We start from the raw sequence: 228,039 nt of genomic DNA, 5'->3' as shown, positions 1-228,039 counted from the left end.
CTGTACGAATGGTGCTCCCAGGTCACCGCCGGCGACCTGGCCGAAGGGTCGGTGGGCCGCGGGATCTTCGACGCCGAGGCACGTGGCACCATCCCGCCGAACACGGCCGGCCACATCATCCACCAGTACCTCGGTGCCGGCGTCGACACCACCATGGCGTCGATCGGCAACATCGTCGCCCTCCTCGGCGCGCACCCCGACCAGCTCGCCCTGATCCGCCAGGACCGGTCGCTGGTGCCCGCGGCGTTCAACGAGGTGCTGCGCTTCTGGGCTCCCGTCCACGCCTGGGGGCGGCGCGCCACCACGGACGTCGACATCGACGGGGTCACCGTCCCCGCGGGTGCGCAGATCGCGATCCTTTTCGGCGCCGGCAACCGCGATGCCCGGCACTACGAGAACCCGGACGACTTCCTCGTCGCACGCAACCCGGTCGACCACCTCTCGTTCGGCTACGGCCCGCACGGCTGCGCCGGTCAGGGACTCGCCCGCCTGGAGGCGCACGCCGTGATCGACGCGCTGGCCCGGCACGTCGAGCGCCTCGTCGTCGGACCCGAGACCCGTGTCCCCAGCAACACCACCCGGAGCATCGAGAAGCTCCCCGTCCTGGAGGTGATCCCCGCATGAAGATCGTTCTTGACCGCCCCCGTTGTGAGGGCCACGGCCTGTGTGAGCAGGCCGCCCCGCAGCTCATGCACCTCGACGCCGACGGTGAGCTGGTTCTGCACCACGAGGAGATCGACGAGGCCGACGCCGCCCTGGCGAACGCCGCCGTCCGGGTGTGTCCGGTCACGGCGCTGAGGATCGCATGAGCGGCGGCACCGTCGACCGCGTCGTCGTCGTCGGCAACGGGATCGCCGGGCTCACCGCGGCCGACGCGCTCCGTGAGGCCGGCTTCGACGGCGAACTGACCGTCGTCGGCGACGAACCGCACCCCGCGTACAGCCGCCCGGCCCTCTCCAAGGCGCTCCTGCTCGACGGCGACGACCTGTCGTCGCACCAGCTCGCGCCAGCCGGCCACGGTGCGAGAGAACTTCTGGGCGTACGCGCGAGAGGACTCGATCTCGATCGCCGGCTCGTCACCCTCGACGACGGCACGGCTCTGCCGTACGACCGGATCGTCCTGGCCACCGGCTCCCGGGCGCGGCGGTTGTCCGACCTGCCCGAAGAGCTCACCCTGCGGGGGCTGGACGACGCGCTGTACCTGCGCGGCCGGCTGGTGGACAAGCCGTCGGTCGTCGTGGTGGGTGGCGGGCCACTCGGCATGGAGATCGCCTCGGGGTGCCTGGCCTCGGACTGCAAGGTCACCCTCGTCTCCCAGGGCGCGCCGCTGACCCTCCAGCTCGGCCCGTACCTGGCCGACGTCTTCGTCCGGGCCGCCCTGGACCAGGGGCTCACGATCGTCGAGACCGAGCTGGCACGGATCGAACGACGGGACGGCGGTGCCCGGGTCGTGCTCGACGAGGGCACGGTCCTGGAGTCGGGGATCATCGTGTCGGCCGTCGGCGACGTGCCCAACACGGAATGGCTCGCGGACACCGGACTCGCGCCGAAGGGTGCCGTCCCGGTCGACTCGCGGGGGCTGGTCCGCCCCGACGTCGCCGCCGTCGGTGACCTCGCGGCCTTCCCCACGCCCTACGGCCTGCGTCGCATGCCCTTCTGGACCAGTGCGATCGAGCAGGCGAAGGTCGCCGCGAGGGCACTGCTCCACGGCGACGACGCGCCGCCGCTGCGGTTCCAGCCGTACTTCTGGACCGAGCAGTTCGGACTGAACCTCAAGGCGGTGGGCCATCTGCCGCTGCAGGGGGAGCCGGCGTACGTCGACGGGGAACCCGGTGGCGGGCCGGCGCTGATGCGCTGGTCGCGCGACGACGGGAGCGGAGTGGCCGCGGCGCTCAACTACCGCATCCCGATGCCCCGGCTGCGTCGCGTGAGCCAGGCGGCCTCGTAAAATCCGTCTCCATGGGACACGACGGAGGGGACATCACGGGTTCGGGGCTGGACCGGCTGACGTCGGTCAACCTCAACCTGCTGGTGCCTCTCCTCGCGCTCCTCGAGGAGCGTTCGGTGACGAGGGCGGCGGAGCGGGTCGGTCTGTCACAGCCGGCGATGAGCCACGCACTGGCGAGAATGCGGCGTCTGCTGGGTGACGACCTCGTCATCCGGCAGGGGACGGGCGTCACGCTGACCCCGCGGGCGCTGCAGCTCATCGCGCCGCTGCGCGCTGTCCTGGAGCAGACGGCACACATCGTGAACCTGCCCTCCTTCGAACCCGCCACGGATCAGCGCGTCATCACGGTCGCCATGACGACCAGCACGGCGTTCGTCGTCGGCCCCCGGCTGACGCGGCTCATCGCCGAGCGCGCTCCCCGCGCCACGTTGCGCGTGCGGACGATCACGGTGCCGACCAAGGCCACCTTCACCGAGATGGGGGTCGACGTCGTACTGCTCTCCGAGGGACACTCCTCGCCGTATCCGCGCGAGCGGCTCTACAACGACCGCTGCGTGGTGGTGGCGTCACCGGACACATCACCGGAAGCGAGCGCGCTCGACCTCCTGACCACGCAGCCGCACATCGTCGTCGACACCGAACCGCGGGTCTTCCCCTACCCGGTGCTCGACGAAAGGGGTGTGCCCTATCGCGTGGGCCAGTTGATCTCCGACTTCCTGCTGGTGCCGTTCCTGGTCGCACGCGCGGGCGGCGTCGCTCTCCTTCGCTACCAGGTCGCCGCCGCGATGCGGACGCTCGCCGACCTGCGGATCGAGGAGTTCCCGTTCCCGCTTCCCGGGCTCGGGATCGATGTGGTCTGGAACCCCCGGCTAACCGATCAGTACTTCATCGAATGGCTTCGGGCCGTGCTGTTCGACGTCGCGACGCATCTCTGACACCGGCCGCGCCCACCGCGCCGGACGGAAGGGGGGTGCGATCCGCGCCGGCGGGTCAGGTCAGCAGCTGTACCCAACTGGCGCCGAGTTCGTCGAGCATCTGGTCACGCGTGAGCTTCCAGTCGGCCCGGTCCCAGTGCTGGGCTACGAAGTCCAGCTGGGCCATCGCGAGCACGCCCCGGAAGTGACGTTGATGGGGCTCGAGGCGCCCAGCCGTCGTCAGTCCGTCCTCGATGTCGCTGATGGCCTCCTCCAGCCATCGCTCGACCAGGTCGGTGAGTTCCGGGTCGACCACCGCGGCATCGCGGCCGATGCGGATGATCGGCCGGATGGCCGGCCAGCTGTCGGCGGTCCGCCGCAGCCACGCCATGATCGCCTCCGGCGTCCCCTCGGCGACAGTGGCGACGAGGTCCCGCGCCGTGGAGCCGTGCTCGGGAGAGCGAACCCGCTGCAACGCCTCGTTCAGCTGCTCGTCGATGAGCGCCTTCATCAGTTCGCTACGGGTGGGGAAGTACGCGTAGAAGGTCACGCGGGTGGTGCCCGCCGCGCTCGCGATGTCGTCCACCGTGGTGGCGGCGTACCCCTTGGTCTTGAACAGCTCAAGTCCTGACTCCAGCAGCAGACGGCGCGTCATCTGCTTCTGCGCCTGTCGAAGGTTCGCCATGGGCTGGATCTTAACGTGTTGTACGGGCAGCTGACGCGTCGCTCACGGGAGCGGGTCCACGGAGAGTCGTACCCGCAGCTCCGCGGCCGTGGTGCCGTACGTCTCCAGGATGCGGACCCTGTCCGGGCCGGGAGCGAAGACGCCATAGTCGGTGCGGACAAGGCTGACGCAGGCGGCCCCCGTGAGCGGATACGTGCACGCGGGGACGAGCTTGGGGGCGCCGTCCCGGGTGAGCACCCTCATCATCACCAGGACCTGCCGCGCTCCGGCGGCGAGATCCATCGCGCCGCCGACGGCGGGGATGGCGCCGGGGACGACAGTGCGCATGATTCTGTGACAGACGGTGAGCCAGCCTTAGATTCTGAATAGATCATTGACTTGACGTAAAGCGAATGCCATTCTCCACGGCATCGCGCCGTCTCGCGTCGTGCCCCTCTCCCCCACCGCGTACGCAGAGCCGAGCACTTCCAGCTCTCGAGGCTCCCGCTTCCCCGGTGGCCTTCTTTCCCAGCCAGGGAGAATCAGCAATGACGCTCAACAACGGGACGACGACGTCCCAGGGCCCAACCGCGGGGGCCGCCCGGATGCCGGGCTACGCGGGAACACTGACTGCCGCCTGCGGCGCGGTCTTCGTGGCCCAGGTCGCGAACGCGCTGCCGGCCTCGCTCCTCGGGCTCTTCCAGGAGGACCTGCACACCCACGGATCCCAGCTGACGTGGATCACCGCCGCGTTCATGATCGCCGTGGTCTGCTTCGAGTTCACCTTCGGTGTCCTCGGCGACCTCTTCGGACGGCGACGGCTCGTCGTGGCCGGCACGGTCCTGGTCGCCGCGGGCAGTGCCGTGGCCGCACTCGCACCGAACGTCCAGGTGCTGTGGATCGGCGCCGCCCTGAACGGGCTGGGAGCCGGCGCCATGTTCCCCGGCTCGCTCACTGCGATCACCGCCGTCACCCGCAGCATGCGGGAACGAGCGCACGCGGTGGCGCTCTGGAGCGGCTTCCTGTCCGCAGGCGCCGCCGTCTCACCTCTGCTCGGCGGCATGTTCGCCAAGGTCGGGTCGTGGCGTGGATCCTTCTCGGTACTCGTCGGACTCGCCCTGGTCAGCATGGTGCTCACCCTGGCGCTGGCCACGGAGTCAAAGGCGCCCGAGGGCCGCAAGTTCGATGTGGCCGGTCAGATCACCTTCGCCATCGGTCTCGTCCTGGTGCTGTACGGCGCCGTCGAGGGGCCCGAGTCGGGCTGGACCACTCTTCCCGTGATGCTCGCCTTCATCTTCGGCACATGCTTCCTCGCCGGGTTCGCTGTGGTGGAGCTCGGGGCCGAGTCCCCGATCTTCGACCTGAAGCTGTTCCGCAACCGGGCCTTCACGGTGTCGTCCGTCGTCGCGGTCATCGGCATGCTCGCCTTCCTCGGCGCCTGCTTCGCGATGAGCATGTGGATGGGCCCGGTGCAGCACCAGGACCCGATCCGCGTCGCAATCCTGTTCCTGCTCCTCCAGGGACCCGCCTTCCTCCTCATCCCGGTCGTCTCGCGGCTGCTCCACCGGGTCGCCGCATCCTGGCTGCTGACCTCTGGATTCGTCCTGATGGCGATCGGCTGCCTGCTGTTCACCCGCCTGGATGTCACCGACCCGGGACTCGGCGCGTTCGTCACGCCCGCCCTGCTGATCGGCATCGGTTTCGCCCTGACCGTCAGCTCGGTGACGGCCGTGGCGCTCAACAGCGTGCCCGTAAACCTGGCGGGCATGGCCAGCGCCACCACCAACATGCTGCGCGACCTCGGCTTCGTCCTCGGTCCCGTCGTCGTCGGCGCGGTCGCCCTCGGCAACGCGGGGTCGGCGTTCGCCACGAACCTGGCCGGCGCGGACCTGCCGGCCGGTCAAGCGGCGGCGGCACGGGAGATCGCCGGGGCCGGAGGGCCCGTCGCCGTGAACAGCCTGCCGCCCGGAGCCCCGGGATCAGCGGCGCACGGCCTGGCCCTTGACGCCCTGGGCAGCGGCTTCAGCACCGCGTTCCTGGTGTGCGGCGTGGCGGCCGCCGTCGCGGCGGCTCTGACCGCCTTCGGCATGATCGGAGTGCACCGCCACTCTCCCGAGGAGTCCGCACCGCCGGCTCCCGGAAGCGACGGCAGAGCGGAATCCGCCCCCACCGTCCTCCGCCCCTGAGCTCAGCGACTTCAAGACGTCACCGGGACGATCGACACGCACGGCCCTGTCTGCCGCACACCGGGGCGCAGCAGAGGGGGTCGGCGTGCCCGGCCTCGGCCCGCCTCTCCGCCCTACTCGCCGTCAGCCGTCGATAGCAGGGGAGCCGGTGTCGCGGCGCAAGCCCACGGCGGCGAGGAGAGCACCCACGAGACACAGAACAGCGGTGACGAGAACGGCGGCGTGCACACCGTTCATGAAGGCGTTGCCGCTGCCCTCGACAACGGCGGCCTTCAGCTGCGCGGTCATGCCGTGCTTGACCGGCGTCACGCCCATCGCCACGGCGTCCTTCGCTTCGTCGAAGCCCTGTGCCGCGGAGGCCGGCACCCCGGCGCCGGTCAGCTCGCCGACGAGCGTGGAGCCCACGCGGTTGCTGATCAGCGATACCAGCACGGACGTGCCGAGGGCGCCGCCGATCTGCAGCGCGGTGGACTGCAGGCCGCTCGCGACACCGCCGTCTCTGACGGGCGCGTTGCCGACGATCGCGTCCGAGGACGCCGACATGACCATGCCCACCCCAAGACCGAGCAGCACGAACGGCGGCCACATGGCCGCGTACGAGGCCTGCGCGTCCCACGTCAGCATCCACAGGGACGCCACCGCCTCCAGCAGTACGCCCGCCGGCATGGACAGACGAGCGCCGAACCGCTCGGTCAGCGCCGCACCCAGCGGTGCCGCGACCACGGAGGCCAAACTCAGCGGCAGGGTGCGCACACCCACCTCGGCCGGAGGGGCCGTGCCGTAGGGTTTCACCTGCGAGAACGCCGCCTCAGCGCCTGAATCACCACCACCGCGAACAGCACGGCCGCCGTGGGTGCCGCAGCCTTCCTGAGCAGCACGGGCAGCGCCGCCGCACCGAGGTCGATGGCCTCCGGCTCGGGCGCGAGCCGGCCCTGGAGGGTTTCCGCCATGCCCGTCGTGGACACCGCAGACGCGGCAGGCCCGGCGTCCCGCAGCAGCTCTTCGAGTCGGGTGGCGAACTGCTGAACGATGCGGTCGCCGACCTCGGTCATGATGCCCCGGCCGAACTGTGCCGGCCGGCCGGTGATGTCGAGGTCCGTGCGTACGCGTACCAGGGTGCCGGCCGGGTGGACGGCCAGCGTCGCGCTGACCGTGGCCGACGCGGTGCCCGCGCCGCGGGTCTCGCTCCCGCTGAGGTCGAGGAGCATCGAGCGGGCGGCGTCGTCGCGGGTGACGGTGCCCTCGCCGCGGTAACTCATCTGCACCGCGCCGACCTTGACCTTGACGCGGCCGGTGAAGGAGTCGCCGTCGAGGGTGTCCAGCACGGCGCCGGGCATACAGGGCGCGACCCGGTCGAGGTCCTGGAAGAGCTTCCAGGCGTCGTCGAGGTCGGCCGGGACGGTGAAGGAGTGGTCGAGCTGCATGGTTGTCCAATCAAGGGGCGACCGGCTTGGGCCGGCCGTGGATGCGGAGCCGGTTCAGGTGCGGGGCGGACTCAGGTGGCGGCCGCCGTACGGATCAGCGCGCGCACCCGGCTCGGCGAGAGGGGGCCGCGGCGTACGACCACGTCGAAGGGGCGCAGCGCGTCCTCGACGGCGCCGGCGAGTACCGCCTGCGGGGCGATCGCGCCACCTTCGCCGAGTCCCTTGACGCCGAGGTCGTTCATGGGGCTCGGGGTGAAGATCTCGTCCATGTCGAGGTCGGGGATCTCCGAGGACGTGGGCACCAGATAGTCCATGTAGGTGCCGGTGCGGGGCTGGCCGTCGGGGCCGTAGACCATCTCCTCGTACAGTGCTCCGCCGATGCCCTGCGCGATGCCGCCGGTGACCTGTCCTTCCGCGATCATCGGGTTGACGATGTTGCCCGCGTCGTGGACGACGACGTAATGCAGGATCTCGATCTCGCCGGTGTGTTCGTCGACCTCGACGACGGCCGCGTGCGCTCCGCTCGCGACCGCGAAACCCGGTGGGCGGAAGTGCACGGTCTCGCTGATCTCGGTGCCGTGCCGGCCGTCGGTGGGTTCGGGGGTGCCGGGCAGCGGTGCCTTCCCGGCCAGTTCCGCCAGGCTGATGGACGGCCCGCCGGGTTCCTTGGCCCGTACGATGCCGTCGCTCAGGTCGAGGCCGCCCGCCGCGACACCGAGGCGGCGGGCTGCCGCTTCGACGATCTTCTCGCGGACGAGTCGGCCGGCCCGGTGGGCGGCGTTCCCGGCGTTGACCAGGGCGCGGCTGGCGATGGTGCCCACGCCGAACGGGGTGGCCTCGGTGTCGCCGCCGACCACGTCGATGACATCGATCGGCACTCCGATGGCGTCGGCGGCGATCTGCGCCATGGAGGTGCGGTGTCCCTGCCCCTGGGAGGGGGCACCGATGGCGAGCCGCACCCGGCCGCTGGGGGCGATGTCGATGCGCGCGGTTTCGAACGGTCCGAGGCCGGTGGCCTCTATGTACATGGCGAATCCGATACCGACGTGCTTGCCGTCACGGGCGCCTTCGCGTTGTTGGGCGCGTACCCGCTCGACGTCAGCCTTTGTGACGGCGCGACGCAGGAGTTCGGGGAAGTCCCCGGAGTCGTAGGACTGCGGCCTGCCCGAGCGGTCCACCAGGCCGGTCGCGTACGGCATCTCGTCCGGCCGCACAAGATTGCGCGCCCTCAGCTCCTCGGGCTCGATGCCCAGTTCCGCGGCCAGCCGGTCCATGGCCCGTTCCATGGCGAAGACCGTCTCCGGACGTCCGGCTCCCCGGTAGGGCGTGGCGAAGGTGGTGTTGGTGAGCACGCCGACGACATCGATGTGCACGTTCGGGACGCGGTAGGGGCCCAGGAGGTGGCACAGCGAGTTGTACGGCACGACCAGGCCGGTCATGTTGTACGCGCCGAAGTTGACGGTGATCCGGTCGCGTACGGCGAGGAGGCGGCCTTCGGCGTCCGCGGCGAGTTCGATGCGGTGGATCTGTTCGCGGGCGTGCGAGGAGGCGGTGAGGTTCTCGTTGCGGTCCTCGCGCCACAGCACGGGGCGGCCGAGGCGACGGGCGGCGTGCGGGATGAGGAGTTCCTCGACGTAGAGGATGCCCTTCTGGCCGAAGCCTCCGCCGACGTCGGCCGCGATGACGTGGACCGTGGCGGATTCCAGGCCGAGGGTGTGGGCGATGGCGTCCCGCAGCCGGTGCGGGGTCTGGGTGCCCGACCAGACGGTCAGCCGGCCGCTGTACGGATCGACCTGGGCCGAGATCGCGCGGGTCTCGATCGGCGAGGCGACGTACCGGTGGGCCTCGAACTGCTCGCTCACCACGGCGTGCGCGCCGGCGAACGCCTCTTCCGGGTCACCGACGCGGGTGGCGACCGCCACCGCGGTGTTGTCCGGCAGATCCTCGTGCAGCAGGGTCGCGTCCTCGCTCAGGGCGTGTTCGGGGTCGACGAGCACCGGCAGCGGGGCGTACCGCACCTCGACGAGTTCCAGGGCGTCCTCGGCGAGGTAGCGGTTCTCGGCGAGGACGACGGCGACGGGCTGGCCGACGTAGAGGACCTTCTCGCGGGCGAGCAGGGGCATGGGAGTCATCCGGACCAGTGGGTCCAGGAGCTCGGCGAGGCCCGGCGGGGTGCGCAGTTCTTCCTTGTTCAGCATCGCGGGCAGGCCCGCCACGTCGTCGCCGGTCCACACGGCGACGACACCGGGCGCGGCCAGGGCCGCGGTCACGTCGACCGACTCGATACGGGCGTGGGCGTGCGGGCTGCGCAGGAAGGCGGCCTCGACGGCGCCGGGGAGGGCGATGTCGTCGACGTAGCGTCCGTTGCCGCGCAGCAGCCGGTCGTCCTCGACGCGTGGGACGGAACGGCCGATCCAGTTGCCGTTGCCGGACTGGGCCCGGTCGGAATCGTGGGACATACGGGTCACTCCCCGAATCGCTCGTCGAGTGCCTGACACACGGCACGGCGGATGTTGCGGTAGCCGGTGCACCGGCACAGATGCCCGCTGAGCGCGTCGGCGACCTGTTCCTCGTCGGGGCGCTCGCCCTGTTCGGTCAGGGCGGTCGCCGTCATGACGAATCCGGGCGTGCAGAAGCCGCACTGCATGCCGTGGCACTCGTGGAAGGCCCGCTGCACGGGGGTGAGCGGGGCGTCGGCAGGGGCGAGGCCCTCGACGGTGCGGAGCTCGGCACCGTCGCACTGCACGGCCAGGGTCAGGCAGGTGCGCACCGGCTCGTCGTCGACGAGGACGGTGCAGGCCCCGCAGACTCCGTGTTCGCAGCCGACATGGGTGCCGGTGAGGCCGAGCCGGTCGCGCAGGAAGTCGCTGAGCAGCAGCCGCGACTCGACCTGGGCGGTGACCGGTCGTCCGTTGACGGTGAGGCTGATCTCGTGCCAGGCGGAGGGCTCGGCGAGCGACGGTGTGCGCGCGGCGAGCGGGGTGGGGACGGAGGGGGTCATCAGCAGCGCTCCCAGGCGGTGGTGCAGGCGCGGACGAGGAGATGGGCGGCGCCCTCGCGCCGGTATTCGGCGGTGGCGTGGACGTCGTCGGAAGGGGTGAGGCGGGACAGCGCGGCACGGGCCGCGTCGGCGAGGGCCTGCTCGCCGACGTCGCTGCCGACGAGCGCGTCCTCCGCGGCGGGCAGACGTATCGGGACGGGGCCCGCGCCGCAGAAGACCACGCGGGCGGCGCGGGCGGTGTCCGAAGCGGTGTCCCGTTCCAGGACGACGGCCACGCCGACGGTGGCGAAGTCGCCGTGCCTGCGGGTCAGTTCTTCGAAGGCCCAGCCGTGGTGTGCTGGGGGCGGCGGGAACACGACCTCGGTGAGGAGCTCGTCCGCTTCGACGGCCGTGGAGAAGGTGGCGACGAAGAAGTCCTCGGCGGCGACCGTACGGGTGCCCCGCGGCCCGGTGATCACGAAGCGGGCGTCCAGGGACAGTGCCGCGGTGGGGAGTTCGGCGGCCGGGTCATGGTGGGCGAGGCTGCCGCAGACGGTACCGCGGTTGCGGATCTGAGGGTGTCCGATGTGACCGATCGCGGCGGCCAGGAGCGGCCATCCGTCCCGTACCGCGTTGTCTGCGGCGGCGTGGGCCTGCCGCACGGCGGCTCCGATGCGCAGATTGCCCGACTCGTCCACGTGGAGGCGGCCGAGTTCGGGGATCCGGGTGATGTCCACGAGCAGCTCGGGCCTGGCGAGACGCATGTTCAGCATGGGGATCAGGGACTGGCCGCCCGCGACGACCTTGGCCTCCCGCTCCTCGTCGGCGAGGAGCGCGACCGCCTCGCCGACGGTGCTGGGGGCGGTGTAGTCGAAGGATGTGGGTTTCAACCTGCTGCCACCGGACCTCTCGTGTCGTCGTCACGCCGTGGCATTCGACACGGACGGATCTATCTAGTACCTAAAATGATTTACATTAAAGTTTCTTCTTGGCAAGAGGCTGCCCGAGATTTCACGGCCCGCGGAGGGCGATATGCGACACGTCATCGACCAGGCGGCCGCCTGGCAACGCTCCGGAACCCGCTTCGCCATGGCGACCGTCGTGCGGACCTGGGGATCATCCCCGCACGGTCCGGGTGCATCGATGCTCGTGTCCGAGGCAGGCCGCATCGTCGGCAGCGTCTCCGGCGGCTGTGTCGAAGCCGCCGTCTGCGCGATCGCGGAGGAGGTGCTCGCGGGCGCCGCCCCGACGCTCGAGCGCTGGGGAGTCGGCGACGAGGACGCCTTTGCGGTGGGCCTGACCTGCGGCGGAACGATCGAGGTACTGGTCCGCGAGGTGGGTGCGGAAGTACCGCTCGGCCGGCTTGCCGCCGACATCGCGGCCGGCGTGCCGGTGGCTCTGGTCACCCCCGTCGACAGCAGCGGCTGCCTGGTCGTCGGCGGTGGGACGACTACCGGTTCGTTGGGCGACCCACGGGTGGACCGGGCGGCGACCCTGGCCGCCGAGGGCATGCTCGGCCGCGGTGCCAGCGGGCTCGTGGCCAGCGGGGACGGGGCAACCGGCGACACCGCCTGCGCTCCGGAGCGTGGGCTGCTGGTGCAGTCCTTCGCCTCTCGGCCACATCTACTGATCTTCGGCGCAGCAGAGTTCGCCCGGCCTCTGGCGGACATCGGCGCCGCACTCGGGCACCGGGTGACGGTCTGCGACGCCAGGCCCGCCTTCGCGGCGGCCGAGCGCTTCCCGAGGGCCGACGATGTCGTCACCGAACGGCCCGAGCGCTGGTTCCGCGCCCATGAGGACCTGGTCGACGCTTCGACCGCGGTGTGCGTGCTGACCCATGACACACGGTTCGACGTGCCGGTCCTCGCCCTCGCCCTGCGCAGCAGGGCCGGATACGTCGGAGCCATGGGCAGCCGCCGGACGCACGAGGACCGGCTCGGGCGACTGCGCGCGGCGGGTACGACCGAAGCGGAACTCGCACGGCTGCGCTCGCCGATCGGGCTGGATCTCGGCGGCCGGGGACCCGGAGAGACCGCCGTGTCGATCTTGGCCGAGATCGTCGCGGTGCGGCGCGGCGGCACCGCGGTGCCGCTCACTCTGCGAACCGGTCCGGTTCACATAGCGTGATCATTTTTGAACGACTGTTTTTATGAACACTCGTTTAAAGTGGACCATGTGGATCCGAAGAACGAGGGCCGTCGACGATCGGCCGCAAGCCCCACGCCGGGAACCGGCAGGGAAGCAGCACAGCCGTCACAGCGCCGTCCCGGCTCCCATGACCCGGAGGGCAATCGCCACGCGGTCCTCGACGCGGCCCGGCGACTGTTCGGCGCGCACGGCTACAGGGGCGTAGGCGTCCGCGCCATCGCGGCCGAGGCGGGAGTGACGCCCGGCCTGGTGATGGCGTACTTCGGCACCAAGGACGGTCTGTTCCGTGAGGCGGTGGGCAGCGGGTCGGGCGTCACCAACGACGTGCTGTCGGCCGCGGCCGACAGCACGGGCGAACTCCCCGCGGCTCTGGCCCGCGCCTACCTCGACCGGTGGGACCGCCTGCCGACCGACGATCCCTGGCCCGCGCTGATCCGCTCGGCCGTCAGCCACCCGCCGAGCGCCGAGCTTTTGCGCACGATCCTGGAGAAGCAGGTCGGCGAACCTCTCACGCGCCTGCTCGGCGACTCGGCCGACGCGGAGGTGCGCGCCGCTGTCATTCGGAGCGTCCTGTTCGGCGTGATCATGGAGCGCTACCTCTTCGCCCATGAACCGGCGGCCTCGGTCCCGACCGAGGAGCTCGCTCCGGCGTTGACGGACGTGCTCACCACCGCTTTCGGAGACGCCCTCGACGTCGTTCCCCCGCCTGCGCCGGGCGGCGCGGCCGACGGCGCGGACGTGTCCGTGCACCCCCGCGTCGGCCACCCCGCGACGGTCGCCGCGACCACCCGGCCGCCCTCGGAGCCCGTACACCCCGAGCATCTTCGCCCGGAACCCGCGGCCCGGGCGGCGGACAACTCTCCCGCAGCCCTTTTCGCACAGCTGAACGAGTGTGCCGCTGTTCATCGGGGGCTGATCAGCAGGACCGTCCGTGAGTACGGCATCAGCCTGCCCGCCTACGACGTGCTCGCCTCCCTCCGCGACGCGGGAGAGCCCTACCGCCGGACGACCGGCGAGGTGGCGGCGGCCGGCACGGTCCGCGCGGGCGGTCTCACCCAGCACGCGGACCGTCTGGAGGCAGCGGGTCTGATCCGGCGGGAGCGCGACGCAGACGACCGCCGGATCATCCGGCTGTGTCTCACCCCGGAGGGTCTCGAACTGGCCGAGCGGATCTTCGCCGTACGGTCGGCCCAGGAGCAGGAGCTGCTCGCCGGACTGGGCGCGGCAGACCGGCGCCGGCTCTCCGGGCTGCTCGGCACGCTGGCGCAAACACTGGGGGCCGGTGTCCCGGAACAGTGATGGCTGCTCCGGGACGCCGGTCACGCGCCGGGACTGCCGGTCACGAAGTACCTCCAACGTTCTGCCCCGGTCTCGACGGCGAACCATGCGAACACGAGCCCGCCACGGCGAGCCACGCAAGGACGACGGCCGGACTGCCGTCAGTTCCTCGCTCGAGGTCGTCCGGAAGCGCCATGGCCTTGGTCAGGTGAGCCCCGTCGAGAACGACGTCTTCACGGCGGAATCAGTGCGGGTAGCGCAACGCAAGTACGGCCAGCACGCCTCCGGGTCGGAACTCCTCGGCAAGCCGGACGGGCCCGACGAGGGGACCGGCAGGTGCCGGCGTCCATTGTGTTCGTGGCCACGACGGGCTGTACGTGGCGCCGACTACCGCCGGGCTTCGGCCCGTCCGGGCCCACCGCACACCGGCGGTGCACCGCGCGGACCGGCCTGCCCATCTCCCTCGGCATCTCCGCCGGCCGGGTGCCGCCAGCCCGACTGTCCGACTACACCGCAGTCGCTGATGTCACTCGGCGACGCCCTCGCTGAGCTCACAGTGCGGGGGATACCGCGGGCGCGGTCACACGGCCGAGAACGGTGCCGGTGATGACCTGCCACAGCGTGGAGGTGGCGACGATTCGCTCGATCAGGCCGGCGGCGATGATGACGCCGGCCAGGCTGAGCACCCATCCTCCGCCCCAGCGCTTTTGAGCTGCGCGGCGAATGGGGCCAGCAGGAGCATCAGCAGTCCGCTGGTCAGGAGTGTCAGTCCTCACCACGCCCCGAACCGACCAACCTCAGTCCCCGACCGGTCCGCGTTCCGAGTGGCCGAGGCAGCCGGCAGCCCTCCTGTCCGGTCGGGACAGGAGGGCTGCCGGTTCGGTCAGCGGCCGTAAGCCTCCAGCAGCCGCAGCCACACCTCGCTGACGGTGGGATACGCCGGAACCGCGTGCCACAGCCGGTCGATGGGAACCTCACCCACGACCGCGATCGTCGCGGCATGCAGCAGTTCCGCGACATCGGGACCGACGAGCGTGAAGCCGACGACCACCCTGCGGTCCTCGTCGACGACCATGCGGGCATGCCCCCGGTAGCCGTCGGCGTGAAGGGCCGATCCCGCGACGGCGCCCAGGTCGTAGTCGACGACGCGGATCCGGAGCCCGGCCTCCTCGGCCGCCGCCCTGGTCAGTCCCACCGAAGCGATCTCCGGCTCGGTGAAGACCACTTGCGGCACCGCACGCTCGTCGGCAGTGGCCACATGGCGGCCCCACGGACTGTCGTCGACCGCCTGGCCCTTCGCGCGCGCCACGATGACATCGCCCACGACACGTGCCTGGTACTTGCCCTGGTGGGTCAGCAGCACGCGCCGGTTGACATCGCCGGCGGCGTACAGCCACCCGTCTCCCAGCAACGCCCCGTCATCTGTGACCACCCGTAGTGTGTCGTCCACCGTGAGCCACGCACCCGGCTTCAGGCCGACAGCGTCCAGGCCGGCGTCCTGCGTGTTCGGCGTGCGGCCGATGGCGACGAGGACCTCGTCGGCCTCGACAAGCTGACCGGTGGTCAGGGTGATGTGCACCGTACCGTCGCTGTCACGTTTCACAGCCCCGGCCTCCGAACCGAGGAGCACCGATACACCGGCTTCCCGCAACGACTCGGTGACCCGTTCACCGGCGAACGGCTCCGCGAGCGGCAGTACACCGTCGCGGGCCAGCATCGTCACCGACGAGCCCAGGGCGGCGAACGCCGTCGCCATCTCCGATGCCACGACGCCGCCGCCGATGACGGCGAGCCGGCCGGGAATCGCATGCGCGGCGGCCGCTTCCCGGCTGCTCCACGGCTCCGCCTCGCGCAGACCGGGGATGTCCGGCAGCAGAGCGGCGCTGCCCGTCGCGATCACGACCGCATGCCGCGCGGTCAGCGACGTCGCGGCACCGGACTCATCGGCGACCTCGACAACCCGGTCGGAGCTGATCCGTCCCTGGCCCCGGTACAGCGTGATTCCGGCCGAGTCGAGCCAGGACACCTGCCCGTCGTCGTTCCACTGCGAGGCGAAGTTGTCACGACGGCGGAGCACAGCCGCGACGTCGAGGTCGCCGGTCACCGCCTCACGCGATCCCGGAACCTGCCGGGCCGCTCGAAGCGCCGCCGCGCTCCGCAACAGCGCCTTGGTCGGCATGCAGGCCCAGTAGGAGCACTCACCACCGACCAGCTCCCGCTCGACAATGGCAACGCTGAGCCCGCCCTGCACCACCCGGTCGGCGACGTTCTCCCCGACCGGACCCGCGCCGATCACGATGACGTCGTACGTGTGGTTACCCATGTCAGCTCACCTTGGCGGCGCGCCCCAGGCGCAGGGCAGAGAGGAGGAAGAAGATGCCGCCCGGGATGGCGTAGCCGACGGCGCTGGTCAGCGCGGGATCGTCCGCGCCGGCCGACGCGATGAACGACCCTCCGGCCAGGACCGAGATGCCACCGCTGAGGATCATCGGCCACTGGCCGCCCATCTTGCGGCGGGGGATGGCCACGATCAGCTGGACCAGACCGGCCACGACCGCCCAGGCCCCCCACACGCGCAGCACTGCCGGAATGCCCGACGCGCAGGCGACTGCCAGGCCGACAGCCGTGACAAGGCTGACCGCGACGTTCACGTACAGCAGCACGGGCGATCCCGTGCTGCGCGAGACCTTTGCGTCGTAGATGGCCGCACCCACGTCGAACAGCGGGTACAGCACCAGGAGTACGGCCCCGGCCGGGGTGATCCCCTTGGCCATCGTGAACATCACGAGGGCCCAGACGATGGCGAATGCGAACCGGACGAAGTAGAGCCGCCGCAGGGCAGAGGCCGTCCCAGCGGTGTCGGACGGAGCAGCAATGGCGCTCACGATGATCCCTTTCAGTGGTATGCGGAGAAGAGAGCAGTTCAGGGGTTCCTGCGGTCGGCCTTCTCGATCAGGCCGGTTGCACATCTCCCGGACCGGCACGATCGTTCGGCCCGGGCAATGAGGGCTGATGGCGTCTCAAGCCGCCGCGGGATACGGCCGGCATCTGGACGCCACCTAGGAAGAATGAACGTTCTGTCCGTCAGACTGGCAAGAGCGCCTTCGTTTGTCAAGACCGAACGTTCTACCCGCTTGAAGTGACTCGATAGCGCGCGGCAAGTCCGAAAGCCGGCCGGTCTGAAGCGCGGTCCCGGCGACTCGACACGTCAGCCGAGTGTTCTACGCGGAAGGGATTCCATGCCGAGACGTGGACCGGATCGTCGCGGAAGCGCAGGTGACACGGGCCGGCATCCATAGCCACTCCCCCAGCAAGGAAACCCTCGTCGTCGCCTGCCTGAACCAGGCCGCCCGCGCGATACGCGACCACGCACGCCCCCTTGGGGGCAATAGCGCCGAGCCGGCCCCGCGCCCTGACCGCGGCTCAACCCCGCTGCCGTTGCCGTTGGCCATGCCGGCGATGCGCTGGTCGTGGCGGAGCACGGCGAGCACGACGTTGACAATCCGTCGGGCCTCGGACGGCACCGGCGCGAGCCGATCTCCTTGAGGTGGCGGCTGAGCAGGCGGGTGCGGAATGCGTTGGTTTCCGGGACGCAGGCGGACGGCACTGGTGGACAGGGGAAGTCGGTGTCCCCGGCGGCTCGTTGATTCTCTTCATGCGAACGTCGAAGCCGGCGGCGGCCGGGGGCACACCGGTTACGGGACGGCGGTGGTCTACGACGCGTGCTGGAAGCGTCCGTCGGGCAGCCTGCGCGGCCAGCCGCGGCCGGGCAGTTTGCTCATCTTGCCGCGCAGTGGCTCCAGCAGCACACCACGGCCACCCACCTTCACGGGTGCCGCTTGGGTCGCCGACTTGTCCGACCCCAGCCGGGCCCGTATGCGTTCCCATACACCCATCGCCGCGGCAAGTCCCCCGCGCTCGGGCGCAGATCTTCTCATGCCGTTCGACCAGGAGCTTCCCCTCCTCGTCGAGTTCCGTCCGGCGTGCGGCGACGCGTTCGGCGACTTCGCTGATCTCCGCCCTCCCGCGAGCCTACGAACCCGCCTCACCCCGTGATCTGGAAACGACCGACCGCCCTTGACCACCGCCCGGAGATCAAGACGGAGGGCCACCGCCCACCACCGGCCCGAGGATTCGTCGGGAACCTCACGCCGACCCGTCCGGCCAGCGAAAAATCCGACATGCAGGAATGCGTGACGGTCCGCCGACTCCGTCGGCGGACCGTCACGCAACAGGCCCTGGACGCCCAACGTGGACAGTCGCTCCTGCTGTCGGTCGAGAGAGTGCTTTCAAGTGCCCGGTTGCTTCTGTCGCTTCAGCACTTACCCATGGCGCCGCCGTCCATCGTTACGCCGGACTGGATGCCGGGCAGCCGGCCGCCTGGTGGGTCGGCGAGTACGCGGTAGTGGCGTTGCCGGTCCAGTGGCCAGGGGCAGTTCCAGTCCGGGTCGGTCGCGGTGAGCTTGCGCTGCTGGTGCACCCATCTCTGCGCGATGGTCGCTGCGTCGCGCGGGCTGGAGACGTGGTGCAGCACGGATTCGGCGGCGTCGGTGTCGTACGGCTCCTGGCCATCGCCGCCGGCCCCGATGATTCGCCCGTCTTCGTCGCGCCGGAGGCGCACCGTGCGCCGTCCGCCGGTGAGGGCGCGTCTGCCCAACCGACGTGACTCGTACAGGGCGGTCGAACTGCCCCAGCCACTGGGCCGAATCGTGCACGTTGACCGGGTGGGAAATTACTCGACGACGAGCTGGACCGGGACGTTGCCGCGAATGGCGTTGGAGTACGGGCAGATCTGGTGGGCCTGTTCGACGAGTTCTCCGGCGGTTCCGCGGTCGACGCTGCTGGGCAGAGTGATCCGCAGGACGGCGGAGAGTCCGAAGCCTTCGCCCTGCTTGCCGATCGACACCTCCCCCGTCACGGTGGCGTTGGAGAGGTCTACGCCGGCCTGTCGGCCCGTAATGCCGAGTGCGCTGGCGAAGCATGCCGCGTAGCCGGCGGCGAAGAGCTGCTCGGGATTGTTGCCCTTGCCGCTACCGCCCAGTTCCTTCGGGGTCGCGAGCTGCAGGTCCAGAGATCCGTCCGCGAGAACGGCACGGCCGTCGCGGCCGTGGGTGGCGGTCGCCACCGCGGTGTAAAGCACGTCCATGGGTGATTCGTCCTTCTGTAATGGATTCGACGGCCGGCGCCGCTGTTGCACGATGCGGGGCGTGTGTCGAGGTCGCCTTCCCCGGCGCCGCTGCGCACTGGTTGGTGCTGGGATCCTGTGCGGCCACCGGGAGAAGCCATGGGCCTGGCGGCAGGGGGGCGCCGTCCAGGCCGTGGAGCGAGGGTGCGCGACAGAACGTTCGTTCTTGCTGAGTAGCATGCACGAAGAGAGCCCCAACGTCAACACCGTGCATGTTCCTTCGCCAGGGGTCAGGCGGCGCCATGAGGCGGTCCGCCGGCGGACCATCAAGAGACGGCACAAGTGTGGGAGGCGCATGGATGTACGTGGCTGCCGGACCGAGGGGACGGACGGCGGCACACGCGCGATCCGGCCCAGGTGACAGTGGAGCCGCACGGGTTCGTCGCCGATCACCGGGACGCCTTCGACGTGAAGCGGTACTGCGAGGTCCTGGGCCTGAACAGGTCCAGCTACCACAGGTAGCGGGCCGGCCGGTGAGGGCGGCGCGGCGCCCTGGGAGATCCCAGGGCGCCGCGCCGGTGGCTGCCGTGGTCAGGCGGCCAACTGCCGCAGCATGTCGGCCGAGTCGTGCAGCGACGTCATCTGTACGAACCGGCCGTCGCTGACCCTGTAGATGGCGTATTCGACGATCTCGAAGGAGGCGCCGGAGGGAGGAACGCCGAGCCACTCCTTCACCGGGGTGCCGGTGTTGGTCGCGCGCACGGCGATCCGGTCCCGGTCGAACAGCAGCTCCTTGACCTCCCAGTGGAGGTCCGGCACGGCGTCGATTTCGTGCTTCAGGACCGCGATGACGTCGTCGCGGGTGCCCGGGTCGCCGTTCAGCGCGACGTCGTCGGCGATGAACTCGTCCAAGCCGTCGAGCTCGTGGGCGTTGAGCGCCGCCACATAGCGCAGGTACCACTCCTTGAGGGCCGGGTCGGTCATCAGTTTCTCCTCTTGGGTCGTCGGTCCCGCGCGGGGACCGATGGAAAGCCGCGGGGACTGGTGCCCCGCTCGACTCACCACTGACATTAGGAACGGTGATGGTGGCGGCCCAGAGTCCTCTTGAGCCTGGGGGGTGACAGGGCACCCCCTGACGAACGTCCTGCTTGGTGGCGGAGGCTTCGGAACCGGGCGCGGTCGTGCAGTTGACGTTCACAATCGCCTCACCACCAGGCTGAGGCCGGTGGTGAGGCGATTGGTCCAGGTGGCAGGTCCGGGCGCGCCGACGGAAACCTGTCGGTGATGGTGAGGCTCGACCAGGACGGGGCCAGCGGTGCCTGTACACCGAGGCGTGGCCCATGAGGGTGGCCGTTACCGGCGCAGGGCCGAGAGCAGTGCGGCGCCCGCGATCGCTGCGATACCGCCGATGAGCAGTGGCGTGCTGTCCGTGGCGTGGTCGACGACAATGCCGCCGCCGACCGCGCCGAGGGTGATGCCGATGTTGGAGGCGGTCACGAGGACTCCGCCGATCTGCTCCAGCCGTGTCGGCTGGGTCCGGGATCCCCAGCTCATCAACGTGGTCGGCATGCCACCAAAGCCGAAACCCCATACCGCTGCCGCGGTGAACAGGCCGACGGTGGAAGCGCCGACGACGAACATGAGGAGCATCCCGACGCCGAGTACTCCTGGGAACAGGAGCAAGCCCACTCGTGGCGCACGGTCGGCCAGGGGGCCGCTGAGAGCTGTGCCGAGGAAGAGAGCGACGCCGAACACGAGGAGCAGCACGGCGAAGCCACCACCATCGATCCCGGACAGGCTCATGGCGGCCGGTCGAATGTAGGTGAATCCGCTGAAGTGGCCGCTGAAGATCAGCAGGATTGCGAACAGGCCGGCGAGGACGATGCCGGAGCGCAGCACCGACCCGAGAGCTCGCAGCCCACTCGATGCGGTGGGCGCGATATGGGGGAGCACCGCCGCCTGCAGCAGCAGCGCCAGGACCGCGACCGCGGCACCGAGCAGGAACACTCCCCGCCAGCCCCATATCTCGCCCAGCCATGTGCCGAGCGGTACGGCGGCGATGGTGGCGACCGAGACCCCGGCGTTGATGACGGTCAGTGCGCGGCCGACGTGGTCGGCGCGCACCAGGTGCGCGGCCATGGCGGTTGCCATCGCCCAGAACCCGCCGAGCGCGATGCCCAGCAGGAGCCGCGCGGACAGGAGCACGACGAGGTTGGGTGCGAAGGCGACGATCACGTCCGAGACGGCAGCCAGAAGCGTCAGCCCGATCATGACTCGTCGCCGGTCGGTGCGCGGCAGGACCACCGAGATCAGCAGAGCCGACAAGGCGGCGGAGAACGCGGTGACGCTGACGGCTTGTCCCGCTTCACCCGACTTGACGCCGAGGTCGGCGGCCATGAGGGGGAGCAGACTAGCGGGCAGGAACTCCGACATGATGATCGCGAAGATCCCCACCCCCAAAGAGGCGACGGCTGCCCACGACGAGGACTTGTGGGTGGTCGACGTCACGGTGGAATCGGTCGAGACGCTCATCGGGGCCGTATCTCCGTAGGGGCTCCGGTCATCAGGTGCGATGGTCATATGCATCCTTTCAAGCGGTCCGGCCCGAAAGGGCCGCCGAACACGCTATGAGCAGCCGAGATGCGCACCCAGAGTCCCCTGGAGCCTGGGGTCTGACAGGGCCCCCTCTGATGCCGCCGCAGCGACTTAGACTCGGTTGCATGGACGAATCCAGCAACGCTCTGGGGGCCTATCTGCGGGCCCGGCGCGACTTGGTGACGCCGCAGCAAGCCGGGATCCCCGAGACCGGTGTACGGCGTGTGCCGGGACTGCGGCGGGAGGAAGTGGCCATGCTCGCCGGCGTCAGTGCGGACTACTACCTGCGGCTGGAACGGGGCCTGGACCGCAACCCGTCACCACAAGTGCTCGAGTCGATCGCTCGTGTCCTGCACCTCGACGACGAGGCCCTCGCCCACATGCTCACGCTCGTCACGAACGCTCCCCGGCGGCGCAGACGCCGACCGCGTCAGCAGACTCCGCCGCCGGGTGCGCTGAAGCTGTTGGCTTCCCTCGTCCAGCCCGCGTTCATCGAGAACCGGTACTTCGACGTACTGGCGTCCAACGCCCTGGCCCGAGCCATCGACCCCCGTCTGGCCGTCGGCGGCAACCAGCTCCGGGACATGTTCCTCGACCCGGCGGGACAGGCGCTGTACCCGGAGTGGACGGTCGCCACGGAATGCCTCATGGCCAGCCTGCGGCAGGCCGTCGGCAAGGACATCGACGACCCCCGCTTCATCGAACTCACCGGAGAGCTCACGCTGGCCAGTCCCCGGTTCCGTCAGCTCTGGGCCAAGCATGAAGTGCGGAGGCAGACCGGGAGTGTCATCCGTTTCAACCACCCACAGGTCGGGGACCTCACCCTCAACCGGGAGCGCATGAGCATCGCCGGTGCCGAGGGCATGATGCTCGTCGTGTTCCACCCGGAACCCGGATCCAGCGACGCGGACAAGCTGACGCTACTGGCCTCTGCGGCCACGCCCTCCCCCGCCACCTCGCACAGGGAACTCGCATGACGACGGTCGGAATCATCGGAGCAGGCCAGGTCGGATCCCAGATCGCCCGCGCAGCGATCGCCAACGGATACACCGTCGTCATCGCGAACTCGCGCGGCCCGGAAACCCTCACGCGTCTCATCGCCGACTTGGGACCGTCCGCACGTGCCGCGACCGCCGCACAGGCCGCCACGGCCGGCGACTTCGCCGTCATCGCCGCGCCGCTCAGACTCGTCAACACCATGCCCGCCGAGGAACTCGCCGGCAAGATCGTGCTCGACACGAACAACTACACCATCTATCGCGACGGCCATTTCCCCGTGATCGATTCGGGGGAGAAGACCGTCCATGAGCTGCGGCAGGAGCAACTGCCGAAATCGAAGGTGGCCGCGGCGTTCACCTGCATCCGGGCCACGATCCTGTTGCACAGGAGCCGGCCCGCCGGGGCCCCGGACCGCCTGGCGCTGCCCGTCTCGAGCGGCTTCCCCGAGGCGGTCGAGCTGGTGACCCGGCTCAACGACCAGTTCGGGTACGACACCGTCGACAACGGCCCGCTGAGCGAGTCCTGGCGGTTCGGCCCCGGTACCCCCGCGTGGCGCCGTGCCGATGGTGCGAGGGAGGGGGGACAGGGCCGCGAGGAACTTGTCCGCAACCTGAAAGCAGCCACCCGCCCGCGACCGGAACAGTAAATGTTCTTGGCCGGCTTCGCGGAGACCCTGGCGGCCGGCGTGGGGTGGCACGAAACCAGGCAGAGTGTGCCTGTTCGGGTAGGGGCGAACGCAGTACAGGCACGCTCTCGGATCCAGGCGGCGAGTTGGGTGCCGCTCGCGATGCCGGGCGGCAGGCTGGTGATCAGGTGGACGCGCTCGATGGTGAGCTTGCCGCTGGTGAAGTCCTTCCTGCAACGCACGACTTGGAGGGCCTGGCGGGCTTCGGGATAGCTGGCGAGGGTCGCCATCGGGAAGATGCACAAGCTCGCCCGGTTCGTAGACGAGCGGCAGGCCGCGGGAGAGCGCGGCAAGCGTCGTCCCCCAGCTGGCCGTCTGACCGTGCCTCACGGCGCCTGCGCCTCCAGATCGGTCAGATCTAGCTGCGTAGTACTAGCCGGAACGCCCCGTGTGCGTCCGTCGCACGCCATTTGGCAGCCAGCACTCCAGTGCCATGTCGGCGATGTCCTGGAGTTCGTCGCGGCCGAGGCCGCTGGCGGCCTGGACGGCGATGCCGAACGTCACCGTCATGATGTATCGGGCGAGCCGTCGAGGGTCGGCGTCGCGCGGCAGATCGTTCTCGTCGACGGCCCGCTGGAAACGCTCCTCAAGGCGTAGAGCCGAAGCGTTCCGCCACTCGACCAGCATGTCGTGCGCGGGCCGCCCCGCTTCGCTCGACGCCAGCGCGACCTGCACGCCCAAGCATCCCGCAGGGCCGCCGGGACGCGTCGTGGTCCGAACCGCTCCGCGGAGCATCGCCTCGACCACCCCTCGTGCGGTCGGCTCCTCCAGGGCGCGCGTCCCGTAGTCGGCAGGGCCCTCGGTGTAGCGCTCCAGAGCTTTGCGGAACAGCTCCTTCTTGTCGCCGAAGGCTGCGTACAGGCTTGGCTTCGTGATGCCCATGGCCTTGGTCAGATCGGTGAGGCTGACCCCCTCGTATCCCCGTTCCCAGAACACCTGCATGGCGCGCTCAAGCGCCTCGTCGATATCGAACTCCCGAGGCCGCCCCATGACAACGCTCCGCGAACCAGCCATGTGTGGAGCGTACTCCACCCCGAGCAGCGATCGACAGTGAATTCTGTACCGATCGGAATAGAAATCTTGCGCCCTCGATTCCCGCCCACGACGGCAGTCGCCACGGAGGTTCACGGAAGGCGTCGTAGCAGGTCAATCACCGTCCGAGTGCACGCACTCCGCGGTTCGGGGCGACACAGAGGCCGGCATGTCCGAGAAGGAGATACGCGAAGTCTTCAGAGCGTTGCATCCAGGCGCTCAACGCCCATGAGTTCGATCGAATGACCGAGTTCATTCGCGATGAGCTCACCGAGGACGGCCGGTCGGTCACGCGGGACGACGTCATCGCGGAGCCGAAGGAGCACGGCGACGCGGCGCCGGACCTGGGTTCGGCCCGTCCCACCTCGGCGCGTCGGCACCTGCTGTCGGCGGTTTCCCGGGCCGCGTGCGACACGACCCGCGTCGCACGCGCGATAACTTCTATTCCGCTCGGAATAGAAGTCGGGGAGTCGAGGTTCTCCCTCCGCGACAGCTGCCGCGACAAGAGCGCGGGAGCCTCGCACGTCATCAGCACCCAGTACCGCCCGATCCCGGGCGACAGGAAGGCATCATGTCTGACACCGACCTGCACGACATCGAAGCGCTCGACGCCCGTGAGTCCGACGGCATCGCTGTTGTCACCGGCGCCAGCCGCGGCATCGGGGCGGCCATCGCCGGCCGTCTCGGCGCCGAGGGGTACACCGTCGCAGTTCACTACCGCCAGGACTCGGCCGCCGCGGCCGACGTCGTCGAGAAGATCACCGCGGCCGGCGGCACGGCGTTCTCCTTCGCCGCCGACCTGGCCGAACCCGACACCGGCACCGCCTTCTGGGCTTCCTACGACGCGGCCGCGGGCGCGTTGCGCGACGCGCCCGTGCGGGTGCTGGTGAACAACGCTGCGATCGTCGTGAACGCCCTCATCGAGGACACCGCCGCCGAGGACTTCATCCGCCAGCAGCACGTCAACTCCACCGCGCCGTTCCTGATCATCAAGGCCGCCCTGCCGCGCCTGGCTGACGGCGGACGCGTGGTGAACGTCTCCTCAGGCGCCACCCGCGTCCCCGGCCCCGGCATCATCGGATACACCATGACCAAGGGAGCCCTCGAAGCTCTCACGCTCCCGCTCGCCCAGCACCTCGGCCCACGCGGCATCACCGTCAACGCCATCCGCCCCGGCACCACCGACACCGACATGAACGCCGACTGGTTGCGCGGCAACTCCGAGGCCATCGCCGGCCGCGTCGCGGACCGCGCCCTCCGCCGCATGGGCGATCCCACCGACGTCGGCGACGTCGTCGCCCTTCTCGCCTCCCACGACGCCCGGTGGATCACGGGCCAAATCATCGACGCCACCGGCGGCGAGCGCCTGTAGGCGGTACCTCTCCGGGGACACGGACGAGATCCGAGTCGCGACACAGTCGACACTCGACGAGAGCCCGGCCGGCGGCCGGGCTCTCGGAGGTGCGGTGACTTCGGGTGGGGCGAGGGTCGGTTCCGGGCGTCACATTCCGAGTTGTCGCTGTACGGCCTGAGCGTCGATCAGGTAGTTCATCTCGTAGAAGCGTCCGTCACGGACCTTGTGGAAGGAGTGCTCGGCGTACTCGATCGTTTCGCAGGTCGGGGCGACGCCGAACCACTCCTTCGCGGAGGTGACGAACAGCTGCTGCGCGCGGGCGTGATCGCGACCGTGCCGATGAACCGCCTCCACGGCCCCGCGGAGACCACTGGCGAAACGGGAGATCGGGCTGCCCCTGTCGCCCGCGTACCGCTCCTTCCTTGAAGCGGCGGGTGGAGCATGGCTGGACTACTCGGTCCGTGTGCCGGCGTGCGAACCGGAACCGCTCCAGAGCTTCGACGACCTTCATCAACTGGGTCGTGACGCCGGCGGGGAGTACGGCTTGGGCACTCTTCTGGGCGAGTACCTGCACAGTCGCGACTGGTGGATTGCGCAGAAGGTGTCACTGACCGGGCTGTTGCCCATCGCTCGCAATGCCGGCAACGACACCCTCTTCCCGGACCTCAACCCGGCCACACACGGTCAACTGCACGCGTTCGTCCACGTCATTTCCTGGCCTGGGTATCTCGGCAGCCATGTCTTTACGAAGATCGCCGACGACTTTGATACGTACCTCGACAGCCTGTTCATCGATCCCGACATGGCGGAGGCACATGGGCCGGCGTCGCCGACAACGCACCCTCGGGTCCCTGGCGGAAGGTAGTCGAGGAGCGGCTGGACAAGGAACTGCCGGCCCGTTCTGCATCCGGGCACCGTGCGCCGACTGCGGGCCCGCCTGGACTGTGATGCGTTGGACGCCGCGATCGGCTCCTTCCTCAGCGTCCGGACCAGCCACGCCGGCAAGGAGAACGAACTGGGGCCGATCGCCATGGCCGGTGCTTGAACGGGCGCCGTTCAGGCGGAGATGTCGGCAGGGAAGGGAACGGGGTAGGGCTCGGCGAAGTCGGCCGAGCGGCTGACCGCGGCCCAGCGCCGGTCCTGTTCGAGCAGTCGCTCGTCCTGGGCGAGAGACATCTCGGCGGCGTTGACACCCAGGGGGAGATTGGTGGGGATGTCGTTACGCTTCGCCACCTGGACCAGGATCTCGCCGGCACGGTCGGGGTCTCCGGCCTGGCCGGCGTTGCTCTGCCGCACGGTGTCGTTCATGGCTCCGACAGTCGACCGGTACTGCTCGGGGACGTCGTGCACCGTCATCGAGGCTCCGGCCCAGTCGGTCCTGAAGCCGCTGGGCTCGACGAGCATGACCTTGATCCCGAAGGGCTCGGTCTCCGTCCGCAGGACCCGGCTGAAGCCGTCGATCGCGAACTTGGCCGCTTGGTAGCTGCCCAGGCCCGGCGATCCGCCCACCCGCCCGCCGATCGACGAGAACTGGATGATCAGCCCGCCGCCCTGCTCGCGCAGGAGGGGTACGGCGGCGCGGGAGACGTTGTAGACGCCCCAGAAGTTCGTCTCGAACTGTGTACGGAAGTCGTCCTCGTCGCCGGTCTCGATGGGGGCGATGTTCGCGTAGCCGGCGTTGTTGACGATCACGTCGACCCGGCCGAACCGCTCCCGGGCGGCGTCGAGGGCGGTCCGCGCCGCGTCGGGATCGGTGACGTCGAGGGGAAGGGTGATAATCCGGTCTCCGTATTCGGCGACGAGGTCGTCGAGCTGCTCGGGCCGGCGGGCGGTCGCCGCGACCGTGTCGCCGGCCGCGAGGGCCGCGCGCACAAGGGAGCGACCGAAACCGCGGGAGGAGCCTGTGATGAACCATTTCTGCTGCATGTTTCTAGTGAAACACCGTTGCGTTAATAACGCAACGAGGTTGCGCTAGGCTGGCCGCATGCCGGAGTTCCAGCGAGCACGCAGCAAGGAAGCGAAACTGGCCCGCGAGTCGGCGATCCTCGACGCGGCGCGCGGGCTGGCTCACCAGCAGGGCATCCGGCGGATCACGCTGACCGACATCGCGGACGCGGTCGACATGCACAAGTCGGCACTGCTGAGGTACTTCGAGACCCGCGAGCAGATCTTCCTGCGGCTGACCGCTGAGGGCTGGCGCGACTGGTCCGCCGCCGTCCGCCACGCCCTGGAATCCCTGAAGGATCCGTCCCCGGCGGCCGTCGCTGGAGTCTTCGCCGGCACGCTCGCCGAGCGCGGCATGTTCTGCGACCTGCTCGCACAGGCGCCGATGAACCTGGAGCGCAACGTCTCGATCGAGTCGGTGCGCGAGTTCAAGCTGATAACCCTCACAGAACTCGACGCCATCATCACCGTTCTCCGCCACACCCTCCCCCAGCTGACCGAGAGCGACGGTGTCGATCTCGTCGCCGCCGCGACCAGCCTGGCCGGAGCGATGTGGCAGATCTCCACCCCCGGCGAAGAGGTCGAGGAGCTCTACCGCTCGGACCCCCGGCTGGGGCACGCCCTCGTCGACTTCGAACCCCGGCTCACCCGCGTGCTCACGGCCCTCATCGAAGGCATGTCCCGGATCGACGCACCGGAAAGCGGCTGATCTGCTCTCGGTTCTTGAATTGGCTTTGCCGTTCCACCCCTTACACCGCTGGCGCTGCGAATGCGTCCTGAGGTTCGAGCGGGACTGCTCACCCGGAGGATCTTCGCGTAGAAGCGGAACAGCACGGCGATGCTGTGGAGTGCAGGTAACACCGGGACGTGTCCAGTCCAGCGCGACGAAGCAGGAAGCCACGGATTTCTGAAAGGAAACGGTGCCGCGCAGCGGCCAGCCGGCGAAGAGCACCGTCACCTCGATGCCGGCCACGGACATCGCCAGGAACAGCACGCGCACGCCCCAAGAGTCCGGTGTGGGGATCCAGGCGATCCCCAGATCCAGAAACGGGCCCACCAGCAACGCGTTCGCGGCCGTGCCCACGCCGGGGCGCTGGCGCAGGAGGCCCCACAGGGCCAGGAGTGCCAGTGAGATGACGATGGTGGTCTGGCCCAGGGAAAACCCGGTGACCCGCGAGAGACCCTGGGTGAACACAGTCCACGATTCGGCGCCGAAGTCGGCTTTCACCAGCATGGCGAGGCTCATCCCGTACAGGGCCAGGCCCAGTGCGAGCCGCATCGATCGCTGCCCTGGGCGGTCCTTAGGACTGGTCATGACGCCGGGGCAGCCGTGAGGAGCGCCGCTGCGGCGTGCCCGGCAGCTGCCGTGGCTTCGGTTGCCTGGCCGGGTCCGTGTACGAGCACCCGTGCGGAGACTCCGTCGATCAGCAGCAGTTGCGAGGCGAGTTCGCCCGGTACGTCGCACTCGGCTTCGCAGGACCGCACCGAGCTGCGGCGCATCCTTCAGGAGATGCTCAAGTCGCCGGAATGAGGCCATGGTGACGAGCGGTCGGCCTTGGAAGTTGTTGTCCAACTCCGCCCCTGGCGAGGGGGTTCCCGTTCGTGCACGCGATCGCGGCGCCGGGTACTGCGGCTCCGCGCCACCCGACGAACCTCCGTTCTCGGCCAGGGCGGGGGTGTCGCGTCCGGTCGGGTCGTGGCCGAGGAGGTGGGCAAGGTTGCTGGTGAAGTTTCCCGTCGGGCTGCGTGGATCGGTCATGCCTACAGCGGTTCGACCAGGGAGACCGATCGTTCTCTCTTGCTATTCGCTAACCTGGTCGCATGGCTCAGAGGACACGAGGAAGCGGCACGTCGGAAGCGCGAGCGCGGCTGCTCAACACAGCGACAAGGATCTTCTACGCCGAGGGGATCCACTCCGTGGGCATCGACCGGATCGTCGCCGAGGCGCAGGTCACCCGTGCCACGATGTACCGCCACTTCACCGGTAAGGAAGAACTCGTCCTCGCCTACCTCCAGCAGGCCGACCGGGAACTCCGGGCGCAGGCCGAGGCGGCCCAGGCGGGCGAGCAGTCGGGGGCCGACAAGGTCCGCGCCGTGTGCCGGACCATCACCGCGGGGATCCGGTCCCCGGGATTCCGCGGATGCGCCTTCCTCAACGCGGCGGCCGAGTATCCCGACCCGGACCACCCGGTCCACCATGCCGTCCTGGCCCACCGGCAGTGGTTCCTGGAGACAGTCACGGGACTGCTGGCCCAGACCGGCGACGCACCTGCCGGACCCGCCGGCCGGCATCTCGTCATGCTGCGGGACGGCGCCATGGCCTCCGGGTGCCTCTCCGACCCTGAGATGGTCTCCGAGACCTTCCTGCAGGGCGTCGAAGGAATTCTCCGGGCCCGCTCCGCCTGACTGGCCGCGTCGCCCGGCGCGGCCGCCCGGTCCACCGCCGGAACGCGATTGAGCAGGGTCAGGTCGGCGCGCAGCGCGCGGGAGCCGAGAGCGGCCAGGACCGGGATGGGGAGAGCGACTCCCGCCCACTGGTGCACGGTGGCCACGAGGGCGCGGCGGCCGACGAGTTCGGCGAAGGCGGGGATGTACAGGAAGGCCGCGGTCACGACGCACACGCCCATCAGTACGGCCGTCGCGCGGTGGGCCCAGCGCTCGGCCGCGCTGAACCGCCGTATGCGCGTGGCCGTCTGCGGAGGGTCAGGTCGTCGGCTCATCGTCCCGTCCGTTCGATCGGCCCACCCAGGCGTCGATGTCGTAGCCGCGCTCCTTCCAGTAGCCCGGTTCCACGTTCCTCGTGACGGTGATACCGGAGAGCCACTTGGCGGATTTGTAGAAGTACATGGGTGCCACGTAGAGGCGTACAGGGCCGCCGCGGGAGTGGCCGATGTCCTTGTCCTGCATGCACAGGGCGACCAGGACGTCCGCCCGGCGCGCCTGTTCGAGGGTGAGGCTATCCGTGTATGAGCCGTCGAAGCAGGTGAAGCGGACCGCGCCGGCCGTGGAGCGCACTCCCGCCGCATCCAGGAGGTGGGACAGGCGTACCCCTTCGAAGGGGGTGCCGGGGACACGCCACCCGGTGACGCACTGGACGTCACGCACCATACGGGTCTGGGGCAGTGCCCTGAGATCGGCCAGGGTGTAGGTCGCGGGGCGGTCGACCAGACCGTCGACGGTGAGCCGGTAGGTCTCGGCGTCCTTGTGCGGCACGGACGAGGTGACCGAGTAGTGGCGGAAGCCCCCTCCGTTCGGGACAGCCCCGTCAGCCCGGTGGGATCCAGTCCCACCGTGCCGCCGAGCAACGCTTCCGTGCCACGCTGCAGACCGGGAACGGCGACGACGCCGAGCGCACCAAGCCCCAGCGTGCCGAGGAAGACCCGCCGCCCGACAGGAGCACCCCGACCTTCCGGTGATTCAGCGTTCACGTGTTCGTTCTCTCTCCCCCGGGGGTCCCGTCCCCGGACCAACTGGCGCTGGTCCGGGGCAGGTTGGAAAACGCTCGGTGTCGTCCTGTCACTCATTGGAGCGGCACACGGAGTGTGTCGCCGTCCTGAGCGCCTGACGGTGGAGCGTGTCCAGGCGCTCCAGCACGGCCCCCGACCCGGTGGCCAGGGCCAACTGCACCGTGCACGCGACGGGCTTCTCGCGCCATGCCTGCGTGTCCTTGAGCTCCTGGAGCAGGGCGGTGGTCAGTTGGTCGAGCTGCTCGCGGATCGGGCCGAGGTCGGGGCGCGTCGTGGGCGCTTCCTCCGGGTGAGCGGTCCAGCGGGCGAACAGTCCCTTCTGCACGGCCTTGCTCGCGGTGATCTGGTCCTGGAAGAACGCCACCGCCGCGTCGGGGTTCACCCCGGCGGCCTCGGCCTGGGTCCGGACCTGCTCCAGTACCTGCGCCTCACGCACCGGGTCCTCGATGGGCGAGGCGGTGCCGAACTTGGACGCCGCCACGTCATCGCTCACGCGGATGCGCTGGATGACGAGGTCCGTGAGCGGACCGAGCGCGCCGAGCGGCCTGGCCGTACCCACCGTGCTGCTGACGGATTCGGCGTTCGTAGGAGCGTCCGCGGCCACGGCCTGAGGAGCGGTCAGCACGGTCGCGGCTCCCAGAAAGCTGGTGATCGCGGCGTAGCGGGTCATGTGGTTACGCAGGTTCAACGGTCTGCCTCGGTTTTCGATGAACGAGAGAAGTGGGCCGTGTCATGGGCGCAGTTGCCCGCGTGCGCGGGACGTGGGCCGCCTGTTTCAACGGGGTGTCACCGGGTTCGGAACGGGTCCGGTAGGGGGGTCGCGTGGAAGATGTGGTACGGGTCGTATCGGTGTTTGGCGGTGAGCAGCCGCTCGGTGTTGGGGCCGTAGGCGTGTGTGATCTGTGTGGCCTCGTCCGGGCCGAGGAGGTTGGGATAGCCGCCCGGCAGCGCCTCGGGTTCGAGGGCGTCGGCCAGGTCACCGGCCCAGGCGCGGTGCTCCTGCGCGCGGGTGTCGTCGGGTTCCCACTGGGCGATGATCTCGATCATGAGGTGCGGGTCGCGGTTGCCGAACGCCGTGTCCGTCACGGGTACTCGGGTCGCGGCACCGTGCAGGCTGTGCACGGATACGGCCGAATAGGGCGAGGTCAGGGTGGCGCCCGCGAGGCTCAGCAGGTCCCTTACTCCCGAGGTCAGTGACGGAACGGAGCGCGTGCGGATCTCGACGTGCCGGCCGAAGGGGAACTGCGCGTCGATGGCCGCGAGCATCGCGGGCACGGTGGCGGGGGCGACCTGGGAGACGAGGGGCGTGCCGAGGCCGTCCAACCGCGCCAGCGCGCGTTCTCCCGCCTCCGCGTCGTCGCCGCTCCAGGTGGGCGAGAGGAACACCACGGGCTTGCCGTCGGGGCCGGGCAGGACACCGGACTGCACGGTCAGCTCGTCCGGGCTCCCGTCCAGCACGTCCGCCAGCCCGGCCAGGACGGACCCGGCCTGCTCCCAGGGGTACAGCACCATGCCGGACAGCAGCGTCGGCACGGCGTGCAGACGCACGCGCATCGAGGTGACGACTCCGAAGTTCCCGCCACCGCCGCGCAGGGCCCAGAACAACTCCGGCTCGCGTTCGGCGTCGGCCGTGACGACCGAGCCGTCGGCGAGCACCACCTCCGCAGACAACAGGTTGTCCAGGGCGAGTCCGAAGCGGCCGCTGAGCGGCCCGTAGCCGCCACCGAGGGTCAGGCCCGCCATGCCCACGGAGCCGGCGGTACCGGTCACCGCGGTCAGGCCGAAGGACTGGGTGGCGGCGACGAGATCGGCGGCCGTGGCCCCTCCCGTCACCTCGGCAACCCTTGCCGCCGGATCCACCGACACCCGGCGCAGGCCGGAGAGATCGATGGTCAGGCCGCCGTCGCTCAGTGCCCTTCCGGCCCAGTCGTGACCGCCGCCACGCACCGTCAGAGGTACTCCGAACTCCTGCGCGGCCAGGACAGCGGCCCGGACCTCGGCCGGATCGGCGCACCGGACGATCACGCCGGGGCGAGCGGACACCGCGCCGTTCCAGATGTGTCGGCCGGTGTCGTAGTCCGGCCCGGTGGAAACCACCTGTCCCACCGGGATGATCCGCCGCAGGGCGTCGGTCAGACGGCCGAGCTGTTGGTGTGTCGTCAGGGTCATGGCACCTCTGTCTTGGGGATCTCGGCAAAACGTGGTGGGCGGCGTCGCTTCGTGAGCCATAGCCGGCCGGGGCCGTGGGACGCCCCCGGCCGGCAAAGCGGTCATGCGGGGATGGGTTTCACCGGGTGCTGCGGGCGGCGTCCTCGATGATGTGGGTGACGGTGGCGGGGCGGCTGATCATCACGGCGTGGGAGGCGTCGACCTCCTCGGTGTGTGCGCCGGCGCGCTGGGACATGGAGCGCTGGAGGTCGGGGGCGATGGCGTGGTCCTGGCGGGTGATCAGGCTCCAGGAGGGGATGGTGCGGAAGGCTTCCTGGACGCTGGGGTCCATGACCGCCTTGGCGTTGGCGGGGCGCTGGGTCGCCGCCAGGTCGGCGGCTGTGGTCTTGTTGACGTCGCCTGCGAAGACGTCCCGGAAGTAGTCCGGGTCGATGGACACGTCCGTGCCGTCCGGGACGGCGGTGTACTCCAGGTGGAGGTCGGAAGTGGACTGGCTGGCGAGAGCACCCACGGTCTCGCCCTTGGCGGGGATGAAGCCGGCGATGTAGACCAGGGCCTTGACATTGGGGTCCGAGGCGGCGGAGTTGGTGATCACCGCGCCGCCGTAGGAGTGACCGACCAGCACCACGGGACCCTCGATCGTGGACAGGTAGCTGGAGACGTAGGCGGTGTCGCCGGTGAGTCCCTGCAGGGGATTGGCGATGGCCCGAACGGGATAGCCGTCCGCGCGCAGCCGCTCCAGCACCGACGACCAGCTGGAGGAATCCGTCCAAGCCCCATGGACCAGGACGACGGTGGGCTTTGCGGAAGCGTGCGCGGAGGAAGGCCCCTTGTCGGTCGCCGTCGCCATGGCCGGAGCGGTGGTGGCACCCAGCAGCGTCAGGGCGCCGGCGGCGAGCGCGACACGGCGCGCGACACGGACACGGATACGCATGATGTGGCCTTTCATTCGACTACGGATGCACGGTGCGCAGACCTGGATGCAGAGGGCCGGACCCGACCCGGCACGGGCACGATCAGACACGGGCGCCGGCCCTGAGACCCGTCCTGCGACAGGTGTGGTGACGCCCAGACCCACACACCGAGGGAGAACGTTCGGTCACGTCATTAGAAGTGCCCCAACGAACCCTGTCAAGACCGAACGTTCTATCTCGTCGTTTGCTAGCCTGCCGTCATGCACCCGACCCCAGAAGGTGGCGGCGCCTCCGAAGCGCGAGCACGGCTGCTCAGTACGGCGACCAGGATTTTCTACGCGGAGGGAATCCACTCCGTCGGCATCGACCGGATCACCGTGGAAGCGAAGGTGACCCGGGCCACGCTGTACCGGCACTTCGCGGGTAAGGAAGAACTCGTCCTCGCCTACCTCGACCAGGCCGACCGAGGAATCCGCGGCCAGATCGCCGCCGCCCGGGCGAGCAGCCCGTCAACCGTCGGCAAGGTCCAGGCCGTCGCAGAATCCATCACCCGAGGCATCCAGGCCCCCGGCTTCCGCGGCTGCGCCTTCCTCAACGCGGCAGCCGAATACCCCGACCTCTCCCATCCCATCCACCAAGTCGTCCTGGCTCACCGGCAATGGTTTCTGGACACCGTCACGGACCTGCTGGCACCGATCAGCGACGCACCCGCGGCCCCAGCCGCCCGACACCTCGTCATGCTCCGGGACGGCGCCATGGCGGCCGGCTGCCTCTTCGACCCCGAACTGGTCTCCGCCACCTTCCTGAAGGGCGTCGACGGAATCCTCCTGGCCCGCACCGGCTCAGCGACCGAGTCCGACCCGGCCCCCTCCCTCGCCGGCACCACGGACCAGGCACCCTGACCCCTCCCGCCCCCGCCCCCGCCACCCCGACGCGCCGGACCACGCCTCAGACGCCGACATGCGGCCGGTGACGTGGAGGGCCTCATCGAAGGCGTCCCCCGTCACAACGGTCCACACCGTGGGAGGCCATGACCACCCATCAGGAACAGGACCACGGAGACGACAGCGCCTTCCACATAGTTGCCTCAAGCGATGACGTTGGAGATGCACATGGCCGAGAACGCCCTGTACGAGGAGGCCCGGTCATTCCGCGCTTGGGTCGTCGGCAACGCCAAGGCCATCACATGACGCCGGTACATCCCGTGTTCCCCGTCACTACTCATCAGCATGTGGTGCGAGTACAGCGCTGATGGCGCGTGCGGGCGCGGCGACGGGGTGCCCTGGAGCGGGGTTCCCGTTCCCGTGCTCGGCGGGCCCCAAGGCCAATGGCCTCTCCATCTGGGCGAACTGGTAGCCCGACAGGGCTCGTCTCGGATTCGCTCCCGGCACCGCTGCCACCCTGGCCGCCGTCCGGCGCGTACCCCGCGCCCCGCACGACGACCAGGGTGGTCGCGCCGGCCGCACGAGGGAAGAACGCCTGTGCCCAGCCAGTAGGCGACCTCGTGAACTGCCTCATCATCGAGTTCTTGGGCGTCGGCGTGCCGTATCTCCAGGCGGAGGTCAAGCCAGTTGCCTCGGCCCGCTCCCGTAGTCCCTGACAATGTCGTCGGCGCGCTCAACACCGACCGCACGCAGCTCGGGGAACATCGTCACCGGACCGGTGCCCGTTCTGCTGCCGGTATCCCCCAACCGCGCCTATCCGCGCGACCTCTTACCCGCCTTTCCCGAAACGGAGCGCGAGTGCGGGTGTGAGGGAGCCGCGTGGGCGCCGACGGCTCCCATGAACAGAGCAGCGAGAGCTGCGCCACCGGGCCCGGTGACGACCAGTGCGGTCACGAAGCCGGCCACGACAGCCAGGGCGACGCCCAAGAAGACGACGGAGCGACGGAGAGTCATGGGGGCACCACCAACTTCTCCCCCTCCCCCGGCGCCGTGGGCGTCTCGGCACTCGGCACGATCCGCACCTCCGCATCGGCCACCACGCCCTCGCGACCATCACCCGGCTCAGCCCGCAGGACCAGGCCACCGCCGCGAAGGCAACCGGAAGCGGCCAAGCGGCTCACTGCCCCACCTCGTCACCAGCCGGCGATGCGGGGCCAGCGCGCTTGGATCACCGGGTCGGACTCCGTGTCCTTGCCGCTGTCGACGACGTGGTAGCCGTGGTGCTGGGCGGCGGTGGCGCAGGCGTGGTTGGGCAGGATGCGCAGCCGGGTGCCGACCGGCAGGTCAGGCAGATCGGCGCCGTCGCGGGCGGTGAGGGTGCCGTGCTCCTGACTCGCGGCCGTCATGACCAGATTCGGGATGAGGTGGCCGGCCAGGTCGGTGACCAGGCCGTAGCCCTGGTCCTGGGCCTGGCCCGCGGTGCCGCGGTCGCGGGACATGGCCATCCAGCCGCCGTCGGTGATGATCCACCCGTACTCGGGCCGGTGGCCGATGACGGTGACGACCACCGACAGCGCGAGGTCCTGCACCCGGCAGACGTCGAGGCCGGCCATCACCAGGTCGAAGAACACGTAGTTACCGGCCCGCAGTTCGGTGACCCCGGTGAGGTCGTCGGCCGCGTGGGCGGTGGGGGTTGAGCCGACACTGACGCAGGCCACGGGCAGATGGGCCGCACGAAGACGTTCGGCCGCGGCGACCGCGGTGTCGCGTTCGTTCTGGGCGGCCAGGCGCTGTTCTTCGGCGCTGTAGGCGAAGTACGACTCACCCGCGTGGGTGAGCACCCCGTCCAGGCAGGCCGCGTCGTGCAGGATACGGCCGATCTCGGTGAGGGCGGGGTCATCGGGCTTGAGGCCACCGCGGTGGCCGTCGCAGTCGATCTCGATCTGGGCCGGGATGGGCAGGCCGAACCGGCGGGCGGCTTCGGCGATGAAGACGGCCTGCTCGGTGCTGTCCAGCAGGACCCGCAGGGTCACGCCGCGGCGCAGCAGAGCGATGACGCGGGGGAGCTTGTGGGGATCGATGCCGACGGCGTAGGTGATGTCGGTGTAGCCGCCGTCGGCGAACGCCTCGGCCTCGGCGAGAGTGGAGACGGTGATGGGACACGTGCCGCCGTCGTGCATGAGCGCGGCGACCTCGAGGCTCTTGGCCGTCTTCATATGGGGGCGCAGGGTGACCCCGAGTTGGTTCGCCCTGGCCCGCAGACGCTCGATGTTGCGGAGGCTCTTGTGCACGTCGACGACGGCGAACGGGGTGTCCGGATCCGCCAGGGTCTGTGCGGCGGGGGTGGTGGTCACAGGCAGATGTCCATCTTCTTCAGGAGGGCCAGAGCCAGGGACAGGTCCTGCAGTCCGATCCCGGAGCTGTCGAAGACCGTGATGTCTCGGGCATGGGTACGTCCTTGGGCGCGCCGGGTGAGGACCTCACCGAGCGGGACGAGGACGGTGTCCTCAGGTGCATGCTGGCTTTCGCCCATGCGGCGTGCCTGCGCGGCAAGGTCGCAGAAGACCCGTGCGCGGTCGAACAGGGCGGGCGGCAGTTCCCGCTTGCCCGGGGCGTCAGCTCCCATGCAGGAGAGGTGCGTGCCGGGACGGATCCACCCGGCCTCGAACAGGGGCGGGTCTTCGGCCCGTGTGGTGGTGGCGGTGACGATCACGTCGGCGCTCGCGCAGGCTTCCTCGGCACCGGTCACACGCGCTGTGTGTCCCTCCGCGGTGAGCGTGGCAGCCATGTGCGTGGCACGGCCGTTGTCGCGTCCCACGATCAGGATTTCGTCGATCGGCCGGACCCGGGCGACGGCCGCGCCTCATAGGCGGCCTGATGGCCGGTGCCGAAGACGGCCAGGGTGGCGGCGCCGGAGGGGGCGAGCAGGTCGACGGCGAGCGCGTCGGCCGCGGCGGTCCGGTGGGCGTTGGCGGCGCCGAGCTCCAGGACGGCGGCGAGCCGGCCGATCCTCTGGTCGAACAGCAGCAAGGTGGAGTGGTGACGCGGCAGTCCGAGTTTCGGGTTGTCCGGCCAGTAGGTGCCGATCTTCACCCCGGCATGCGTCGCGGACGCCGACGGCTTGAGGGTGAACCGGTTGCGAGGATCGGAGCCGTGCACGGCCAGAGAGGGGAAGACCGCGCCCTCCACCGTCGCGGCGAAGGCCGCGCGCGCCGCTTCCAGCGCCAGTTCCTCGTCCACGAGCGCGGCCGTCTGCTCCTCGGGGATGAAAAGCGGGCCACGGGCTGCATCCAGTTGCGGGCCGGAGCCGGGCGGAGAAGCAGGTGCGGAGTGTGCGGCCGGTCCGGTGTCGGTCATGTGCCGGCCCTTTGCTTGGAGTAGTTGTAGACGGTGGCCCGGGACACGCCCAGCAGGTCCGCGATGGTCTGCGCGGCGTCACGCCCGTCGAAGTAGCCCTCGCCCTGCAACTGCCGCACGAGCGCCTTCTTGTCGTCCCGGCTCAGCGACCGTGGGGTGGCGCCGCGCTCCGCGGCCAGCGCCTCCACCGTCCGGCGCAGTTCGCGCGCGTTACGGTCCCGCAGGTTCTCCAGCGGCTGTTCCCGGTGCTCGACGTCGGTGGCCACGAGGTTCGACAACGCCAGCGTCACCGGCGACAGGACGGACACGTCAAGGTTCAGGCACAGGGCCGCGATGTACTGACCCGCGGCGTTCTTGATGCCGATCGACGTGCTCTTCACCGGCCGGCCGTCTGGAAACCGGTTGGGGTAGTTCTGGATGACGCTCGGGTACGACGGATCCGCGATGCGGGCCAGGCCCAGCTCCGTGGCCGAATCCCCGACCTCCCGGCCGGAAAGGTTGTTCTCGATCACCCGGATCGCCTGCCGCGGATCCCGCAGGTCGTGCAGCACCACCTCGCACAACCCCGGAAACATGCGGCCCAACGCCACGGCGACCTTCTCCACCTCACGGATGAGGTGCTCGTCGGCCTCGGCCGAAACGGCCGCCACGGGATCCCTGCGATCGTCTCGCGGCCCACCGGCTCCAGGGTGCTCCATGGGTTCCCCCCCTTCTCGTTCTTAGACTCAAGTTCTATCTTTAGACAAAGATACTAAGATGCCCTCCGGGCCATGTCCAGCCCCGCCGATGAGAGCGGTGGCACCTCCGTGTGCGGCCAAAGGGCACTGAATCCTGAGGAGTTCGACCCGTCGCACGGCCTGTTTCTCGTCGGCTACCGGGGCGACGACACCCACCCGGCAGAGGTGTCCCGCCTGCCTGTCGTCTCCGCCGACGAGCTCGACGGGTCGCTGACCCGCCTGGCTGCGGCGGTGGCGTAAAGCAGGGGGCCTTTTCTCTGTTACCCGTAGCCACGGCTCCGTCCGTCAGAGCTGGGTTTCGCCGCCGTCCACGGCCAGTTCGATGCCGGTGGTGTACGTGGCGTCGAAGGCGAGGAACGCGGCCGCCTTGGCGAACTCCTCGACGGTGCCGTAACGCTTCATGGGATTGCTCGCGGTCCGCTCCGCCCTGAACTCGTCGGCGGCCTCCTGGGACAAGCCCATCGTTTCCAGGATCCCCGAGTCGATGGGACCCGGGCTGATCGCGTTGACGCGGATTCCTCGCGGAAGCAGTTCGCGCGAGAAGGTGCGGGCCATCGAGCGCAGCGCCGCCTTGCCGGCCGCGTAGACGCTGGTGTCCACCAAGCCCATGACGTTGGCGATCGAGGTGGTGAGGACGACGCCGGCGTTCGCGCTCAGCAGCGGGGCGAGCTTCTGCACAGAGAAGAAGGCGCCCTTGACGTTGATCGCGAACAGTTCGTCGTACGTCTCCTCGGTCGTCGAGTCGAGGGGCGTGAGGGGTGAGACGCCGGCGTTGACGAAGAGAGCCTCGATCGAGCCGAGCTCGCTCTTCACCCGGTCGGCGAGCATATCGAGGTCGGACAGTGAGGCCACATCGGCCCGGACGGCCACGGCATTCTTGCCGAGCCGCTCGCGCACCGCGTCGAGCTTGGCCTGAGACCGGCCGGTTGTCACGACGCGGGCTCCGCCTCGCACCAGCAGCTCCGCCACCGCGAGTCCCATGCCGCTGCTGCCACCCGTGATCACGACATTCTTGTCGCTGTACTTGTCCATGCCGAGGTTGCTCCGTTCCATCGCCGAAAACATGGTGGTACGTCTGGATGTCGCCGTTCGCGGGGCGAATCAGCGGCGGGTTTCGATCTCCATGTCGCCCGAGGTGACCGTGCGGATGTGGTCGCTGGCGAGCAGGCCGTGCGGATTGCCGAGGTCGATGGCGCTGGCCTCGTCGAGCCGGGCCAGTTGGGAAGGAGTGAGGTCGACCTGGAGGGCACCCAGGTTGTCCTCGAGCTGCGCGACGGTGCGGGCGCCGATGATGGGTGCAGCCACGCCCGGGGCGTTCAGGGTCCAGGCCAGTGCGACCTGGGCGGGTGTGCGGCCCACCTCCGTGGCCACCTCCTTCACCACATCGGCGATGGCGAGGGTGCGTTGGGTGACCATTCCCAGGGCGGCGTTGAGGCTCCTGCGGCTGCCGGCGGTCTCGCCGGCGACGGGGTCCGTCGGGTTCAGATCGTCCCGGCCGTACTTGCCGGTGAGCACCCCGCCGCCCAGCGGGGAGAAGGGGACCACGCCCAGTCCCATCTCGCGTGCCATGGGGATGAGGTCACGCTCCCCGGTACGTTCGATCAGGCTGTACTCGATCTCCAGCGCGACCAGCGGCGACCAGCCGCGCAGATCGGCGATCGTCTGCATGCGCGACACCTGCCAGGCCGGGGCGCTGGAGATCGCCACGTACAGAACCTTGCCCTGCCGCACCAGGTCGTCCAGGCCGCGCAGGATCTCCTCCACCGGAGTCCTGAAGTCCCAGACGTTCAGATAGAGCAGATCGATGTAGTCCGTGTTCAGCTGCCGCAGACTGGCTTCCACCGACGCCAGCATGCTCTTGCGGTGCGTGCCACCGGAATTGGGGTCACCGGGCCGGCGCAGCGTCGAGTACTTCGTCGCCAGCACCAGGCGCTCGCGATCGCCGCGGGCGAACTCGCCCAGCAGCCGCTCGGAACTGCCGTTGGTGTAGGTGCTGGCGGTGTCGAAGAAGTTGCCGCCGAGCTCGGTGTAGCGGTCGAACAGTTTGCGCGCCTCCTCGCGCTCTGCGCCCCAGCCCCACTCGGTTCCGAAGGTCGCCGCGCCCAGCGCCAGCGGTGAGACCCGCAGCCCGGAACGGCCCAGCAGCCGGTAGGTGTCGAGAGTGAGTGGCATCGTGTTCTCCTGTAGGTGTGGTTCGTGGTGTTCGAGAGCGTGGACCGGTGGTCGGCTCGCCCGGGTTTCAGACGCCGAGCCCGTAGCCGCCCGCCACGGCGACGTCCTGCCCGGTGACGTAACTGGCGGCGTCCGAGGCGAGGAAGGCGACGACTTCAGCGATTTCCTGGCTGGATCCGAAGCGCTCGAACGGGATCTTCGTGCGCAAGGCGTCCCGGCCGCTCCGGGGAACTGCCAGCTTGTCGAACAGCGGGGTCTCGGTCGCCCCGGGGCTCACGGCATTGACGCGGATCCTGCGCGGAGCCAGTTCGAGCGCGAGCGAGGGCAGCATCGCCAGCAGGGCGCCACGCGTCGCCGCCCCCAGCGTGGCGCCAGGGTTGCCGCGACGGGATCCGATGCCCACGGTGAAGACGATCGATCCGCCGTCGTTCATGAGCGGAAGGGCCTGCTGGAGGGTGAAGTACTGGCCCTTGAAGTTGACGTCGACCTGTTCGTCGAACGACTCCTCCGTCACGTCGGCAACCGGTGCGGGGCGGAAGATCCCGGCGTTGAGGAACAGCAGGTCGAGAGACCCGAAACGGTCGGACACCGTTGTCAAGAGAGCGTCGGTGTCGGCCAGTAGGCGTGCGTCGGACTGAACGACGAGTACGTCGTCGGGAAGCTCGCGCCTTGCCCGCGCAAGGGAATCGGGGTTCTGTCCGGTGACGGCGACCTGGTATCCGCGGGCATGCAGCAGTTCGGCGGCCGCTCTGCCGATTCCGGTCGTGCCACCGGTGATGAGCGCAGTGGGCATGGCGGGCCTTTCGTCGAGGCAGGGGCTGGTGTCACCGATAAGCGGAGAGGTCCCCGCTTGCACCACTGTACGCTAACCGGAGACATCCCCGATTCGTCTTCCGCACCCCGAACCGAGACTCCCGATCGCGAAGGCCATGACAGCTCCACGAAAGACACTGCGCGCCGACGCCCAACGCAACCGCGAGCACCTGATCGCCACGGCCGCTGAGGCTTTCGCCTCCGGACAGGCAATCTCGCTGGACGCGATCGCCAAACGCGCGGGCGTGGGAAGCGGCACCCTTTACCGGCACTTCCCCACCCGAGAGGACCTGGTCGAAGAGATCTACCGTGACCAGATCCGCCCGCTGCGCGATGACGCGCGGGCCCTCCTGGCTACCGAGCGGCCCGCGCAGGCTCTCCACGCCTGGATGCGCCACTTCGCCGAGTGGGCGGGCGAACGGCGCGGCATCTGCGAAGCCCTGGTCTCCATGAGCGCTTCCGGACGCTTCGGCACCGGACCGGTCTGCGATGAGGTCCAGCACATCCTGGGAATGGTGCTCGATGCCGGCAGCGAGGCAGGAGAACTGCGCAGCGACATCGATCCGGTCGACGTCGGCAGCGTCCTCGCCGGAGTGCTCTCCGTGGCCGGCGCACCCGAGCAGAGTGCCCAGCTCGACCGCATGCTCACCATCGTCGTCGACGGGCTGAGGGCGCGCGGCTGACCTTGAGTGTGCGGTGATCGCCCGTGCCTGCATGCCCGGCGGCCACTACGTCGACCAGGCCAACGACGTGGCCACGGTGAAGGGGCTGCTCGCCCTGCACGACGAGGCGGTGCGGGCGGGCAGCACGCTGGTCACCGGCGCCGGATTCGGTGTGCCGGCGACGAAGGCGGAGGTGGCGAAGCTGTGCCAAAGGCGGCCCGCGCCGCACCGAGCACGGGCCGCCGCCGTGTCCTCGGCGGCCGTCGAGGCTGGCGTGCTCGGTGCCGCCTTGGCGGCCGGCGTCGTGGACGCGCTCACCACCGGCGGACGGCGGTACGAGAACGGGCGGCTGGTGACATCGCGCCTCGGCGCGGACCCGCACACCTCACCTTCCCGGACGGGGAGTCGGCGACGTCGGCAGGCGTCTCGTCCGGCGAACCTTGCACAGCGGTCTGACATCGGGTCCGGCGGGATGGCGTCCCGCCATGTGCAACACCGTTGCGTCAGGTCGGCTCGGCGGGCGGGTCGTCAAGGGTGGGCAGGAGGACGGGCTGTTCTCCAGGCCCTCCAGGAGGCTCGGGTGGGCAGGCCGCCGCCCGAGGGCCTCACGGGTGTGGGCGCTGGACGCCGGCTGGTCCATGGCGAGGATCGGGCGACCGGGCCGACGTTCTCCTCGGGCACCTACTCCACCAACAGGCCCAGTCGCCGGCCGATGACCGTCGCTATGTCCGGTGCCGTATCGCCCTCGTCGGCGACGGCGTGCCAGACCGCCCCGCGGCGCCGACTCGAGGACGAGGCGGAACAGGACCGCCGCGTCGAGTGCGTGCACGGCCGGCCGGCGCTGGTGCCGTCGCCGGGGTAACCCGCCCACGACGGTGCGGCGCGCCTCGTCGGCCGGCAGGCCTGCGAATCCACCCCGGCCCTCGTGGTGGACTGTGCGCGTGACTGCTCGTTGAAACGCCCGGGGCGATGGGTGAGGAGGCCGCCGACCGGGAGAAAGACGTCAGCCTTCGCGGCCGGGGAGCATGGCCAGAGCCTGGGAGCGCTGTGCGACGAGGTCGGCGTAGGTGCCGTCGCGTTCGGCCCAGCGGTGCATGAGGACGCCCTTCACGAGGATTTCACGAGGAGTGGGGTCCTCCGAGAGCAGTTGCGTGACCTCGGTGGCGAAGTCGTCGAGCGGCAGCGCGTGCGGGTTCACCTGCTCCTGGCCTGCTGTGGCGACGGCCGGGGGGACGAGCTCGACGACATCGACGCCGGTGCCGTCGAGCTGCGCGCGCAGTGCCTCGGAGTAGGCGTGCACCGCGGCCTTGGAGGCGGCGTAGCTGGGCATGGGCGGGAACGGCAGGAAGGCGATGCCGGAGGTGACGGTGACGAAGGTTCCGGTGCCCCGCTGGACCAGGTGCGGGGTGAATGCGTCGATGACCCGTATGGTGCCGACCAGGTTGGTGTCGATCGTCGTCTCCGCAACCTCGAAGTGCGCGGGGTCGCGCAGGTCCTCCAGGAGCATGACGCCCGACATGGTCACCACCGTGTCCAGCTCGGGGTACCGGGCGAGCACGGCGTCACGAACCGATGCGACAGAGGCGCTGGCCCTGACGTCGATACTGAACGTGCCGAAACCTTCCCCGGCGAGTTCCGAGAGTGCCTGCGGGCTGCGGCCGCCGACGGCCACCGTGCTGCCCGCCGCGGCGAACCGCCGGGCCAGCTCCCGTCCGATACCCGAGGTCCCGCCGACGACGAGAACGGTGCGGTTGGAGAGATCCACCAGATCTTCCCTTCATTCAGGACGCCGCCTGCGCGCAACCGCGACGCAGACAACGATGTCTCTGTCTCGCTCTGAACAGTGCCACCGCAGTCTTGACGGCATCCGCGAGGAGTGGGAGGGCCCCCGTCTTCCCTGGTCCTGACAGGGCCCCCTCTGAGACACACGCATCGCATTACCGTGGCGGCATGAAGGATGAGGAATCCGGCAACCCTCTCGGCAGCTACCTCCGTGCCCGGCGTGAGCTGATCTCCCCGGCTCAGGCGGGAATCCCGCCCGGCGGCAACCGCCGCGTGCCCGGTCTGCGCCGTGAGGAAGTCGCCCTGCTCGCCGGAATCAGCCCCGACTACTACCTGCGCCTGGAACGGGGACGTGACAGCAACCCCTCACCTCAGGTCCTCGAATCTCTCGCACGCGTCCTGCAACTCGACGACATCGAGCGGACGTATCTGCTCGGCCTCGCGTCGGCCCGCCCCAGGGCGCCTCGCCGCAAGCGACCCGAGCACGTACCGACGCGGGTGCACGAACTGCTCGCCCACCTTCAGATCCCGGCGTTCGTCGAAGGGCGCGCGTTCGACGTCCTGGCCTCCAATTCCATGGCCGTGGCGCTCAATCCCCGCCTGCGGCCAGGCCAGAACCGGCTGCGTTCCCTCCTCCTCGATCCCGAGGAACAAGCCTTCCACCAGGACTGGGCGAAAGCGACCGCCGATTTCGTCGCCGCCCTTCGCACCACCGTCGGCGACGACACCGACAACCCGCGGTTCGTCGAGCTCGTCGGAGAACTCGCACTGTCCAGTCAGCGGTTCCGCGCCCTGTGGGCCCGCCACGACGTCCGCGGTCTCGACGGAGGCACAACCGCGGTCCACCACCCGGTCGTCGGTGAACTACGCCTCCACCGCGACAAACTCGCCATCGGCGATGTCCTCCTCGTCGTCTACTACCCCGACAAGGGCAGCGACAGCGACGAGAAACTGCGGCTCCTCGCCGCACTCTCACACACCGAGTCCGCCGACGCGGCACACGACAGGCCAGGGGGCGACCCGCGCGTAGACCTTGACGACCAGGGTCCCCTGGGTACCGTCGAGGGGCCGGCAGCGGGCGAGGAGGAGACGGTGGACCGCGGGGGTGGCGCTCACGCCTGACCGCCCAGATGCGCGGCGCGCACGGCGGCGGCCCTGGCGGGCTGGACGGCCGGGCGTCGCCCGCCCTGCTCGGCGGGCTCCAGCTCGGCTCGCGGACGAAGTCCGCCACCATTCCCAACTGGTCGAGGACGACCGGTACTTCAGCGCATCCTGACCGCCGGCGGTTCGGCCCGGCAGAGGGGCTCGACCGGGCAGAACGCCACAGCGTCGCTGGCATCTGCCGCGTGTCACGTGCGCCGAGGGTCTACTTCGACTCGACACGTCCGACCGGTGCCGTGCTGCCGGCAAGCGCTGCGGTGGCCCGCGCCCAGGCCGGATCCTCGGGGTAGAGCTCACTGCGCAGGTAAGCCCAGATGAGCGCTCGTACGGCAGCGACGCGGTCGGGGTTCTCGTCTGTGGTCTCGGCTGCGTCGAAGGTCGAAATACCGCCCAGCCCATGCTCCGCGTCGAAAATCTCCAGCCGGGTCTTTGGTGCGGGAGCCGCGGTGTAGGGATCGCTTCGCCAGTCCTGCCGGTCGGAGAAGTAGGGGTGCCAGTCCTTCTCTCCGATTACGACGAGAACCTTCGGCGTCATGCCGTCGAAATTTGTGCTGGTGAGCGCCACGTAGGGCTGGGCCGCCGGGCCGTTCAGGTCCTCGCCGCAGCCAGGCGCGGCAATCATGACACGGGCGCCGAAGCGTCCGTCGACGATGCCCACCGTCGATCCGTCACTGGTGTCGGTGATGGTCTGGCCCGAGATCAGGCCGACCGTGTGACCGCCGGCCGAGTGACCGACGGCGGCGACCCGGCCGGCGTCCAGGCGCCCCGCCAGTCCCGGAACGGTGCGCTCGATGTCGCCGAGGTGGTCCACGATCCGGCGAAGATCTTCAGCTCGTGACTTCAGGTACAACGGTGCGTCGGGGTCATCGGCCTCTCGTAGGCCGAGGAACGTGGCGTCGAGGTGCGTGGGCTGTATCACGACGAACCCGTGCGCGGCCCAGAAGTTCACCATCGGGCCGTATCCGTAGAACGAGGAGACGAAGGTCGATGGGCCGTGCCCGTGGGAGAGAACAAGAACCGGCAGATCATTGCCGATGGCCGGAGCCGATACGCGAACCGCCAGCGGAGTCGGGCGCCCCGGAACGTCGATCAGGACGGGATGGTAGGAAGAGATGGGCGTAGGGCTCGTTGTCGGGAACCCGGCAGCATACGTCGACGGGTCTTTCGCGGAATCGGTGCGCTCCACGGAGTGCTCCTTCTTGGTTGTTCTGCAACGTTCGGGTGAATGGCCTGTTCACGGCGGCGCGATACGGGAGCGGTCGCAACGACACGTTCGAGACGGCCTCGAACCGCGTGCTCACGAAGTGGTGCGGTGCTGCGACAGGCGCCGCCGGCACTGGTCCGGTTCGGGTGCTCTCTGGCCGCCTCACTGGGAGCGGCGGCGTATGAGGCGAGGAGGCCCAGTCGTTCGGCTTGGACGCCGTCGTCGGCCGCCACTGTGCGGGCGGCCCCGGCCTTGCCGAGCGTCTCGGTGCTCGCCGGACCGAGCCCGGTGGGACCGCCGGTGATGCTGACCTTGCTTGCCGGTCAGGTCGATGTCAGCGGTGGTGAATGCAGTACAGCAGGAGCCGAGCGACTGCTGATTTCCAAGGTGCTGGTCATGGCTTCAGTCTGCGCGCGTGCGGTTGAACTGAGAATCATTGACAGGACGAATTTCCTTCGCGAGAGTTCGACAATGGCCATCGATCATTTGTCAGAGGTGCTCGACCTCATCGAGGTTCGCGGCCAGATCTCCGGCGCTTTCGCGGTGCGCGGACAGTGGGTCGCGCAGTCGGCCATCGCGAGCCCGCTGAAGCTGTCGGTGATGGTTCGCGGCCGGTGCCGGCTGTCGACCGACGGCCTCGATGCCCCGATCGAGATGGAGGCCGGCGACGTGGCGGTCCTGACCGGCCGCTCGTGGCTACGTGCCGAGGGCGGCGGCGGTGACGGTCCGCCCGTGAAGGTCGCGCCCGAGGCGGGTGACTATGCCCTGCGTGTCGGCGGCGCGGACTTCGCCGTCGACGACGTCGTCCTCGGCGGCCACGTCGAACTCAACCCGGCCGGTGCGGCGCTGTTGACGCAGGCGCTGCCGCCCGTAACGCTCATCCGCGCATCCGACACCGCCGCGCCCGCGCTGCGCGCGTGCGTCGACCGGCTGGTCCAGGAAGTGACGGGCGAGCGGATGGGTGCTTCCTTCGCGGTACGCCAGCACGCCCAACTGCTGCTCCTGGAGGTGCTCCGGGCCTACCTCGGCCAGGCCGAGCTGCCACCGGGATGGCTTCGGGCGCTGACCGACGACCGGCTGCGTCCCGCGCTGACTCTCATGCACAGCGAACCCGGGCGGTCCTGGGGGCTGGAGGAGCTGGCCCGTGCGGCAGCGATGTCTCGGACGTCGTTCGCCGTGCGCTTCCGGTCCGTGGCTGGTGTCCCCCCGCTGACCTACCTCAGCTCATGGCGGATGCTGCTGGCCCAGCGGGCGTTGCGCGACGACGACGTCCGGATCGGGGCACTTGCCGCACAACTGGGCTACGCCTCGGAAAGCGCCTTCAGCACCGCCTTCAAACGTGAGGTGGGCGAGGCGCCCCTGCGCTACCGGTACCGGCTCCGACAAGCGTCGTGACCGTCCACGCGCCGACGGCAACTCCGGCGCGCCCCCTGCTGACAGGGACGTCAACGATGCCCGCCTTGCCGGGCCCCTCAGTACGAGGACCGTCAAAGATCTCCCGCAACCGTCAAGCGAGTCCGTCGACAACTGCGTCAAGCATGAGCTGGAACTGCACACTCCAGGTGTCGGGGCTGGTGTTTCCCATCGCCTTGCACGGCTGCTGGTTGAGTTCGTCAGCGGTGACCGCAACTCGTCTGCAGTACAGCAGGACAGATCGATGACACGCCTCGCAGCGATGCGGGGAGCCGCAGGGCAGGTTGCGTGGTTCCTGTCGGTGAGGAGGCCCACCACCAACAGCACTCTGCGTAGTCGCAGTGGAGCCGCTTTCAGGGGCTCGAGCCAAAGCCCGCCCGGGTCTCGCATCCATCGCCAGGCGACGACTCCACCGACAGATCATGAGCGTCATACGAGCATCAAGAATCCCGAAAACCGCCCGCCCCACCCATCACTCCAGCACAAAGCCGCAGGTGAGATGGGTGCACGAGCTTTGACCTGTTGGATACCCCGAAACAGGTCAAGAACTCCCGGCACCCCACAAAGCAGCAGGTCAGGCGTCCTTTTTCGAGGGTTCAAGAATCGCCACGCACTCCACGTGATGCGTCATCGAAAAGACGTCACAGACAGCGAGACGAGAGAAACCACAGGTCAGACCGAGTTTCGTAACTAGGTGGCACCCTCAGGCGCCCGGAGCGCCAAACGAGCGTCACACTCGGGCCGCACCCCCTCGTGCAGCTACAGGATCGCCGCCGCGGGGAGTTGATGTGCCGCGCACACGTCCTGCGACTGCACTTCTCCTCGGAAGAGGAGGACTCCGGGCACTGCTCCATACGTGCGCACGCGCTCCGCACGCGGACAGATCTGACCACGCAATGCCCGAAACGCAATATATTGACACGAATGTTCCTTGCAAACTCGCTGGAGGAGGTCCCGTGGATGTTGGGCTGATCAACGGCCTTCCCAGCCATCCGCTCTTCGTTCATGGCGCAGTCGTGTTGGTCCCGCTGACGGCGTTGGTGCTCGTCGTCTGTGTGCTGTGGCCTTCGGCGGCGCGCCGACTCGGCTGGGTGCTTCCGGTCCTGGGGCTGATCACTCTTGCTTTGGTGGTGCTGGCCACCGAATCCGGTGAGTGGCTGGAGGAGCGCGTGCAGGAGAGTGCGCTGTTGGAAGAGCACGCCGAGATGGGTTCCGGTCTCACTCCGTGGGCGATCGCCCTGTTCGTGCTGACGGTCGCCGTCTGGCTACTCGGCCGGGCCGGCCCTCGTCGGGAGCATGGGCGCAGTGGTGCGGCCGCCAGCCCCGCCGAGGGCGGGGTGTCCGCCGTGGCTCGGCTGGCCTCTTCCGTGGCGGTGCGCATTGCGGTGCTGGTGATCGCCCTGGTCGTGGCCGTCGGTGCGCTCATTGACGTGTACCGGATCGGTGATTCGGGTGCGAAGGCGGTCTGGCATGGCCGCTTCTCAACAAGCGAGTCCGACGGCAGGGGGTGACGCGGCAACAGCCGCGCCAGTGGCGGCCCAGGCACCCCATGGGACGGGTCGACCGGCCGGACGTGCTTGCCTTGTGTCCGGCCGGTCTCGCGGCTCAGCCCGCGGGGTCAGTGCAGTTGGTTGAGCGCCTGCTGGAAGGCGGCTGCGTGCTTGGCCTGGTCGGCGGCGGTGTCGCGGAAGTAGCGGGCGGCGGCGGTGTCGCCGACGGCGGTGGCCCGCTTGGCGAACTCCGGGTACAGGTTGTTCGCTTCGTTGCGCTCCCCGGTGATGGCCTTGCGCAGGTTGTCCTTCGTCGGGCGGACCAGGCCGGCCAGGACTGCTTCGCCGGCGAAGTGTTCGTGTAGTTCCACCCCGGCTGTGCCCTCGAACAGGCGGGCCAGCGTGGGGTTGCCGGTCTGTCGCGCGCGAGCGGCGAAGAGCATGTACTTGGCGTGGGCGAGCGCCTCGCCGTGCATGGCGGTGTCCAGGTTGGCCTTCGTGCGGGCAGCCTTTACTTTCGGCAGGCCGGCGGGCACCGACACCGTGTCCGCCTTCGGCGGCGCCGGGACAGTGCCGCGGCCGGTGGTCACGACCGTCAGTGCTGTGCGGTAGGCGTCGCGGTGGCGGCCCTCGTCCGCGGCGATCTCCGTGAACAGCTTGGCGGCGTCGAGGTCTCCGTCCTTGCGGGCCTGGTCGGCGAAGCGGCGATACATGACCTGGTGCTCGTAGGTCTCGCCGTTGATGGACTGGCGCAGGTTGGCCGCGTTCGTGCCGACCACGCCGGCCAGCGTGGCCGCCTCCTTGAGGTGCTCGTTCAGCTCGGTCTGCGCCGTGGCGCGGAAGATCTTGCCGATAGCCGGGTGGGCCTCGCGGTCTGATTGAGCGCCGAAGAGGCTGTAGGAGGCGTAGGCGAACGCCTCTCCTTTCATAGCGGTGGTGAGGTCGGAGAGCGTCTGCTGGCGCAGTGCCTGGGTGGCGGGCACCGCCGTGTGCGGCTCGGCCGGTACGGCAAGGGCCGCGGCTGTGGCGGCCTGCGATGCCGCGGTCAGCGTGCACAGGCCGACCAGGAGCGTGCGTATCGAGTGGCGGAACATGATGTCCTCCTCGGGGCCTCTCGGGGGGAAGCGCCCCTGCCATACGACCCGTACGCGTGCACTCCCGCCCCTGCACGTCACCCTTTCGAGTGATTACGCAGCGTGCCGCCGAGTGCCCGGCACGCACCCGCACCGTCCAGGAACGGATGGCCCCACCGACCGCGATCCCCGGCTGCACGGCCGGACGGATGCAGAACCAGCAACTGCCGCTCATCCCGTGCGGTGGTCGCGCCAGTCGGGATCACCTCGATGGCGGCCCCATGGGTGGCCTTGGCCTCCTCTACTTGCCTCCACGTCGCCGCCGCACCGGGCCGGCGGCTTGGTCCGTCCGGTCCGAGACTGCGAGCCGCAGCCCCCTGGTGTCTTCGTCCGCTTGGCGTGCGGTGGGCGGCGCCCGTCGCGCACGCTTCTGTGTCCGGGGTCAGTGCGCGAGGGAGAAGTAGTTCTCCTCTTCCTGGGTGAAGTGCAGGCGCAGCACGCTGTACAGGCCGTAGAGGCAGGCGCGGAGGTCGTCGATCTGTTCGGGGCGTAGGCGGCCGTGGTTGGCGTCGGCGAGTTGCAGGTGGGTGGTGATGCGGCGGGCGAGGCGTTGGATCTCGGTGTGGGCGCGGCTCATGGTGGCGGTGGCTTCGGGGCCGCCGAGGGCGGGGGCGAGGGCGGGGTAGAGCTGGTGTTCCTCGGCGTACTCGTGGGGGAGGAGGCGGTCGGTGAGGAGTCGGTCGACATGGCGCACGGCGTCCAGGACCTGCGGGCCGGTCGTTTCCGACAGCTGGTCGGCGGATTCGCGGACGGCTTCGATGACGTCGCGCAGGTCGTCGTGTTCGGCGGCGAAGCGTTGGATGAGCTGCTCGGTGGCCGGTTCGATCGCCACCTGGGCGGTGCGGTCGACGCGCAGGGCGCGGAGGGCGTTGAGGATGACGGCCACGTCGATGCCCTCTTGGAGCAGGGCGCCGGCGGCGGGCGGCAGCAGGCCGTAGGCGGCGGCGGCCATGGCCGCGAGGGACATCAGCATGCCGCCGAGGGAGCTTTGGACGGCGATGCGTCGGGCCCGGACGGCAATGGTGGTGGCATCCGCGAGGCGGTCGACCCGGTCAGTGGTGAGGACGATGTCGGAGACTTCGGAGGAGGCGCTGGAGCCGCGGGCGCCCATAGCGACGCCGACGTCGGCGGCGGCCAGGGCCGGGGCGTCGTTGACACCGTCGCCGACCATGACAGTGACCGCACGCTCGCGTTCGGCTTCCACGGCGGCGACCTTGTCGGCGGGGCTCTGCTGGGCGCGAACGTCGTCCAGTCCAAGGACGGCGGCGATCTCGCGGGCCGGCTCGGCGCGGTCTCCGGTGAGCATGAGCAGGCGCTGGATGCCGGCCTCACGCAGGCGCCGCAGGGTACGCGGAGCGTCATGACGCAGCGGGTCGCGCAGCAGGATCGCTCCGCTGAGCGTGCTGTCAGTGGTGAGCCAGGCAACGGCGGCGCCGTCCAGGGTCGCGCGGTTGTCTGCGGCCCGGGCCCAGGCAGGCAGGGACGTGCCGGCGTGCTTGCCGACGCTCACCACCCTGCTGCCGACACGGCCGGTGGCGCCGCGCCCGGGTTCCTCCGAGACGTCGCGAACCGGGGCGAACGCCAGGCCACGAGCATGGGCTTCGTCGGTGATCGCCCGGGCGAGGACGTGGGGAGAGTACTGGTCGACGGAGGTGGCCAGGGCGAGGACCTCGGCGGGGGTGTGGCCAGGCGCAGCGGCAACGTCGATCACGCGGGGACGGCCGGTGGTGAGAGTGCCGGTCTTGTCGAGGATCAAGGTGCGGGCGCGGCCGAGGGTCTCCAGAGCGGCGCCGTCACGGATCACCACGCCCTGACGGGCGGCGCGGGACAGCCCGGAGACGATCGCGACGGGCGCGGCGAGCAAGAGCGGGCACGGGGTGGCGACCACCAAGACAGCCACCGCCCGCACGGCCGAGCCGCTGACCAGCCAGGCCAGCCCCGCCACGGCCAGCGACAGCGGCAGGAACCACGCGGCGTACCGGTCCGCCAGCCGGATCACCGGGGCACTCTCGGCACCGGCCTGCTGCGCGAGGCGGACAATCTCGGCGTAGGTGCTGTCCCGCTCGGTCGCACAGGCCCGCAGCTCGAAGGCGGTGCCGGCGTTGACGCCGCCACTGCGCACCGTCTCGCCTGCGGTTCGTTCGACTTGGAGGGACTCCCCGGTGAGGACGGACTCGTCCAGGACAGCGGTGCCGTCCTCGATGCGCCCGTCGACGGGGACGACCTCGCCGGGACCGACCACCAGCAGGTCACCCACCCGGACCTCGCTCAACGGCACCGTCCGCACTTCGCCCCCGGTTCGGCGGCGAGCCGACCGCGGGGCGTGCTCCAGGAGATGGCGCAGGTCGTGCGAGGCGCGGCGTTCGGCCGCGGCGTCCAGCCAGCGGCCGGTGGCGAGCATGAGCGCGATCAACGCCCCGGCCAGATACTCGCCCGTGGCCAGGGTGCCGGCCAGAGCGAGGACAGCGATCAGGTCGACCCCGGCCCGGCCGCGCCGCAGCGCGCCGATCACCCAGGCCAGGGCCGGGAGGATCGCTGCGGCGGTCCCAGCCGCCCAGCACGCGGCCGCGACCGGCCCGGATCCGCCAAGCCACGCGATACCGCCCGCCATCAGGGCGCCGGCGGTGACCGCGAGCAGTACCGGCTCCAGCCACCCGCGGGCGCGAGCACTTGCCGTCCGTGCATCCGTTCGTTCGTCATCCCGTCGGTTCACCGTGCACTCCGTTCGCCCCGGCTCTCTGTCCAGCACACCGCACCAGCCGGTGCTCCCGCCAGAGCCGTTCGGTCCGCTCAACAGGGCCCTGTGGAGTGCGGGACCAGTGAAGGCGGCCCTCGGATTCGGCGAATACACATCTGGCATCGAACGTTCGGGTCGACGCTCGCGGCCAGATCCCTCAGAGAACAAGTCGAGCGGACAACGGTCAGTGTGGTCGGCGCCCGTCGTCCTACCGCCTGAAGGTACGTATCTACTCCGACGGTGCCTCCGAGCCCAAGGATCGCGCCCCCGGGACGGTCTCGCATGTTCGACCGGGCGCGATCCCCGGTACCGGGGCGGGGTGTACGCGACGGGCAGGTCATCGACCAACGTGTCAACCAACGCAACGGCTACCGTCCGCGTGAGTGGGACACCCGGGCCGGGACTGTCGAACTCGCCATCCCCAAGCTCCGGACCGGGAGTTATTTCCCGACCTGGTTGCTGAAGCGTCGCCGCAGGGCCGAGCAGGGTCTGATCTCGGTGGTCGCCACCGCCTATCTGCTCGGTGTCAGTACCGGGCGGGTGGAGAAGTCGCAGAGTCCCTCGGAGTGACCCAGCTGCCGAAGTCCCAGGTCAGCGCGATGACCAAGCACTTCAATGAACAGGTCGCCGCCTTCCGCAACCGGCCACTGGACGCGGGCCGCTATGCGTTCGGCTGGGTCGATGCCTGGCCCAGAAGGTCCGCGAGGGTGGCCGAATCATCAACGTCCACGTGCTGATCGCGGTCGGCGTCAACGCCGACGGGCACCGCCTCGGCATCGACGTCGCCACCGCCGAGGACGGCGCCGGCTGGCTCGCCTTCCTGCGCCCCTCATCACCCGCGGCCTGACCGGCGTCCAGCTCGTCATGTCCCATGCGCACACCGGGCTGGTGAATGCGATCGGCGCCGTCCTGCCAGGCGCGGCCGAATGAACCGTTCCGGGTGCCACTCCGCGCGCGGCGGGGACGGGCCGCCGACAACACCTGAGCCGAAGCCCCCTGGGGCACCGTGGTGATCTTGCGGCAAACAGGCGAAGCGTCACCAGACCGGAACGAGCGACCACCCCTGATGCTGCCGCAAGGCGATATGCCAGACGGCCGCGTCCACGACGCCGGCCCACGAAGGAAGAGCCTGCGCTGTCAGCCCGCGGCCCTTGCGGGCGTTGGCGCGAGTACGCGGGCGCCTGCTTCGTGCAGCGCCGCCGCTTTATCGACCGACGTCCGGTCGAGGGTCAGATCGATGCCCGCGCCATAAAGGACGACCTCTACGTCCAGCGGCCGGTCTGCTGCGGCCAGCAGGTTCATGGTGGCCCGTGCGACGCGGTCGGGCTGGGGGCGGCGACAGACGACGCGGACGGTGTCCGTTCGGATGGTGGGCACGCCCCGCAGCCTCCCACACCTGGATCCGGCGACCACACCGGCCCCAAGATACCTGGGGGGGTATTTGACGCCTCGACGCTCACACGGTTACCGTGCATGACATATACCCCCCCAGGTATAGGAGCGCTTCGAGGACGCGCTGCCTGTGCGCATTTTCGACGGGGGCCGGCGGCGGGCCGCGACGTCCGCCTGTGGTTTCGGAGGTTTCTGTGTTCTTCGCCCAGTACTACCTGGACTGCCTGTCCCAGGCGTCGTACATGATCGCCGACGAGACCAGCGGTCACGCCGTGGTCGTGGATCCTCGGCGTGATGTCAGCGAGTACCTGGCAGATGCCGAGGCTCGCGGGTTCACCGTCGTCGGTGTGATCAACACGCACTTCCATGCGGACTTCGTGGCCGGGCACCTGGAGATGGCGGCCCGCACCGGGGCCTGGATCGGCTACGGCCGCCGCGCCGAGACCGAGTACCCGGTGCGTCATCTCGTGGAAGGGGACCGGATCGACTTGGGTGACGTGACCCTGGAGATCTTGGAAACCCCCGGGCACACTCCCGAGTCGATCAGTGTCCTCGTCCGCGAGCACGCCGGGGACGCAGTGCCCTACGGCGTGCTGACGGGCGACGCCCTGTTCATCGGCGATGTCGGACGTCCGGATCTGCTCGCTTCCTCCGGTGTGACAGCGGAGGAGCTCGGCGCGATGCTGTACGACAGCGTGCAGGGCAAGCTGATGGGCCTGCCGAACGACGTGCGGGTCTTCCCTGCCCACGGCGCGGGCTCCGCCTGCGGCAAGAACCTGTCGTCCGAGAAGCAGTCGACCATCGGACAGCAACGCGCCACCAATTACGCCTGCGCGCCGATGAGCCGCGAGGACTTCGTGGCCATCGTCACCGCCGGGCAGGCCGCCGCGCCCGGCTACTTCGCCTATGACGCCGACCTCAACCGGCGCGACCGCGCTCTGCACGACCCGGCCACCGCCCCGCGTCCTCTCACGGTCGAGGAGTTCCTCGCCCGCCGTGCCGAGGGCGCGGTGGTCGTCGACGCCCGTGACCCGCAGGAGTTCGGCGCCGGCCACGTACGCGGAGCGGTCAACGTGCCTGCCGACGGCCGCTTCGCCGAACAGGCCGGAACCGTGCTCTCCCCCGCCGACGAACTCCTCGTGCTGGCCCCACAGAACCGCGAGGAGGAAATCGTCACCCGCCTGGCCCGCATCGGCTTCGACCGGGTCGGCGGATACCTGCGCGGCCCCGACGACGCCCTCGCCGCGCTCGGGGACGAGGTCACACCCGCAAGCCGCCTCACAGCCGCGCAGCTGCGTGCCGCTCTGCGGGGCGATGAACCGCCGCTCGTGATCGATGTACGCAACTGCGGCGAGCGCAGCGTGAACGGGCAGATCGACGAGGCCCTCCACATCCCGCTGGGCGAACTCCCCACCCGCATCGAGGAGATCGACCCGGCCCGTCCGGTCGTCCTGCACTGCGCCGGCGGCCACCGCTCCTCCATCGCCGCCAGCTTGCTGCGGCACCACGGGTACGCGGACGTTTCCGACGTGCTGGGGGGCTATGGCGCCTGGGCTGCCACCTCCTGACAACCAGCGTCTCCAGTGCGCGGAACACCGACCCCTGGAGGCTGCCGGGACGGCCCTCGCAACATCTGTAGCGTGACGTCAGCACGGACAAAACCGGCTCGCGAAGCGCGATCGACCGGGCAATGGAGGACGAGACATGGACGCGGGCGCTTGGGACGATCGCTATCGCGCTGCGGAACGCGTGTGGTCGGCCGAGCCGAACCGGTGGGTGGTCCGAGAGGCAGCCGGACTGGAGCCCGGGCGGGCTCTGGACCTGGCGGCGGGCGAGGGGCGCAACGCCGTGTGGCTGGCGAGCCGCGGCTGGCGCGTGGACGCGGTCGACTTCTCACCGGTCGCCGTCCGCCGGATCACCGACGCTGCCGCCCACCACCGATGGGCGATAAGGGCGGAGGTGGCCGACGTCACCCAGCACACCCCCGAAGAGGCAGCGTACGACCTCGTCGTCATCTCCTATCTCCACCTTCCCCGACAGGACATGGCAGGCGTACTAAAGAACGCCCGCCGCGCAGTCCGGCCGGCCGGCACTCTGCTGCTGGTCGGCCATGACGTCGCCAACCTCGAGCACGGCACCGGAGGCCCGCAGGACCCGCGGGTGCTGACCAGCGTCGAGCAGGTCAGGGCGGCGTGGGAACCGTGCGCCGACATCGTCCTCGCCGAGGTGGCGCGACGCCCAGTCGGAGAAGCCGAAGCTCTGGACACAGTGGTCCGCGCCGTCCACCGTTGACGACGCGTCCTACGACTGATCAGCGGGCGCGCCCTGCTCTCCAGGTGAGATAGCTGCGGCGGCCAGGACAGGTGACCGTGGCGGTCGCGAACACGAGCGGCGCGCTGAAGGCCGCCTCCGACTGCGGACTGCCCATGCTGCTGCCTCAGGAGATCCGCGGGTTCATGCCCCTGCCGGGGACGAAGTCCGGGTCATCGAGCACTCGCAGCTCGTCCGAGGTGGGCTGCCAGGACACCCACGTGCCCAGGCAGGCCGGTGACCAGCAGGAACCGGCCGGGCAGGAGGCGTCCCCCGGCCACCGATGGTGGGGAGAGAGAGCATCGGCGGTGAGGGCGCCGGTGGGCAGGTAACCGGCGGTGATACGCGGACGCAGCGGAGATCACGGTCAGGCGCGGGCTTCCTTGACGGAGGTGAAGGCTGCGCCGAGGCGACGGGTGGCCTCCTCTGCGATGGGTCTCATGGCGTCGAGGCCGCTGAGGGTGACCATGATGGCGGGGTCGACGGCCTGCACGAGGACCTGGTCGCCGTCGGCCCGGACGACAACGTTGCAGGGAAGCAGGAGTCCGATCGAGCGGTCGGCTTCCAGAGCCCGGTGAGCAAGGGTTGGGTTGCACGCGCCGAGGATCAGGTACGGCCCCATGTCGTGATCGAGCTTGGTCTTGAGAGTGGCCTGGACGTCGATCTCCGTCAGGACGCCGAAACCCTTATCTGCCAGGGCCTGACGAACGGCCTGCACGATCTCCTCGAACGTTCCGTCCGCGCTCACGGTGCGGTCGTAGGGCACGGTGTCCCACCTCGTTCTTGCCATCGCCGACGACGCCGGCGAGCCAGGTTCCTTGTGACGGCCGCCACTCCTCGCAATATACCCCCCGGGGTAAGAGTGTTAGGGTGGATGGCATACCCCAGGGGGTAATTTTCGTGCGAAGGGAGTATCCCCGTGTTCTTCGTTGACACCATCGAGCTGGAGGGTCTGGGCAACCGCAGCTACCTCGCCGGTGGCGAGTGGGCGGCGGTGGCGGTGGACCCGCCCCGTGACATCGACCAGGTGATGGCTGCTGCAGCCCGGCGGGGGGTGCGCATATCCCATGTGGTGGAGACGCACATCCACAACGACTACGTGACCGGCGGCCTGGAGCTGGCGCGGATCACCGGAGCCACGTATCTGGTTCCGGCCGGTGCGCGCGTCGCGTTCGCCCGCACCGCAGTTGCCGACGGCGACACCGTCGACATCGACACCGGTCTGACCCTGACAGCCGTGGCGACGCCTGGGCATACACCGCACCACACCTCTTACGTGCTGAGCGAAGCCGGCCGGCCTGTCGCGGCGTTCACCGGTGGCTCTTTGCTCATCGGTACGGTCGGCCGCCCGGATCTCGTCGAGTCGCGCCTGACCGAGCAGTTGGCGCGCGCCCAGCACGCTTCTGCCCACCGGCTGGCCGACGCTCTGCCCGACGAGACCGAGGTGCTGCCGACTCACGGCTTCGGCAGCTTCTGCTCCTCCGCGCAGGCCGACGGGGACGCCACCACGATCGGCAAGGAGAAGACCGCCAACCCGGCCCTCACTGTCGACGTGGACACCTTCGTCGCCGATCTCCTCGCCGGCTTGGAGGACGTACCCGCCTACTACACGCACATGGGCCCCGCCAACGCCGGCGGACCCGCGCCCGTCGACCTGACTACGCCGGCCGTCGCCGACCCGGACGAGATCGCCGCCCGGCTCGCGGCGGGAGAGTGGGTGGTGGACCTGCGCAACCGCATCGCCTTCGCTGAAGGGCACGTGGCGGGCTCGTTCAACTTCGAGGCGGACGGCAAGCCTGCCACCTACCTGGCCTGGATGATCCCGTGGGGCAAGCCGGTCACCCTGCTCGCCGAGTCCACCGGGCAACTCGCCGTCGCCCAGCGGGAACTGGTCCGGGTCGGCATCGACCGCCCGGCCGCCGCCGCGACCGGCGGGCCCACCGACTGGCTCCGCGACAACGAGAGCGCTGCGTCGTTCCCCCGCTCCACGTTCGCGAAACTGGCAGGGCAGGACAAGGACCGGATCGTGGTGCTGGATGTGCGTCGCGACTCCGAACGCGCCGGCGGCTGGATCGAGGGATCGGTCCACATCCCCATCCACGAGATGCACCGCCGTGTCGACGAGGTGCCCGACGGCACGGTCTGGGTCCATTGCGCCGGAGGCATGCGCGCCGGCATCGCCGCCTCACTGCTGGACGCGGCTGGGCGAGATGTGGTCGCCGTGGACGACGGCTTCGACGCCGCCACCAAGGCCGGCCTGACCATCGTCATCGGCTGAACCGCCCCAAGAAACGCCCGGACGAACCGGGCTGATCCCACCCGAACACGAAAGGTGACGTCGACGATGTTCCTCTTCCGCAAGAGCGAACAGCGCCTATCCATCGACGAGGCGCGCACCCGCACCAGCGGCAACCGGCCCGAAGCCGTCCTGCTGGACGTCCGGGAAAGGCCCGAATGGAAAGCTGGTCATGCCCCCGGTGCGGTGCACGCACCGCTGACAAGGCTGGTCGCGGGCGCCGCGCTTCCTGAAGTGGCGCAAGGCCGTCCGCTGGTGGTGATCTGCCGCAGCGGGCACCGCTCGCAGCAGGCCGCGAAGCTCCTCGCCGAACGAGGCGCGGACGCGATGGACGTCAAGGGCGGCATGAACGCGTGGGCCGCCGCCGGACACCCGGTCGTCGACGAGCGCGGGAACAGCGGCTCGATAGCGTGAGTACCCTGATCCTCGCTCTGATCGCTGGAGCGGTCATCGGTTTGGCCCTCGGTGCCCTCGGTGGCGGTGGCAGCGTTCTGGCGGTTCCGGCACTGATCTACCTGCTGGGGTTCTCACCGGCGGCGGCGACCACCGCCAGCCTGATCATCGTCACCGCGACCTCGGCCACTACCCTCTACGCACACGCGAGAGACGGCAACGTGGCCTGGAAGACCGGGACACTGTTCGCGGCCGCAGGCGTCGTTCCGGCGTTTCTCGCCGGAGCCGCCGCCAGTCACCTCCCGACAGTGGCACTGACCGCGGCTTTCGCGGTCATCGCCGCGCTGGCCGCCTTGCGGATGCTGAGGCCCTCCAGCACTGAGCCGCCAAAGCGGATACGTCCCGTCAAGGCGGCGGGAGCGGGTGCCGGACTCGGGGCCGTGACCGGATTCCTCGGAGTGGGCGGCGGATTTCTTGCCGTCCCCGCCCTGGTGAGCGTTCTGGGTCTACGCATGAAGCAGGCCGTGGGCACCAGCCTGTTGGTCATCACCGTCAACTCTCTGACGGCGCTCACCGCACGGACGGGAACCGGCGGGGACCTGCGATGGGAGGTAATCGCACCGTTCACCGGGGCTGCGATCCTCGGAGCCTGGGACGGCAAACGCCTCGCGGCGAAGATCACCGGGCAGGCCCTGCAGAGGGTTTTCGCGTTCGTATTGCTGGCGGTGGCGGCCTTCATGCTCGTCGACGTGATCGCCTGAACATGCAGGCCGCCACAACGTCAGGCCAGGGACAGGAAAAGCTTCTCCAGCCGGCCGCGCATCTCGTCACGGTCCTCATCGGAACGGCTGCCGTCCTCCATCTCGGTCAGGCACTGCTGGAGCCCGGTCGCGATGATCGCGAAACCCGCCCGGTCCAGCGCACGCGACGCGGCCGCCAGCTGCGTAACGACCTCCTCGCAGTCCCTGCCCTCCTCGATCATCCGGATCACCCCGGAGATCTGCCCCTGAGCCCGGCGTAGGCGGTTCAGGACCGCCTTCAGTTCTGCGCCCGCCAGATCAAGCTCCATCGTCACTCCTCATCAATACCCCCCGGGGTAATATTACTCCCATTGATGGGGGCCCCACTGACAGAAAAGGATGACACCTGCCATGACCACGCCCACCACTCTCGGCACCGGCGAAGCCCGGACCCGACTGCATGAACTGACCGTCATCGACGTCCGCACCCCCGGCGAATACGCCGGCGGGCACCTGCCCGGGGCGCTGAACATCCCCCTCGATCAAATCCAGCGGGCGCTGCCCGACATCCGTCACGCAGCCGACCGCGGTGACGTCCTGGTCGTCTGCGCATCCGGCGCCCGGTCCGAGAACGCCTGCCGCATCCTCGCCGAGAACAACATCACCACCGCCACCCTCTCCGGCGGCACCGGAGCCTGGGCTGCCGACGGCTACGACCTCCAACGCCCCCAGGGCGGCGTCACCCGCGCCATGTGGGGCATGGAACGACAGGTCCGCTTCACCGCCGGAACCGTCGTCCTCCTCGGCCTCCTCCTCGGCCTCCTCGTCCACCCCGCCTTCCAGATCCTGTCGGCGGGCATCGCGGCCGGACTGGTGTTCTCAGCGGTCACCAACACCTGCGGCATGGCCGCCATGCTGGCCAAACTCCCCCACAACCGCCCCCGCGCCGCCGACCTCGACATCACCCTGGCCGAACTACGCAACCGCTGATACAAGTACGCACACCAAGGCGAGGTCACCCGCAGGTGGCGCGGAGGGCTCGCCCCATCGCCCTTCGCGGCCGGCTCGGTGCCCAGAGAATCGGACCCATCCATCGCTGGAGGGCACGTGAGCCACCCAGCCAGCGGATGCGGAAAAACCGGGCCTTGAATACCGCGCTTGAGCGTCACTCGAGCGTCGAGAATTCTCACTGTCGCCCAGGTGCAGTTTTCGTCCAGCAGTGAATCTGCAGGTCAGACCACTCCCGCAGCTTCGCCGTCCACCCGACCCGTTGCTTGCCCGGAAACAGGTCGAGCCGCCTGCAATATTCGCAAAATAGCAGGTCAGGAGCCCTTGGCCGCCGGTTCGAGAATCACCACGCACTCTACGTGCGAGGTCATCGGGAACAGGTCGAATGCCCGCAGCGTCCGCACCTTGTAGCCGCCCTCCCGGAAGTACGCCAGGTCGCGCGCGAGTGCCGCCGGGTCGCAGGCGACGTAGGCGATGCGGCGGGCGCCGAGGCCGGTCAGGTGCTTGACGACCTGCTTGCCCGCGCCCGCGCGCGGCGGGTCGAGGACGATCAGGTCGCACTCGGTGATGCCGGTGCGGGGCAGGACCTGGTCGACCTTGCCCTGCTCGATGCGGACCCGGTCGAGGTCCTGGAGGTTGTGGCGGGCGTCCTCGACGGCGCGCTTGCCGGACTCGATGCCGAGGACCGCGCCCTTCTCGCCGATGCGCTGGCCGAGGGCGCCGGCGAACAGGCCGACGCCGCAGTACAGGTCGAGGGCCGTGTCGCCCTTGCGCGGCAGCAGGCCCTGCATGACCGCCCTGACCAGGGTGTTGGCGGCCTGCGGGTGGACCTGCCAGAAGCCGCCGGAGCCGACCCGGTACGTGCGGTCGTCGGCGCGCTCGCGGACGAAGCCCCGGCCGTGGACCCGGTGGATGCCGCCGTCGCGCTCGTCGACGCGCAGGACCGAGACCGGCTTGTCGAGCTCGACGAGCGGCAGCCGGGCACCGGGCTTCGGGGTGAGGATGACCTGGCGGTCGTTGGAACCGGTGGCGGTGATGGCCTCCACCGAGGCCATGCCGGTCCAGTCGCGCTTCTCGATGCCGAGTTCCGAGACGCCGGGCGCCGCGATCAGGCAGCGCTCGATCGTTTCGACGTCGTGCGAGCGGTGCTTGCGCAGGCCGGCCCGGCCGTCCTCGTCGATGGCGTACTGGACGCGGGTGCGCCAGGCGGGCACCTCCCCCTTCGGGAGCTTGTCGCCCTCGGCCGGCATGACCGTGCCGTCCCAGCCCGCCTCTTCGGGGGTGAGCCCGGCGAGGCGCTGGAGCTGCTCGGCGATGACCTCGCCCTTGAGCCGGCGCTGGGCGCCGGGCTTGGCGTGCTGCCAGTCGCAGCCGCCGCACTTGCCGGGGCCGGCGTACGGGCAGGGCGCCTCGACGCGGTCCTTGGACGGTTCGATGATCGTGACGGCGTCGGCACGCAGGAAGCGGGAGTCGCTCTCGCCCTCGGTGACCCGGGCGACGACCTTCTCACCTGGGAGGGTGTGGCGTACGAAGAGCACCTGGCCCTCGGACGTGCGGGCGATGCAGTGGCCGCCGTGGGCGACGGGCCCGACCTCGACCTCGTACTCCGCCCCGATCAGCGATTCCCCGGCCTTCGGCGAGGTGGATTCGTTCTGCATGAGGGGGTGGCTCCAGAGATCAAAGGGAAACGGCCGGACAACAGCCCACCAGTCTACGTGGGTGTCGTCCGGCCGCTCGCCACCAAGCGTGTCAGCTCTTGCTGCTGGGTTCCTTGGGCCTGCGCTCCACCGGTCCCCGGCGCACCGCACCCGGAGCGTTCCACTCCGCGCGCTTCCTGGCGCGCTGCTTCGCGGCTTCGGAGGATTCCAGCTGGTACGGGACGGAGGTCACCATCACGCCCGGGGTGAACAGCAGCCGACCCTTGAGGCGCAGGGCGCTCTGGTTGTGCAGCAGGTGCTCGTACCAGTGCCCGACCACGTACTCCGGGATGTAGACACTGACGACGTCACGCGGGCTCTCCCGGCGCAGGCCCTTCACGTAGTCGATGACCGGCCGGGTCACTTCGCGGTACGGGGAGTCGAGGATCTTCAGCGGAATGTTGATGCCGCGCCGCTCCCAGTCCTCCCTGAGCGCCTTGGTCTCGGCCGGGTCGACGCTGATGGAGAGCGCCTCCAGCTGGTCGGAACGGATCAGCTTGGCGTACGCGAGCGCGCGCAGCGTGGGCCGGTGCAGCTTCGAGACCAGGACGATGGAGTGGACCCGGGAGGGCTTCATGCTGTCGTCGGACGGAGCCTCGTCGGCGGAGATCTCCTCGGCGACCCGGTCGTAGTGCCTGCGGATCGCGGTCATCGTCCCGTAGAAGATCACCATGCCGAGCAGCGCCACCCAGGCGCCGTGGGTGAACTTCGTGGCGAGTACGACGACGAGCACGAGACCGGTGAAGAACGCGCCGAAGGTGTTGATCGCGCGGGAGCGGATCATGTGGCGGCGCTTGGCCGGGTCCTTCTCGGTCCGCAGATGGCGGTTCCAGTGCCGGACCATGCCGGTCTGGCTGAGGGTGAAGGAGACGAACACGCCGACGATGTACAGCTGGATCAGCCGGGTCGAGTCGGCGCCGTAGATCCAGGTGAGCAGGATGGCCGCGCCGGCCAGCAGCACGATGCCGTTGGAGAAGGCGAGCCGGTCGCCGCGGGTGTGCAGCTGGCGCGGCAGGTACCGGTCCTGGGCGAGGATCGAGCCGAGCAGCGGGAAGCCGTTGTACGCGGTGTTGGCGGCGAGGAAGAGTACGAGTGCGGTGGCCGCGGCGAGGATGATGAAGAGGAACGAGCCGTCGCCGAAGACGGCAGCCGCGACCTGGGAGATCACCGGGTCCTGGACGAAGCTCGAACCGACGGCGGTGCCGTTATGGATCAGGTCCTGGGCCGGGTTCTCGGCCATCTTCACATCGGTGGCCATGGCCAGGCCGATGATGCCGCAGAACATGGTGACGGCCAGCAGGCCCATCATCGCGAGGGTGGTCGCGGCGTTCTTGCTCTTCGGCTTGCGGAAGGCGGGGACGCCGTTGCTGATCGCCTCGACGCCGGTCAGGGCCGCACATCCGGAGGAGAAGGCCCGCAGCAGCAGGAAGACGAGGGCGAAGCCGGCCAGGCCCTGGTGCTCGGGCTTGATCTCGAAGTCCGACGTCGGGGCGTGCATGCCCTCGCCGAGGACCAGTCCGCGGAACGCCCCCCAGAAGATCATGACGAAGACGCCGGCCACGAAGAGATAGGTGGGGATGGCGAAGAGCTTGCCGGACTCCTTGACGCCCCGCAGGTTCATCAGCGTCAGCAGCACGATGGCCCCGATGGCACAGAGCGTCTTGTGCTCGACGACGAACGGGATGGCCGAGCCGAGGTTCTCCACGCCGGAGGCGATCGACACGGCGACGGTCAGGACGTAGTCGACGAGCAGGGCGCTCGCCACGGTCAGGCCGGCCTTGGGGCCGAGGTTGGTGGTGGCGACCTCGTAGTCGCCGCCGCCGCTCGGGTAGGCGTGCACGTTCTGCCGGTACGAGGCGACGACCGTGAACATCAGGACCACGACAGCGGCCGCGATCCACGGGCTGAAGTGGTACGCCGACACGCCCGCGACGGAGAGCACGAGGAGGACTTCTCCTGGTGCGTACGCCACCGAGGACAGCGGGTCGGATGCGAAGACGGGGAGGGCGATGCGCTTGGGGAGGAGCGTTTCCCCCAGCTTGTCGCTGCGCAACGCCCGTCCGATCAGGATCCGTTTGGGCACGTCGGTCAGTTTGGACACGCAGAGGATCGTAAGCGTTGCGTATGGAGGCCGCCCACACACCACCCCCGTGGTCCTGCAATCTCCTGCGGTCAGTCGTAACAGCCACGAAATCCTTAACGGAATCCTTGCGCCGCCTCCTCATGAGGACAGCAGACTGTAGCCGTTCGTAACGGTCGGCCACCGGTTTCGCGACGGACGGAGTGGAGAGCCTGCGGCCGGCGGACCGAAGTCCTCCTTCTGCATTCCCGTCCGTTCCGCCCCGCCGCCCCTTTGCAGGTACGGCCGTGACGAAAGCAGACTCGAATGAGGCAACGCACCGGTGGCCGCATAAGCTCATCCCGGGCAACGCCGAAAAACGTTGCCCCGTTGTTTGCCCGGCAAGCCGAGGAAAGAGTGTGAGCAGGGTGTTTTCGCAGGTCAGCCGGACGACCAGGACTGCGAGGTAGGCGCAAGGTGCACATCGTCATCATGGGCTGCGGGCGAGTAGGAGCCGCTCTCGCGCAGACCCTGGAGCAGCAGGGGCACACGGTCGCCGTGATCGACCAGGACCCCACGGCGTTCCGCCGTCTCGGGTCGGGGTTCGGTGGCCGCCGCGTCACCGGTGTCGGTTTCGACCAGGACACCCTCCGTGAGGCGGGTATCGAGGAGGCCGGTGCGTTCGCCGCGGTGAGCAGCGGCGACAACTCGAACATCATCGCCGCCCGGGTTGCCCGCGAGATGTTCGGCATCGAGAACGTCGCGGCGCGTATCTACGACCCTCGGCGTGCGGAGGTCTACCAGCGTCTCGGCATCCCCACGGTCGCCACCGTGCGCTGGACGGCGGACCAGATGCTGCGGCGGCTGCTGCCGTCGGGCGCCGAGCCGCTGTGGCGGGATCCGAGCGGCGGTGTACAGCTCGCCGAGGTGCACACCACACCGTCCTGGATCGGGCACAAGATCAGCACGCTGCAGGAGGAGACGGGCGTCCGCGTGGCGTTCCTCACCCGATTGGGCGAAGCCATACTGCCGTCGTCGCAGACGGTGCTGCAGGAGGGCGACCTCGTCCACGTGATGATGCGCACGGACGAGATCGCGAAGGTCGAGGCGGCCTTCGCCGAGGGCCCTGAGGAGGGCGGTCACTGATGCGTGTCGCGATTGCCGGGGCCGGTGCGGTGGGCCGTTCCATCGCGGCCGAGCTGCTGGAGAACGGCCACGAGGTGCTGCTCGTGGACAAGGCGCCGACCGCCATTTCGGTGGAGCGGGTGCCGATGGCCGAGTGGCTGCTCGCGGATGCCTGTGAGATCACCTCGCTCGACGAGGCGGCGCTCCAGCGGTGCAACGTCGTGATCGCGGCGACCGGCGACGACAAGGTGAACCTGGTCGTCTCGCTGCTCGCCAAGACCGAGTACGGCGTGCCGCGGGTCGTCGCCCGGGTCAACAACCCGAAGAACGAGTGGCTGTTCAACGAGTCCTGGGGCGTCGATGTCGCGGTCTCCACGCCGCGTCTGATGTCTGCGCTGGTCGAGGAGGCGGTGAGCGTCGGCGATCTGGTCCGGTTGCTGCGCTTCAGCCACGGCGACGCCAACCTGGTCGAGCTGACGCTCCCCCCGGAGTCGGCGCTGGCCGGTACCCAGGTCGGCGATGTCGCCTGGCCCGAGGACACCTCGCTGGTGACCATCATCCGCGGTACGCGGGTGCTGACACCGAGTTCGGAGGAAACGCTGGAGGCCGGTGACGAGCTGCTGTTCGTGGCCGCCCAGGCGCGCGAGGAGCAGCTGGAGGATCTGCTGTCGGTGCGCCGGGAGCCCGCGGGCGACTGATCGGCGCGCGTACGGCGAAGGGGGCCGGGAACCGTCACGGACGGTTCCCGGCCCCCTTCGTTCGTTCGCTGCCGGTCAGAACTCGGTGTTGCGGGCCGCTGCGGCCTCTGCCTTACGGGCCTTCTCGGCTTCCTCCTGCGCCTCCATCTCGGCGAAGACGTCGATCGGCGGCGGAGCCTTGGCGAGGAAGACCCAGGTCAGGTACACCGCGAGCAGGAACGGCGGGATCTTCAGAGCGACCAGGATCCAGCCGAGCTGCGTGGTGTCGGCCCACCAGTAGAGCGGGAAGAGGATCGCGCACTTGGCGAGGAGGATCAGACCCCACGCCCAGCTGGCCTTGGCGTACGCCTTCTTGCGGCCGGGGTTACGGGTGCGCCAGGAGAGGTTCTCCTTGAAGACCGGTCCCAGTATCAGGCCGATCAGCGGCACCCCGGCGATCGTCGTGACGATGTACGCGAGGGCCAGACCCAGGGTGTAGAGCATCCCGGGCAGGTAGAAGTCCTTGGCGTTGCCCGTCATCATCGCGAAGACCACACCGAAGGCGACACCGAAGACCCCGCTGAAGGCGTGCTTGACGGTGTCCCTGCGGATCAGTCGTACGACGACGAGGACCACCGACACGGCGACGGCCGCGATGGCCGAGATGTGCAGGTCCTTGTTGATGGTGAAGATCGTGACGAAGAGCAGCCCGGGAAGGACTGTCTCCACCATCCCGCGGACGCCGCCGAACGCCTCGAAGAGAGCGGCTTCCGTGACCGCCTTCGCGTCGGCCTCCTGCTGGTCGGTGCGGTTGGTGCGGTCCGTGTCGGACGTCGGCTTGTCGAGAGACGTCACCGGCTACTCCTTGCCGAGCGGTCGGAGTTCGTATTTGGGGTTGAACAGCACCCGGCGCCCGTGACTCATGGCGATCCGGCCGGAGGCGATGAGCTTGCGGCCCGGTTCTATGCCCACGATGGAGCGCCGGCCCAGCCAGACCACGTCCAGTGGGGCGGTGCCGTCGAAGAGCTCCGCCTCCAGGGCGGGCACTCCGGCGCGCGGCCGCAGGGTGACGGTCCGCAAGGTACCAGTCACCTTCACGATCTGGCGGTCGTTGCAGTCGGAGATCCGTGTGCAGCCCGAAGCCTGCGAGTCCTCCTGCAGCTCCTCCGATTCCAGGTCCTGCTGGGAGCTGGACAGCCGGTCGAGCATCCGGCGGAAGCGGCCGGACGGCCTCAACGCCTTCTCGGAACGAGGAACAGCACTCATACCCGAAGGGTACCGGGCCCGGATGGCCTGGGCAGGTGTCCGTTGTCTCACTCGGACGGGTGCGCAGGAGCCTCGAGGGGTTGACTCCCCCGTTGTCTCCTGCTTCCGGCCTCCCGTCGCACGCGGCGCTCAGTCCCGTTCGAAGCGGTAGCCCATGCCCGGCTCGGTGACGAAGTGCCGCGGGTGCGAGGGGTCCGCCTCCAGCTTGCGCCGGAGCTGGGCCATGTAGACCCGCAGATAGTTGGTCTCGGTGCCGTAGGAAGGTCCCCACACCTCCTGCAGCAGCTGCTTCTGGCTGACCAGCCGGCCACTGTTGCGGACCAGCACCTCCAGCAGATGCCACTCGGTCGGGGTGAGCCGCACGTCGCGTCCGTCCCGGTGGACCTTCTTCGCCGCCAGGTCGACGGTGAACCCGTCGGTCTCGACGACCACGACGTCGTCGGCGCCGTCCTGGCCGACCGGTTCCGCCCGCCGGACCGAGGCACGCAGCCGGGCCAGCAGCTCGTCCATGCCGAACGGCTTGGTGACGTAGTCGTCGGCGCCGGCGTCCAGCGCCTCGACCTTCTCGTCGGACGTGTGACGGGCGGAGAGCACCAGGATCGGCACCCGGGTCCAGCCGCGCAGCCCCCTGATCACCTCCACGCCGTCCATGTCCGGAAGTCCGAGGTCGAGGACGACGACATCGGGATGACGTGCGGCAGCGAGCTGGAGGGCGGTAGCGCCGTCGGGCGCCGCGTCCACCTCGTACTTGCGCGCCTTCAGGTTGATCACGAGGGCGCGTACGATCTGCGGCTCGTCGTCGACCACAAGCACCCGGGTCATCGGGACCTGCCTCTCTGCTGTACGGAAACGATCTGCTGAGGAATGGCGGTGCTCACGAGACGACCTGCACGGGCAGATCGGGTCCGACCGGAACGTATCCCGACACCGCCTTGAGCGTCAGGACCATGGTCATGCCCCCGCCGGGGGTGTCCTCGGCATCGAGGGTGCCGCCCATGGATTCCACGAAACCGCGGGCGACGGCGAGCCCCAGACCGACGCCGGCGCCGCGCGGGGCGTCGCCGTAGCGCTGGAAGGGCTCGAAGATCCGTTCCTTGCCCTCGTCGGGGACGCCGGGGCCGCGGTCGGCCACCCGTAGCTCGACCCGGTCGCTGAGCGCGCTGGCGGCCACGGTGACGCGTTTGCCGTCGGGGCTGTACTTGACGGCGTTCTCGACGATGTTGGCGACGGCCCGCTCCAGCAGCCCCGGGTCGACGGCGACCATGGGCAGCGTCTCCGGGATGTCCAGCTCGACGCTTTCCTCCGGTACGCCTCCGAGGGCCATCGGGACCACCTCGTCGAGGTCGATCTCGCGGATCAGCGGCGTGACGGTGCCGGTCTGCAGCCGGGACATGTCGAGGAGGTTGCCGACCAGGTGGTCGAGGCGGTCGGCGCCGTTCTCGATGGCTTCCAGGAGCTCCGCCTCGTCCGCTTCGGACCAGGACACGTCGTCGGAGCGCAACGAGCTGACGGCGGCCTTGATGGCGGCCAGCGGGGTCCGCAGATCGTGGCTGACGGCGGCGAGGAGGGCGGTCCGTATCCGGTTGCCCTCGGCGAGCCGCCGGGCTTCCTCCGCCGCCCCGATCAGGCGCTGCCGGTCGAGCACGACGGCGGCCTGCGCGGCGAACGCGCCGAGCACCCGGCGGTCCTCGGCGGGCAGCACCCGGCCGGAGAGCGCGAGCGCCATGTGGTCGCCGACGGGCATGTCCACATCGGCGTCCTCGGGGCGGGAGACCGGCGCCGGGCCGACGCTGCCCGCACAGGTCCACGGGTCGACGTCGCTCCGCCTCTCCAGGAGCGCCACGGACTCCATGGCGAAGGTCTCGCGGACCCGGTCCAGCAGGGCGTCCAGGGTGGTCTCGCCGCGCAGCACGCTGCCGGCCAGGAAGGAGAGGATCTCGGACTCGGCGCGCAGCCGGGCCGCCTGATGGGTACGCCGGGCCGCCAGGTCGACGACGGAGGCCACCGCCACCGCCACCGCGAAGAAGATCACGATCGCGACGAAGTTCCGGGGGTCCTGCACCGTCAGCGTGTGGGTCGGCGGGGTGAACCAGTAGTTCAGCAGCAGCGAGCCGACGGCCGCGGACGCGAGGGCGGGCAGCAGACCGCCGAGCAGGGCGGCGGCGACCGTCATGAAGAGGAAGAGCAGGACGTCGTTGGCGAGCCCCGGACCGTCCGCCATGCGGGTCAGCAGAAGCGTGAGCAGGACCGGACCGCCGACCCCGGTCACCCAGCCCCAGATGATCCGGGCCCGGCCCAGCCGGGCGCCGCGGGAGATCGGCAGTCCCCGGCCCTTGGCGACCTCGTCGTGGGTGACGATGTGGACGTCGAGGTCGGGGCCGGACTCGCGCGCGACGGTGGCGCCGACGCCGGGCCCGAAGACGTACTGCCAGGCCTTGCGGCGGCTGGAGCCGAGCACGATCTGGGTGGCGTTGACCCCACGCGCGAACGCGAGGAGCGCCGCGGGTATGTCGTCTCCGATGACGTGGTGGAACGTACCGCCGAGGTCCTCGACGAGGGTGCGCTGGCTGGTGAGTTCCTTGGGCGACGCGAAGGTCAGTCCGTCGCTGCGGGCGATGTAGACGGCGAGGATCTCGCCGCCGGAGCCCTTGGCGGCCATCCGGGACGCGCGGCGGATGAGTGTACGGCCCTCGGGACCGCCGGTGAGTCCGACGACGATGCGCTCGCGGGCCTGCCAGGTGGAGCTGATGTTGTGCTCGCCGCGGTACTGCTGGAGGTACTCGTCGACCCGGTCGGCGACCCAGAGGAGGGCGAGCTCGCGCAGGGCGGTGAGGTTGCCCGGGCGGAAGTAGTTGGACAGGGACGCGTCGATCCGGTCCGGCTTGTAGATGTTGCCGTGGGCCATCCGGCGGCGCAGCGCCTGGGGCGACATGTCGACCAGCTCGATCTGGTCGGCGCGGCGGACCACCTCGTCGGGGACGGTCTCACGCTGCCGTACGCCGGTTATCGACTCGACGACGTCTCCGAGCGACTCCAGGTGCTGGATGTTGACGGTCGAGACGACGTCGATGCCGGCCTGGAGGAGTTCCTCGACGTCCTGCCAGCGCTTGGCGTTGCGGGAGCCCGGCACATTGGTGTGGGCCAGTTCGTCCACCAGGGCGACGGCCGGGGCGCGGTCCAGGACCGCGTCGACGTCCATCTCGGTGAAGACGGCCGAGCGGTACTCGATCTCGCGGCGCCGGATCTGTTCGAGGCCATGCAGCATGACCTCGGTGCGCGGCCGGTCGTGGTGCTCCACGAAGGCGACGACGCAGTCGGTGCCCCGCTCCACTCTGCGGTGGGCCTCGGAGAGCATCGCGTACGTCTTGCCGACGCCCGGTGCCGCACCCAGGTAGATCCGAAGCTTGCCGCGTCCCATGGCCCCATTGTCTTTCAGATAGCCGACTGCGGCCGTTGCGGCAGCCGATCTCGAAGTTACTCCGAGAAATTGCGACAAATAGGGCACAAGGTGAGGGTGAGGGCTGAATTGACAGGATTCTGACGCGTCGAGTGGGGTCAATCCGGCGCGCCTGCGCGCGCGTCCCGCCCGGCCCGGCAGAATGTCCGGCTCAGCGGCCCGGCGCGACCCGGGCCGGCCCGGCGGTCGGGGACGGCACCCGGGCACCCTTCCCCCACCCCCTTACGCGTACTCGACGATGTGCCCGTCGCTCAGCTCCAGCACCCGGTCCGCCAGCCCCAGCAGCTGCGCATCGTGCGTCGCCACCAACGCCGTGACCCCCTCGCTCCGCACCACCGCCCGCAGCAGCTCCATCACCGCGAGCCCGGTCTCCGCGTCGAGCTGCCCCGTGGGCTCGTCCGCGATCAGCAGCGCGGGCCGGTTGGCGAGCGCGCGGGCGATGGCCACACGCTGCTGCTGGCCGCCCGAGAGCTCCCCGGGCCGCTGCGCGGCATGGTCGCCCAGTCCGACCAGGGAGAGCAGCAGCGCCACCCGGTCCTCGCGCTCGCGCGGGTGCGCCTTGCGCAGCCGCATCGGTACGCCGACGTTCTCGGCGGCGGTCAGGATCGGGATCAGCCCGAACGACTGGAAGATGAAACCGATCCGGTCTCTGCGCAGCTCCAGCAGCCCGTTCTCGCCGAGCTCGGAGAGGTCCGTGCCGCCGACCGTGATCCGGCCGCCGTCGGGGCTGTCGAGGCCGCCGACCAGGTTCAGCAGCGTCGTCTTGCCGGAGCCCGAGCGCCCCTTGAGTGCGACGAGCTCGCCGCGCTGCACCTCGAAGAAGACTCCGCGCAGCGCGTGGACGGCGCCCGCGCCGGTTCCGTACGAGCGGTGCAGGTCCTCGACGCGGACCATCGGCCCGCGAGCCGGGTCCTCGGCGACGGCCGTGCCGCCCTGTCCGGTGTTCGCCGCGCCGCTTCGGTCGGTCATGTCGCCCCCGTGCGTGTTCGGTCCCCCTGCCGGCCGCCAGTATGTGCATGAGGCACATGGACGGGCAATGGCCCGGGCTCCCGGCACACCACGGCTCCGGGCCGCCGTGGTCCGTACAGCGTGACCACGGCGGCCCGGCGCATCGGCCGGCGGAGGATCAGCCTCCGTTCACCAGCTCCTTGAGTGCGATGTTGAGCTGCAGGACGTTGACCCGCGGTTCCCCGACGAAGCCGAGGATCCGGCCGTCGGTGTGCTGGGCGACGAGCTTCTCCACCCGGGCGACGTCGAGGTGGTTCCGCTCGGCGACGCGGCGCACCTGGAGCTGTGCGTACTCGGGGGAGATGTCCGGGTCGAGACCGGAGCCGGAAGAGGTGACGGCGTCCGCCGGCACGTCCGAGGGCTTGACCGGGTGACCGGACACGGAGTTGTCCTTGACGACGGCGGCCTTGGCGGCGGTCACCCAGTCGATCAGATCCTTGTTGTCGCCGGACCGGTTGGTCGCGCCGGACAGGATCAGCTTGTACTGGGGGTTGACGCTGTTGGTGCCGAGGCCGTTGGACGGGCGCGGCTGGAACCACTTGAGGTCCGGGGCCGCGGTCTCCTCGCCCTTCTTCAGCGGCAGGTCGTAGCGCTGGCCGATCCTCTCGGAGCCGACGACCTTGCCGGCTGCCGTGATCTCGGAACCGTTGGCCTTGTCCGGGAAGATCCCCTGGGCGACACCGGTGACGGCGAGCGGGTAGATCACGCCGCAGACGATCGTGAGGACGAGCAGGGCGCGCAGCCCGGCCCAGAGCAGCCGAACGGTGTTTCCTGCGGAGTTGTTCATGGAAGTCATGGCGCGATCAGCCGATTCCGGGAATGAGGGAGAGGATCAGGTCGATGATCTTGATGCCGATGAACGGGGCGATCAGGCCGCCGAGTCCGTAGATCCCGAGGTTGCGCCGGAGCATCGAGTCGGCGCTGCTCGGCCGGTAGCGCACGCCCTTCAGGGCCAGCGGCACCAGCGCGATGATGATCAGCGCGTTGAAGACCACCGCGGAGAGGATGGCGGACTCCGGCGAGGACAGGTGCATGATGTTCAGCTTGTCCAGGCCCGGGTAGACCACCGCGAACATCGCCGGGATGATCGCGAAGTACTTCGCGACGTCGTTGGCGATCGAGAAGGTGGTCAACGCACCACGGGTGATCAGCAACTGCTTGCCGATCTCCACGATCTCGATGAGCTTCGTCGGGTTGGAGTCCAGGTCCACCATGTTCCCGGCCTCCTTGGCGGCCGAGGTTCCGGTGTTCATTGCCACGCCGACATCGGCCTGCGCGAGCGCAGGTGCGTCGTTCGTACCGTCGCCGGTCATCGCGACGAGCTTGCCGCCCGCCTGCTCACGCTTGATGAGGGCCATCTTGTCCTCGGGCGTGGCCTCGGCGAGGAAGTCGTCGACGCCGGCCTCCTCGGCGATGGCCTTCGCGGTGAGCGGGTTGTCACCCGTGATCATGACGGTCTTGATGCCCATGCGGCGCAGTTCGTCGAACCGCTCCCGCATGCCCTCCTTGACGACGTCCTTGAGGTGGATGACGCCGAGGATCCGGGCGCCCTGCTCGTCGTCGACGGCGACCAGCAGCGGCGTACCGCCGGCCTGGGAGATCGTGTCGGTGAGGGTACGGGCGTCCGGCGACACATGGCCGCCCCGCTCCTCGACCCAGGCGATGACCGAACCGGTCGCGCCCTTGCGGATCCTGCGCCCCTCGACGTCCACACCGGACATCCGGGTCTGCGCGGTGAAGCCCACCCACTCGGCTCCCACGAGCTGCCCCTGGTGACGCTCGCGCAGCCCGTACTTCTCCTTGGCCAGGACGACGACCGAGCGGCCCTCGGGCGTCTCGTCGGCGAGCGAGGAGAGCTGGGCGGCGTCGGCCAGTTCGGCCTCCGTCACGCCCTTGACCGGGACGAACTCGGCGGCCTGCCGGTTGCCGAGGGTGATCGTGCCGGTCTTGTCGAGCAGCAGCGTCGACACGTCACCGGCGGCCTCGACGGCGCGTCCCGACATGGCGAGCACATTGCGCTGGACCAGCCGGTCCATGCCGGCGATACCGATCGCCGAGAGCAGCGCGCCGATGGTGGTCGGGATGAGACAGACCAGCAGGGCGGTCAGCACGATCATCGACTGCCGCTGTCCGGCGTAGATCGCGAACGGCTGCAGGGTGACGACGGCGAGCAGGAAGACGATGGTGAGGGACGCGAGCAGGATGTTGAGCGCGATCTCGTTGGGCGTCTTCTGCCTGGCGGCGCCCTCGACCAGGGCGATCATCCGGTCGATGAAGGTCTCACCGGGCTTGGTGGTGATCTTGATGACGATGCGGTCGGAGAGCACCTTCGTACCACCGGTGACGGCCGAGCGGTCGCCGCCCGACTCGCGGATGACCGGTGCCGACTCGCCCGTGATGGCGGACTCGTCGACGCTGGCGACACCCTCGACGACGTCTCCGTCGCCGGGGACGATGTCACCGGCCTCGCAGACCACCAGGTCGCCTATGCGCAGGTCGGTGCCGGGGACGTGCTCCTCGTTCGTCCCGACGAGCCGGCGCGCGACCGTGTCGGTCTTGGCCTTGCGCAGCGTGTCGGCCTGGGCCTTGCCGCGGCCCTCGGCGACGGCCTCCGCCAGGTTGGCGAAGATCGTGGTGAGCCAGAGCCATGCGGCGATCGCCCAGCCGAACCAGTCGGTCGGGTCCAGGGCGGCGAGGACGGTGGTGAGCACCGACCCGGCCAGGACCACGAACATGACGGGCGACTTGACCATCACCCGCGGGTCGAGCTTGCGTACCGCGTCGGGGAAGGACTTGAGCAGCTGCTTGGGGTCGAACAGCCCCGCGCCGACGCGTCCTTCGGGCCGGTGGCCGGGCGCGTCCTGGTGCGGCGCCAGGTCCTTGGTGACAGTGGACATCGAGTCCTCTTGCTTCAGTTTCGTGGTCATGACGCCAGCCCTTCGGCCAGCGGTCCCAGTGCCAGCGCCGGGAAGTAGGTCAGACCGGCGACGATCATGATGGTGCCGACGAGCAGTCCGCTGAAGAGCGGCTTGTGCGTGCCGAGCGTGCCGACGGTCGCGGGTACGGGCCGCTGCTCGGCGAGCGAGCCGGCCAGGGCCAGGACGAACACCATGGGCAGGAACCGGCCCAGCAGCATCGCGAGCCCGATGGTGGTGTTGAACCACTGGGTGTCCGCGTTCAGGCCGGCGAACGCCGAACCGTTGTTGTTGGCGCCGGACGTGTAGGCGTAGAGGATCTCGGAGAATCCGTGCGCACCGGAGTTGGTCATCGAGTTGACCGGGGTGGGCAGGGCCATCGCCGCGGCGGTGAAGCAGAGCACCAGCGCCGGGGTGATCAGGATGTAGCAGGCCGCGAACTTGATCTCACGGGTGCCGATCTTCTTGCCGAGGTACTCGGGGGTGCGGCCGACCATCAGGCCCGCGATGAACACCGCGATGATCGCCATGATCAGCATGCCGTAGAGACCGGACCCGGTACCACCGGGGGCGATCTCGCCGAGCTGCATGCCCAGCATCGTGATACCGCCGCCGAAGCCGGTGAACGAGGAGTGGAAGGAGTTCACCGCGCCGGTCGAGGTGAGCGTGGTGGCCACCGCGAAGATCGACGAGCCGCCGACCCCGAAGCGGGTCTCCTTGCCCTCCATCGCCCCGCCCGCGATGTCGAACGCGGGTCCGTGGTGCGCAAACTCGGTCCACATCATCAGCGCGGTGAAGCCGAGCCAGATGACACCCATCGTGGCGAGGATCGCGTAGCCCTGCTTGAGGGAGCCGACCATCCGGCCGAAGGTGCGGGTCAGAGCGAACGGGATGACCAGGATCAGGAAGATCTCGAGGAGGTTCGAGAGCCCGTTGGGGTTCTCGAAGGGGTGGGACGAGTTGGCGTTGAAGTAACCGCCGCCGTTCGTGCCCAGCTCCTTGATGGCCTCCTGGGAGGCGACCGCGCCGCCGTTCCACTGCTGCGAGCCGCCCATGAACTGGCCGACTCCGTGGATGCCGGAGAAGTTCTGGATGGCACCGCAGGCGACCAGGAGGATCGCGCCGATCACAGCGATCGGCAGCAGGATCCGTAGGGTGCCGCGCACCAGGTCGGACCAGAAGTTGCCGAGCTCACCGGTGCGGGAGCGGGCGAAACCACGTACGAGCGCCACTGCGACGGCGATGCCGACGGCGGCCGAGACGAAGTTCTGCACCGCGAGGCCGCCGGTCTGGACGACATGGCCCATGGCCTGCTCGCCGTAGTACGACTGCCAGTTGGTGTTGGCGACGAAGGACGCCGCCGTGTTGAACGCCTGGTCGGGATCGATCGAGGCGAAGCCGAGCGAGCCGGGCAGACTGCCCTGGACCCGCTGCAGCAGGTAGAGGAAGAGGAGGCTCACCGCTGAGAAGGCGAGGACCCCACGGAGGTATGCGGGCCAGCGCATCTCCGTGTCGGGGTTGGCGCCGATGGCCTTGTAGACCCACTTCTCGACGCGCAGGTGCTTCTTCGACGAGTAGACGGCGGCCATGTAGTCGCCGAGCGGACGGTACGCCAGACCCAGCGCCACAACGAGCGCGAGCATCTGGAGCACACCAGCGAGGACGGGGCTCATATCGGGCTCAGAACCTCTCCGGGTACAGAAGGGCGAGGACGAGATAGCCCAGGAGGGCGACGGCCACGATCAGGCCGACAATGTTCTCGGCAGTCACAGCTTCGCCACCCCCTTGGCGACGAGAGCCACCAGCGCGAAGACCGCGATCGTGGTGACGACGAAGGCCAGGTCGGCCACCGTGTGCTCCTAGATGAGGACGGGTTTTCGGACTTCTTGAGGAAACCCCCGTCCGAAGCCTCTTCGGCCTGCGTTGATGCCTTCCTTACGGGGAGGACCATGCCCTTGACGGCGCCCATACGTGCCGCATACGCGCCCCATACGTGTCCCTCGTACGCCCCGGCACGTGCACCGTGCAGGTACGCAGAAGGCCGGTGGGCCGCACCCCCCTGAAGGGGAGTACGGCCCACCGGCCTGAGCCGTCTTGTGCCGCGACGGAGCCTCAGCGCACCTCGGTGATCTCCGGTCCGCGCTGCAGCTGACCCATGCCGCCGGAGAACTTCGAGCCCTCCTGGTCCTCCTGCTGGACGCCTTCGGGCACCATCTGGGCGTCGTCGGGCAGCTTGAGGACGATCGGGTCGCGCGGCGCCATCGGGCCCTCACCACGGACGACCACGGTGTCCCGGAAAATCGTTTCCAGCAGCCCGGCGGCCTCCGGCTGCACGGCTCCCTGGCCGGAGATCACTCCGCGCAGGAACCAGCGGGGACCGTCGACGCCGACGAAGCGCACCAGCTGTACGCCGTTCGTCCCGTCCGGAAGCTGCACGGGAACCTGCGCCCGCAGCTCCCAGCCCAGCGGGCCCTCGAGCTCGTCGATGATGCCGCCCTGCTTGGTGATGCCGACGGCGATCTCGTCGCGGACCTCGCCCCAGATGCCCTCCTTCTTGGGGGCGGCGAAGGCCTGCAGCTGGATCGCGCTGTCGCGCAGCACGACGGTGGCGGCGACGATCGCGTCACCGGCGACCTCCACGCGCAGTTCCATGCCCTCGACCCCGGGCACGAAGATGCCGCCCAGGTCGACCCGGCCCTCGCCGGGCTGGGAGACCTCGTCGATGTCCCACGGTCCGTCCGGCCGCGGCGCCGGCGGGAGATTCACCCGGCGCGCAGCGCTCTCGGCGGCGTCGGTGTCATCGAGCTCGTCGACGACCTGCTCGGCCTCGCGTGCTTCGTCCGCCACGTCCTCGGCGGACCCACTCTTCTTGCGACGTCCGAACACGTCACTGTCCTTCCCGGTCGGGTACGACCGAAGCGTAGCTGTTCCCGCCATGGGTGATCCCGCCCCTGACGCCTTCAACATCATCACCGGCCGCATGCCCGCCGGTGGATCCGAAGCCCCCCTCGCCCCGCGCCGAGCCGGGCAGCTCCGACACCTCGTGGAAGCGCACCTTCTCGACCTGCTGGACGACCAGTTGGGCAATCCGGTCGAACCGTTCGAAACGCACGGTCTCGCGCGGGTCGAGATTGATGACGATCACCTTGATCTCTCCACGGTACCCGGCATCAACCGTCCCCGGAGCATTCACCAGGGCGACTCCGCAGCGTGCTGCGAGACCGGACCGCGGGTGCACGAACGCGGCGTACCCGTCGGGCAGGGCGATCGACACGCCGGTGGGCAGCACCGCCCGTTCGCCGGGAGCGAGTTCGGCGGCCTCGGTGGTCACCAGATCGACCCCGGCGTCGCCCGGGTGTCCGTAGGACGGAATAGGCACGTCCGGATCGACCCGGCGAATCAGTACGTCGACGGGATGGCGCATCACGGGTTCACCTCGAAGGCGCGGACCCGCCTGGACTGGTCCGGGTCTGACATCGCGGCCTGGATCTCGGCCGGGCGGCCGTTCTCGATGAAGTGGTCGACCTTGACCTCGATGAAGAGGGCCTCGGCGCGGACCGCGACGGGCCCGTCCGGGCCGCCGATGCGGCCGGTCGCCCGGGAGTAGAGCTTGCGACCGTGCACGGCGGTGATCTCGGCGTCCAGGTGCAGCACGGTGTCCACCGGCACGGGACGCACGAAGTCGGTCTCCAGCCGCCCGGTCACCGCGATCACCCGCAGCAGCCAGTTCAGCGAGCCGAGCGTCTCGTCCAGTGCGGTGGCCAGCACGCCGCCGTGCGCCAGGCCCGGAGCGCCCTGGTGGGCGGGCTTCACGGTGAACTCGGCGGTGACCCGCACACCCTCACCGGCCCGCGCCTGGAGGTGCAGCCCGTGCGGCTGTCCCCCGCCGCAGCCGAAACAGTGTTCGTAGTGCGACCCGAGGAGCTCGCCGGGGGCCGGGGCCTCGGGGTGCCGGACCGGTTTCACCGCGTCGGCCGGTGGCTTCAGGGACGTAGATGTTCCACTCACAGGCGCAGACCTTACCCGCGCGGCTACGTGCAGGTCGCGCCGTGCCAAGCTTGGGTTCATGCAGCCTTCCACCCCGCCTTTCGACGAACGTCTGACCGCGCCCCGTTCGTGGTGGCTCATCGCCTTCCTGATCGGCATCGCCTGCGCCCTGGTGCTGCTGCCGCTCGGCATCCTGCCCCTGCTGGCCGGCCTGGTCGGCGGCACGGCCCTGGCCTCGCTGGTGGTCAGTTCGTACGGCTCCGTCCGGATCCGCGTGGTGGCGGGCGCCCTGGTTGCGGGCGACGCCCGGATCCCGGTGACGGCGCTCGGCGCGGCCGAGGCGCTGGACGCCGAGGAGGCGCGTGCGTGGCGCTCGTACAAGGCGGACACGCGCGCGTTCATGCTGCTGCGCAGCTACATCCCCACGGCGGTGCGGATCGAGGTCACCGACCCGGCGGACCCGACCCCGTACGTCTACCTCTCGACCCGTGAGCCGCAGGCGCTGGTGGCAGCGCTCACGGCGGTGCGGGCGTAGGGCCCTTTCTTCGGATCGGCCCCGCGGAGCGCGCGGCCGACTGCGCCGACTGCTCCGGCTGCGGAGGTGCGGGGGCTCCTGCGGGCGTGCGGCCCGGTTCAGCCCTCGATCTCCTTGGGTAGGTCCTTGTGCAGCTTCCGCGGCCGCTCCAGCGGCGGCAGCTCCGGAAGCCGGTCCCAGGGGATCTGGCGCTTGCGCAGGTCCTTCCTGACCCGCTCGGCGAGCTTCCTGGTATCACGGCGGTTCATCATCGCGCCGACGGCGGCGCCGACCATGAACGGGATCAGGTTCGGCAGGTCACGGACCATGCGCTTCATGATCTGCTGGCGCAGCTCCCGCTTCATCTGACCGCCCAGCGCCGCGTTGACCGTCGTGGGATGGGCGACGTCGATGCCGCGCTCCTCCGTCCAGGAGGTGAGGTAGGCGGCGCTGCGCTGGGTGAGTCCGCCCGGCGGGCGCTGGCCGTAGACCTCGTGCAGTTCGGCCACGAGCTTCATCTCGATCGCGGCCACGCCGGTGATCTCCGCGGCCAGCTCGGCGAGCAGGGCCGGCGGTACGGGCATCATGGCCGCCGCGCCGATACCGGCACCCACCGTGGCCGTGCCCTTGCTCGCCCCTGCGATGAGTTTGTCGGCGAGCTCCTCGGGCCCGAGGCCCGGGAACTGCTTGCGCAGGGTGGCGAGGTCGCGCACGGGGACGCGGGGAGCCGTTTCGATGATCCGGTCGGCGATATGACCGATCGCCGCCTTGGCGCCCTCCCCGCTCTTGCGTACGCCCCGCTTCACTGATTCCAGACGGCCTGCCCCGGTCACGGGCTCCGTCCTGTCGACCTGCTCGGCCCCACCGGCCGCGTCGACTGCTGGTACTGCTGCGTGTCCTGCTCGTGCGACCTCTGCCGCAATGGCCGCTTCCACCGCTTCGAGCGAGGCCCAGCGGCCCCGCTCGTCGTCCCACTCGCCCGCGGAGGGCGGCAGGGCGGACCGCTCGGCAGGCGCTGCTACGCCTTCCACCGGGCCTGTACCGCCCTGATACGCCTCCGACGACCTCTTGCGCCACAGGTGCCGCTTACGGAACGGTGTGTCGCCTGCCACGGCCGACCGAACCTAGTCGCAGTCGCGGCAGATCGGCTGGCCGTTCTTCTCGCGGGCCAGCTGACTCCGGTGGTGCACGAGGAAGCAGCTCATGCACGTGAACTCGTCGGCCTGCTTGGGCAGAACCCTTACGGCCAGTTCCTCATTGGACAGGTCTGCGCCGGGCAGCTCCAGTCCTTCGGCTGCGTCGAACTCGTCGACGTCGACGGCGGACGCCGTCTTGTCGCTCCGGCGCGCCTTGAGCTCTTCAAGGCTGTCCTGGTCGACGTCGTCGTCGGTCTTGCGTGGGGTGTCGTAATCCGTTGCCATTTGTCGCTCTCCCCCTCTGGGTGTCTGCGGTGTCTCAGCGCACGTAACGCGTGAGAGGCCGGACTTGTGCCCGACCTGAGGCGGAGATTTTGCCTCACATCAAGGTCTGTTACTCAATCGACACCCGAGCGGACCTCTCGAGAGCGATCGGCTTGGGTGGCGAAGGGGACCGTACACGGTCCGAACGGAGTGCTTCACGGGTGCCACCCCGTGTACTTCCCGTGATATCGGCCCCCGAAAACCCTGCTTTTTGCCGGATTTTTGGTGGGAGGCCTGATCACGGAGCGTGGACGTGCCGAAATTCGATCCTGTGATCGATCACACAGGGTTCCTCACGGCACGGGTCCCGAAAATTCCGCTCAAAGCGAACGGGGCAATTCGTGGACGATTCGCTCGGACCAGCCTCTCAGACCGGTACGGTGACGCGCATCACGAGACCACCGCCTTCACGGGGCTCCGCGATGATCCGGCCGCCGTGAGCGCGCGCGACGGACCGTGCGATCGACAGGCCGAGCCCGACCCCCTTGTCGCTGCCCGTCCGCTCCGTACGCAGGCGCCTGAAGGGCTCGAAGAGGTTGTCGATCTCGTACGCCGGCACCACCGGGCCGGTGTTCGAGACCACCAGAACGGCCTGACCCGGCTGCAGCTCGGTGGTGACCTCCACCCAGCCCCCTTCCCGGACGTTGTAGCGCACGGCGTTCTGTACGAGGTTCAGCGCGATCCGCTCCAGCAGCACGCCGTTGCCCTGGACGACGGCGGGCACGATCTCGGCGCGGATCTCCACCCCCTTCGCCTCGGCCTCGCCGCGCGTCTGGTCGAGCGCGCGGGAGGCGACCTCGGCGAGGTCGACCGGTTTGCGCTCGATGATCTGGTTGTCGCTGCGGGCGAGCAGCAGCAGGCCCTCGACCAGCTGCTCGCTGCGCTCATTGGTGGCCAGCAGGGTCTTGCCGAGCTGCTGGAGTTCCGGCGGTGCCTCCGGGTCGGAGAGATGGACCTCCAGCAGCGTGCGGTTGATCGCCAGCGGGGTGCGCAGCTCGTGCGAGGCGTTGCCGACGAACCGCTGCTGCGCCGTGAAGGCCCGCTCCAGCCGGTCGAGCATGTCGTCGAAGGTGTCGGCGAGCTCCTTGAGCTCGTCGTCCGGTCCGTCCAGCTCGATCCGCCGGGACAGGTCCGTGCCCGCCACCCTGCGGGCGGTACGGGTGATCCGGCCCAGCGGGGAGAGCACTCGTCCCGCCATGGCGTAGCCGAAGGCGAAAGCGATGACGCTCAGACCGACGAGAGCCAGCAGCGAGCGGTTCAGGAGCGTGTCGAGCGCCTGCTGGCGCTGATGGTTGACGCAGGAGTTCATGGCCGCGTTGACGGCGCTCGGCGACGACCCCTCCCCGGAGAGATTGCACACCTCGCTGGACACCTGGCCGCTGACGATCTTGAACGGCAGCTCGCTGCCCACATGCAGAGCCTGTGCGGCCAGCATGTAGATGATCGAGAGCAGCAGGATGCCGGCGATCAGGAACATCCCGCCGTACAGCAGGGTGAGCCGTATGCGGATGGTCGGGCGCAGCCAGGGGTACGGGGGCTCCAGCTGTTTGGGGTCCCAGGTGGGCTTCGGAGGCGCCGAGGGTGGCGCGGGGGCGGCGGACACGGCGGTCAGATCCGGTATCCGGAGCCGGGCACGGTGACGATCACCGGCGGCTCGCCGAGTTTGCGGCGCAGCGTCATGACCGTCACGCGGACGACGTTGGTGAACGGGTCGGTGTTCTCGTCCCAGGCCTTCTCCAGGAGCTGCTCGGCCGAGACGACCGCGCCCTCGCTGCGCATCAGGACCTCCAGCACGGCGAACTCCTTCGGCGCGAGCTGGATCTCCTGCTCGTCGCGGAAGACCTCGCGGCGGTTGGGGTCCAGCTTGATGCCGGCGCGCTCCAGGACGGGCGGCAGCGCGACGGTGGTACGGCGCCCGAGGGCCCGTACCCGCGCGGTCAGCTCGCTGAAGGCGAACGGCTTGGGCAGATAGTCGTCGGCGCCGAGCTCCAGTCCTTCCACCCGGTCGCTGACGTCCCCGGACGCGGTGAGCATCAGTACCCGGGTCGGCATGCCCAGCTCGACGACACGGCGGCAGACGTCGTCGCCGTGCACCAGGGGGAGGTCCCGGTCCAGCACCACCACGTCGTAGTCGTTGACCTCGATGCGCTCCAGGGCAGCCGCACCGTCGTACACGACGTCGACGGCCATGGCCTCCCGGCGCAGTCCGGTGGCCACCGCATCGGCGAGCAGCTGCTCGTCCTCCACGACGAGTACGCGCACGGCGCTGTCCTTCCTTTGAAACTTCAGAACGTCCGAATGAGCCCACGGACCGTGATCCGGGCCGCTCAGCAGCACTGTCTGTGCGGCTACATCCTGCCCGCAACGCGTATAAACCGGCGGTAAGGCGACGGGGCACCACCTGCGGGTTCCGGGAATTCACCGGATTTCCGGGCCAGTTGAGGTTTCTCTGAGCCTGGGCCTGGGGAGGACGAATTCACACCCGCGATCACGTCATGCATGTGGCACTCCACGGCCGCTCCGTCCCCGGAGAGTGCGTGATCACCCGCCCTACCGCCCTCGGCGGAGGGAAACCCGGGCACACCCCCGTGCCACCGACCCACGATGAGGGGGCGCACTATGGACGCTTTCACCGCAGGTCTGCTGCAACGCATCAGGACCACCCAGTCCGACCTCACCAAGGCCCGCGAGACGGGCGACGACTTCCTCGCGGACGTCGAGCAGAGCGAGCTGGACGATCTCCGCCGTCTGGCCGCCGAGCACGGCGTCGAGATCGGCGCCACGGCCGTCTGAGTCGTCGGCACAGGGCCCCGGCGTCATCACCGACGCCGGGGCCCTGTGCCGTCCCTGAGCGTCCACCACAGCCCGTACCAGGGGCTTTGCCGGCGGTCCGGTCAGTCGTGCCAGGCTCCCAGCTCGTCCAGGAGGGGCTGCAGGAGCTCGAAGACGCCCGGCGACGCGGCCACCGTCAGGTCGCCGTCGGCGGGGAGTCCGGGCCGACCGCCGGTGCGGGCGCCCGCCTCCCGGGCGATCAGGTCACCGGCCGCGAGGTCCCACGGGTGGAGTCCGCGCTCGTAGTAGCCGTCCAGCCGGCCCGCTGCCACATCGCACAGATCGACGGCCGCCGAACCGCCGCGCCGGATGTCGCGCAGCTTCGGGATCAGCTGCCGGGCGATGTCCGCCTGGTGCGTACGGACGTCGGCGACGTAGTTGAAACCGGTGGCGACCAGTGCCTGGCCGAGCGGCGGTGCGGGCCGGGTGCGCAGCGCGGCACCCTTGCCGTAGGCCCCGCCGTTTGCGTACGCACCGCCGCCGAGGACCGCGTGGTACGTCTCGCCGCGCATCGGGGCCTCCACGACGCCGACGACCCGCTCGCCGTTCCGCTCGGCCGCGATGGAGACGGCCCAGGTCGGCAGTCCGTAGAGGTAGTTCACCGTGCCGTCGAGCGGGTCGATGACCCAGCGGATGCCGCTGCTGCCCTCGGAACTGGCGCCTTCCTCACCGAGGAAGCCGTCGCGGGGGCGGCGTTCGGTGAGGAAGCCGGTGATCAGCTTCTCGGCGGCGATGTCCATCTCGGTGACGACATCGACGGGGCTGGACTTGGTCGCGGCCACGCCCAGATCGACGGGGCGGCCGTCGCGCAGCAGTGCACCCGCGCGCCGGGCCGCCTCCAGGGCGAGGTCGAGCAGTTCGGAGAGGACGGGGTCGGTCTCAGAGGGCACGGACGTCACGGGTTCAGCGCTCCTGGGCGTAGGGACTGTCGGCGCCCGCGGCAGCGGGCTTGGGGGCACGGGCCGGGCAACAGCCGACGGGGCAGAGGTCATGGCTCGGGCCGAGCGCCCCGAGCGCGCACCGCTCCACCGGGCGTCCCTGCTCGGTGGCGGCGCGCTCCAGCACGAGCTCGCGCACGGCCGCGGCGAACCGCGGGTCGGCGCCGACCGTCGCTGACCGGCGGACCGGCAGGCCGAGCTCGGCGGCCTTCGCGGTGGCCTCGGTGTCGAGGTCGTACAGGACCTCCATGTGGTCGGAGACGAAGCCGATGGGGGCCATCACCACGGCGGGCACGCCGTCCCCGTGGAGCGTCTCCAGGTGGTCGCAGATGTCGGGCTCCAGCCACGGGATGTGCGGGGCGCCACTGCGCGACTGGTAGACGAGCTGCCAGGGGTGATCGATACCCGTCTCCTCGCGGACCGCGTCGGCGATCAGCCGGGCGACGTCGAGATGTTCGGTGACATAGGCGCCGCCGTCGCCGTGCGTCTCCCGGGGGCCCGAGGCGTCGGCGGCGGAGGTGGGGATGGAGTGCGTGGTGAACGCGAGGTGCGCCCCGGCCCTGACGTCCTCGGGGAGGTCGGCGAGGGACTTCAGGACGCCGTCCACCATGGGCCGTACGAAGCCGGGGTGGTTGAAGTAGTGCCGGAGCTTGTCGACGCGCGGCACGGGCAGCCCCTCGGCCTCAAGGACGGCCAGCGACTCGGCGAGGTTCTCCCGGTACTGCCGGCAGCCGGAGTACGAGGCGTAGGCGCTGGTGGCGAGGACGGCGATGCGGCGGTGCCCGTCGGAGGTCATCTCGCGCAGGGTGTCGGTGAGGTACGGGGCCCAGTTGCGGTTGCCCCAGTACACCGGCAGATCGAGCCCGTGATCCGCGAAGTCCTTGCGCAGGGCGTCCAGCAGGGCTCTGTTCTGGGCGTTGATCGGACTGACGCCGCCGAACAGGAAGTAGTGCTTGCCGACCTCCTTGAGCCGCTCCTCGGGGATACCGCGGCCGCGGGTCACATTCGCCAGGAACGGAACCACGTCGTCCGGGCCTTCGGGACCGCCGAAGGAGAGCAGGAGCAGGGCGTCGTAGGGAGCGGGAGCACGCAGATCGGACATGGGAACGATCCTGCCACCCGCCTGTGACAGGGCTTCGACCGACGTCCGTCGGCGCGTCCGTCCGGCTCCACCGGCGCGTCCGTCCGGCGGCGGGCCCCGGCGTCGTCCGCGGTCTCCGGCCTGGTGACCCGCCCGTAAGCTGTATCGGCTGCCTTCACGCATTACAGGCCTCGCGTCACGGGCATTGCCCTGCACGTACCGCCGACACCACCCGCGCATCACCTCGCTGTACCGGAGCCCCGCTTGCCCAGTCCCTACCGCGCGATATTCGCCGCCCCCGGCACCAAGAGGTTCTCGGCGGCCGGTTTCTTCGGCCGGATGCCGCTGTCCATGATGGGCATCGGCGTGGTGACCATGGTGTCCCAGATCACCGGCCGTTACGGACTGGCGGGCGCGCTCTCCGCGACGCTGGCGATGTCGGCCGCAGTGCTCGGCCCGCAGGTGTCCCGGCTCGTCGACCGGCACGGGCAGCGTCGCGTCCTGCGCCCCGTCACCCTGGTTGCGATGGCGGCGGTCGCCGGCCTCCTGGTCTGCGCGCAGCAGCGGCTGCCGGACTGGACCCTGTTCGTCTTCACGGCGGGCGCCGGCTGCGTGCCCAGCGTGGGTTCGATGGTCAGGGCACGCTGGGCGGAGATCTACCACGGTTCGGCGCAGCAGCTGCACACCGCGTACGCGTGGGAGTCGATCGTCGACGAGGTGTGCTTCATCTTCGGGCCGATCATCTCGATCGGTCTGTCCACCGCATGGTTCCCCGAGGCGGGTCCGCTGCTGGCCGCCGTGTTCCTGCTCGTCGGCGTCTTCTGGCTGACGGCCCAGCGCGCCACCGAGCCGGTGCCGCACCCGCGCGAGCAGCACAGCGACGGCTCGGCGCTCCGCTCCCCCGGTCTTCAGGTGCTCGTCGTCACCTTCGTGGCGATCGGCGCGATCTTCGGGGCGGTCGATGTGGTGACGGTGGCGTTCGCCGAGGACCACGGCCACAAGGCGGCGGCCAGCCTGGTGCTGGCCGTGTACGCACTGGGGTCCTGCCTCGCCGGAGCGGTCTTCGGGCTGTTGCATCTCAAGGGAAAGCCGTCCACCAGGTGGGTGGTGGGGGTGTGCGCCATGGCCGTGAGTATGATCCCCCTCCAACTGGCCGGGAACCTGCCGTTCCTGGCCGTGGCGCTCTTTGTCGCGGGCCTCGCCATCGCACCGACGATGGTCACCACCATGGCCCTCGTCGAACAGCACGTACCGCGCGCCAAGCTGACCGAGGGCATGACCTGGACCGGTACCGGGCTCGCCGTCGGTGTGGCGCTCGGCTCCTCGGCCGCCGGCTGGGTGGTCGACGCGTCCGGGGCCGAGGCGGGGTACGCCGTGCCCTTCGTGGCGGGAGTGCTCGCGGCCGCGGTGGCGTTCCTGGGGCATCGCCGGCTGGGCAAGCCGGTTCCTACGGGGAGGCGCGGGGAAGATGACCGACACCTACGCACGGACGACGAGCGCGTGGCGTAACTGGGCGGGGAATGTCACCGCCCGTCCGGTACGGGCCGTGTCCCCCGCCTCGGTGGACGAGCTCGCCGACGTGCTGCGCAAGGCGGCCGAGGACGGCCTGAGGGTGAAGGCGGTCGGGACCGGGCACTCCTTCACCGCGACCGCCGCCACGGACGGCGTCCTGATCCGCCCCGATCTGCTCACCGGCATCCGGGAGATCGACCGGACGGCGATGACGGTGACCGTCGAGGCCGGCACCCCGCTGAAGCGGCTGAACACCGCGCTCGCCCGGGAGGGCCTGTCGCTGACCAACATGGGCGACATCATGGAGCAGACGGTCGCCGGGGCCACCTCGACGGGCACCCACGGCACCGGCCGCGACTCGGCGTCCATAGCGGCCCAGATCCGCGCCCTCGAACTGGTCACGGCGGACGGCAGGGTGCTGACCTGCTCCGCCGAGGAGAACCCCGAGATCTTCGCGGTGGCCCGGATCGGGCTCGGCGCGCTGGGTGTCATCACGGCGGTCACGTTCGCCGTGGAGCCGGTCTTCCTGCTGACGGCCCGCGAGGAGCCGATGGCCTTCGACAAGGTCACGGCCGACTTCGATCAGCTGGTCGCCGAGAACGAGCACTTCGAGTTCTACTGGTTCCCGCACACCGGCAACTGCAACACCAAGCGCAACAACCGCAGCGCGGGCCCCGCCGCCCCGCCCGGGAAGGTCAGCGGCTGGATCGAGGACGAGTTCCTCTCCAACGGGGTCTTCCAGGTCGCGTGTTCGCTCGGCCGGGCGGTCCCGGGCGCCATCCCGTCGATCGCCAAGATCTCCAGCCGCGCCCTGTCGGCCCGTACGTACACCGACATCCCGTACAAGGTCTTCACCAGCCCGCGCCGAGTCCGCTTCGTGGAGATGGAGTACGCCCTGCCGCGCGAGGCCGCAGTCGAGGCACTGCGTGAGGTCAAGGCGATGGTCGACCGCTCGCCGCTGCGGATCAGTTTCCCCGTGGAGGTGCGCACGGCCCCCGCGGACGACATCGCGCTCTCCACGGCCTCGGGCCGGGAGAGCGCGTACATCGCCGTCCATCTCTACCGGGGCACGCCCTACCAGGCGTACTTCACCGCGGTCGAGCGGATCATGACCGCCCATGGGGGCCGCCCGCACTGGGGCAAGGTCAACACCCGCGACGCCGCCTATCTGGCCGGGGTGTACCCCCGGTTCGGCGAGTTCACCGCCGTACGCGACCGGCTGGACCCGGACCGGCTGTTCGCCAACGACTACCTGCGCCGGGTCCTGGGCGACTGACCGCCGGCGCAGCCGGTCACCGGCCGGTGTCCGTACCGGTCGTGGCGGGCGTCTCCTGCACCGGAGCGGTACCCGCGCCGGTGGGCGCCGGATCGGCGCTGCCGGGCGCCGTCGGCGTGGTTGTGGGGGCCTGAGTCGTCCCGCCGTCAGCGGAGTTCGACGGCGAAGGGGTGGGCGTCGGTCCAGCCGTGGAACCGTCGTGCTGTCCCGCGCCCGGGCTCTCGCTCCGCCCGCCCTGTGCGTCCGTGCCCGGCGTCCCACCGCTCTCCCGGTCCGGGGTCCGCCCCTGGCCCGGGTCGGTGCTGACCGACGGCGTCCGATCGGCAGGCTCCGAGCCGCTTCCGCGGCCACCGTGCACGGCGGAGCCGACGGTCGTGCCCTGACCACCGCTCAGATCGTTGCCCGAGACCAGTTCGTACGTGGTGATGCCGGCCATCGACACGGCGAAGACCGCCACCGCGCCGAGCGCCGACCGCTTCCAGCCGCGGATCCGGGTGCCATGGGTCGTGGACGCGGAGAACCCCTCGTCCACGACCGCCGGACACGGCACGAGCGGCCGGGTCACATCCGCGTCGACGAGCGGTGTCAGCCGGTACACAGGATCCGGGTCGGCCCCCACCGTGCGCAGCACCGTCGTGGCGTCCGTCGAACCGTCGGCCGGCCGTCGCGCCGGCACCGTCTCCCGTACCTCGCGCTCCCCGCGGATGTTCCGCGACTCCCGCGTGTGCACCGTGACTTCGCGGATCTGCTCGCCCGTGCGGCGGAAGAAGTGCTGGAAGACCGAGCCACCGCAGGTGGCGACGACGCTCATCACTCCGGCCCCGAGAATCGTTCCGTACACGCCCAGTTGCGAGGCGGCCACCGCCGCCGCGACCGCCGCCGCGGCGCTCCCCGCCACCTGCGGAACGTTCAGATCGATGCGCCTTTCCTCGGGTTCCGTGTCGCTTTCCGGCTTCCGCACCATTCCCAGCCCTTGATTGACATCTCTCCCACCGTGCACCAGGAAGGGACAATTGTGCGAAGTGAATGGTTCCGTTTCGGGTGATTCTGTGAAGCAGAACACGCCTCGTGGGCATTTCGCAGCCAACTGGGTAGTTCAACTCCCGCGCCCGACGAGAACTTCGACGGCGCGCCGGTCCACCCACATGGCCCGAATGGAGTACTGTGGCGAGCCCTGGGGCCGGACTCCCACGTGGGGTCCGGGATCTTCGGGAGGGGGCCGAAGGAGGCACTCGATCCGGCGGCGCCACGGCATCGCACGGGGGCCAGCTACACAGGGTGACACTTGGTCACTCAGTGTCGCACAACAGGTCACCGTGTCATACCGGCGATCCAGGGCTCATGCCCGACACGCCGGGCAACACGGCAATGTTGTGGCAGGCTGCACCCGGGCAGGCCACACTCGACTAGCGGAAGCAGCGACGCACGTGACGTCGGCAGGCACCACCCGGGAGGTCCCCATGCCCGAACTGCGTGTCGTGGCCGTCTCCAACGACGGCACACGACTGGTGCTCAAGGCTGCGGACAACACGGAATACACGCTTCCGATCGACGAGCGGCTGCGTGCCGCCGTGCGTAACGACCGTGCGCGGCTCGGCCAGATCGAGATCGAGGTGGAGAGCCACCTCCGCCCCCGCGACATCCAGGCCCGTATACGAGCCGGCGCCTCCGCGGAGGAGGTTGCTCAGTTCGCCGGAATTCCGGTCGACCGTGTCCGCCGCTTCGAGGGCCCCGTGCTCGCCGAACGCGCCTTCATGGCCGAGCGCGCCCGGAAGACTCCCGTGCGCCGCCCGGGCGAGAACACCGGCCCCCAGCTGGGCGAGGCGGTGCAGGAGCGGCTCCTGCTGCGCGGCGCCGACAAGGAAACCGTCCAGTGGGACTCCTGGCGCCGGGACGACGGCACCTGGGAAGTCCTGCTGGTGTACCGCGTCGCGAGCGAGCCGCACTCGGCGAGCTGGACGTACGACCCGCCGCGACGGCTGGTGCAGGCCGTGGACGACGAGGCGCGGTCGCTGATCGGCGAGACCGACGACGTCGCCGCGCCGGAGCCGAGCTTCCCGTTCGTGCCCCGGATCGCACGGCTGCCGCGCGACCGGCCGCTGGACCGCGCCCTCGACCGTCAGATGGAACGGCCGGCTCCGCCGCCCCCGCCCGAACCGGAACCCTCGGCCGGCGAGCGCGACTCGCTGACCAGTCTGCTGGAGGCCGTACCGAGCTTCCGCGGCGACATGGTGGTACCGGAGCGCCCGGCACCGCCCGAGCCGTCGGTCTCTCCTGCCGCACAGGAGCCGGAGGCCGGCGAACCGCCGGCCGCGGCCGCTTCGGCGGGCGCCGGTTCCGCCTACGCGGATGTGCTGATGCCGCGAGCGGTGGCAGGTCACCGGGACCGGCTGACCGGGACGACGGACCGTCAGGCCGAGGCGGACGGCGTCCGTCCGGGCCGCCGGGCCGCGGTGCCGAGCTGGGACGAGATCGTCTTCGGCACCCGCCGCAAGAAGCAGGAGTGACCCGCCGCGCAACCGCGACATGACGAGGGCCCGTAGGCAGCTGCGTACGGGCCCTCGTGCGGTCCGTCCGGCCGACGCCACGACCGCAGTTCCGGTGACGGGCGAGGCCGGTGCCCCTACTGCGGGTCGGGGCCCGTGGCAACCGGCCGGGACGCGTCGGCGGACCACTCGGACCAGGAGCCCGCGTACAGCGCCGCGGGAATGCCCGCGACCGCCAGGGCCAGCACCTCGTGCGCACCGGAGACGCCGGAGCCGCAGTAGACGCCGACCTCCGGCACCCCGTCCGTGCCGAGCTCCTTGAAACGGGCGGCAAGCACCTCCGCGGGCAGGAACCGCCCGTCACCACCGGTGTTCTCGGACGTCGGAGCCGAGACCGCGCCCGGGATATGGCCACCGACCGGGTCGATCGGCTCCACATCACCGCGGTAGCGCTCGGCGGCCCGGGCGTCGAGCAGCAGGCCGGAGCGGGCCAGCGCCGCGGCGGCGTCGGCGTCCAGCAAGGGCAGCGCACCCGGGGCGGGCCTGAAGTCGCCGTCGGCGGGGGCGGGTGTCTCGGTGGAGAGGTCGCCGTCCCAGGCGGCGAGCCCTCCGTCCAGTACCCGGACGTCCGCATGCCCCGTCCAGCGCAGCAGCCACCAGGCACGCGCCGCGGCCCAGCCCTGGCCGCCGTCGTAGACGACCACCGGAGTGTCCTGGCAGACGCCCGCGCGGCGCATCACCGCGCCGAACTCCTCCGGGTCGGGCAGCGGATGACGGCCGCGGCTGCCCGCGGCTCCGGCGAGTTCCGCGTCCAGATCGACGAAGACCGCACCCGGGATGTGTCCGGCCTCGTAGTCGGTTCGGCCGTGCGGGCCGCCGAGTTGCCAACGTACGTCCAGGAGTACCGGAGGCCGGGCCTTCGCCGACTCGTTCGCATATTCGGATGCGGAGATGATGGGCTTCATGGCTGCCATCCTTGCGCAGGATGCGGCCCACCCGTAACAGCTCCGAAACGGACACACCGCAATAAATCAGGCTTCCTCTGTTGAGATCCCGGAAAATGCGGCGCGGCCGGGGCGCATCGCGCGCCGGGTGGTGCAAGCATCTGCACGGGGCGCACACTTCCCGCACCTTCGGTCGGCGTCGGCCCCGTTCCCCCCGTACGGCCACCACGATGGTCCGAGGAGAGAGTGACGATGACCGAGGCTGCTGCCCGGTGCACACCCGGAACACCTTGCTGGGTGAGCCTGATCGTGCACGGTCTGCGCACGACCCAGGAGTTCTACGCCGAGCTGTTCGGCTGGGAGTTCACGCCCGGTCCTGAGCAGCTGGGTCCATACGTGCGCGCGCTGATCGACGGCAAAGTGGTCGCGGGCATCGGACAGCTGCCGCCCGACCGTCATCTGCCGGTCGCGTGGACGACCTACCTGGCCACCGACGACGCCGACATCACGGCGGAGACGATCCGTTCCTGCGGCGGAACGGTCGGCGTCGGGCCGCTCGACGCGGGCGAGGCGGGCCGGCTCGCGATCGCCTCGGACCCGACCGGGGCCGTCTTCGGGATCTGGCAGGCGGCCGCGCACGCGGGCACGGCGCTCGCCGGAGCCCCCGGGACCCCGGTCTGGAACGAGCTGGTGACCCAGGAGACCTCGACGGTCGCCAAGTTCTACCAGGCGGTCTTCGGCTTCGAGACGGAAGCGGTCGTCTCGGCGGACTTCGACTACCAGACGCTGCATCTGAACGGCCGCCCGGTGGCCTCGTTGCACGGTGTCGGCCGCGCTCTGCCACGCGACCGGGGCCCGCACTGGATGACGCACTTCGAGGTCGCCGACACCGACGAGGCCGCCGCGCGGGTGGTGGACCTCGGCGGGCATGTGCTGCAGCCGCCGCGGGAGGGATCGAGCGGGCGCGTGGCGACGGTCGCGGACCCGGAGGGCGCGGTCTTCACGATCGTACGGTCGACAACTCACTGATCACCGGGGGTGATCTCCGCTTCCCGGCTCCCGGTGCGCCCCGCAACGCCTGCCACTGGACACACGCGTTCCACGGCCGTCTCAAGAAGCCGCGAGCCCAAGCGTGCCGGGGTGCACGAGAGTTGCCCATCAGCGCATAAGAGGTCGCGCAAAGAGGCGCGGGGGTGCCCCGGGCAAGCCCGTCAGCCACAGGTCATGGCGATCATGATGTGGAGATCCTCTGTGATCACGGGGAGGTCTGTGCCTGTGCTGCCCGCGGAACGCCCGCCACCGCTTCGCCCGCTGCTATGAACGCTGCGCCACCGTCGCGGCACCACGGCCAGGCAGGTCACTCGGGTGCGCGGGTGGCCCGGAGGAAGCGGGTCCCCCACTCCTGGACGTGTGCCGCGAACTCCGGTGGTCCCAGGACCTCGAACTCGGCGCCCACGTTGCCGAGTGCTTGAGCCGGCCAGTCGAGGGAGGTCGAGGTCATGGTGAGCCGGCAGCTGTCCCGGTCGAGCGGTTCGATCGTGCCCCACTGGCCGACCACCTGCCGCACCCGTGCGGATGGAGCGTGGACGAGGGCCTCGACCGTGTAAGGAGCCGGGTCTCCGCTCGCCGCCTGGACGAAGGCCACGGCGTCCTCGGCCGGGAGCAGGCGGGGCCGGAAGCGGGCGCCGGGCGCCGTCGGCCCGGCCAGCCGGTCGAGGCGGAAACTGCGCCAGTCGTGGCGGTCCAGGTCGTAGGCGACCAGGTACCAGCGCCCGCCGAGAGCGACGACGCGGTGCGGTTCGACCTCGCGCTCGGTGGGTGCACAGCCCCTGGATGTGTAGCCGAACCGCAGCCGCTCCTCGTCCCGGCATGCCTGGGCCACCGCGGTGAGCACCCCTGCTGCGACGACGGGCCCGGACGCGGCAGCGGAGACGGTCATCGCGCGCAGGGCGTCCACCCTGGCCCTGAGCCGGGGCGGCAGGACCCGCGCACCACCTTGGTGAGTGCGCGCAGGGCCGCATCCTCCATCCCCGCGATCCCGCTCTGCGCCGCGTCGCCGATGCCCACCGCGAGCGCCACCGCCTCCTCGTCGTCCAGCAGCAGCAGCGGGGGCAGGACAGCGCCGGGCGCGAGCTGGTAGCCGCCGTCGGTGCCCCGGGCCGCGCTGACCGGATAGCCGAGCTCGCGCAGCCGGTCGACGTCACGGCGCAGGGTCCGCTCGGAGACCCCGAGCCGGTCGGCCAGTTCCAGGCCGGGCCAGTGGCGGTGGGTCTGCAGCAGGGAGAGCAGCTTGAGGGTCCGGGAGCTGGTGTTCGCCATGCCGGAATACTGCCCCGACTTCCGGTCAGAAAGTGGCCGGAAGCCTCCCTAGGGTCGATCTCGAAGGCCGTACCGGACCGATGTGAGGACGAAGAAATGATCACTCGTGAGATCCAACTGGCTGCTCAGGTCACCGGCATCCCGACGCTCGACCACTTCACCGTCGCCAAGACCGAGGTGGACGGCGAGGTCCTGGTGCGGACCGACCAGGTGGGGCTCGCCGCGACGTACCTGGAGCTGATGCGGGCCGACTGCACCCTCCCGGTGCCGGCCTGGCAGCCGGGCCGGCGGGTAGGAGTGGCCGCCACCGGCACGGTCGTCCGGTCCGACAGCCCCGAACTCGCGGTCGGCGACCTGGTCCAGTCGATGGCCGGTTGGAGCGAGTACTCGGCGGGTCCGGCCGCCGGGTACGTCAAGCTCGACCGCGGGCTCTTCGCCGACCCCGGCTACCACCTCGGCCAGGGGCCGACCGCCTACTACGGGATGGCCGATGTGGCGGCCGTCGGCGAGGGCGATGTGGTGTTCGTCTCCGGTGCGGCGGGCGGGGTCGGCTCGCTGGCCGGGCAGATCGCCAGGTGTCTCGGTGCGGCGCGGGTGATCGGCAGTGCCGGAAGCCCGGCGAAGGTCGACTACCTCGTCGACGAGCTCGGCTACGACGCCGCGTTCGACTACCACGACGGCTCCGCGGCCGACCGGCTGGGAGAGCTCGCGCCCGAGGGCATCTCGGTGTTCTTCGACGTTGTGGGCGGCGAACAGTACGACGCCGCGCTGCAGGCGTCCCGGCCCGGGGCGCGCTTCGCCCTGTGCGGCTCACTGTCGAGCCAGCTCGGCGACGCGGCCGAGCGCTTTCCGAAGCCCGACCGCGCGGCGGCCGAGGCAAAGGGCATCGAGCTGCTGCCGTTCTCCTGCTCTCACACACCTGATCAGATCGCGGCCTGGAGGGAGCACTTCAGCACATGGCTGAGCGAGGGCCGCTTCATCTACCCGCAGACGGTCGTCGAGGGCGGGATCGAGGACGTGCCGCGGGCTTTCCTCTCGCTGCTTCAGGGTTCCTACCGGGGCAATGTCTCGGTGCGGCTGTCGTGACCACCCTCTCCCTCCGGGCTCTGAACCGGGCGCTGATGGACCGGCAGTTCCTGCTGGCGCGCACCGATCGCACTCCGGTGGAGGTGATCGGGCGACTGATCGCACTGCAGGCACAGGAGCCCAACTGGGCCTACGTCGGACTGTGGAGCAGGATCCACGGCTTCACGCAATCCGAACTCACCGCACTGCTGGAGGACCGGCAGGTCGTCCGCTCCGGCCTGCTCCGCAGCACCCAGCACCTCGCTGCAGCCGACGACTTCCGTCGGCTGCGGCCGCTGCTGCAGCCCGTGCTCGACCGCACCGCCGGCTCGCCCCACTTCACCCGGAACAGCACGGGCCTGGACGCGGAGTCCTTGGTGGCCGAGGGGCTCGACCTGCTCGGGGGCGGGACGCTGTCGCGCAAGGAGCTGGCCCGGAGACTGGCCGAACGCCACCCGGGACGCGACGGGCGGATCCTGGCCGGGGAGGTTGAACTGCGCACTCCTCTTGTCCATGGCGCTGCCACCGGTGCCTGGGGCTCCTGGGGAAACCGGTCGGCGGTCTCCGTCACGCCCGCCGAGGCGTGGCTGGGACAGCCGATGGCTACCGCACCGACGGCGACCGGCGTCAAGGATTCGGCAAAGGAGCTGATCCGCCGCTATCTGGCCGGCTTCGGCCCGGCCGGGGTGAAGGACGTCCAGGCCTGGTGCGGACTGACCCGTCTGGGCGAGGTCGTCGCGGACATGCACGCCGAACTGCGCCGCTATCGCGGTCCCGATGGCAGGGAACTGGTCGATCTGGCCGACGCGGAGCTGCCCGACCCCGAGACCCCCGCCCCCGTGCGGCTGCTGCCCGCATTCGACAACGCCCTGCTCAGCCACGCCGACCGGACCCGCGTCATCAGCGACGAGGATCGCAAACGCGTGATGCCCGGCCAGGCACAGGTACGGCCCACCTTCCTGGTGGACGGCCAGGTGCACGGAACGTGGTTCCTCCACGCCGGGACGCTGCGGCTCACCCCGTTCCGGCCGCTCTGCGCCACCGATCGCGCGACCCTGGAACAGGAGGCCGACCGGCTGCTGCCATTCGTGGGAGGCACGACGGTGTCCTACAGCGACACGGCCGCAACCCGGTCGCCCTGAGGTTCCACCCGGCGCCTACCGCTGGAAAACTCCCCGCGACCACCGGTGGGAAGCACGGCGAAGGCCCGTGAGCGGGGGTGTCAGCGCAGTGCAACCTCGCCCGTGTGGACGGCACGCATGGCGCGCTCGACCGTCTCCTGGTTTTCGCCGACCGGAGCCACGTAGCCGATGACGTCGCGCGCGGCGTCCTCCCCGAGCATGCGGCTGATCACCCACGTGGCGAGATACTGTGACGCCAGGCAGCCACCCGCCGTAGCGATGTTTCCCTCGGCGTGGAACGGCGCGTCCAGCACGGTGACACCGCGGGCTTCCACAAAGGGCCGGCTCTTCATGTCCGTGCAGGCGGGCATGCCATCCAGCAACCCGAGTCGGGCGAGCACCAGCGCACCGGAACACTGCGCACCGATCAGCTGTCGCGAAGGGTCGAGCGCAAGCCTGGAGATCAGCCGGTCGTCAGCGACCACGTCTCGCGCCTTCACCCCGCTGCCGATCAGCACGACGTCGGCCTCGCTCACGAACTCCATGGGGCGCTGCCCGGTTACCTCGACGCCGTTCATGGACGTGACGACCGGCGTCGGCGTCGTGATGAAGGCCTCCAGGCCATCCTTTCGGCACCGGTTGATCAGCGCGGAGGCGATGAAGCTGTCGAGTTCGTTGAATCCGTCAAATGTGACCACGGCAACCTGCATGGCATCTCCTCGAAGTACGGCTCAGGAGGTGCAGCTTCCCAGGCACACCGTGCCCAGGTCTCGGGCCAGTTGGCGATGGGTGGCTCATCCGTCGGTGCGGCGGTTGCCGAAGGCGAGCCTGTGCCGGTTGATGACCGAGAGGCAGCGCCGACGCCCACCCACGAGGCCGAAACCGAGAAGCTGGGCGGCGGCGCCCCAGGGCCTCAGGGGGCCAGTCCTGTCATCCCGTAGTGGCTGCCTCCACAGGTCGCGGTGAGCGAGCCCGGCGGCTTTCCAGATGTGCGACGACGCCGGCGTAGAAGCGGTCCACGGCGTTGTCGCATACACGTCGAAGCTCGCGAGAGCAGCGGTCGTCGACGTCGAGATGGCCCATTTCCGGCTACGGCACGCCTTCGCGACGCTGCGGGAGCCCGACCGGTCAACGTCAGAGCCGATCCCACCGAGCAGGAAGGCGATCAGGCCGAGGTGACAGGGAGGACGTCCGGGGAAATGGCGGCGGCGCGGGCCGCGGCTGAGGTCATGCGGCGGCGGTGGTGGCGTCGGCAGAGAACCTCGTAGCCGATCTGCTCGGCCGGTCGGTCGACGTCGCCGACGACCACCTGCTCGCCCTCCACGACCATCTCGCCCCCTACCGTGCGGGCATTGTGGGTGGCACGGGCGCCGCACCAGCACATGGCCTCGACCTGGAGCGTCTCGATCCGGTCCGCCAGCTCGATCAGCCGCTGCGAGCCCGGGAAGAGTTTGGTTCGGAAGTCCGTGGTGATGCCGAAGGCGAACACGTCCAGGCCCAGATCGTCCACGACCCGCCCCAACTGGTCGATCTGCTCGGGGGCGAGGAACTGCGCCTCGTCCACGATGACGTAATCGACCTTGTCGCCCTTCGACATCTGGCCCACGAGGTAGGCGTACAGATCCATGCCCGGGCCGGCCTCGATCGCCTCCGTCACCAGGCCGAGCCGCGAGGAGAGCTTCCCCTCGCCCGCGCGGTCGTCACGGGTGAAGATCACACCTTGCAGACCGCGGGCCGACCGGTTGTGTCCGATCTGCAGCGCCAAAGTACTCTTCCCGCAATCCATGGTGCCGGAGAAGAACACAAGCTCGGGCATGAGGGGTTGAGCACCTTTCGAAAGGGGGGTGGAGCAAGCGGGGGAACGGGTCAGGAACGGACTTCGAGGAGCGGGACGAGCTGCTCGACGGCGGTCATCGAGCCGTGCATGCCGACCATCGCCGACTCGTGCGGCTCCTGGACGGAGGCGGTGACCACGACGTCGTCGTGGGCGGCAGCGACCACATCACCGATCCGGCCGTACACCCGCTCGTCGACCTGCGGGCCGAACCAGCCGGCCGCGATCGCCTCGTCCCGGCTCGCCACCCAGAACTGTTCGCCGAGCACCTCCTGCCAGACGGTCAGCACATCGGCCTCGGCGCCGGGGACCGCGTACACATGGCGGGCCCGGCCCTCGCCGCCGAGCAGGGCGACGCCCGCGCGCAGCTCCCAGTCCTCGTCGAAGTCGATCCGGGACTGCTCGTCGAACGGGACGTCGATCATGCCGTGGTCCGCGGTGACGTAGAGGGCGGAGCGGGGAGGCAGCTGCTCGGCGAGGCGCTGCACGAGACCGTCGACGTACATCAGCTGGCCGCGCCAGGCGTCGGAGTCCACGCCGAAACGGTGGCCCTTGCCGTCGACCTCGCTGTAGTACGTGTAGACGAGCGACCGGTCACCGGCGGCGAGCCGGTCCGCGGCCAGGTCCATCCGCTCCTCACCGGAGAGCCTGCCGTGGAACGTGCCACCGCTGAGCGCGATCTTGGTGAGCGGGGTGTCCTGGAAGGTCGGGGCGGAGACCTGAGCGGTGTGCACACCCGCCTCGTGGGCGCGCTGGAACACCGTCGGGTACGGCTGCCAGACCGCCGGCGAGGTCCAGGGCTTCCAGCGGAGCTGGTTCATCAGCTCGCCGCTCTCGGGATTGCGGGCGGTGTAGCCGGGAAGACCGTGCGCGCCGGGCGGCAGCCCCGTACCGACCGAGGCGAGCGAGGTCGCGGTGGTGGCCGGGAAGCCTGCGGTCAGGGGACGGCCGGTACCGCCGCGCGAGGTGGGGAGCAGGGAGTGCAGATACGGGGCCTCGTCCGGGTGGGCCTTGATCTGCTCCCAGCCGAGACCGTCGATCAGGAAGACGCAGTTCCGGTCCGCCGGGGTGAGCTCGGGGATCGCCGCGGTGAAGCCGGGCACACCCTGTCCGGCGGCGAGCGTCGGCAGCAGATCGGCGAGCGAGCCACTGCCGTACTCGGGGACGGGGGCCGTGTCGAGAGGGAGCAGAACGGGGTCCTGCCAGGCCGGCTGGGCCATCAGCGGCCGGTCGCCGCGGGTGTGGTCGCGGCCGTCGCCTCGGAGAGCGACTGAGCGAACTCGAGGGTCTGGCGCACCGTGTCCGGGCCGTCGCCGGCCTCGCTGACCCGCAGGCTCAGGTCGTCGGCGGTGGAGCTGCCGGTGTAGCCGTGGTCCGCATCGCAGTTGGGGTCGCCGCAGGCGGCGGGCTCCAGGTCGATCCGGGAAACGGCGCCCCAGCCGATGGTCAGGACGACCTCGCGGGGCAGCGTCCCCGGGACGTACTTCTCCGGGTCGGCCACGACGCGGCTGACCACGACCGACGAGATCCGGTCGAGCTTGACCGACTCGGTGGAGGTGGTGGCGTACGGCGACGGGGAGCTGGTGTCGGCGTTCTGCTCGTCGGTGTGACTGACGATGAAGCGGGTGTCCGTCAGGACCAGGACCGTGACGTGCCTGCGCACCTCGTTGGAGTCGAAGGTGGTCTCCTGGTGCACCAGGTACGAGGCGACCGGCTCACCGCCCACGGCGGCTTCCACCGCCTCGGCCACAAGGGCCGGGTAGTAGCCGCTGCGCTCGATCGCCGCGCGCAGCCCCTGGGTCGTCGTACCGGTCTTCGCCATACGGACCATCCTACGGGGGGCGGATGACTGCCGGGGACGCTGTGGAAAACGGTGCGGGACGGCTCACCGGTGGTTTCAGTAGTTGGGGAGGCGGCGCGGCCCCAGGTCGGTCCGGGCGGGGGGCGGGGCGAGCCGGACACTCGCGCCGAGCACGGTCAGGCCCTGAGTGGCGACCACGACCGGCTCCAGTGCGACGGATACCACCTCGGGGTGGTCGTCGACGAGCCGGGACACCCGCAGCAGCAGCTCTTCGAGCGCCGCGGTGTCGACGGGTGCCGAGCCGCGCCAGCCGAAGAGGACCGGGGCCGCCCGGATGGACCGGATCAGCTCGGCGGCGTCGCGGTCGGTGGCGGGCACGAGCCGGTGGGCGGTGTCGCCGAGGAGTTCCGAGGGCGCACCGGCCAGTCCGAAGGAGAGGACGGCGCCCGCCGCGGGATCGATCGTGGCCCGTACGACGGTGTCCACCCCGCGCGGGGCCATGGACTGGACGACGGGCTGAAGCTCGGTGGGCTTGCCGAGCAGATCGGTGAGTTCGCCGTACGCCCGGCGCAGCGCGTCTTCGTCGGCGAGGTCCAGCCGGACGCCCCCGAGGTCGGCGCGGTGGCGCAGATGGGGTGCGGTGGTCTTGAGCGCGACCGGATAGCCGAGCCGCGCCGCCGCGGCGACGGCGGCGTCCGGGTCGGGGGCCGGGAGTGTCGGCCGTACGGTGATGCCGTAGCGCCCCAGCAGTTCGCATGCCTCGTCGTGACCGAGCGGGCGGCCGCGGGGGTCGGGGTCGGGTCCGAGGAGAACATCGATACGGGCGGCGGCTCCGGCCTCGTCGATCGTGTCGTCGAGAAACTCGGGCACCTTCCCCGGCACGGCGGCCTGCCGGCGCCACTGGGCGTACTTCACCGCCTCGGCCAGAGCCCGCACGGCGCGCTCGGCGGCGGGGTAGGCGGGGATGCGCCCGGGGGTGGGAGCAGGGCCGGCATCCGTGTCCGGCCGCTGCGGGGCGTGGCTGCCGACGGGGTCGGCGGGAGCGGCGGAGGCAGTCGGCGGCTCCTGGGCAGCCGAGGCGGTCGGGAATGCCGGAGTGGTCGAGGAGGAAGGGGCGGTGGAGGGGGCCGGGGGAGCCTGCGTGACCGGCCCGCCCGAAGAGCTCGCGGCACCGGGTCCGGTGGAAGCGCCCGGGGCAGCCGGTGCAGGCCGCGTCACCCGTGGCACCGCGGCCGTGCTCGTGGCGGCCGCGAGCGCTTCGGCCAGGCCGCCGATCTCCACATGGACCACGGCGACCGGCTTGGCCGGCCCCGTGGCCGCGGCGGTGCGCAGGGCGGCCGCCAGAACCTCGCCGTCGCCCGATTCCGCCTGGCCGTTCTCCCCCACCCACGGGATCGCCGTCACAATCACCGCGTCGCAGCCCGAGTCGGCCAGAGCCTCGGCCAGCGCGTCCCGGAAGTCCTGCGGAGTGGCCGCGGTGGTGAGGTCGCGGGGCGGTCGCGGGCGCAGCCCCTCGGCGAGGCAGGCGTCGTACGTGAGGAGGCCGAGGGACTCGGAGTTGCCGAGGATCGCGACCCGCGGTCCCGCCGGGAGGGGCTGGTCGGCGAGGAGCAGGCCAGCGTCGACCATCTCCGTCACCGTGTCGACGTGGATCACGCCCGCCTGCCGCATGAGCGCGGAGACCGTCGCGTCCGGGATCCGGCTGACCGGCACCGCATGGCCCGGCGGGGTGCTGCCGCTGTGCCGGGCGCCCTTCACCACGACCACCGGCTTGACCGCCGCGGTGCGTCGGGCGAGGCGGGTGAACTTGCGCGGGTTGCCGATCGATTCGAGGTACAGCAGGGCGACATCGGTGTCGGGGTCCTCGTACCAGTACTGCAGGAAGTCGTTGCCCGAGATGTCGGCGCGGTTGCCCGCGGAGATGAACGTGGACAGGCCCGCCCCGCGCCGGTAGAGCCCGGAGAGCAGCGCGATGCCGATGGCACCGGACTGCGTGAACAGGCCGATGCGTCCGGGCGCGGGCGATTCGGGGGCGAGGGAGGCGTTCAGCCGCACGGCGTCGGAGTTGTTGATGAGGCCGAAGGCGTTCGGGCCGATGATGCGCATGCCGTACGAGCGGGCCTGGCGCACCAGTTCGCGCTGCCTTTCCCTGCCTTCTGCGCCCCACTCGGCGTATCCGGCGGAGAGGACCACGAGGCCTTGGACACCGTGCTCTCCGCAGTCGGCGACGGCCTCCGGAACCCGTTCGGCGGGTACGGCGACGACCGCGAGGTCGACCGTTTCGCCGATCTCTCCGATGGAGCGGTGGGCGGGGACGCCGTCGATCGTGGTCCGGTCAGCGGCGAGAGCGCTGTTCACTGCATACGTGCGACCGGTGAACCCGGCCGCGAGGAGGTTGCGCAGGACCGTGCGGCCCACCCCGCCCGGGTTGCGGCCGGTGCCGATGACGGCGACGGAACCCGGCGCGATCAGCCGCTGCACCGACCGCGACTCCGCCCGCTGCTCACGGGCGCGCTGCACGGCCAGCGACTCCGCGGTCGGTTCGAGGTCGAGGGTGAGGTGGACGGAGCCGTCCTCGAAGCTGCGGTGCTGGGTGTAACCGGCGTCCCGGAACACCTTGATCATCTTGTTGTTGGCGGGCAGCACCTCGGCGGCGAAGCGCCGGATGCCGCGCTCGCGGGCCACTGCGGCGATGTGTTCCAGCAGCGCCGATGCCACGCCGCGGCCCTGATGGGCGTCCTGGACGAGGAAGGCGACCTCGGCCTCGTCGGCAGGGGCGGAAGCGGGCCGGCCGGTCGCGTCGATCCGGTCGTAGCGGACGGTCGCGATGAACTCGCCGCCGACCGTGACGGCCAGACCCACCCGGTCGACGTAGTCGTGATGGGTGAAGCGGTGCACGTCCTTGGCGGACAACCGCGGGTAGGGGGCGAAGAACCTGTAGTACTTCGACTCGTCCGAGACCTGCTCGTAGAAGCTGACCAGCCGCTCGGCATCGTCCGTGGTGATGGGCCTGATCCGGGCCGTGCCGCCGTCACGGAGCACCACGTCCGCTTCCCAGTGGTCGGGGTACGCGTGATGCGGACTCTGCTCCGGCGAGGGCTGCATGGGCAAAGACTACGGCTCGGTCACCGGTCGCGTACGGATCGGGGCCGGGGCAGTCTGAGAAGCCGATCGGCCGTGCGGCACGGGCTTCGGCGCGGGGTCGCGGGCCGGCCGGAACAGTCCGCTCGGGTCGGCCGGAACAGCCCGCACCACATGAGAGACTGGTCTAGACAACCACTGATTCGTGAAGGGCAGAACCATGGCTGAGCGCCGCGTCAATGTCGGTTGGGCCGAGGGCCTGCACGCCCGCCCCGCTTCCATCTTCGTCCGTGCCGCCACGGCGTCCGGTTTCCCGATGACGATCTCCAAGACCGACGGCAGCCCGGTGAACGCCGCCTCCATGCTCGCGGTGCTCGGCCTGGGCGCACAGGGCGGCGAGGAGATCGTGCTCGCGTCCGAGGCGGACGACGCGGAGGCCGCGCTCGACCGGCTGGCGAGGCTCGTCGCCGAGGGGCTCGACGAGCTCCCGGAGACCGTCTGATTCCGGACACTCCGGCCGGCTGCTTTTCTGCGGCGGAGCCGCGGCACCCCATGACGGGGGCCGCGGCTCTTTTGTTTTTGTGAGCCGCACTGTTTCTCCGTGTCGATCCCCCGGGACCACCCCAGCTGATTTCGGGCGGAATTCGGGCAGCATTCGGGCAGCCTGAAGAAAGCGCCGCAGAATTGCATCTCCTTGTATACGGCGCATGTGTTAATGACGGCCACTCGCGGTGTTTACGACATGTTGCGAAGTCCTCACCCGGCCGGGAGCGGGCGGGGCGGCCTCCCGGCCCGGCAGGCGGTCCGCGCACCGCAACCGGTGGGCGGCCGTGGTCCGCTCGGCGTGCTGCGCTGCCAGCGCCCTGGCGCGTTCCGCGTCCCCACGCGCCACGGCGTCCACGATGGCTCCGTGCTCGGCCCAGGAGTCGGCGGGGCGGGCCGGCTGCTCGACCGCGTACATCCAGGCGATCTTGTGCCGTAGCTGGGTGAGCAGCGCGATGAGACCGGGGCTCCGGGATGCCTGGGCGAGCGTCTCGTGGAACCAGCTGCCCAGCGATCGAAGATCCTCCCCCTCACCCCGCCGGGCCCGCTCCTGGCCGAGCCTGACCAGGCCACGGAGGACTTTGAGGTGCGCCTCGGTGCGGCGCTGCGCGGCGCGGGCCGCACCCAGCGGCTCCAGCAGCATCCTGACCTCCAGCAGGTCGGCGGCCTCCTGCGCGGTGGGCTCGGCGACACAGGCACCGGCATGCCGGCGGGTGACCACGAAGCCCTCGGACTCCAGGGTCCGCAGCGCCTCCCGCACCGGGACACGGGAGACCCCGTAACGGCGGGCGAGCAGCTCCTCGGTGAGTCTGCTGCCGCGTTCGAAGACACCCGAGACGATGTCGTCACGGATCGCCGTGCATACCGAATGCGCTGGAATGCGCATGTCCGAACCTCCGCCTTAATCCCCGCGAAACGCGGCCGACCGACGCCTGTTCTGTGACTCTATTGCAATGCGGCTGCATTTCCGATGCCGGGTCGAAATCCATGAATATCTTTTTGTTCGGACTCCGTTCGACAAGCCCGTCCGGGCTCGTTCGGCAGGCCCGTCCTGCGAGGAGAACGGCGGGATACGACGAAGGCCCCGGCGGGAAGCCGGGGCCTTCGGGGACGGTGCGGATGCTTCGTCGGTCAGACGTTGACGCCGTGGGCGCGCAGGTACGCGACGGGGTCCATGTCGGAACCGTACGACGGCGTGGTCCGGGCCTCGAAGTGGAGGTGCGGTCCGGTGGAGTTGCCGGTCGAGCCGGAGAAGCCGATCCGCTGGCCGGCACCGACGCTCTGGCCGACCGAGACGCCGATCGAGGAGAGGTGGCCGTACTGGGTGTACGTGCCGTCCGTCATCCGGAGCACGATGTTGTTGCCGTACGCGCCACCCCAGCCGGCCTCGACGACCGTGCCGGCGCCGACGGCGACGACGGAGCTGCCGGAGGCGGCGTGGAAGTCGATGCCCGAGTGGCGGCCGGAGGACCAGAGGGAGCCGCTGGACTTGTAGCCGGTGGTGACGTACGAACCGGCGACCGGAAGCTGGAAGGCGCCGAGACGGGTGCGCTCGGCGGAACGGGCGGCGCGGGCCTTCGCCTCGCGGGCCGCCTTGGCACGGGCGTCGGCCTTGGCCTTGGCCTTCGCCGCCGCTTCGGCCTTGACCTTGGCCGCGGCCGCGGCCTTGGCCTTCGCGGCCGCCTCGGCCTTCGCCTTGGCGGCGACATCGGCCAGGTGCTGCTGCACGTCGGCCTGGGCGGCCACCTGGTCGGCGAGGACGCCTTCGATGGCGATGATCTGGTTCAGACCGGTCTCGCTGACGGAGGGAGCCGCGGCCTCGGCGGCGAGGGCCGGGGAAGCCAGGCCGCCGACGACGCCGGTGGCGGCCAGAGCTGCGACGCCGGCGACCTGCGCGCTCCTGCGCGTCAGGCGGCTCGGGGCACGATGCTTCCCGGTGGGGCGGGTGAACGCCATGAAGGGTTGATCCTTTCCTTCCTTCTCGCCTACCGGGTTAGCTGACGGGTTCGGAGCAGGAAGGTCTCCTACGGAGGTCCCGGCCCCACATGAGGGCCGCAGGCATCCGATTCACCCCAGGGACTTCGTGGGTCCCCGGCTCCCCAGGCTCGCGCCTCACGGGGACTCGGCGATCGCTGCCCGGCGCCGCGGATGCAGCATTCGAGTGACGGACAGCTGAGCCGACGCTAAGCGGGGGCACTTTCATTCACCAAACGGACAGGCCGTTTTGTAGCGCACACCACAGGACATACAAGCCCTTGATCTGACAAATCAGACAAAAGGGAAGACCCCGGCGAGAAGCGACTCGCCGGGGTCCGCATTCATCCCGGTACGGGAGCGTTCGGCAGATCAGCCGGTGACGACCGACACCTCTCCGATACCCAGCGCCCGGACCGGCTCCTCGATCTGGGAGGCGTCGCCGACGAGGATCGTGACCAGCCGGTCCACCGGGAAGGCGCTGACCACCGCCGCGGTCGCCTCGACCGTGCCGGTCTCCGCGAGGCGGGCGTACAGCTGCGCCTGGTAGTCGTCCGGCAGGTGCTGCTCGAGCTGGTCGGCGAGCGTGCCCGCGACGGAGGCCGCCGTCTCGAACTTCAGCGGGGCGACACCCACGAGGTTCTGCACCGCCGTCTCGCGCTCGGCGTCGGTCAGGCCCTCGGCCGCCAGCGTCCGCAGGACCTTCCACAGGTCGTCCAGCGCCGGTCCGGTGGACTCCGTGTCCACCGAACCGCTGATGGCGAGCATCGCGGCGCCCGTCGGCCCGGAGGCGGAGGCCGGCGCCGACGACCGCAGGACCTGCGCGAAGGCCCGTACGCCGTAGGTGTAGCCCTTCTCCTCGCGCAGCACCCGGTCCAGCCGGGAGGTGAGCGTGCCGCCCAGGCAGTACGTGCCGAGGACCTGGGCCGGCCACACGCTGTCGTGCCGGTCGGCGCCGACCCGGCCGATCAGCAGCTGCGTCTGCACGGCGCCCGGCCGGTCGACGATGACCACCCGGCCGGTGTCGTCGGCGGTGATCGGCGCGGCGGGGCGGGGCTCCGCGGTGTTTCCGGCCCAGTCGCCGACGGTGTCGTCGAGCAGCGCGTCCAGGTCGATGCCGGTGAGGTCACCGACGACCACGACGGTCGCGGTGGACGGCCGGACATGGGCCTCGAAGAAGGCGCGGACGGCCGCGGAGTCGATCCGCTCCACCGTCTCCTCGGTGCCCTGGCGGGGGCGCGACATGCGGGCCGTCGCCGGGAAGAGCTCCTTGGAGAGCTGCTTGGCGGCGCGGCGGGCCGGGTTGGCCTGCTCGTGCGGGATCTCGTCGAGCCGGTTGTTCACCAGCCGCTCGATCTCGCTGTCGGCGAACGCGGGTGCCCGCAACGCCTCGGCCACCAGGCCGAGCGCCTTGGCCAGCCGGGAGGCCGGGACCTCCAGGGACACCCGGACTCCGGGGTGGTCGGCGTGCGCGTCGAGCGTGGCGCCGCAGCGCTCCAGCTCGGCTGCGAACTCCTCCGCGGAGTGCTTGTCGGTCCCCTCGGACAGGGCCCGCGCCATGATCGTGGCAACGCCGTCGAGGCCCTCGGGCTCGGCGTCCAGCGGGGCGTTGAGGAAGATCTCGACCGCGACGACCTGCTGGCCGGGGCGGTGGCAGCGCAGCACCGTGAGCCCGTTGGGCAGGGCCCCTCGCTCGGGAGCGGGGAAGGCCCAGGGCCTGGCCGTGCCGGGGGTCGGCTGCGGGTGGTACTCCATCGATACTCCAGTCGCGGCAGCGTCGGTCACTTGTCCGCCCCTTCGTGCGCGTCGGTGTCGGCGTCCGTCTCGTCTGCGACCGCCGCGTCGGTGGGCTCGACCGGCTCGTAGACGAGCACCGCCCGGTTGTCGGGCCGCAGCTGGGCCCGGGCAGCCGCCCGGACCTCTTCCGCGGTGACGTCCAGTACCCGCTGGACGGCGGTCAGGGCGAGCTGCGGGTCGCCGAACAGCACGGCGAACCTGCACAGTTCGTCGGCGCGGCCCGCGACCGTGCCGAGCCGGTCCAGCCACTCGCGCTCCAACTGTGCCTGCGCGCGCTCCATTTCCTCGGGCGTCGGGCCGTCGGCCGCGAACCGGGCCAGCTCCTCGTCGACCGCGGCCTCGATCTGCGCCACTTCGACCCCGCCGGACGTCTTCACGTCCAGCCAGCCGAGCGACGGCGCACCGGCCAGCCGCAGCAGCCCGAATCCGGCTGCCACGGCCGTCCGGTCGCGGCGGACCAGGCGGTTGTGCAGCCGGGAGGACTCGCCGCCGCCCAGTACCGTCAGCGCCAGGTCCGCGGCGTCGCACTCCCGGGTGCCGTCGTGCGGCAGCCGGTACGCGGCCATCAGCGCCCGCGCCGGAACCTCCTCACGGACCTCTTCGCGCAGCTGCTCGCCGATGATCTCGGGGAGCGTCCCGTCGCGCGGCGGCTGCTTGCCGTCGTGGGACGGGATGGAACCGAAGTACTTCTCGATCCAGGCGAGCGTCTGCTCCGGATCGATGTCGCCGACGACGGACAGCACCGCGTTGTTGGGCGCGTAGTACGTACGGAAGAAGGTCCGTGCGTCCTCGAGCGTCGCAGCGTCCAGGTCGGCCATCGAGCCGATCGGGGTGTGGTGGTACGGATGGCCCTCCGGGTAGGCGAGGGCCGTCAGCTTCTCGAACGCCGTGCCGTACGGGACGTTGTCGTAGCGCTGGCGGCGCTCGTTCTTGACGACGTCCCGCTGGTTCTCCATGGACTCCTCGTCGAGCGCGGCGAGCAGTGAGCCCATCCGGTCGGCCTCGAGCCACAGGGCGAGCTCCAGCTGGTGCGTGGGCATCGTCTCGAAGTAGTTGGTCCGTTCGAAGCTGGTGGTCCCGTTGAGGGAGCCGCCGGCCCCCTGCACCAGCTCGAAGTGTCCGTTCCCCTTGACCTGTCCGGAGCCCTGGAACATCAGGTGCTCGAAGAGGTGAGCCAGACCCGTGCGCCCCTTGACCTCGTGGCGCGAACCGACGTCGTACCAGAGGCACACCGCGGCGACCGGGGTCAGATGGTCCTCGGAGAGCACCACGCGCAGGCCGTTGGCCAGACGGTGCTCGGTCGCTGTCAAGCCGCCGGAGCCGGCCTGGGCTGTGGCCGTGTGACCCATGGGCATGTACGTCCCTTCGATCGCGATACTGGATTTCCTGCGAGACCTGCCACTGTAAGCAAGCGGACCGACACCTGGCGAAGTTCCCGTGCCGTGGAAGTTCGCGTGAAAGAGCGCCCGACTGCCCCTTGGGACGGGTCGAGGTCGGCGTTGTCAGTGCCGCGGTCCACAATGGTCCGCGTCAGAACCAGAGGTTGCCCGAACAGATCTGTGAAGGAGTCGCAGCAGCGATGCCCCGCCGCAGTACGAAGACCCCGCCGCCGGACGACTTCGAGGAGAAGATCCTCGACATCGACGTCGTCGACGAAATGCAGGGCTCCTTCCTCGAGTACGCGTACTCGGTGATCTACTCACGGGCCCTGCCGGACGCCCGCGACGGCATGAAGCCGGTGCACCGCCGCATCGTGTACCAGATGAACGAGATGGGGCTGCGCCCCGACCGCGGCTACGTGAAGTGCGCCCGGGTCGTCGGCGAGGTCATGGGCAAGCTGCATCCGCACGGCGATGCGTCCATCTACGACGCGCTCGTGCGGATGGCGCAGCCGTTCTCGATGCGGCTGCCTCTCGTCGACGGGCACGGCAACTTCGGCTCGCTCGGAAACGACGACCCGCCCGCCGCCATGCGGTACACCGAGTGCCGGATGGCCGACGCCACCTCGCTGATGACGGAGTCGATCGACGAGGACACCGTCGATTTCCAGTCGAACTACGACGGCCAGGAGCAGGAGCCGGTCGCCCTCCCGGCCGCGTATCCGAACCTCCTGGTCAACGGTTCGTCCGGGATCGCGGTCGGCATGGCGACCAATATGCCGCCGCACAATCTGGGCGAGGTCATCGCCGCCGCCCGCCATCTGATCAGGCATCCGGGTGCGGACCTGGAGACCCTGATGCGGTTCGTTCCCGGCCCGGACCTGCCGACCGGCGGCCGGATCGTGGGCCTCGGCGGCATCAAGGACGCGTACGCGGCAGGCCGCGGCACGTTCAAGATCCGTGCGACCGTCTCCGTGGAGGACGTCACCGCGCGTCGCAAGGGCCTGGTCGTCACCGAACTGCCCTTCTCCGTCGGCCCGGAGAAGGTGATCGCCAAGATCAAGGATCTGGTCTCGGCGAAGAAGCTCCAGGGCATCGCCGACGTCAAGGACCTCACCGACCGCGAGCACGGCCTGCGTCTGGTCATCGAGGTCAAGAACGGCTTCGTGCCCGAAGCCGTGCTGGAGCAGCTCTACAAGCTGACGCCGATGGAGGAGTCCTTCGGCATCAACAACGTGGCGCTGGTCGACGGACAGCCGCTCACGCTGGGTCTCAAGGAGCTCCTGGAGGTCTATCTCGACCACCGCTTCGACGTGGTACGCCGTCGGAGCGAGTTCCGCCGGACCAAGCGCCGCGACCGGCTCCACCTGGTCGAGGGCCTCCTCGTCGCCCTGATCGACATCGACGAGGTCATCCGCCTCATCCGGTCCAGCGACAATTCGGCCCAGGCGAAGGAGCGGCTCATCGAGCACTTCTCGCTGAGCGAGATCCAGACGCAGTACATCCTGGACACCCCGCTGCGACGGCTGACCCGGTTCGACCGGATCGAGCTGGAGAGCGAGCGGGACCGGCTGAAGGCCGAGATCGACGAGCTGACCGCGATCCTCGAATCGGACAGCGAGCTGCGCAAACTGGTCTCCACGGAACTGGCCGCGGTCGCCAAGAAGTTCGGCACCGACCGGCGGACGGTGCTGCTGGAGTCGGCCGGTTCGCAGGTCGCCTCGGTGCCGCTGGAGGTCGCGGACGACCCGTGCCGGGTGCTGCTGTCCTCGACCGGTCTGCTGGCCCGTACGGCCACGGGCGACGCGATCGCGTTCGACGAGGGCGCCAAGCGGGCCAAGCACGATGTGATCGTGTCGGCCGTCCCTGCGACGGCGCGCGGCGATGTGGGTGTGGTGACGTCCACCGGGCGTCTCCTGCGGCTCGCGGTGATCGATCTGCCCCAGCTGCCCGACACGCACGCGGCGCCCAGCCTTTCCGGCGGCGCGCAGGTTTCGGAGTTCCTCACGCTGGAGGCGGGTGAGGAGGTCATCTGCCTCACCACGCTCGACGAGTCCTCCCCCGGCCTGGCCATCGGCACACTGCAGGGCGTCGTCAAGCGCGTGGTGCCGGACTACCCGGCCAACAAGGACGAGCTGGAGGTCATCACCCTCAAGGACGGTGACCGGATCATCGGCGCCGCCGAACTGCGTACGGGCGAGGAGGACCTCGTCTTCATCACGTCCGACGCACAGCTGCTGCGTTACCCGGCGGCCCAGGTGCGGCCGCAGGGCCGGCCCGCCGGAGGCATGGCGGGGGTGAAGCTGGCGGCCGACGCCGAGGTTCTCTCGTTCAGTGCGGTGGACCCGGCGGCGGACGCGATGGTGTTCACGGTGGCGGGCTCGCACGGCACGCTGGACGACTCGGTGCTGACGGCGAAGCTCACGCCGTTCGACCAGTATCCGCGCAAGGGCAGGGCGACCGGGGGGGTGCGCTGTCAGCGGTTCCTCAAGGGGGAGGACGTCCTGATGTTCGCCTGGGCGGGCGCGACGCCTGCGCGGGCGGCGCAGAAGAACGGCACGCCGACCGAGCTGCCGGAGCCGGATCCGCGCCGCGACGGTTCGGGTACGCCGCTGGCCAAGCCCGTCGCGGTGATCGCCGGACCGGCGTAGCCGGCCCGCCTCGGGCCGGCCGGTCTCAGCCGGTCGGCTGTTGTACGTAACGCAGGACGCCCCACATGCTCTGCTCATGTGCGGCGTCCTGCGTCATGTCCGGTGCCGACGAGGCTTCCTCTGCTGGTACGTCGTTCTCCCGGCAGCCGGAAAGCTCCTTGTGCAGGGCGTCCGGGTCGATGCCGGAGCCGATCAGCACCAGCTGGGTCAGGCGGGGTTCGTCGCGCTTCCAGGGCCGCGGGGCGAACTGCAGGAACCGGCCGACCGCATGCACCGCGTACGTGTTGCCGCGGTCGCGCGCACCGAAGTCGACGAACCCCTTGATCCGGTAGAGGCCCGCGGGCCGGGAGTCCAGGAAATCCATCAGCCGACGGGGGTCCATGGGCACGTCGGAGGCGAAGGAGAGACTCTCGTACGCCGCGTGCAGATGGCCCCCGTGCGCCTCGGCGCTCTCCTCCGCCCCCTCCTCCAGCAGGAGGTCCTCGAAGGTGAGCTGGCGCATCCGCGCGTCGCCGTCCGGCCGCAGCGCCGGATCGAAGAGCAGCTCCGGATCGATGCGCCCGTACGCGGCGGAGATGACGGCCGCCCCGCCGCCGGTTGCCGCGACGGCCTTCCGGATGCGGCTGTGTTCCTCGTCGTCGATGCGATCGGTCTTGTTCAGCACGACGAGATCGGCGACACCGAGATGGCGGTCGGTCTCGGGATGACGCTCCCGGGTGGCGTCGAACTCGGCGGCGTCGACGACCTCGACCAGCCCCCCGTACACGATGTGCGGATTGTCGCTGGCCAGCAGCATCCGTACGAGCTCCTGGGGTTCGGCGAGTCCGCTCGCCTCGATGACGATCACATCGAGGCGGGCGGCCGGCCGGGTCAGCGCCTCCAGGAAGGTGTCGAGTTCACTCGCGTCGACGGCGCAGCACAGGCATCCGTTGCCGAGCGAAACGGTCGAGCCGACCTGCCCCGAGACCGTCATGGCGTCGATCTCGATGGAGCCGAAATCGTTGACGATCACACCGATCCTGTTTCCCGCACGGTGGCGCAGGAGGTGGTTGAGCAGCGTCGTCTTGCCGGATCCCAGGAACCCCGCCAGGACGATGACGGGGATCCGCTGCCTGCTGGGCGGGGACGACGGGTTCAACGGGGGCCCTCCTCGGGGGGACGTCAGGGCGCCGGGACCGGCTGCGGCGGGGGCGGACCGACGTACCGGGCCGCCGGGCGGATGATCTTTGAGTCGTCCGCCTGCTCCAGGATATTGGCGCTCCAGCCGACCACCCGCGCCGCACAGAAGGTCGGGGTGAACATCTCCCGCGGCAGCCCGCACAGCTCCATGACGACCCCGGCGTAGAACTCCACGTTGGTGTGCAGCTCACGACCCGGCTTGAGCTCGGCGAGGATCACCTCGACGCGGCGTTCCACCTCGACGGCGAAGTCGACGAGCGGACCGCCGAAGCTCTGGGCGATCCCGCGCAGCATGCGGGAGCGCGGGTCCTCGGTGCGGTAGACGGGGTGGCCGAAGCCCATGATCCGCTCGCCCGCCAGCACCCGCCCGCGGATCCAGCCGTCGATGCGGTCGGGGGTGCCGATCGCGTCCAGCGTGTCGAGCGCCCGGCTGGGCGCTCCGCCGTGCAAGGGCCCGGAGAGTGCGCCGACGGACGCCACCAGGCAGGCCGCGATGTCCGCGCCGGTGGAGGCGACGACCCGGCCGGTGAAGGTCGAGGCGTTGAAGCCGTGGTCGACGGTGGAGATCAGATACTGCTCGACGGCCCTGACGCGTACGGGGTCCGCCTCCGAACCGGTGAGCATGTAGAGGTAGTTGGCGGCGTACGGCAGATCGTCGCGCGGCTCGACCGGTTCGAGGCCCCGGCCGAGCCGGTACAGGGCGGTCAGCACGGTGGGGACGGCGGCGCAGGCGGCCAGCGCGTCACCGCGGCGCCGGTCGCCGTCGATGTCGTACACCGGGCGGAAGCCGGCCGAGGCTCCGAGCAGCGACAGGGCGGTGCGCAGCCCGGCGAGAGGGCCGGAGACGGCGCCCGCACGGGCTATGGCGGGCAGGGCGTCCCTCACCTCCGGGGGCAGCCGGCGCAGGACGGCGGTGCGGACGGCGAAGTCGGCGCGGGCGGCCGGGCCGGGCAGTTCGCCGTGGAACATCAGGTACCAGACGTCCTCGAAGCTCCGGGTCTGCGCAAGATCGATCGCCGAGTACTGCCGGTAGTGGTAGAAGCCCTCACGCCCTCGTACATCGCCGAGGGCGGTGTGCGTGACGACGACACCGGCGAGGCCTCGGGGCACCTCGAGCGGGGTTCCGCTGGTCAGGGTCGGCATGTCTTCCTCCGCGATTTTCTGTTCAACCGAATCAGCATTGATTTGAATGTCTATGATTGACTTCAATCCTGTCAATGTTGATTGAATCAATATGGATACGGTGAGCAGCATGAAGGATCAAGCAGCACCCGACGACCGCGCCGGAGCGAGCGCCGAGCGGCTCACCACGCGCGAGACGGCCGAGCGCCTCGGGGTGAAGCCGGAGACGGTGTACGCGTACGTCAGCCGGGGTCAGCTGAGCAGCCGGCGCGCTCCCGGCGGCCGCGGCAGTACGTTCGACGCCGCCGAAGTCGACGCGCTGGTCCGGCGTACGGGACGCAGAGAGCCCTCCCCCGCCACCGGTGACCTGGTGTTCCGTACCGGCATCACGCTGATCGAGAGCGACCGGTACTACTTCCGCGGGGTCGACGCGACCGAGCTGGCCACCCACTTCACCTACGAGGAGGTCGCCGAATGGCTGTGGACCGGCGAGCTCCGCCCCGGCCTGCGTTTCACCGCGCCCGCCGAGGCGCTCGCCGCGGCGCGTCGGGCCGTCGGGGCACTGCCCGCGCACAGCGGGTCGACGGACCGGCTGCGGGTCGCACTCGTCGCCGCGGCGGCCGCCGATCCGCTGCGTTTCGACCTCTCGCGCGAAACGGTGCTCGGCAGTGCACGAAGCCTGATCCCGACCCTGGTCGGCGCACTGCCGGCCGTTGCGGGTACATACCCGGCGGCCGACGGCGAGGCCCCTTCGCACCCGGCCGGACTCGCGCACCGTCTGTGGCCGAAACTCACCGCGCGACCGGCCGACGAAGGCTCACTCGCCGTACTGGACGCGGCTCTCGGTCTGCTGATCGACCATGATCTGGCCGCGTCGACCCTGGCCGCCCGGGTCGCCGCGTCCGCCCGCGCCCATCCGTACGCGGTGATCTCCGCAGGCCTCGGCGTCCTGGAGGGCCCTCTGCACGGCGCCGCGAGCAGCCTGGCCCACCGGATGCTGACCGAGGTCCTGGAGCGGGGCGGCGCGGCCCCGGTGGTCGCGGACCACCTCCGCACCGGCCGCCAGGTGCCAGGACTCGGGCACCGGCTCTACACCGCCGAGGACCCGCGCGCCCGCACACTGTTCGCCCTGCTCGCGCAGGTCCCGCAGGCGGCGCCCGCGCTGGCCGCGGCACGCGACGTGGTCACCACGGCCGCCCGCCACACCCCGTTGCACGCCAATGTCGACCTGGCACTGGCCGTGCTCTCCGTCGCCTCCGGCATGGACGCGGAGGCGGGTGAAGCGGTGTTCGCGGTATCCCGTACGGCGGGCTGGATCGCCCATGCGCTGGAGGAGTACGGCGAACGTCCGCTGCGGATGCGTCCCAGCGGCCAGTACGGAGGCCCCCGCCCGCCTCAGCCGTTGCCCACCCCGGGATCAGCCGCCACCACACGCGGACAGCGGCCGCAATAGACGGATCATGAGACGCAAAATATCGACGATCAGGGGGAAACGTCTCTCGGGGGCTGCGCGGTGGACCCCCGCACCACCAGTTCCGGTTCGAAGAGCAGCTCGTCCGACGGCACGGTACGCCCCCCGATCTGCAGGGAGAGCAGCTCGACGGCGGCGCGCCCCATGGCCTCGATCGGCTGGCGGACCGTGGTCAGCGGCGGCTCGGTGCAGTTCATGAAGGCCGAGTCGTCGTAACCGACGACCGAGACGTCGGCCGGCACGGAGAGCCCGCGGCGGCGGGCCGCGCGCACGGCTCCCAGAGCGAGCGGGTCACTGGCGCAGATGATGCCGGTGACACCCCGGTCCAGCAGCCGCATGGCGGCGGCCTGTCCCCCCTCCAGCGAGAACATGGCCCGTGCCACCCACTCCTCCGGCACGGTGGTCCCGGCCTCCTTGGCCAGCGCGCGGGCGGCGGCCAGCTTGCGCTGCGAGGGCACATGGTCAGAGGGGCCGAGCACGAGGCCGATGCGCTCGTGACCGAGCGAGACGAGATGGCGCCAGGCCTGCTCGACCGCGACGGAATCGTCGCAGGAGACACCGGGGAAGCCGAGGTGGGCGATGGCCGCGTTGATCAGGACCACCGGGATCTTGCGGTCGGCCAGCACCTGGTAGTGATCATGTGCGGCGTCGGCCTGGTGGTAGAGCCCGCCCGCGAAGACCACACCCGACACCTGCTGCTGCAGAAGCAGCTCCACGTAGTCGGCCTCGGAGACGCCGCCCTTGGTCTGGGTACACAGCACGGAGGTCAGTCCCTGCTGCGCCAGCGCACCGCCGACGACCTCGGCGAAGGCCGGGAAGATCGGGTTCTGCAGCTCGGGCAGGACCAGACCGACCAGTCGCGCCCGCTCGCCCCGCAGCTGGGTCGGCCGCTCGTAACCGAGGACGTCGAGCGCGGACAGCACGGCCTTCCGGGTGGCGTCGGAGACGCCGGGCTTGCCGTTGAGCACCCGGCTGACCGTGGCCTCGCTGACTCCCACCTTCCGGGCCACCTGAGCAAGTCGTCGCGTCATGAACGCAAGATTAGCGCAAGAAACGCAAATGGATTGCGTGGAAGGGGAAACAGGAAGAATTTCGGAAAGCACCGGTATGCGCTCTACCTTCATACGATGAGCGCCCCACCGCCCACCCCCCGGAGGCCGCGACGGCTCGGCTGGCCACAGCGGGTCTTCTCCCAGGTGCTGCTGATCCAGCTCGCCATCGCCACCGGCGTCACCGTACTCGCCACCGGCCTGTTTCTGGCACCCCTCAGCGCACAACTCGACGACGAGGCGATGCACCGTGCGCTCGCCATCGCACAGAGCGCGGCGGCCCAGCCTCAGATCACCGCGTCCCTGCTCGCCACGGCTCCCGCCGCCGGCGGGCCCGTGCAGTCGGCCGCCGAGCGGATCCGGCGGTCCACCGGTGCGGAGTACGTCGTCGTCATGGACCGGCGTGGGGTCCGCTGGTCGCACCCCGACACCGGCCGGATCGGCAAGGTCGTCTCCACCGACCCCAGTGAGGCGCTCGCGGGCGGCGAGGTCGTGGGGATCGACAGCGGCACGCTCGGCCGCTCGGCCCGTGGCAAGGTGCCGCTCCGCGACGGTTCGGGCCACATCGTCGGCGCGGTCTCGGTCGGTATCGCGTACGACAGCGTCCGCGCCCGGCTCCTTGCGGCGATCCCCGGACTGCTCGCCTACGCGGGCGGGGCGCTGGCGGTCGGGGCACTCGCCGCCTGGCTGATCTCCCGCCGTATCCAGCGGCAGACCCATGACCTGGCCTTCTCCGACATCTCGGCGCTGCTGGCCGAGCGCGAGGCGATGCTGCACAGCATCCGGGAAGGCGTCGTCGCCCTCGACCGGACGGGACGCATCCGGCTCCTCAACGACGAGGCGCAGCGACTGCTCGGGCTGGGCCCCGATGCCGCGGGCCGCCCGCTCGACGAGGTCCTCGGCCCGGGCCGCACCACGGATGTGCTGACGGGCCGGGTGGTGGGCGACGACCTGCTCACCGTGCGGGGCAGCCGCGTGCTGCTGGCCAACCGGATGCCGACCGCTGACGGCGGTGCGGTCGCCACCCTCCGCGACCGCACCGAACTGGAGCACCTCGGCCGCGAACTCGACTCCACCCGTGGTCTCATCGACGCTCTGCGCGCCCAGGACCACGAACACGCCAATCGGCTGCACACCCTCCTGGGGCTGCTGGAGCTGGAGATGCACGAGGACGCGATGGAGTTCGTCACGGAGGTGGTCGGCGGCCACCGGGCCACCGCCGAGCAGGTCACCGAGAAGGTCCATGACCCGCTGCTCGCGGCCCTGCTGGTCGGCAAGGCGACGGTCGCTGCGGAGCGCGGCGTCGCACTGCGCATCGCGTCCGGCACACTCCTCCCGGACCGGCTGGTGGACGCGCGCGGGCTCGTCACGGTCGTCGGCAATCTCGTCGACAACGCCTTGGACGCGGCGGCCGGATCGAACGGCGCCGTGATCGAGGTGGGGCTGCGGACGGACGGCCGCACGGTGGTGCTCCGGGTCCGCGACAGCGGCCCCGGCGTCCCTCCCGAACACCACGAGTCGATCTTCACGGAGGGCTGGTCGACCAAGGAGCTCCCGGCGCACGGCAAACGCGGTCTGGGGCTCGCCCTGGTACGGCGCCTGGCCGAACGGCAGGGCGGCAGCGCCACGGTCGACTCGGCGGCGGAGGGCGGCGCCGAATTCACCGTCGTACTGCCGGAGGCCCTCGCCGAACCGAATCTGACGGCAGCAGCCCGTCCGGAGCCGAGCATCGTAGGAGAAGTCCAGTGATCGACGTCCTGGTCGTCGACGACGACATCCGGGTCGCGCGGGTCAACTCGGCCTACGTCGCCAAGGTGCCCGGCTTCCGGGTGGCCGCACAGGCACACAGCGCCGCCGAGGCCCTCACCGCGGTCGAGTCACAGCACGTCGACCTCGTCCTGCTGGACCACTACATGCCCGACCGCAACGGCCTGGCCGTGGTCCGTGAACTGCGCAGGCTCGGCCACCGTACCGACGTGATCATGGTGACGGCGGCGCGCGACGTCGCCACCGTCCAGGAGGCCATGCGTCACGGCGCACTCCAGTACGTGGTGAAGCCGTTCACGTACGCCGGGCTGCGTACCAAGCTGGAGGCGTACGCGGCGCTGCACCGCACCCTGTCGGGCGGCGGCGAGGCCGAACAGGGTGACGTCGACCGGCTCTTCGGCGGCCTGTGGGCAGCGGACGAACCCGGTCTGCCCAAGGGCCACTCGCCGACCACGGCGGAGCTGGTCCGCCAGGCGCTCCGGGACGCCGAGGGGCCGCTCTCCGCGCAGGAGATCGCGGAGAGCGCCGGAATGAGCCGGCAGACGGCCCAGCGTTATCTGAAGCTGCTGGAGCGGACCGGCCGGGTGCGGCTGACTCTGCGGTACGGCGAGACGGGCCGCCCGGAACACCGGTACACCTGGGCCGCCGGAGCGTGACACACGTCCCGCTGCACAGGAGCCATCGACACTTGGGACGCGCGTCCCGCTACACGGCACCGGCCCCGGTGAGCGCCCGGACCTCGGTCTCCGCGTGTTTGGCGGCGTCCGGTGGTTCGGCCGAGGTGACCGTACCGATCCAGCCGGCCAGGAAGCCGAGCGGGATGGAGACCAGGCCCGGGTTCTCCAGCGGGAAGACCTGGAGGTCCACCCCCGGGAAGAGCGAGCTGGGGCTGCCGGAGACAACCGGTGAGAACAGCACCAGCAGCACCGCGGGGATCAGCCCGCCGTAGACCGACCAGACCGCGCCGCGCGTGGTGAAGTCCCGCCAGAACAGCGAGTAGAGCAGCACCGGCAGATTGGCCGAGGCGGCGACGGCGAAGGCGAGTCCCACCAGGAACGCCACGTTCAGATTCTGGGCGACGAGGCCGAGCGCGATGGCGGCCGCCCCGATCACGGCCGCGGCGGCCCGGGCCACGGCGACCTCGCTGTGCTGCTTGCGCCCCGGACGTCTGAGCGAGGCATAGAGATCGTGGGCCACGGATGCGGACGAGGCGAGCGTGATCCCGGCGACGACGGCAAGGATGGTCGCGAAGGCCACGGCGGCGACCACGGCGAACAGGATCGTCCCTCCGGTGGAACCGTCGCCGCCGCCGAGCACCATCGCCAGCAGCGGAACGGCCGTGTTCCCGGCCGGACTCGACGCCCGTACGTCCGCCGAGCCGACCAGGGCCGCCGCGCCGAAGCCGAGCACGATCGTCATCAGGTAGAAGCCGCCGATGAGTCCGATGGACCAGACGACCGAGCGGCGGGCGGCGCGGGCGGTGGGCACGGTGTAGAAGCGGGACAGGATGTGCGGCAGGCCCGCCGTGCCGAGCACCAGGGCGAGACCCAGGCTGATGAAGTCGAAGCGCGCGGTCCAGCTCCCGCCGTATCTGAGACCGGGCGCCAGGAACTTCGCCCCGTGACCGCTCCGTTCGGCTGCGGAGTTGAGCAGAGTGTTGACGTTGCCGTGGAAGTGGACCAGGACGAGCACGGTGAGCACGGTCGCGCCCGCCATCAGCAGGACGGCCTTGACGATCTGGATCCAGGTCGTGGCGCGCATCCCGCCGAGGGACACGTAGATCACCATGAGCGCACCGACCCCGATGACGGTCCAGGAGCGGGCGGCGCTGCTCGTACCACCGAGCAGCAGGGCGACCAGGCTGCCCGCACCCACCATCTGCGCCACCAGATAGAGCACCGAGACGGTGACCGAGGAGGTGCCCGCCGCGATCCGCACCGGGCGTTCCGCCATCCGCGCCGCCACCACATCGGCGAGGGTGAACCGGCCGCAGTTGCGTACGAGTTCGGCGACGAGCAGCAGGACGACGAGCCAGGCGACGAGGAAGCCGACCGAATAGAGCATGCCGTCGTAGCCGAAGAGGGCGATCAGGCCGGAGATGCCGAGGAAGGATGCGGCCGACATGTAGTCGCCGGCGATAGCGAAACCGTTCTCCATGGGGGAGAAGAGCCGGCCGCCCGCGTAGAACTCCTCCGCCGAGCCGTGCCGGTTGCGGCTCACCCAGGTGGTGATGGCAAGCGTCACCACGATGAACGCGCTGAACAGCAGCATGGCCAGGGTCTGGTGGTTGCCGTTCAACGCCCGATCCCCCGCGTCATTTCCTGAGTGTCCCAGCGCAGATCGAGCGCGGCCCGGTCCCTGCGCAGCCGCGCATGACGTGCGTACGCCCCGGTGAGCAGGAACGTCGTGAGGAACTGTCCGAGCCCCGCGACCATCGCCACATTGACGGCACCGGTCACCGGACGGGCCATCAGCCCGGGTGCGGTGATCGCCGCGACGACATAGGCGAGGTACCAGACGAGGAAGGCGAGGGTGGCGGGCACGACGAACCGCCGGTACCGGCGGCGCACTTCCTGGAAGGCGTCGCTGCGCTGCACCTCCAGATAGACGTCGGCTGCGCTGTGGCCGCGCGGCGGGGCCACCGGGCCGGGTGGCCCGGCGGGAACGAAGCCCCCCGTGCCGTCCAACTCGCCCCATCCGGAGGCCAGCGCGTCGTACCACGGGTCGTCGAGTCGCGTCGCCGCGGCCTCGCGCCCTGCTTCCTTCTCCACCGAACAACTCCCCTTGTCCACGGACCACTTCGGCCGCGTACTCAAGAATGGGCAGATCGGGAAGATCTCGGGCACTTCATTTGGCCCACTTCACCTCATCAGGTGAAGGATGTCCCGGGCGGGTGTGCGAGACCCCGAACGTACGCATAGCGCACAGCTTGTGCCCTGTCGCGTAGTCCGGCTTTGGCGAAGAGATTGTTGATGTGACTCTTCACGGTGGCCTGCGAGATGTGCAGCGTGCGGGCGATCTCCGGATTCGACAGTCCGTCGGCGATCAGGACGAGCACTTCCGCCTCACGGGGCGTGAGGCCGTCGGGCAGCAGCGACTCGGCGGCCCGCGGTCCGGCCGGCGCGGGTGCCGTGGTGACCCGCTCCAGCAACCGCCGCTGCACCGTGGGCGAGAATCCGGCCTCGCCCGACAGCACGGCCTGGATCGCCCGCGCGATCTCCTCGCCCCCGGCGTCCTTGGTGAGATATCCACGGGCGCCCGCCTGCAGCGCGGGGAAGAGCGAGTCGTCCTCCGCGAACGTCGTGAGCACCACCACCTGGGTGTTCGGATGGTCCGCGCGGATCCGCCGGGTCGCCTCCACTCCGTCGCAGCGCGGCATGCGGAGGTCCATCAGGACCACGTCCGGGGCCTTCTCGGCGACGAGTGCGACGGCCTCTTCCCCGTCCTTCGCCGATCCCACCACCTCGATTCCGGGCAGCAGTCCCAGCAGCATCACGATTCCCTCGCGCACCACCGACTGATCGTCGGCGACCACGACCCGCGCGCTCACGCGGGTACCCGCAGACTCACCACGAAGCCCTCCTCACCCGGGCCGGCCTCCAGCGTCCCGCCGAGCAGCTCGGCACGTTCCCGCATCCCCAACAGACCGTAGCCGGAGCCACTGACAGCGAGCTCGTCCACGGACCGGCAGCCACCACGGTCCCTGACCTCCAGGGCGACCTCGTCCGGCAGATACTCGAGCCGCACGAGGACAGCGGCACCTGGCGCGTGCTTGCGCACATTGGTCAGCGCCTCCTGCGCCACCCGCCGGACCGCCTGCGATGCCTCGGCCGTCAGCGGGCGCTGCTTCCCGGTGACGGTCACCTCCCCCGGCTCCGCAGCCACCAGCTGTCTCAGGTACTCCTCCACCGGGGTGACCTCCCCGCGCAGGGCGGAGAGTGCCTGCCGGGTCTCCGCGAGCCCCTCGCGCGCCATGGAACGGGCCGCCACCACCCGCTCCAGCACCTGGTCCCGGAACTCCCCCGAAGGCTCCCTCTCAATGAGCAGACGGGCCGCCTCCAGATGCACCAACTGCGCGGAGAGGCTGTGCGCGAGCACGTCATGGATCTCGCGGGCGATCCTGGAGCGCTCGCCCAGCGCCGCCGATTCGGCTTCGGCCACCCTGGCGGCCCGCTCCTGCGCAAGGAGTCGCTGGGCGCTGCCGCGGGCCTCGGCATCCAGCCGGAGCACGTACCCCGCAAGGCAGAGCCCCACCGTGGTCACCGCCGTCGTCATCCACCCCTCGGTGTTGACCGCGGCGTACGCGGTGAGCGCGACGACGGTGGCGGGAACACCCGCCGAGAGCGGCAGGCGCTCCATGGCCGTGACCGCACAGCCGCACCACAGAACCACGGCAGGCACAGCAGCACCGGCCTGCTGCGCCCCGACGGCCGCCGCCATCAGCAGCGCCAGGAGCCCCAGCGACGGCCACAGCCGGTGCTCCAGGCTGGTCCTGAAGAACGCCCACCCCGCCCAGGCGCATGCGGCCACGCCCAGCAGGCCGACCGCGATCTCCCACGGACCGAACCTGCCGCTGGAGAAGGTGCCCCAGAGCATGAGAGTCAGCACGCCGACGCGGACGGACCAGGCGACGGCCGCCCGGGGTCGGGTGCGGTCCCGGGCCGAGAGAGCCTCCCGGGACGGCCAGCTCGTCCAGGCAGCGCGTGTCACACACGCTCCTTCCGCGGCGGCGACGACGGCATGCCGTCGGCAGCACCACCGTACGCGGGAGCCGCCTGCCGGGCCCGCCAAGTCGTCACACCACCGCGCAGCAGCAGGGTCAGCGCAAGAGCGGCCATCAGGGCGCCGGTGCCCTGATGTATGCCCATCAGGCGAGCCGCCCCGTACAGAAAGGCTCGCAGCACCAGACCCCCCGTCCAGACGAGGACCGTCGCCTTGGTGCCCCGGCTCCACAGTGAGCCGTCCGGCTCGCGCCACAGCCGGACCGTCCAGCCCCAGCCGGCGCCGGTGACCAGCCCCACCACCAGTTCGACGCCGAGGGCCACGGCCGACAGCGCCTCGCGGTGCGGGTCGATCAGTCCGGGCTCGCGCAGGGACATGAGAAGCAGGATCGCCGGCAGAATCCACCAGCGCCGGTCGTCGGAGATCCGCCGTGCCGAACACTGGCGGACCACGACGAAAGCGACGACAGCAACGATCACCAGGGCGTTGAGCCCGGACATGGGTGCCTCCGAAGCGCGGGAAGGATCATCGCCTTCGACGCTACGGAGCGGACCGGGCCAGGGGATCGGCTCAGGGGTTGATCGCGGGTGGAGCCGCTGTCTGCACCCACGGGTGGAGACAGCGGCCGCCGGTCATGCGTCGATGCGGGAGCGGTCCAGCGTGGCCGCCGAACTGGTGATGAACTCCTTGCGGGGTGCCACCTCGTTGCCCATCAGCAGGTCGAACACCTGCTCGGACGATTCCAGGTCGCCGATGTTGATCCGCCGCAACGTACGGTGGCGCGGATCCATGGTGGTCTCGGCCAGCTGATCGGCGTCCATCTCACCGAGGCCCTTGTAGCGCTGGATCGAGTCCTTGTACCGGACGTTCTTGCGCTGCAGCTCCAGCAGCGTCTGGCGCAGCTCGCCGTCCGAGTACGTGTAGATGTACTTGTCCTGGCCCTTCTTGGGCTGGACCAGCTCGATCCGGTGCAACGGGGGCACCGCGGCGAAGACACGTCCCGCCTCGACCATGGGCCGCATGTACCGCTGGAACAGCGTGAGCAGCAGAATGCGGATGTGCGCGCCGTCGACATCGGCGTCCACCAGCAGGACGATCTTGCCGTAGCGGGCGGCGTCGATGTCGAAGGTCCGCCCCGAGCCGGCCCCTATGACCTGGATGATCGCGCCGCACTCGGCGTTCTTCAGCATGTCCGAGACGGACGCCTTCTGGACATTGAGGATCTTGCCCCGGATCGGCAGCAGTGCCTGGAACTCGCTGTTCCGCGCCAGCTTCGCCGTACCGAGCGCGGAGTCTCCCTCCACGATGAAGAGCTCACTGCGCTCGACGTCGTCGCTGCGGCAGTCCGCGAGCTTGGCAGGCAGCGAGGAGGACTCCAGCGCTGTCTTGCGGCGCTGTGCGTCCTTGTGCTGACGGGCCGCGATACGGGTCCGCGCGGCCGCCACCGCCTTGTCCAGGACCGCCCTGGCCTGCGCCTTGGCATCGCGCTTGGTGGAGGTCAGGAAGGCCTTGAGCTCCTTGGCCACGACATTTGCGACGATCCGGTTGGCCGCCGAGGTGCCCAGCACCTCCTTGGTCTGGCCTTCGAACTGCGGTTCCGCCAGCCGTACGGTGACGACCGCGGTGAGCCCCTCCAGGGCATCGTCCTTGACGATGTCGTCCTCGGCGACGCGCAGCAGTTTCGCGGAACGCAGCACCTCGTTGACCGTCTTGGTCACGGATCGTTCGAATCCGGTCACGTGGGTGCCGCCCTTGGGGGTGGCGATGATGTTGACGAACGACTTGAGGTTGGTGTCGTACCCGGTGCCCCAGCGCATGGCGATGTCGACGACGAGCTCACGGGTGACCTCGGTCGCCGTCATGTGACCGCGCTCGTCCAGGACCGGCACGGTCTCCTTGAAACTGCCCTGCCCGGACAGCCTCAGTACGTCGCACACGGCCTTGTCCTGCGCCAGGTAGTCGCAGAACTCGCTGATCCCGCCGTCGAAGCGGAACGTCTCCTCGGTCTTGCCCTCACCCTCGAGACCGCGCTCGTCGCGGACGACGATCGTGAGGCCGGGGACGAGGAACGCCGTCTGCCGCGCCCGCTGGTAGAGCGTCTCGAGGCTGAGCTTGGCGTCCTTGAGGAAGATCTGCCGGTCCGCCCAGTAACGCACCCGGGTGCCGGTGCGCACCTTCGGCACCCGCTTACCCTTGCGCAGGCCGTTGGCCGGGTCGAACGGGCTGTCCGGCCCCTGTTCGGTGAAGATGCCCGGAACGCCGCGCCGGAAGCTGATCGAGTGGGTCGCGCTGTTGCGGTCGACCTCGACGTCGAGCCGGGCCGAGAGCGCGTTGACGACGGAGGCGCCCACGCCGTGCAGACCGCCGGACGCGGCGTACGAGCCACCGCCGAACTTGCCGCCGGCATGCAGCTTGGTCATCACGACTTCGACGCCGGACAGGCCGGTCTTGGGCTCCACGTCGACAGGGATGCCGCGGCCGTTGTCCCGGACCTCGACGGAGTTGTCGTCGTGGAGAATGACCTCGATGTGATCGCAGTAGCCGCCGAGAGCCTCGTCGACCGAGTTGTCGATGATCTCCCAGAGGCAGTGCATGAGGCCGCGGCTGTCGGTCGACCCGATGTACATACCGGGGCGCTTGCGCACCGCCTCGAGCCCCTCGAGTACGAGAAGGTGCCGCGCGGTGTAGTTGGAGCCGTCCCGGTCTGCTCCGGTCAGCAGCGCAGTGGACGGCACGGACGTATCGGCGGTCACGCGGTTCGCTCCTCGCTGAATTTCACATGGGGCCCGAGTGGGTGGCGGGCTCGGCTTCGGTAGCCGCTGAGAGCCTACCGAGGCCTGGTAGAGCGGTTGTAACGCCACCCTCGGGGAATGCTTACAGTAGTCCAGCCTCGCATACGCGTTCGATCCCTCGATCGAGTGACGCGCACATCACGTTCCCTTCGAGGCATGAACCATTTAGGCTCCGGGCACGTCCTCATGAACAAACCGGCAAGCCGGCCGGAGGGACCGACCAAGACAAGCAACGCGAAACCGTAGCGCTCCGCAACGGCACATTCGCCGCCAACCGGCAACAGACAGCCATTTTGAGAAGAAGTTTCGAAGAAAAGCCACGAGCGGGAACGTTTTCGGCCTGGTTGGATGTTGACCCTGGTACGACAGCTCGTCGAGCTAGAGAAGAGGCGACGTGACTACTGTTCTGACCCCCGCGAGCCCGCTGACCGCAGCAGACCGCTGTGACCGTTGCGGCGCCCAGGCCTATCTGCGCGTCGTCCTGATCAGCGGCGGTGAACTGCTCTTCTGTGCCCACCACGGGCGCAAGTTCGAGCCGGAACTCAAGAAGATCGCCGCGGAAATACAGGATGAGACGGATCGGCTGACGGCCGTACAGGCCCAGGCCGCCGAAGAGGAACAACACTGATACCTCACATCCACGACGAGCCGAGGGCCGGTTCCTGAGCGGCCGACGGGCGGCTTCCCCTTCCAGAAGGGGAAGCCGCCCGTTCTCGTACCTACGGAGCGGTTTCGCTCAGTCACTGCCTGCCATCCACTCGATGGCGGCGGCGATCCTCGTGTAGACACCAGGACTGCCCGCGGCCCCGCAGCCGTGCCCCCAGGAGACCAGCCCGATGAGCCGCCCCTGAGCCACCAGCGGGCCTCCGCTGTCGCCCTGGCACGCGTCGTGCCCGCCCTGCGATTCACCGGCGCAGAGCATCGACGAGGCGTCGTACGTGCCGTCCGCCCCTCCCGGGTAGGCCAGCTCGCACGTACGGTCCGGCAGTACGCTCACCTGGGCGGATCGCAGTGACGTCGCGTAGTCGCCGCTTCCCGTGACGTCCCCCCATCCATAGACCACCGCCCGGGCACCTGGCTCGTAACCCTGGTCATCCGTCGTGGCCATCGGAATCACGCTCCGGTCGGGGAGCGCGTCGGCCAGCGTGAGCACCGCCAGATCACCGACGTTGGTCGTGGGGTCGTACCCCGGGTTGGTCCACGTCCCCTTCACGGCGATCTCACGGCCTCCGGTCCCGGTCAGCTTGTCCCGTCCGGCGATGATCCGCAGATCGCTCATCTGGCTCGCGTCGGCGCCGAGCGCCTCCGGAGTCAGGCAGTGCGCGGCCGTCAGCGCCTTCGTCGGCGCCACCATCACGGCACCGCAGAATTGGCCCGCGCGGGTACCCCCGAAACGGTCACGGCTGGACAGGGCCACGACCCACGGACTGTCCTTGACATGGGCGGGCTGCCCACCGATGACAATGCTGTCCGCCGCCGCCGGAACCGGGGGTCCGAGCGGTATCGAGACCACGGTGGCGGCAAGGGCAAGCACCCCGGTCACGGCGCGGACGACAGTACGGGACATGCGCACTCCTGACTCTGTGATGGATCATGCCCACTCAGAGTCATCCAGCCCGCAGGCGGCCGCACCCGCACACGGACCGAGGGCCCGGCTCCTCTCGGAACCGGGCCCTCGGTCTGTGTACTCCTGCGACCTAGTCGAGGTAGTCGCGCAGCACCTGCGAACGCGACGGGTGACGCAGCTTCGACATGGTCTTCGACTCGATCTGACGGATGCGCTCGCGCGTCACGCCGTAGACCTTGCCGATTTCGTCGAGGGTCTTCGGCTGGCCGTCGGTGAGGCCGAAGCGCATCGACACCACACCCGCCTCACGCTCGGAGAGGGTGTCGAGCACCGAGTGCAGCTGCTCCTGGAGGAGCGTGAAGCTGACCGCGTCGGCCGGCACGACCGCCTCGGAGTCCTCGATCAGATCACCGAACTCGCTGTCCCCGTCCTCGCCCAGCGGGGTGTGGAGGGAGATCGGCTCACGGCCGTACTTCTGGACCTCGATGACCTTCTCGGGGGTCATGTCGAGCTCCTTGGCCAGCTCCTCCGGGGTGGGCTCCCGGCCCAGGTCCTGGAGCATCTGGCGCTGCACGCGCGCAAGCTTGTTGATGACCTCGACCATGTGCACCGGGATACGGATGGTGCGGGCCTGGTCGGCCATGGCGCGGGTGATCGCCTGACGGATCCACCAGGTGGCATACGTGGAGAACTTGTAGCCCTTGGTGTAGTCGAACTTCTCGACCGCGCGGATCAGACCGAGGTTGCCCTCCTGGATCAGGTCCAGGAAGAGCATGCCTCGACCGGTGTAGCGCTTGGCGAGGGAGACCACGAGACGGAGGTTGGCCTCCAGCAGGTGGTTCTTGGCGCGGCGGCCGTCCTCGGCGATGATCTCCAGCTCACGCTTGAGCTTCGGCGCGAGCTTGTCGGAGTTCGCCAGCTTGTCCTCGGCGAACAGACCCGCCTCGATGCGCTTGGCGAGCTCGACCTCCTGCTCGGCGTTGAGGAGGGGAACCTTGCCGATCTGCTTCAGGTAGTCCTTGACCGGGTCGGCAGTGGCACCGGCGACGGCGACCTGCTGCGCGGGCGCGTCGTCCTCGTCGTCGTCGGAGAGGACGAAGCCCTTGTTCTCGCCCTCGCCCTCCTCTTCGTCGCCCTTGCCGACCTGTACTTCCTCGGCCGCCTCGTCGCCGTCGAGCAGCTCGTCGGCGTCCTTCTTGCCGGACTTCTTCGTTGCAGTCTTCTTGGCCGCCGTCTTCTTCACGGCGGTCTTCTTGGCAACCGTCTTCTTGGCTGCCGCCTTCTTCGCAGGGCTGGCCGCGGCAGCGTCGTCGGCCACCACGTCCACGGTCTCGGCCGACGGGGCGGCGGTGGCCGCGACGGTCCTCGTCACGGTCGTCTTGGCCGCGACGGTCTTGGTGGCGGTGCGCTTGACCGGGCTCTTCGCTGCGACGCTCTTGCGGGCGCGCTTAGGCGACTCCGCGGCACTGACCATCAGCGTCACACCCTCTTCCTCGAGGATCTGGTTGAGGCTGCGCAGAACATTCTTCCACTGGGTTGGCGGAATCTGGTCAGCCTCGAAGGCCCGACGCACGTCATCGCCGGCGATCTGCCCATCAGCCTTTCCCCGCTCGATGAGCGCCATCACAGACTCTGACTCGGCGATCTCCGGCGGGAGCGTACGGGATGTGCTGGCCGACACGAACAACCTCTCGGAACGATGGAAACGGCTTCCGGCCCGGCCCTGAAGGGGGCTGGACCGACGACCGTCGGGCTGGGAATGTACCGACGGCGCGGGCTTCGCCTCAGAACTGCACAGCGCGCCTCATGGCTGCTGTATTCCTTCCGCTGCGGTCACCTCTTAGGTCATCGCACTGTCTCGAGGAGTGTTACGCCCAATCCGCGTGGCCCGAGTCACACCTCATTTGCGACGAACATGACCAGGAACGACATCTCTCCACAATTGTGCCGCCGGACCGCAAGGGCCCGGCGACACGTGGTCCGTACACCCTGGCCGCGTCGCGCTCAGTGCTCGCGCGGCGCGGGAACCACGCGCTCCACGTCCGGGTGGACGACGAGAAGTTGACGCATGGCCGCCTCGGACCCTGTCGCGTCGCCGCTCGCGAGAGCCTCGACGATCCGGGCATGGTGACCGAGGGATACATCATTGGGGCGGTCGCAGGCCGTGATCGGGCCACCCGAGACCTGCAGGGCAGCGGAAACAATTCCGGAGAGATGTTCAAGCATGCGATTGCCGGCGGCCTGGATGAGCAGTGAGTGGAACTCCGCATCGGCCCGCGAGCACGTGGTCCCGTCACCCTGGGCGACCGCGTGCCCCATGATCTCGACCATGTCACCGAGGCGCTGCTGGATGTCCTCACGGCCGTGGCCGGCGGCCAAACGCGCAGCGAGCGGTTCGATCGTCCAGCGGAGCTCCCCCAGCTCGCGGCGCTGATCCTCGCGCTGCGGTCCGAAGGCCCGCCATTCGATGATGTCGGGATCCAGCAGATTCCAGTCACTGACCGGGCGGACCCGGGTACCCACATTCGGCCGGGCACTGACCAGGCCTTTGGCTTCAAGAACGCGCAGCGACTCGCGGACGACCGTGCGGGAGACCTCGAAACGCTGGCCGATCTCCTCCGGCACGAGCGGACGGTCCGCACCCAGGTCGCCGGAGACGATCATCTGACCGAGCTGCTGAACGAGTTGGCCATGGAGGCCTCGGCCCCGGCTGGCCGAGCCCCGTCGGCTCACCCGGCCGAGCTCGGCATCGGTGCCGTCCCAGGAACGAACGGCGGCACGCTCGCCGGCCGGCGCCTCCGTGTAGGGGTAGCGGTCGAGTTCACCCGAGCCGGCGAGGCCGGTGTCGACGGAGCGGGCGGCGGTCATCATGGTGTGCGCAAGGGTACTCACGCATCCTTTGTCGGCGCGGCCCAGTCGGCCCTTGAGGTCTTTGGTGAAAAGCACACGAAAGGGTGATCGGCGCCAGCCCCCCAATTGACGTCTTATCTATACAAACCGGGCACCTCTGGGGACTCGTGGCCCTACGGCACGACCACCATGATCCGCGATCACCAACGGACCCTGCCGCGAAGGCTGGTGAACACATACGCGCAGATCAGGACCGAGAGCGACAGCGACAGCGCCGCCCCCACCGGGTTCACGACGAGGCGCACGACCGCCATCACCAACCGATCCACCACGTCGGGCCACTGCACCCAAGCCAGTTCGCGGAGTCTGGCCGGAAGTCCGAGCATCGAACGAGCGGTCGACTCCGCCGGCACCTTCTCGACGAGCGGGACGACGAGCACGGGAACGGCGAGCACCGCGGCGACTCCGGCGGCCGTGACCCTGAAGATCCCGGCGGCCAGCAGACCCGCCCAGGCACAGCCCATAGTGAGGCCCGCCCAACTCGCCGCAAGAGAGGTCGCATTCGCCGGAGCCCGGAACAAGTCGCGTCCGTACACGAGATGGAGGGCCTCCTCCGATGCGAGTACGGCCAGCGTCGCGAGCAGCAGCGCGACGCCCGCCGAGACGAGCAGCTTGGCCACCAGCAGGCCGAGGCGGCGCGGAACGGTGCCGCGGCCCGCGGCGAGCGCGGGATAGCGGAACTCGTCACCGAACGAGAGCGCCCCGATCAGCCCGGCGCCGAGTGCGGCGGGCGGCAGCGGCAGCAGGGACGGCCAGCCGGCGAGCACGCGGGGAACCCGTGCATGGCCGGTCCGGGCGAGCAGGACGGAGAGACCGACGGAGGCGACCAGGACAGCGGCCATGATCAACGTCGTCGTTCTGATGCCGAAGAGGCGGCGCAGTTCATAACGCACCGGCCGGAGCGGGCCACGGGCCGGGCGTCGCCGGATCTCGGGCGGAAGTTCCGGTTCCGGATCGGGATCGGAGGTCGCGAGTGGTACAAGCCGCGATGCGTCCTCCGGATCGCTTGCGGACGATTCCGCAGCAGGTGCAGCCTCCGGCCCGGCGGGGTCCGCTGCCAGCGGGCCGGTGTCACCGACCTCGTCGGCGAGTTGATGAACGGGTACGCCGTGGCGGAATGCCGCGTCACCGATCTCCGCGCACGTGCTCCCGTAGACCGAGAGCCGGCTGCCCGCTTCGGTGACGACCTCGACGGAGCGCTGCGCCTCACGCGCCTCGCGGCTGACGACCGCGGCCAGCCGGGCAGCCTGCGGGCTGCGGACCGCTACGCGGCAGCGCAACCGGGTGCGGGAGAAGTCGGCGTTGCCCTGGTCGGCGACGAGCCGCCCGGCGTCGATGGTGACCACATGGTCGGCCGCACGCGCCGCCTCCTTGGGGTCACGGGTGGTGTACAGAACCGTGCCGCCTTGGGCGGCATGGGCACGCAACAGCCCGTGCAGCCAGCTCTTCTCGCGCGGCGAGAGCCCCTCTCCGGGGTCGTCGAGGATCAGCGCATGGGGGTCGCCGAGCAGTGCCGACGCGAGGCCGAGCCGACGGTCCATGCCGACCGACATCGTGCGGATGCGCTGGTCCCCCAGCCCGTTGAGCCCGACGGTCTCGAGAAGCTCGTCGGCCCGGGAGGCTGGTACCCCCGCGGCGGCGCAGAGCATACGGAGTTGACCACGGGCGGTACGGGCCGGATGACCGGGCACGTCCCCGAGCAGCACACCCACTTCGCGAGCCGGATGCGGGATGCGGTGCAGCGGTCTGCCGCGGAAGTAGGTGATCCCCCGCCCCGGTTCGATGTCGAGCATCAGGCGAAGGGCCGTGGTCTTGCCGGAGCCGGAAGCACCGAGGAGTGCGGTGACGGCGCCTGGCCTGGCATCGAAGGTGAGGTCGTCCACGGCGGGAGGAAGGCCGCGGTAGGGGGCGCTGGTGAGTCCGATGGCCTGGAGCATCGCTTCTCTCGCGGAAGGTGAGACCGCTCGGCGGCAGGGTGCGTACCGCAGCAAGATAACGCGACATTTCCGACTTTTGGTGCAGCATCGGACTGGTGGGTGTTCCGCGGATCAGACTTCGGGCCTCAGCATCGGCGGATTGAGTACCGTGGCCGAACCGGCCCGGAAGAGCTGGGCCGGGCGCCCTCCCTGGCGCGTGGTGGTCCCACCGGCCGGCACGAGGAATCCGGGCGTGCCCGTCACCTTGCGGTGGAAGTTCCGCGGGTCCAGAACCACCCCCCATACCGCTTCGTACACCCGGCGGAGCTCACCCACCGTGAATGCCGGCGGGCAGAAGGCGGTGGCCAGCGAGGAGTACTCGATCTTGGATCGGGCACGCTCGACGCCGTCGGCGAGGATCTGCGCATGGTCGAACGCCAGCGGGGCCTGCAGTTCACCCTCGCGACCGAAGCCGCCCTCCGGTCCGAGCAGCCCGTCGACCGGCGCCCAGCGCGCACTGTTCGCATCGCCGCCCGCACGGGGGGCGGGCAGGTCGGGGGCCAGCGCGAGATGGGCGACGCTGACGACCCGCATCCTCGGGTCCCGCTTGGGATCGCCATAGGTGGCGAGCTGTTCGAGATGGGCGCCGTTGCCGACCGACGGGGCCGCCGGGTCGTGTGCGCACAGCCCGGTTTCCTCGACAAGCTCGCGCGCTGCCGCGGCTCCGAGATCCTCATCAGCCTTGACGAAACCGCCGGGGAGCGCCCACCGGCCCTGGAACGGCTCCTCACCACGGCGAACCACCAGTGCACAGAGCGCGTGACGGCGCACGGTGAGCACAACGAGGTCGACGGTGACAGCGAAGGGCGGGAAGGTCGACGGGTCGTAGGGCGGCATGCCGTGATCATAGTCGTCTGCCTGACGATAAACACTCCCTTCGTCATGCTCTTCATCCGCCCCGGCTCGAGTCCCCCTCGCTCCGGTTGTCCCTCTCCTCGCGTCCGGCGCCGCTCCGCGGGCAGAGTCACGCCCGGGGCGTGGCGGCGAGTACGCGGCGCCACTGCGGTCCAGCCGCCGGTCGCGTGTCCTCGGGGCCCATCCAGGGGATCGACAGCACTCCGGGCCGCTGGGCCCCCACGCTCAGAATCGGCTCCACCTGCCGGGACCTCTCACCGGAGTGCTCCGTGCCGGGTCCCCCGTGAACGCGGGTGCGCACCGACGGGTCACCACGTCATCGACCGCTCCTGGACCCGCCCCGGCCGTGCGCCCGCGAACCCCGGACACGCCGTCGGGCAACAGCCGAGCCGGGACGGGACCGGACGGACTGCGCGGACTTCCGACGCACAGCCGGCGGACGTACCGCGCGGTGCCGGATGCTCCGCTCGACGCGCCGGCGACCCCGGCCCTTTCGCTCGCCGCGCTCCCCGCGCAGACACCGGCGCAGCGTTTCCGGGTCGAGCCCTTCGTTGCACGCCTGATGGAGAAGTTGAGCAAAGGTGTAGTCGGGGTCCGCCCGCAGGGCCAGGCCCAGCGCGACCCGTGCACCCGGTTCGTCGCCGGTGGACCAGGAGACCCAGCCCGCCAGGGTGAGCGGCGCCGCGGCATGCTCCCCGTACGCACCGACGCACCGACGCGCGAGCGCCCGCCACAGCCGCAATGCCAATTCTGCTTCCGGCCCCTCCATCCAGGCGGCGGCCTTGTCCCGGGTCCCCCGGTCCTGGAGGCCGAGGATCACCGCGGCGGCCTCTTCATGGCTGATCAGGGAGTCGTCCCGGCTGTCTGCCGCGGAGGGCGCGGTCGCGGGTGCCTCCCGGAGACGTTTCATCAGCGCTCGGGCGAGCCCCAGTGTCTCGCGCGCCACCTCCTTGCGTCCCTCCTCGTCGAGGATCCTCGGCACGAGGGCGGCGCCCGCCGAGTCCAGAGCCTGCGGCTGCTCCGCCACGGCCGGGGTCTGCAGTGGCGCGAGCCTGGCTTCCATCTCCCGCAGGGATCCCCTTACTTGAATGCCCGCATAGGTGGCGGCGGCCGCCATGACCGAGGTGCCGGGCAGGGACAAGGCGCTCCCCTCCGCCGGACAGCAGCGCGCGTCGGGGCAGCAATAGGACCAGTACCGGCGGGCGGAGATGCAGAGCGCTTCGAGTACGGGTACGTCGAGAGCGCCACAGGCCGTGCGCAGACGCTGGGCCAGTGGCCGCAGCCGCTCCATCACCTGGCCGGGGGACTCCCCGTCGCCGGGGTCCTGGCAGAGAAAGATGACGATCGCCTCAGGACGCTCCCCACGCCGTTCGCTCCCCTTGACCAGACACTCGGCCAGCTGGTCGGCGGTGGACGGCCATTCTTGCGGCGACTGCGGAATTCCGAGCCTGAGCCGCCCACCGAAGCGTCCGCGGCCGCCGTGCAGGGCGACCATGACCACGCTGTCGTTCGGATAGAACCCCATGAGATACGGGAGGGCGTCGGCGAGTTCGGCAGGCCCGCGCAGAGTGATCTGCTGCTCGTCGGCCGGCCCGGTGGATTCGTGGTGCTTGTTCATGGCACGACCGTCCCGCGAGCGGAAAAATTCCGCGACCCCCTGTGGATAAGTTGTCCACAGGGGCGCGGGGCCGTTCGCGGTTTGTCACAGCCACCGGATTGCATAGGGGCATGTCCAACGCAGACCGCGCAGCGCGCATGGCTTCGGCATCCAGATGCGTGATGACGCCGGCACGGACCGCGCCACGCCGCCGATCAGCCTCCGACGCCGATCCGTTGAGCAGCCACGACATCCGGCCCACGGTCACATGCCCGGCACGCCCCGACAGCATCCGACCGTTCTTCTTCGGCAGCTCCGCGGGGCCCGTCCGGAGGTTGGGAGATCGCGCTGTTCGGTGTCGGCCCAGCCTCTTGTCATCAGGGCGGACAGCTCGTCGGAGACTCCCCTGCAGGGGCCGTTCTTTCGCCCCTTGGCCACGGCGGGCACCTCTTCTTTGTGTCGTCGGGTGTTCCCCCGAACGGGAGCATGTGACATATTACTGATGTGAGCAAGCGACTGACCTGCGATGTCTTAGTCGTCGGGGCGGGAATGGTGGGTGCGGCGTGCGCCCTGTACGCGTCCCGTGCGGGCCTGGATGTCACCGTGGTGGACCGCGGTCCCGTGGCCGGCGGTACGACCGGCACAGGCGAGGGCAACCTTCTGGTATCGGACAAGGAGCCGGGCCCGGAACTCGAACTAGCCCTGCTGTCAGGCCGGTTGTGGGCCGAGCTGGCCGAGGAGCCGGGGCTCGGGTCCGCTTTCGAGTACGAGCCCAAAGGTGGTCTTGTTGTCGCCTCCTCGGCGGACGGCCTGTCGGCTCTGGACACGTTCGCGGTGGGGCAGCGCGCCGCCGGCGTCGAGGCGAACACCGTCCGGCCCGATCAACTCCACGAGGTGGAGCCACACCTGGCACCCGGCATGGCCGGCGGCGTGTTCTATCCGCAGGACGCTCAGGTGATGCCCGCACTCGCCGCCGCGCATCTCGTGCGGGCCTCGACTGCTCGCCTCGAAACCGGCGTGACCGTGACCGAGGTGCTGCGCGGCGCCGACGGTGCTGTACGCGGAGTACGCACCGACCGGGGCGAGATCCACGCACCGGCCGTCGTGAACGCGGCCGGGACCTGGGGCGCCGAACTGGCCGCACTCGCGGGCGTACACCTTCCCGTCCTCCCCCGGCGCGGCTTCGTACTGGTCACCGAGCCGCTGCCCCGCCTTGTACGGCACAAGGTGTACGCCGCCGACTACGTGGCCGACGTGGCCAGCGACTCGGCGGCCCTGCAGACCTCGCCGGTCGTGGAGGGAACAGCGGCGGGGCCGGTACTGATCGGCGCGAGCCGCGAGCGGGTCGGCTTCGACCGCTCCTTCTCGGTACCGGTCGTACGGGCCCTGGCGGCGGGCGCGACCCGGCTGTTCCCGTTCCTGTCGGACGTGCGGGCCATGCGCGCGTACCTGGGCTTCCGCCCGTACATGCCGGACCACCTGCCCGCGATCGGCCCCGATCCACGCGTACCCGGCCTCTTCCACGCCTGCGGGCACGAGGGCGCAGGCATCGGACTCGCCACCGGCACCGGGCACCTCATCGCGCGGGTACTGAGCGACAAGGCGCCGGACCTGGACCTCGCGCCGTTCCGTCCCGACCGCTTTCCCTCGCCCTCACCCTCGTCGGAGGAAGTTTCGTGAATCCCCTGCAGCTGGCCCAGGCCCGCCCGGGCCCCGCATTCACCGTCACCTTCGACGGCCAGGAGATCGAGGCGCTGCCCGGCCAGACCGTCGCGGCCACGTTGTGGACGGTGGGAGTGACCGCGTGGCGCACCACGCGGGGCGAGGGCCGGCGTCGCGGGGTCTTCTGCGGGATCGGTGTCTGCTTCGACTGCCTGATCACCATCAACGACCGCCCCGGCCAAAGGGCTTGTCTGGTCCCGGTCCGCCCGGGCGATGTGATCCGTACGCAGGAGGGGACGGGCCACGATGACTGAGCGCCCCCATCTCGCCGTGATCGGCGCGGGCCCTGCGGGCCTCGCCGCCACCCTGGCCGCCGCCCGGCACGGCGTGCGCGTCACACTGATCGACTCGGCGCCCGAGGCAGGTGGTCAGTTCTACCGACAGCCCGCCGCCGGGCTCGGGGCGCGGCGCCCCGAGGCTCTGCACCATCAGTGGCGTGTCTGGGAGCGGCTGCGCGACGGGCTCGACCGGCACATCACGGCCGGGCACGTGGCTCACTTCCGGGACCATCACGTGTGGTTCGTGGAGCGGCGACCGGAGGGCTTCACCGTGCACGCACTGCTCGGCCCGGAGCAGGAGAGACCCGCCGAGGTGCGCGCGGACGCGGTACTGCTGGCGACCGGTGGCTACGAGAAGGTGCTGCCCTTCCCCGGCTGGACCCTCCCCGGTGTCGTCACCGCGGGCGGCGCGCAGGCCATGCTCAAGGGCGGGCTCGTACTGGCCGGCCGTACGGCCGTCGTCGCCGGAACCGGACCACTGCTGCTACCCGTCGCGACCGGGCTCGCGGCGGCGGGCGCTCACGTGGCGGCACTGGTGGAGTCCGCCCGCCCCAGGGCCTTCGTACGGCGGTCCCGGGCCTTGGCCGCCCAGCCCGCCAAGCTCGCCGAGGGCGCCCAGTACGCGGCTCGGCTGCTGCGGCACCGGGTGCGCACCCTGGTCCACCACACCGTGGTCCAGGCGCACGGCGACGATCGGCTTCAGGCCGTGACCGTCGCCGCGCTCGACGCCGAAGGCCGGGTACGGCCGGGCACCCGGCGGCGCATCGCCTGCGACACCCTGGCCGTCGGACACGGCATGCTCCCGCACACCGATCTCGCCCACGGCCTGGGCTGCCGCACGAACGGCGTCGCGGTGCACGTGGACCACGAGCAGCGCACGGACGTGCCGGGTGTGTGGGCGGCGGGTGAGGCCACCGGCATCGGCGGCGCGGCCCTCTCCCTCGCCGAGGGGCACATCGCCGGACGGTCGGTCGCCGCGCGACTGACCGGCGCCGAGCCGGACCCGCGCGTCTGGGCGGGGGCCGCCAGGACCCGTGCGGCGCTGCGGAGGTTCTTCGCCGCGATCGACGACGCCTACGCGCCGCCCGCGCACTGGACCGAGCAGATCACCGACGACACGGTGGTGTGCCGTTGCGAGGAGGTCACCGGCGGTGCGATCCGGCAGGCCATGACCGAGCTGGGCGCCGGTGACGTGCGGACCGTCAAGCTGCTGACCCGGGCCGGGATGGGCTGGTGCCAGGGGCGAATGTGCGGGTCCGCGGTCGCCGGGCTCGCCGGCTGCCCGGAGACGACTTCACCTAGGCCGTTCGCCCGACCGGTACCGCTCGGCGTGCTCGCGCGGGCCGGGGAAGCCGAAATCCCGAAGACCTCGGTGCCACGACAGACGTGAGGCGCCTGAGGACGGAGTGGGAGCCGCGAGGCTCCACTGCCGCTCTCTTCGGCGCCGGCTCGACGATCAGTGACATGTCACACGCTATCCGGAGGAGTTCTGATGACCATCACGCCCCACCGCCGCCCCTGGCACGGTGTCCTCGTCGCCACCGCGCTCCCGCTGAACGACGATCTCTCCGTCGACTACGACAAGTACGCCGAGCACTGCGCCTGGCTGGTCGAGAAAGGCTGCGACGGCGTCGTACCGAACGGCTCGCTCGGCGAATACCAGGTACTCACCCCCGAGGAGCGCGCCAAGGTCGTCGAAACCGCCGTGGCCACCATCGGTGGCGCGCGCGTCATGCCCGGCGTCGCCGCCTACGGCTCCGCCGAGGCCCGCCGCTGGGCCGAGCAGGCCCGGGACGCCGGCTGTGAGTCCGTGATGCTGCTCCCGCCCAACGCCTACCGCGCCGACACGCGTTCGGTCATCGCCCACTACGCCGAGGTCGCCGAGGCGGGCGTGCCGATCGTGGCGTACAACAACCCGATCGACACCAAGGTCGACCTCGTGCCCGAACTGCTGGCGAAGCTGCACGGCGAGGGATACATCCACGGGGTCAAGGAGTTCTCCGGCGACGTCCGCCGCGCCTATCGGATCGCCGAACTGGCCCCCGAACTCGACCTGTTGGTCGGCGCCGACGACGTGCTGCTGGAGCTCGCGATCGCAGGCGCCAAGGGCTGGGTGGCCGGCTACCCGAATGCCCTGCCGACCGCCACCGTCGGGCTGTACCACGCGGCGGTCGGCGGGGACCTGGCCACCGCCAGGAAGCTGTACGAACAGTTGCACTCGCTGCTGCGCTGGGACTCCCAGGTCGAATTCGTGCAGGCCATCAAGCTGTCCATGGACATCGTCGGCCGCCACGGTGGCGCCTGCCGCCCGCCGCGCGTCCCGCTGCTGCCTGAGCAGGAGCACGCCATCCGCGCGGCCACCGAGAAGGCCGTCGCAGACGGTCTCGCCTGAACCGCGCGCCGGCCGTCACCGTGGTCGGCGCCCCGGGCCGTGTGCGGACGGCCCCACAACCAGGTGGCCGCGCGGCGCCCCTCACGGCCTCGTCGCCCCCCGGCTCACCCACGGTTCCCCCGCAACGCCATTCACCGCAGCAGCACCGACACAAGGGAGACGCTCCGGCCATGCGCAGCAAACTCGTCCTGCACGCCGTCGACTCGCACACCGAGGGCATGCCGACCCGCGTGATCACCGGCGGGATCGGAGCCATTCCCGGCGCGACCATGAACGAGCGGCGGCTGTACTTCCGTGAGCACCGCGACGACATCAAGCAGTTCCTGATGAACGAACCGCGTGGCCACTCCGCGATGAGCGGCGCCATCCTCCAGCCGCCCACCCGCGCCGACTGCGACTGGGGTGTCGTCTACATCGAGGTCTCCGGCTATCTGCCGATGTGCGGGCACGGCACGATCGGCGTGGCGACCGTGCTCGTCGAGACCGGCATGGTCGAGGTCGTCGAGCCGGTCACCACGATCAGGCTCGACACCCCGGCCGGCCTCGTCGTCGCCGAGGTCGCAGTGGAGGACGGGAAGGCAATCAACGTCACCCTCAAGAACGTGCCGTCCTTTTCCGTCGCTCTCGACCGCAAAATCACCCTCGCCGACGGGCGGACGGTGACATACGACCTCGCATATGGCGGCAACTTCTACGCCATCCTGCCGCTGGAGGAGTTCGGGCTGCCCTTCGACCGCCTCCGCAAGGACGACATCCTCGAGGCCGGCCTGTCCCTCATGGAGGCGATCAACACCGAGGAGGAACCCGTCCACCCCGAGGACCCGTCCATCCGCGGCTGTCATCACGTCCACCTGGTCGCTCCCGGCTCCACCGTCCGCCACTCCCGGCACGCAATGGCGATCCACCCGGGCTGGTTCGACCGCTCACCCTGCGGCACCGGCACCAGCGCGCGCATGGCCCAACTGCATGCGCGCGGCGAACTCCCCCTGAACACCGAGTTCGTGAACGAGTCCTTCATCGGGACCAGGTTCACCGGCCGCCTCCTCGGCACCACCGAGGTCGCGGGCATCCCCGCCGTGCTTCCCAGCTTCACCGGCCGCGCCTGGATCACTGGCACCGCCCAGTACCTGCTCGACCCCACCGACCCCTTCCCTGCCGGATTCATCCTCTGAATCCCGGCAGCCCGGCTCCGCGACCGCCGCCGGCCCCAGGCTCGTCCCCGCGGGCTCCTGAAGGGCACCATGACCCCCGTCGTTGTCCACAGCCCCGCCCACCCCGACGAGATTCCTCCCCGATACCCGCACGGTCGGGCACCGCGACGTACTCGCCACCGTCGACCGCGCCCGTGCCGCCTCCCGCCTGAGGGCGCAGCGCGGCGCGACCCGTCCGGCCCGCCGCCCGGCACGCCGCGGCCCGGACGGGTGGAGCCGGCCGGGAGCGAGCTCGCTGCCCTCGTCATGCGCACACAGGACAGGGCAACCCTGGACTTCTGCACCCGGCCCGGACCGCAGCGATCCTCTCCGCTGCATAGATACTGGTGGTGCGTGACATTGCATATGCCGCCTCAAGCTTGCGGACTGCGTTGTCCACACCCCCGCCTGCACGAGGAGTCTCCACCATGGCCGCCGCCCAGCCCAGCCGCTCGCCCTCCCCAGCTCCTGCCCTGCCCACACTCGGCGGCAAGAAGAGCAGCTACCGCGAGCGGGTCGCCGACGCACTGCGGGCAGCGCTGATCGCCGGTGAACTGCTCCCCGGCGAGGTGTACTCCGCGCCGACACTCGCCGCCCGCTTCGGCGTCTCGGCGACCCCGGTACGCGAGGCCATGCTGGACCTGGCCAAAGAGGGCCTGGTCGACACCGTCCCCAACAAGGGCTTCCGGGTCACCGCGGTCTCCGACCAGCAGCTCGACGAATACACCCACATCCGCGCCCTCATCGAGATCCCCACCGTGGTGGCCCTGGCCCGGACCGCCGACCTGGTCTCGCTGGAGGCACTACGCCCGACCGCCCGCGAGATCGTCACCGCCGCGACAGCCGGCGACCTCGTCGCCTACGTCGAGGCCGACACACGCTTCCATCTGAGCCTGCTCGCCCTCGCGGGCAACGCCCACCTGGTCGCGGTCGTCGGCGACCTCCGCAAACGCGCCCGCCTGTACGGCCTCACCGCCCTCGTCGAGGCGGGCCGCCTGCTTGCCTCGGCCGAGGAGCACCTCGAACTCCTCGACGCCCTGATCGCCCGCGACGAGAAGGCCGTGCGCGAGGTCATGACCCGCCACATCGGCCACGTGCGCGGCCTGTGGGCGGCGCGACAGCCCGACCGGCAAGCCAAGGACGGCTGACACCCCCCACGCCCTCTCTCACGCGTGCCGAGCCCGAGCCCAGTGACCCGCTGCCGACCGGTACACGCTCGGCCTCGGCACGCCATCACCGACGGACCATCGAAACAAGAAGCGTTCACAGAACCGTGAAGGCTCAACCTGCTGCTGCGAGGACCATGGGAAGCACCTGTTCGCTGCCTGCCTGGCGGAGCAGGCGGGCAGCAACTGCGAGAGTCCAGCCGGAGTCCGTGTAGTCGTCCACGAGCAGCACGGGTCCAGGAGTGCCGGCCAGGGCACCGGCCAGCTCTCCGGAGACGGCGAAGGAGCCGGAAAGCGTTCTGAGACGTTGGGCCGAGTTGCTGCGACGCACCGCGTGCGCACCGCTCGGCCCGGTGTACGTCAGGGCTCCCAGGAAGGGGAGCCGGCCGATGGTCGCGATTCCCTCGGCGAGGGAGCCGACCAGCTGCGGACGGCTCAGGGATGGCAGCGCGACGACTCCCACCGGCCGCGCCGAGGCTTCCGCGGCATGGGACGCCCAGCCATCCCGAGAGCGCGCCCAGTCGGCAAGGACGGCCACCACGGCCCGCAGAACATCGTCCGGGACCGGCCCGTCGGGCGCGTTCTCCGCCAGCAGCGGGCGCAGGCGGTTGCCCCAGCCGATGTCCGAGAGTCGGCCCAGGGCGCGCCCGGTGGAGCACTGCTCGCCGGCCGGAATTCGACCCTTGAGGTCGATGCCCAGGGCGGGCATCCCCGTCGGCCACATGCGGCGCGGCTCGACCTCGACACCCGGGCGATCCAGTTCCTTCGCCGCCCCCGTCAGCGCCTCAGCAGAAACCGAGAAGTCGATCCAGGCGCCCGCGCAGTTGTCGCAGCGGCCGCACGGGGTCGCCCCCTCGTCGTCCAGCTGCTGACGCAGGAACTCCATCCGGCACCCGGACGTGCTCACGTATTCGCGCATGGCCTGTTGCTCGGCCGTCCGCTGCTGGGCCACCCACGTGTACCGCTCCGTGTCGTACACCCAGGGCTGCCCCGTGCTCGTCCAGCCACCCTTCACCCGCTTGACCGCCCCGTCCACGTCAAGCACCTTCAGCATTGTCTCCAGCCGGGTACGCCGAAGATCCACCGCCGCCTCCAGGGCCGGCACCGACAGCGGCCGTCCCGCATCGGCGAGAGCCGAGAGGGTCTGACGAACCTGCGCCTCGGGCGGGAAGGCAGTATCGGCGAAGTAGCGCCAGATCGCCTCGTCCTCCTTGCCGGGCAGCAACAGCACATCGGCGTGGTCCACCCCGCGTCCTGCCCGGCCCACCTGCTGGTAGTACGCGATCGGCGAGGACGGCGAGCCGAGATGAACCACGAAGCCCAGGTCCGGCTTGTCGAAGCCCATGCCCAGAGCCGACGTCGCGACCAGCGCCTTGACCCGGTTCTCCTGCAGGTCGACCTCGGCCTGCAGCCTGTCGGCGTTCTCCGTGCGCCCCGTGTAGGAGGCCACTGTGAAGCCGCGCTGCCGCAGGAAGGCGGTGGCCTCCTCGGCCGCCGCGACGGTGAGGGCGTAGATGATCCCGGAGCCCGACAGCTCATCCAGGTGCTCGGCGAGCCAGGCCAGGCGGTGCGCGGCGTCCGGCAGCTGGACCACACCCAGGCGCAGGCTTTCCCTTTCCAGCGGGCCGCGCAGAACCAGGGCCTCGCCGGCACCGGTACCCAGTTGCTCGGCCACGTCCGCGGTGACCCGCGCGTTGGCGGTCGCGGTGGTGGCCAGCACCGGCACACCGGGAGCGAGCTCGGCGAGCATCGCCCGCAGCCGGCGGTAGTCGGGGCGGAAGTCGTGGCCCCAGTCGGAGATGCAGTGCGCCTCGTCGACCACCAGCAGGCCGGTCGTGGTCGCGAGCTTGGGCAGCACCTGCTCGCGGAAATCAACAGAATTAAGGCGTTCGGGACTTACGAGGAGAACGTCGGTCTCGCCGCGCTCGACCTCCCCGTAGATGGCGTCCCACTCCTCCGGGTTGGCCGAGTTGATGGTGCGCGCCTGGATGCCGGCCCGCGCCGCCGACTCGACCTGGTTGCGCATCAGCGCCAGCAGCGGCGAGATGATCACCGTCGGGCCCGCGCCACGCCGACGCAGCAGAGCGGTGGCGACGAAGTACACCGCCGACTTGCCCCAGCCGGTGCGCTGCACCACCAGCGCACGCCGGCGCTCCTCCACCAACGCCGCCACCGCCTGCCACTGGTCCTCCCGCAGCCGGGCCGAACCACCGGGGTCACCGACCAGCTCGGCAAGGATGGCGTCGGCTTCGGTGCGGAGCTCCAGGTTGTCCATGCCCCCATGGAACCCGATGGCAAGGACAATCAGCCAACTCACCCAGCGTGACAACCGGCTCGCAAACGGTCCACCGGCCCCACACCGATCGAGGACGGCCGGAACGGAGTGCTCGGCCACGACCGTCCCCGACCGACACGTTCGGACGGGCCGGGGCCCCGAAGTGGCCCAGGATGTGCATGCCTTCCCGGTTCGGTGCCCCCGAGCAGCCGCGGTGCGGATCTCGCAGGCCAACAGCGCCCAGCGGGTATGGGCTCTGCACGAGGCGCTCGTCGTGGAGCGCGAGCCGGCCGGGGCGTTGGCGGCGGCCAGGGGTCCGGTGCTGCTCGTGGACGATCTCCCGGACACCGGCTGGACATCGGCCGTGGCATTCCAGCTGCCGCTCCGGGCCGGGGCGGAAGGGGTGTTTCCGCTGGTCCTCGCTGTTCGGGCGTGACAGGGAGCGTCACCCGTCCACGATGTGGGCAGGGATATCCGTATCATTCCGGCCGATTCCCGTCAGCCTCGCCAATTGCTCGTTGCCGCCTGCCGATACGCCAGGGAGAATTGGACTCGCTCCCCGCACGGTCCCTTCGCGGCCCGGAAGGGCTGTGCTGCGGTGCGCCCCCACCCAACCCTGCCCGCATCGTGGGCGCGTATGCGAAGGGAGGACCGTGACCTTCGGATTCGCTCCGTCCCCAGCCACTTCGATGGCGTCGTCGGTGTCCGCCGACTCCGCCAACCGCCTTGCCAGAATGCTGGAACCGGCCGAGTGGGCCGCTGCGGGCATACCCTTGCTGCGCAGCCCCCGCGAAGTCGTCAGCGGACTGCACACCCGGCACCGGCCGACCCCGGCGACCGCTGTCGTCGCCGTGCTCGACCATGAGGAACGCCTGACGGCCAGTGCGTCCTTCGCCCGTCGCTCCGTCGCCGCGGACGGCTGGGAGTTCCGCAACGCACTGCTGTCGAATCTGCGCCGGGTCATCCCGCACGATCTGCGCCGCCGCACGCCCGTCCGGACGGCGGTACTGCTCTACTGCCGCGACGGGGACGAGCGGTGGACGGAGGAGGACGGGGCCTGGATGTGGGGTCTGCGAGACGCCTGCACGCTGCACGGCCTGCGGTGCGGCGCGTACATCACGCTGACCCACGGCGGATGGCAGGTGCTGGGCGAGGGCCGCGGTGGCCGTCGGCCCAGTTCCACGTCCGCGCCCTCCGCGCTCGCCGACACGGTTGCGGACCACGACCCGTACCCCCTGCGCACCGCCGGCGGCACCGTGGAGCCGCTGCGACGTACCGCGGCCCGCTGATCCGGGGCGTGGGCCCGGCCGCCCTGTCGGGCAGCCGGGTCACCACGGCCGTGCGTGCCGTCAGACGCCGACGCCGACGCCGAGGACGGTGTTGATCCGCTGCGGGTCACCGCAGACGATCAACAGCGCTCCGGCGCGCTCCAGCGCGAGGGGCAGCGCACGGGCGGCGGCGTCATCGGCCTCACCGTTGAGCGCGACGATCACCACGGGACGGGCATTCACCCGGTCCCCGGCCGCGGCTCCGGCGAAGAAGACGTCGTCGCCGGCGTCGTGCTGGGCCCAGTAGGCGGCCTCTCCGAAGGAGAGTTCGTGGGTCGCCCACGGGTGGTGCTCACCGGTGGTGAGCACCAGGATGTCGCCCGGTGCGCGTCCGGAGTCGAGCAGCAGGTCCACCGCCTCGTCGGCGGCGTCGAGTGCACCGCCGGCCGAGGCCGGGATCAGCTGGATCTGCGGCGTGGAACGCTCGTGCGAGCGGACCGCAGGAGCCTGACCGGGCGTGGGGTGCGGACGCTGCGCCGGGGGCGCAGGCCGTGCGGGACCGGGGCCCGGTCGACCGGGGCGCGGCGTGGCCGCGGAACGCGGACCGGGTACGGGACGGGGGGTCGACGCGGTGCGGCCTGCGGCCGGCGTGACGCGGGGACCCTGGGCGCTCTCGTGAATCTGAGGCTCCTCGGGGATGAGAGGCATGAGTGGTTGTCTATCAAACGCTGACGCCGTGAGCGTCAGCGGGTGGGTACAAATGCGCGATCAGAAGTCGAAGCCGAGCTGGCCCCCGCTTTCCAGTGCAGCCGCCTCGGCGGAAATGCGAACCTTCTTCAGGTGCTGCCACCGGGGCAGCGCGTCGAGGTAGGACCACGAGAGGCGGTGGTAGGGCGTGGGCCCCAGCGCCTCCAGCGCGGCCCTGTGCACGGGGGACGGGTAGCCGGCGTTGGCGTCGAAGGCGAAGTCTGTGTACTCCCCCGATTCCGCGCCCAGTTCGGCCATCCTCGCGTCTCTGCGGACCTTCGCGATCACCGAGGCGGCCGCGACCGCGACACAGGACTGGTCGCCCTTGATGACGGTCCTGACCGTCCAGGGCTCTCCGAGGTAGTCGTGCTTGCCATCGAGTATCACCGCGTCGGGGCGCACGGGCAGCGCGTCGAGGGCGCGCACAGCCGCGAGGCGCAGGGCCGCGGTCATCCCCAGGTCGTCGATCTCCTGCGGCGAGGCGTCTCCGAGACCGAAGGCGGTGACCCATTCCTCGAGCAGCGGCGCCAGTTCGGCGCGGCGCTTGGGGCTGATCAGCTTGGAGTCGGTGAGCCCGGCGGGAGGCTTGCGGAGGCCGGTGACGGCCGCACACACGGTGACCGGTCCCGCCCACGCTCCGCGACCGACCTCGTCGACACCGGCGACGGTCTTGGCACCGGTGGTAGCGCGCAGTGAGCGCTCGACGGTGTGCGTGGGTGGTTCGTACGGCATGGCGCCAGCCAGGTTACGCCGACGGGGACGCCGAGAACACCCCGGGGCGCCGGACCGCTCTCCGTCGGTGACGCCACGCCGACGGAACGTCCACGGACCGGCCGCCGGCCGTCGCGCTCAGGTGCCGGAGGAGCGGAGCAGCGGCACCGCGACCCGATCGATCATTTCGGCGATCTCGCCATCCGGCCATTCGCTGCCGCACACCTTGCTGCGGTACATCATCATCGCGGGAATCACTTCGAGGGTCAGCGCGTCCGTCGCGTCGGAGCGGACGTCGCCCCGCCTGATTCCTCGGTCGACGACCTCCCGGAAGAGCGCGGTGGACGGCTGGATCACTCCTTTGAGGATCACCGACTGGAACCGCTCGGCGGCGTGTGCGTCGCACTCGTGAAGTACGGAGCGCAGCGCGCATCCGGGCTTCGAGAACATGGCGTCGCGCAGCCTCCGGCAGAGGTGGTAGAGATCTTCGCGCACGCTGCCGAAGTCGGGCGCCTCGGCCAGCGGCGGCAGTGCCGCCTGCAACGCGTCGACCACCAGATCCTCCTTCGAGGGCCATCGCCGGTAGACCGCGGCCTTCCCTGTCTGGGCCCCGGCGGCAACGCCCTCCATGGTCAGCCCGTTCCAGCCCACCGTGCTCAGCTGTTCCAGGGCGGCATCGAGGATCGCGCGTTCCAGTACGGGCCCGCGGCGGCGCAGCGACGCCATCGGCGGCCGAGCGGCGGCCCCCGAGTGCGAGGTAACCATCAGCTTTTCTCCATCGGGACGGGCCGGGACGTCGAGGCGGATTCAGGACGTCCGGGCGGAACATGACACATCGGAACCGATCGGTGCCGGACCGGGCAGACCCGGCCGGGCGATTCCGCGGGCAGCCCGGCAGCGGCAGCTTCAGTGAACGCTTGCGTTCACTGACGGGGACTCACTACCGTTGCCGAGACAGTGAACGCTTCCGTTCACTAATTCACTTGTGGGGGATCCATAGTGACAACCTCTCAGTTAGAAGCGCAGACTCCGCCGGGCGCGGCTCGGCGGCAGGGGCGACGGGGGATCGCTCTCACGGTCATCGCCGCATGTCAGTTGATGGTTGTGCTGGATGCCACGATCGTCAACATCGCGCTGCCGCACATCCAGGACGCGCTCAGTTTCTCCACCACCGATCTGTCCTGGGTGCTCAGCGCCTACACGCTCACCTTCGGCGGCCTGCTCCTGCTCGGTGGCCGGGCCGGTGACATCCTCGGCCGCCGCCGGGTCTTCATCACCGGAATCCTGGTCTTCACCTTCGCCTCACTGCTGGGCGGACTGGCCCAGGAGCCCTGGCAGTTGCTCGCGGCCCGGGCTCTCCAGGGCGTCGGCGGGGCCATCGCCTCACCGACATCACTGGCCCTCATCACCACCACGTTCCCCGAAGGCCCCGAGCGGAACCGCGCGTTCGGAGTCTTTGCCGCCGTCTCGGCGGGTGGCGGCGCAATCGGCCTGCTGGCCGGCGGAATGCTCACCGAATGGCTCGACTGGCGCTGGGTCTTCTTCGTCAACGTACCGATCGGTGTGCTGATCGCGGTACTGGCCCCCGTCTACATAAGTGAGTCCCAGAGGCATCCCGGCCGCTTCGACGTCTCGGGCGCACTGACCTCGACCCTCGGCATGGCCTCGCTGGTGTACGGATTCATCCGGGCCTCCGAGGAGGGCTGGCGGGACTCCCTCACCGTGGGGTCCTTCGCCGCCGCGGTGATACTCCTCGCCGCATTCGTACTCATCGAGATGCGCGCGAAGGAACCGATCACCCCGCTGAGGTTGTTCGCCGACCGCAACCGGTCGGGGACGTACCTCGTCATGCTCAGCCTGGCCGCCGCCATGCTCGGCATGTTCTTCTTCATCGTGCTGTTCGTGCAGAACGTCCTGGGCTACAGCCCGATCGCTTCAGGTCTGGCCTTCCTGCCCGTGACGGTCGCGATCATCGCGGGTGCGGGGCTGTCGCAGCGGCTGCTGCCGGTGCTGGGTCCCAAGCCGTTCATGATCACCGGCTCGGCACTCACCGGAACCGGCCTCTTCTGGCAGACGTTCATCTCGCCCGACAGCTCCTATGTGAGCGGGGTACTGGGACCGATGCTCCTGTTCGGCTTCGGCATGGGGCTGAACTTCGTCACGCTGACCCTGACCGCCGTCTCCGGGGTTGCGCAGCACGAGGCGGGCGCGGCATCCGGGCTGCTCAATGCGAGCCAGCAGGTGGGTGGTTCGCTGGGGCTGTCCATTCTGGTGACCGTTTTCGGAACAGCGAGCCGGAACGAAGCGGAGAAGCAGATTCCGTCGTTCATGGCGCAGGCCACGCCGGAGCAGCAGGCTGCATTCGCCAAGTCGCACGAGCTGCCCGCGCCTTGGGGGCACGAGGTGCTCGTCCAGGGCATTTCGACGGCGTTCACGGCAGCGGTGGCCATGGCGGCTCTCGCCCTGCTCACCGCGGTGCTGGTGATCCGGGTACGCAAGAGCGATCTGGACTCACTGAGCGGCCGGGCGTCCGCGGGCGGACCCGGAGCGTAACGGCGGCGCAGGCGGCGATACGCCGGTACGCGCAAGCGGAAGCACACGCACCGGCACAGGTGCAGGCCGTCCACGGGGGTGCGGCCTGCACCTGCCCCGAACGCCGGGACCGACTCGGTCGTCTCGATCAGTACGGGTCGTAGGGGTCGTACGGATCGTCTCCGTCCTCGCCTCGGTCGCTGCCGTCCTCCCCCCTCCCCAGGCCTGCGCAGTCCGTGTTCAGCGCGCTCGCGCTCCGGTTCTCCAGGATGTCCCGCGCCCGCGCCTCCCCCCAACTGGACGCGTACCAAGGAGCTTCGGACGCCCGCAACGTCTCCTGGATCTCGCCGAGGGCACAGGACCGAAGCGGTTCGGGCAGTGTGTCGAGGGCCGGTACGGCGTCGGCGGAGAGGCCGCGCAGGTAGTCGACGTCGATCGTGTGATGGGTGCGGAAGCGCTGAACGTTCTGTTCCGCGATCAGCCCGTCGGGCGAGACCAGGCCGAACGCGAGCACGCCGACGGCCGCGCTGGCCGCCACGGCGCGCGGCAGCAGCCGGGCGCCGAACACACCCGCAGCCATGATCAGCACCAGCACCGCCCCCAGCCACAGCTCCACCGCGGCCACCGATATGCGCAGCCGGGTCAGGCCGTACGCATCGACGTACAGGTCCATGCGCCGCAGCGCGGAAGCCACCACCACGAGGGTGAACAGGCACAGTACGCCGAGAACGGACCTGACGAGAGTGCGGTCGCGGGGAGCGCCGCGAGGGGCCCAGCGAAGAGCGAGCGCTATCACCAAGAGGGTGAGCAGCGTTGCCCACAGCAACTGCCAGAAACCCTGGCGGGCATATGCGGAGTAGCTGAGATCGGTCTCGGCCATCACCTTGTCGTATCCGCCGAGCAGCACGGTGAGCTGGATGGCGAGGAAGATGGCGAAGAGCAGATTCAGCACGATGAGCGGAAGGGCCCATTCCAAGCGGCCGCGGGCCGTGCCGGCGCGCACGGTGATGCGGTCCCAGCGCACCGGGGCTGCGGCGGTGTGGGCGGCGGCGAGCGCACCGACCAGACCGACCACGAAGAGGAAGAGTCGCCAGGGACCGTCGCCCAGCGATACATCCGGGATCAGATTGCCGAGCACATCGGCGAACGCAGCGTCCGCGCCGGCGAAGAGCGCTCCGAACACGATGAGCAGCACAACGGCCACCGCGGTGGACCGGAAGGCGACGCCCCATCGGTCGCGGGACCCCGCCATGCGGGCGCGAGCGCCTCGCCCGCCCCATTTCAGCCCTTCGGCGACCGAGGAGAGCAGGCCCACCGAACCGAGGAACACGCCGAGCCAGCTGCGTCCGCCGTGCAGGGCGAGGGAGCCGAGCGCGACGGCCGACGCCACGGCGAGGAAGGTGGGCCATCCCGCGTCCCGGAGCGCCGGGACGGCGAGAAGTGCCAGACCGCCGACCCCCCAGACGGCAGTCCAGGGACGGAGCCGCCGGCCGGCGGCCTGTGCGGCGAAGAAGGCCGCAAGTGCAGCGGGGACCGCCACGATCAGCAGGTTCGGGCCGAGACCGTCCCCCAGCAGCAGCGCGCTGAGGAGCGCGGTGGCGACTACCGACCAGAGCGTGGCGGTGCGGATGGCGGCCGGCCCGGCCGGGCGCAGCCGCGCGACCGTACCGGCCTTCCGGTCTCCGCTCTGCCAAGGATTGGGCGACTGCGGTGGTTGCCATCCCTGCTGCGCGTACGCCGGGATCTCGGGCGGCTCCGGCACGCGAGACGGCTGAGGCGCCTCCGGCTGCCGGGGTGGCTCTGACGTCTGATCGGACATGGGACCCCTCCCACCGAGCTGTGCCCACGCGGCTGCTGAGCAGCGTGGGCGCTTCGGCTCTCATTCGGCGCACGCCCGACGCGGTGATCATGGGCGGCGGCGTGGCCGAAAGAGTAGCCCGCTGCTTTCTGCCGCAGACGGTCGGGAAAGGGCTGTATCAGTACCGTGACAGTCGGAACGCGTCAGCTGAGCCCCGGCCGGGGAAGCCACCCCGGCAGCTCTTCCGTCCGTGCCGACCAGTCGGCCGGCGGGGCACCCGCCTTGCCCGCTGCGATGACCCCGCCGACGATGGCGCAGGTCGTGTCGACATCGCCACCGGCCTGAGCGGTCAGCCAGAACGCCTGCTCGAAGTCGCCGAGGCTCCGCGCCGCGGACCAGAGGGCGAAGGGCACGGTGTCATGTGCACTTGTACGGCGTCCGTTGCCGAGGACGGCCGCCACGGTCCCGGCATCGCTGTAGTCGAGCATGTCGCGCGCCCGGCGCAGCCCGGCCCCCACTGCGCTGCGCGGCACGAGAGCGACGACCCCGTCGAGGAGATCGGTCGGCGTCGGCGGCCCGCCGGGCGCGGCGGCGAGTGCGGCGGCCGCCGCCACGGCCATCGCTCCCACGACCGCCTCCCGGTGCTGATGCGTGGTGTACGAGGAGATCTCGGCCTGGTGCGTGGCCTGCTCGGGGTCGTCCGCGTACCAGGCACCGAGGGGTGCGATGCGCATGGCCGAACCATTGCCCCAGGAGCCCTGCCCCTGGAACAGCGCGGATGCCAGCTCACGCCAGTCGCCGCCCTCCCGGACCAGCCGCAGCAGCCGGTTCACGGCGGGGCCGTATCCGCGGTCGAAGTCGTGGTGATCTGCGAACGAGTGGGCGAGCGCGTCCTGGTCGATGCGGTCGTGCCCGACGAGTACGGCCAGCACCGAGCAGGCCATCTCCGTGTCATCGGTCCACTGCCAGGGTCCGGACGGCAGTGCGCGCTGCTTCAGCAGCGGATAGTTGGCGGGCACAAAGAACTGGGAGCCCAGGGCGTCCCCCACGGACAGCCCCCGCAGGCTGGCCAGGGCGCGTTCGAAGCGTTGGGCGGAAGCGGAGTCAACGGTCATCGCCTCTCCACTCTATCCGGTGATGCCGTACGGCTCAGGGGTACGCCACCGCTCGAACGGCCGGTCAAGTGTGTAGCGCCCGTCGTCGCCGAGCATCAGCGTCCGCGTCTCTCCGTTGCCCGGGTTGGACAGTGACTCGAATTCGGCGACCGACCAGTGGAACCACCGCATGCAGAACAACCGCATCGTCAGCCCATGGGTGACCAGCAGAACATTGGGCGGATGATCGGGGTCCTCGAAACTCCGGTGCAGGCTCTCCAGAAATGCCCCGACCCGGTCGTACACATCCGCGCCGGACTCCCCCTGCGCGAAGCGGTAGAAGAAGTGCCCGTAGGCATCCCGATAGGCCTTCTGCAGTCTCACGTCTTCGCGGTCCTGCCAGTTCCCCCAGTCCTGCTCGCGCAACCGCGGTTCCTCGCGCACCCGCACGCGCTCCAGGTCGAGCCCGAGCGACCTGAACGTCTCGTGCGTGCGGCGGTACGGCGAGACGTACACGCTGATCCGTTCCTCACCGAAGAGGTCGCGCAGCCGTACCCCCGTCTCCCTGGCCTGTCGCAACCCCGCCGAGGTGAGCCTCAATGCATGGTCGGGCTCGCGTTCGTACACCGTGTCGTCGGCATTGCCCTCGGACTCGCCGTGCCGGACGAGGACAATGCGCTGCGGTCGTGCCATGTACAGACCCTAGATCGAGTCCGGCCCATTCGAGCAGTTGTCCGGACCTCCGGCCTCCGTATGTCGCCGTGCAACGGGGCTGCAGGCTGCCTTCGCCCCGGGGCTCCAGCGGATCACACCGTCCAGGACGGCTCGAGCTGCACGACGTCCCCCTCCAGTGCCGCGACGTCCTCGTCGGTCTGCGCCCGCTGCGACAACCTCTCGATGCTTCCCGGCCGGTACTTGCCGCGCTCGGCGCTGGACTGCCACATCGACAGCACCAGGAATTCGTGCCCCGGCGCCTCTCCGAACACACCGCGCAGCATGCCGGGAGATCCGGCCATCGCCGGATTCCACACCCTCTCCTGCATCAGGGCGAAATGTTCGACGCGGTCCCCGTACACCCTGCTGTGCGCGACTCTGACCACATCCGCATCGGTGAAGCGGGGCTCGAAGCCCGTCTTCACATCGAATCGGTGGTCGAAAAGCTTGACCTGGATGTCGCCGTACGTTCCGGACTGCGCGGCAGCCAACCCGTCGTGCGCACGCGCCATGAAGGAGTCGTAGAAGACCCGGTTCTCCCAGAACGCGAACACATGGGCAACCTCCGGCCGCCCCCGGCTCCAGCCACCCCCCTGTCCCCTGAACCCCGGCTCACCGAGAAGCCCCGACCACTTTCGCTGCCCCCGCTCGAAACCGCGGCGGTCCACCACGGTGCAGCGAATCCACTTGACCAGCACCGCGCCATCGTACGGCGCAGAACGTGGCGTGGGTCACGCTCTGGCGGAGTACGTCCGAACCACGGGCAAATCGGCGTAAGAGAGCGCATGGTTGTCTCCATCGGCTTCGGAATCGACGCCTGTCACGGAGTGAGTCACGTACTCGGCCTGGAGAACATCGCAGCCCCGGAACGCGACGGCGCCTGCCCGGGCGCCCTCTCCGTCCGTATCCCGTATCGAGTACGCCTCCTTCATGCGCCGGGCCGGCAGCGCGACCGAGCTGTTCCGCGAAGGGCCCGGACGGCGTCCGCCGGGCCGCACCCCGCACTGAACTGCGCCGGAACCGGCAGTGGCCCGATTCCGCCCCCCGTGACCAAGCCGGTTGGATCCAGGGGGCGTTGCGGACATGATCGGGTGGTACGACCGGTCCGACGGCCCAGTGGCACGGAGGGAAACCCGATGAGCACGCCCAACAAGGACATCGAGAAGGTCGAAGTCAGGCTCAAATGGGACCCGAGTCCCCCGGGGGCCCCCGCCCATGACCTGGACATCATCGCGGCCACCTACCCGGCGGACGAGCCGTACGGCGGCCCTGCGTATCTCGTGCACTTCGACAGCCGTTCGCCGGACGGCACCATCATGCTGAACCGCGACAGCAGGACCGGCCAGGGCCTCGGTTTCGACGAGGTGATGACTCTGGAACTGAACCGGCTGTCGGCCGTGTACGCCCGGGTCGTCATCGGAGTCGCCATTCAGCAGCGGAACGGCCGGAGGACCTTCGAGGACATAGCCAACGCCGGCGTGCAGATTCGTGAGGGCTACACGAATCTCGCGGAGGACGACTTCTCCGCAGTCGGCGGCGCCACCGCGGCGACGGTCGCCGAGTTCGTCCGGGACGCCTCGGGCGGCTGGGAGTTCCAGAAAACGGTCCGGGGGTTCGACGGCGATCCCGTTTCCTTCGCCGCAGCCATGGGAAACCGCGCGCCCGACGAGTGAGGCTGGGCGCGCAGCAGGGCGGAGAGCCGGTCAGCCGGGGCGGGCACCGGGCAAGCCGCTGAACCAGGCACGGCACCGGACACCGGAAACCGCCAGGGCGGCGGAGCCGAGACAATCGGCTCCGCCGCCCTGACCGGGTGACTCACATCTGGACCGCGCCCAGGATCAGCTGCAGCCGCTGGTCGAGCCGCAGCCCTCGCAGATGTAGCAGGATCCGGCTCGCTGCATCTTCGTACCGCAGGAGAAGCACAGCGGCGCGTCCGCACTGATGCCCAGCTGCATCTCGACGAGCTCCGCCGAGGTGTGCGCCGTCCTCGGGGCAGGCTTCTCGGCCTCCACCGGGGAGGCCACGGCCTTCAGCGGCTCCGTGCGCAGCGGGACGGACTGGACCAGGCTCTCGACGTCGAGCTCCTCGTCCTCGAGCGACGGCTCGTACGAACCGGTGTCGAGGTGACGCTGACGCTCCTCGGCGGAGTGGATGCCGAGCGCCGAGCGGGTCTCGAACGGCAGGAAGTCCAGCGCCAGGCGGCGGAAGATGTAGTCGACGATCGACTGCGCCATCCGCACGTCCGGGTCGTCCGTCATGCCGGCGGGCTCGAAGCGCATGTTGGTGAACTTCGAGACGTACGTCTCCAGCGGGACGCCGTACTGCAGACCGACCGAGACGGCGATGGAGAAGGCGTCCATCATGCCCGCGAGGGTGGAACCCTGCTTGGACATCTTCAGGAAGACCTCACCGAGACCGTCGTCCGGGTAGGAGTTGGCGGTCATGTAGCCCTCGGCGCCGCCCACCGTGAAGGAGGTGGTGATGCCGGGACGGCCCTTCGGAAGGCGCTTGCGGACCGGGCGGTACTCGACGACCTTCTCGACCGCCGTGCGGATGGTCTCCTCGGCCTTGGCGGTGACCTCGGCCTTCTCCTTCTCCTTGGTCTTGGCGGAGAGGGGCTGGCCGACCTTGCAGTTGTCGCGGTAGATCGCGAGCGCCTTGACGCCCATCTTCCACGCCTCGAAGTACACCTCTTCGACGTCCTCGACGGTGGCCGTCTCCGGCAGGTTCACCGTCTTGGAGAGTGCGCCGGAGATCCACGGCTGGATGGCGGCCATCATGCGCACGTGGCCCATCGCGGAGATGGAACGCTCGCCCATCGCGCAGTCGAAGACCTCGTAGTGCTCGTCCTTCAGGCCGGGGGCGTCGATCACATTGCCGTGCTCGGCGATGTGGGCGACGATCGCCTCGATCTGCTCCTCCTGGTAGCCCAGGCGGCGCAGGGCCTGCGGGACGGTGCCGTTGACGATCTGCATCGAGCCGCCGCCGACCAGCTTCTTGAACTTGACCAGGGCGAGGTCGGGCTCGAGGCCGGTGGTGTCGCAGGACATCGCGAGACCGATGGTGCCGGTGGGCGCGATGACCGAGGCCTGCGCGTTGCGGAAACCGTTCTTCGCGCCGAGGCGGATGACGTCCTGCCAGGCCTCCGTGGCCGCGGCCCAGATCGAGTTGTCCAGGTCGTCCACGTGGACGGCCGTGGCGTTGGCGTCGGCGTGCTGCTTCATGACGCGCTGGTGCGGCTCGGCGTTGCGAGCGTAGCCGTCGTACGGGCCGACGACCGCGGCGAGCTCGGCGGAGCGCTTGTACGAGGTACCGGTCATCAGCGACGTGATCGCACCGGCGAGGGCGCGGCCGCCGTCGCTGTCGTAGGCGTGGCCGGTCGCCATCAGCAGGGCGCCGAGGTTGGCGTAACCGATGCCCAGCTGACGGAAGGCGCGGGTGTTCTCGCCGATCTTCTCGGTCGGGAAGTCCGCGAAGCAGATGGAGATGTCCATCGCGGTGATGACGAGCTCGACGACCTTGGCGAAGCGCTCGGACTCGAAGGACTGGTTGCCCTTGCCGTCGTCCTTGAGGAACTTCATCAGGTTCAGCGAGGCGAGGTTGCACGAGGTGTTGTCCAGGTGCATGTACTCGCTGCACGGGTTCGAGCCGTTGATCCGGCCGGACTCGGGGCAGGTGTGCCAGTGGTTGATCGTGTCGTCGTACTGGATGCCGGGGTCGGCGCAGGCCCAGGCGGCCTCGGCCATCTTGCGGAAGAGGGACTTGGCCTCGACCTCTTCGATGACTTCACCGGTCATCCGGGCACGCAGCCCGAACGTGCCGCCGGACTCGACGGCCTTCATGAACTCGTCGTTCACGCGCACCGAGTTGTTGGCGTTCTGGTACTGGACGGACGTGATGTCGTCGCCGCCCAGGTCCATGTCGAAGCCCGCGTCACGCAGGGCGCGGATCTTCTCCTCCTCCTTGACCTTGGTCTCGATGAAGTTCTCGATGTCGGGGTGGTCGACGTCGAGAATGACCATCTTGGCCGCGCGACGGGTGGCGCCACCGGACTTGATCGTTCCGGCGGACGCGTCGGCGCCACGCATGAAGGAGACGGGACCGGAGGCGTTGCCACCGGAGGACAGCAGCTCCTTGGAGGAGCGGATGCGGGAGAGGTTCAGGCCGGCGCCGGAACCGCCCTTGAAGATCATGCCCTCTTCCTTGTACCAGTCGAGGATCGACTCCATGGAGTCGTCGACGGACAGGATGAAGCAGGCGGAGACCTGCTGCGGCTGGGGCGTACCGACGTTGAACCAGACCGGCGAGTTGAAGCTGAAGATCTGGTGCAGGAGGGCGTACGCCAGCTCGTGCTCGAAGATCTCGGCGTCGGCCGGGGAGGCGAAGTAGTGGTAGTCCTCGCCCGCCTTGCGGTACGTCTTCACGATCCGGTCGATCAGCTGACGCAGCCCGGTCTCGCGCTGCGGCGTGCCGACGGCCCCCCGGAAGTACTTGCTGGTGACGATGTTGACCGCGTTCACCGACCAGAAGTCGGGGAACTCGACGCCACGCTGCTCGAAGTTGATCGAGCCGTCGCGCCAGTTGGTCATGACGACGTCACGGCGCTCCCATGCCACCTCGTCGTACGGATGCACGCCAGGGGTGGTGTGGATGCGCTCGATACGCAGGCCCTGCTTGGTCGCAGTCGACTTGGATCCCTTGGCTCGGGAACCTCGTGCCGGGCCGCTCGCCGTCTCTGTCATGCCGCCTCCCATATGTGGGCAAAAACGCCCTGAAGTGCCCAGAACTTCCCGGGGCACAGTCTGTCTCTGATGCTTCGGACGCCGCGCACAGCGCCCGGAGCAAGTCTCTGTAGCCGCCCTGCCGCTGATCGACTGAACTCTGTTGATCAGCCGGTGTCGTTCAGTCGGCGGCGACGGCGGGAACGGGGACCTCAAGGGTCTCGCCGGTCCCGCATCCCTCCACGGGAGGCCGCCGCTCACGGAGTTCCGCGATGGCGGCCTCGAAGTCTTCGAGTGTGTCGAACGCCCGGTACACGGACGCGAAGCGCAGGTACGCGACGAGGTCGAGTTCCTGCAGGGGGCCGAGTATGGCCAGACCCACGTCGTGGGTGGTCAGCTCGGCACTTCCGGTGGCGCGCACCGCCTCCTCGACCCGCTGGCCGAGCATGGCGAGGGCGTCCTCGGTGACGGGCCGCCCCTGGCACGCCTTGCGCACACCGGAGATGACCTTGGTACGGCTGAAGGGTTCGGTGACTCCGCTGCGCTTCACCACCATCAGCGAGCAGGTCTCCACCGTCGTGAAACGGCGGGAGCAGTCGGGGCACTGACGGCGACGGCGGATCGACGTGCCGTCATCGGTGGTGCGACTGTCGACGACCCGGCTGTCGGGGTGCCTGCAGAAGGGGCAGTGCATGGCTCCCAACCCTCCTTCACAGCACGACTGAATAGCCTCGCCAGGTCCCGCCAGGGACCCTCGAAGCAGCCACAAGCATATGCGATGGTCGCGGCCTCGATCGACCCAGACCACAACTTCTGGGCAGCTGGAACAATCCAACCACTAGATCTTGGGTTTCGTCGCACATTCGGCCCTGGTGCGTGTCGCGCATCCCGGGCGGCTCACAGGTAGCGTACGACCGACGACGAGGCTACGGGACACACATGCCCACCCGGATCGCGGGGCACTGCCGCGCGGGCCGGGAGGGCAGCCGGAAGACCACCCCGCGCGGCGGCGTCGCGGCCGCGAAGGCTACCGTAAAGGTCCCAATTGCGGGTCGCCCGGGACTCACCCCGCACCCGTCCCGCGGACGGCAAAAGCCTGACCGAGCCCCGCCCATACACCTCACCGCAAACAGGGCACAGACTTTTATTCGTTTTTCACTCGAACGTGTGTTTGGCGCAACCTTTCGAAAGCTACTACCGTTGTCCAGCTAGGGAGAACATTCGAGAGGGGCCGACGTGACCACCACCGCAGACAGTGCCACCATCACTGCCCAGGACCGCTCCCAGAGCCGACTCGAGCCGGTGCATGCCATGAATGACTCAGTCACGAACACGGAGGGACCAGAGCCGGCGCGCCCAGCGCGCTCGCTCCCAGGGCGACCTCCAGGAATCCGAGCGGACAGCTCGGGGCTCACGGACCGGCAGCGGCGAGTGATCGAGGTCATCCGGGACTCCGTGCAGCGTCGCGGATACCCGCCCTCGATGCGGGAGATCGGTCAGGCGGTGGGCCTGTCCAGCACATCATCCGTAGCCCATCAGCTGATGGCCCTGGAGCGCAAGGGCTTCCTGCGCCGCGACCCCCACCGCCCCCGGGCGTACGAGGTCCGCGGTTCGGACCAGCCCAGCTCGCAGCCCACCGACACGACGGGCAAGCCCGCCGCTTCGTATGTGCCACTGGTCGGCCGGATCGCAGCCGGCGGCCCGATCCTCGCCGAGGAATCCGTCGAGGACGTCTTCCCTCTCCCCCGCCAGCTGGTCGGGGACGGAGAGCTGTTCGTCCTGAAGGTCGTCGGTGACTCGATGATCGAGGCGGCCATCTGTGACGGGGACTGGGTCACCGTGCGCCGTCAGCCCGTCGCGGAGAACGGTGACATCGTGGCCGCGATGCTGGACGGCGAGGCCACGGTCAAGCGCTTCAAGCGGGAGGACGGTCATGTATGGCTGCTCCCGCACAACTCCGCGTACCAGCCAATCCCCGGCGACGAGGCGACCATCCTCGGCAAGGTCGTGGCAGTGCTGCGGCGGGTGTGAAGATCGCCGGTTCGAACCGGGCCCCGGGATCCACTGCGCCGATCCCGGGGCCCCGCCTGTGCGTCCGAACGGCCGAATCCTCCCGGGGCCTGGTTGCCGTCACCAGAGAAGGGCACAACCCCCGGGCGGATGGGGCATCACTGCCCGTCGGCCTTGGCAGCGGCATCGATCGCCGCAAGTGAGCGACGCGCCTGGTTGCGGTCCGTCGTGTACCAGAAGTCCGGCAGCGAGGCCCGCAGGTAGCTCCCGTAGCGGGCATTGGCCAACCTCGGGTCGAGCACGGCGACCACGCCCTTGTCGCCCGTGGCCCGTACGAGACGGCCGGCGCCCTGGGCCATCAGCAGCGCAGCGTGGGTCGCTGCGACAGCCATGAACCCATTGCCGCCCGCCTCCTCCACTGCCTTCTGGCGTGCGCTCATCAGCGGGTCGTCGGGGCGGGGGAACGGGATCCGGTCCATGATCACCAGCTGGCAGCTCGCCCCGGGGACATCGACTCCCTGCCAGAGCGAGAGCGTGCCGAAGAGGCAGGTCTCGGGGTCGGCCGCGAAGTTCTTGATCAGCTCACCCAACGTCTCTTCGCCCTGCAGCAGGATCGGCTTGTCGAGCCGACCGCGCAGTTCCTCGGCGGCGGCCTGGGCGGCCCGCATCGAGGAGAACAGCCCGAGAGTGCGCCCGCCGGCGGCCTCCACCAGTTCGGCGAGCTCGTCCAGCATGTCGGTGCGGGAACCTTCCCGGCCGGGCGTGGCCAGGTGCCTGGCGACGTACAGAATGCCCTGTCTGGGGTAGTCGAAGGGCGATCCGACATCGAGGCCCTTCCACTGCGGGATGTCGTCACCCGCGGTGCCTTCGGGGGCCAGGCCCAGGGACGCCCCCACCCCGTTGAAGTCGCCACCCAGCTTGAGCGTGGCCGAGGTGAGGACGACCGAGCGCTCGGCGAACAGCTTCTCGCGCAGCAGGCCGGATACGGAGAGCGGCGCAACGCGAACGGAGGCGCCGAATCGGTCGTGGCGCTCGTACCAGACGACGTCGTACTCGGACCCCTGGGTGATCCGCTCGGCAACCCCGTGGATCGTCTCCACCGATGCGAGCGCCTGCTTGCGGACGGCGTCCTCGTCCTGCACGGATTTGTCCCGGGTGGAGCCCAGTGCCGAGATCACCGTACGCGCGGCGTCACGTAGCGCCATCAGTGCGTAGCCGAGGTCCTCGGGGACCTCTTCCAGGCGGCCGGGGAGCGCCAGCTCCATCACCCGCTCGAACCCCTCCGACGCGGTCTGCAGGGCGTCGGCGGCCTTCTCGTTGACCAGCTTCGCCGCACGGCGCACCGCCCGGTTCACCTGACCGGGGGTGAGCTCTCCGGTGGCCACTCCGGTGACCCTGGAGACCAGCTCATGGGCCTCGTCGACGATCAGCACCTCGTGCTGCGGGAGCACCGGAGCGCCCTCGATCGCGTCGATGGCGAGCAGTGCGTGATTGGTGACGACGACATCGGCGAGCTTGGCGCGCTCGCGGGCCATCTCCGCGAAGCACTCCGCGCCGTACGCACACTTGCTGGCGCCCAGGCATTCCCGGGACGAGACGGAGACCTGCCCCCAGGCCCGGTCGGAGACGCCCGGAGTGAGGTCGTCACGGTCGCCGGTCTCGGTGTCGTCGGACCAGTCGCGCAGCCGCAGCAGGTCCTGTCCGAGCTTGCTCGACGGCGCCGCCGCTTCGAACTGGTCGAAGAGCCCTTCCTCCTCTTCCTGCGGCACACCCTCGTGCAGCCGGTGCAGACAGAGATAGTTCGAACGCCCCTTGAGCATCGCGAACTGGGGTCTGCGGCGCAGCAGCGGGTGCAGCGCGTCGACCGTACGCGGAAGGTCGCGCTCCACGAGCTGACGCTGCAGTGCCAGGGTCGCCGTGGCGACCACGACCCGCTCCCCGTGTGCCAGCGCGGGCACCAGGTAGCCGAGGGACTTGCCCGTGCCTGTACCTGCCTGGACGAGCAGATGGGAGTTGTCGTCGACAGCCTCGGCTACGGCCTCGGCCATGGCGGCCTGGCCGGGCCGTTCCGTACCGCCGACGGCGGTCACGGCGGCGTGCAGGAGCTCGGGAAGGGATGGCTTTGTCATAGCCCGACCAGCCTACGGGTCACCACTGACAACGGAGATCACTCCAGGATTCGGGCGGAGGGGTGGAGGGGGTTGGGAACAGTACCGTGGACGGCTGCGTGCGGGCGTTCCGACCGATCGCGGTAACCGTCCCGATACAGCCGGTTGCGGTTCAGACAGAGGCGCTCGATGCGCGGCGTCAGCATGTCGAACATCTCGAACCTCTCCTTGAGATCGGGAAAGCGGGCGTGGTGCCGCAGAATTTCGGCCCGTACAAGTGACCAGAATTCGGCCTCCGGGACGCCCAGCTGTTCCTCGCAGAGGCGTGACAGGAAGCGGAAGACGCCGACGAAGAGTCCCGAGTGGATGAACTGGGTGAGGAAGCCGGGCTCCTCGGTGAGGAGGACGTCGCGTACGTCCTCCGGCATGGTCGTGTGCTCGGGCAGCGGCTGGGCGCTGATGTTCACATCGTCGACGAAGTCCTTGATCGCCAGCCGTACGGGCACGTCCTGGCCGTCGAAGACGATGATGGCGTTCTCCCCGTGCGGGGAGAAGACCGTTCCGTACTGGTAGAGGAAGTGCAGCAGGGGCGGGAGCAGCGCGGCGAAGAGCCGGGTCAGCCAAGCAGTGGGGGTCAGACCCGAACGGGTCACGAGTTCGGCGGTGAAGCCGCGGCCCTGCGGATCCGTGTGGAGCAGCGAGGCGAGGGTACGGGCACGCTCACCGGGCGCGAGCCGGGGTTCGAGCGGCTCGCGCCAGATCGCGCCGAGGATCTCCTTGAACTGGTAGGGCGTCTCGGGGAGATGGTTGTACAGGGGGTGCTCGACGGTTACGGAGGCCACTTCGCCGAGCAGGATGACGCCGCAGGTGTCGCGCAGAAACGGGTCGCGGTCGCGCAGGCCCTGGACCCAGGTGGTGACCGCCGGAGCCGCGAAGGTGCGCTCGGTCGGGAGACCCCGCCAGACCAGGGTGTTGAGGATCGACAGCGGCAGCTTGACGGTGCGCCGCTCGGGCCGTCCCAGGTTGGTGAACGTACGGATGGACTGCTGAGGCAACCGGAGATCACCGTCGGTGTGCAGCGCAACGATGTCGCCGGCCGCGATGGCCGGCGCGAACAGCGGAACGATCCATTCGTCCCACTGCCAGGGGTGCACGGGAAGAAAGAGGTAGGCACCGGGATCGAGATCGCGGGCGCGGAGCTCGGCGGCGAAGGATGCGCGGACGGGGGCGTCGAGTTCCTGTGCATAGAGCTGCTCGGGTGTGTCGAGGCCGGTCACACCGCGGTAGCCGCCGATCCGGGTGCTGACGGCGATCCACGGCAGCCTGACCGGCCGGCGGGCTTCGGGCGTGAAGCGGGAGGCGTCGGTGGCGGAGAACCCCAGGCGTCCCTTGTTCGCGACGAGCCAGGGGTGGCCGGTCTGGTGTCCTTCGAGTTCCGCGTAATCGAGCTCGGCGAGTTGCGCGGCAGTGAACGCGGTGTGATCGAGCCGGGCATCCGCGACAAGCGTCGTGGTGATCTCGCGGATGAGGTGGCCGAGGGTCGCACCGTCGAGACGGAGCAGGTGCCGGGCCCGGGCGAGGAACTGCAGCGGATCACGGAAAGGAGCGGTCCGGGCGCTGTCTTCCTGGGGGGTCCGCGCAGGGGGGTTACGGTCCTGGGCGGTCCGTGCAGAGGTGTGCTGGTCCTGGGCGGTCCGCGCGGGGACGTTCCCCTCGGTGACGCGCATCGAGTCGGGGGCGATGTGCCAGCTGCCGTAGACACCGCGTCCGGCGCGGAAGCTCAGCGTTTCCCCGTCGTCGAGCGCCAGGGTGTAGGTGTCGCTCCCGCCGGGTCGGAGGGCCGGCTCGATGACTTCCTCGTACGCAAACTCGCCGAGCATTTTCGCGAGCAGCCGGGTGGCCGCCCGGTCCCACACCGTCCGGTCCAGCTCCGGGGTGCTGAGCAGCTCGGGCGACTCCACTGATTCATGGTTCGCGGGATATTGCGGCACGGGGACTCCTCGGGACGGAACCGATGGGGTACGAGCGGTGTACGTAATGCAGCAGGTCGTTCACAGCTGGGCTCGGTGGGCTCGGTCGCGGATCATCAGAGCGGCTTGCTTGTCGGGGAGTTCGACTTCCGCGGAAAGCCGGAAGCCGGCGCTCAGAAAGGCGGAGACGGAGGGGGTGTTGCGCAGATCAGGTTCCGCAATGACGCGGGCGCACTGCCGACGGTTGTCGAGTACGAGGTCGGAGACGGCCCGGAGCAGAGTGGTGCCGACGCCGCGTCCGCGGTCGGTCACTTCGCCGACGAGGAGGTGGACTCCGGTGTCATTCGGTCGGGCAGGGTAGTGACGCGCCAGCGGGTCGAGGTCTGCGCGGTAGATCTCCCAGTAGCTCATGGGAACGCCGGACAGCACGCCCAGGCAGGGAACGCTGCGTCCGTCGCCTTCAAGTTGGGGGCGCAGGTGGGCGGCGGTGACGGCTTCCGCACCGGCGAGCTCCCAGAACGCGGCGACTGCAGGGTCGTTCATCCAGCGGCTGATCACCGCCAGGTCGCGTTCCAGGCGTACAGGGACCAGCTGAAACACTCCGGCCGGTGTGGTGACCGGCCCCCACTCGGCCGGTCTGTCGAGCAGGTCGGGATTTTCCAGCATGCCCATGGCGCCACGCGTGCCCGGGCTCGGGCGCGCGCCTGTGGGCGTGCCTGCGCTCACATCCTCCCCCTCGGTCAGCCCGGATCCGTCCCGGGCAAGGTCCCCCTCCGGAGTCAGGGGTCCGTTGAGCTGCGGGGCGGATGACGGCGTTGCCGTTGCCGGTGTGTCTTCCCCGAACAGGGCGAGGAATTCGTCGGGGAGCTGCAGGTCCAGGGTGTCCTCGGCACCCGTGCCGGATGGGGAGGCAGGGCCGGTTCCGGCGCCGGGGTGCTCATCGGCGGGAGGCACGGTGTCGCCTCTCCTTTCGGCAGTTCAGGCGGTGGTCGTGTTCCTTCAGGCGAAAAGGGGGTTGGCGATGGTGACATAGACGGACTGGGTGTCGACCGGCCCGACGAGTTCGTCGAGGCCGTGCAGCCGGGTCAGCAGGTTGGCCTTGCAGCGCAGATGTGGGCTCTCCAGCAAGTGCGCGGGGAAAGGGGAGCCGAGGCCTGAGGCTGCGCCGAGGAAGCGGCGGAGTGCGGCGATCAGCACCTGCTCATCGGCGAGCTGTTGGGCGCCGAAGGCTCCGATCAGACCGAAGAGATTGTTGATGCCCAGGTAGTAGGCGAAGCGTTCGTCGGTGACCGAGTCGGAGACGAATGTGTCACTGAGCATTCCGATGCCGGGGAGTCTGCGCTCCAGGTCCGCACGGTGGGACTCGCGGAAGTAGTAGCCCTGGTTGTCCCGGTAGCGGCCGCCGACGGGCCAGCCGTCGGCGTCGAGCAGCACCAGCGTGTTCTGCTGGTGGGCTTCGAGGGCGACGCCTGCTGTGGCATCGAGCCAGAGCACGGGGCGTACGACACGGTCGAGATAGCGCAGGAACCACTCGGCGGCAACGGCTCCCTTGGTCCTGCCCGTGGCAGCGGCGAGACGCAGGATGACATCGGCGAGACGCGAGTGCATGCCCGGCCGGCCGGGCCAGGGGCGCGGGGCCGTGAGGCCGGCGATGCACACCGCGTCGTCGAGCGGGTGGAAGGGATTGTGGCGGAGCATGACGTCGAGTCCGGGGACGGGCACGCCCTCCGGAGCGTCGACGGCGAGCCAGGCAGGGTCGCGGACGATGTCGAAGCCGGGGTGGACGGCGTGCCACTGCGTGGCAAGTCCGCTGCGGAGCAGCCGGTGGACCTCCACCCCACGGTGGAGTTCCTTACGGAGGTTCTCACGACGGGAGTTGGTGATGCGTACGCCGAGAGAGAGCTTGAGCATGACGTCGGCACCGGGCTGATGAACGGTCCGGACGGAGGACGTGGGGTGCCAGTGCTTGCCGTGCGGCCCCAGGTCGTGGAGGAGGTTCTGATCGAGCAGGGCGGCAACTTCGGGCCGGTGGCTCAGTTCGCGTGCCTGCCAGGGGTGGAGCGGAATCGGTGCGGTGTTCCGGGGCAGGCGCAGCCCCTCCGCGTGCCGCGCGACCAGATCCTCGGCCGGTACGGACCGCCCGCCTTCCGTCCAGGAGGACTCCGTGGCCAGCACGGACCGGTCGACGGCCATCCAGTGCAAGGGGAAGGAGCCGTGCAACTCGGGTGAGTAGAGGAGGGATTCGGATTCGGAGAGGCCCTCGCGGCTCTTGGGCGTCGGATGCAGGGGGTGTCCGAGCAGCAATGACTGCTCGGCAGTGAGAAAGAGGTCTGCCTCGGCAGCAGCGGTGGGCGTACGGCGCCGCTCGGCGATGAACCCGGCTGTGCGGCGTACCGAGTCGGCGACCCTGGCCACCATGTCGGCGCCTTCGTTGCGGTCCGCCTCCCGGCCCAGCAGGGCCGCAACGGTGACGGCATCGGTGGTGGGCGCGCTGTCGGGTGCGTCCTCCAGGGCGGGCGGTCCGAAGCGGTGCCATCCCGTGACGGACCAGTAGACGACGGGGACGAGCAGGGCGGTGCCGCTGGCGGGCAGCGGGATCCGGAGGGTGTCCCGGTCCGGTCGGGGCAGGTCGTTCTCCCGGACCCAGCAGCGCAGCAGGTTCTCGACACCTGCGGTGTCTGCTGCGACGAGTGGGTCCGGGTGGTCGAGCAGATCGGCTGTTCCTGTGCCCGTCGATGGTGCCTGGGGGTTGCGCCAGGTGCCTCGGAGCGCGGCCTTCTGACGCGGCACGATCGTCTGCTCGACTGCGAGTCGGCCGACGAGCCCGGCCTGTCCTCGCTGCTGGCCGGCGGGAGGCCCGTCGGCCTCGGGCGCGGGGGTGGGGTTCACGGCGGTCTTCCTTGTGAGGTGTCCGGGGTCAGCGGGCCGACCCGGTCGTGGTTCGGCGGTCCGGCGAGCGCTCGGCAGCTGCCAGGGCGTCGGCGAGGCGGTCGATGACCGCTGTTGCCTGTTCGTCGGTGAGCGTGAGGGGTGGGAGGAGGCGCACGACGGTGGAGTGGCGACCGCCGAGTTCGACGATGAGGCCGCGGCGCAGGCATTCCTGCTGCACTGCGGAGGCGAGGACGGGATCGGGCGGCGCCTCGGAGCCGGCTCCGGTGGCGGCGGCGTGCGCACGGGCCTCGGGGTCGACGAGTTCCACTCCGATCATCAGGCCCCGCCCGCGGACGTCGCCGATGCACGGATGGTCGATGGCCAGGGCCTGGAGGCGGGCGAGCATGCGGGCGCCGAGCGTCGCAGCCCGCTCGGCGAGCCGGTTCTCACGCACGTACGCGAGCGTGGCCGTGCCGGCCGCCATCGCGAGTTGGTTGCCGCGGAATGTACCGGCGTGTGCCCCCGGCTGCCAGGTGTCGAGTTCGGAGCGATAGACGATCACAGCGAGCGGAAGGGAGCCCCCGATGGCCTTGGAGAGCACCATCACATCGGGGACGATCCCGCTGTGCTCGACCGCCCAGAAGGCGCCCGTGCGCCCGACACCGGTCTGGACCTCGTCGGCGATCAGCGGGATGGAGCGGGCCGTGGTGATCTCGCGCATCCGGCGCATCCAGCTGTCGGGAGCGGGGTTCACGCCGCCTTCCCCCTGCACCGGCTCCAGGATCATTCCGGCCGGCGCGGGTGCTCCGCCCTTGGGGTCGTCGAGGAGGTTCTCGGTCCACCGCGCGGCGATCTCCGCCCCGCGCTCGCCTCCGATACCGAACGGGCAACGGTAGTTCTGCGGGAAGGGCAGCCGGGTCACTCGGACGTCCTCGGCGCCGCCGGAGGCCGCGAGGGCTCCTGCCGTCATGCCGTGGTACGCCCCGGTGAAGGCCAGGAGTCCGCTGCGCCCCGTCGCGGCGCGGACCAGTTTGAAGGCCGCTTCGACTGCGTCCGTGCCGGCCGGTCCGCAGAACTGGATCCGGGCGTTGTCGGCGAACTGCCGCGGGAGTGTGGCAAAAAGCTCCGTGGTGAAGGCGTCCTTGACCGGGGTTGCCAGGTCGAGCACATGCAGCGGCGCACCGGAGTCGATGACCTTCTTGATCGCTTCCAGTACCACGGGGTGGTTGTGACCGAGGGCCAGCGTGCCCGCTCCGGAGAGACAGTCGAGATAGCGTCGTCCGTCCGCGCCTTCGATGGTCAGCCCTCGGGCCCGAACCGGCACGATCGGCAGTGACCGCGCGTAAGTACGGGCCGCCGACTCGCGCAGCGCCTGTCGGCGGAGGATTCCCTCATGCGCCGCGGGTGGTGCCAATGGTGCTGGTTCGGTCACGGCCACGGCTGTTGGTCCTCCTGCTGTAACAGTTGCGCTGCGCGTCAGTACGTTTCCGCAAGGACGGACCGCTGGGATGAACGCTGTCCGCATGTCCCTCGTACGTACCAACGACGCCGGGCGCAGAGGATCACGGGTAAATCTGAAGATCCCTGCGGGGCCGGAACCGTGGCCCTGCCGCGCACCGTCCCCACCGGCACCGGCATAGTGGGGGACCGTGCTGGAGCTTCGGCCAACACCGCCGGAGTTCCCGGTCCGTTGGCGTCGAAGTGTTCAGAGCCGAGTCCGACTGCAGTACAGAAGCGTTGAGTTACGAAGTCCCAGGGGGATCACCACATGCGAGTCATTCGACCAGTTCTCACGGCGCGTCGGGGTAGGAATGCGCGCCGCGCGCCCTCCGCCGTATTCACCGTCGCCGCGGTCACGGCCGTTCTCGCGCTCACCGCAACCGCCTGTGGGCCGAGCGAGGACAAGGCCGATGCCAAGCCGAGCAGCTCCGCCGCCCCGACCTCGGACGGCAAGATCACCATTCCGGACGATCTGAAGGACCGGCTCAAGGAACACGGGATCGACCTCGACCAGTGGAAGAACGGCGAGTGGAAGAACTGGGACAAGGACAAGTGGCTGCGTGAGGCCCAGGACTTCGTCAACCCGATCATCGAGGGCCTCTGGGACCCGGACCGCATGCGCGATGCGGACAAGGCACCCGAGCAGCCGGTCGACAACGACATCTCCGGCGATGCGGGTGTGACGGACCCGACGCCCGTGCCGGTGCGGGCTTCGCATGTGCGGACTCCGTTCCACGACAGCGCGGCGGAGTCCGGAAAGCTCTTCTTCGACGGTCCCGAAGGCTCCATGGTCTGCTCCGCAACCGTGGTGAAGGACCCGGCGAACCCCGGACGGTCCAACATGGTGTGGACTGCGGGGCACTGTGTGCACGCGGGCAAGAACGGCGGCTGGTACCGCAACATCGCCTTCGTGCCGTCCTACAACAACAGCGGCCTGTCGCTCGCGGAGCTACGGAACGCGCCCAAGGAGAAGGTCGCCCCCTACGGCGTGTGGTGGGGCCAGTGGGCGCAGACGTCCGACCAGTGGATCGCCGAGGGCGGACCCACCGGTGGCCAGGGCGCTCCGTACGACTTCGCGGTGCTGCGTGTCGCCCCTGAGAAGGGGGCGACCGGGAAGTCGCTGGAGGAGACGGTCGGTTCGGCGCTGCCCGTCGACTTCAATGCTCCGGCCGTGCCCGAGATCGGCAGCATGACGGCGACCGGATTCCCGGCCGCTCCGCCGTACGACGGCCAGCAGTTGCTGCAGTGCAAGGACAAGCCGGGCCGGCTCTCGCTCACCAAGGAGGACCCGACGATGTACCGCGTCGGGTGCAGCATGACCGGTGGCGCCTCCGGTGGCGGCTGGGTCGCGACGGGTCAGGACGGCAAGCCCGCCCTCGTGTCGAACACGTCCATCGGCCCGGTGACGGCCGGCTGGCTTGCCGGACCGCGCTTCGGCAAGGAGGCGAAGGGCGTCTACGACGCGGTCAGCAAGAAGTACGCCGGACAGTAGCGCGTACGAGCGGCCGCCCGGGGACTCCCGGGTGACCGCTTGTCACGGGCCTCCGGTGCGGCAGTCGGCCGCCGGAGGCCGCCGCGGGCCGGTGCGCAGTCCGGTCGGCGGGCGGCCCCCGGGCCGGGTGACCCAGCGGCAGGGGCCGGGCCCGGGACGGCAATAGGGTGGCCGTGCATCGTCGGTGGCAGCCGACCCCTGCCACCCATCACATGACACGCTCATGGCAATCATCAAAGATTTCAGGGGGAATCTCTCCATGCGATCCATACGCCCGCTGCTCGCCACGACCGGCCTCGTCGCCGCACTCGCACTGTCGGCCACGGCCTGCGGTCCGAGCGAGGACACGGCGGCCGACAAGCCGGCCGCCGCCGAGTCCGCCCAGGGCAACGACGGCAGTGGCTCCATATCCGCCGATCTGGCCGAGACACTCAGGAAGCACGGCGTCGACCCGGAGAATTGGAAGAACGGCGAGTGGAAGAACTGGGACAAGGACAAGTGGCTGCGTGAAGCCAAGGACTTCGTCAATCCCGTGATCGACGGGCTGTGGAAGCCCGAGCGGATGAAATCCGCCAAGGACCCGGCGAAGACGATGGCGGCCAGTGACTTCTCCGGTGACCGGGGTGTCTCGGACCCGGAGCCCGCGCCGGTCAAGGCTCAGCCCGAGGACCTGCCGTACCACGAGCACGCGGCCCCGGTCGGCAAGGTGTTCTTCGACTCCCCGGAGGGCTCCATGGTCTGCTCGGGAACGGTCGTCAAGGACCCGAAGAATCCGGGCAGGTCCAACCTGGTGTGGACCGCCGGACATTGTGTGCACGCCGGCGCGAAGGGCGGCTGGTACCGCAACATCGTCTTCGTCCCCGCGTACAACGACGAGGGCAAGTCCGCTGCCGCGCTGGAGAACGCCCAGCCGCAGGAGATCGCCCCGTACGGCGCGTTCTGGGCCGACTGGGCCGCGTCCTCCGGCGAGTGGATCTCCGAGGGCGGACCCACCGGCGGCGGGGGTGCGCCGTACGACTACGCGGTGCTGCACGTGAAGCCGCAGAACGGCACGAAGTCGCTCGAGGAGACCGTGGGCAACGCCCTGCCGGTCAGCTTCGACGCCCCCGAGATCTCGCAGATCGGCGCCATGGGCGCCTGGGGCTACCCGGCGGCTCCCCCGTACGACGGTCTGATCATGCACAAGTGTGTCGACCGCCCCAGCCGGCTCTCCGTCAGCCCCAGCACGCCGACGATGTACCGCATCGGCTGCACGATGACCGGCGGTTCCTCCGGTGGCGGCTGGTTCAGCGAGGGCGCCGACGGCAAGCTGGCTCTGGTGTCCAACACATCCATCGGTCCGGTGACTTCCGGCTGGCTCGCGGGCCCGCACCTGGGCCAGGGCGCGCAGGAGATCTTCACCATGATGAGCGACAGGTTCGGCGGCCGGTAGTAGGCCCCGTTCATGCCCGAAGGCCCGCCCCCTGGAATTCGCCTTGCGAGGGGGCGGGCCTTCGGTCCGTACGGTTCCGCGCGGTCAGTGTGCCGCGAGCGCGAACGCCGCGAGATCCGCGGCCAGTTCCTCGTGCACCCGGGCCTTGAGCAGCGTGCCTTCCGAGGTGTGTTCCTCGGAGATCACTTCGCCGTCGGCGTGCACCCGGGAGACAAGTCCGCCGTGGGTGTACGGAACGAGCGCCTCGATCTCGACCGACGGCCGCGGCAGCTCCCTGTCGATGAGCGCGAGCAGCTCCTCGATACCGGCACCGGTACGCGCCGAGACGGCGATGGCGTGCTTCTCGATCCGCAGCAGCCGCTGCAGGACCACCGGGTCGGCCGCGTCCGCCTTGTTGATCACCACGATCTCGGGCACGTCCAGCGCACCCACGTCGCGGATCACTTCACGCACCGCCGCGAGCTGTTCCTCGGGCACCGGGTGGGCACCGTCCACCACATGCAGGATCAGGTCGGATTCGCCGACCTCCTCCATGGTGGAGCGGAACGCCTCGACGAGATGGTGCGGCAGATGCCGCACGAACCCGACGGTGTCGGCCAGGGTGTAGATCCGGCCGGTCGGCGTCTCGGCCCGGCGCACGGTCGGGTCCAGCGTGGCGAACAGTGCGTTCTCCACGAGGACGCCTGCACCGGTCAGCCGGTTGAGCAGCGAGGACTTGCCTGCGTTGGTGTAGCCGGCGATGGCGACCGAGGGCACCTTGTTGCGCTTGCGCTCCTGCCGCTTGATCTCGCGCCCGGTCTTCATCTCCGCGATCTCCCGGCGCATCTTCGCCATCTTCTCGCGGATACGACGCCGGTCCGTCTCGATCTTGGTCTCACCGGGACCACGGGTCGCCATGCCGCCACCGCCGCTGGAACCGCCGCCACCCATCTGACGGGAGAGCGACTGACCCCAACCGCGCAGTCGCGGCAGCATGTACTGCATCTGTGCCAGCGAGACCTGCGCCTTGCCCTCTCGGGACTTGGCGTGCTGGGCGAAGATGTCGAGGATCAGCGCGGTCCGGTCGACCACCTTGACCTTGACGACGTCTTCGAGATGGATGAGCTGGCCGGGGCTGAGCTCACCGTCGCAGACGACGGTGTCGGCCCCTGATTCGAGGACGATGTCGCGCAGCTCCAGCGCCTTGCCCGAGCCGATGTACGTGGCCGGGTCGGGCTTGTCACGGCGCTGGAAGACGGCGTCGAGCACCTGGGCGCCCGCCGTCTCCGCAAGCGCTGCAAGCTCCGCGAGCGAATTCTCGGCGTCCTGCACGGTCCCCGTGGTCCAGACACCGACCAGCACCACACGCTCCAGGCGCAGCTGTCGGTACTCGACCTCGGTGACGTCCTCGAGCTCCGTGGAGAGACCCGCCACACGCCGCAGCGCCGCACGCTCGGAACGGTCGAACTGCTCGCCGTCCCGCTCTCCGTCGATCTCGTGGCTCCAGGCGACGTCCTCTTCCATCAGGGCGTCGGCCCGAAGGCTTTCGGTGAGGCTCTCGGTGACGTTCTCCGTGGCACTCTGCGCATTCCGCGCGTCCTGGGGAAGGGAAGAAGAGGAGGTCATTGGATCCTTACGTCGATAGAAGTCCGTTACGTCAGTCACAACGTGTGACGTGTCCGGAAGATTCCCCTCGGGGAGAATCTCCGGTCCGGCCGCCGTGGCAACCCGTCGATAGTGGCATGCCCCCGTCGGGCCCGTCATCCCGGTTTACCGCTGTCCGACGGGCTTCGCGGAGTGCCAGTCCGGGTGCCCGGGCATCGGAGGCGTCTTCTTCGCGTACAGCCAGCCGTCGAAGAACGCGGTCAGGTCGCGCCCCGCAATCCGCGAGGCCAGCCGGACGAAGTCGGATGTGCTCGCGGTGGAGTCCCGGTGGGTCTTCACCCAGCGGCGTTCCAGCCGGTCGAAGGCGGACTCGCCGATCTCCTGACGCAGCGCGTAGAGGACCAGTGCGCTGCCGTCGTACACCACCGGCCGGAAGATGCTGATCTTCCCGCCCGGCGACGGAGGCTTGGGACGGGCGGGCGGGCCTCCGGTGGCGCGCCATCCGTCCGACCGGGTGTACGCGTTGCGCATCCGGCGTTCCAGCGGTTGTTTGGCGTGCTCTGCGGCGTAACGGGCCTCGTACCAGCTGGCATGTCCTTCGTTCAGCCAGAGATCGGACCAGGCCTGCGGGGAGACGCTGTCGCCGAACCAGTGATGCGCCAGCTCGTGCACCATGATCGATTCGAGGTACCACGCGGGGTACCCGCCGGAGGTGAAGAGGGACCGTTCGAAGAGCGTGAGCGTCTGGGTCTCGAGCTCGAAGCCGGTCTTCGTGTCGGCGATCAGCAGTCCGTACGTCTCGAAGGGGTACCTCCCGACCTGCCGCTCCATCCACTCCAACTGTCCCGGCGTCTTCTTCAGCCAGCGTTCGAGCCGCTTGGCGTCGGCGGCGGGCACCACGTCGCGGACCGGCAGCCGGTGGGGTCCGGTCCGCCGCACGACGGCGGAGCGCCCGATGGAGACCTGGGCCAGCTCGGTGGCCATGGGGTGTTCGGTCCGGTACGTCCAGGTGGTCGAGGAGCCGTGCCGCACCGTGCCGGCAGGCAGTCCGTTGGCGACCACCGTCAGGTCCTTGGGCGCCGTGACCCGAAAGGTGAAGTACGCCTTGTCGGCGGGGTGGTCGTTGCTGGGGAAGACCTGGTGCGCGGCATCGGCCTGGTTGGCCATGGCCAGCCCGTCGGAGGTGCGCAGCCAGCCTCCGCTGTTCTGGTCGCCTCTCGGGTCGCTGGTGTGCCGGACGGTGATGCGGAGCGGCACTCCGGCCGGAAGCCTGCCGATGGGCCTGACGACCAGATCCTCGCCCGCGACGGCGAAGTCGGCACGCAGACCGTTGACGTCGACGCTGCGGACGGTGCCGCGGGTGAAGTCGAGGTTGATCCGGTCCAGCGGTTCGGTGGTCCTTGCGACGATCGTGGTGACGGCGTCCAGGGGTTTGGTGTTGCTGCCGTGATAGGTGAACCCGATGTCGTACGAGAGGACGTCGTAGCCCGGGTTGCCGAGGTGTGGGAAGAGCGGGTCTCCGATGCCGAGCGGCACGGGTGCGGGCAGGGTGGCGGCAACAAGGGTGGCCGATGCGACGGCCAGCAGGGCGGCCCGCAGGCGGCGGGGGATGAACGGCATGGACTACGGCTACCAGCGACGACTGCCGGTACGGGCGCGGCGCGCGCCGCGCCACTCGAACGAGGGGCCGCCGCGGCAGCTGGGCGCTGCCCGGCTCCCGGTCAGACGGCGGCGGCCGGGTGCTGGGCGCGGCTCACGTCGTACACCCCCGGTACGTCACGCATCGCGCGCATCAGTGCGGGCAGTCCGGCGGCGTCCGGGAGCTGAAGCGTGTAGGTGTGGCGTACGCGCTGTTCACTGGGGGGTTCGACGGTGGCGGAAATGATCGCGGCGTCCGCCGTCGCGATGGCCTCCGTGAGGTCGGCGAGCAGCCGGGGCCGTCCGAAGGACTCGGCGACCAGAGTGACCCGGCACTCCGCCGTGTCGCCCCAGCCGACGGCGATCGGCGTTCGGCCGGCGGACTGCATCCGGGCCACTGCGGGACACTCCTCCCGGTGCACGGTGACGGCGCCGCCGCGCACGGTGAATCCGGTGACGGCATCGGGCGGTACGGGGGTGCAGCATCCGGCGAGCCGTACGGTGGCGGCCGGCCGGCCCGCTACGACCGTCGCCCGGGGGCCCGCGGACCGGTTGCCTCCGGGGCGTGCAGGGTTCATGGCCTGTGGCCCGGGCCTGCTGCCCGCAGGCCGGCTGCTGGAGGGCCGCTGGGCGTCCTCCGGGTGGGCTCCGAGCCAGCCGGTGATCGCGATGCGCGCCGCGGGCGTCCGGGCATGGTCGAGCCAGTCGGGCGAGGGGCCCGATGCCGCGTCCTCGGCGAGCAGCAGCTGCACCGTGTCTCCGTCGCTGAGCACGGTGGAGAGCGTGGCGAGCCGGCCGTTGACCCGGGCCCCGATACAGCTGTGCGCATCGTTGCCGTACTGGGCATAGGCGGCGTCGACGCAGCTGGCTCCGGCGGGGAGCCCGAGCGTGCCTCCGTCGGTGCGGAACACCGTGATCTCGCGGTCCTCGGCGAGGTCGGCGCGGAGGGTGGTCCAGAAGGTGTCCGGGTCGGGGGCCGCCTGTTGCCACGCCAGGAGCCGGGACAGCCATCCGGGCCGGGTCGGGTCGGCGCGCTCGCCGTCCGCGGGTTCGGTCATCGACGCCGAGGCGCTGTCCGCGGTGCCGGGATTGCCGAGCGCGATGACGCCCGCTTCGGCGACCTTGTGCATCTGATGCGTCCGGATGAGAACCTCCGCGACCGCGCCGTCCGCCCCGACCACCGCGGTGTGCAGCGACTGGTACAGGTTGAACTTGGGCGCCGCGATGAAGTCCTTGAACTCGGAGATCACCGGGGTGAAACACGTGTGGAGTTCGCCTAGGACGGCATAGCAGTCGGCGTCCTCGCCCACGAGCACCAGCAGCCGGCCGAAGTCGGGACCGCGCAGTTCGCCGCGTTTGATCCGGACACGGTGCACGGACACGTGGTGGCGTGGCCTGATCAGGACTTCCGCGGGGATGCCGGCATCCCGCAGCACGGCTCTGACGTTCTCGGCGATGACGGAGAGGGGATCCCCTGAAGCGGCCGACCCGGCCGAGGCCGCGGCGATCAGCGCCCGGGTGTGTTCGTACTCCTCAGGATGGAGGATCGCGAAGACAAGATCCTCCAGCTCGATCTTGAGGGCCTGGACCCCGAGCCGTTCGGCGAGGGGGATCAGCACATCGCGGGTGACCCTGGCGATCCTCGCCTGCTTCTCGGGGCGCATCACCCCGAGGGTGCGCATGTTGTGCAGCCGGTCGGCCAGCTTGATCGACATCACCCGGACGTCGTCCCCGGTGGCGACGAGCATCTTGCGGAAGGTCTCGGGCTCGGCCGCCGCCCCGTAGTCGACCTTCTCGAGTTTGGTGACGCCGTCGACGAGATAGCAGACCTCTTCGCCGAACTGCTCCCGTACCTGGTCGAGGGTCACCTCGGTGTCCTCGACCGTGTCATGGAGCAGGGACGCGGTCAGGGTCGTCGTCTCGGCGCCGAGTTCGGCGAGGATCAGGGTGACGGCGAGGGGATGCGTGATGTACGGCTCGCCGCTCTTGCGCATCTGCCCCCGGTGCGAGGACTCCGCCAGGAGATAGGCCTTGCGCAGGACGGTCAGGTCGGCGTCCGGATGGTGGGCCCGGTGGGCCTCTGCGACATGTCCGATCGCGTCGGGCAGCCGGTCGCGGGAGACGGGGCCGAGAGCGACGCGGCCGAGCCTGCGGAGATCGATCCGGGGACGGCCTCGTCTGCGGATGGGAGCACCTGGATTGGTGGCCTCTGCGCTCATGGGGCACCTCCGGCAACGTCGACCGGCGGTGGGGAGGTGCGGACGCGCCTCCGGGCCGGTGCTTGATGCTACCGACCCCACCACGTGGCGGAGTCCGGCTCTCGCTCAGCGTGAAACGGATCACCCATTCGAGCGAAGCTCTAGCCTTGCGCCGTTTCGAGCCAGGCCGGATCGATCACGCCTTCGGCGACGATCACGGCGGCTCCGGTCATCTCGATCTCGCCGTCCGGCTGCTCGGTGATCACCAGGGTGCCGCCGGGCAGGTCGACGGTGTACGTGACGGGAGTGCCGGTCTCCGCGGGGTCCGCGCCGTCCCTGCGGGCTGCGGCGACGGCCACGGCGCAGGCGCCGGTGCCGCAGGAACGTGTCTCGCCGGAACCGCGCTCGTGGACCCGCATCGCGACATGGCGCGGTCCGCGGTCCACCACGAACTCGATGTTGACGCCGTCGGGGTAGACGGCGGCGGGGGTGAACGGCGGTACGGAGCGCAGCTCACCGGCGTGCGCCAGGTCGTCGACGAACGCGACCGCGTGGGGGTTGCCCATGTTCACGTTCCGGGCGTCCCAGCTGCGGCCGTCCACCGTCACGGTGACGCCGGCCCCGGGGAGCAGGGCGCGCCCCATGGAGACCGTGATCTCGCCGCCCTTGGCGATGTGCACCTTCTTCACGCCGCCCCGGGTCGCGACCGCGAGGTCACCTTCCTCGACGAGCCCGGCGCGCTGCAGATAGCGGGCGAAGACCCGCACGCCATTGCCGCACATCTCGGCGACGGAGCCGTCGGCGTTGCGGTAGTCCATGAACCACTCGGCCGCGTCTGCCATGGCCTGCGCCTCGGGGTGCGCGGCGGACCGGACGACGTGCAGCAGCCCGTCACCGCCGATACCGGCCCGGCGGTCGCAGAGCCGGGCGACGACGGATGCGGGCAGGTCGGCGGCGTTGTCCGGGTCGGGAACGATCACGAAGTCGTTCTCGGTGCCGTGACCCTTGAGGAAGGCGATCTGCGAGGTGCTCACAGGGCAACTGTACGAGGGGGCACCGACAGTGGACGAAGGCGGGCCGCATGGCCGACGCCCGGACCCGTGGGAGCTCGGACGCCCAGGACCGCCGACCGGCACGGGCCACGCCGGGCTCCGCGCCTCAGCGCAGTCGGGCCACGCGCCAGACGGCCAGCGCGACCAGCACCGTGCCCACAACCACGTACAACGCGATCACGCGCCAGTCGGGGCGCTCGCCCGCACCCCTGGGTGGCAGTCCCGGCCAGGTGTATCCGACGCGACGGGCGGCCATCATGCCCCAGCCCGCGGCGCAGCAGCTGATCAGCAGACCCAGCATGGCCACGATCGCGCCGCCGTCGCCGAACTCGAAGGCGAGCGGGAAGGCGAACATCAGCGAGCCGACCGCCGCGAGTCCGATGATCGGGGCGAGCTGCCAGATCCGCAGACGGCGCGCGGGCCGCAGCTCGACCTCGACCTCGGGGGTCACCTGGAGCTCGTCGGGCCCGTCAGGGCTCAGACGTCCCGCTTCGTGCTGCGTGTCCGGTGCGTCCTGCTCTGTGTCGCGAGGGCCGGCCTCCATCGCCACGCGCCCTCCCAACTCGGACTCCACTGGTGGATCGATGCTCGATGATGGCACGCTCCTGGTCACCGAAATGACTGGCAGGGCTTCCCGATGCCATCACGTGATCAGGCTGTAACCGCCCGTTCGACCAACGCCAGAGCCTGCCGCGGGAGTTCCGCTCGGTGATCGGCGGCTCCATTCAGCCAGTGGACGCGCGGGTCCCGACGGAACCAGGAGTCCTGACGTCGCGCGAAGCGTTTGGTGGCGCGTACCGTCTCGGCGCGCGCCTCCTCCTCGGTGCACTCCCGCGCCAGCGCGGCGAGCACCTGCTGGTAGCCCAGGGCCCTGGAGGCGGTGCGCCCTTCGCGCAGCCCCTGCACCTCCAGAGCGCGCACCTCGTCCACGAGCCCGGCCTCCCACATCCGGTCGACCCGGAGGGTGATGCGTTCGTCGAGTTCGGGGCGGGCCACGTCGACCCCGATCTGAACGGCGTCGTAGACCGCCTCGCCACCCGGAAGGTTGGCGGTGAACGGCTTGCCGGTGATCTCGATGACCTCGAGCGCCCGGACGATACGGCGCCCGTTGCTCGGCAGGATGGCCCGACCCGCCTCGGGGTCCGCGGCGGCCAGCCGCTCGTGCAGCGCACCGGAGCCGTGCTCCGCCAGCTCCTGCTCCAGCGCGGCGCGTACGCCGGGGTCGGTGCCGGGGAACTCCAGTGCGTCGATGGCGCCCTTCACGTACAGCCCGGAGCCGCCGACCAGGACAGGGGTGCGGCCCTCGGAGAGCAGCCGGTCGATCTCGATGCGGGCCAGCCGCTGATATTCGGCCACGCTGGCGGTCTCGGTGACGTCCCAGATGTCCAGCAGCCGATGGGGGACGGCTCCTCGCTCGGCGAGCGTCAGTTTCGCGGTGCCGATGTCCATCCCCCGGTAGAGCTGCATGGAGTCGGCGTTGACCACTTCGCCACCGAGCTGCTGGGCAAGAAATACCCCCAGATCCGACTTTCCGGCTGCGGTGGGACCGACGACGGCGATGACCCGCGGTGCGGGAGATGGACTGCTCACTGCCCCAGTCTCGCAAACCTCCCGACCGCTTCCCGAACGAGCTACGTGACGACGCCGTGCCGGACTCGTTGGCGGTCAGGAGCCGCAGTCACGCTCGAGTGCGTGACTGCGGCTCCGCTCGGCGCGGAACTCCGCTCGCGCGAGTAAAATATGGATCACATATGGGCGTTATTTCGCGGTTTCGTCATCGCCCTCAGGGGCGGTCGAACCGGTGGCCAACGAAGCCGTGGCTGCCGTGACGGCGTCCGACCAGGCCGGAGAGACCGCCCGTTTCCAGTCCCCCAGCAGAGAAGGTGTCCGATGGGCTTCATGGACAGTCTGAAGGCCAAGCTGAGCCCGGCGAAGGACAAGGTCGGCGACTTCGCGCAGCAGCACGGGGACAAGATCGACCAAGGACTCGACAAGGCCGCTCGCACAGTCGATCAAAAGACCAAGGGCAAGTACACCGACAAGATCGAGACCGGCACACGGAAAGCCAAGGATGCGGTCGATCGGCTGTCCCACATCGGCGAAGGTGGCACGCCGCCGACTTCCTGACCTCGACACCTTTACGTGATGTCACGTCGCTGACGGCCGGGGGACGGCCCCGCCCCCCGGCCGTCAGCGACGCGCCACCGGCTCCGAGCGCAGGGCCTCAGAACCAGGTGGCGACCGTGTAACCCACGCCGTACGGGGCGTCCTCGTACAACAGGCGACCGGTCAGCCCGGCCCCCTCCGCCGCGCCCGCCAGGACCTGCCAGGGCGCTCGCCCCGCTGCCTTCAGTTCGTACGCCAGCGACTCGTCCAGCCCGCTCAGTACAGCGAGGTCCGCGGCACCGAGGGCCCGGGACGCCTCGGCGTCGAACGACGCGGCGCGCTCGTCCAGATAGCCGGGAGCCTTGACGGTGCGACAGGCACTGCCGTCACCCATGACCAGCAGAGCGACGCGTCCGGCCCTGGCCGCCAGCTCCCGCCCGGCGCTCGTGCAGCGCTCGGCCCGGAGCCTCTCCTCCACCCCGAGGCCCTCGACCGGAGCGTCGGCCCAGTCCGCCCTGGCAAGAAGCCACGCGCCGACGGCGAGCGAGGGCGGAAGGGGTCGTTCCGCCCCGTCGACGAGGTCTCCCCCGAGCCCGAGCCGTACGTCGGTGTCGACACCGAACCCCTTGAAGGAGCCCGGGGTCCCCTCGGGATACGGACCCTGCCCGTCGAGGTCCGTCGGCCCGACCACGACCAGCAGGTCGGGGCGGGCCGCGGCGAGGACGCCCAGGGAGTCGATGCACGCTGTCCTCGCGGCGTCGAGCTCGGATGCGGCACCGGCGGCGACGTCGGGAACCAGCAAAGGCGGACAGGGGCAGACAGCTGCGGCGACAAGCATGCTGGGCAGCGTACTGCGTCGGGTGTCACCCCCCGGATCGTGCCGCCGCGCTACCCCAGGACCGTACCGCCGACGCGGATCCCGTCGCCCACGAGCCCCACCGCCCGCACATCACTGTCGCCCAAGGGTCCTGCCCCGCCGGTTCCCGTCGCATTCGAGTGGTAGCGCCCGGGGGCTCCCGCCGTCCGCCGGGTCAGTCGCACCCGCAGCCGGGAGCCGACGTGGCCGGCAGCGGCGCCGGGGCACCGATGCCGGGCAGCCCCAGCATCACACCGGCCGGCTTGGCGGCCTCCGCTGCCGTGCGCTTCTCCCATGCGTCCCCGGAACGGGTCCGCCGTACGGCCAGCGGCGCACCCTCGGCAAGCAGGTGGTGCGGGGCGGCGTAGGTGATCTCGACCGTCACCACATCGCCCGGCCGCACGTCCTCGTCCGGCTTGGTGAAGTGGACCAGGCGGTTGTCGGGGGCGCGGCCGGAGAGCCGGTGAGTGGCGCCGTCCTTGCGCCCCTCGCCCTCCGCGACCATGATCTCCAGGGTCCGGCCGACCTGCTTCTTGTTCTCGTCCCAGGAGATCTCCTCCTGAAGGGCGGACAGGCGCATGTACCGCTCCTGGACGACCTCCTTCGGGATCTGGCCCTCCATGTCCGCGGCGGGGGTTCCGGGGCGCTTGGAGTACTGGAAGGTGAAGGCGTTGGCGAAGCGCGCCTGGCGGACCGCGTGCATGGTCTGCTCGAAGTCCTCCTCGGTCTCGCCGGGGAAACCCACGATGATGTCGGTGGAGATGGCGGCGTCAGGCATCGCGGCGCGCACCTTCTCGATGATGCCGAGGAAGCGCTCCTGCCGGTACGAGCGCCGCATCGCCTTCAGGATCGTGTCCGATCCCGACTGCATCGGCATGTGCAGCTGCGGCATCACGTTCGGCGTCTCGGCCATGGCCGCGATCACGTCGTCCGTGAAGTCACGGGGATGCGGCGAGGTGAAGCGGACCCGCTCCAGGCCCTCTATCGTCCCGCAGGCCCGCAGCAGCTTGGAGAACGCCTCACGGTCACCGATGTCGGAGCCGTACGCGTTCACGTTCTGTCCGAGCAGGGTGATCTCGGAGACGCCCTCGGCGACCAGTGCCTCGATCTCGGCCAGGATGTCCCCCGTGCGGCGGTCCTTCTCCTTGCCTCGCAGCGCCGGGACGATGCAGAAGGTGCAGGTGTTGTTGCAGCCGACGGAGATGGAGACCCACGCCGCATAGGCGGACTCACGACGGGTGGGAAGCGTGGAGGGGAACGCCTCGAGGGATTCGGCGATCTCGATCTGCGCCTCCTCCTGGATACGGGCTCGCTCCAGGAGCACCGGCAGCTTGCCGATGTTGTGCGTCCCGAAGACGACGTCGACCCACGGGGCACGCTGCACGATCGTGTCGCGGTCCTTCTGCGCGAGGCAGCCACCGACCGCGATCTGCATCCCGGGCCGCTTCGTCTTCATCGGGGCGAGCCGGCCGAGGTTGCCGTAGAGCTTGTTGTCGGCGTTCTCCCGCACCGCGCAGGTGTTGAAGACGACGACATCGGCATCACCGTCGGCGCCCTCGGGCGCACGTACGTAACCCGCGCCTTCCAGCAGCCCCGACAACCGCTCGGAGTCGTGGACGTTCATCTGGCACCCGTAGGTGCGCACCTCGTACGTTTTGGGAGAACTCACGGCATGGTCCTGGACGGCGCTGGTCATCCCTCAAGGGTAGGTGGTCCCCGGAGGACTCTTTCCCCACGCTGCGGACCTCCGGGAGCACGGCCTACGACCTGCTGGAGCCGGTCACCACCGCCACACCCATCGCTGTCGGCATGTACCGCGGAGCGGCCCCGTACAGCGGCGGGCCCATGCGTAGGCGCAGCCCTGAAGCGACTCGCCCCTCCGCCTGTCACCGGGCGGTACGCGGCGGTACGGGCACCCTCGCCGCCGCCTTCCATGAGCCCTGCCCTGGCCATCACCCCCGGTGAGCTGGCAGGATCGCGCCATGTTCCACGCGCTGACCCGTACCGGCCGGCGGCGAGCCCTGCAGGGGGGCGCCGCGGGCGCTGTCGTTCTCGGGTTGCTGCTGTGGTGGGTACTGCCGCTCGGCGAACCTTCGCCCAGCGGGTCGCTGACCTTCAGCACCGGGGTACCCAGCGGGGTCTATCAGCGCTACGGCGAGCGGCTCGAAGCAGTGCTCGCCAAGGACATGCCCCGTGCGTCGATACGGCTGCAGACCTCCGAGGGATCCCAGCAGAACATCGAGCGGGTGGCGACGGGGAAGGCCGACTTCACCATCGCCACGACCGACGCCCTGGCCACCTATCTCCGCGACGACAAGCCCGGTGCCGACCGGCTGCGCGGCTGCGTGCGGCTGTACGACGACTACGTCCAGCTCGTCGTGGCCCGGGACTCGGGCATACGGCAGGTCTCGGATCTCGTGGGCAAGCGGGTCGGGGTCGGACAGACGGGTTCGGGCGTACGACTGGTGGCCGACCGGCTGATGAAGGCCGCAGGCCTTGATCCTGTGCATGACATCACTCCGGTTCCGGCCGGTATCGACACGATGCCGAAGCGGCTGGAGAACGGCCTGCTCGACGCGTTCTTCTGGTCCGGCGGGCTGCCCACCATCGCGGTGCAGGAGCTGTCGGACCGGTTCGCCATCAGGCTGGTGCCGTTGGAGCAGCCGCTGATCGCGCAGCTTCAGGCAGCCGGGGGCCCGACCCGCTACTACCGCTCCGCGGTGATGCCCGCCGACGCCTACCGCCACGTGCAGGGAGGGCAGGCCGTGCCCACTGTGGCGGTCGCCAATGTGCTGGTCACCACGGACCGTACGGATGCGGCGATGACCGAGGCGTTCACCCGGACCGTGATCGACAGCCGGGACAGCATCGGGCGCGAGGTGCACGCGGCGCAGCTGGTGGACCTGCGGACGGCGATCTACACGGATCCGCTGCCGCTGCACGACGGCGCGAAGCGCTACTACCGCTCGGTCAAGCCCTGAGGTTCGCACACACTCGGTCAGGCCCTGACGGACGCCGGGCGGCGCCCCGGCGCCGGTACCGCAGACCGCGCCTCTCAGCCGTGCGGGCAGTTGCGCGGAACCGTCACGGTCACCCGCAGGCCGTGCGGCTCGTGCGGCGCGTACGCGAGGGAGCCGCCACCCGCCGCGAGCAGGGCACGTGAGATGGACAGCCCGAGGCCGGATCCCCGCACGTTCTGGTGCCGCGTGCTGCGCCAGAAACGGTCGCCGATCCGCTCCAGCTCCTGCTCGGTCAGCCCCGGCCCGCGGTCGGCGACGACCACCGTGGCGTTGTCGCGGCCGGAGGCGACCGTCAATATGACCTCCTCACCGGCGGGGGTGAACTTGCACGCGTTGTCGATGATCGCGTCGAGGGCGCTCGACAGCGCGATGGGGTCCGCCCAGGCGGTCACGGCCGACGCCCCGTCGACCCTCAGCCGCACGCCGTTCTCCTCCGCGAACGGACGCCACGACGCGACGCGTTCGGCGGTGAGCGCGCCGATGTCCGTGAGCCGGAGATCGGCCTCGGCATGCTCGGCCAGCGCCAGATCCAGCAGGTCGTCCAGCACTTGACCGAGGCGCTTGCCCTCCGTGCGGACGGAGGCGATCTCCTCGTTGCCTTCGGGGAGTTCGAGCGCGAGGAGCTCGATGCGCAGCAGCAGCGCGGCGAGCGGGTTGCGCAGCTGGTGCGAGGCGTCGGCGACGAAGGCGCGCTGCTGCTCCAGCACTTCCTCGACGTTGTCGGCCATCTCGTTGAACGAACGGGCCAGACGCCTGAGTTCCGGTGGCCCTCCGGAGGCCACCACGCGGGAGCGCATCTTGCCGCTGGCGATGTCGTGCGCCGCCGCGTCCAGGGTCTGGACGGGCAGCAGCACCCAGCCGGTGAGCCGGATCGCCGCGCCGACGGCGACCAGCATCGCGACCGATTCACCGAGCGCGATCAGCAGCCAGCCGCGCAGCGTCCGGGAGCGCATTTCGCCGGTGGGCGAGTCGAGAACCACCACGGCGACCACATCGCCGTCCCGCACCACGGGCGAGGCCACGACGACCCGCCCGCGCTGCCAGGGCCAGACCTGCGGGGGATCATGGCTGCGGCGTCCGAGGAGAGCCTCGCTGAAGGCCTCGTGCCCCTCCCCCTCGGCCGGAAGCCGCCAGGTCACCGGAGCCATCGCCATGGGGCTGCGGTCGCGGTAGAAGACACCGGCCCGGATTCCGTACACCGAGTCGTACGCCTCGAGCTCGGCCTGCAGCGTGCGGCGCCGTTCGTCGGTGCCACCGGTCTGTTCCGTGACGAACTGGGCAAGCGCGGCAAAGCGCGCCGTGTCGTCGATGCGGTCGACCACGACGCGCTGCTGCTGGGCGGCAGCCACGCTGACGGCCAGCGGGAAGCCGAGCGCGAGCAGCACGCCCGCCATGAGGATGATGAGCAGGGGGAGGAGACGGGTGCGCACCTGGAACGTACGCCCTTACGCGGACGGGGCGACGAGCCGGTAGCCGACCCCGCGCACGGTCTCGATCAGTGCGGGCAGCCGCAGTTTGGATCGCAGGGACGCGACGTGCACTTCCAGCGTGCGGCCCGTTCCCTCCCAGCTGGTGCGCCACACCTCGCTGATGATCTGCTCCCGGCGGAACACCACACCGGGCCGCTGGGCAAGCAACGCGAGCAGATCGAACTCCTTGCGGGTGAGCTGGACTTCGGTGCCGTCGACGCTGACCCGACGGGTCGGAAGCTCGATGTGGACGTGCCCGAGACGCAGTGCGGCGACGGGCGTCGACACCGTGTCCTCGCCGGCCGGCTTGCGCCTGCTGACCGCATGGATGCGTGCCAGGAGTTCACCGGTGTCGTACGGCTTGACGACGTAGTCGTCCGCTCCGAGGTTGAGGCCATGGATCCGCGACCGGACATCGGCCCGCGCGGTCACCATGATCACCGGGGTGGAGGTGCGCTTGCGGATCTTCCCGCACACCTCGTACCCGTCCTGGTCGGGCAGCCCGAGGTCGAGGAGCACCACCCCGAAGGGTTCGGTGTCCGCAGGCAGAAGCGCCTTGAGGGCCTCCTCGCCACTGCGTGCGTGGACGACCTGGAAGCCGTGGCGGGCGAGCACCGCGGACAGGGCGGCCGCCACGTGGTTGTCGTCCTCGACGAGCAGAAGTCTCATGGCCCCCCTTTCCGTCCGCGACGCGGCCTCTTGCCCGCCGCGCCGTCTTTCATGCGCTTGTGCGCGCTTGTCCATACTTCCCGGTACTTGCCCCTACCGAGACGTTTCACGTCATGACGTCCCAGGGCATCCACGCCGATGACCGGTACTTCAGTCAAGGGCCCAGCCATTACATCGAGGTTTCCGTTATGCACCCGGTACGCCCCCGCTACCTCACCCGCCGTCCCGTTCACACGGTGTGTCCGGTTGCCGCCGGATCGTTATGCTCAATTTCCGCTCAGATGTAATGACGGTGGTCGCACTGCGTCATTAGGGTCCTTCCCAACCGAGGAGGACGGAGCAAGAAGCCGATGAGCGGAGTTTCAGTGACCAAGGCCGCCGAGGATGCCGTACCCGCGGCGAACGACCTTGTCGTACTGAGCAACGTCAACAAGCACTTCGGCGCGCTGCATGTGCTCCAGGACATCGACCTGACCATCGCCCGGGGCGAGGTCGTCGTCGTCATCGGACCTTCGGGGTCCGGGAAGTCCACGCTGTGCCGCACGATCAACCGCTTGGAGACGATCGACTCGGGCGCGATCGCGATCGACGGCAAGCCGTTGCCCCAGGAGGGCAAGGAGCTGGCCAGGCTGCGTGCCGATGTCGGCATGGTCTTCCAGTCGTTCAATCTCTTCGCGCACAAGACGGTGCTCGAGAATGTGATGCTGGGCCAGCTGAAGGTCCGCAAGGCGGACAAAAAGGCTGCCGAGGACAAGGCCCGTTCGCTGCTCGACCGGGTGGGGGTGGCGACGCAGGCCGACAAGTACCCCTCCCAGCTCTCCGGAGGCCAGCAGCAACGAGTCGCCATTGCACGGGCGTTGGCCATGGACCCCAAGGTCATGCTGTTCGACGAACCGACCTCCGCGCTCGACCCTGAGATGATCAACGAGGTGCTGGAGGTCATGCAGCAGCTCGCCCGGGACGGCATGACCATGGTCGTCGTCACCCACGAGATGGGCTTTGCGCGCTCCGCCGCCAACCGTGTCGTCTTCATGGCCGACGGGAAGATCGTCGAAGAGGCGACTCCCGACCAGTTCTTCAGCAATCCGCGCAGTGACCGGGCCAAGGACTTCCTCTCGAAGATCCTGCACCACTGATTTCCGGATCAGCTGCTCACTCACATCGCATCAACTCTAGGGAAGTTCACCATGCAGCTTCGTAAGGTCACCGCCGCATCGGCCGCCGTGCTCGCGCTCGCTCTCACCGCCACCGCCTGTGGCTCCTCCGACGACAAGGGCGACTCGGCGGGTGGCGGCAAGAAGATCACGATCGGCATCAAGATCGACCAGCCCGGTATCGGTCTGAAGACGCCCGACGGCAAGTTCACCGGTTTCGACGTCGATGTCGCCACGTACATCGCCAAGGAACTCGGTTACGACGCCAAGGACATCAACTTCAAGGAGACCAAGAGCGCCGACCGCGAGACGGCGATCGAGCGCGGGGACGTCAAGTTCATCGCCGCCTCCTACTCGATCAACGACGAGCGGCTGCAGAAGGTCGACTTCGCGGGTCCGTACCTGCTGGCGCACCAGGACATCCTGGTCCGCGCCGACGACGACTCCATCAAGTCCCCGGCCGACCTGAACAGCAAGAAGCTGTGCTCGGTCACCGGCTCGACGTCCGCGAAGAACGTCAAGGAGAAGCTGGCGCCCAAGGCCCAGCTGCAGGAGTACGGCGGCTACTCCGAGTGCCTCACCGGCCTGGAGAACAAGGCCGTCGACGCACTGACCACGGACGACAGCATCCTGGCCGGTTTCGCCTCCCAGAAGGACTTCCAGGGGAAGTTCAAGCTGGCCGGCTTCAAGATGAGCAACGAGAACTACGGCATCGGCCTGAAGAAGGGCGACGCCGACCTCAAGAAGAAGATCAACGACGCGCTCACCAAGATGGTCTCGGACGGCTCCTGGGACAAGGCGGTGGCGGCCAACTTCGGTCCGGCGAACTACAAGAACGAGCAGGCCCCGAAGATCGGCAACATCGTCAAGTGAAGCAGGGCTGACCCGGCGCGCCGTCCGTGAACGGCGGCGCGCCATGCCCTCCTACACGCGGAAGCGCGGGAGATCGTGTTCGACTTTCTTGAAGGTTACGACCTGTTGGGGGCCTTCTGGGTGACGGTGCAACTCGCCGTCTACTCCGCCCTCGGCTCCCTCATATGGGGAACGCTGCTGGCCGGCATGAAGGTCAGCCCGGTCCCCCTGATGCGCGGTTTCGCCACCGCCTATGTGAATGTCGTCCGGAACATTCCTCTGACCGTCATCATCGTCTTCTCGTCGCTGGGTCTCTTCCAGACGCTCAACATCAGCCTCGGGGCCAGCGACTTCAAGGACATCAACTTCCGGCTCGCGGTTCTCGCGCTGACCGCCTACACCTCGGCGTTCGTCTGTGAGGCACTGCGCGCAGGCATCAACACCGTGCCGGTCGGCCAGGCGGAGGCGGCACGTGCGCTCGGTCTGAGCTTCACGCAGGTACTGCGTCTGATCGTCCTTCCGCAAGCCTTCCGCTCGGTCGTCAACCCGCTGGCCAACGTGCTGATCGCGCTCACGAAGAACACGACGGTCGCCGCCGCCATCGGCGTGGCCGAAGCGGCCTACCTGATGAAGGGCATGATCGAGGCGGAGGCGCAGCTGATCCTGATCTCCGCGGTCTTCGCGTTCGGATTCGTCTGTCTGACCCTCCCGACCGGCCTGATCCTCGGCTGGGTGAGCAAGAAGGTGGCGGTGAAGCGATGACTTCCGTCCTCTACGACGCCCAGGGGCCGCGCGCCAAGCAGCGCAACATCCTGTACACGGTCCTGTTCCTGATCGTCGCTGCTGCCGCCGCGTGGTGGGTGTACGACAGTCTGGCCTCCAAGCACCAGCTCGACTGGATCAAGTGGAAGCCGTTCTTCACCAGCTCCCAGCCCTGGCAGACGTTCCTCTGGCCGGGTCTGCAGAACACTCTCAAGGCGGCGGCGTTCGCCCTGGTCATCGCATTGCCGCTGGGTGCGCTGTTCGGAATCGGCCGGCTCTCCGAACACCGGTGGATGCGGATGCCGGCGGGCCTTGTCGTGGAGTTCTTCCGCGCCATCCCGGTACTGATCCTGATGATCACCGCAAACGCGGCGTACTCCGAGTACACGACCATCAGCAGCGAAACCCGCCCGCTGTACGCAGTGGTCACCGGCCTGGTGCTGTACAACGCCTCGGTGCTCGCCGAGATCGTGCGCGCCGGGATCCTGTCCCTTCCCCAGGGGCAGACGGACGCGGCCAAGGCGATCGGTATGCGCAAGGGCCAGACCATGCTGCATGTGCTGCTGCCGCAGTCGGTGACGGCCATGCTCCCCGCGATCGTCAGCCAGATCGTCGTCATCGTGAAGGACACCGCCCTCGGCGGCGCGGTGCTGACCTTCCCCGAGCTGCTGGCGTCGGTCCGCCCGATGAGCGCGAACTACGGCGCGAACACCATCGCGTGCTTCACGATCATCGCCCTGATCTACATCGTGGTGAACTTCGCGCTCACCTCGTTCGCGGGCTGGCTGGAGGGCCGGCTGCGGCGCGGCAAGAAGAGCACGGGCGCCGTGGTCGGTGTCGCAGGCGACGGCGGTCTGGAGACCATCGGCCCACCGGCGCTCAACATCGATGACGGACGCGCCGTCTGACGGTTCGTCGACACATGCGCCACAGGGGCGCCGGCGCATCCGCCGGCGCCCCTCGCCGTGCTCCGGTGTCACTTGACGCAAGCACCGGCAGTGGGTTGCATACGTTCTGTGATCGCCGACCGAGCCCCCGCTTCCGCTTCCGCTTCCGCCACGACGCCTCCGACCGCACGGGCCCAGGGAGTCACGCCGTGGACCCGGTGATCGTGGTCGGCGCCGGGCCGGTCGGCCTGGCGCTGTCGCTCGCCCTCGCCTCGCAGGGCGTCCCCTCAGTCGTCCTCGACGAGGACCCGGGGAGGGATGAGACGCGCCCCGCCCGGACGGTGGTGCTGCGCGAGGACACAGCGGCGCTCGTGCAGCGGCTCGGGTGCACGGCGCCCAAGGACGAGGGCATCCGGTGGTCCGGCTGGCGGTCCATGCGCCGCAAGCAACTGGTCCGGGAACTGTCGCTCGACGAGGACGCCCCGTACGGTGACCGGCTGCCCGCACCGGTCCATCTGCCGCAGCACGCCCTGACGCGCGGTCTGCGGGCTGCGGTCGCCCGGCAGAGGCTGGTGCAGCTGGCCCCGCTCAGCCGGATCGACACGCTGGAGCAGGACCCCGCCGGGGTCACGGTGCACACCAGAGAGCCCGACTCGACCTGGTGGCGCGGGAGTTATCTGGTGGGCTGCGACGGCGCCAGGTCCACCGTGCGCAAGCTCCTGGACATCAGATTCCCCGGGCGTACGGCGGTGGAGCGGCATGCCGTCGCCGCGCTGCGCACCGAGCTGCCCTGGCCCGGCCGGGCCGTGCTGCACCGGCTGCCGCCATGGCGCTCGGGCGGCACCGAGGTGACCGCCCGGCCGCTGCCGGACGGCGCCTGGCGGCTGGACTGGCTGCTCCCGTCGCGCGGCGAACTCGTCACCCCCGACGCGCTGATCACCCGGGTACGGGACACGCTCGCAGGCTGGTGCGGCGACACCCCGCCGTACGAACTGCTGGACACGGGTGTGTACACGCTGCATCACCGGCTGGCACGGCGCTGGCGCGTACAACGGGCCTTCCTGGCCGGAGATGCCGCACATCTTCTGGGCGCCCTCGGTACGCAGGGGCTCGACGAGGGGCTGCGGGACGCCGAGAACCTGGCCTGGAAGCTGGCCCAGGCCTGGCACCACGGCGCCTGCGACGTGCTGCTCGACAGCTACCAGGCGGAGCGCCGGGCCGCGGTCGCCTCGCGGCTGCGCGCCGCGGACCAGTCGCTACCGATACTGCGTGGCGGCGGAGGACTGCGGACCCTGGTTGCGGGGGGCGCACGGGGGCACGATTCACTGCTCGCCGACGGCCATCTGGGCTGCGGTCCGCTCGGTGCGCCCCCTTCGTACGTGCACTCCCCCCTTGCGCCTCCACGCGCCGGCGCGCACACATCGGTCGGTACGCCCCCCGGCGCGCCAGTCGCCGATGTGCGGGTGACAGCACCCGACGGCACGACCGTGCGGCTGCGCGAGCGGCTGGGGCGGGGCCATGTGCTGGTGGTGCTGGTCGCTCCGGGGACCGGGGTGTGGGACCGGCGGCACTGGTTGACGGCGGGCGTGATGCCCCGGCTCGCCGAGGCGGTCGACGCTCTGCCGGTGAAGGGCGAACTCCTGGTGACCGAGGCATACCCGGGGGCCTCGGCACACACCGTGCTGCTGGTCCGGCCGGACGGACACCTGGTGGCGTCGTTCGCCGGGGTCCGGCCCGCTGAACTTTTCGCGGCGGCGGACGCGGTGCGCGGCGGTGAACCACGCGCGTCCGTACGGTCCGACCAGACGGCAGACATCAATTGACCCCCACAGGCGGCACATGGTGTACTCCGAAACGTGACCGACACCGATGTGCGCCTGTGGCGGAGGGTCCATATGGACCTCGTCCGCTATGCGGGCTGCGTGTGTCGTCCGTCCTGCTGAATCGCCTTCCCCTGCTGCGGTGTGCGCTCTGTCGCATGCCGGGCATCAGACGCGAACTCTCAGGACGGTCCCTGTGTCTGCCTTCCCTCCACCCTCCGTACGTACGTCTCCATCTGGTCCCCGTCCAGCTGCGGATTCGGATCACGGCTCCGGTCCGACGGCCGCGGAACTTCTCGACTTCGTCCGCCGCACGGCGGCGGACGCCGATCTCGTCGCTTCGCTTCCTCGCGATCCCGAGGGCCGTACCTGGGTCCGGCTCGACGGGCCGGCCGGCAGTGAGGCCTGGCTCATCGGCTGGCCGCCGGGCACCGGCACCGGCTGGCACGACCACGCCGAGTCGATCGGCGCCTTCAGCACCGCAGCCGGCACCCTCAAGGAGCAGTCGCTGGCGGTGCGGCTGCCCGCCGACGGCTGGAAGACCCTCGAACTGGCCGACGGTGTCGACCGGTCCCGGCGGCTGCCGGCAGGGCAGGGCAGGGCATTCGGCCGGCACCACGTGCATGAAGTGCTGAACGAGTCCGGCACCGAGCACGCCGTCTCCGTCCACGCGTACTATCCGCCGTTGCCGCAGATCCGGCGCTACAGCCGGTCGGGGGCGGTACTCCGCCTCGAACACATCGAGCGCCCGGAGGACTGGCAGTGAGCGGCGACCGCAACAGCGACACGGAGCGGGTCGGGATCGACGACCTGCTGGAGCGGGTCCGGGCCGGGTTCGACCGGATCGGGCCGTCCGAGGCGGCGGCCGCAGCCTCCGACGGGGCCCTGCTGGTGGACATCCGGTATGCGGAGCTGCGCGAACGGGACGGACTGATCCCGGGGGCGCTGGTCGTCGAGCGCAATGAGCTGGAGTGGCGCCTCGACCCGCAGGGCAGCCACCGCGCACCGGAGGCGGTCAGCCATGACCTGCAGGTGGTGGTGGTCTGCAACGAGGGCTACGCATCGAGTCTCGCGGCCGCGTCCCTGCGGCAGTTGGGGCTGTACCGGGCTACCGATCTGATCGGCGGGTTCCAGGCGTGGCGGGCGGCGGGGCTGCCGGTCGAGGTCTGACCGGAGACGGTCAGCGACTCCGGCGCGGCTCCGGCCCGCCACCGCCGTGCGCACCGCGGCATGGCGTTGGCCGTCGCGCTGCCGGGCCCCGACGGTGCCGGGTGCGGTCGGTACCGCGCGTGCAATGCAGGTTGCGTCAGCCATCGAGGTGGAGCCTCCCCCTGTCGTTCGCCGCGCGGGACCGGCCACCGGGACCGGCCGCACAAGAGGTCGGCGTGGAGCGCGAAGCCGCCGGTGAGATGCGGGCGGAGACCGCTTGTTCCGTGATCCGGGGACCGCCGGGCTCCTCCGGCAGCGTCACACACTGCCGCCTGCACAGAGATCCGTGGGAGGCGAGCGCTCCTGTTTCCTCTTGCCGGGACCATCGCGCGGGGGGCGGCGGTGCCCATGCCACTCACCTGCTCAAAATCCACCCGAATCCGCCGTGACACACCCGAACGCCTCGCCCCGGTGGAGTAAATTCGCCAAAAGGCGGACATTTCCCTCTACGCGAAGGATTGAGATGCCGGAGGCACCGCGCCGATGCCGACCACCACCCTCACCCCCGACCGTCTCGACCGTCGGGCCGCCCGCATCCACGAAACGGAGGCCTGGCAGCAGATCGTCGCGGGCTGGGACATCGCCGTCCCCGAACCGGTGCGTCCCGCCTCAGCCGGCAGCGCACCGCGCCCGGCCGACTGGCGCGATCTGCTGTCCGTGCCGGTCGACCAGCTGATCGCCGACTCGGTCCGCTCCCTGCCGCCGGCTCCGCCGCGCGAGCGTCCACTCCCCGGTCGTCTCGGCGCGATCCTCCCGGACCGGCTCCATGCCTGGCGTCGCATCGGACAACCGGGACTGCGGCCCTCCATCCACCTCGCCTACGCGCGGCAGATCCTGACCGAGTGGGGCTGGCAGAACACCCCGTACCGGCTGCGCAACGCCCGCGGCGCCCGCTGCCTCTGCGGCGCCCTCGTCACCGCGCACCGCCTGGGCTACGGCTCCCTCGACACCGTGGACCGTGCCGGCGCCTGGATCGTCACCGAGCTTCGCTCGCAGGGCTGGACCGGCCTGATCGGTCCCTGGAACCGCCACCCAGGCCGCACCGCTTCGGATGCCCTGGCCCTGCTGGACGCCACCATCCGTCGTGCCGCCTGCGCCGGACAGTGAGGCCGCGCGGCCGCCCCCCGGGACCACGACCACAACCGTGCGCCCCGCCTCCCCCGCACCCGCTCGACGGCCCCTCTGCGCCCATCCGTCAAGCACCTCATGTACGTCCCGTTGTGTGCGCGATGCACGTCTCGATGTGTGCGCGCCGTCAGAACGGCTCGTCGAGGCCTTCCGTGTCCTCACCTTCTTCTTCGAGTGCCTGACGCACCACGCGCAGGGCCATCCCCTCGCCGTATCCCTTGCGCGCGAGCATGCCCGCCAGGCGGCGCAGGCGCTTGTCGCGGTCCAGACCGCGAGTGGAACGCAGCTTGCGCGCGACGAGCTCCCGGGCGGTCTCTTCCTCCTGTTCGGAGTCGAGCTGCCCGATCGCCTCGTCGATCACCGCTGAGTCCACCCCCTTGGTGCGCAGCTCCCGAACAAGAGCACGGCGGGCCAGCCCGCGGCCGTGGTGCCGTGATTCGACCCAGGCGTCCGCGAACGCCGCATCGTCGATCAGCCCCACGTCCTCGAAACGCGACAGCACTTCTTCGGCCGCCTCGTCCGGGATCTCCCGCTTGTGCAGCGCGTCCGCGAGCTGCTTGCGGGTACGCGGGGTCCCGGTGAGCAACCGCAGACAGATGTTGCGCGCTTGCTCGACCGGGTCTCGCGGCTCCCCCTTCTCGGCCCTCGACGAGGAAGGGGAGCCGCTGCTCCTGGAGCGGGAGCGGGCACGACGCCCCGCACCCTCGCCGAATCCGGCACCCGCACCGGTGCCGTCACCGGGACCGGCCTGCGGCTCATATGCGGACTGCGGCAGGGACCCGGCTGTGCGTCCGGAGGCGAATGCGTGACCGGGCTCGGCGTCACTGCCCGGCCACTCCGTACGACGCGTCACGGTCTAGCTCTTGGCCGCCGCGGTCTTGGCCGGCTTGGCCTTGCCGGCGGGAGCGGGCACCGACTTCGCCGCACCGTCGGCCGCAGCCGCCGCGCCGCCCGCCGCGTCCGCGCCGGGCTCGGCACCCAGAGCCGCGTCCGGCCTCACACCGATGCCCAGCTTCTCGAGGATCTTCTTCTCGATCTCGTTGGCAAGATCGGGGTTGTCCTTGAGGAAGTTGCGCGCGTTCTCCTTGCCCTGGCCGAGCTGGTCGCCCTCGTACGTGTACCAGGCGCCGGCCTTGCGCACGAAGCCGTGCTCCACGCCCATGTCGATCAGACCGCCCTCGCGGCTGATGCCCTGGCCGTAGAGGATGTCGAACTCGGCCTGCTTGAAGGGCGGCGCGACCTTGTTCTTGACGACCTTGACGCGGGTGCGGTTGCCGACGGCGTCCGTACCGTCCTTCAGCGTCTCGATCCGGCGGATGTCGAGGCGCACCGATGCGTAGAACTTCAGCGCCCGGCCACCGGTCGTGGTCTCCGGGGAGCCGAACATCACACCGATCTTCTCGCGGAGCTGGTTGATGAAGATCGCGGTGGTCTTGGACTGATTGAGCGCACTGGTGATCTTGCGGAGCGCCTGGCTCATCAGACGGGCCTGCAGACCCACGTGCGAGTCGCCCATCTCGCCCTCGATCTCCGCACGGGGCACGAGCGCCGCGACGGAGTCGATGACGATCAGGTCGAGCGCACCGGAACGGACCAGCATGTCCACGATTTCGAGCGCCTGCTCACCGTTGTCCGGCTGGGACAGGATGAGGTTGTCGATGTCGACACCGAGCTTCTTCGCGTACTCGGGGTCGAGGGCGTGCTCCGCGTCGATGAACGCCACCGAGCCGCCGAGCCGCTGCGCATTCGCCACCGCGTGCAGCGTCAGCGTCGTCTTGCCGGAGGACTCCGGCCCGTACACCTCCACCACACGGCCGCGCGGCAGCCCGCCGACACCGAGGGCGACGTCGAGTGCAGTCGACCCGGTGGGGATCACCTCGATAGGCTCGTTCGGCCGCTCGCCCAGGCGCATCACCGCGCCCTTGCCGAATTGCCGTTCAATCTGTGCGAGTGCGGCGTCCAGCGCCTTCTCGCGGTCGGTTCCTGCCATGGGTTCCACCCGATTTGCTTGAGTCGATCGCTTCACGTCAAAGACGCTAACCCCTGCCACTGACAATGGGCCTCGACGTCCTCCCGGCCTGTGGACAACTCCACGGTCGGGCCCGGGAAAACCCGGCCGGAATCCCATGAGAATGGATGTTCGATTTCGGTGTCAAGCACACCGCGCCGGGCTCTGCTTCCCCTCAGACTAGCGCCCTAGCACTGTACATTCAGCGCGTCAAGATCACGTGGTGAACGTCATGTTAGATTCCGGCCGTATGGGGACATCGCTGGCAGGAAGAGTGGCCCTGGTCGCCGGGGCCACACGAGGTGCGGGCCGCGGCATCGCCGTTCAGCTGGGAACGGCCGGAGCGACCGTCTATGTCACCGGGCGGACGACCGGGACCCAGCGGTCGGAGATGAACCGCCCGGAGACCATCGAGGAGACCGCGGCGCTCGTGGACGAGGCAGGCGGCCACGGCATTCCGGTGCGGGTGGACCATCTCGTGCCCTCGGAGGTCCGCGCACTCGTGACGCGCATCCGGCGCGACCAGGGCCGCCTGCACGTTCTCGTGAACGACATCTGGGGAGCCGAGATCGAGTGGGGCAGGCCTGTCTGGGAGTCCTCTCTCGAGACGGGGCTGCACACTCTGCGTCTGGCTGTCGACACACACGCCATCACCTGCCATTACGCGCTTCCGCTCCTGATCGAGCAGCCCGGAGGCCTGGTCGTCGAGGTGACCGACGGAACCGATGAGTACAACGCCACCCACTACCGGGTCTCCTTCTTCTACGACCTGGCCAAGGCATCGGTGAGCCGGATGGCGTTCGCCCTCGCGCACGAGCTGGAGCCGCACGGCGCGACCGCGGTGTCGCTCACGCCCGGCTGGCTGCGGTCCGAGGCGATGCTGGAGGCCCATGGAGTCACCGAAGCGAACTGGCGCGACGCGATCGCCCACGCGCCCCACTTCGCGATCTCCGAGAGCCCAGCATTCGTCGGCCGGGCCGTGGCCGCGCTCGCGCAGGACCCCGCGGTGGCACGCTGGAACGGACGGTCGCTGTCCAGCGGGCAACTGGCACGGGTCTACGGCTTCACCGATCTGGACGGCAGCCGGCCCGATGCCTGGAGATACGTCCCCGAAGTCCAGGATGCGGGCCGGCCGGCCGACGTGACGGGCTATCGCTGAGCACGCCGGACCGCTGCCCGGAACTCCCGCGTCCCGACCGGTCTCCCCCGCCGTGCCCGAAGTTCCCACGTCCCGCCGTTGCTCACGCCCGCGCGCCCGATGCTCCCAGCTGCTCCGTGTCCTCATCGGCGTCGTTCCCGGAAGCACCGCGCGCACGGCGCAGTCCCGGGAACACCGGCACGCCACGCCGCCGGCGACGGCCGTGCACCCGCGGGTCGTCCGTCACGTCGTAACGCTTCACATACGCCCCCAGGAACGCCTGCAGTGTGGCGACGGCCGGGATCGCGATCAGCGCGCCCACGGCGCCCATCAGTGCCGTACCGGCGATGACCGAGCCGAAGGCGACCGCCGGATGGATGTCGACGGTCCTGGCGGTGAGTTTGGGCTGCAGCACATAGTTCTCGAACTGCTGGTAGACCACCACGAATCCGAGCACCCACAGGGCGTACCAGGGGTCGATGGTGAACGCGATCAGCATCGGCAGGGCGCCCGCCAGATACGTACCGATCGTGGGGATGAACTGCGAGACGAGACCGACCCAGATCGCGAGCGCCGGCGCGTAGGGCACATCGAGGAACACCAGCAGGACGTAATGCGCGATCCCGGAGACGAGTGCCATCAGCCCGCGCGAGTAGAGATAGCCGCCGGTCTTGTCGACGGCGATCTCCCAGGCCCGCAGGACTTCGGCCTGCCGGGCGGGCGGCAGCACGGAGCAGAGCCCGCGGCGCAGCCGGGGACCGTCGGCCGCGAAGTAGAACGAGAACAGGAAGATCGTCAACAGTCGGAACAGCCCGCCGAGCACGGTGGTGGAGACATCGAGCACACCGGTCGCGCTGTTCTGGACGTACTTCTGCAACCAGTCGGAGTGCAGCAGGCTGTCCTGCACCTCGACCCTGGAGAGGTCGGTGTGGAAATTCTGGTTGACCCAGTTGATCACCGAGTCCAGATACTTGGGGAACTCCTCGACCATCTCGACGATCTGGCCCGCGAGCATCGATCCGAGCAGCACGACGAAGCCGGCCCCGGCGACCAGGATCCCGAGGAAGACCAGAAACGTCGCCAGCCCGCGGCGCATGCCGCGCGCCGCCATCCGGCTCACCGCGGGCTCTATGGCGAGTGCCAGGAAGAACGAGATCAGTACATTGATCAAGAGCCCGATGAGCTGGTCGAACGCCCAGCTGCCGAGGCGGAAGCAGGCATAGAGCGCCAGGGCGAGGACCATGGCGCGCGGCAGCCAGGAAGGCATGCGGGCCGACCCGGTACCGGAGGACCGGGTCGGTGGCGCGGCCGGCGGGACGGGTGTGGTGGGGGGCGGCTGGGTCGGGGCTGTCTCGTCTGTCGGTGCCACGGATCCAGTCTCGCCTACGGTTGTGACACCCGGGCCCCCACCCTGGAGAACAGATGCGGGTCCGGCGTCGGACGAACGGCTCGTCAGCGCTTGTCGGCGGGGATGCCGACCGCTGTGCAGACCCCGCGCCAGACGTCCTTCGCATCCCAGCCGGCGGCCAGCGCCTGGTGCACCGTCCGTCCGCCGAGCTCGGCCATCACATGGTCGCGTGCAAAGGAATCTGCATACCCCGCGCCGAAGTGGTCTTCCATTCGTTCCCAGAAAATCGTCAACCGCATGACCTCAGTATCCCGCTCCTGAGAGTGCTGCCGTGCCGCTACGCCTTGCCGAGAGCGCTTACCGGCCTACGGTCGGTCCATGGCTGGAACAGGAGCAAGCCCCCTCGACCGCGCCGAGCAGTTCATCTGGCTCACGGCCCGTGTCCTCGAACAGCGACGGTTCGCCCACCACTTTCTGGAAGGTAGCGCGAACGCGGTGGAGACCGCGCTCGCCGCCTATCTCAACGAGGACGGCGGATACGGAAACGCACTCGAACCCGATCTGCGGGGCCCTGTCAGCCAGCCGCTGCACACGGCCCACGCGCTGAGCGTCCTCGACTCCATCGGCCGCTGCAGCGGCCTGCGCGTGGAGCGGATCTGCCGCTTCCTCACCGGAGTGTCCACGAAAGAGGGTGCGCTGCCGGCCCTCCTGCCCTCGCAGCGCGGCTATCCGGCCGCGCCGTTCATCCCGATCGCCGACGACCCGCCGGCGGAGCTGCTGACCACCGGTCCTGTCGTCGGGCTGCTGCACCGCAATGCGGTCTGGCACGCCTGGCTCTTCCGGGCCACCGACTTCTGCTGGGCGGCCGTCGACGCGCTGGAGCACTCGCATCCGTACGAGATCGAGGCAGCCGTCGCCTTCCTCGACGGCGCACCGGACCGGTCGCGGGCGGAGGCCGCGGCGGACCGCCTCGGCCGGCTCGTGCGCGAACAGCGGCTGGCCGTGCTGGATCCGGCGCGGCGGGCGGAGTACCCGGTGGCGGCCGGGTACGCGCCGGGTGAGCAGCACTTCCCGTACGACTACGCCCGTACACCCGATTCGCTCGCCCGTCGCTGGTTCACCGACGAGGAACTGGTCCGCTCGCTCGACCATCTGGCGTCGGAGCAGCAGCCGGACGGCGGCTGGCCTTTGAACTGGCGGCAGTGGGCGCCGGGCACCGCTCTGGAGGGCAGGCCCCTGGTGACGATCAAGGCGCTGCTGACACTGGAGGCGTACGGACGCAGCCTCGGCTGAACACCGCCGGCCGGTCCGCACGCCCGCTTCGGCCGTCCTGAGCGCCTACCCGAGCGCACGCACCCCCGCCGTGACGACCACGGCGGCGCCCACCACCACCAGGAAGGGCGCGCGCAGCACCAGAGCGAGCGCTGCGGCGGCCAGCCCCGCGCCTCTCGCGTCCAGCACCAGCTGCTGTCCGTCCCCGAAGGTCTGCTGCGCCGTGAGTGCTGCCAGCAGCGCCACCGGCAGAAGCGCGGCAAGACGCTGCACGAGCGGGCGCTCCAATACACCCGCGGGCACCAGGAGCCCCAGCAGCTTCGCGAGATAACAGCCGACGACGGTCAGTGCGATCGCGATCCAGACATTCATCGGCCGTCCTCCTTCGGGGTGGCTTCCTCGGCGGGGCGGTCACCGGGCCGTCGGTTCCTGCGTCCGCTCAGGAAGAGCACGGCGGGCGCGGCCAGCGCGGAGAGCAGAACCGGCACGCCTGCGGGCAGCACGGGCAGCAGCCCGAGGGCGAGCAGGACGGCGACCGCGGCGGTGATGCGCTCCGTGGAGGTCTTCAGCATGGGGGCGAGCAGGGCGAGGAAGACGGCGGGGCTCGCGGCGTCCAGCCCCCAGGTGTCGGTGTCGCCGAGCGCTTTTGCGCCCAGGGCCCCCAGCAGCGTGGTCAGGTTCCACAGCACGTAAAGGGTGAGTCCGGTGACGGTGAATCCGATCCGCGCGGCCCGCCGGGTGGTCTGGGGCAGAGTCACGGCGGTCGTCTCGTCGATCACCCACTGTGCGGCGAGCGGTCGAACCAAGCGCGGCAGCGCGAGGAGCTGCGACAGCCGCAGCCCGTAGAAGGCGTTGCGTACGCCGAGGAAGAACGCTCCGGCAGCCGCCGTGTACGGGTTACCGCCCGCCGCGAGGGCACCCACCAGTGCGAACTGCGAGGCACCGGTGAAGACGAGAAGACTGAGCGCGCAGGTCTGGAGGAGACTCAGGCCGGAGCCCGCCGAGGTGACGCCGAAGGCGAAGCCGGAGAGCCCCACCGCGATACCGACACCGAGGGCGTCGCGGACGACGGCCGCGTCGGACGTCTCCCGGCCGACGGCCGTCCCGGCCGTCCGGCCGATCTTCTCTGGGGATGTTGTCTGTTCTGCCACGGCCGGAAGGCTACGCGGACAGATCGGGACCGGTCTTGTACGTTCTTGCGCGTTCACGCTGGTAGGCGCCGGGCGGCACCCCCACGATCCGGGTGAAATGGCGGTTCAGGTGCGGCTGGTCGGTGAAGCCGACCTCGGCCGCGGCGTCCGCGGGTGCGATGCCCGCATCCAGCATCCGCCGCGCCCGCCGTACCCGGGCATCGGTGAGCCAGGTGTGCGGCGGCATCCCGTACTGCTTCTTGAACGCCCTCAGCAGAGCGAACGGGCTGGTACCGAGTTCGGCGGCCAGGGCCTCCAGGGTCGGCGGCCCGGCCATCCTGCTCTCCAGCACCGCACGCGCCCGCACCGCGGCCCCGGCGCCCGCCGACCGGGGGGAGCGGGCGGGCAGCACACTGCCGTGGCGGCTGAGCAGCCGCGCGACGACGATCCGCAGGACGCTGTCGGCGGCGAGCGCATTGCCCTCCTCGGCAGCCCGGTGCACCTCGCCTATGAGCCGGGCCGCTTCCGGATCGACGACGCTGGTCTCGGCGAAACCGACGGTGCCGCGCAGCCGCGTCGTGTCGGCCGCGATGTCGTTGATCACCTGCACGGACGGGTACAGCGTGGCGTACGCCCAGCCCTCGGGCACCCCGGCACGGGCGGTGTGCGGCACTTCGGGGTTGATCATGACAACGCTGCCGGGGCCCGCGTGCACGGTGCCGTCGGGCAGCCCGATGTCCTCGATCCCCCCGGTGACGGAGGCGAGGACATGGCCCTCGTGGCTGTGGCGCGGAAAGGTGTGGCGGATGTACCGGGCACGCAGCAGATCGAGGTCGGGCAGTTCCGCGTACTGCCAGTGCCTCGCCCACTCGTCCGAGACCGAAGCCGAACCCGAGACGGGTGCCGAGGCCGAGACGGGTGCCGAGGCCGGGGCCGGCACGGAGGGCGAGGGTGCTGCCATGCCCGAATTCTCGCAGCTACGGTCCATTGTCACGGTCCGTTGTCAGTGGTCGGGTGCACGATGGGGGGCATGGCCGGCTCTGCGCTCGATTCGTTCTCACCCGCCACCCGCAGCTGGTTCGCGGGTGCCTTCAGCGCGCCGACGTCCGCGCAGGAGGGCGCCTGGCGCGCGATCGGCGAGGGCTCGGACGTGCTGGTCGTCGCGCCCACCGGATCGGGCAAGACACTCGCCGCGTTCCTCGCCGCCCTGGACCGGCTGGCAGCCGTTCCGCCGCCGGCCGAAGCGAAGAAGCGCTGCCGCGTGCTGTACGTATCCCCCCTGAAGGCCCTCGCGGTGGACGTGGAGCGCAATCTCCGCTCACCGCTGACCGGCATCCGCCAGGAATCGGTGCGGCTCGGTCTGCCCGAGCCCGACGTGCGGGTGGGCATCCGCTCCGGCGACACCCCGCCCGCCGAGCGCCGGTCGATGGCGACCCGCCCGCCGGACATCCTGATCACCACCCCCGAGTCGCTGTTCCTGATGCTGACCTCGTCGGCCCGCGAGGCCCTGTCGGGGGTCGAGACGGTGATTCTCGACGAGGTGCACGCGGTCGCCGGTACGAAGCGGGGCGCCCATCTCGCCGTATCGCTGGAGCGGCTGGACGAGCTGCTGCCGCGGCCGGCGCGGCGGATCGGCCTGTCGGCGACGGTCCGTCCGGTCGACGAAGTGGCGCGGTTCCTCTCGCCGCGGCGGAAGGTGGAGATCGTCCAGCCGCCGTCCACCAAGCGCTTCGAACTGTCGGTCGTCGTGCCGGTGGAGGATCTCGGCGAGCTCGGCGGTTCCCCCGCCACCGACCCGGATCAAGCGGGCCAGGCGGAGAAGCCGTCGATCTGGCCGCATGTCGAGGAGCGGATCGCCGATCTCGTCCAGGCGCACCGCTCCACCATCGTCTTCGCCAACTCCCGTCGTCTCGCAGAGAGACTGTGCAACCGGCTCAACGAGATCGCGTACGAGCGGGCCACCGGCGAGACGATGCCGGAGGCCCACTCCCCCGCCGAGGTCATGGCCCAGTCCGGTGCGGCGAAGGGAGCCCCCGCACTGCTCGCCCGCGCGCACCACGGTTCGGTCTCCAAGGAGCAGCGCGCCCAGGTCGAGGAGGACCTGAAGGCGGGCCGGCTGCCTGCGGTGGTCGCCACTTCCAGCCTGGAGCTGGGCATCGACATGGGCGCGGTCGACCTGGTGGTCCAGGTCGAATCGCCGCCGTCGGTCGCCTCCGGACTGCAGCGGGTCGGCCGTGCCGGGCACCAGGTCGGCGCGGTCTCCACCGGAGTGGTCTTCCCCAAGTACCGCGGCGATCTGGTGCAGGCGGCGGTGGTCACCGAACGCATGCGCACCGGCTCGATCGAGGCACTCCGGATCCCGTCGAATCCGCTGGATGTGCTGGCCCAACAGCTCGTCGCCATGGTCGCGCTGGATACCTGGCAGGTGGACGATCTGCTGGCCGCGGTCCGCCGCGCGGCACCATTCGCCTCGCTCCCGGAGTCGGCATTCACAGCCGTGCTCGACATGCTCGCCGGCCTCTACCCGTCCGATGCCTTCGCCGAGCTGCGCCCTCGCGTGGTCTGGGACCGCATCGCCGGCACGGTCACGGGCCGCCCCGGCGCCCAGCGGCTCGCCGTCACCTCCGGCGGCACGATCCCGGACCGCGGGCTCTTCGGGGTCTTCCTCGCCGGTTCCGACCCGAAGAAGGGCGGCGGCCGGGTCGGCGAGCTGGACGAGGAGATGGTGTACGAGTCGCGGGTCGGCGATGTGTTCACGCTGGGCACCACGTCCTGGCGGATCGAGGACATCACCCGCGACCGGGTCCTGGTGTCACCCGCCCCCGGGGTTCCGGGACGGCTGCCGTTCTGGAAGGGGGACCAGCTGGGCCGCCCGCTGGAGCTGGGCCGTGCGCTGGGCGCGTTCCTCCGCGAGATCGGTGGGCTGTCGCCCGAGAACGCCAGGTCGCGGCTGCTCGCCGCCGGTCTCGACACCTGGGCTGCCGACAACGTCCTGTCGTACATCGACGAACAGCGCGCCGCCTGCGGCCACGTCCCGGACGACCGGACCATCCTCGTCGAGCGTTTCCGTGACGAGCTGGGCGACTGGCGGGTGGTCGTGCACTCCCCGTTCGGCGCGCAGGTCCATGCCCCCTGGGCGCTCGCGCTGAGCGCGCGCCTCGCCGAGCGGTACGGCATGGATGCCCAGGTGATGCATGCCGACGACGGCATCGTGCTGCGGCTGCCCGACGCCGACATGATGGGCCTGGACCTCCTGGACTTCGATCCGGTCCCGGACCCTTCCCCGGACCCGTCACGGCACTCGTCCCGGGAGCCGGCCCCCTTGGCCGCAGCGGCGTACGACAGTGATGAGCCGCCCGTCGGCGCCGCCGATGTCGTCTTCGACCAGGGCGAGATCAACCAGATCGTCACCGACCAGGTCGGCGGATCCGCCCTGTTCGCGTCCCGCTTCCGCGAGTGTGCGGCCCGCGCCCTGTTGCTGCCCCGCCGCAGCCCGGGCAAGCGCACCCCGCTGTGGCAGCAGCGCCAGCGCGCCGCCCAGCTCCTCCAGGTGGCCTCGGAGTTCGGCTCGTTCCCGATCGTCCTCGAAGCGGTCCGCGAGTGCCTGCAGGACGTCTTCGACGTCCCCGGGCTCGCGGAACTGATGGGTGATCTCGAAGCACGCCGCGTCCGCCTGGTCGAGGTGACCACCCAGGAGCCCTCCCCCTTCGCCCGTTCGCTCCTCTTCGGCTATGTCGCGCAATTCCTGTACGAGGGCGACTCGCCGCTCGCCGAGCGGCGGGCGGCCGCGCTCTCCCTCGATTCCCACCTCCTCGCCGAGCTTCTGGGCCAGGCGGAACTGCGCGAGCTGCTCGACGCCGAGGTGCTGGGCGAGCTGGAGCGCGAGCTCCAGTGGCTGACCGAGGATCGCCGGATCAAGGATGTCGAAGGCGTCGCCGACCTGCTCCGCGTCCTCGGCCCGCTCACCGATGCCGAGCTGGCCGAGCGCGGTGCCGAGCCGCCCTGGGCCCCGGAGCTGGCCTCGGCCCGCCGGGCCATCCGGGTCCGGATCGGCGGAGCCGACCACTGGGCGGCGATCGAGGACGCCGGCCGGCTGCGCGACGCGCTGGGCACAGCCCTCCCGGTCGGGGTGCCGGAGGCGTTCACCGAACCGGTGAAGGATCCGCTCGGCGATCTCCTCGCCCGCCACGCCCGTACGCACGGCCCGTTCACCTCCCGCGGAGCCGCCGCCCGTTTCGGCCTCGGCACCGCTGTCACGGACGGCGCACTGCAGCGGCTCGCCGCATCCGGCCGGATCGTCCAGGGCGAGTTCCACCCCGCCGGCATAGGCCAGGAATGGTGCGACGCCACGGTGCTGCGCCGGCTCCGCCGCCGGTCGCTCGCCGCACTCCGGCACGAGCTGGAGCCGGTCCCGCCCGCCGCCCTCGCCGGCTTCCTTCCGCAGTGGCAGCATCTCGGCAGCAACAGCCTGCGCGGAATTGACGGACTGGCCCGCGCCATCGAACAGTTGCAGGGTGCCCCCGTCCCCGCGTCGGCGCTGGAGAAGCTGATCCTGCCGGGCCGGATCACCGGGTACGCCCCCGCTCTGCTCGACGAACTCACCACCACCGGAGAGGTGATCTGGGCCGGTGCGGGCGCTCTGCCCGGCAAGGACGGCTGGCTGTCCCTCTATCTCGCGGACAGCGCGCCCCTGCTCCTCCCGCCCCCGCACCCACTCGAACTCAGCGCCCTGCACGAATCCGTCCTGACCGCCCTGACCGGCGGGTACGGGCTGTTCTTCCGGCAGATCGCCGATCAGGTCCGCGCCACCACCCACCCTGACTGCACCGATCCTCAACTGGCCGACGCCCTCTGGGACCTGACGTGGTCCGGCCGGTTGACCAATGACACGCTGGCGCCGCTGCGTTCGCTCCTCGGCTCCGGGCGTACGGCGGGGTCGACCGCCCATCGCTCCAAGCGCAGCGTCCCGCGCGGCCGTTACGGCTCGCTCACCGCGGCGGCCCGCCCGGTGTCGCGCACCGGACCGCCCACGGTCTCGGGCCGCTGGTCCCTGCTGCCCGGTACCGAGCGCGACCCCACGCACCGTGCGCACGCCCTGGCGCGCACGCTCCTGGACCGTCACGGCGTGGTGACCCGTGGAGCGGTCCAGGCCGAAGGGGTCGAGGGCGGTTTCTCCGCGACGTACCGCATCCTCTCCGCCTTCGAGGACAACGGGCAGGCACGGCGCGGCTATGTCGTCGAAGGGCTGGGAGCCGCCCAGTTCGCGATGGACGGTGCGGTCGACCGGCTCCGTGCGGCGTCCACGGCCCGCGACCGCACCGAACCGGGCACGGTGCCCCGCGCTCTGGTGCTCGCCGCCGCCGATCCGGCCAATGCGTACGGCGCTGCCCTGTCCTGGCCCGAGCCGCCGGACGGGGCCGGACACCGACCGGGACGCAAGGCCGGTGCCCTCGTGGTCCTGGTCGACGGCGAACTGACGCTGTACATGGAGCGCGGCGGCAAGACCCTGCTCGCCTGGCCGACCGATCCGGAGGACCCCGCGCTCAGGGCGGCGGCCGAGGCACTGGCCACCTCGGCCCGTGCCGGAGCGCTCGGCACGGTCACGGTGGAGCGCACCAACGGCGCCTCTTCCCTGACCTCGCCTCTGGGCCGCACGCTGGAAGCAGCCGGCTTCCACGCCACCCCGAGAGGTCTTCGCCTGCGCGCCTGACCCACACCCTCCGCCGGCCACACGGCCCGGGCTCGCGCGCCGCCCGGGCCCGACGGCCGCACCTCCGCGCGGCCCCGGCCCCGCGCCCCCGCCTCGGCCGCAACACTCCCCCGCACCACACCACCACGCATTATGGAGACATGCCCGAAGGAGACTCCGTCCTGCACACCGCCAGGCGTCTGCACACCGCGCTGGCCGGCCAGGTCCTCACCCGCTCGGACCTGCGCGTGCCACGGTTCGCGACCGCCGATCTCACCGGCAGGACCGTCCTCGACGCCGTCTCGCGCGGCAAGCATCTCCTCACGCGGATCGAGGGCGGCCTCACCCTTCACAGCCACCTGCGGATGGACGGCGCCTGGCACGTATACGCCCCGGGCGAGCGCTGGCGAGGCGGCCCGTCCCATCAGATCCGCGCGATTCTCGCCACCGCCGACCGCACAGCGGTCGGTTATCGGCTCCCCGTCCTGGAGCTCCTTCGCACCGCGGACGAGGAGAAGGCGGTCGGCCATCTCGGCCCCGATCTTCTGGGTCCCGACTGGGACCCCGGCACCGCGCTGCGCAACCTGCTCACCGACCCCACCCGCCCCCTGGGCGAAGCCCTTCTGGACCAGCGCAATCTGGCCGGCATCGGCAACATCTACAAGGCCGAGCTCTGCTTCCTCGCCCGCGTCACCCCCTGGCTGCCCGTCGGTGAGCTGGCCGCCCCCACCGCCGCCCGACTGGTCACCACGGCCAAACAGCTCCTCGAAGCCAACCGTGACCAGCCTGTCCGGACGACCACCGGCTCCCGGGCGCGCGGGTACGGCGCGCACGAGCGGCTCTGGGTGTACGGCCGGACCCACCGCCCCTGCCTTCGTTGCGGTGCCCCCATCCGAACGGCGGAGCAGGACACCCGCCCCACGTACTGGTGCCCAGGCTGCCAATCCGGCCCCACACCATAGTTGACGTACCGTCAGATTCGGTCGTACGGTCCGGACATGCCTCTCGCCGCGTACGACCTCACCGGCCGCTCCGCGTTCATCACCGGCTCGGCCGGCGGCATCGGCCGGGCCAGCGCGGTCCTGCTCGCACAGGCGGGAGCAACCGTCCACTGCGTCGACCGGGACGAGAAGGGCCTTCTGGAGACGCAGGAGATGATCACTCGGGCAGGTGGTGCAGCCCACACCCATCACCTCGATGTCACCGACCGCAGTCGCCTCCGGGACGCGGTCGCCGCAGCCGGTGACCTCGACATCCTGGCCGCCGTCGCCGGAATCATGCATACGAGCAGCGTCCTGGACACGACCGACGAAGACCTCGACCGCGTGCTCGCCGTCAACTTCAAGGGCGTGCTGTACGCGTGCCAGGAGGTGGCCCGCAGCATGATCGCGCGCGGCGCACCCGGCTCGCTGATCACCATGGCCTCCGGCGCGGTCGACGCCGCAAACCCGGGGCTGCTCTGTTACAGCGCGGCCAAGGCGGCAGTCGTCCAGCTGACCAGGACCCTGGCGACCGAACTGGGACCTCGCGCCATCCGCGTCAATGCCGTCGCACCGGGCTGGATCCGTACCCGCATGACCGCCAAGCACGACGCGGAGCAGCAGGACCGCACCGAGGCGGCCATGGTCCGGATCTCCCCGCTCGGCCGGGTGGGTGAGGCCGAGGACGTCGCCCACACGGTCCTGCACCTCGCATCCGACGCATCCGGCTTCATGACCGGCCAGATCCTCCGCCCGAACGGCGGCGTAGCCATGCCCTGGTAGTACGCCAGGCCTGGTCTGCCGCCGTGCCGGCTGCGCGGCCGGCACGTCGCCTCACGGCCGCGCACCAACCGGGCGTCTCTCCGTCGGCGTCCTTCGTTTCCTCCGGCCCGGCGTTGGCAGCCACATGGACGGGCAGGAGGCTGAGCCCCCAACCGCCCGCTGCCACCGCGCCCTCGACCAGCCCGGCATGTTCCGACTCCAGCACCAGCCGCAGCACGGCCCACCACCACATCCCGCCGAGAGCGAGCGCGGGCACCCATCGCCGTACCATGGCTGCCTCCTCCGCCCGAACCTAGTCCGGTCCGATCACCCGGCGGGAGGGCGCACCGGTGTGCAGTACCGGCGCGCACGGCGCGGGCGAGCTTCTCCGTTCGCATGGTCTGATGCGCCTCATAGCCGTCGACGCATCCCCCACCATGGCACATATGACTTGAAACAGTAATTCGGGATATTCGTCTGATATCCGGCATTTCTGCCGTCAGGCCCGCAACGGACGCATCCGGGTACCCGGCAACGGGCCCCCGCGCACGGCCCCCGCACGCGCGGAAGCCCCGACCGATCCCGAGAGGGACCGACCGGGGCTTCGGCTTCACACCGAGTGTGCGGGTCAGGCGGCGACGACATCCACCGCTTCCGCGGGTGCCTTGATTGTCACCCGTCCCGTCGGCACACCTGCCACCGACGTCACGGAGACGGAATTGAGCATGGGGCGCACCGGTACAGGTACCGGATCGCTGGCTGCTGCCGACTCGGCCAGCTCAGCCAGCGACAGCTCATCGCTCACTTCACGCATGAGCTCGGACATCCGTACGTCAAGCGCGTCGCAAATGGCGGAGAGCAGCTCGGAGGATGCCTCCTTCTGCCCCCGCTCCACCTCGGAGAGATAGCCGAGCGAGACTCGGGCGGACGAGGAGACTTCGCGCAGAGTACGGCCTTGGCGCTGGCGCTGCCGACGCAGCACGTCACCAAGCAGGCGACGGAGCAGAATCATCGGTGGCTCCCTCCTCGGACCGCGTAGCCGCATCCTTCACGCCCCACCGTACCGCCTTGTGCTGCGGCCGTGCGGGGAGCGATGTCGTGTTCACTCTGGGCTGCAAACATCAATTCCCCCCGTTGTGTTCCGTATCCTGTGCGCTCGCATTTTCGCCGAGTTCGCCGGAGAGCAACTCGAGCACGCTCCGTACGCTCTCTCTACGGATGTCCGCCCGGTCGCCGTTCAACCGCAGCGCGGTCACTTTCTCCGCACCGGCCGGCCCCACCACCGCGACATAGACCGTTCCGACAGGCTTGCCGTCCTGCGGCTCGGGTCCCGCGACGCCGGTGGTCGACACACCCCAGTCTGCACCGAGAACGCGTCGCACACCTGCCGCCATCTGCTGCGCGACCTCGGGATCCACCGCGCCGCGGTCTGCCAGCAGGGCCCCGTCCACGGCCAGTACGTCCCGCTTCAGAGGCGTTGCGTACGCCGTCACGGACCCGCGGAAGGACCGCGAGGCACCGGGTACGGAGGTCAGCTCCGCCGCGACCAGGCCGCCGGTCAGCGACTCGGCGACGGCGAGGGTCTCACCACGCTCCACGAGCAGCTGCAGCACCCGGGCCGCGGCAGTCACCGCTCGGTCTCCGCAGGACCGGCGGCACCGGCGGATTTGGACGCCCCGTCGGGCTCAGCGGTCCGGGAAGCCCCATCCCCCTCGGCAGCCCCACGTGTCCCCGAGGCCCCGGCGCTCGGCTCCGCGGCCGCCGCAGCGGCCCGCTCGGCCGCCAGCCCCTTGCGCCGCAGCACAACCGCCTGGCGCACATAGTCGAGCCCGGTGACGACCGTCAGCACGACGGCCACCGCCATCACCCAGAAGCGCAGGGTGGCCAGCGGCCCGGTCAGCGCCAGGACGTACATCCCGACGGCCGTCCCCTGCGCCAGCGTCTTCATCTTCCCGCCGCGACTGGCCGGAATCACCGCGTGCCTGATCACCCAGAAGCGCATCAGCGTGATGCCGATCTCGCGGAAGAGGATCACGCCCGTGACCCACCACGGCAGATCGCCGAGGTACGACAGACAGATCAGCGCCGCGCCCATGATCGCCTTGTCCGCGATCGGGTCGGCGATCTTCCCGAAGTCGGTGACCAGGTTGTACGTGCGTGCCAGGTGACCGTCGAAGAGGTCGGTGATCATGGCAATGGCGAACGCCGCCCAGGCGAACGACCGCCAGGCCGGGTCGTAGCCGCCGTTGTGCAGCAGCAGCACGACGAAGCCGGGCACCAGCAGCAGCCTCACCATGGTGAGGATGTTGGCAATGTTCCACAGGCTGGCCTGATTGACGGCCGCAGTGCCCAGCTTGCCGCCGCGGACCGGCTTCGTGCCGGGTCCACCTGTCGCGGATGCCGGGACTCCCGTCATCTGGCTGCCTCCGCAAGCTCGGAACACTCGGCCACCAGGTCCACTCCCTCGGTGCCCACCACCTTTGCCTCGACCATACGGCCCGGCACGAGGCCCTCGCGCCCGGTGAAGAGCACCTGGCCGTCCGTTTCGGGTGCCTGGTGCGCCGCACGCCCCACCGCACGCGGCTCGTCCTCGGTCGGGTCGACCGACTCGACCAGCACCTGGAGGGACTCCCCGAGTCGTTCCTCGGCGCGCTGCGAGGTCAGCTCCTCGGCCAGCTGCGAGATGTGCGCGAGCCGCTCCGCGATGACGTCGGCGTCCAGCTTGTTCTCGTAACCGACCGCCTCGGTGCCGTCCTCGTCGGAGTACCCGAAGACGCCGATGGCGTCGAGCCGTGCCCCCGTGAGGAAGCGTTCCAGCTCGGCGAGGTCGGCCTCGGTCTCGCCGGGGAAGCCCACGATGAAGTTGGACCGCGCACCGGCCTGCGGTGCCTTGCTGCGGATGGTCTCCAGGAGCTCCAGGAAGCGGTCGGTGTCCCCGAAGCGGCGCATCGCGCGCAGCACACCGGGGGCGGAGTGCTGGAAGGAGAGATCGAAGTACGGCGCCACCTTCGGCGTCGACGTCAGCACATCGATCAGCCCGGGTCGCATCTCGGCGGGCTGCAGGTAGCTGACCCGGATCCGCTCGATCCCGTCGACCTCGGCCAGCTCCGGCAGCAGCGTCTCCAGGAGCCGGATGTCGCCGAGGTCCTTGCCGTACGAGGTGTTGTTCTCGGAGACCAGCATGACCTCCTTCACACCCTGCTCGGCCAGCCAGCGGGTCTCCTGCAGGACGTCCGAGGGGCGCCGCGAGACGAACGAGCCACGGAAGGACGGGATGGCGCAGAACGAGCAGCGGCGGTCGCAGCCGGAGGCGAGCTTCACCGAGGCGACGGGGCTGGTGCCCAGCCGCCGGCGCAGCGGCGCGCGCGGCCCGGACACGGGCGCAACGCCCTCGGGAAGGTCCGCAGGGGCGGGGGCGGCGACCTGTGCGTGCCCGGGCAGCGCGACTGCGGCGTCCTGCCGCTCGGCCGGGCTGATCGGCAGCAGCTTGCGCCGGTCACGCGGGGTGTGCGAGGCGTGGATGCCCCCGTTGAGGATGGTCTGGAGGCGGTCGGAGATGTCGGCGTAGTCGTCGAATCCGAGGACTCCGTCGGCTTCCGGCAGGGCTTCGGCAAGATCCTTGCCGTAGCGCTCGGCCATGCAGCCGACCGCGACCACGGCCTGGGTGCGGCCGTGGTCCTTCAGATCGTTGGCTTCGAGGAGGGCGTCGACGGAGTCCTTCTTGGCGGCCTCGACGAATCCACAGGTGTTGACGACGGCGACATCTGCGTCGGAGGCATTCTCGACGAGCTCCCAGCCGTCCGCTGCCAAGCGGCCTGCGAGCTCCTCCGAGTCCACCTCGTTACGGGCGCAGCCAAGAGTGACAAGGGCGACGGTACGGCGTTCGGGCATGGGCTCAAGACTACTTTGTCCCGGCACTCGCCCCGCCGAGCAGGGTTCCGGCGTCACAGGGAGTGACAAGAGCGCGAGCGCCCGGCAGGATCGCCGGGCGCTCGCGCTCTTGTCATGCACTGTCGGTCGGTCAGCCGACCTCGGGGTCGCCCTTCGTGTACGAGAGCCGCTCGACCTGGCCCGGCTGGAACTTGTCCTCGACCTTCTTGCCGTTGACGAAGAGTTCGATCGCACCGGCGTCACCGAGGACGAGGTCGACGCGCTCCTTGTCCTGGAAGGTCTTGGACTGGCCCTGCAGCAACAGCCCATCGAAGAGCTGCCGGCCGTTGTGGTCCTTGGCGGAGATCCAGCTCTTGCCCGTGGTTGCGCTGAGCTTGACCGTCACCTTGTCCCGGGGGGCCGCGGCGATGGCGCTGTCGGACGGTACGGGTTTGGGGTCGGTGGTCTTGGTCGGCTTCGGCTTCGGGCTCGATTTGTCGGGTGTCGAGCCCTCCGCGACCTGTGTGGTCGCACCGCCGTCGTCACCGCCCTTGAAGAACGTGAAGCCGACGAAACCGATCACGGCGACGATCGCCGCGACCATGGCGGCGGTCCAGTTGGGCCGACGGGGGTCGGAACGGATCCGTTCGGCCTCGAACAGCGGCGCCGCGGGCGTCGGCGCGGGACGGCCGCCGTGCTCGGCGTCGTACTGCGAAACAAGCGGTTCCGGATCTGTGGAGACGGCGCGCGCCAGCGTACGGATATGCCCGCGGGCGTACACGTCGCCGCCGCAGCGGGAGAAGTCGTCCGCCTCGATCGCGTGCACGATGGGGATGCGCACCCGGGTGGACGAGCTGACCTCTTCGACCGTGAGACCTGCGGCGATGCGAGCCTGCTGAAGCGCTCGACCGATCGAAGGCCGGTCGTCTTCGGGGGAGTTGCCGATGGACACGGGGGCGCCTTTCGAGCGTGAGCCACCTGCTGGGTGTTCAGTCTAGGGGGGGTACGAAAGGGTGGGGCAACCGGGAGCAGGACTTTGTACGCCATCGGATTCGAACACCGCCGGACACCAGTGCCGTCGGACTCGAACACCTCGGATACGCACGCCGCCCCAACCGCCGGGCCGCCCTTGAAAGGACATCCTGCTGCCCCTTCCCTCAACTTGACGTACGACCCGACGAAACGGTTGCTTACCGCACCCTTACGAACCAGTTTCCCCGCGGATCTGTGCCAACACCCCATCCAGTTCATCCGGTTTCACCATGACATCGCGCGCCTTGGACCCCTCGCTCGGTCCGACGATGTTCCGCGACTCCATGAGGTCCATCAGCCGGCCGGCCTTGGCGAAGCCGACGCGCAGCTTGCGCTGGAGCATCGAGGTGGAGCCGAATTGGGTGGAGACGACCAGTTCGGCGGCCTGGCAGAGCAGATCCAGGTCGTCGCCGATGTCCTCGTCGATCTCCTTCTTCCGGGCGCTGCCGACCACCACGTCCTCGCGGAAGACCGGCGCCATCTGATCCTTGCAGTGCTGGACGACGGCCGCCACCTCACCCTCGGTGACGAACGCGCCCTGCATACGGGTCGGCTTGTTGGCCCCCATCGGCAGGAACAGTCCGTCGCCCTTGCCGATGAGCTTCTCGGCGCCGGGCTGGTCGAGGATGACGCGGCTGTCGGCCAGCGAAGAGGTCGCGAAGGCGAGCCGTGAGGGCACATTCGCCTTGATCAGACCGGTGACCACATCGACGGACGGCCGCTGGGTGGCGAGCACCAGGTGGATGCCGGCGGCGCGGGCCAGCTGGGTGATACGGACGATGGCGTCCTCGACGTCACGCGGAGCGACCATCATCAGATCGGCCAGCTCGTCGACGATCACCAGCAGATACGGGTACGGGGAGAGCTCCCGCTCGCTGCCCTCCGGCGGCTTGACCTTGCCGTTGCGCACGGCCTGGTTGAAGTCGTCGATGTGCCGGTAGCCGAACGCGGCGAGGTCGTCGTACCGGAGGTCCATCTCCCGGACGACCCACTGCAGCGCCTCGGCGGCACGCTTCGGGTTGGTGATGATCGGCGTGATCAGATGCGGAATGCCCTCGTACGCGGTCAGTTCGACGCGCTTGGGGTCGACGAGCACCATCCGGACGTCGTCCGGAGTCGCCCGCACCATGACCGAGGTGATCAGGCAGTTGATGCAGGACGACTTGCCGGAACCGGTGGCGCCGGCCACCAGCACGTGCGGCATCTTCGCGAGGTTGGCCATCACATAGCCGCCCTCGACGTCCTTGCCGAGCGCGACCAGCATCGGGTGGTCGTCCTCGGCCGCGGCCGCGAGGCGCAGCACGTCGCCGAGGTTGACCATCTCGCGGTCGGTGTTGGGGATCTCGATGCCGACGGCGGACTTCCCAGGGATCGGGGAAATGATCCGGACATCGGGACTGGCGACGGCGTACGCGATGTTCTTGGCGAGCGCGGTGATCCGCTCGACCTTCACGGCCGGGCCGAGCTCCACCTCGTACCGCGTCACCGTCGGTCCGCGGGTGAAGCCGGTGACCGCGGCATCGACCTTGAACTCGGTGAAGACATTCGTCAGGGAGGCCACGATCGAGTCGTTGGCGGCGCTGCGGGTCTTGCCCGGACCGCCGCGTTCCAGCAGATCGAGCGACGGCAGCGCGTACGTGATGTCGCCGGAGAGCTGAAGCTGCTCGGCACGGGCCGGCAGCGGCTGGGACTGCGACCGGTCGGGCGCGGGCTTGGTCAGATCGGGTACACCGCCGAAGGGCGCCGCACGCTTCTCGGACGGGTCCGTCCCCGCCTCCCTCGCGCCGGGCACCGGGGTGCCGGACCGTTCCCGGTCCCGCTCGACGGAGACGCTCTGGGTGAGGTCGGCGACGATCGGCGAGGGCGGCATGCCGTTGAGTACCGCCCCGTCGAGCGCCGCGGCCGCGGCCGCGGCGACGTCCACCGCATCCATGGTCCGGCTCATCGCGGGCTGCACGGAGGGCCTGCGCGGCCTGCGGCGTCTGGAGAGCGCCTCGGCCTCCGCCTGCTCGGGGTCGTACTCGCCGGGCGCCTCGGTACGGCGGGCGGAGGAACGGCGTGAGCGGGCGGGCAGCGCGTCGCGCCACTGCTCGTCGTACCGCTCGTCGTCGCTCTCGTCCTCGAGGTCGTACACGGGCTCGACGATGCCCAGCTTCGTACCGAGCAGTCGCAGCCGCTGCGGAATGGCGTTCACCGGCGTCGCGGTGACGACCAGCAGTCCGAAGACAGTGAGGAGCAGGAGCAGTGGCACGGCGAGGACTTCGCCCATGGTGTAGATGAGCGGCTTGGAAGCGGCCCAGCCGATCAGTCCGCCCGCGTCCTGCATCGCCTCGGTGCCGTCCCCCCGGCCCGGCGATCCGCACGCGATGTGGACCAGTCCGAGCACCCCGACGACCAGGGCGGAGAGCCCGATGACGATACGGCCGTTGGCCTCGGGCTTCTCCGGGTAGAGGATCAGCCGTACGGCGATGGCGCCGAGCAGTATCGGTACGAGCAGGTCGAGCCGGCCGAAGGCTCCGGTGACGAGCATCTCGACGAGGTCCCCGACCGGCCCCCGAAGATTCGACCAGGTGCCCGCGGCGACGATCAGCGCGAGACCGAGCAGGAGCAGCGCGATGCCGTCCTTGCGGTGCGCGGGATCGAGTCCCTTGGCCCCGCGCCCCAGGCCGCGGAACATCGCGCCGATGGCATGGGCGGCGCCGAGCCAGACGGCACGCGCCAGCCGGTACACGCCCCCGGTGGGCGACGGTGCGGGTCTGGGAGCGGCCGCCTTCTTGGCCGGGGCCTTCTTGGCGGGTGCGGTCTTCTTCGCGGCGGCTTTCTTCGCGGGCGCGGCTTTCTTCGCCGGACCCGCGGTACGGCCGGGACGCTTTGCGGTGCCCGCCGTGCCCTGGGAACCCTTGCCGGACGTACGTGAGGCCATGGTGCCGAGGTTACCGGTGTCGGCGGCAGTGAACACCTGTGCCCGTCGCTTCGTTCGGCCGTGTCGCCTTACCGGGCCGTGGAACTGACGCGCCCTCAACCGGTTACACCGGAGGCCCGCCACCGAACGCAGCTTCCGGAGCGGTGAGTTTCGCGAGGACGCGTTACGAGGGAAGCGCCGCCGTGCCGCTTCCGGCGCCGGGCTCCAGCGCGTCGAGCGCGCGCCGCAGTCCCGTCAGCTTCCGTTCGAGATGGGCGGCGGTCGCCACTGCTGCGGCATCCGCCGACTCGTCGTCGAGCTGCTTGGAGAGGGCCTCCGCCTGCTCCTCGACGGCCGCGAGGCGCGCCGAGAGTTCGGCCAGGAGTCCGGCAGGCTCCCTGTCCTGGTCCACACTCGGCCGGCCGCCGCCCTCGAGCTGAAGCCTGAGCAGTGCGGCCTGTTCGCGCAGTTGGCAGTTCTTCGTGTACAGCTCGACGAAGACCGAGACCTTGGCGCGCAGCACCCAGGGATCGAAGGGCTTCGAGATGTAGTCCACCGCACCCGCCGCGTAACCCCGGAAGGTGTGATGCGGACCGTGGTTGATCGCGGTGAGGAAGATGATCGGGATGTCCCGGGTCCGCTCCCGCCGCTTGATGTGCGCGGCGGTCTCGAAACCGTCCATACCCGGCATCTGGACGTCCAGCAGAATGACCGCGAAGTCGTCCGTGAGCAGCGCTTTGAGCGCTTCCTCCCCTGACGATGCCCGTACCAGTGTCTGATCGAGCGCAGAGAGGATGGCCTCCAGCGCCAGCAGATTCTCCGGCCGGTCATCGACCAGGAGGATCTTGGCCTTCGGCACCATGGCCCGTCCTCCTCGCCCCGGAATTGCACCGGGCGCCGCCCCAGGGGACGACTCCCTTGCGTCGTCCGTCCTTGTGCCGGTCATGGTAGCCGCACCCCGCCCGTCACCACACCCTGTCACCGCGATGTCACTGTGCACATACCGAAAACGCGGTGGGAGACCAGAAGGTTCCCCGCGCACCGCCCCCTCACACCCATTCGCGCACACTCGATCAGCAACTTATCGCGATCCACCAATCGACGATCACCCTCCGTGCATCCACTGCTCCATGACGGAGAGCAGATGATCAGGATCAACAGGCTTGGTGACATAGTCGGAAGCGCCGGAATCGATCGCCTTCTCCCGGTCTCCCTTCATGGCCTTCGCGGTCAGCGCGATGATGGGCAGTCCGGCGAACTGCGGCATACGGCGAATCGCCGTGGTCGTCGCATAACCGTCCATCTCCGGCATCATGATGTCCATCAGTACGACCGTCACGTCGTCGTGCTGCTCCAGGACTTCGATGCCCTCGCGCCCGTTCTCCGCGTACAGGACCGAGAGGCCGTGCTGCTCCAGCACACTGGTGAGCGCGAAGACGTTACGGATGTCGTCGTCGACGATCAGCACCTTCTCGCCGCCAAACCGGAACACCCTGCGGGCCTCGGGCTCCTCCTGGCCGGCCGCCGCCCACGGCTCCTGGACCGACCCGGCCGGCGCGGCGCTCCTCGGCGGCAGCGCGGTCCTGCGCTCCATCCCCAGCGCCTTGCGGCGGTGCCGGAACAGCCCCGCGGAACTGACCGGACCGGGCACCGACGGATCGCCGCCCATGCCGTACTCCGCACCGGCCTCCGGAATCAGCCCTTCCTCGACCGCCTGGCCATGCGCCTCGATGGGCCCCGGGCCGATCTGCGGGTAACCCTGCGGCGGCAGTTCGCTGGGGTGGAGCGGCAGATACAGCGTGAAGGTCGAGCCCCTGCCCGGCTCGCTCGCCGCATGGATCTCGCCGCCCAGCAGCCGGGCGATCTCCCGGCTGATGGACAGCCCCAGTCCCGTGCCGCCGTACTTGCGGCTCGTCGTGCCGTCCGCCTGCTTGAACGCCTCGAAGATCACCAGCATCTTGCTGGACGCGATCCCGATGCCGGTGTCGGTGACCGAGAAGGCGATCAGGTCGGCGTCGGCGTCGCGCAGCGAACCGGCTTCGAGGAGCTGCTCACGGATGGCGTGCGGCACATCCGTACTGGCGTGCCGGATCACCAGCTCGACGGCGCCGCTGTCGGTGAACTTCACCGCGTTGGACAGCAGGTTGCGCAGCACCTGGAGGAGCCGCTGCTCGTCCGTGTGCAGCGTCGCCGGCAGCTCAGGCGACACGCGTACGGAGAAGTCGAGCCCCTTCTCCGCGGTGAGCGGCCGGAAGGTCGCCTCCACGTAGTCGACCAGCTGGACCAGAGCGATCCGGGTCGGGCTGACGTCCATCTTGCCCGCCTCGACCTTCGACAGGTCGAGGATGTCGTTGATCAGCTGGAGCAGGTCGGAACCGGCACCGTGGATCGTCTCGGCGAACTCCACCTGCTTCGGCGAGAGATTGCCCTCGGCGTTGTCCGCGAGCAGCTTGGCCAGGATGAGCAGCGAGTTGAGCGGTGTACGCAGCTCATGCGACATGTTCGCCAGGAACTCGGACTTGTAGCGCATCGAGACCGCGAGCTGCTCGGCGCGCTCCTCCAGGACCTGCCGGGCCTCCTCGATCTCGGTGTTCTTCACCTCGATGTCGCGGTTCTGCTGGGCCAGCAGCTCGGCCTTCTCCTCCAGTTCGGCGTTGGAGGCCTGGAGCGCCTTCTGCCGGTTCTCCAACTCCTCGGAGCGGTCGCGCAGTTGCTCGGTCAGTTCCTGCGACTGCTCCAGAAGCTTCTCGGTCTTGGTGTTGACGCTGATGGTGTTGACGCTCGTCGCGATCATCTCGGCGAGCTGGTTGAGGAAGTCGCGCTGGATGTGGGTGAACGGCTGGAACGAGGCCAGCTCGATCACGCCGAGGACCTGCCCCTCGAAGAGCACCGGCAGCACGATCACATGGGCGGGCGGTGCCTCGCCCAGCCCCGAGGAGATCTTCAGATAGCCCGGCGGCACGTTGTCCACCTGGATCGTCCGCTTCTCCTCCGCCGCCGTACCGATGAGCGTCTCGCCGGGCCGGAAAGACGTCGGCATCGAGCCCGCGGAGTAGCCGTAACTGCCCCGCATGCGGAGCACGTACGCACCGTCCTTGTCGCCGTCCGCCACCACCGCGTCGGCGTCGCCGGTCGGCATGGCCAGGAAGAACGCCCCGTGCTGCGCCGAGACGACCGGAGTCAGCTCGCTCATGATCAGCGAGGCGACGTCGTCGAGATCGCGGCGCCCCTGCATCAGACCGGAGATCCGGGCGAGGTTGCCCTTGAGCCAGTCCTGCTCCTTGTTGGTGGCCGTCGTGTCGCGCAGGTTGGCGATCATCGTGTTGATGTTGTCCTGCAGGGCCTGGATCTCGCCGGCCGCGTCCACGTCGATCTTGAGGTTGAGGTCGCCACGGGTCACCGCGGTGGCCACGGCCGCGATGGCCCGCACCTGACGGGTCAGGTTCCCGGCCATCTCGTTCACGGACTCGGTGAGATCGCGCCAGGTGCCGTCCACGTCCCGGACCCGGGCCTGGCCGCCCAGCTGCCCCTCGGTGCCCACCTCACGGGCCACCCGGGTCACCTGCTCGGCGAACGACGACAGCTGGTCGACCATCGTGTTGATGGTGTTCTTCAGCTCCTGGATCTCACCGCGGGCGTCGATGTCGATCTTCTTGGTGAGATCGCCCTTGGCGATGGCCGTGGTGACCGTGGCGATCTGGCGGACCTGACCGGTCAGGTTGGACGCCATCGAGTTCACCGACTCGGTCAGGTCCTTCCACGTACCGGAGACGCCAGGGACCCGCGCCTGGCCGCCCAGCTCCCCCTCCGTGCCCACCTCACGGGCGACTCGCGTCACTTCGTCGGCGAACGAGGACAGCGTCGTCACCATCGTGTTGACGGTGTCGGCGAGTTCGGCGACCTCGCCGCGCGCCTCGACGGTGACCTTCTTGGTCAGATCGCCGTTGGCGACGGCGGACGAGACCCGGGAGATGTTCCGCACCTGACTGGTCAGGTTGTTGGCCATCAGGTTGACGTTCTCGCTGAGGTCCTTCCAGATACCCGTCGCACCGCGCACCCGGGCCTGGCCGCCCAGGATGCCCTCGGTACCCACCTCGCGCGCGACTCGCGTCACCTCGTCCGCGAAGTTGAGCAGCTGGTCGACCATCGTGTTGACGGTCGTCACCAGTTCGAGGATCTCGCCCTTGGCGTCGACGGTGATCTTCTTGGAGAGATCGCCCTTCGCGACCGCGGTGGTGACCTCGGCGATGTTGCGGACCTGCATGGTCAGGTTGTTCGCCATGCCGTTGACGGACTGGGTGAGGTCCTTCCAGGTGCCGGACACGCCCTGTACCTCGGCCTGGCCGCCCAGAATGCCTTCCGTACCCACCTCACGGGCGACCCGCGTCACCTGCTCGGCGAAGTTCGACAGCTGGTCCACCATCGTGTTGAGGGTGTTCTTCAGCTCCAGGATCTCGCCACGGGCGTCGACGTCGATCTTCTGGGACAGGTCGCCGCGCGCCACCGCCGTCGCGACCTGCGCGATGTTACGGACCTGAGCGGTCAGGTTCCCCGCCATGCCGTTCACCGAATCGGTGAGGTCACGCCACACACCGGCCACACCGGGCACCTGCGCCTGCCCACCGAGCCGCCCGTCCGTGCCCACCTCACGGGCCACCCGGGTCACCTGCTCGGCGAAGGCGGAGAGCTGGTCGACCATCGTGTTGATGGTGTTCTTCAGCTCCAGAATCTCACCGCGGGCGTCGACGTCGATCTTCTGGGACAGATCGCCCCGCGCCACCGCCGTCGTCACCTGTGCGATCTGACGCACCTGGGAGGTCAGGTTCCCCGCCATGAAGTTGACGGAGTCGGTGAGCTCCTTCCAGGTACCGGAGACTCCGTCGACCCGTGCCTGGCCGCCGAGCCGGCCCTCCGTGCCCACGTCCCGCGCCATGCGCGTCACCTGGTCGGCGAAGGACGACAGCTGCGACACCATCGTGTTGACGGTGTTCTTCAGCTCCAGCATCTCGCCGGCCACGTCCACGGTGACCTTCTGCGACAGATCGCCGTTCGCCACCGCGGTCGTCACCTGCGCGATGTCGCGCACCTGACCCGTCAGGTTCCGGAACGCCGTGTTCACCGAATCGGTGAGGTCCTTCCACGTACCCGCCGCGCCCGGCACCTCGGCCTGGCCGCCGAGGCGGCCCTCGACACCGACCTCCCGGGCGACCCGGGTCACTTCCGAACCGAAGGACTGCAGCTGGTCCACCATCGTGTTGACGGTGTTCTTCAGCTCCAGCATCTCGCCGGCCACATCGACCGTGACCTTCTGCGTCATGTCGCCGCTGGCGACCGCCGTGGTCACCTGCGCGATGTCGCGCACCTGCGTCGTCAGGTTCCGGAAGACCGTGTTCACCGAATCGGTGAGGTCCTTCCACGTACCCGCCGCGCCCGGCACCTGGGCCTGGCCGCCGAGCAGACCCTCGCCACCGACCTCGCTGGCCACCCGCGTCACTTCGTCCGCGAAGGTCCGCAGCGTCTCGGTCATCTGGTTGATGGTCTCGGCGAGCTGCGCCACCTCGCCGCGGGCGCTCACCGTGACCTTCTGTGACAGGTCACCGTTGGCGACCGCCGTCGTCACCTCCGCGATGCCACGCACCTGCGACGTGAGGTTTCCGGCCATCGTGTTGACGGAGTCGGTGAGGTCCTTCCACACCCCGGCCACGCCGGGCACCGTCGCCTGTCCGCCGAGCTCGCCCTCCGTGCCCACCTCGCGGGCGACCCGGGTCACCTCGGAGGAGAACGACGACAGCTGGTCGACCATCGTGTTGACGGTGTTCTTCAGCTGGAGCATCTCACCGGCCACATGGACGGTGACCTTCCGTGACAGATCCCCCTTGGCGACCGCCGTCGTGACCAGGGCGATGTCACGCACCTGCGCCGTCAGCCGGTACGCCATGGTGTTGACGGAGTCCGTGAGGTCCTTCCAGGAACCGGACATTCCGCGCACCTGGGCCTGCCCGCCCAGCTTGCCCTCGGTCCCCACCTCGACCGCCACCCGCGTCACCTGCTCGGTGAACACCGACAGCTGGTCGACCAGGTTGTTGACCGTACGGGCAACCTTCAGGAACTCGCCGCGCAGCGGCCGCACGGTCTCGTCCGCCGTGTGCGACCGGAGCTCCATCCGCTGCTCGAGATCACCGTCGGCGACCGCCGAGAGCACCCGCCCGACCTCCGACACGGGCCGCGCCAGATCGTCGACCAGCTCGTTCGAGGCATCGATGGCTGCCGCCCAGGAGCCCTCGCAGGCCCCTGTCTCCAGCCGCTCGGTCAGCTTTCCCTCGCGCCCGACCACGCGACGTACCCGTGCCAGCTCTCCGGTGAGATGGAGATTGCGGTCGGCGACCTCGTTGAAGACCGCGGCGAGCTCCGTCATCACGCCGTCGCCCGAGACCGTCAGACGCCTGCGGAAGTTCCCGTCGCGCATCGCCACCAGGCCCGCGAGCAGCCTGTTGAGCGCTGCCGCGTCCACCTCGATCGTTCCATTGCGCTGTTTCTTCACGGACTGTCCGCCTCTTGTGCGCGTTCCTGATCCCCGCGCCGCCACGCCAGACTCCACCGTGTCCCTCCCGCAGGGGTTGACCGTATCGCTCGGGCCTTAACTGGGAGCTTGCCCAGATCCACATTGGCTCACCGCCACTGCCCACCGTCGACGGGTGACCATGCGGACGTCAAATCGTTGAAACCTACCAGGCCGCAACGGACCGGGGTGCAACCTCCAACGGTTGTCCCTCATCCCTCCGTTGGGAAGCCCACACTTGTCCGCTCACCGACCACTTCCTGGTCGCCCTTGCCCGAAGTCGGCCCTCGTGTACCCGGAACAGAGACCGAGCGTCTAGCCTGGCAGGCGAATCGAAGCGGCGAGAAACGGGCACAGGACTCGGGAAAGCGACGAGACACCATATGGGGAGTGCTGTGATCACCGCGCGCGCGGCCGCCACCTTCGACCCGGTCGGGCGCTCGGTAGCGACCGCCCGCACTTTCGTGCGTGACACCCTGCAGGGCTGGGGTTACACCGACGTCGTCGACGACGCGGTCGTGCTCACCAGTGAGCTCGTGACCAATGCGGTGGTGCACGCCGGCACCGCCGCCGACGTGCTCTGTCTGCGTACGGAGGACGGCGTCCGGGTCGAGGTCTCCGACCGCTATCCGGAACGCGAGATCCCGCTCCAGAGCACCGGTCTGGACTTCGGCAGCCCGGACCGTGAGAGCGGCCGGGGGCTGCTGCTCTGCGCAGCGCTCGCTTCCCGGTGGGGCGTCGAGTACACCCCGACGCACAAACATGTCTGGTTCCAGCTCGATCTCCCGCAGCGCCCGGTGGGCATCCGCTCCGCCGGTCCCCTGCTCCCCACGCCTCTGCTCCCGGTCGCCGACGAGCGCGTCCGGGTCGCCGTCGTCCAGATCGACAGCTCCGGTTCTCTGGCCGCCTGGAACGATGACGCAACGTTCCTCTTCGGCTACACCGCGGACCAGGTCACCGGCAAGCAGCTCACCGACTTCGCGGCCTGGCCCCACACTCCCGGCACCAACACCGGCATCGTCGACGCGCTCCAGCTCTCCCGCTGGGAGGGGAGCTACGGAATCCGGGGCGCCGACGGACGCACCATTCCCGTCTACGCCTCGCACCTCAGAGTCCGCGACACCCAGGGCGAGCCGTCGACGGTCTGTCTGCTCGTCCGCGAATACGAGCGCGCCGTGCTGCAGTCCCCGGTCCGCACCCCCGTCTCCGACGCCGGCGCCGAGAACCGCGCCACGGACCCGTTCGAAGTCTTCATCGGCTCTCCCGCCCCCGATGACCTGGACGGGCTGCTCCAGCGCACCGTCGAACGGGCCCGGGACATGCTTGACGCGGATGCGGCCTTCCTCCTGCTGGCCACGGACGACGAGACGGAGCTGGAGGTACGGGCCACGACCGGCCTGCCGTCCGCCCGTCAGCGCTTCGCCCGGGTCCCCGTCGAGGCGGGCACCGGACGGTACGGCTCCGCCAGGATGCCCGCGGTCCACGAGGACCTCACCGCCGTTCCCGGCGCCGTCCCTCTGCTCGGCGGGACCGGTATGCGCTCCGTCGTCACCGTCCCGCTGAAGGTCGAGGGCCGCCTCACCGGCTCACTGGGCGTCGCCGCCGAAGCACCCGGCAGGTACACCAACGAGGAGGCCCTGCGCCTCCAGTTCGCCGCGGACCGCATCGCGCTCGCCGTGGAATCGGCCCGCCTCGGCGAACTCGAACGGCTCCGCCGCGGTTCGCTGTCCTTCCTCGTCGAAGCCTCCGACCTGCTCGCCGGCACGCTCGACCGGGACCAGACGCTGGCCCTGATGGCTCAGATGACGGTCCCGACCCTGGCCACCTGGTGCGCCGTCTACACGATCGCCGACCAGTCCTCGGAGCCGTACCTCTCCTACGTGCTCCACGAGGACGAGGAACTCATCGACGGCCTCAAGGCCCTGTTGTCCAAGATCGCCCCGCCGGATCCCGTGCCGACGCCCGGCGCCCGGGTCTGGGCCGCCCCGTCCGAGGCGGCGCATGAGGCGGCGCTGCGCACTTCGATGCGGAGTCTCGGCCTCAGCGAGTCCACCGCCCTCGGCTCCGGCATCCGCTCCACACTGGCGACCGCGGCCGCGGTCGGCGGCGAGACTGTGGTCCTCCCGCTCGTCGCCCGCAACCGCGTCATCGGCATGCTCACGCTCGGCAAGCCGTCCGACGACCACTTCCGCCAGGAGATCCTCGAACTGGCCGAGGATCTCTCCCGCCGCGCAGCCCTCGCCCTCGACAACGCCCGCCTCTACTCCGAGCGCATGGCGATCAGCCAGTCCCTGCAGCGCAGCCTGCTGCCGCCCGGCCTGCCCGACGTCCCCAACGTCGAGATCGAGGTCATCTACCGTGCGGCCGGCGAGGGCAACGAGGTCGGCGGCGACTTCTACGACGTCTTCCCGATCCGCGACGGCGCCTACGGCTTCGCCATCGGTGACGTGTGCGGTACGGGTCCGGAGGCGGCGGCTGTCACGGGCCTCGCCCGCCACGCCCTGCGCCTGCTCGCACGCGAGGGCTTCGGCGGCCCCGCTGTCCTGGAGCGTCTGAACGCCGCCATCCTCGACGAGGGTGCCCGCAGCCGCTTCCTCACCCTTCTCTACGGCGAGCTGTGGCCCCAGGAGGACGGCAGCGCACTTCTGAAGGTGGTGTGCGCCGGGCATCCCCTGCCACTGCGTCTCCGGCAGGACGGCACGGTCGAGGCGGCGGCCGAACCGCAGCCGCTGCTGGGGGTCATCGAGGACCTCGAACTGTACGAGCAGACCGTCACCCTCGCCCCGGGCGATGTGCTGCTGTGCGTCACCGACGGCGTGACAGAACGCCGCGAAGGCACCCGCATGCTCGGCGACGACGGTCTGGCCGATGTCCTCACCACGTGCACGGGCCTCACGGCAGGAGCCGTGGCGACCCGTGTCCTGCGGGCCGTCGAACGGTTCGCCGCCGAACCGGCCTCTGATGACATGGCCATCCTGGCCATGCGCGTACCCGAGCCTCCTGCCGTCTGACCGCGCCTCAAGGTGCGGAGCCTCTGACAGACTCCGCACCATGACATCGGAGACCATCACCGCGGCGTCCGCCGGCACGTGGGACCTCGGCGACCTGACAGTCAACCGCATCGGATTCGGAGCGATGCGCCTGACCGGCAGTGCCGCCTTCGACCTCGGCACCCCGAGCGACCGCGAGCAATCGATCAGCGTGCTCCGGCGTGCCACGGAACTCGGCGTGAACCACATCGACACCGCCGCGTTCTACTTCTCGTCGATACGGTCCGCGAACGAGCTGATCAACCGTGCCCTGGCGCCGTACTCCGAGAACCTGGTCATCACCACCAAGGTCGGCCCCGCACGGGATCCCTCGGGCGCCTGGATCACTCCGGCCAGGCCGGACGAACTGCGCGGCCAGGTGGAGGAGAACCTGCGTCAGCTGGGCCGCGACCATCTCGACGTGGTGAACCTGCGCCTCATGGGCCAGGACTCGGTCGCCGAACACTTCGGCGCACTGGCCGAGCTCCGCGAAGCCGGCCTCGTACGCCACCTCGGCATCTCCGCTATCAAGGCCCACCACCTTGCCGAGGCGCAGGCCATCGCTCCGGTGGTCTGCGTACAGAACCGCTACGGTCTCGACTCCCGCACCACGGACGCCGACGACATCCTGCGGATCTGCGGAGAGCAGGGCATCGCGTTCGTCCCGTTCTTCGCGATCGCCGGCGAGGGACGTGAGAAGGGCGCGCACAGCGCAGCCTCCGCGCCGGCCACCGACGACGTGCTGCTCGCCGTCGCCCGCGCTCACGGCGCGACGGCGGCACAGGTCCGGCTGGCCTGGACCCTGCATCAGGGATCGCATGTGCTCGCCATCCCCGGCACCGGTAATCCGGACCACCTCGTGGAGAACGTGGCCGCGGGGGCTCTGCGCCTCTCCGCAGACGACATTGCCCGCCTCGATTCGCACCACATCGGCGGACAGTGAATCCGAAGGTGCCGGACATGCGAAAGGCCCCCGCCGAGCGGCGGGGGCCTTTCGTGTTACCTGAGCCCCAATACGGAATCGAACCGTAGACCTTCTCCTTACCATGGAGACGCTCTACCGACTGAGCTATTGGGGCCTGCTGCGCTGCGGCAACGAGGTAAACCATACCCCGAACCGAGGGATATTCATAACCGCCCGAAGCGAGTGCCCGACGCCTGTCATCGGCACCTGCACCTGGCCGCACATCCGGGGCCGGCCTGTGAACGCAGAAAAGCCCCGCACCAGAGGTGCGGGGCTTTCCCGGAATAATTGTTCGGCGGCGTCCTACTCTCCCACAGGGTCCCCCCTGCAGTACCATCGGCGCTGAAAGGCTTAGCTTCCGGGTTCGGAATGTAACCGGGCGTTTCCCTAACGCAATGACCACCGAAACACTATGAAATTAACCAACACCGGACAACAACACGGCCGTTCGTTATTTCAGAACTAACACAGTGGACGCGAGCAACTGAGGACAAGCCCTCGGCCTATTAGTACCAGTCAGCTCCACCCGTTACCGGGCTTCCACATCTGGCCTATCAACCCAGTCGTCTACTGGGAGCCTTAACCCCTCAAGGGGGTGGGAATACTCATCTCGAAGCAGGCTTCCCGCTTAGATGCTTTCAGCGGTTATCCTTTCCGAACGTAGCCAACCAGCCATGCCCTTGGCAGAACAACTGGCACACCAGAGGTTCGTCCGTCCCGGTCCTCTCGTACTAGGGACAGCCCTTCTCAATATTCCTACGCGCGCAGCGGATAGGGACCGAACTGTCTCACGACGTTCTAAACCCAGCTCGCGTACCGCTTTAATGGGCGAACAGCCCAACCCTTGGGACCGACTCCAGCCCCAGGATGCGACGAGCCGACATCGAGGTGCCAAACCATCCCGTCGATATGGACTCTTGGGGAAGATCAGCCTGTTATCCCCGGGGTACCTTTTATCCGTTGAGCGACAGCGCTTCCACAAGCCACTGCCGGATCACTAGTCCCGACTTTCGTCCCTGCTCGACCCGTCGGTCTCACAGTCAAGCTCCCTTGTGCACTTACACTCAACACCTGATTGCCAACCAGGCTGAGGGAACCTTTGGGCGCCTCCGTTACTCTTTAGGAGGCAACCGCCCCAGTTAAACTACCCATCAGACACTGTCCCTGATCCGGATCACGGACCCAGGTTAGACATCCAGCACGACCAGAGTGGTATTTCAACGGCGACTCCACAACCACTGGCGTGGCTGCTTCAAAGTCTCCCACCTATCCTACACAAGCCGAACCGAACACCAATATCAAACTGTAGTAAAGGTCCCGGGGTCTTTCCGTCCTGCTGCGCGAAACGAGCATCTTTACTCGTAGTGCAATTTCACCGGGCCTATGGTTGAGACAGTCGAGAAGTCGTTACGCCATTCGTGCAGGTCGGAACTTACCCGACAAGGAATTTCGCTACCTTAGGATGGTTATAGTTACCACCGCCGTTTACTGGCGCTTAAGTTCTCAGCTTCGCCGACCCGAAAGTCAGCTAACCGGTCCCCTTAACGTTCCAGCACCGGGCAGGCGTCAGTCCGTATACATCGCCTTACGGCTTCGCACGGACCTGTGTTTTTAGTAAACAGTCGCTTCTCGCTGGTCTCTGCGG

At 69.8% G+C, this 228,039-nt stretch carries 191 protein-coding genes, 1 tRNA gene, 2 rRNA genes, 11 pseudogenes and 1 riboswitch (2 of these 206 cut by a window edge); of the genes and pseudogenes, 75 read left to right on the top strand and 130 right to left on the bottom strand.

Annotated elements, in window-relative coordinates; translation table 11 throughout:
• The 4 genes in view from LRD69_RS25630 to LRD69_RS25615 are tightly spaced (at most 11 nt apart) and all read left to right on the top strand, a layout consistent with a single transcriptional unit that may run on beyond the window.
• Nucleotides 1-624, top strand: the 3' portion of a protein-coding gene (locus LRD69_RS25630) for a cytochrome P450 (RefSeq protein WP_277328890.1). The gene continues 549 nt to the left of window position 1, outside the view; only the last 624 of its 1,173 coding nucleotides appear in the window; its start codon lies off the left edge, out of view; the stop codon is at nt 622-624.
• Complete coding sequence (locus LRD69_RS25625) at nt 621-809, top strand: ferredoxin (protein ID WP_277328889.1); 189 nt, start codon at nt 621-623, stop codon at nt 807-809. Before LRD69_RS25630 ends, LRD69_RS25625 begins: the two co-directional genes overlap by 4 nt.
• Entirely contained in the window at nt 806-1,948 is a 1,143-nt protein-coding gene (locus tag LRD69_RS25620) for an FAD-dependent oxidoreductase (RefSeq protein WP_277328888.1), read from the top strand. Before LRD69_RS25625 ends, LRD69_RS25620 begins: the two co-directional genes overlap by 4 nt.
• Before the next feature lie 11 nt (nt 1,949-1,959).
• Nucleotides 1,960-2,883, top strand: coding sequence for a LysR family transcriptional regulator (locus tag LRD69_RS25615; protein WP_277328887.1), 924 nt, complete (start codon nt 1,960-1,962; stop codon nt 2,881-2,883).
• 55 nt (nt 2,884-2,938) lie between these two features.
• Here LRD69_RS25615 and LRD69_RS25610 read toward each other — a convergent pair whose 3' ends face one another.
• Together LRD69_RS25610 and LRD69_RS25605 are read right to left on the bottom strand one after the other, a co-directional pair.
• Nucleotides 2,939-3,547, bottom strand: coding sequence for a TetR/AcrR family transcriptional regulator (locus tag LRD69_RS25610; protein WP_277328886.1), 609 nt, complete (start codon nt 3,545-3,547; stop codon nt 2,939-2,941).
• A 42-nt stretch (nt 3,548-3,589) separates the two neighbouring features.
• Nucleotides 3,590-3,853, bottom strand: a pseudogene (locus LRD69_RS25605) (CoA-transferase); the annotation flags it as partial.
• A 221-nt stretch (nt 3,854-4,074) separates the two neighbouring features.
• Between LRD69_RS25605 and LRD69_RS25600 the strand changes: the two are divergent.
• Nucleotides 4,075-5,712 (top strand): MFS transporter, encoded by a 1,638-nt coding sequence (locus tag LRD69_RS25600; RefSeq protein WP_277328885.1) that lies wholly within the window; start codon nt 4,075-4,077, stop codon nt 5,710-5,712.
• 123 nt (nt 5,713-5,835) lie between these two features.
• Here LRD69_RS25600 and LRD69_RS25595 read toward each other — a convergent pair.
• The 5 genes and pseudogenes from LRD69_RS25595 to LRD69_RS25575 form a co-directional block, all read right to left on the bottom strand.
• Nucleotides 5,836-6,480: pseudogene (locus LRD69_RS25595) on the bottom strand (MFS transporter); the annotation flags it as partial.
• A gap of 20 nt (nt 6,481-6,500) precedes the next feature.
• Nucleotides 6,501-7,136 carry an SRPBCC family protein gene (locus LRD69_RS25590; RefSeq protein ID WP_277328884.1) on the bottom strand — a complete coding sequence of 212 codons (636 nt, stop codon included), beginning with the start codon at nt 7,134-7,136 and terminating at the stop codon, nt 6,501-6,503.
• 71 nt (nt 7,137-7,207) lie between these two features.
• Nucleotides 7,208-9,595 carry a xanthine dehydrogenase family protein molybdopterin-binding subunit gene (locus tag LRD69_RS25585; protein WP_277328883.1) on the bottom strand — a complete coding sequence of 796 codons (2,388 nt, stop codon included), beginning with the start codon at nt 9,593-9,595 and terminating at the stop codon, nt 7,208-7,210.
• Nucleotides 9,596-9,600: 5 nt separating this feature from the next.
• Nucleotides 9,601-10,137 carry a (2Fe-2S)-binding protein gene (locus tag LRD69_RS25580; protein WP_277328882.1) on the bottom strand — a complete coding sequence of 179 codons (537 nt, stop codon included), beginning with the start codon at nt 10,135-10,137 and terminating at the stop codon, nt 9,601-9,603.
• Nucleotides 10,137-11,006, bottom strand: a complete 870-nt coding sequence (locus LRD69_RS25575) for a xanthine dehydrogenase family protein subunit M (protein WP_277328881.1) — start codon at nt 11,004-11,006, stop codon at nt 10,137-10,139. Before LRD69_RS25575 ends, LRD69_RS25580 begins: the two co-directional genes overlap by 1 nt.
• A gap of 142 nt (nt 11,007-11,148) precedes the next feature.
• On the opposite strand from LRD69_RS25575, the gene LRD69_RS25570 reads away from it, so the two are divergent.
• The 3 genes and pseudogenes from LRD69_RS25570 to LRD69_RS31080 all read left to right on the top strand — a co-directional run.
• On the top strand, nt 11,149-12,243 hold the full coding sequence (locus LRD69_RS25570) for an XdhC/CoxI family protein (protein ID WP_277328880.1): 1,095 nt from the start codon (nt 11,149-11,151) through the stop codon (nt 12,241-12,243).
• Nucleotides 12,244-12,291: 48 nt separating this feature from the next.
• Entirely contained in the window at nt 12,292-13,563 is a 1,272-nt protein-coding gene (locus LRD69_RS25565; RefSeq protein ID WP_277328879.1) for a TetR family transcriptional regulator, read from the top strand.
• 3 nt (nt 13,564-13,566) lie between these two features.
• Nucleotides 13,567-13,980, top strand: a pseudogene (locus tag LRD69_RS31080) (transposase); the annotation flags it as partial.
• 113 nt (nt 13,981-14,093) lie between these two features.
• Here LRD69_RS31080 and LRD69_RS25555 read toward each other — a convergent pair.
• The 3 genes from LRD69_RS25555 to LRD69_RS25545 form a co-directional block, all read right to left on the bottom strand.
• On the bottom strand, nt 14,094-14,228 hold the full coding sequence (locus LRD69_RS25555) for a hypothetical protein (protein ID WP_277328878.1): 135 nt from the start codon (nt 14,226-14,228) through the stop codon (nt 14,094-14,096).
• A 197-nt stretch (nt 14,229-14,425) separates the two neighbouring features.
• On the bottom strand, nt 14,426-15,865 hold the full coding sequence (locus LRD69_RS25550; RefSeq protein ID WP_277328877.1) for an NAD(P)/FAD-dependent oxidoreductase: 1,440 nt from the start codon (nt 15,863-15,865) through the stop codon (nt 14,426-14,428).
• Nucleotide 15,866: 1 nt separating this feature from the next.
• Entirely contained in the window at nt 15,867-16,427 is a 561-nt protein-coding gene (locus tag LRD69_RS25545) for a hypothetical protein (RefSeq protein WP_277328876.1), read from the bottom strand.
• A gap of 325 nt (nt 16,428-16,752) precedes the next feature.
• On the opposite strand from LRD69_RS25545, the pseudogene LRD69_RS25540 reads away from it, so the two are divergent.
• A pseudogene (locus LRD69_RS25540) lies at nt 16,753-16,905 on the top strand (TetR family transcriptional regulator); the annotation flags it as partial.
• 350 nt (nt 16,906-17,255) lie between these two features.
• Here LRD69_RS25540 and LRD69_RS25535 read toward each other — a convergent pair.
• From LRD69_RS25535 to LRD69_RS25515, 5 genes and pseudogenes are all read right to left on the bottom strand, one after another.
• Nucleotides 17,256-17,480 (bottom strand): hypothetical protein, encoded by a 225-nt coding sequence (locus tag LRD69_RS25535; protein WP_277328875.1) that lies wholly within the window; start codon nt 17,478-17,480, stop codon nt 17,256-17,258.
• Between the two features lie 354 nt (nt 17,481-17,834).
• A pseudogene (locus tag LRD69_RS25530) lies at nt 17,835-18,202 on the bottom strand (helicase); the annotation flags it as partial.
• 72 nt (nt 18,203-18,274) lie between these two features.
• Nucleotides 18,275-18,688: an organic hydroperoxide resistance protein gene (locus LRD69_RS25525; protein ID WP_277328874.1), complete on the bottom strand. Its 414-nt coding sequence runs from the start codon at nt 18,686-18,688 to the stop codon at nt 18,275-18,277.
• Between the two features lie 570 nt (nt 18,689-19,258).
• Nucleotides 19,259-19,651: an ester cyclase gene (locus tag LRD69_RS25520; RefSeq protein WP_277328873.1), complete on the bottom strand. Its 393-nt coding sequence runs from the start codon at nt 19,649-19,651 to the stop codon at nt 19,259-19,261.
• A gap of 369 nt (nt 19,652-20,020) precedes the next feature.
• Nucleotides 20,021-21,199, bottom strand: a complete 1,179-nt coding sequence (locus LRD69_RS25515; RefSeq protein ID WP_277328872.1) for an MFS transporter — start codon at nt 21,197-21,199, stop codon at nt 20,021-20,023.
• Between the two features lie 188 nt (nt 21,200-21,387).
• Here LRD69_RS25515 and LRD69_RS25510 point away from each other — a divergent pair, with 188 nt between their 5' ends.
• Entirely contained in the window at nt 21,388-22,239 is an 852-nt protein-coding gene (locus tag LRD69_RS25510; RefSeq protein ID WP_277328871.1) for a helix-turn-helix transcriptional regulator, read from the top strand.
• Nucleotides 22,236-22,907 carry an NAD(P)-binding domain-containing protein gene (locus tag LRD69_RS25505; RefSeq protein ID WP_277328870.1) on the top strand — a complete coding sequence of 224 codons (672 nt, stop codon included), beginning with the start codon at nt 22,236-22,238 and terminating at the stop codon, nt 22,905-22,907. Before LRD69_RS25510 ends, LRD69_RS25505 begins: the two co-directional genes overlap by 4 nt.
• A gap of 411 nt (nt 22,908-23,318) precedes the next feature.
• On the opposite strand, the gene LRD69_RS25500 is transcribed toward LRD69_RS25505, so the two are convergent.
• The gene (locus LRD69_RS25500; protein WP_277328869.1) at nt 23,319-23,960 is read right to left on the bottom strand and encodes a TetR/AcrR family transcriptional regulator; all 642 of its coding nucleotides are present in this window, start codon (nt 23,958-23,960) and stop codon (nt 23,319-23,321) included.
• A gap of 589 nt (nt 23,961-24,549) precedes the next feature.
• Here LRD69_RS25500 and LRD69_RS25495 point away from each other — a divergent pair.
• Nucleotides 24,550-25,350, top strand: coding sequence for an SDR family oxidoreductase (locus LRD69_RS25495; RefSeq protein WP_277328868.1), 801 nt, complete (start codon nt 24,550-24,552; stop codon nt 25,348-25,350).
• A gap of 129 nt (nt 25,351-25,479) precedes the next feature.
• Here LRD69_RS25495 and LRD69_RS25490 read toward each other — a convergent pair whose 3' ends face one another.
• Nucleotides 25,480-25,686, bottom strand: coding sequence for a hypothetical protein (locus LRD69_RS25490; protein ID WP_277328867.1), 207 nt, complete (start codon nt 25,684-25,686; stop codon nt 25,480-25,482).
• A gap of 16 nt (nt 25,687-25,702) precedes the next feature.
• On the opposite strand from LRD69_RS25490, the gene LRD69_RS31075 reads away from it, so the two are divergent.
• Nucleotides 25,703-26,197, top strand: a complete 495-nt coding sequence (locus LRD69_RS31075; RefSeq protein ID WP_346771939.1) for an SMI1/KNR4 family protein — start codon at nt 25,703-25,705, stop codon at nt 26,195-26,197.
• A gap of 51 nt (nt 26,198-26,248) precedes the next feature.
• Complete coding sequence (locus LRD69_RS25480; protein ID WP_277328865.1) at nt 26,249-26,377, top strand: hypothetical protein; 129 nt, start codon at nt 26,249-26,251, stop codon at nt 26,375-26,377.
• 11 nt (nt 26,378-26,388) lie between these two features.
• Here the strand turns inward: LRD69_RS25480 and LRD69_RS25475 are convergent, their stop codons facing one another.
• Nucleotides 26,389-27,258 carry an SDR family NAD(P)-dependent oxidoreductase gene (locus tag LRD69_RS25475; protein ID WP_277328864.1) on the bottom strand — a complete coding sequence of 290 codons (870 nt, stop codon included), beginning with the start codon at nt 27,256-27,258 and terminating at the stop codon, nt 26,389-26,391.
• A gap of 58 nt (nt 27,259-27,316) precedes the next feature.
• Here LRD69_RS25475 and LRD69_RS25470 point away from each other — a divergent pair, with 58 nt between their 5' ends.
• A complete protein-coding gene (locus LRD69_RS25470; protein ID WP_277328863.1) occupies nt 27,317-27,985 on the top strand; it encodes a TetR family transcriptional regulator in 669 nt (222 codons plus the stop codon).
• 602 nt (nt 27,986-28,587) lie between these two features.
• On the opposite strand, the gene LRD69_RS25465 is transcribed toward LRD69_RS25470, so the two are convergent.
• Complete coding sequence (locus tag LRD69_RS25465; RefSeq protein WP_277328862.1) at nt 28,588-28,776, bottom strand: hypothetical protein; 189 nt, start codon at nt 28,774-28,776, stop codon at nt 28,588-28,590.
• A 321-nt stretch (nt 28,777-29,097) separates the two neighbouring features.
• Here LRD69_RS25465 and LRD69_RS25460 point away from each other — a divergent pair, with 321 nt between their 5' ends.
• Entirely contained in the window at nt 29,098-29,682 is a 585-nt protein-coding gene (locus LRD69_RS25460) for a TetR/AcrR family transcriptional regulator (RefSeq protein ID WP_277328861.1), read from the top strand.
• A gap of 44 nt (nt 29,683-29,726) precedes the next feature.
• Here LRD69_RS25460 and LRD69_RS25455 read toward each other — a convergent pair.
• The 5 genes and pseudogenes from LRD69_RS25455 to LRD69_RS25435 all read right to left on the bottom strand — a co-directional run.
• Nucleotides 29,727-29,996, bottom strand: a pseudogene (locus LRD69_RS25455) (formate dehydrogenase); the annotation flags it as partial.
• A pseudogene (locus tag LRD69_RS25450) lies at nt 29,980-30,704 on the bottom strand (molybdopterin-dependent oxidoreductase). The pseudogenes LRD69_RS25455 and LRD69_RS25450, both read right to left, overlap by 17 nt.
• A gap of 88 nt (nt 30,705-30,792) precedes the next feature.
• On the bottom strand, nt 30,793-31,413 hold the full coding sequence (locus LRD69_RS25445) for a chorismate mutase (protein WP_277328860.1): 621 nt from the start codon (nt 31,411-31,413) through the stop codon (nt 30,793-30,795).
• 116 nt (nt 31,414-31,529) lie between these two features.
• Nucleotides 31,530-32,912 carry an FAD-binding oxidoreductase gene (locus tag LRD69_RS25440; protein ID WP_277328859.1) on the bottom strand — a complete coding sequence of 461 codons (1,383 nt, stop codon included), beginning with the start codon at nt 32,910-32,912 and terminating at the stop codon, nt 31,530-31,532.
• 118 nt (nt 32,913-33,030) lie between these two features.
• On the bottom strand, nt 33,031-33,846 hold the full coding sequence (locus LRD69_RS25435) for an alpha/beta hydrolase (protein ID WP_277328858.1): 816 nt from the start codon (nt 33,844-33,846) through the stop codon (nt 33,031-33,033).
• A gap of 240 nt (nt 33,847-34,086) precedes the next feature.
• Here LRD69_RS25435 and LRD69_RS25430 point away from each other — a divergent pair, with 240 nt between their 5' ends.
• Nucleotides 34,087-34,728, top strand: a complete 642-nt coding sequence (locus LRD69_RS25430; RefSeq protein ID WP_277328857.1) for a TetR/AcrR family transcriptional regulator — start codon at nt 34,087-34,089, stop codon at nt 34,726-34,728.
• A 1,175-nt stretch (nt 34,729-35,903) separates the two neighbouring features.
• Here LRD69_RS25430 and LRD69_RS25425 read toward each other — a convergent pair.
• From LRD69_RS25425 to LRD69_RS25410, 4 genes are read right to left on the bottom strand one after another with little or no spacing between them, the layout of a single operon-like run.
• Complete coding sequence (locus tag LRD69_RS25425) at nt 35,904-37,064, bottom strand: DSD1 family PLP-dependent enzyme (protein ID WP_277328856.1); 1,161 nt, start codon at nt 37,062-37,064, stop codon at nt 35,904-35,906.
• Nucleotides 37,061-37,528, bottom strand: a complete 468-nt coding sequence (locus LRD69_RS25420) for a hypothetical protein (RefSeq protein WP_277328855.1) — start codon at nt 37,526-37,528, stop codon at nt 37,061-37,063. Before LRD69_RS25420 ends, LRD69_RS25425 begins: the two co-directional genes overlap by 4 nt.
• Nucleotides 37,529-37,530: 2 nt before the next feature.
• On the bottom strand, nt 37,531-38,067 hold the full coding sequence (locus tag LRD69_RS25415; RefSeq protein ID WP_277328854.1) for a hypothetical protein: 537 nt from the start codon (nt 38,065-38,067) through the stop codon (nt 37,531-37,533).
• Complete coding sequence (locus LRD69_RS25410) at nt 38,064-38,765, bottom strand: PAS domain-containing protein (protein WP_277328853.1); 702 nt, start codon at nt 38,763-38,765, stop codon at nt 38,064-38,066. Before LRD69_RS25410 ends, LRD69_RS25415 begins: the two co-directional genes overlap by 4 nt.
• A gap of 72 nt (nt 38,766-38,837) precedes the next feature.
• Between LRD69_RS25410 and LRD69_RS25405 the strand changes: the two genes are divergently transcribed.
• The gene (locus LRD69_RS25405; protein WP_277328852.1) at nt 38,838-39,044 is read left to right on the top strand and encodes a hypothetical protein; all 207 of its coding nucleotides are present in this window, start codon (nt 38,838-38,840) and stop codon (nt 39,042-39,044) included.
• A gap of 45 nt (nt 39,045-39,089) precedes the next feature.
• On the opposite strand, the gene LRD69_RS25400 is transcribed toward LRD69_RS25405, so the two are convergent.
• The 3 genes from LRD69_RS25400 to LRD69_RS25390 all read right to left on the bottom strand — a co-directional run bounded on the left by LRD69_RS25400 (nt 39,090) and on the right by LRD69_RS25390 (nt 41,769).
• Entirely contained in the window at nt 39,090-39,836 is a 747-nt protein-coding gene (locus LRD69_RS25400; RefSeq protein WP_277329873.1) for an SDR family oxidoreductase, read from the bottom strand.
• Nucleotides 39,837-39,905: 69 nt separating this feature from the next.
• Nucleotides 39,906-40,976 (bottom strand): aldo/keto reductase, encoded by a 1,071-nt coding sequence (locus LRD69_RS25395; RefSeq protein ID WP_277328851.1) that lies wholly within the window; start codon nt 40,974-40,976, stop codon nt 39,906-39,908.
• A 67-nt stretch (nt 40,977-41,043) separates the two neighbouring features.
• Complete coding sequence (locus tag LRD69_RS25390) at nt 41,044-41,769, bottom strand: SDR family oxidoreductase (RefSeq protein ID WP_277328850.1); 726 nt, start codon at nt 41,767-41,769, stop codon at nt 41,044-41,046.
• Nucleotides 41,770-41,905: 136 nt separating this feature from the next.
• On the opposite strand from LRD69_RS25390, the gene LRD69_RS25385 reads away from it, so the two are divergent.
• Nucleotides 41,906-42,472, top strand: coding sequence for a TetR/AcrR family transcriptional regulator (locus LRD69_RS25385; protein WP_277328849.1), 567 nt, complete (start codon nt 41,906-41,908; stop codon nt 42,470-42,472).
• 532 nt (nt 42,473-43,004) lie between these two features.
• Here LRD69_RS25385 and LRD69_RS25380 read toward each other — a convergent pair.
• Together LRD69_RS25380 and LRD69_RS25375 are read right to left on the bottom strand one after the other, a co-directional pair.
• Nucleotides 43,005-43,391, bottom strand: a pseudogene (locus LRD69_RS25380) (3-beta hydroxysteroid dehydrogenase); the annotation flags it as partial.
• 63 nt (nt 43,392-43,454) lie between these two features.
• Nucleotides 43,455-44,216, bottom strand: coding sequence for an SDR family NAD(P)-dependent oxidoreductase (locus LRD69_RS25375; protein WP_277328848.1), 762 nt, complete (start codon nt 44,214-44,216; stop codon nt 43,455-43,457).
• A gap of 185 nt (nt 44,217-44,401) precedes the next feature.
• Between LRD69_RS25375 and LRD69_RS25370 the strand changes: the two genes are divergently transcribed.
• Complete coding sequence (locus LRD69_RS25370) at nt 44,402-45,355, top strand: helix-turn-helix transcriptional regulator (RefSeq protein ID WP_277328847.1); 954 nt, start codon at nt 44,402-44,404, stop codon at nt 45,353-45,355.
• 244 nt (nt 45,356-45,599) lie between these two features.
• Here the strand turns inward: LRD69_RS25370 and LRD69_RS25365 are convergent, their stop codons facing one another.
• A complete protein-coding gene (locus tag LRD69_RS25365) occupies nt 45,600-46,580 on the bottom strand; it encodes an alpha/beta fold hydrolase (protein ID WP_277328846.1) in 981 nt (326 codons plus the stop codon).
• A 321-nt stretch (nt 46,581-46,901) separates the two neighbouring features.
• Between LRD69_RS25365 and LRD69_RS25360 the strand changes: the two genes are divergently transcribed.
• Nucleotides 46,902-47,993: an AraC family transcriptional regulator gene (locus LRD69_RS25360; RefSeq protein WP_277329872.1), complete on the top strand. Its 1,092-nt coding sequence runs from the start codon at nt 46,902-46,904 to the stop codon at nt 47,991-47,993.
• A 974-nt stretch (nt 47,994-48,967) separates the two neighbouring features.
• Nucleotides 48,968-49,522, top strand: a complete 555-nt coding sequence (locus LRD69_RS25355) for a DUF2231 domain-containing protein (protein WP_277328845.1) — start codon at nt 48,968-48,970, stop codon at nt 49,520-49,522.
• Nucleotides 49,523-49,629: 107 nt separating this feature from the next.
• Here the strand turns inward: LRD69_RS25355 and LRD69_RS25350 are convergent, their stop codons facing one another.
• Both LRD69_RS25350 and LRD69_RS25345 read right to left on the bottom strand, forming a co-directional pair.
• Nucleotides 49,630-50,595 carry a ferritin family protein gene (locus tag LRD69_RS25350; RefSeq protein WP_277328844.1) on the bottom strand — a complete coding sequence of 322 codons (966 nt, stop codon included), beginning with the start codon at nt 50,593-50,595 and terminating at the stop codon, nt 49,630-49,632.
• A 421-nt stretch (nt 50,596-51,016) separates the two neighbouring features.
• On the bottom strand, nt 51,017-53,245 hold the full coding sequence (locus tag LRD69_RS25345) for a heavy metal translocating P-type ATPase (protein ID WP_277329871.1): 2,229 nt from the start codon (nt 53,243-53,245) through the stop codon (nt 51,017-51,019).
• A gap of 480 nt (nt 53,246-53,725) precedes the next feature.
• Here LRD69_RS25345 and LRD69_RS25340 point away from each other — a divergent pair.
• Nucleotides 53,726-54,292: pseudogene (locus LRD69_RS25340) on the top strand (transposase); the annotation flags it as partial.
• A 216-nt stretch (nt 54,293-54,508) separates the two neighbouring features.
• On the opposite strand, the gene LRD69_RS25335 reads toward LRD69_RS25340, so the two are convergent.
• Entirely contained in the window at nt 54,509-54,748 is a 240-nt protein-coding gene (locus LRD69_RS25335; RefSeq protein WP_277328843.1) for a hypothetical protein, read from the bottom strand.
• A gap of 209 nt (nt 54,749-54,957) precedes the next feature.
• Between LRD69_RS25335 and LRD69_RS25330 the strand changes: the two genes are divergently transcribed.
• On the top strand, nt 54,958-56,331 hold the full coding sequence (locus LRD69_RS25330) for a rhodanese-like domain-containing protein (RefSeq protein WP_277328842.1): 1,374 nt from the start codon (nt 54,958-54,960) through the stop codon (nt 56,329-56,331).
• A gap of 136 nt (nt 56,332-56,467) precedes the next feature.
• The gene (locus LRD69_RS25325; RefSeq protein WP_277328841.1) at nt 56,468-57,055 is read left to right on the top strand and encodes a class I SAM-dependent methyltransferase; all 588 of its coding nucleotides are present in this window, start codon (nt 56,468-56,470) and stop codon (nt 57,053-57,055) included.
• A 385-nt stretch (nt 57,056-57,440) separates the two neighbouring features.
• Here the strand turns inward: LRD69_RS25325 and LRD69_RS25320 are convergent, their stop codons facing one another.
• Nucleotides 57,441-57,839, bottom strand: coding sequence for a DUF302 domain-containing protein (locus tag LRD69_RS25320; RefSeq protein ID WP_277328840.1), 399 nt, complete (start codon nt 57,837-57,839; stop codon nt 57,441-57,443).
• Nucleotides 57,840-57,992: 153 nt separating this feature from the next.
• Between LRD69_RS25320 and LRD69_RS25315 the strand changes: the two genes are divergently transcribed.
• From LRD69_RS25315 to LRD69_RS25305, 3 genes are all read left to right on the top strand, one after another.
• On the top strand, nt 57,993-59,351 hold the full coding sequence (locus LRD69_RS25315; RefSeq protein WP_277328839.1) for an MBL fold metallo-hydrolase: 1,359 nt from the start codon (nt 57,993-57,995) through the stop codon (nt 59,349-59,351).
• A gap of 66 nt (nt 59,352-59,417) precedes the next feature.
• On the top strand, nt 59,418-59,783 hold the full coding sequence (locus tag LRD69_RS25310; protein WP_277328838.1) for a rhodanese-like domain-containing protein: 366 nt from the start codon (nt 59,418-59,420) through the stop codon (nt 59,781-59,783).
• The gene (locus tag LRD69_RS25305) at nt 59,780-60,523 is read left to right on the top strand and encodes a sulfite exporter TauE/SafE family protein (protein WP_277328837.1); all 744 of its coding nucleotides are present in this window, start codon (nt 59,780-59,782) and stop codon (nt 60,521-60,523) included. The genes LRD69_RS25310 and LRD69_RS25305 overlap by 4 nt, the downstream gene beginning before the upstream one ends.
• A 20-nt stretch (nt 60,524-60,543) precedes the next feature.
• Here the strand turns inward: LRD69_RS25305 and LRD69_RS25300 are convergent, their stop codons facing one another.
• A complete protein-coding gene (locus tag LRD69_RS25300; protein WP_277328836.1) occupies nt 60,544-60,831 on the bottom strand; it encodes a metal-sensitive transcriptional regulator in 288 nt (95 codons plus the stop codon).
• Between the two features lie 82 nt (nt 60,832-60,913).
• Here LRD69_RS25300 and LRD69_RS25295 point away from each other — a divergent pair, with 82 nt between their 5' ends.
• The gene (locus LRD69_RS25295) at nt 60,914-61,492 is read left to right on the top strand and encodes a rhodanese-like domain-containing protein (RefSeq protein WP_277328835.1); all 579 of its coding nucleotides are present in this window, start codon (nt 60,914-60,916) and stop codon (nt 61,490-61,492) included.
• Nucleotides 61,493-61,824: 332 nt separating this feature from the next.
• On the opposite strand, the gene LRD69_RS25290 is transcribed toward LRD69_RS25295, so the two are convergent.
• Entirely contained in the window at nt 61,825-63,168 is a 1,344-nt protein-coding gene (locus LRD69_RS25290) for a class I SAM-dependent RNA methyltransferase (protein WP_277328834.1), read from the bottom strand.
• A 91-nt stretch (nt 63,169-63,259) separates the two neighbouring features.
• Nucleotides 63,260-65,308 carry an APC family permease gene (locus LRD69_RS25285; protein WP_277328833.1) on the bottom strand — a complete coding sequence of 683 codons (2,049 nt, stop codon included), beginning with the start codon at nt 65,306-65,308 and terminating at the stop codon, nt 63,260-63,262.
• A gap of 435 nt (nt 65,309-65,743) precedes the next feature.
• On the opposite strand from LRD69_RS25285, the gene LRD69_RS25280 reads away from it, so the two are divergent.
• Together LRD69_RS25280 and LRD69_RS25275 are read left to right on the top strand one after the other, a co-directional pair.
• The gene (locus tag LRD69_RS25280) at nt 65,744-66,412 is read left to right on the top strand and encodes a TrkA family potassium uptake protein (RefSeq protein ID WP_026242838.1); all 669 of its coding nucleotides are present in this window, start codon (nt 65,744-65,746) and stop codon (nt 66,410-66,412) included.
• On the top strand, nt 66,412-67,089 hold the full coding sequence (locus tag LRD69_RS25275) for a TrkA family potassium uptake protein (protein WP_277328832.1): 678 nt from the start codon (nt 66,412-66,414) through the stop codon (nt 67,087-67,089). Before LRD69_RS25280 ends, LRD69_RS25275 begins: the two co-directional genes overlap by 1 nt.
• 75 nt (nt 67,090-67,164) lie before the next feature.
• On the opposite strand, the gene LRD69_RS25270 is transcribed toward LRD69_RS25275, so the two are convergent.
• The 12 genes from LRD69_RS25270 to LRD69_RS25215 form a co-directional block, all read right to left on the bottom strand.
• Nucleotides 67,165-67,923 (bottom strand): DUF3159 domain-containing protein, encoded by a 759-nt coding sequence (locus LRD69_RS25270; protein WP_277328831.1) that lies wholly within the window; start codon nt 67,921-67,923, stop codon nt 67,165-67,167.
• Between the two features lie 3 nt (nt 67,924-67,926).
• Nucleotides 67,927-68,334 carry an OB-fold nucleic acid binding domain-containing protein gene (locus tag LRD69_RS25265; protein WP_277328830.1) on the bottom strand — a complete coding sequence of 136 codons (408 nt, stop codon included), beginning with the start codon at nt 68,332-68,334 and terminating at the stop codon, nt 67,927-67,929.
• Between the two features lie 129 nt (nt 68,335-68,463).
• The gene (locus tag LRD69_RS25260) at nt 68,464-69,156 is read right to left on the bottom strand and encodes a response regulator (RefSeq protein ID WP_277328829.1); all 693 of its coding nucleotides are present in this window, start codon (nt 69,154-69,156) and stop codon (nt 68,464-68,466) included.
• A gap of 52 nt (nt 69,157-69,208) precedes the next feature.
• Complete coding sequence (locus LRD69_RS25255; protein WP_277328828.1) at nt 69,209-71,752, bottom strand: sensor histidine kinase KdpD; 2,544 nt, start codon at nt 71,750-71,752, stop codon at nt 69,209-69,211.
• A 261-nt stretch (nt 71,753-72,013) separates the two neighbouring features.
• Nucleotides 72,014-72,760, bottom strand: coding sequence for an ABC transporter ATP-binding protein (locus tag LRD69_RS25250; protein WP_277328827.1), 747 nt, complete (start codon nt 72,758-72,760; stop codon nt 72,014-72,016).
• 157 nt (nt 72,761-72,917) lie between these two features.
• The gene (locus LRD69_RS25245) at nt 72,918-73,586 is read right to left on the bottom strand and encodes a potassium-transporting ATPase subunit C (RefSeq protein ID WP_277328826.1); all 669 of its coding nucleotides are present in this window, start codon (nt 73,584-73,586) and stop codon (nt 72,918-72,920) included.
• A 16-nt stretch (nt 73,587-73,602) separates the two neighbouring features.
• A complete protein-coding gene (kdpB, locus tag LRD69_RS25240) occupies nt 73,603-75,726 on the bottom strand; it encodes a potassium-transporting ATPase subunit KdpB (protein WP_277328825.1) in 2,124 nt (707 codons plus the stop codon).
• On the bottom strand, nt 75,723-77,387 hold the full coding sequence (gene kdpA / locus LRD69_RS25235) for a potassium-transporting ATPase subunit KdpA (RefSeq protein ID WP_277328824.1): 1,665 nt from the start codon (nt 77,385-77,387) through the stop codon (nt 75,723-75,725). Before kdpA ends, kdpB begins: the two co-directional genes overlap by 4 nt.
• Before the next feature lie 7 nt (nt 77,388-77,394).
• Entirely contained in the window at nt 77,395-77,484 is a 90-nt protein-coding gene (gene kdpF / locus LRD69_RS25230; protein WP_037701211.1) for a K(+)-transporting ATPase subunit F, read from the bottom strand.
• Between the two features lie 342 nt (nt 77,485-77,826).
• The gene (locus tag LRD69_RS25225; RefSeq protein WP_277328823.1) at nt 77,827-78,600 is read right to left on the bottom strand and encodes a DUF3710 domain-containing protein; all 774 of its coding nucleotides are present in this window, start codon (nt 78,598-78,600) and stop codon (nt 77,827-77,829) included.
• A 1-nt stretch (nt 78,601) separates the two neighbouring features.
• On the bottom strand, nt 78,602-79,138 hold the full coding sequence (gene dut, locus LRD69_RS25220; RefSeq protein WP_277328822.1) for a dUTP diphosphatase: 537 nt from the start codon (nt 79,136-79,138) through the stop codon (nt 78,602-78,604).
• Complete coding sequence (locus tag LRD69_RS25215) at nt 79,138-79,722, bottom strand: PaaI family thioesterase (protein ID WP_277328821.1); 585 nt, start codon at nt 79,720-79,722, stop codon at nt 79,138-79,140. Before LRD69_RS25215 ends, dut begins: the two co-directional genes overlap by 1 nt.
• A gap of 58 nt (nt 79,723-79,780) precedes the next feature.
• Between LRD69_RS25215 and LRD69_RS25210 the strand changes: the two genes are divergently transcribed.
• Nucleotides 79,781-80,236, top strand: coding sequence for a DUF3093 domain-containing protein (locus LRD69_RS25210; protein ID WP_277328820.1), 456 nt, complete (start codon nt 79,781-79,783; stop codon nt 80,234-80,236).
• Nucleotides 80,237-80,334: 98 nt separating this feature from the next.
• Here LRD69_RS25210 and LRD69_RS25205 read toward each other — a convergent pair whose 3' ends face one another.
• The 4 genes from LRD69_RS25205 to LRD69_RS25190 all read right to left on the bottom strand — a co-directional run bounded on the left by LRD69_RS25205 (nt 80,335) and on the right by LRD69_RS25190 (nt 83,937).
• On the bottom strand, nt 80,335-81,327 hold the full coding sequence (locus LRD69_RS25205) for a hypothetical protein (protein ID WP_277328819.1): 993 nt from the start codon (nt 81,325-81,327) through the stop codon (nt 80,335-80,337).
• A gap of 12 nt (nt 81,328-81,339) precedes the next feature.
• Nucleotides 81,340-81,636 carry a DUF4193 domain-containing protein gene (locus LRD69_RS25200; protein WP_003965732.1) on the bottom strand — a complete coding sequence of 99 codons (297 nt, stop codon included), beginning with the start codon at nt 81,634-81,636 and terminating at the stop codon, nt 81,340-81,342.
• A 406-nt stretch (nt 81,637-82,042) separates the two neighbouring features.
• Nucleotides 82,043-83,278 carry a HAMP domain-containing sensor histidine kinase gene (locus LRD69_RS25195; protein WP_277328818.1) on the bottom strand — a complete coding sequence of 412 codons (1,236 nt, stop codon included), beginning with the start codon at nt 83,276-83,278 and terminating at the stop codon, nt 82,043-82,045.
• A gap of 5 nt (nt 83,279-83,283) precedes the next feature.
• Nucleotides 83,284-83,937, bottom strand: a complete 654-nt coding sequence (locus LRD69_RS25190; RefSeq protein ID WP_277328817.1) for a response regulator transcription factor — start codon at nt 83,935-83,937, stop codon at nt 83,284-83,286.
• A gap of 357 nt (nt 83,938-84,294) precedes the next feature.
• Between LRD69_RS25190 and LRD69_RS25185 the strand changes: the two genes are divergently transcribed.
• The gene (locus LRD69_RS25185) at nt 84,295-84,468 is read left to right on the top strand and encodes a hypothetical protein (protein WP_277328816.1); all 174 of its coding nucleotides are present in this window, start codon (nt 84,295-84,297) and stop codon (nt 84,466-84,468) included.
• Between the two features lie 101 nt (nt 84,469-84,569).
• Here LRD69_RS25185 and LRD69_RS25180 read toward each other — a convergent pair whose 3' ends face one another.
• Nucleotides 84,570-85,397 (bottom strand): inositol monophosphatase family protein, encoded by an 828-nt coding sequence (locus LRD69_RS25180; protein WP_277329870.1) that lies wholly within the window; start codon nt 85,395-85,397, stop codon nt 84,570-84,572.
• A gap of 13 nt (nt 85,398-85,410) precedes the next feature.
• A complete protein-coding gene (locus LRD69_RS25175) occupies nt 85,411-86,547 on the bottom strand; it encodes a ferrochelatase (RefSeq protein WP_277328815.1) in 1,137 nt (378 codons plus the stop codon).
• A 243-nt stretch (nt 86,548-86,790) separates the two neighbouring features.
• On the opposite strand from LRD69_RS25175, the gene LRD69_RS25170 reads away from it, so the two are divergent.
• Nucleotides 86,791-88,035, top strand: coding sequence for an MFS transporter (locus LRD69_RS25170; RefSeq protein WP_277328814.1), 1,245 nt, complete (start codon nt 86,791-86,793; stop codon nt 88,033-88,035).
• Nucleotides 87,995-89,314 carry a D-arabinono-1,4-lactone oxidase gene (locus tag LRD69_RS25165; RefSeq protein ID WP_277328813.1) on the top strand — a complete coding sequence of 440 codons (1,320 nt, stop codon included), beginning with the start codon at nt 87,995-87,997 and terminating at the stop codon, nt 89,312-89,314. The genes LRD69_RS25170 and LRD69_RS25165 overlap by 41 nt, the downstream gene beginning before the upstream one ends.
• A 16-nt stretch (nt 89,315-89,330) precedes the next feature.
• Here LRD69_RS25165 and LRD69_RS25160 read toward each other — a convergent pair whose 3' ends face one another.
• On the bottom strand, nt 89,331-90,278 hold the full coding sequence (locus LRD69_RS25160; protein ID WP_277328812.1) for a hypothetical protein: 948 nt from the start codon (nt 90,276-90,278) through the stop codon (nt 89,331-89,333).
• Between the two features lie 496 nt (nt 90,279-90,774).
• Here LRD69_RS25160 and sepH point away from each other — a divergent pair, with 496 nt between their 5' ends.
• Nucleotides 90,775-91,821 carry a septation protein SepH gene (sepH, locus tag LRD69_RS25155; protein ID WP_277328811.1) on the top strand — a complete coding sequence of 349 codons (1,047 nt, stop codon included), beginning with the start codon at nt 90,775-90,777 and terminating at the stop codon, nt 91,819-91,821.
• Nucleotides 91,822-91,937: 116 nt separating this feature from the next.
• Here sepH and LRD69_RS25150 read toward each other — a convergent pair whose 3' ends face one another.
• Nucleotides 91,938-92,765 carry a sulfurtransferase gene (locus tag LRD69_RS25150; RefSeq protein WP_277328810.1) on the bottom strand — a complete coding sequence of 276 codons (828 nt, stop codon included), beginning with the start codon at nt 92,763-92,765 and terminating at the stop codon, nt 91,938-91,940.
• A gap of 231 nt (nt 92,766-92,996) precedes the next feature.
• Between LRD69_RS25150 and LRD69_RS25145 the strand changes: the two genes are divergently transcribed.
• Entirely contained in the window at nt 92,997-93,773 is a 777-nt protein-coding gene (locus tag LRD69_RS25145) for a VOC family protein (RefSeq protein WP_277328809.1), read from the top strand.
• Nucleotides 93,774-94,101: 328 nt separating this feature from the next.
• Here LRD69_RS25145 and LRD69_RS25140 read toward each other — a convergent pair.
• Nucleotides 94,102-95,063, bottom strand: a pseudogene (locus LRD69_RS25140) (YafY family protein).
• Nucleotides 95,064-95,159: 96 nt separating this feature from the next.
• Between LRD69_RS25140 and LRD69_RS25135 the strand changes: the two are divergent.
• Together LRD69_RS25135 and LRD69_RS25130 are read left to right on the top strand one after the other, a co-directional pair.
• Nucleotides 95,160-96,149 (top strand): NADP-dependent oxidoreductase, encoded by a 990-nt coding sequence (locus LRD69_RS25135; protein ID WP_277328808.1) that lies wholly within the window; start codon nt 95,160-95,162, stop codon nt 96,147-96,149.
• The gene (locus LRD69_RS25130) at nt 96,146-97,270 is read left to right on the top strand and encodes a winged helix DNA-binding domain-containing protein (RefSeq protein ID WP_277328807.1); all 1,125 of its coding nucleotides are present in this window, start codon (nt 96,146-96,148) and stop codon (nt 97,268-97,270) included. The genes LRD69_RS25135 and LRD69_RS25130 overlap by 4 nt, the downstream gene beginning before the upstream one ends.
• A gap of 80 nt (nt 97,271-97,350) precedes the next feature.
• On the opposite strand, the gene LRD69_RS25125 is transcribed toward LRD69_RS25130, so the two are convergent.
• The 5 genes from LRD69_RS25125 to LRD69_RS25105 all read right to left on the bottom strand — a co-directional run bounded on the left by LRD69_RS25125 (nt 97,351) and on the right by LRD69_RS25105 (nt 103,989).
• A complete protein-coding gene (locus LRD69_RS25125; protein WP_277328806.1) occupies nt 97,351-97,959 on the bottom strand; it encodes a DJ-1/PfpI family protein in 609 nt (202 codons plus the stop codon).
• Nucleotides 97,960-98,414: 455 nt separating this feature from the next.
• Entirely contained in the window at nt 98,415-99,065 is a 651-nt protein-coding gene (locus LRD69_RS25120; protein WP_277328805.1) for a thymidine kinase, read from the bottom strand.
• A 50-nt stretch (nt 99,066-99,115) separates the two neighbouring features.
• The gene (locus tag LRD69_RS25115) at nt 99,116-100,303 is read right to left on the bottom strand and encodes a nucleotide pyrophosphatase/phosphodiesterase family protein (protein ID WP_277328804.1); all 1,188 of its coding nucleotides are present in this window, start codon (nt 100,301-100,303) and stop codon (nt 99,116-99,118) included.
• Nucleotides 100,303-100,905, bottom strand: a complete 603-nt coding sequence (locus LRD69_RS25110; protein ID WP_277328803.1) for a DUF5998 family protein — start codon at nt 100,903-100,905, stop codon at nt 100,303-100,305. The genes LRD69_RS25115 and LRD69_RS25110 overlap by 1 nt, the downstream gene beginning before the upstream one ends.
• Nucleotides 100,906-100,980: 75 nt before the next feature.
• Entirely contained in the window at nt 100,981-103,989 is a 3,009-nt protein-coding gene (locus LRD69_RS25105) for a GNAT family N-acetyltransferase (protein WP_277328802.1), read from the bottom strand.
• 196 nt (nt 103,990-104,185) lie between these two features.
• Here LRD69_RS25105 and LRD69_RS25100 point away from each other — a divergent pair, with 196 nt between their 5' ends.
• A complete protein-coding gene (locus tag LRD69_RS25100; RefSeq protein ID WP_277328801.1) occupies nt 104,186-104,467 on the top strand; it encodes an HPr family phosphocarrier protein in 282 nt (93 codons plus the stop codon).
• 210 nt (nt 104,468-104,677) lie between these two features.
• Here the strand turns inward: LRD69_RS25100 and LRD69_RS25095 are convergent, their stop codons facing one another.
• The 4 genes from LRD69_RS25095 to LRD69_RS25080 all read right to left on the bottom strand — a co-directional run bounded on the left by LRD69_RS25095 (nt 104,678) and on the right by LRD69_RS25080 (nt 109,634).
• Nucleotides 104,678-105,394: a GntR family transcriptional regulator gene (locus tag LRD69_RS25095; RefSeq protein WP_277328800.1), complete on the bottom strand. Its 717-nt coding sequence runs from the start codon at nt 105,392-105,394 to the stop codon at nt 104,678-104,680.
• A gap of 245 nt (nt 105,395-105,639) precedes the next feature.
• Nucleotides 105,640-106,464 carry a M23 family metallopeptidase gene (locus LRD69_RS25090; RefSeq protein WP_277328799.1) on the bottom strand — a complete coding sequence of 275 codons (825 nt, stop codon included), beginning with the start codon at nt 106,462-106,464 and terminating at the stop codon, nt 105,640-105,642.
• Nucleotides 106,465-106,476: 12 nt separating this feature from the next.
• Nucleotides 106,477-106,646: riboswitch (cyclic di-AMP (ydaO/yuaA leader) on the bottom strand.
• Nucleotides 106,647-106,854: 208 nt separating this feature from the next.
• Complete coding sequence (locus tag LRD69_RS25085) at nt 106,855-108,237, bottom strand: pitrilysin family protein (RefSeq protein ID WP_277329869.1); 1,383 nt, start codon at nt 108,235-108,237, stop codon at nt 106,855-106,857.
• A 26-nt stretch (nt 108,238-108,263) separates the two neighbouring features.
• A complete protein-coding gene (locus LRD69_RS25080) occupies nt 108,264-109,634 on the bottom strand; it encodes a pitrilysin family protein (protein ID WP_277328798.1) in 1,371 nt (456 codons plus the stop codon).
• A 224-nt stretch (nt 109,635-109,858) separates the two neighbouring features.
• Between LRD69_RS25080 and LRD69_RS25075 the strand changes: the two genes are divergently transcribed.
• Nucleotides 109,859-112,309 carry a DNA topoisomerase IV subunit A gene (locus LRD69_RS25075; protein ID WP_277328797.1) on the top strand — a complete coding sequence of 817 codons (2,451 nt, stop codon included), beginning with the start codon at nt 109,859-109,861 and terminating at the stop codon, nt 112,307-112,309.
• A gap of 25 nt (nt 112,310-112,334) precedes the next feature.
• Here LRD69_RS25075 and LRD69_RS25070 read toward each other — a convergent pair whose 3' ends face one another.
• Together LRD69_RS25070 and LRD69_RS25065 are read right to left on the bottom strand one after the other, a co-directional pair.
• Complete coding sequence (locus tag LRD69_RS25070) at nt 112,335-113,447, bottom strand: GTP-binding protein (protein WP_277328796.1); 1,113 nt, start codon at nt 113,445-113,447, stop codon at nt 112,335-112,337.
• Between the two features lie 23 nt (nt 113,448-113,470).
• Nucleotides 113,471-114,631, bottom strand: a complete 1,161-nt coding sequence (locus LRD69_RS25065) for a citrate synthase/methylcitrate synthase (RefSeq protein WP_277328795.1) — start codon at nt 114,629-114,631, stop codon at nt 113,471-113,473.
• A 109-nt stretch (nt 114,632-114,740) separates the two neighbouring features.
• Between LRD69_RS25065 and LRD69_RS25060 the strand changes: the two genes are divergently transcribed.
• Complete coding sequence (locus LRD69_RS25060) at nt 114,741-116,063, top strand: citrate synthase (protein WP_277328794.1); 1,323 nt, start codon at nt 114,741-114,743, stop codon at nt 116,061-116,063.
• Nucleotides 116,064-116,092: 29 nt separating this feature from the next.
• On the opposite strand, the gene LRD69_RS25055 is transcribed toward LRD69_RS25060, so the two are convergent.
• Complete coding sequence (locus LRD69_RS25055) at nt 116,093-117,112, bottom strand: LacI family DNA-binding transcriptional regulator (RefSeq protein ID WP_277328793.1); 1,020 nt, start codon at nt 117,110-117,112, stop codon at nt 116,093-116,095.
• A gap of 96 nt (nt 117,113-117,208) precedes the next feature.
• On the opposite strand from LRD69_RS25055, the gene LRD69_RS25050 reads away from it, so the two are divergent.
• Both LRD69_RS25050 and LRD69_RS25045 read left to right on the top strand, forming a co-directional pair.
• Nucleotides 117,209-118,879, top strand: a complete 1,671-nt coding sequence (locus tag LRD69_RS25050) for a sensor histidine kinase (protein ID WP_277328792.1) — start codon at nt 117,209-117,211, stop codon at nt 118,877-118,879.
• A complete protein-coding gene (locus LRD69_RS25045) occupies nt 118,876-119,553 on the top strand; it encodes a response regulator (protein ID WP_277328791.1) in 678 nt (225 codons plus the stop codon). The genes LRD69_RS25050 and LRD69_RS25045 overlap by 4 nt, the downstream gene beginning before the upstream one ends.
• Nucleotides 119,554-119,602: 49 nt before the next feature.
• Here the strand turns inward: LRD69_RS25045 and LRD69_RS25040 are convergent, their stop codons facing one another.
• From LRD69_RS25040 to LRD69_RS25015, 6 genes are all read right to left on the bottom strand, one after another.
• Nucleotides 119,603-121,195: a cation acetate symporter gene (locus LRD69_RS25040; RefSeq protein ID WP_277328790.1), complete on the bottom strand. Its 1,593-nt coding sequence runs from the start codon at nt 121,193-121,195 to the stop codon at nt 119,603-119,605.
• Nucleotides 121,192-121,668, bottom strand: coding sequence for a DUF485 domain-containing protein (locus LRD69_RS25035; protein WP_277328789.1), 477 nt, complete (start codon nt 121,666-121,668; stop codon nt 121,192-121,194). Before LRD69_RS25035 ends, LRD69_RS25040 begins: the two co-directional genes overlap by 4 nt.
• Before the next feature lie 98 nt (nt 121,669-121,766).
• Entirely contained in the window at nt 121,767-122,447 is a 681-nt protein-coding gene (locus tag LRD69_RS25030; protein WP_277328788.1) for a response regulator transcription factor, read from the bottom strand.
• Complete coding sequence (locus tag LRD69_RS25025) at nt 122,444-123,607, bottom strand: sensor histidine kinase (RefSeq protein WP_277328787.1); 1,164 nt, start codon at nt 123,605-123,607, stop codon at nt 122,444-122,446. The genes LRD69_RS25030 and LRD69_RS25025 overlap by 4 nt, the downstream gene beginning before the upstream one ends.
• Nucleotides 123,604-124,119: a CcdC protein domain-containing protein gene (locus tag LRD69_RS25020; protein WP_277328786.1), complete on the bottom strand. Its 516-nt coding sequence runs from the start codon at nt 124,117-124,119 to the stop codon at nt 123,604-123,606. Before LRD69_RS25020 ends, LRD69_RS25025 begins: the two co-directional genes overlap by 4 nt.
• Before the next feature lie 132 nt (nt 124,120-124,251).
• Nucleotides 124,252-126,372, bottom strand: coding sequence for a DNA topoisomerase IV subunit B (locus LRD69_RS25015; RefSeq protein WP_277328785.1), 2,121 nt, complete (start codon nt 126,370-126,372; stop codon nt 124,252-124,254).
• Nucleotides 126,373-126,805: 433 nt separating this feature from the next.
• Between LRD69_RS25015 and LRD69_RS25010 the strand changes: the two genes are divergently transcribed.
• Nucleotides 126,806-127,039, top strand: a complete 234-nt coding sequence (locus tag LRD69_RS25010) for a hypothetical protein (protein ID WP_024489001.1) — start codon at nt 126,806-126,808, stop codon at nt 127,037-127,039.
• 108 nt (nt 127,040-127,147) lie between these two features.
• Here LRD69_RS25010 and LRD69_RS25005 read toward each other — a convergent pair whose 3' ends face one another.
• The 6 genes from LRD69_RS25005 to LRD69_RS24980 form a co-directional block, all read right to left on the bottom strand.
• A complete protein-coding gene (locus tag LRD69_RS25005) occupies nt 127,148-127,978 on the bottom strand; it encodes a serine protease (protein WP_277328784.1) in 831 nt (276 codons plus the stop codon).
• A gap of 130 nt (nt 127,979-128,108) precedes the next feature.
• On the bottom strand, nt 128,109-129,659 hold the full coding sequence (locus tag LRD69_RS25000; RefSeq protein ID WP_277328783.1) for an RNA polymerase sigma factor: 1,551 nt from the start codon (nt 129,657-129,659) through the stop codon (nt 128,109-128,111).
• A 323-nt stretch (nt 129,660-129,982) separates the two neighbouring features.
• Nucleotides 129,983-130,849 (bottom strand): FadR/GntR family transcriptional regulator, encoded by an 867-nt coding sequence (locus LRD69_RS24995; RefSeq protein ID WP_277329868.1) that lies wholly within the window; start codon nt 130,847-130,849, stop codon nt 129,983-129,985.
• A 179-nt stretch (nt 130,850-131,028) separates the two neighbouring features.
• A complete protein-coding gene (locus LRD69_RS24990; RefSeq protein ID WP_277328782.1) occupies nt 131,029-132,825 on the bottom strand; it encodes an ATP-binding cassette domain-containing protein in 1,797 nt (598 codons plus the stop codon).
• Between the two features lie 111 nt (nt 132,826-132,936).
• Nucleotides 132,937-133,701: an NUDIX domain-containing protein gene (locus tag LRD69_RS24985; protein ID WP_277328781.1), complete on the bottom strand. Its 765-nt coding sequence runs from the start codon at nt 133,699-133,701 to the stop codon at nt 132,937-132,939.
• Between the two features lie 334 nt (nt 133,702-134,035).
• Nucleotides 134,036-135,337: a DUF4192 domain-containing protein gene (locus tag LRD69_RS24980; protein ID WP_277328780.1), complete on the bottom strand. Its 1,302-nt coding sequence runs from the start codon at nt 135,335-135,337 to the stop codon at nt 134,036-134,038.
• A 483-nt stretch (nt 135,338-135,820) separates the two neighbouring features.
• Here LRD69_RS24980 and LRD69_RS24975 point away from each other — a divergent pair, with 483 nt between their 5' ends.
• From LRD69_RS24975 to LRD69_RS24950, 6 genes are all read left to right on the top strand, one after another.
• Nucleotides 135,821-136,996, top strand: a complete 1,176-nt coding sequence (locus tag LRD69_RS24975; protein WP_277328779.1) for an FAD-binding oxidoreductase — start codon at nt 135,821-135,823, stop codon at nt 136,994-136,996.
• Nucleotides 136,993-137,292, top strand: a complete 300-nt coding sequence (locus tag LRD69_RS24970; RefSeq protein WP_277328778.1) for a (2Fe-2S)-binding protein — start codon at nt 136,993-136,995, stop codon at nt 137,290-137,292. Before LRD69_RS24975 ends, LRD69_RS24970 begins: the two co-directional genes overlap by 4 nt.
• A complete protein-coding gene (locus LRD69_RS24965) occupies nt 137,285-138,706 on the top strand; it encodes an NAD(P)/FAD-dependent oxidoreductase (RefSeq protein WP_277328777.1) in 1,422 nt (473 codons plus the stop codon). The genes LRD69_RS24970 and LRD69_RS24965 overlap by 8 nt, the downstream gene beginning before the upstream one ends.
• Before the next feature lie 102 nt (nt 138,707-138,808).
• Complete coding sequence (locus LRD69_RS24960; protein WP_277328776.1) at nt 138,809-139,708, top strand: dihydrodipicolinate synthase family protein; 900 nt, start codon at nt 138,809-138,811, stop codon at nt 139,706-139,708.
• 170 nt (nt 139,709-139,878) lie between these two features.
• On the top strand, nt 139,879-140,880 hold the full coding sequence (locus LRD69_RS24955; protein ID WP_277328775.1) for a proline racemase family protein: 1,002 nt from the start codon (nt 139,879-139,881) through the stop codon (nt 140,878-140,880).
• Between the two features lie 446 nt (nt 140,881-141,326).
• A complete protein-coding gene (locus tag LRD69_RS24950; protein WP_277328774.1) occupies nt 141,327-142,046 on the top strand; it encodes a GntR family transcriptional regulator in 720 nt (239 codons plus the stop codon).
• A 133-nt stretch (nt 142,047-142,179) separates the two neighbouring features.
• Here the strand turns inward: LRD69_RS24950 and LRD69_RS24945 are convergent, their stop codons facing one another.
• Nucleotides 142,180-144,339 (bottom strand): RecQ family ATP-dependent DNA helicase, encoded by a 2,160-nt coding sequence (locus LRD69_RS24945; protein WP_277328773.1) that lies wholly within the window; start codon nt 144,337-144,339, stop codon nt 142,180-142,182.
• 214 nt (nt 144,340-144,553) lie between these two features.
• On the opposite strand from LRD69_RS24945, the pseudogene LRD69_RS24940 reads away from it, so the two are divergent.
• A pseudogene (locus tag LRD69_RS24940) lies at nt 144,554-144,775 on the top strand (recombinase RecQ); the annotation flags it as partial.
• A gap of 217 nt (nt 144,776-144,992) precedes the next feature.
• Nucleotides 144,993-145,628 carry a hypothetical protein gene (locus LRD69_RS24935; protein WP_277328772.1) on the top strand — a complete coding sequence of 212 codons (636 nt, stop codon included), beginning with the start codon at nt 144,993-144,995 and terminating at the stop codon, nt 145,626-145,628.
• A 60-nt stretch (nt 145,629-145,688) separates the two neighbouring features.
• Here the strand turns inward: LRD69_RS24935 and LRD69_RS24930 are convergent, their stop codons facing one another.
• The 3 genes from LRD69_RS24930 to LRD69_RS24920 all read right to left on the bottom strand — a co-directional run bounded on the left by LRD69_RS24930 (nt 145,689) and on the right by LRD69_RS24920 (nt 147,830).
• Entirely contained in the window at nt 145,689-146,315 is a 627-nt protein-coding gene (locus LRD69_RS24930; protein WP_277328771.1) for a hypothetical protein, read from the bottom strand.
• A gap of 60 nt (nt 146,316-146,375) precedes the next feature.
• Nucleotides 146,376-147,086 carry a ribonuclease HII gene (locus tag LRD69_RS24925; RefSeq protein WP_277328770.1) on the bottom strand — a complete coding sequence of 237 codons (711 nt, stop codon included), beginning with the start codon at nt 147,084-147,086 and terminating at the stop codon, nt 146,376-146,378.
• Between the two features lie 117 nt (nt 147,087-147,203).
• A complete protein-coding gene (locus tag LRD69_RS24920) occupies nt 147,204-147,830 on the bottom strand; it encodes a TetR/AcrR family transcriptional regulator (RefSeq protein WP_277328769.1) in 627 nt (208 codons plus the stop codon).
• Nucleotides 147,831-148,064: 234 nt separating this feature from the next.
• Between LRD69_RS24920 and LRD69_RS24915 the strand changes: the two genes are divergently transcribed.
• The gene (locus LRD69_RS24915; protein WP_277328768.1) at nt 148,065-149,618 is read left to right on the top strand and encodes an MFS transporter; all 1,554 of its coding nucleotides are present in this window, start codon (nt 148,065-148,067) and stop codon (nt 149,616-149,618) included.
• Between the two features lie 127 nt (nt 149,619-149,745).
• Here the strand turns inward: LRD69_RS24915 and LRD69_RS24910 are convergent, their stop codons facing one another.
• The 4 genes from LRD69_RS24910 to LRD69_RS24895 form a co-directional block, all read right to left on the bottom strand.
• Nucleotides 149,746-151,416, bottom strand: a complete 1,671-nt coding sequence (locus LRD69_RS24910; RefSeq protein ID WP_277328767.1) for a DUF4173 domain-containing protein — start codon at nt 151,414-151,416, stop codon at nt 149,746-149,748.
• A gap of 182 nt (nt 151,417-151,598) precedes the next feature.
• The gene (locus tag LRD69_RS24905) at nt 151,599-152,510 is read right to left on the bottom strand and encodes an ADP-ribosylglycohydrolase family protein (protein ID WP_277328766.1); all 912 of its coding nucleotides are present in this window, start codon (nt 152,508-152,510) and stop codon (nt 151,599-151,601) included.
• A gap of 12 nt (nt 152,511-152,522) precedes the next feature.
• The gene (locus tag LRD69_RS24900; protein ID WP_277328765.1) at nt 152,523-153,182 is read right to left on the bottom strand and encodes a histidine phosphatase family protein; all 660 of its coding nucleotides are present in this window, start codon (nt 153,180-153,182) and stop codon (nt 152,523-152,525) included.
• 113 nt (nt 153,183-153,295) lie between these two features.
• Nucleotides 153,296-153,901: a YdbC family protein gene (locus tag LRD69_RS24895; RefSeq protein WP_277328764.1), complete on the bottom strand. Its 606-nt coding sequence runs from the start codon at nt 153,899-153,901 to the stop codon at nt 153,296-153,298.
• A gap of 438 nt (nt 153,902-154,339) precedes the next feature.
• Between LRD69_RS24895 and LRD69_RS24890 the strand changes: the two genes are divergently transcribed.
• Nucleotides 154,340-154,876, top strand: a complete 537-nt coding sequence (locus LRD69_RS24890; protein WP_277328763.1) for a TerD family protein — start codon at nt 154,340-154,342, stop codon at nt 154,874-154,876.
• 165 nt (nt 154,877-155,041) lie between these two features.
• On the opposite strand, the gene LRD69_RS24885 is transcribed toward LRD69_RS24890, so the two are convergent.
• Nucleotides 155,042-157,945: a vitamin B12-dependent ribonucleotide reductase gene (locus tag LRD69_RS24885; protein ID WP_277328762.1), complete on the bottom strand. Its 2,904-nt coding sequence runs from the start codon at nt 157,943-157,945 to the stop codon at nt 155,042-155,044.
• Nucleotides 157,946-158,105: 160 nt separating this feature from the next.
• On the bottom strand, nt 158,106-158,618 hold the full coding sequence (nrdR, locus tag LRD69_RS24880) for a transcriptional regulator NrdR (RefSeq protein WP_277328761.1): 513 nt from the start codon (nt 158,616-158,618) through the stop codon (nt 158,106-158,108).
• A 542-nt stretch (nt 158,619-159,160) separates the two neighbouring features.
• Here nrdR and lexA point away from each other — a divergent pair.
• Nucleotides 159,161-159,955, top strand: coding sequence for a transcriptional repressor LexA (gene lexA, locus LRD69_RS24875; protein WP_277328760.1), 795 nt, complete (start codon nt 159,161-159,163; stop codon nt 159,953-159,955).
• A gap of 137 nt (nt 159,956-160,092) precedes the next feature.
• Here lexA and LRD69_RS24870 read toward each other — a convergent pair whose 3' ends face one another.
• Genes LRD69_RS24870 through LRD69_RS24850 form a run of 5 tightly spaced genes read right to left on the bottom strand, consistent with a single transcriptional unit; the run spans nt 160,093 to nt 168,321 of the window.
• Nucleotides 160,093-162,063 (bottom strand): ATP-dependent DNA helicase, encoded by a 1,971-nt coding sequence (locus LRD69_RS24870; protein ID WP_277328759.1) that lies wholly within the window; start codon nt 162,061-162,063, stop codon nt 160,093-160,095.
• Nucleotides 162,064-162,101: 38 nt separating this feature from the next.
• Entirely contained in the window at nt 162,102-164,033 is a 1,932-nt protein-coding gene (locus LRD69_RS24865) for an IucA/IucC family siderophore biosynthesis protein (RefSeq protein WP_277328758.1), read from the bottom strand.
• A gap of 60 nt (nt 164,034-164,093) precedes the next feature.
• Nucleotides 164,094-164,966, bottom strand: coding sequence for a GNAT family N-acetyltransferase (locus tag LRD69_RS24860; RefSeq protein WP_277328757.1), 873 nt, complete (start codon nt 164,964-164,966; stop codon nt 164,094-164,096).
• Nucleotides 164,967-165,011: 45 nt separating this feature from the next.
• Entirely contained in the window at nt 165,012-166,901 is a 1,890-nt protein-coding gene (locus tag LRD69_RS24855; RefSeq protein WP_277328756.1) for an IucA/IucC family protein, read from the bottom strand.
• A 28-nt stretch (nt 166,902-166,929) separates the two neighbouring features.
• Nucleotides 166,930-168,321: a diaminobutyrate--2-oxoglutarate transaminase family protein gene (locus LRD69_RS24850; RefSeq protein ID WP_277328755.1), complete on the bottom strand. Its 1,392-nt coding sequence runs from the start codon at nt 168,319-168,321 to the stop codon at nt 166,930-166,932.
• 330 nt (nt 168,322-168,651) lie between these two features.
• Between LRD69_RS24850 and LRD69_RS24845 the strand changes: the two genes are divergently transcribed.
• Entirely contained in the window at nt 168,652-169,875 is a 1,224-nt protein-coding gene (locus LRD69_RS24845) for a hypothetical protein (RefSeq protein WP_277328754.1), read from the top strand.
• A gap of 259 nt (nt 169,876-170,134) precedes the next feature.
• Complete coding sequence (locus tag LRD69_RS24840; protein ID WP_277328753.1) at nt 170,135-171,307, top strand: hypothetical protein; 1,173 nt, start codon at nt 170,135-170,137, stop codon at nt 171,305-171,307.
• An 84-nt stretch (nt 171,308-171,391) separates the two neighbouring features.
• Here LRD69_RS24840 and hflX read toward each other — a convergent pair whose 3' ends face one another.
• The 6 genes from hflX to miaA all read right to left on the bottom strand — a co-directional run bounded on the left by hflX (nt 171,392) and on the right by miaA (nt 179,369).
• Complete coding sequence (hflX, locus tag LRD69_RS24835) at nt 171,392-172,912, bottom strand: GTPase HflX (protein ID WP_277328752.1); 1,521 nt, start codon at nt 172,910-172,912, stop codon at nt 171,392-171,394.
• Nucleotides 172,913-173,056: 144 nt separating this feature from the next.
• Nucleotides 173,057-174,511 (bottom strand): M1 family metallopeptidase, encoded by a 1,455-nt coding sequence (locus tag LRD69_RS24830; protein ID WP_277328751.1) that lies wholly within the window; start codon nt 174,509-174,511, stop codon nt 173,057-173,059.
• Nucleotides 174,512-174,612: 101 nt separating this feature from the next.
• Entirely contained in the window at nt 174,613-176,748 is a 2,136-nt protein-coding gene (locus LRD69_RS24825; RefSeq protein ID WP_277328750.1) for an HD domain-containing protein, read from the bottom strand.
• Between the two features lie 140 nt (nt 176,749-176,888).
• Nucleotides 176,889-177,761, bottom strand: coding sequence for a diaminopimelate epimerase (gene dapF / locus LRD69_RS24820; protein ID WP_277328749.1), 873 nt, complete (start codon nt 177,759-177,761; stop codon nt 176,889-176,891).
• 124 nt (nt 177,762-177,885) lie between these two features.
• Nucleotides 177,886-178,323 (bottom strand): hypothetical protein, encoded by a 438-nt coding sequence (locus tag LRD69_RS24815; protein WP_277329867.1) that lies wholly within the window; start codon nt 178,321-178,323, stop codon nt 177,886-177,888.
• A gap of 107 nt (nt 178,324-178,430) precedes the next feature.
• On the bottom strand, nt 178,431-179,369 hold the full coding sequence (gene miaA, locus LRD69_RS24810) for a tRNA (adenosine(37)-N6)-dimethylallyltransferase MiaA (protein ID WP_277328748.1): 939 nt from the start codon (nt 179,367-179,369) through the stop codon (nt 178,431-178,433).
• A 300-nt stretch (nt 179,370-179,669) separates the two neighbouring features.
• Between miaA and LRD69_RS24805 the strand changes: the two genes are divergently transcribed.
• A complete protein-coding gene (locus tag LRD69_RS24805; protein WP_277328747.1) occupies nt 179,670-179,906 on the top strand; it encodes an antitoxin in 237 nt (78 codons plus the stop codon).
• A gap of 97 nt (nt 179,907-180,003) precedes the next feature.
• Here LRD69_RS24805 and LRD69_RS24800 read toward each other — a convergent pair whose 3' ends face one another.
• Entirely contained in the window at nt 180,004-180,723 is a 720-nt protein-coding gene (locus LRD69_RS24800) for a class III extradiol dioxygenase subunit B-like domain-containing protein (RefSeq protein WP_277328746.1), read from the bottom strand.
• Between the two features lie 193 nt (nt 180,724-180,916).
• Nucleotides 180,917-182,437, bottom strand: a complete 1,521-nt coding sequence (miaB, locus tag LRD69_RS24795) for a tRNA (N6-isopentenyl adenosine(37)-C2)-methylthiotransferase MiaB (protein WP_277328745.1) — start codon at nt 182,435-182,437, stop codon at nt 180,917-180,919.
• Between the two features lie 286 nt (nt 182,438-182,723).
• Here miaB and LRD69_RS24790 point away from each other — a divergent pair, with 286 nt between their 5' ends.
• Nucleotides 182,724-183,722 (top strand): TAXI family TRAP transporter solute-binding subunit, encoded by a 999-nt coding sequence (locus LRD69_RS24790; protein WP_277328744.1) that lies wholly within the window; start codon nt 182,724-182,726, stop codon nt 183,720-183,722.
• A 74-nt stretch (nt 183,723-183,796) separates the two neighbouring features.
• On the opposite strand, the gene LRD69_RS24785 is transcribed toward LRD69_RS24790, so the two are convergent.
• Together LRD69_RS24785 and LRD69_RS24780 are read right to left on the bottom strand one after the other, a co-directional pair.
• The gene (locus tag LRD69_RS24785; RefSeq protein ID WP_277328743.1) at nt 183,797-185,191 is read right to left on the bottom strand and encodes a HAMP domain-containing sensor histidine kinase; all 1,395 of its coding nucleotides are present in this window, start codon (nt 185,189-185,191) and stop codon (nt 183,797-183,799) included.
• Nucleotides 185,192-185,206: 15 nt separating this feature from the next.
• Entirely contained in the window at nt 185,207-185,899 is a 693-nt protein-coding gene (locus LRD69_RS24780) for a response regulator transcription factor (protein WP_277328742.1), read from the bottom strand.
• A gap of 350 nt (nt 185,900-186,249) precedes the next feature.
• On the opposite strand from LRD69_RS24780, the gene LRD69_RS24775 reads away from it, so the two are divergent.
• The 8 genes from LRD69_RS24775 (at nt 186,250) to LRD69_RS24740 (ending at nt 193,690) form a co-directional block, all read left to right on the top strand.
• Nucleotides 186,250-187,035 (top strand): amino acid ABC transporter ATP-binding protein, encoded by a 786-nt coding sequence (locus tag LRD69_RS24775; protein ID WP_277328741.1) that lies wholly within the window; start codon nt 186,250-186,252, stop codon nt 187,033-187,035.
• Between the two features lie 51 nt (nt 187,036-187,086).
• A complete protein-coding gene (locus LRD69_RS24770; protein ID WP_277328740.1) occupies nt 187,087-187,926 on the top strand; it encodes a glutamate ABC transporter substrate-binding protein in 840 nt (279 codons plus the stop codon).
• Nucleotides 187,927-188,001: 75 nt separating this feature from the next.
• A complete protein-coding gene (locus tag LRD69_RS24765) occupies nt 188,002-188,667 on the top strand; it encodes an amino acid ABC transporter permease (RefSeq protein ID WP_277328739.1) in 666 nt (221 codons plus the stop codon).
• Nucleotides 188,664-189,575, top strand: coding sequence for an amino acid ABC transporter permease (locus LRD69_RS24760; protein ID WP_277328738.1), 912 nt, complete (start codon nt 188,664-188,666; stop codon nt 189,573-189,575). The genes LRD69_RS24765 and LRD69_RS24760 overlap by 4 nt, the downstream gene beginning before the upstream one ends.
• A gap of 188 nt (nt 189,576-189,763) precedes the next feature.
• Nucleotides 189,764-191,377, top strand: coding sequence for an FAD-dependent monooxygenase (locus tag LRD69_RS24755; RefSeq protein WP_277328737.1), 1,614 nt, complete (start codon nt 189,764-189,766; stop codon nt 191,375-191,377).
• A gap of 193 nt (nt 191,378-191,570) precedes the next feature.
• Nucleotides 191,571-192,140, top strand: a complete 570-nt coding sequence (locus LRD69_RS24750; RefSeq protein ID WP_277328736.1) for a cysteine dioxygenase — start codon at nt 191,571-191,573, stop codon at nt 192,138-192,140.
• Nucleotides 192,137-192,544, top strand: coding sequence for a rhodanese-like domain-containing protein (locus LRD69_RS24745; protein WP_277328735.1), 408 nt, complete (start codon nt 192,137-192,139; stop codon nt 192,542-192,544). The genes LRD69_RS24750 and LRD69_RS24745 overlap by 4 nt, the downstream gene beginning before the upstream one ends.
• Before the next feature lie 522 nt (nt 192,545-193,066).
• Complete coding sequence (locus LRD69_RS24740; protein WP_277328734.1) at nt 193,067-193,690, top strand: hypothetical protein; 624 nt, start codon at nt 193,067-193,069, stop codon at nt 193,688-193,690.
• 148 nt (nt 193,691-193,838) lie between these two features.
• On the opposite strand, the gene recX is transcribed toward LRD69_RS24740, so the two are convergent.
• Both recX and recA read right to left on the bottom strand, forming a co-directional pair.
• A complete protein-coding gene (gene recX, locus LRD69_RS24735; RefSeq protein ID WP_277328733.1) occupies nt 193,839-194,564 on the bottom strand; it encodes a recombination regulator RecX in 726 nt (241 codons plus the stop codon).
• 3 nt (nt 194,565-194,567) lie between these two features.
• Nucleotides 194,568-195,701, bottom strand: coding sequence for a recombinase RecA (gene recA / locus LRD69_RS24730; RefSeq protein WP_277328732.1), 1,134 nt, complete (start codon nt 195,699-195,701; stop codon nt 194,568-194,570).
• A 268-nt stretch (nt 195,702-195,969) separates the two neighbouring features.
• On the opposite strand from recA, the gene LRD69_RS24725 reads away from it, so the two are divergent.
• On the top strand, nt 195,970-196,878 hold the full coding sequence (locus LRD69_RS24725; RefSeq protein ID WP_277328731.1) for an SDR family oxidoreductase: 909 nt from the start codon (nt 195,970-195,972) through the stop codon (nt 196,876-196,878).
• 82 nt (nt 196,879-196,960) lie between these two features.
• Here the strand turns inward: LRD69_RS24725 and LRD69_RS24720 are convergent, their stop codons facing one another.
• Together LRD69_RS24720 and LRD69_RS24715 are read right to left on the bottom strand one after the other, a co-directional pair.
• On the bottom strand, nt 196,961-198,124 hold the full coding sequence (locus LRD69_RS24720) for an AI-2E family transporter (RefSeq protein ID WP_277329866.1): 1,164 nt from the start codon (nt 198,122-198,124) through the stop codon (nt 196,961-196,963).
• A 185-nt stretch (nt 198,125-198,309) separates the two neighbouring features.
• Nucleotides 198,310-198,504, bottom strand: coding sequence for a DUF3046 domain-containing protein (locus LRD69_RS24715; protein WP_277328730.1), 195 nt, complete (start codon nt 198,502-198,504; stop codon nt 198,310-198,312).
• A gap of 79 nt (nt 198,505-198,583) precedes the next feature.
• On the opposite strand from LRD69_RS24715, the gene LRD69_RS24710 reads away from it, so the two are divergent.
• Complete coding sequence (locus LRD69_RS24710) at nt 198,584-199,498, top strand: hypothetical protein (RefSeq protein ID WP_277328729.1); 915 nt, start codon at nt 198,584-198,586, stop codon at nt 199,496-199,498.
• Between the two features lie 45 nt (nt 199,499-199,543).
• Here LRD69_RS24710 and LRD69_RS24705 read toward each other — a convergent pair whose 3' ends face one another.
• The 3 genes from LRD69_RS24705 to LRD69_RS24695 are packed head-to-tail and all read right to left on the bottom strand — an operon-like array spanning nt 199,544 to nt 201,568.
• Nucleotides 199,544-199,849 (bottom strand): AzlD domain-containing protein, encoded by a 306-nt coding sequence (locus LRD69_RS24705; RefSeq protein ID WP_277328728.1) that lies wholly within the window; start codon nt 199,847-199,849, stop codon nt 199,544-199,546.
• Complete coding sequence (locus LRD69_RS24700) at nt 199,846-200,598, bottom strand: AzlC family ABC transporter permease (RefSeq protein WP_277329865.1); 753 nt, start codon at nt 200,596-200,598, stop codon at nt 199,846-199,848. Before LRD69_RS24700 ends, LRD69_RS24705 begins: the two co-directional genes overlap by 4 nt.
• 40 nt (nt 200,599-200,638) lie before the next feature.
• A complete protein-coding gene (locus LRD69_RS24695) occupies nt 200,639-201,568 on the bottom strand; it encodes an AraC family transcriptional regulator (RefSeq protein WP_277328727.1) in 930 nt (309 codons plus the stop codon).
• A gap of 69 nt (nt 201,569-201,637) precedes the next feature.
• On the opposite strand from LRD69_RS24695, the gene LRD69_RS24690 reads away from it, so the two are divergent.
• The 3 genes from LRD69_RS24690 (at nt 201,638) to LRD69_RS24680 (ending at nt 208,059) form a co-directional block, all read left to right on the top strand.
• Entirely contained in the window at nt 201,638-206,317 is a 4,680-nt protein-coding gene (locus LRD69_RS24690) for a DEAD/DEAH box helicase (RefSeq protein WP_277328726.1), read from the top strand.
• Between the two features lie 140 nt (nt 206,318-206,457).
• On the top strand, nt 206,458-207,258 hold the full coding sequence (locus LRD69_RS24685; RefSeq protein WP_277328725.1) for a DNA-formamidopyrimidine glycosylase family protein: 801 nt from the start codon (nt 206,458-206,460) through the stop codon (nt 207,256-207,258).
• A gap of 36 nt (nt 207,259-207,294) precedes the next feature.
• Nucleotides 207,295-208,059, top strand: coding sequence for an SDR family NAD(P)-dependent oxidoreductase (locus LRD69_RS24680; protein WP_277328724.1), 765 nt, complete (start codon nt 207,295-207,297; stop codon nt 208,057-208,059).
• Here LRD69_RS24680 and LRD69_RS24675 read toward each other — a convergent pair.
• The 9 genes from LRD69_RS24675 to LRD69_RS24635 all read right to left on the bottom strand — a co-directional run bounded on the left by LRD69_RS24675 (nt 208,007) and on the right by LRD69_RS24635 (nt 222,383).
• Entirely contained in the window at nt 208,007-208,330 is a 324-nt protein-coding gene (locus LRD69_RS24675; RefSeq protein WP_277328723.1) for a hypothetical protein, read from the bottom strand. The genes LRD69_RS24680 and LRD69_RS24675 overlap by 53 nt on opposite strands.
• A 336-nt stretch (nt 208,331-208,666) precedes the next feature.
• Nucleotides 208,667-209,050, bottom strand: coding sequence for a helix-turn-helix transcriptional regulator (locus LRD69_RS24670; RefSeq protein ID WP_018105285.1), 384 nt, complete (start codon nt 209,048-209,050; stop codon nt 208,667-208,669).
• Nucleotides 209,051-209,159: 109 nt separating this feature from the next.
• Nucleotides 209,160-209,669 (bottom strand): CinA family protein, encoded by a 510-nt coding sequence (locus tag LRD69_RS24665; RefSeq protein ID WP_277328722.1) that lies wholly within the window; start codon nt 209,667-209,669, stop codon nt 209,160-209,162.
• Complete coding sequence (pgsA, locus tag LRD69_RS24660) at nt 209,666-210,454, bottom strand: CDP-diacylglycerol--glycerol-3-phosphate 3-phosphatidyltransferase (protein ID WP_277328721.1); 789 nt, start codon at nt 210,452-210,454, stop codon at nt 209,666-209,668. Before pgsA ends, LRD69_RS24665 begins: the two co-directional genes overlap by 4 nt.
• Nucleotides 210,451-211,929: a 30S ribosomal protein S12 methylthiotransferase RimO gene (rimO, locus tag LRD69_RS24655; RefSeq protein WP_277328720.1), complete on the bottom strand. Its 1,479-nt coding sequence runs from the start codon at nt 211,927-211,929 to the stop codon at nt 210,451-210,453. Before rimO ends, pgsA begins: the two co-directional genes overlap by 4 nt.
• A 130-nt stretch (nt 211,930-212,059) precedes the next feature.
• Complete coding sequence (locus LRD69_RS24650) at nt 212,060-212,860, bottom strand: helix-turn-helix domain-containing protein (RefSeq protein WP_277328719.1); 801 nt, start codon at nt 212,858-212,860, stop codon at nt 212,060-212,062.
• 249 nt (nt 212,861-213,109) lie between these two features.
• Nucleotides 213,110-215,863, bottom strand: a complete 2,754-nt coding sequence (locus tag LRD69_RS24645) for a DNA translocase FtsK (protein ID WP_277328718.1) — start codon at nt 215,861-215,863, stop codon at nt 213,110-213,112.
• Nucleotides 215,864-216,026: 163 nt separating this feature from the next.
• The gene (locus LRD69_RS24640; RefSeq protein ID WP_277328717.1) at nt 216,027-216,704 is read right to left on the bottom strand and encodes a response regulator; all 678 of its coding nucleotides are present in this window, start codon (nt 216,702-216,704) and stop codon (nt 216,027-216,029) included.
• Between the two features lie 243 nt (nt 216,705-216,947).
• Nucleotides 216,948-222,383 (bottom strand): HAMP domain-containing protein, encoded by a 5,436-nt coding sequence (locus LRD69_RS24635; RefSeq protein WP_277328716.1) that lies wholly within the window; start codon nt 222,381-222,383, stop codon nt 216,948-216,950.
• 401 nt (nt 222,384-222,784) lie between these two features.
• On the opposite strand from LRD69_RS24635, the gene LRD69_RS24630 reads away from it, so the two are divergent.
• Nucleotides 222,785-225,412 (top strand): SpoIIE family protein phosphatase, encoded by a 2,628-nt coding sequence (locus LRD69_RS24630; RefSeq protein ID WP_277328715.1) that lies wholly within the window; start codon nt 222,785-222,787, stop codon nt 225,410-225,412.
• Between the two features lie 40 nt (nt 225,413-225,452).
• Nucleotides 225,453-226,373 carry an aldo/keto reductase gene (locus LRD69_RS24625; RefSeq protein WP_277328714.1) on the top strand — a complete coding sequence of 307 codons (921 nt, stop codon included), beginning with the start codon at nt 225,453-225,455 and terminating at the stop codon, nt 226,371-226,373.
• Nucleotides 226,374-226,436: 63 nt separating this feature from the next.
• On the opposite strand, the gene LRD69_RS24620 is transcribed toward LRD69_RS24625, so the two are convergent.
• The 3 genes from LRD69_RS24620 to LRD69_RS24610 all read right to left on the bottom strand — a co-directional run.
• A tRNA-Thr gene (locus tag LRD69_RS24620) sits at nt 226,437-226,509 on the bottom strand.
• 175 nt (nt 226,510-226,684) lie between these two features.
• A 5S ribosomal RNA gene (gene rrf / locus LRD69_RS24615) occupies nt 226,685-226,801 on the bottom strand.
• Nucleotides 226,802-226,880: 79 nt separating this feature from the next.
• Nucleotides 226,881-228,039 (bottom strand): 23S ribosomal RNA (locus LRD69_RS24610); it runs 1,966 nt beyond the window's last position.

The sequence above is a fragment of the Streptomyces sp. JH14 genome, assembly GCF_029428675.1.
Taxonomy (GTDB): Bacteria; Actinomycetota; Actinomycetes; order Streptomycetales; family Streptomycetaceae; genus Streptomyces.
The sequence above is the reverse complement of the archived record's forward strand: the minus strand, read 5'-3'. Positions and strand labels throughout refer to the sequence as shown.

What these genes read in the sequence shown, in the direction of transcription:
- LRD69_RS25625 (WP_277328889.1), top strand. Translation starts at nt 621, where the DNA reads ATGAAGATCGTTCTTGACCGCCCCCGTTGTGAGGGCCACGGCCTGTGT.
- LRD69_RS25620 (WP_277328888.1), top strand. Translation starts at nt 806, where the DNA reads ATGAGCGGCGGCACCGTCGACCGCGTCGTCGTCGTCGGCAACGGGATC.
- LRD69_RS25615 (WP_277328887.1), top strand. Translation starts at nt 1,960, where the DNA reads ATGGGACACGACGGAGGGGACATCACGGGTTCGGGGCTGGACCGGCTG.
- LRD69_RS25610 (WP_277328886.1), bottom strand. Translation starts at nt 3,547, where the DNA reads ATGGCGAACCTTCGACAGGCGCAGAAGCAGATGACGCGCCGTCTGCTG.
- LRD69_RS25600 (WP_277328885.1), top strand. Translation starts at nt 4,075, where the DNA reads ATGACGCTCAACAACGGGACGACGACGTCCCAGGGCCCAACCGCGGGG.
- LRD69_RS25590 (WP_277328884.1), bottom strand. Translation starts at nt 7,136, where the DNA reads ATGCAGCTCGACCACTCCTTCACCGTCCCGGCCGACCTCGACGACGCC.
- LRD69_RS25585 (WP_277328883.1), bottom strand. Translation starts at nt 9,595, where the DNA reads ATGTCCCACGATTCCGACCGGGCCCAGTCCGGCAACGGCAACTGGATC.
- LRD69_RS25580 (WP_277328882.1), bottom strand. Translation starts at nt 10,137, where the DNA reads ATGACCCCCTCCGTCCCCACCCCGCTCGCCGCGCGCACACCGTCGCTC.
- LRD69_RS25570 (WP_277328880.1), top strand. Translation starts at nt 11,149, where the DNA reads ATGCGACACGTCATCGACCAGGCGGCCGCCTGGCAACGCTCCGGAACC.
- LRD69_RS25550 (WP_277328877.1), bottom strand. Translation starts at nt 15,865, where the DNA reads ATGGGTAACCACACGTACGACGTCATCGTGATCGGCGCGGGTCCGGTC.
- LRD69_RS25535 (WP_277328875.1), bottom strand. Translation starts at nt 17,480, where the DNA reads ATGAGAAGATCTGCGCCCGAGCGCGGGGGACTTGCCGCGGCGATGGGT.
- LRD69_RS25525 (WP_277328874.1), bottom strand. Translation starts at nt 18,688, where the DNA reads ATGGACGTGCTTTACACCGCGGTGGCGACCGCCACCCACGGCCGCGAC.
- LRD69_RS25520 (WP_277328873.1), bottom strand. Translation starts at nt 19,651, where the DNA reads ATGACCGACCCGGCCCTCAAGGAGTGGTACCTGCGCTATGTGGCGGCG.
- LRD69_RS25515 (WP_277328872.1), bottom strand. Translation starts at nt 21,199, where the DNA reads ATGAGCGTCTCGACCGATTCCACCGTGACGTCGACCACCCACAAGTCC.
- LRD69_RS25510 (WP_277328871.1), top strand. Translation starts at nt 21,388, where the DNA reads ATGGACGAATCCAGCAACGCTCTGGGGGCCTATCTGCGGGCCCGGCGC.
- LRD69_RS25505 (WP_277328870.1), top strand. Translation starts at nt 22,236, where the DNA reads ATGACGACGGTCGGAATCATCGGAGCAGGCCAGGTCGGATCCCAGATC.
- LRD69_RS25500 (WP_277328869.1), bottom strand. Translation starts at nt 23,960, where the DNA reads ATGGCTGGTTCGCGGAGCGTTGTCATGGGGCGGCCTCGGGAGTTCGAT.
- LRD69_RS25495 (WP_277328868.1), top strand. Translation starts at nt 24,550, where the DNA reads ATGTCTGACACCGACCTGCACGACATCGAAGCGCTCGACGCCCGTGAG.
- LRD69_RS25475 (WP_277328864.1), bottom strand. Translation starts at nt 27,258, where the DNA reads ATGCAGCAGAAATGGTTCATCACAGGCTCCTCCCGCGGTTTCGGTCGC.
- LRD69_RS25470 (WP_277328863.1), top strand. Translation starts at nt 27,317, where the DNA reads ATGCCGGAGTTCCAGCGAGCACGCAGCAAGGAAGCGAAACTGGCCCGC.
- LRD69_RS25465 (WP_277328862.1), bottom strand. Translation starts at nt 28,776, where the DNA reads ATGCGCCGCAGCTCGGTGCGGTCCTGCGAAGCCGAGTGCGACGTACCG.
- LRD69_RS25460 (WP_277328861.1), top strand. Translation starts at nt 29,098, where the DNA reads ATGGCTCAGAGGACACGAGGAAGCGGCACGTCGGAAGCGCGAGCGCGG.
- LRD69_RS25445 (WP_277328860.1), bottom strand. Translation starts at nt 31,413, where the DNA reads ATGACCCGCTACGCCGCGATCACCAGCTTTCTGGGAGCCGCGACCGTG.
- LRD69_RS25440 (WP_277328859.1), bottom strand. Translation starts at nt 32,912, where the DNA reads ATGACCCTGACGACACACCAACAGCTCGGCCGTCTGACCGACGCCCTG.
- LRD69_RS25435 (WP_277328858.1), bottom strand. Translation starts at nt 33,846, where the DNA reads ATGCGTATCCGTGTCCGTGTCGCGCGCCGTGTCGCGCTCGCCGCCGGC.
- LRD69_RS25430 (WP_277328857.1), top strand. Translation starts at nt 34,087, where the DNA reads ATGCACCCGACCCCAGAAGGTGGCGGCGCCTCCGAAGCGCGAGCACGG.
- LRD69_RS25415 (WP_277328854.1), bottom strand. Translation starts at nt 38,067, where the DNA reads ATGACCGACACCGGACCGGCCGCACACTCCGCACCTGCTTCTCCGCCC.
- LRD69_RS25410 (WP_277328853.1), bottom strand. Translation starts at nt 38,765, where the DNA reads ATGGAGCACCCTGGAGCCGGTGGGCCGCGAGACGATCGCAGGGATCCC.
- LRD69_RS25405 (WP_277328852.1), top strand. Translation starts at nt 38,838, where the DNA reads ATGTCCAGCCCCGCCGATGAGAGCGGTGGCACCTCCGTGTGCGGCCAA.
- LRD69_RS25400 (WP_277329873.1), bottom strand. Translation starts at nt 39,836, where the DNA reads ATGGACAAGTACAGCGACAAGAATGTCGTGATCACGGGTGGCAGCAGC.
- LRD69_RS25395 (WP_277328851.1), bottom strand. Translation starts at nt 40,976, where the DNA reads ATGCCACTCACTCTCGACACCTACCGGCTGCTGGGCCGTTCCGGGCTG.
- LRD69_RS25390 (WP_277328850.1), bottom strand. Translation starts at nt 41,769, where the DNA reads ATGCCCACTGCGCTCATCACCGGTGGCACGACCGGAATCGGCAGAGCG.
- LRD69_RS25385 (WP_277328849.1), top strand. Translation starts at nt 41,906, where the DNA reads ATGACAGCTCCACGAAAGACACTGCGCGCCGACGCCCAACGCAACCGC.
- LRD69_RS25370 (WP_277328847.1), top strand. Translation starts at nt 44,402, where the DNA reads ATGAAGGATGAGGAATCCGGCAACCCTCTCGGCAGCTACCTCCGTGCC.
- LRD69_RS25360 (WP_277329872.1), top strand. Translation starts at nt 46,902, where the DNA reads ATGCTGACCTTGCTTGCCGGTCAGGTCGATGTCAGCGGTGGTGAATGC.
- LRD69_RS25350 (WP_277328844.1), bottom strand. Translation starts at nt 50,595, where the DNA reads ATGTTCCGCCACTCGATACGCACGCTCCTGGTCGGCCTGTGCACGCTG.
- LRD69_RS25345 (WP_277329871.1), bottom strand. Translation starts at nt 53,245, where the DNA reads ATGGCGGGCGGTATCGCGTGGCTTGGCGGATCCGGGCCGGTCGCGGCC.
- LRD69_RS25325 (WP_277328841.1), top strand. Translation starts at nt 56,468, where the DNA reads ATGGACGCGGGCGCTTGGGACGATCGCTATCGCGCTGCGGAACGCGTG.
- LRD69_RS25310 (WP_277328838.1), top strand. Translation starts at nt 59,418, where the DNA reads ATGTTCCTCTTCCGCAAGAGCGAACAGCGCCTATCCATCGACGAGGCG.
- LRD69_RS25300 (WP_277328836.1), bottom strand. Translation starts at nt 60,831, where the DNA reads ATGGAGCTTGATCTGGCGGGCGCAGAACTGAAGGCGGTCCTGAACCGC.
- LRD69_RS25295 (WP_277328835.1), top strand. Translation starts at nt 60,914, where the DNA reads ATGACCACGCCCACCACTCTCGGCACCGGCGAAGCCCGGACCCGACTG.
- LRD69_RS25290 (WP_277328834.1), bottom strand. Translation starts at nt 63,168, where the DNA reads ATGCAGAACGAATCCACCTCGCCGAAGGCCGGGGAATCGCTGATCGGG.
- LRD69_RS25275 (WP_277328832.1), top strand. Translation starts at nt 66,412, where the DNA reads ATGCGTGTCGCGATTGCCGGGGCCGGTGCGGTGGGCCGTTCCATCGCG.
- LRD69_RS25265 (WP_277328830.1), bottom strand. Translation starts at nt 68,334, where the DNA reads ATGAGTGCTGTTCCTCGTTCCGAGAAGGCGTTGAGGCCGTCCGGCCGC.
- LRD69_RS25260 (WP_277328829.1), bottom strand. Translation starts at nt 69,156, where the DNA reads ATGACCCGGGTGCTTGTGGTCGACGACGAGCCGCAGATCGTACGCGCC.
- LRD69_RS25255 (WP_277328828.1), bottom strand. Translation starts at nt 71,752, where the DNA reads ATGGGACGCGGCAAGCTTCGGATCTACCTGGGTGCGGCACCGGGCGTC.
- LRD69_RS25250 (WP_277328827.1), bottom strand. Translation starts at nt 72,760, where the DNA reads ATGACCGACCGAAGCGGCGCGGCGAACACCGGACAGGGCGGCACGGCC.
- LRD69_RS25245 (WP_277328826.1), bottom strand. Translation starts at nt 73,586, where the DNA reads ATGAACAACTCCGCAGGAAACACCGTTCGGCTGCTCTGGGCCGGGCTG.
- kdpB (WP_277328825.1), bottom strand. Translation starts at nt 75,726, where the DNA reads ATGACCACGAAACTGAAGCAAGAGGACTCGATGTCCACTGTCACCAAG.
- kdpA (WP_277328824.1), bottom strand. Translation starts at nt 77,387, where the DNA reads ATGAGCCCCGTCCTCGCTGGTGTGCTCCAGATGCTCGCGCTCGTTGTG.
- dut (WP_277328822.1), bottom strand. Translation starts at nt 79,138, where the DNA reads ATGCGCCATCCCGTCGACGTACTGATTCGCCGGGTCGATCCGGACGTG.
- LRD69_RS25210 (WP_277328820.1), top strand. Translation starts at nt 79,781, where the DNA reads ATGCAGCCTTCCACCCCGCCTTTCGACGAACGTCTGACCGCGCCCCGT.
- LRD69_RS25200 (WP_003965732.1), bottom strand. Translation starts at nt 81,636, where the DNA reads ATGGCAACGGATTACGACACCCCACGCAAGACCGACGACGACGTCGAC.
- LRD69_RS25185 (WP_277328816.1), top strand. Translation starts at nt 84,295, where the DNA reads ATGGACGCTTTCACCGCAGGTCTGCTGCAACGCATCAGGACCACCCAG.
- LRD69_RS25175 (WP_277328815.1), bottom strand. Translation starts at nt 86,547, where the DNA reads ATGTCCGATCTGCGTGCTCCCGCTCCCTACGACGCCCTGCTCCTGCTC.
- LRD69_RS25165 (WP_277328813.1), top strand. Translation starts at nt 87,995, where the DNA reads ATGACCGACACCTACGCACGGACGACGAGCGCGTGGCGTAACTGGGCG.
- LRD69_RS25160 (WP_277328812.1), bottom strand. Translation starts at nt 90,278, where the DNA reads ATGGTGCGGAAGCCGGAAAGCGACACGGAACCCGAGGAAAGGCGCATC.
- sepH (WP_277328811.1), top strand. Translation starts at nt 90,775, where the DNA reads ATGCCCGAACTGCGTGTCGTGGCCGTCTCCAACGACGGCACACGACTG.
- LRD69_RS25150 (WP_277328810.1), bottom strand. Translation starts at nt 92,765, where the DNA reads ATGAAGCCCATCATCTCCGCATCCGAATATGCGAACGAGTCGGCGAAG.
- LRD69_RS25145 (WP_277328809.1), top strand. Translation starts at nt 92,997, where the DNA reads ATGACCGAGGCTGCTGCCCGGTGCACACCCGGAACACCTTGCTGGGTG.
- LRD69_RS25135 (WP_277328808.1), top strand. Translation starts at nt 95,160, where the DNA reads ATGATCACTCGTGAGATCCAACTGGCTGCTCAGGTCACCGGCATCCCG.
- LRD69_RS25125 (WP_277328806.1), bottom strand. Translation starts at nt 97,959, where the DNA reads ATGCAGGTTGCCGTGGTCACATTTGACGGATTCAACGAACTCGACAGC.
- LRD69_RS25120 (WP_277328805.1), bottom strand. Translation starts at nt 99,065, where the DNA reads ATGCCCGAGCTTGTGTTCTTCTCCGGCACCATGGATTGCGGGAAGAGT.
- LRD69_RS25115 (WP_277328804.1), bottom strand. Translation starts at nt 100,303, where the DNA reads ATGGCCCAGCCGGCCTGGCAGGACCCCGTTCTGCTCCCTCTCGACACG.
- LRD69_RS25110 (WP_277328803.1), bottom strand. Translation starts at nt 100,905, where the DNA reads ATGGCGAAGACCGGTACGACGACCCAGGGGCTGCGCGCGGCGATCGAG.
- LRD69_RS25105 (WP_277328802.1), bottom strand. Translation starts at nt 103,989, where the DNA reads ATGCAGCCCTCGCCGGAGCAGAGTCCGCATCACGCGTACCCCGACCAC.
- LRD69_RS25100 (WP_277328801.1), top strand. Translation starts at nt 104,186, where the DNA reads ATGGCTGAGCGCCGCGTCAATGTCGGTTGGGCCGAGGGCCTGCACGCC.
- LRD69_RS25095 (WP_277328800.1), bottom strand. Translation starts at nt 105,394, where the DNA reads ATGCGCATTCCAGCGCATTCGGTATGCACGGCGATCCGTGACGACATC.
- LRD69_RS25090 (WP_277328799.1), bottom strand. Translation starts at nt 106,464, where the DNA reads ATGGCGTTCACCCGCCCCACCGGGAAGCATCGTGCCCCGAGCCGCCTG.
- LRD69_RS25085 (WP_277329869.1), bottom strand. Translation starts at nt 108,237, where the DNA reads ATGGAGTACCACCCGCAGCCGACCCCCGGCACGGCCAGGCCCTGGGCC.
- LRD69_RS25080 (WP_277328798.1), bottom strand. Translation starts at nt 109,634, where the DNA reads ATGCCCATGGGTCACACGGCCACAGCCCAGGCCGGCTCCGGCGGCTTG.
- LRD69_RS25075 (WP_277328797.1), top strand. Translation starts at nt 109,859, where the DNA reads ATGCCCCGCCGCAGTACGAAGACCCCGCCGCCGGACGACTTCGAGGAG.
- LRD69_RS25065 (WP_277328795.1), bottom strand. Translation starts at nt 114,631, where the DNA reads ATGCCGACCCTGACCAGCGGAACCCCGCTCGAGGTGCCCCGAGGCCTC.
- LRD69_RS25060 (WP_277328794.1), top strand. Translation starts at nt 114,741, where the DNA reads ATGAAGGATCAAGCAGCACCCGACGACCGCGCCGGAGCGAGCGCCGAG.
- LRD69_RS25055 (WP_277328793.1), bottom strand. Translation starts at nt 117,112, where the DNA reads ATGACGCGACGACTTGCTCAGGTGGCCCGGAAGGTGGGAGTCAGCGAG.
- LRD69_RS25050 (WP_277328792.1), top strand. Translation starts at nt 117,209, where the DNA reads ATGAGCGCCCCACCGCCCACCCCCCGGAGGCCGCGACGGCTCGGCTGG.
- LRD69_RS25020 (WP_277328786.1), bottom strand. Translation starts at nt 124,119, where the DNA reads ATGTCCGGGCTCAACGCCCTGGTGATCGTTGCTGTCGTCGCTTTCGTC.
- LRD69_RS25005 (WP_277328784.1), bottom strand. Translation starts at nt 127,978, where the DNA reads ATGTCCCGTACTGTCGTCCGCGCCGTGACCGGGGTGCTTGCCCTTGCC.
- LRD69_RS24995 (WP_277329868.1), bottom strand. Translation starts at nt 130,849, where the DNA reads ATGATGACCGCCGCCCGCTCCGTCGACACCGGCCTCGCCGGCTCGGGT.
- LRD69_RS24990 (WP_277328782.1), bottom strand. Translation starts at nt 132,825, where the DNA reads ATGCTCCAGGCCATCGGACTCACCAGCGCCCCCTACCGCGGCCTTCCT.
- LRD69_RS24985 (WP_277328781.1), bottom strand. Translation starts at nt 133,701, where the DNA reads ATGCCGCCCTACGACCCGTCGACCTTCCCGCCCTTCGCTGTCACCGTC.
- LRD69_RS24980 (WP_277328780.1), bottom strand. Translation starts at nt 135,337, where the DNA reads ATGAACAAGCACCACGAATCCACCGGGCCGGCCGACGAGCAGCAGATC.
- LRD69_RS24965 (WP_277328777.1), top strand. Translation starts at nt 137,285, where the DNA reads ATGACTGAGCGCCCCCATCTCGCCGTGATCGGCGCGGGCCCTGCGGGC.
- LRD69_RS24960 (WP_277328776.1), top strand. Translation starts at nt 138,809, where the DNA reads ATGACCATCACGCCCCACCGCCGCCCCTGGCACGGTGTCCTCGTCGCC.
- LRD69_RS24955 (WP_277328775.1), top strand. Translation starts at nt 139,879, where the DNA reads ATGCGCAGCAAACTCGTCCTGCACGCCGTCGACTCGCACACCGAGGGC.
- LRD69_RS24950 (WP_277328774.1), top strand. Translation starts at nt 141,327, where the DNA reads ATGGCCGCCGCCCAGCCCAGCCGCTCGCCCTCCCCAGCTCCTGCCCTG.
- LRD69_RS24945 (WP_277328773.1), bottom strand. Translation starts at nt 144,339, where the DNA reads ATGGACAACCTGGAGCTCCGCACCGAAGCCGACGCCATCCTTGCCGAG.
- LRD69_RS24930 (WP_277328771.1), bottom strand. Translation starts at nt 146,315, where the DNA reads ATGCCTCTCATCCCCGAGGAGCCTCAGATTCACGAGAGCGCCCAGGGT.
- LRD69_RS24925 (WP_277328770.1), bottom strand. Translation starts at nt 147,086, where the DNA reads ATGCCGTACGAACCACCCACGCACACCGTCGAGCGCTCACTGCGCGCT.
- LRD69_RS24920 (WP_277328769.1), bottom strand. Translation starts at nt 147,830, where the DNA reads ATGGTTACCTCGCACTCGGGGGCCGCCGCTCGGCCGCCGATGGCGTCG.
- LRD69_RS24910 (WP_277328767.1), bottom strand. Translation starts at nt 151,416, where the DNA reads ATGTCCGATCAGACGTCAGAGCCACCCCGGCAGCCGGAGGCGCCTCAG.
- LRD69_RS24905 (WP_277328766.1), bottom strand. Translation starts at nt 152,510, where the DNA reads ATGACCGTTGACTCCGCTTCCGCCCAACGCTTCGAACGCGCCCTGGCC.
- LRD69_RS24900 (WP_277328765.1), bottom strand. Translation starts at nt 153,182, where the DNA reads ATGGCACGACCGCAGCGCATTGTCCTCGTCCGGCACGGCGAGTCCGAG.
- LRD69_RS24890 (WP_277328763.1), top strand. Translation starts at nt 154,340, where the DNA reads ATGAGCACGCCCAACAAGGACATCGAGAAGGTCGAAGTCAGGCTCAAA.
- LRD69_RS24885 (WP_277328762.1), bottom strand. Translation starts at nt 157,945, where the DNA reads ATGACAGAGACGGCGAGCGGCCCGGCACGAGGTTCCCGAGCCAAGGGA.
- nrdR (WP_277328761.1), bottom strand. Translation starts at nt 158,618, where the DNA reads ATGCACTGCCCCTTCTGCAGGCACCCCGACAGCCGGGTCGTCGACAGT.
- LRD69_RS24870 (WP_277328759.1), bottom strand. Translation starts at nt 162,063, where the DNA reads ATGACAAAGCCATCCCTTCCCGAGCTCCTGCACGCCGCCGTGACCGCC.
- LRD69_RS24845 (WP_277328754.1), top strand. Translation starts at nt 168,652, where the DNA reads ATGCGAGTCATTCGACCAGTTCTCACGGCGCGTCGGGGTAGGAATGCG.
- LRD69_RS24840 (WP_277328753.1), top strand. Translation starts at nt 170,135, where the DNA reads ATGCGATCCATACGCCCGCTGCTCGCCACGACCGGCCTCGTCGCCGCA.
- hflX (WP_277328752.1), bottom strand. Translation starts at nt 172,912, where the DNA reads ATGACCTCCTCTTCTTCCCTTCCCCAGGACGCGCGGAATGCGCAGAGT.
- LRD69_RS24830 (WP_277328751.1), bottom strand. Translation starts at nt 174,511, where the DNA reads ATGCCGTTCATCCCCCGCCGCCTGCGGGCCGCCCTGCTGGCCGTCGCA.
- LRD69_RS24825 (WP_277328750.1), bottom strand. Translation starts at nt 176,748, where the DNA reads ATGAGCGCAGAGGCCACCAATCCAGGTGCTCCCATCCGCAGACGAGGC.
- LRD69_RS24815 (WP_277329867.1), bottom strand. Translation starts at nt 178,323, where the DNA reads ATGGAGGCCGGCCCTCGCGACACAGAGCAGGACGCACCGGACACGCAG.
- LRD69_RS24805 (WP_277328747.1), top strand. Translation starts at nt 179,670, where the DNA reads ATGGGCTTCATGGACAGTCTGAAGGCCAAGCTGAGCCCGGCGAAGGAC.
- LRD69_RS24800 (WP_277328746.1), bottom strand. Translation starts at nt 180,723, where the DNA reads ATGCTTGTCGCCGCAGCTGTCTGCCCCTGTCCGCCTTTGCTGGTTCCC.
- miaB (WP_277328745.1), bottom strand. Translation starts at nt 182,437, where the DNA reads ATGACCAGCGCCGTCCAGGACCATGCCGTGAGTTCTCCCAAAACGTAC.
- LRD69_RS24790 (WP_277328744.1), top strand. Translation starts at nt 182,724, where the DNA reads ATGTTCCACGCGCTGACCCGTACCGGCCGGCGGCGAGCCCTGCAGGGG.
- LRD69_RS24780 (WP_277328742.1), bottom strand. Translation starts at nt 185,899, where the DNA reads ATGAGACTTCTGCTCGTCGAGGACGACAACCACGTGGCGGCCGCCCTG.
- LRD69_RS24775 (WP_277328741.1), top strand. Translation starts at nt 186,250, where the DNA reads ATGAGCGGAGTTTCAGTGACCAAGGCCGCCGAGGATGCCGTACCCGCG.
- LRD69_RS24770 (WP_277328740.1), top strand. Translation starts at nt 187,087, where the DNA reads ATGCAGCTTCGTAAGGTCACCGCCGCATCGGCCGCCGTGCTCGCGCTC.
- LRD69_RS24760 (WP_277328738.1), top strand. Translation starts at nt 188,664, where the DNA reads ATGACTTCCGTCCTCTACGACGCCCAGGGGCCGCGCGCCAAGCAGCGC.
- LRD69_RS24740 (WP_277328734.1), top strand. Translation starts at nt 193,067, where the DNA reads ATGCCGACCACCACCCTCACCCCCGACCGTCTCGACCGTCGGGCCGCC.
- recA (WP_277328732.1), bottom strand. Translation starts at nt 195,701, where the DNA reads ATGGCAGGAACCGACCGCGAGAAGGCGCTGGACGCCGCACTCGCACAG.
- LRD69_RS24725 (WP_277328731.1), top strand. Translation starts at nt 195,970, where the DNA reads ATGGGGACATCGCTGGCAGGAAGAGTGGCCCTGGTCGCCGGGGCCACA.
- LRD69_RS24720 (WP_277329866.1), bottom strand. Translation starts at nt 198,124, where the DNA reads ATGCCTTCCTGGCTGCCGCGCGCCATGGTCCTCGCCCTGGCGCTCTAT.
- LRD69_RS24715 (WP_277328730.1), bottom strand. Translation starts at nt 198,504, where the DNA reads ATGCGGTTGACGATTTTCTGGGAACGAATGGAAGACCACTTCGGCGCG.
- LRD69_RS24710 (WP_277328729.1), top strand. Translation starts at nt 198,584, where the DNA reads ATGGCTGGAACAGGAGCAAGCCCCCTCGACCGCGCCGAGCAGTTCATC.
- LRD69_RS24705 (WP_277328728.1), bottom strand. Translation starts at nt 199,849, where the DNA reads ATGAATGTCTGGATCGCGATCGCACTGACCGTCGTCGGCTGTTATCTC.
- LRD69_RS24695 (WP_277328727.1), bottom strand. Translation starts at nt 201,568, where the DNA reads ATGGCAGCACCCTCGCCCTCCGTGCCGGCCCCGGCCTCGGCACCCGTC.
- LRD69_RS24690 (WP_277328726.1), top strand. Translation starts at nt 201,638, where the DNA reads ATGGCCGGCTCTGCGCTCGATTCGTTCTCACCCGCCACCCGCAGCTGG.
- LRD69_RS24685 (WP_277328725.1), top strand. Translation starts at nt 206,458, where the DNA reads ATGCCCGAAGGAGACTCCGTCCTGCACACCGCCAGGCGTCTGCACACC.
- LRD69_RS24680 (WP_277328724.1), top strand. Translation starts at nt 207,295, where the DNA reads ATGCCTCTCGCCGCGTACGACCTCACCGGCCGCTCCGCGTTCATCACC.
- LRD69_RS24675 (WP_277328723.1), bottom strand. Translation starts at nt 208,330, where the DNA reads ATGGTACGGCGATGGGTGCCCGCGCTCGCTCTCGGCGGGATGTGGTGG.
- LRD69_RS24670 (WP_018105285.1), bottom strand. Translation starts at nt 209,050, where the DNA reads ATGATTCTGCTCCGTCGCCTGCTTGGTGACGTGCTGCGTCGGCAGCGC.
- pgsA (WP_277328721.1), bottom strand. Translation starts at nt 210,454, where the DNA reads ATGACGGGAGTCCCGGCATCCGCGACAGGTGGACCCGGCACGAAGCCG.
- rimO (WP_277328720.1), bottom strand. Translation starts at nt 211,929, where the DNA reads ATGCCCGAACGCCGTACCGTCGCCCTTGTCACTCTTGGCTGCGCCCGT.
- LRD69_RS24645 (WP_277328718.1), bottom strand. Translation starts at nt 215,863, where the DNA reads ATGGCCTCACGTACGTCCGGCAAGGGTTCCCAGGGCACGGCGGGCACC.
- LRD69_RS24640 (WP_277328717.1), bottom strand. Translation starts at nt 216,704, where the DNA reads ATGGTGCCGAAGGCCAAGATCCTCCTGGTCGATGACCGGCCGGAGAAT.
- LRD69_RS24630 (WP_277328715.1), top strand. Translation starts at nt 222,785, where the DNA reads ATGGGGAGTGCTGTGATCACCGCGCGCGCGGCCGCCACCTTCGACCCG.
- LRD69_RS24625 (WP_277328714.1), top strand. Translation starts at nt 225,453, where the DNA reads ATGACATCGGAGACCATCACCGCGGCGTCCGCCGGCACGTGGGACCTC.